Genomic DNA, 166,463 nt, shown 5'->3' on the forward strand with positions numbered 1-166,463 from the left:
GTAACCGATGTGCAGCAGTGGCCGAAGGCCAGACCGAAGCGCTTTAGCGCTGAAGGGCCGAGCAGACTTGCGAGCTGCGAAACGTAGCGCCACAAGGCCGCAGGCCGCAGTGGAGGCCCAAAAAAATAAAATTAACAACAATCTGCTTTAAAATAGAGTCATGTCAAAAATAGCCTTAAGTGTAGAAAACCTCTCTAAACAATATCGTTTGGGAGAAATTGGAACGGGCACGATTTCCCATGATTTGAACCGTTGGTGGGCAAAAATGCGGGGAAAAGAAGACCCTTTTTCTTTGGTCGGCCAAGAAAATGACCGAACCCAAAAGGCCGAATCAGATTTTGTTTGGGCCTTGAGAGACATTAACTTCAAGGTAGAACAGGGCGAAGTATTGGGCATTATTGGTAAAAATGGAGCGGGAAAATCCACCCTGCTCAAGCTCATTTCTAGAATTACCGCCCCCACTCAAGGATTTATTAAAGCCAAGGGCCGAATTGCCTCTTTACTGGAGGTGGGAACGGGCATGCACCCCGAAATGACGGCCAGAGAAAATATTTTCCTCAACGGGGCCATCATGGGAATGACCAAAAAGGAAATTCGCCGCAAATTTGATGAAATTGTAGACTTTGCCGGCTGCGCTATGTATGTAGACACCCCCGTTAAGCGCTATTCTTCGGGCATGCGGGTGCGTTTGGGCTTTGCCGTTGCGGCCTTTTTAGAGCCAGAAATCTTAATTGTAGATGAGGTTTTGGCCGTGGGAGATGCTGAGTTTCAGAAAAAGGCGGTGGGCAAAATGAAAGATGTGAGTAGTGGCGAAGGGCGGACCGTTTTGTTTGTGAGCCACAATATGGGTAGTGTTCGGGCGCTTTGCAACAAAGGCTTGGTGCTCAAAAATGGCCAAATGCAGTTTCAGGGAACGGCAGATGCGGCGGTGCAAAACTATTTGGACAACTACGTAGAAGAAAGCCGAGAAATTGAATGGTCCAGAGAAGAAGCACCAGGCACGCATGAAGTCAAATTGCTTTCGGCCAAGGTGAAAAAAGCAGGCGCTAGCAGCAGCCGTGAAATGATTGAACAAGGCGATGCCGTAGAGCTCGACTTTGTCATTGAGAAATTGACCGAAGGCGAAGAGCAGGTAGATTTTACCTTTCATTTTTATGATGAGATGAACAACTTTGTTTTTATGGCCAGCTCTGCTTTGCAAAATGACATTCCTAAGTCGCGCAAGGGCCTATTGCACTATAAAGCCCTCATTCCTGCCAACCTTTTACATGAGGGAAATTATAGTTTGGATAAAATCTTCATTGTTAAAAACAAAGCGAGCCTCCTTTACCGTCATGGAAGCAGCCTCAACTTTGAGGTGGTGCGTAGAATCTCTGGTTTTGGTTGGCAGGGCGCCAAGGAAGGAGTGGTCAAACCAGATATTAAATGGAGCTTAGAGCAACTATAGATAAAAAGGATATGGCTAAAGAAAAACAGATCGTACACTTTTGTCGAGACAGTGTGTTTCATCGAATCATTATAGACCTTTATGAGGCAGTTGCTCCAGGTCAAAATCGCTATATTTTGGTCAAGGAGAAAGAAGCTTATGTATCTTTCAAGTTGGAGCCAGAAATGGAAAAACTGACTAAAGCAGAGGCTAAGGAGGCATTGGCCCAGCATGAGGTGGCCATTTTCCACTCATTGAGTGAAAACAATCTTTGGTTGGCGGCTCAGGCTGGAGATCAACAAAAGGTTGTTTGGTGTAGTTGGGGGAGTGATTTGGGAGCTAACCATAGCTACTGCTCTGATGAGACTATTCTAGATCCAAAATCTTATCAGGCGAATCAGCAAAATAGAAAAGCTGTATTAAGAGCAGCTAAAATAACACTATACAAGCTTTTACACCAGTTTCCTAGCCTGCAAGCTGCTTATTTCAACTGGCGGATTGCCAAAGAAAAACAGCCATTAAAAGAACAGGCACTTTCGAAGATAGACTATGTGTCTACCATACTTCCACCAGAAAAAGAAATTTTAAGTAGCCTTCCTCAGCTGAAAGCGGATTATCAGTGGGTAAACTATGGTGCGGTGGATATGTTTGTTGGGGACTTTTACAAAAAAGACACTCCTTTGGGGCAAGGGATGTTTGTGGGACATGCAGCTTTCTTTACCTGTAATCATCTAGATATTTTACCCCAAATCAAAGCGCTAGACTACCCCCATTCTATATTTATCCCGATGGCTTATGGCAATAAATATTGTAAAGCCGCTCTGGCCGAAGAAGCACCCAAGCTTTTTGGCCAACAGCTAATTTTGCAAAAAGAAGTGCTTCCTAAAGCCGATTACTTAAAGCAGCTCCTGGCTTGCAACATTGCCGTACTTAATACAAAGCGACAGGAAGCTTTAGGGACCCTAATCACTGTGCTCTATTTGGGAATGCATACTTATTTACATCCAGAAGGAGTGCTGTATAAATTTTGTACGGAACAAGGGCTAAAAGTTTATACTACCCAAGCCCTAAAAAAGGGAATGGATTTCCCTAAGGGGAAGGCTAAAGAGATGGAACACAATAGGGCACAATTAGAAAAGATATATGGTCGAGAGGTGGTCCTCTCTAGAATAGAAAATTTGCTAAAAAAACTACTGGACTAAGATGACAAAGCCTTTACTTTCTGTAGTACTCTCTGTTTATAATGCAGCGCCCTACCTTGAAGAATGCCTCGAATCCCTAGCTGCCCAAACCTATAGCCCCATAGAATTTTGGTTGGCAGACGATGGCTCTAGCGATGATAGTCGCGCTATTCTAGACCGCTGGGCCGCCAAAGACAGTCGCTTTAAAACAGATCATAACGATAAAAATATAGGCAAAATCAAAACGATTAACCGTTTGCTATTAGAGCGGGCAAAAGGAAAATATCTTTCTGTTCATGATGCAGATGACTATTCCGCACCCAATCGCTTTGAGTTACAACTACAGTTTTTAGAGGCTAAACCCGACTATGGTTTATGTGGAACATTTTACACTAAAGTATCAGATGATAATAAAGTCTTAAGAAAGGAAAAGAAACATGTTTCGGCTGATGTTATTCGAGCAGAGCTCAAAAATTTCAATCAGTTTTGTGGCCCAACTATGGTTTATCGAGCCGACTTGTTTAAACGCTTAGGAGGTTATCGCCTTTTTCTCAACCGAATTGGTAATGAAGATTACGATTTGTCTTATCGGGCCGCAGAACAAATGAAATGTAGCAATGTTCCCCATTTCCTATATTACTATAGACAATCTGAAAATTCGCTATCTAAAACCCTAAAGGCAGAAAATGCAGTTAGCCATAAGTTGGTCCAATGGCTAGCTCTAGAAAGAGCCGAAGAAGGAAAGGACGCCCTGCAAAAGAATGAAGTAGATCGCTGTGTCGCCCAATTAGAAAAGCTTTGCCAACCCTATAAAGAAGAACCCGATTTGCTCTGCCGAGAGTATGCCGCAGCATATATGTATGAAAAGCTTTATCGCTCTGCCTTTTTTGCCGCCCTGCAGGCCATAAAAATCAATCCTAAAAAATTGATTAACTACCGAACTGCTTTTTATATCTTACGCAAAGCTAATATTAACCTCTTGAACTAATCTCTATGTGTGGTATCGCCGGACAATTTAATCGCTCGGGCCAAGCTTTTTCTCCCGCCCAAAAGGAGTTTATCTTTAACGCCCTAAAAAGACGTGGCCCAGAGGCCAAAGGCGAAAAATCTTTTGCTCTCCCCGCCGGACAATTAGAACTCTTCCACCGCCGACTCTCTATTATCGAACTCTCCGAAGAAGGCCAACAACCTATGCAGTCCGCTAGTGGCCGCTGCTGGATTAGCTTCAATGGAGAAATCTATAATTATCAAGCTATCCGAACAGCACTAAGTCAGGAGTACGTCAAACTCAATACGCTGAGTGATACAGAGGTGATTATGGCCGCCTACGAACAATGGGGCCTGCAAACAATGCTAGATAAAATCGATGGGATGTTCGCTTTTGCCCTTTTTGACCAAAAGGAAAATAAATTGTTTTTGGTCCGCGACCGCCTAGGTAAAAAACCTCTTTACTACAGCTGGACCGGCCAAGCGCTTTTTTTCTCTTCCGATATCCGCATCGTTAAAGCTCAACTTCCCCAAGCACAGCTAGACCTCGCTAGCCTCGATTATTATTTGACGGAGCTATCCAGCCCTCAACCGCATACAATCTGGCAGGAGATTAAACAAGTCCCCCCCGCTCAGCTCCTAGAACTCGAGCTGCAAAGCGGAGCGCCTCAGTTGTCTACTTACTGGCGCCTGAAAAAGAAAGAACCCTTAGATCTCAATTTGAATGAGGCCCTAGAGCAAACTGAAAATATGCTCCGAAAAGCAATCCGCAAACGCTTAGTGAGCGATGTCCCTATCGCTTGCTTTCTCAGCGGTGGCGTAGATTCTGGCCTGATTACGGCCCTGATGGCCGAGGAGTCTAGCCAAAGAGTCCCTAGCTTTACGATCGGCTTTGCCGAAGCAATTGATATGAACGAATTTGCCGAGGCCAAGGCCTTGGCCCAACGCTATGATTGCGATCATCACGAAATTGTGGTGGAAGATCAACTCTTTGATCAATTGGAGGACCTAATGGATTATTTCGGCGAACCCTTTGCCGATGCCAGTATTTTGCCTTCTTCGCTGGTCTGCCAAGCGGTATCTAAAGAATATAAGGTGGCCCTCTCCGGCGATGGAGGCGATGAGCTTTTTGGTGGCTATCCCGATTATGGCCTGGCGTTCAGAAGTAGCCAGTTTGCCAAAAAATATCCCCAAAATCAATACCTCATCAGCCAGTTGGATAAGCTGCTGAACCGACTCAAAGGCAAAAAGGAAAATATGGGCGCCTATTATGCCTATTTGCAATTGCCGCCAGAAAAACGCCTCTTCCGACAAATGGGGTTTTGGTCCAAAGAGGCCCTCTATGCCCAAAAACAAGCCCCCAAGGCCCAAGAACATTTACAAACAATATGGAGCAATTTTGCAGGCTCAGGAACTGCTGTGGACCAACTGATGCGCAGCTCCCTACATAGCCGCCTGCTCAACGATTATCTGCCCAAGGTGGACCGCGCCTCTATGTACCACTCCCTAGAGGTCCGCTCGCCTTTTCTCGATATCGATTTGCTCAATTTTGCCTTTAATCTGCCCGATGAACTGAAGTTTTATCAAAACCAAAATAAGTTTTTACTCAAGCAATTGGCCAAAACGAAAATTGATCCCCAAATTTTAAATCGCCCCAAAAAAGGCTTTAGTATTCCCATCGGCGACTGGCTGCGGGGGAGCGCCAAAAACTGGGGCGAAGAATTGCTCCAGCAACTCAAAAAACGCCCTTATTTTCAAGCCCATTATCTCGATACGCTCTGGGAAAATCACCAAAAAGCAAGCAATAATGCAGACGCACTCCGCATTTGGACCCTGCTCTGCTTCGAGCTTTGGGCCGAAAAACATCTGGATTAGTTTGTTTTGGGGCCTCCCTTCGCCCTCAAGGGCTCAGGGCGCTAGGTTGCGGGGCTCGCTATTCGCTCGGCCCTTCAGCGCTACGCGCTTCGGTCTGGCCTGCGGCCACCCCTCCACAGCGCTAGGCCATTTGGCCTGCGGCCAAGGCGGCACCGCCGCCTGCATTCCTAGACCCTTTGGACCATTTTAACTATGAATATTCTGTATTTAGCCGACCCCGGCCTTATTCACGATCTTAAATGGATGCGCTTTTTTACTAAAGACCATCCTTGTTTTGTCGTCTCTAGAGCACATCATCAAGCGCATCTCCAATCTCCACAATGGAAGCAGTTTTTGGCCGAGGAGCAGGTAGAATATCTGGGCCAAATAGAAGATTTTTCTATCCGCCACTTTTTTCGCAGCCGCCAAGAAATGAACAAATTGGCAGGCTGGATTAAAGAACATAAAATTGATTTATTACATCTGTTTTATGCCGAACCCAACGCGCTTTGGGCCTATTTCCGCAAAAGCCTAGGCGTAAAAATCGTCTTGACCAGCCGAGGAACCGATGTGCTGCAAACAATTCCCCAGTTTTTTCAGGCCGGAGGCTGGAAAAATGGTCTCATTCGCCATTTTTATGGCCGGGCTTTCGGCCAATTGGACCAGATTGTTTCTACCTCTTTGCGACAGGCCCAAAGTATTGAGCAGTATTTTCCTCAGGTCCAAAAAGAAATTGCCATCATCCGCACTGGTGTAGATGTAGACCTATTTGAAGCGCCGCAACCTCAGGCTTTACCCAAGGAGCTCAAAGGAAAACAATTTGTCTTTTTTCCTAGAGCCATGCGCCCACTTTATCAACATGAATTGGCTATTGCAGCCATTGAGCTTCTACCTAAGTCTATTCTGGACCAATACCAGTTCGTTTTTGTCAATAAAGACGGAAAAGAGCAAGCTTATTTGGACAAAATTGCCCAGTTGATGCAAACAGGCCAAGCCAATTATATCTGGCTGCCGAATTTGGACCAAAAGGCCCTTTGGCAAACTTATAAATCCGCTAGCTTGGTGGTGATGACCCCTAAATCAGATGGAACTCCAGTAACGGCCATAGAAGCCATGCTCAGCAAAACGCCCCTCATTTTACCGCCTTTAGCCTATGATGAGGACCTTTTTTCGGGCACCTGCCTGCAGTTTAAGGCATGGACCGCCAAATCTTTGGCCCAAGAAATTCAAAAAGCTTTGGAGCAAGCCCAAACAGAAATGATCGAAGAGGCTTATCTTCGGGCGAAGGGCCTAGCCAACCGAAAAACAGAAATGAGCCGTTTGGGCCAGATTTACAATGATTTGGTCCCTAAAGGTTAGCTTTGGGCTGGCGAAGCCAGCCTGGCCGCAGGCCAAATGGCCTAGCGATGTGGAGCCGTGGCCCGAAGGGCCAGACCAAGGAGCGAAGCGACGCAGGGCCGAGCAGACCTGCGAGCGGCGGAACGTAGCGCCCTGAGCCCCTAAGGGCGAAGGGAGGCCCCAAAAAAACAACTAGAAAAAAGCAATTATGAATATTCTTCGAGGGAAGAGCATCTTTATTTTATCGCCCGAAGCTTGGGGCAAAAGTTTTGTTTCTAAGCATCATTATGCCAGTTTATTGGCCCAAAAAGGCAATCGCGTTTATTTTGTGAACCCGCCTTCAGACAAATGGGCCAAGCAAAAAGTGGCGCCCAATTTATGGGTTTTGGATTATAGCACTGGCTGGCGTAAAGGCGTACAGCGTTGGCCCAACTTTTTGCGAAAATGGGCCAATGCCGGCTTGATTCGGCGGCTGTATCAATTGGCCGAAGCCGAGGCAGATATTGTTTGGAGTTTTGACCCTTTTCGTTTTCAGGATTTAAGGCAATTTGGGGCCGATTATCGCATCTATCATCCTGTAGACCCGCATATTTGTCCTTTGGAGCAGGCCGTCATCAATTCGGCCCAAGTTCTTTTTGCTAGTTCGCACAAAATCATCCAGCGGTTCCAGGCCAATGGACCTACCCCCATGTATTTTATCAATCATGGTTTGGCCCAGCATTTTTTGGCTGCAGCGCCCAAGCTAGATTTTTCGCCTCGATCGGGGCGAATTAAAGTGGGTTATGTGGGCAACCTCAACTATCCTTTTTTAGATGAGCAGGCCTTATTGAGCATTCTGAAGCAGCAGGGAGAAGTTGATTTTTATTTTATTGGACCTTATAAAAAGGGGAATTTGTCGGGCAGAGAGCGCAAATCATTGATTGCGCAATTGATGGAGCTAGAAAACTGCTTTTTACTGGGCCCCAAACCCTCGACAGAGCTACCCGCTTATTTGGACCATTTCGATTTGTTTTTGATGACTTATGAGGGCGATAAAAATCCTGCGGCCATGGCCAACCCGCATAAAATATTAGAGTATTTGAGTCGGGGAAAAGCCGTGATTAGCCATTTTATAGATGAGTATAAGGAGCGAAAAGATTGGGTCTATATGGTGGAAGATAATGCAGACTTGCCCGCTAAATTTGCTTGGGCTTTGGCCAATTTAGACAAGATCAATAGCGAGCAGTTGCAGGCAGAGCGCAAAGCTTATGCACAGGCCAATAGCTATTTGGCGCAGCTGCAGCGGATAGATGCTTATTTGCAAGAAATTTAAGAACATAGAGATGTCAGAAAAGATAAAATTTGCCGTTGTGGGCCTTGGTTTTGTGGGCAAACGGCACTTGGCCATGATTCGGCAGCAGCAGGAGGCCGAAGCGGTTGCGCTTTGCGATATTCGGCCAAAGTCAGCGCTCAACTTGCCAGATTGGGCCGAAGAACTGCCCTTTTATAGTAGCTTAGAGGAGCTCTTGGCCCAAGAAAAATCGGTCCGAGTGCTTTGCATTTGTACGCCCAATGGCTGCCATGCCGAGCAGGGATTACTGGGCCTAGAAGCGGGCAAAGAAGTGGTAATTGAAAAGCCCATGGCCCTTACTAAAGTGGATTGTGAGGCCCTAATTTATAAATCCCTACAAATGTCTAAACAGATCTTTGTGGTGATGCAAAACCGCTATTCGCCCCCCGCCAAATGGCTCAAGCAACTGCTGTTGGAGCAGCGCCTGGGCAACATCCAATTGGTCCAAATCAACTGCTACTGGAACCGAGACGAGCGCTATTATCGCCCCGGCGGGCAGCCACACCCCTGGAAAGGCCAAGCCGCAGCCGATGGAGGCACTCTATTTACCCAGTTCTCTCATTTTGTCGATATGATGTACTGGCTTTTTGGCGACATCAAGAACATCTCGGCCCGCTTTGCCGATTTTCAGCATCAGGAAATGACCGATTTTGAGGATTCGGGCTTGGTCCAATTTGATTTTGTCAATGGAGGCATGGGCTGTATCAATTACTCCACCGCCGTCTATCAACAAAATATGGAAAGTAGCCTGACGGTTATCGGGGCCAAGGGCAGCCTGAAAATTGGCGGCCAATACATGAATGAGGTAGAATATTGCAAAATTGAAGATTATGAAATGCCCGAACTGCCCCCCGCCAATCCCCCAAATGATTATGGGCATTACAAAGGCTCTGCGGCCAATCATTCTTATGTGATAGAAAATGTGGTGGATGTGCTCAAGGGGCGAAAAAACATCAGCACCAACGCCCTAGAAGGACTGAAGGTGGTCGAGATTATAGAAAAGATTTATGCCTTAAAATAAAAAGAAACTTAATAATGAGAATTTGGGGCCCGCGGCCGCCTTGGCAAAGCCAAGGCGGCCGCCGCTATGCTGCGGGGCTCACAGGTCTGTTCGGCCCTGCAGGCAGGCGATGCCTGCCTTTGGTCTGGCCCTTCGGGCCACCCGCTCCGCAGCGCTGGGCCGCTCAGCTGTCTTTTTTTCTTTGGGCCATATTCTTCGGCCGCTGAACAAGGCCTTTGGACAAGCTACTTCTCTGCGATAACAACTGAACAAGACCTTGTATATCAACAGTTGAGGCCCTCGCAGAGTCTGTTTAAAATTTTGTGTTTCTCCTTTTTGCTGCCTAGGGACAAGCCCCTAGGCTAGCTTTTTCAGACAGCCCTCTAAAGAGGGCCTTTGGATGAGGTTCTTCTTTGAAATAACTACTTAGCAAGGCCGTGTATATCAGCCTTTGAGGCCCTTTAGGGCTGACTCCATTGGATTAGCCTAGGGGCTTGTCCCTAGGCGACTATTGGCCAAATCCTAACAAGCTAAAGGCCCAAATTTTATTCTAATACACAAAATTCTGAACAGTCCCCCCTCGCAGGATTAGCTAGTTATGTTTTTTACCAAACCAGTTAACTCCCAGACATAGCCAGTTATGTTTTTTACTAAGCCAGTTAACCTCCAGACATAGCCAGTTATGTTTTTTACTAAGCCAGTTAACCTCCAGACATAGCTAGTTATGTTTTTTACCAAACCAGTTAACTCCCAGACATAGCCAGTTATGTTTTTTACCAAACCAGTTAACTCCCAGACATAGCTAGTTATGTTTTTTACTAAGCCAGTTAACCTCCAGACATAGCCAGTTATGTTTTTTACTAAGCCAGTTAACCTCCAGACATAGCCAGTTATGTTTTTTACTAAACTAGTTAACTCCCAGACATAACTTTTAGCATTTTTGATTTTGTTACGTTTTTTAAGTTTTTAACAAAACCCTAACAAATTAGCTCAAAATGGGCCAAAAAAAGGCCGTTTTAGGGCCGAAGCCGAGCCCCCAAGCCTGAAAAACCCAAGAAGAGCGGCTGAGCTGCCGAAGCAGGGCCGCCGAAGGCGGCAGACCAAAGCGCTGAAAGCGCTGCAGGGCCGAGCAGACCTGCGAGCTGCGCAGTGGAGCGACCCGACCAAAGGGCGGGGCAGCCCCAAAACAAAAAAATAGCGAAACCAGTCCTTGACCAGCTTCGCTATTGGGCAGTATAAAACGCCTCTTTTATTTAATCCTCCTTCACTTTGAGTTGGCTATTTTGGGCCAAACTAAGCAATTGGCTGAGGAGCTCCTCGGGTAAATCTTGTAGGTTGAAGGACATAGACAATTGGGCCTCCTTCTCGCTGCTCTTGATGGCCTGCAATTGCTCCAATTTTGGAGACTGGATAGCGGCCTCTTCCAAAGCTTTGAGCTCTCGGACCGTTTCGCTGCGGACCGCCTGCACTTCTTCCTTCTTGTTCAATTCGTTTTTGTAGCGCAACAGCTGCAAAAGGGCCATTTCGGAAACCGTTTGGCGGCCAGCAATGGCAAAAAGCGCCTCTTCGAGATTATCCGCTTGGCTATTGAGGTAAATTTCCCCATCAATGAAAACGGCATCGCCTTGGCGGACAATCTTGACCATCTCCTCTTGGAAATAGACGGTATAAGGAATTGCGCCCTGCAATAAAAAGATACTTTGCTTAAACTCTTCCTTCCATTTGAGGTAGTGGGGGGCGGCCCATTCTTGGGCAGTTTCCTCCAGACTCTCACGGTCCAGCTCCTCCCGGCTATCGGCTTGGAAGAGCGGATAATACTTGAGGGTTTTATCGAATAAGCGTTTGTTGGTTTGGGCCAAAAGGCCGAGTAGTTTAGCGACAGGCAGCTCGTATTTTTCTACAAAGTCGCTGAGCTCGCTACTGGGCGTATAGCAATAGGTCCAGTCCTCTGTTTGCCCCAGTGCATACTGCAAAACAACTCCCTCTTCGCCCATCTCTGCAGATTGGATATAAGGCAAAGCCAAGCCCTTCATTTGCGATTCAGACAAGCTATTGTAGAGCTTGCGCAACCAGAAAATGCGTTCATCCTGAGAAGAAAAAAGCAGCTCTTTTTGGGCCAAAAAGTGGACCGTTTGCGGCAAGAGCGGCGCATGGCTATTTTGGACCTCATTGATCTGTTTTTGAGAAGTCGTTTCGCCCTGGCCTTCGGCCAAATAGCGGCGCAAATTCACCACTGCAGATTGTGGACCTTGTAGGCCCAGGGCCAGCATAAAGCTCAGGCGATTAAGCGGTAAATCCGCATCGGGCTCGGCATCATAGGGAATAGAGTCGGCATCCTCGCCCAAATACTCTTGTAAAAGCGGGGGCAATTGTTCCTCTTGCAGGGCATATTCTGGACTAAAGAGATAGGCAGAGAGGTCCATTTTTTCGCCCAGCTGTTGCTTTTGGCCAAAATAAATCTCTATAGACTGCTTTGGATCTCCTTGTTCGGCCCAAAGTGGATAAACGGCCTCTAGCAAGCGACGGAGCAAAGCGGCCTTGGGTTCGTTCTCTTGCAAAGCCCGTAGGGGCGCAGCAAAAAAGCGGTTGCGTTCCAGATAAGGCTGAAAAGCGATGTATTGGCCAGCGAACTCAAAAGCTTGGCGGCTACTACTCTCTGGATCCATCCGAAGGATTTCGGGCAAATCGGCATAGCGCTCTGGATGTAGGCAAGCTTGGGGGTGGATATAATCGGGGGCATTGAAATAGAAGGCCTCTAGACTTTCTAGGGGCAACCATTCTTCATTGGCCAATTGGACCCAAAAATTGCGGGCCAAAATGGGGCGTTCCTTCCGTTTGACCTGCAAGAGCACTACGGCTAGCTGTTGGGCATTTTGCAATTCCACTCTATCGCCTTTGAGCAAATCATAAAGCTGCTCTAAGGTCAGTTCCTCTAATTCAAAGCAGCGGCGGCGCAGGCTGTTGGGGGCCTCATAATCGACCAATTGCTCCATCAACTTATTGGTCAGGGCCTGCCATTTTTTATGCTTAGGCGAAATGGCCGCCACATCCAGTTGATATTTACCATCTCGCTCGATGCTGACGGTAGTTTGCGGGGCAAAAGAGATGCTGCTCAGCTTCATCAGGCCGCCTTCAATGGCCTCTACAAAGACCTTAGAACGGATTTTGGCATGTTCGGCATCTTTGTTTCTGAAAATCTGCAAAGCCTGATGCTCAAAACTGTCCTTATCATAAATGCGATCTTCTTTTAGGACAATCCGTTCGATCTTAGAAAAGACCTGTTCTTGCAAAGAGGCATTGCCAGATTCTACAATCATGGCAGAAAGCAGCTCTGGACTTGCATTTTTATGGCGAGAGAGTTCCTTGTATAATTTTGGACCGAGCAAAAGGCCTTCATAATCTAGGCCTTCTTTATATAGGCTATAGGGAAATAGCTTATAGCTTTCGCCAAAATTCTCCTTAATGACAGCCGCCATTTTCTGGGCCGACTTATCGAGATAGTAGGGGGTGTTTTTAGCTCTACGGCCCAGCTCATAAAGGCGACCTTCTCCGGCGGTCACATACATAAACTTAAAGAGGGGCGTTTTGGCCAAGCTCAAAAACTCTTGTAGGGCCAAAACGGCATCTTTGTCCAATTGCTGCGGCTCTAAATGTAGCAAACGGCCCAAAACAGCATCTCGAGTTTTTAGGGCCCTTTGGTTGAGGTAGGGCAATACCAACTTATTGGGACAGCGGTAAGGCGTTAAGCTTTCTAGGGCCTGGACCAAAGCGGGATAATCCTCTACCTGCTCCATGGCCTGATGATAGAAAATGCCTTCGCCAATAAAGCCCTCTTCTTTGGAGAGGAAGACATATTTTTCGCCAATCAGCGGCTTAACCGAATTGGCTAGTTCGCTATACTTGCTAATCATTTCATAGAACGCCTCTGGGGCATCCAAAACGGCTTCTTGCTCAATGAGCTCGCTCCAGTTTCTATGAATAATCTTATTAAAGAGGTCCTTTTCGGCAGAGAGGAGCAGGGCCAAATCCTCCATATATTCCTCTTCCTTAATTTGGTAGGGCAGCAAAAAGGGCTCAAACTGCTCTTCGCTGCTCAATAGCTCTTGCAAAGGTCGTCTTTGGCCCAATTGATTCTCAAACAAGCAAAGCTTTTTGAGCTCTAGGCTATGCAGGGCTGCATTGAGGATAGGGTAAACAGCTTGTTTTTCCTTGGGACTAAGCGGCTGGCTCTCGGCCTGCACCAAAATGGCCCGAGAGGCTTGTCGCCAATCTTTGTGGCTAGAGCTGGCCCGAATCTTAAAGGGCCCCTGATTGAGATAATCTAGAATAGCGGGATCGGGCAGTTCTAGGCCCATGAGTTTGCGCACAGCCGTGCGCAAAGCGGGATATAGCCTAGGGGCAACCGCTAAGAGGCTATTGTGATAAAAGACTTTTTCGGCGGGAAGGAAACCTTCTGTGGCAGACACAAAAACGAGTTTTTTCTCAGCCAAATCAGGCAGGGAGCTAGCTTGTTTGTATAGGGCAATACTTTGCTCATAAAGCGATTGCACCTGATCAATCTCCATTAAGCTCGGGTGCTCCGTCAATTGCTCCCAATAGGCCCAAATGATATTTTGGTAAAGCTCTGGCCCCTCTGCAGAACAATAATAATCGGCTAATTGGCTATTGTCTTCTAACTCCAAGACCTCGAAGCCCTCCAAATAGCTATTGGGCGCTTGGCCCAAAGGCAAAATAGCCGCCAAAGGCAATTGCTGTTGATAGTGGTTGGCAAAAAGGGGAATAGCCCGCAGGTCTTCTGCGTTAATTTGGCCCAAACTACTCAAGAAAGCAAATAGGCGGTTTTTCTGTGCTGCCGAAAGCGTAGAGACCGCAGCCCGCTCGGCAATCTTCTGAAAAAGCGCCTTGGGCTGGCTAAGATAATCCAGTTCATTTTGCAGCTGCTCCAAAATGGCCGCATAATCCTGAATATCAAAAGAGAGGACCGAGAAGCCCAGCGCCTTGATTTCTTCCTTATAAGGCAGGGTTTGGGCATTCATCAAAAAGATTTGCTCTTCCTCCTTGAGGTCCAAGATAGAGAGGTATTCCTCCCCGCCGCCTTGTTGGCTAAAGCGGAAGCAGTTGATATATTGGAATTGGGCCAAAAAGTCTTCATCAAAATCAATTTGGCGCAATTCGGCCACAAAGGCCGCATAATCCTCCTCATCTAGGCTTTCAATCCAGCTATTGATGAGGGCTGGCGTACCTTGCAATAGCAATTCTTTGAGGCCCCAGCTTTTGAGGTCCAATTTGGCCGAGTTGGCGGCTTCTCTTTGCAAATGCTCGTCTTCGGTCCAATAAAACCATTCTTTACCAATGCCCAATTGCATGGGATCAATGGGAAGGGCCGTCTTTTTAATGACGACTAGGTCCTTGGGGTAAAAGTTGCGCTTATTGGTGGGAATAGATTGCTGAATGTACTTGAGGTTCGGTCGATATAAATGCTGATTGAGCAATTCCGCATCATATTCCTCAGAAGGATCAGAAAGGAGCAGCGATTTATAAATGCTCAAGAAGTGCTCAAAATCTTTGTTTCTTTTGCTATTGAGGCTTTTCTGCAAGGCCTTAGCAATGTACTTAAAGGTCTCAATATTGGCCTCGCCTTGGTCATCTAGACGGGTACGGTCGGTAATTTTAGCAAAAGAGCTAGCATGAATGAGATAGGCCAAATTATGCCGCTCATTGCGCATAGGAAAAAACTGATAGAGGGAGGGACTCTGCTTCATCCGCTTAGCCTCTAGGGTATCATCTGGAAAACCTAGGGCGATTTCGATGGGACAAAAGGCAAATTCGGGATCAATTCGCTCAAAATCGGCTGTTTTGGGCAAAACGGTAAATTGTTCAAAGCGCAGACTTTGGCGCTCGATCACTTTGTCCTGCAAAACTACCTTATTTAGGGTTTTGAGGGTGTTCATGGCATAGCCAATGCCCGATTGGATATTGAGCAAAGACTCTTTGAGCTTCTCATGCTTTTTTGGTCCAAACTTTAGGAAGAAGAGCGAGCCCTGAGAAAGGTCCAAAGCCGATAGTTGCTCTTGGTTTCGTTGCAAAAAGGCCTGTAATTCCAGCAATTCCGCTTCCTTAAAGAGTGTTTGCGGCTGATAATTCAAATCTTTTACCTCTTCCTCTAGGCCAGTGGGAAAACAAGCCAAGATGATCTTGAGCAGCCAAGGCAAATCGGCTGTAGTTTCTGTGGTCCTTTGATAAGCTCCTTTTTGATAGGCCATCAGTTCCTCAAATTCGCTAGCATTTTGCCAACTAAAGAGGAGCGGTCCAGCCAAATCTTTTAATAGTTCCTCTGCGCCATCAGATTTGCCCATTAGGCGATAGGCTAACTTAAAGCCAATACCATAGCGGCCAATTTTGCCACAGTTTTCGGCCTTACTTTTATCGGCTTTGGTCCCTTGAAAAGAGTTGAGTAGGGCCTTGAGGTCCTTATCCGTAAACGCCCGTCCATTATTGAGCACCATAAAATACTGCTCATCATAAATGACGGCACAATCGCTCGCTTGGCTATCGGCTGCATTTTGCAAAAACTCATAAATGGCTTGTTCATCCTGTGCATTTTGGAGTTTGGGACTCAAATCGGCCTTAATATTATCCACAATTCCGTTGACCATTCGGTAAAAACCGAATTGCTGGCCCTCATGGACACTACCGATAAAATTTTCATCCCAGGCTTGCATATCATAGCCTTCGGCTTTGCGCCAATCTGTGCGAAAGGCTTGGACGTTTTTTCTGCGCATGCTTTGTTTTTTTGTGTGTTGGCAAGTTTAAGGTATTTTCTACTCTTCTTCAAGTGCTGCCCCCCTTGTTTTTTGACCATTTTATGACCTTTTTGGCCCTAATTAGCCTCATTCTAAATATCTGTATCCTATAGGGATCCCTAAAATTTGTTTTATCTTTGAGGCATTGGATTTGGGGCCTCCTGCCTTCGGCAGGCGCTACGTTTCGGGGCTCGCAGGTCTGCTCGGCCCTGCGCGGGCTTTGCCCGCTGGGTCTGCGGCTTCGCCGCCCCCCTGCACATCGCTAGGCCATGAACGAGCGCAGCGAGCTGCGCCCAGCAGGCCGCAAAGCGGCCGCAGGCTTAGGGATGGAAAGCAGTGGCGCGAAGCGCCAGACCGAGCCGCTGAAAGCGGCGAAGGGCCGAGCGAACAGCGAGCTGCGACACAGCCCGACCTGAGCGCAGCGAAGGGAAGCCCCAAAAAAATAGAACTAAACTCGCCTTCGGGCATAAAAATATAGTGAAATGAAAAACGAGCAACAAAAGATTCAGACGGCTTTGCAAGATTTGCAGGACCATATTTGTGCGGGCCTAGAGGCCATGGATGGCAAAGGGAAATTTGAGGAAGATTTGTGGGAGCGCCCCGGTGGTGGCGGTGGCCGCACTCGCCTAATTGGCGATGGAAATGTATTGGTTAAGGGCGGCGTGAATTTTTCTGCCGTAGAGGGCGAGGCGCCAGATGCTTTGCTCAAAACCTTGAAAATTGAGGCCAAAGGAGAGGAAAGTTTGCGCTTTTTTGCCTCTGGAGTCTCTATTGTTTTGCATCCGGAGAGTCCTTATGTGCCCATCACGCATATGAACGTTCGTTATTTTGAATTGAGCGATGGAACTTGGTGGTTTGGCGGAGGAATCGACTTGACGCCACATTATGTGTTTCCGGAATTGGCCCAGCAATTTCACCAGCGGATGAAAGCCGTTTGCGATGAGTTTCACCCTAGCTTTTACGAGCGTTTCAAGCCTTGGTGCGATGATTATTTCTATTTGCCTCATCGTGGTGAAATGCGAGGTATTGGCGGCATTTTCTTCGATCGTTTAGGTCCAGAAGAAGAGTTGTCTAAGGAAGAATTATTGGACTTTATCATTGCGGTGGGTAAAGCTTTTGTGCCCGCTTATGCAGAGCAGGTGGCCGCCACCAAAGAGATGTCTTATGGTCAAAAAGAGTTGGATTGGCAGGCGCTTCGCCGTGGCCGTTATGTAGAATTCAACTTGGTATTGGACCGTGGCACTAAGTTCGGTTTGCAAACCAATGGCCGCACCGAATCTATCTTGATGAGCATGCCGCCCACTGCGGGTTGGGCCTATGATCATCAGCCAGAGGCTGGCAGCGCAGAAGCGCAAACCTTGGGCTATTTGGTCAAGGGAATTGATTGGCTCGCTCCTTTGGAGGTCTAGGAGTTTGGAGAGGAGAAAACGCCCAGTTGAGTTGTCGGCTGGGCGTTTTTTTGTGCAAAAGTGAAAGTTTTTCTCTATAATCGTTATTGATTTTATCAACTACTGATTTTCAATACCTATACAAAATGGAAGAAACAAATAAACCAAAGAAGACCTATCTGCTGACTAGTTTTGCGAGAATGGAAGGAGTCGATCAGAGCAAAACCCTATTTAGAGAGTTTGAGTACACCCCAGAAAATAAGGAATTAGAGTATACTTTTCTAGAGTATGATAAGGAGGAGAAAACCCCTTTGCCTGTTTTAGGCCCTTTAAGCCAGATCAATGTTTTTATAGGACAAAACAACTCTCGAAAAAGTCGCTTGCTCCGCCAAATTGCTGCGGCTAAAGAAGATACGCTCTTTATTTTTGATTGGCATAGAAACCCTATGGAAGAAATTGGGGAGTTTTTGGAGCTTGCTCGGGAATTAGTTAAAGAGAATGGGTTCTTCTCGCCTTATGACCGAGTTCTTGAATTCAAAAACTATTTTAGAAATGGGCCAAAGAAAAACCTCTATACAGAGGAAGAGTTAGAGACCCTTTCAAAATATGAGATTAGTGTTGGGGCATTTGATGATATAATAAATATTAGCCAAGATGATTCACTTCATCAGTTATTGAACCATTTGAGATTTTTAGCTTACCTTATTTCCCTAGCACATAAAGTATTTAATACTTTTGAGGAAAGTTATACCACATATTATAATAGGCCAGCAATACAAAAACCATCATATTATTGGAATAACTTTCGTTTTTATGAACTACATTACAAACACTATTCTAAATACGCACGAGGATTCAACAATAGAAGCAAAGTGCCGCTCTTAGAAGTACCTCGGTATAAAGATTTTGAAAATTGGCTTACCAAAGCCAATTCCTTTATTGATTTCGCAAATCATTTGCTTAAGGTCATTTCAAATTCAGAACAAAAAAATAGGCTCTACATCCCCACGCTTCGGGGGGCGGGCACTCTCTACCAAAAGCAAAAGGACAAACTCACAAGCATAAGTCAGGATATTTACCGAGAGTCGGTCTATAAATATTACTACGGACTAGATAAAGACAGTATCTACACAGGCCAATCTTTATACAAGGATATCCGAAAAAGTAGGAATGGGCGTAAAAAGCAGCGAGATGCTTTTAGTGAATTTGAAAAATTCATACAAGAGCAGTTTTTCCCTAATCATGATGAGGTAGACATTGTCGCTCTGGAAGAGGAAGAAGGTGGAAATATCAACATTTATTTATCCAAAGATTCCGATCAGGGCAGAGAGCTACATGACTTAGGTGATGGTTTACAGGCTTTAATCTTGATGCTTTATCCCATTTTCATGGCAGAAAAAGGCAGTATTTTTCTGATAGAAGAACCTGAAATGCATTTGCATCCAGGGCTACTCTCCACCTTTATTCGGACCTTATTGAGAGAGGAAGAAATTAAAAAGAAGGAGTTGCGCTTCTTCTTCAGCACGCATTCCACTCATCTGCTAGACTTTGTCTATGAAGCTCCAGAAGATTTTAGTCTTTTCGCCTTAGAACAAAACCACCAATCAAAGGGAAGCAGCTATATTCGACAGATCAAAGAAAAGGACATAGCGCTACTCAATTTGATGGGCGTAAATAATAGCTCTTTATTCATCGCCAATTCGAGCATTTGGGTAGAAGGGCATACGGACCGCAAATATATTCAGGGCTTGCTCTATGCTTTTGAGCAATATTTGAAAGAAAAACTGGAACGTATTCCCTCTTTGCAGGAAGATTTACACTATTGCTTTTTTGAATTTGCGGGTTCGAATATCGGACATTATTTATTTGGAGAGGAGGAAGAAAATGAGCCCGAAAGTAAAATCACTGCTAACTTTTTGCAGAATAAAATCTGTTTAGTACATGACCAAGACCATTTAGGTCGGAAAGCAAAGAGCAAGGCTGAACAACATGAAAGACTGGACAAAGCAGAAAATGAAGCATTCGCTTATTCTTGTACAGATGGCGTTGAAATGGAAAATATTTTATCAGTTAAAACTTGGGAGTATTTAATTGACCATGTTATCCTTAGGAAAAAGGAAAACTTTTCTTTTGGGGAAGCTATCCAATATGAGAGTTATAAGAATGAAAAAATTGCTGACTTTCTCAACGAGCAACTGAGCGATAAAGAGTGTTACGCTTTCTTAGCTGAGAAAGAAATAAAATCTGAAGGAAAAGGAAAACTCGCTGATGCCTTTCTAAAAGCAGTATTAAATGGCGACTTAAAATGGGCAGAGATTGCATCGCCAGGGACAAAAGCCATGCTCAAGGAAGTCTATTTATTTATTGCTGAGCATAATCCCAACTTATTTTCGACTGAGACAATTGATGAAATCAAAGAACTATTAGCCTAATTAAGCTTCGCTCCCCAAAAGCCCGAACTAAACTTTAGTTCGGGCTTTTTTTTGTCCCCCTCTCCCCCACTACCAAACAATATTCTCCCACCCATCTAGCATAACGCTACCCGCCTTATACGACGCCCATTTTTGATTTTAAAATTTCGTTTACATCATTTTCCTTGAGAGACGTCAGAAAAAGTTGAGGGACTAATAATAATTTAAGGGGAAATAGCCTAAATCCTTCTCTACAAATTGTTTAGGGATTCGGTTTTGGGTGGACCGAAGATGCAAATGCGGATTGTTTTGGCTAAAAAGGCTGAAACTTAATGTTTATCGATATTTCAGCGGCTAAGTCCTTAGTTGTCTGATCGATAAGTCAGTAAAACAAAGCCTTTTTGGCTAAGGCTGTTTCTATTGCTTTTCTGGTCCAAATAGATCAGAAAAAGTTGAGGGACTAATGGTTTAAACTTATTTTGCTCATCCTAGCTAAGCATCTTCTCTACAATAAGTATTTAATGTAGATCTACTTTTGAGGCCCTTTAGGGCTGACTGCATTTAGATTAGCCTAGGGGCTTGTCCCTAGGCGATTCTTAGTCAAATCCTAATTTTTTAGCCTAAACTCAGGAGGCAAACTTCTCCTCATTGGCCTAAGCGATCTGACAGCCTAAAATTGTCCCCATACATCCAGAAAAAGTTGAGGGACTAATATTTTTATTTACCCTTTGCCGCCTAGCGCTGCGGAGGACCTTTTTTCGGTAGGTTAAAACCCACCGCAACAATGCTATCGCTTCGCGATAATTTATGAAATGAGGGTTGAAACCCTCATGAATTTAAACATAGCGGCGGCCGAGCTAGGCAAAGCCTAGCCGGCCGTGGGCCCCAAATCCTTCTATTACAAAAGAAAAGAGCGCCAGTTATTCTTTGGCAGAAAAAGTTGAGGGACTAAAAACTATTAAAGTAATCCAAATATTAACTTCTATAGATATGACTATTCTATTTAATAACTATTATAGCGGCCTAAATAGTTAAAGATGGATACGGTACACATTATTTTTTCTGGGGCGCTCTTATTGTTGCTTAGTGTTTTGGCTGGGAAAACCTCTTTTCGCTTAGGGTTACCCACCTTAATTTTATTCTTATTGGTGGGTATGTTAGCGGGTTCTGAGGGATTTGGCGGCATTTACTTTGATGATTCTCAGTTGGCTCAATTTATAGGCATCATTGCCTTAAACATCATTTTATTTTCGGGGGGCTTAGATACTCGCTGGGGAGCTGTTCGCTTGGTTTTGGGCAAAGGATTGACCTTGGCGACCTTGGGCGTTTTTATTACGGCGGCGGCTGTGGGAATTTTTGCTCATTACTTTTTTGATTGGAGTTGGTTAGACGCTTTTTTATTGGGCGCTATTGTATCCTCAACTGATGCTGCGGCTGTTTTTTCTATTTTGGGTTCGACCAATATTCACTTAAAGCATGGGATTCGGCCTATTTTGGAGTTAGAAAGCGGGAGTAATGACCCTATGGCTTATTTTCTGACCAGTTTGCTTGCTGGAGCGGTATTAAAAGGTGATATGAATTTGGCTCCAGCCCTTCTACAACTAATTCTGCAATTAGTTGTAGGTGTTTCTATTGGCTACCTTATGGGCAGGTTGAGCAAATGGTTAATTAACAATATTCGCTTAGATTTTAAGGGCTTGTATCCCGTTTTGGCCCTTTCGCTTAGTTTTTTGGCCTATGCTAGCAGCGAGCTCTTGTCTGGTAATGGCTTTCTAGCGGTTTATGTGTCTGCTGTTTTCTTGGCCAACAGTCAATTGACTCAGAAGCTGAGTATTCGACAATTTTTTGATGGTTTTGCCTGGTTGATGCAAATCATTCTCTTCTTGAGTTTGGGCCTTTTGGTTTTTCCTTCTCAACTCTTGGCCGTTTGGCCCATGGGCTTAGCCCTTGCCTTTTTCCTGATGTTCATTGCTCGACCAATTAGTGTTTTTATTGGCTTATCTTGGACCAAACTCGATTTTAAATCTAAATTGTTTATTTCTTGGGTAGGGCTTCGTGGGGCGGCTCCTATTGTTTTTGCCACCATTCCGATGGTCATGGGCATTCAGTCCTCTAATCTCATTTTTAATTTGGTCTTTTTTCTCACCTTAGTTTCTATTGCTCTGCAGGGCATGAGCATTCCCTTTTTTGCCCGTTTATTAGGTTTAGTAGACCTCAAAGTGTCTGCTTTAACTCAAGCTCGTTCTTTGGCACTAGAGGAAGAAAGTAAGGTAGAAACTGCAGAGGTCTACATTTCTGCAGAAAGTCCTTTAATTGATCAAAAGTTGGCCGATATTCACTTTCCTGCCGATTGTATGGTGGTCCTAATTATCCGAAAACAGCAGTATTTGGTCCCTACCGCTCATACCAAAATAGAAGCTGGCGACACTTTGCAATTACTAGCTAGCAAAGCCGAAGATCTAGCCAGTTTGCAAATGGAGCTGGGCTAAGACGATCTCAACAGCCCCTCTACCCTAGCAAAATTCTATTGAGATTTCTTTTTGTTAACTCCAGAAAAAGTTGAAGGACTAAAAAATGTAATCATTAAGTAAAAGCGGCATCGCCATCGCCATCCTGAATAGGAAAAGGCTGATCGCCTAGGGTTTTGGCCAAGGGATGCGTGATAATATAATGTCTTGCTTGGGGGCGGCTGCCCAAAAAGGGCCATTTCTTGGCCTGCAGGGCCTCTACAAGTTGTTCTTGATAAGTAGTTAGATAAATGACTCGTTTTTGGCGCATCCAAAATAGTAGCGCGCGAATGAGCTCGCTGGCATCGGCCTGGGGCATAAAGACATAAGGTAGGCGCAAATGACCGTCTCGCAACAAATACAAAACGGCTGCTTTTAGCGTTTGACCCTCATAAAAATAGAGATAGCCATTGTCCAGACTTTTGGCTTTGCTAGAAAAATAATAGCGTTTGGCCGCTTCATCTTCTGGACCTTCTTGTAGCCAGGGATAATTTAATATCCAGTCAAAATCTTTTGGTCCCCGAAGAAAGCCCTCTTTTTGCTCGCTCAGTAGCTTATTCGCTTCGGGCCGCCAATTTTTGTCTGATTCGCAGCGGTATTTTCCTTTGGCCAAAAAGAGCATGCGCATATTTTGGGGACCAAAAGACAGCTGTTCCAACAAATTGAAGATCGGCAAATAGGGTCGCCATTTTTTGGGGTCTTTTTTGGGCAGCACCTTGGCTAGGGGGCTATACAAATAAAGACGGAGGCCCTTGGGTTGGGCCAAATCTTGGAAATAACCACTTTTGTCGTAGAGTCCTTTGGCGGCGGGAGTAAACTCCGTAATCATCAGGCGGCCCGACCAAGCCATATACATCTGTTCCAAAAGTGATTTAGCCAAGCCTCTTCCCCGCATATTGGGATCAATCCAGAGGCAAGACAACCAAGCAAAGCGCTCCTCTCCTACTTTTCCCTGCAAACGGTTGGGCAAGGCGCCCAAATAACCGACCAAAAGCCCATCTTCCTCAGCCAAAAGGAGCAAAACGTCCTCGGCTTCAGCTTGGGGATTGGCGGCATGAGAAGCGCCACGAATTTGGCTAATCGCAATAGGCCCAGCCCCGGCAAAACTGGGGTCATGGGCCAAAAAGTCAGTCATTTCTCGCTGTCGGATAGCACGATAAACAATCATCTTAAGAATTTTGAGCGCAGTATTCTGCCTGTAGTTCGGCCGCATCTTCATCGCCAGCCTCGGCTGCTTTTTGCAGATAATCGCAAGCCTCGGCATTTTCGCCCATATTGAGTGCCATGACAGCGGCTAGATAATAGAAGTCGCGTTGGGTGGGATCTAATTCTAGGGCTTTTCGGCAGCCGTCCAAAGCTAGGGCATCTTCTCCAAGTTCGCTAAGAATAAGGGCGTAAGTGTAATAGTAATTTGCATTTTTATCATCCATACGCAGGGCCAACTCTGCCTCTTTTCGGGCTCTTTTCATATTGCCCAAACTATAGTAAATATTGGCCAGCTTATCTCTAAAGTCCGGCCGCTGAGGTTGCAAACGCAAAAAGGCCTGATAATCATCTAGGGCGCCCAAGGTATCGCCTTGTTGCAAATGAATATCGCCTAAAAGTGAGTGCAGGCTTTCATTTTCGGGACTAATTTCCACGGCTTTTCGCAAAGCGGGCAAAGCCAAATCAAACTGTTCTTCTTCGGCATAAATGACGGCTTGTGCATGATAGTATTTGGCCTGACTTTCATCCAACTTAATCGCTTGGGCATAATCGGCTAGGGCCTCCTTATAGCGGTCCATATCATAGAGCAAGCGCCCTCTTTCATAATAAAATTCGGCTTCTTCCGGAATAGCTTCGATGGCTGCTGTATATAGTACATAGGCCGTATCAAACTTCCCGTGGTTGTGTTTTTCTTGGGCCAGATAGAAGTACTCTAGGCTAGAAAAGCTAGGATTATCCGCAGAAGGGAGATCCAAATTGCAGGCGGCAAGGCCAAAAAGCAAAAGTAAAAGGCTAAGAAATCGCATAAGACTAAATTTAGGGTTCGTAACGCTCTACCGCCTTTTTGAGGCGATGGTATAATAAAGTTTGTAAAGAAGCTGGCGATAAGACCTTATATTTTTCGGCCGCCATCAGCAGTTGTTGTTGCAGTTCATAATTGGGGCGCAGCTCTAGGCTAATCACAATACTGCCATCCTCTCTACGCTCAAGCAATTTTTGAGAAGAATGAATGGGTTTACTTTCGGTATAGGGGGCTTGTTCGGCCGCCACCCAAATTTTTATCTCTTCTTTTTGCTGCTCCCAATCCTTAGACACCCCAATGATGTCCTTAAAGAAATCATTTTCCCAGTCAATTTCCACTTTTTTATAAGCCAAAAGGCTATCCTCTAACTTTTGGATGCGGTCTAGAGCCAAATTGCGATAGTCAAAATCTCGGTCTTCATCTCGCCCAAAAACAAACCAGCGCTTATTGTATTGTTTGAGGACCTGTGGATGAAAATTGAACTCCTCTTTTCCCGATTCTTCCCGAAAACTTTGGTAGGCAATACGCAAACACTGCTCTTCTTTTATCGCTGTAAACAAAGGGCGCAAATGCTCTAGGCCCTGATAGTCTTTATTTTCATCAAAAAAGATGATTGAGGCTTGTTCGGGGCGAGCAAAGCCCAGTTTCTGCTTAATCTTGGGCAAGAGCTCTGTCAACCAATCAAAGCTCTGAAAGCTCTCTAGGCGCTCCAAAATATTCAGGGCATCTTCTAATTGTGCATTTTCTTTGGGCCCCAAAGGCGTTTTATGAATCGAGAAATCTATGGGATCATAGCGCATATAAACCTTATGCCCCTCTCGTAGGCGCTTAATTGGCGCCCGATAGCCCAACTCACTTTCCATGTACTTAATGTCATTATAAATCTGACTTCGCCCCACCTTACAGCCCTCATCGGCCAAGGCATCATTAACCGCAGCAATAAGGTCTTGTATAAAATACTTTCGGTAGGGGTTTCCAAAACAATTATTCAACACTTGATAGCGCAATAAAGCATTTTTGTTTGTGGGCATGGCAATTTTTTTTGATTTCTGTCCAAAATAAGAAATTGTTTCCAGATAGGATGGACAGCCCCGCCTTTCTTTTGCCCCCGGCGCCTTTTTCAGGGCCCCACGGCCTCCCCTAACAGGCTTTTCCCAAACCTAAACAAGGGTTCAAGTTATTAGTTCTTGGCCCTTTTTTTTATTGTTCGATTTTTATTTTTTGGGGCCTGCCGCCAAAGGCGGCCGGGCCCTTTCAGGGCTCGCAGGTCTGCTCGGCCCTGCGCCAGCAAGCTGGCTAGGTCTGCCGCTGCGCGGCACCCTTTCAGGCCCCTAGGCCAAGTCGCTTCGCTCCTTTGCGGCGGCTTCGCCGCCTGTAGGATGGATATATATAACCTACAGCCATACAACAACCCCTTTCTGCATCTATAGTGCGGAGAGGATTAAAATCCTCTACCGCTTTGAACAAGGGTTATTTTTTCTTCGGTTGTTTGATTTTGTTTTGTCTCCCCCATAAATTTCATAGGAACCCTAGGGCCAAGGCCCTAGGCTATCGAAAAAATTGCCATCCCCTCATTCGAGGGGATTTTTCTTTGCGGTTGTGGTTGGGCGGTTGTTGTTTTTCTTGGAGCGAACCTTTTCCATTTTATAGCAAACAAGGGCTTTAGCCCGCCAGTTTGCATAGCCCCACAACCATGGGCTTCAGCCCATGGAACCAAAACCAACTAGTTCTTAAAAGGCTTATTCTCTCTCCCCTCCCTTCCAAGCTCACAAGAAAAAGTTGAGGGACTAATATTAAAATCTTGTGTATGCCCTTTCCTGCGCCTAGGGGCTTGTCCCTAGGCGATGAATAGCAGGCGGCGAAGCCGCCATGGCCGAAGGCCAAACGGCCACAACAAGCCCTTTAGGGCGCAGTTCGACGACCAACGGGAGTAACCGATGTGCAGGGGTGGCCAAAGGCCAGACCCAGTGGGCGAAGCCCGCGCAGGGCCGAGCGAGCAGCGAGCCCCGAAACGTAGCGCCCGCCGAAGGCGGGAGGCCCCAACGGCAAATCAATACAGATGAGACAACTGGCGTGAAAAGATGGGGTCTGCTACTATTACGGATGAACAGCTATCTACCTTAGAAAGGTAAAATTCCCAGACTGTTCATCTAAATAAACAATCTCTTTAGGATTTATACCTATTAGTTCTCCAACAGCATGAATCAAGACATAGATGATCATCATTGGTGTTGTATCTATGGGAAAAGCAGTAATAGAAGAAATATTAACTTTTAAATACTTATTAGCAACAAATGAATAATGATACTCAATTAAACTTGCTCCTAATTTTAGATACTGCTGCCATTCTAAACCAATACTAGTATCAAACGAAATATCTATTTGACACTTAGAATTAACACGTTCTTCCAGTAACTTGCATTGAATTTCTGCAATGTAGCCTCTACCGTTTATTATTTTCTTTAGTCTATATTCTGATTCATTCATTCTGTTTACGGTTTATACTTTTTTAATAAGAACCCGTCCTAATTTAGGGGCAAGGGCAGTTTCATTTCCCCCCTTTACTCTTCTACATTAGATTTATAAGCTATATCAGCACGAAAAAAAGTATTCGGAAAATGATCCAGTTTCACTTGCGCTGCATTATAGGCGGCCTTCCATTCCGGATAATAATAATGTACAGCTATGCTATCCGCAGCATAAAGTTCTAAGCGAGCAAATGGCTCCCCTTTTTGGGGAACAGGACGAGCCCAAGCTTTTCTATGCATCATATCCCATTTGCAATCTGGTCTATCAGCCCAATATATAACTGCTGCCCCATTTTCATAACTAATCGGAAATTCAAAATAACACTGCATATTATACATATACAACATGTTTCGTTCCGTAAATTTCAAAGTGATGCCATTTGAGCTCCCCCAAACGCTATCCTCCTGCACCACAAAAGGTAGTTGGTAGTTTTCTCCCAGCACTAAGCTATCCGGAAAAAACTGAGGATATTTTCGAGGCAAAAGGCTATCCCTATAAGTGGCCAAAAAGTGATCTTCGCCTGCATTCAGCTTATAAATCGCAAAAAGAGAATCGGCTTGCACAGCAGCATGAAATGGCAGTTCTTTTAGACAGTCTTCACTAATTAGTTCATAGTAAGAACTATATTTACGTATAACCTGCATTTCTTTAGGCCAATACACCAATAACTGCTTTTCCTGCCACTCATAAGAAAAAGGATAAACACAATCCTTACTGAAAAAATAGTACAACTCCTCTCCTTTCAGCTTAAACTTAATGTCCTTTGCCCTAGCCGTTTTTTGAAACCAAACTTCTGCTTCTTTTTCTTCCTCTACTGTAATTTTCTGCTCTTCTACTGCAGCCAAAGGCCGTTTTTCTTCTGCTGTTGGTGCTTGTACCGCTGGTTGGCAAGACAATAAGCCCAAGCTCAAAATAACTAAGGATAATAACTTTTTCATTTTCAGGTTTTTATTTTACGATTTATGTTTTTTGGGGCCTGCCGCCTTCGGCGGCCGGGCCCTTGCAGGGCTCGCAGGTCTGCTCGGCCCTGCGCCAGCAAGCTGGCTCGGTCTGCCGCTGCGCGGCCCCCTTTCAGGCCCCTAGGCCTGCGGCCCTTCGGGCCTGTAGGATGGATATATATACATTGGGTTGAAACCTACAGCAACAAAAGAAGCTATACTAAACGCAATAAAATGAGCCGATGGTTGAAACCATCGGCCCATAATATCTTCTAATACAAGGAAAGCTGTTTATTTATGGAGGGTTTTAACCCTCTATTTTATATTAAAATGTATTCGTTAATTGGCTGTAGGTTTTAACCTACAGCTTTAGCCCGCCAGTTTGCTCAGTCTACAAGCATAGGCTTCAGCCCATGGGCCCAAAACTGACTAACCGCCGAAGAAAACAGCCCAAAGAAAAAAGAGAAACGACAGAAGGGCTAAGGATATCTATTCATCCTTAGGTATAGTCCACCCTCCTGTTGCACGGTATAAGGAATCCAATTCCTTTTTAAATTCTTCTGGAAACTCATAAAATTCGCAAACTCGATTCATTTCTGTTATCTTTTGTTTACTCCTATCATTTTCAGAAGTTATGATTAACTGGCGCTTTGAAGGACGGAAATAACCTTTTAAATCATACAACCAGTTTTCTCTAAGTGTCCCTACGTAAAATGCATATTCTATATCTACAAAAGAATCTCTTACGGAAAAACAACCATACTTACCCTGCCGCCAAGTCTTGTTTTCCAATTCAAAAACAATATTAAACTTTGCTATATCAAACATCATATCTGCTGTTTCTACGTCATATGCACCTCTCAAAAAAAACTCCCCATTTTGACCAAACATATAATGATACCAGCTTCCATCTTCCGTTTGAAAAATATAATACCCATCGAATAATACAGAACGACGACTAGATAGTGAGGCTTCATTAAACTTACCGTAATTCCTAAAACTTTCAAAGCGAATGTAAGAACCACTAGGAGCACAGCCAAACAAGCAAATAAAGAATAATATAAATACTATAACCTTCTTTTTCATAAAATTTAATTTTCTAATTCCCAAAATCACTTTCAACTCCAGCCCCCACATAAGGAACTAGCTTTCCATTAAGCTTCAGCCCAAAACTGACTAACCGCCAAAAGACACTTTCTTTATTTCTCCTTTTTTTAAAAGGCCGAGAAAAAGTTGAGGGACTAATATTAAAATTTTGTGTCTGCCCTTTCTTGCCCCTAGGCGATGAATAGCTGGTGGCTTCGCCGCCATGGCCGAAGGCCAAACGGCCTAGCGATGCGAAAGGGGGCGGCGAAGCCGCAGACCCAAGTTTTTGAGCGTAGCGAAAAAACTGCAGGGCCGAGCAGACCTGCGAGCCCTGAAGCGTAGCGCCGCAGCTTTGCTGCGGAGGCCCCAAAACAGTCCACTACTCCCCCATCAGTGATTTGCCCTTTTTGAGCATTTGGAAGGTTCGGAAGAGGCTAAAGAGCAAATAGGCCAAAAGCAGCCAATTCATCCAGGGATCATTGTCTAGATAAAAGAAAAGTAGCCCGATAACGACTAGCTTTATCGCCAATAATCCATAGGCTTTGTACTGTAGGTTGCGCATAAAGGCAGCCCGTTCTTTCTCTGTTTGCATAAACTTAAGTTCTAAAATTGGCAAGATACAATAAGCCCGTAAAAAACAATCAATATTTGACAGGGGCTATCAGTTTATGCAGAGGCCAAAAGGACTAAACCCCTATAAATCAAGGGCTGTAGAGTTGGCCAAATTTTTTATTTGCTGCCTGCATTCACATTACTATAAACAGGCGACAAATTATGCAGAAAGTCATTGGAATTGATTTGGGCACCACCAATAGCGTGATGGCCTATAAGGTGCTTGATACCAAGATATTGCCCAATATTGAAAAAGAAGAAAACACCCCCTCGGTGGTGCATATTGATAGTAGTGGGCAGGCGAGTATTGGAAAAATAGCGGTAGATAGCAAACTGGCTCTAGACCCCAAAAACACTGTTTTTTCGGCCAAGCGCTTGATGGGCATGCCCTTTAGCCACCCTATGGTGCAAGAAATGGTTAAGGAGAGCAAAAAAAATGATGGCTACTATAAATATAGCATTCGCAAAAAGCACAATTCAGAAGATGCCCTAGCCATTGTTCTTCATGGTCGGGAATACTCTCCCGAAGATATTTCGGCGGAGGTATTGCGTAAAATCAAGCGCGATGCAGAGAGCCATTTGGGCGATAAGGTGAGCCATGCCGTGATTACGGTCCCGGCCTATTTTAATGACAAGCAGAAGAATGCGACCAAAAAGGCGGCGGAGAAATCGGGCTTGATTGTCTCTAAACTATTGGCAGAGCCCACAGCGGCCGCTATTGCCTATGGTGTAGACCAAAAAACGGAAGAAAGCAAAACCATTTTGGTCTATGATTTTGGTGGTGGCACCTTTGACCTTTCGGTCCTCACGGTAGCTAATGGGCTATTTATGGAGCAAGGCACAGGCGGCGACCGTTGGTTGGGCGGCGATGATATTGACCGCTTGTTGAGCCAACATATTTACCAGCTAGTTGAAAATGAGTTTGACTTAGAAGAAGGGCATATTCATCGGTTTTTGGAAAATGCGCCAGAGAAAACTCGTTTTGCCTTTGCGGCCGAGAGTCGCAAGCAAGTAGAGCGCATCAAAAAGGACTTGAGTAAGCGCAAAAGGAGCCATTTTGAATTGGATGATTTGTTAGAAGATGAAGAAGGCGACCTTATTGACATTGACATAGAGATTAGTCGAGTTGATTTTGAGGACCTCATTCGGCCCACTATTGCCAAAACCATTCGCTTGATTGATGATCTATTGGCCGAACTGAACTATGAGGAAAATATGATCGATGCCATTTTACTGGTGGGGGGAAGTTCTAGAATCCCTTTGGTCAATGAGATGTTGATGCAGCGATTTGGGGCCGCCAAAGTACAGCTGAGCGAAGACCCCATGAATGCCGTAGCCAAAGGCGCGGCTATTTTGGCCCATCGTCTGGGCAACAGTGGAGAACTGGAGCAGCAGGAAGACTGGGGAGAAGAAGAGGAAGAATTTCAGGTCCTCTACAGCTCTTCTCATGATATTTATGTGCGCCTAGAAGATGAAAACGGCCAAGAAGAGTTTGAGCGGGTTGTTGAGCGACAGATTCCGCTCCCCATTGTGGAGCAAAGAGAGTACAAAACAGCGGCAGATCAGCAAAGGTTGATTAAGGTGGAACTCTTTTCTAATAAAGAGGAAGGCGGAAAAGAAGAAATTGGCTTGGGCTTTTTGGTTTTAGAAGAAGATTATCCCGCCAACAGCAGCTTTATTTTTCATTTTGAAGTAGACACCGACAATACCCTCAAGCTATTGGTTGCGCCCAAGAACAAACCCAATCAAAAGTCGGAAATTCATATTACCCGAGGCAATAAGGACCAGAAGTTTTACCGCACAATTGATGAGGAGATCAACAACTTTAACCGCTCTGGGGCCAATGCTAGCCAGATGCAAAAACTACAAAGCGATTTGGTCAAACGCCTCAAGGCCACCAACCAACTGGCCCAAACCGCAGATGACGATAGCCAGCTTTGGGACAAGCACATCTATGAAGTAAAAGAAGAAGTGGCCCAAGCCCAGCATTATCAAGAAGAAAGCAGCCATGAGCCAGCCGATGGCAATATAATGATTGCTCGGATTCTGCTCAATAATTACGAAAACCTAATCGGTAGAGAAGCCAGTGAGTTGATCCGTATGTTGCTGCAAAAAATTGAGCTAGAAAACGACATTCTGGCCATTCAGCAGGCGCGGCAAAAGCTAGAGGAGCTCATTAGTAACTTTATGGGGCTACTAGACCTCTTTCTATTTATTGTGGCCGCCAATCGGGCCAAAGAAAAAGGAAGTATGAGCGACTCTCGACGCCTCAGAGACATTCACGACCAAGCCGAGCGAAAAATGGAGCGGGGTCAAGTTGATGAAGGCTTTGCCATATTGAATGAACATCAGGACCTCAGACAAAAATACTTGGGAGAAGACAGTTCAGCCGCCTTTATCAATACTAGCCTCAAGCGATAGGCCAGTTCCTCATTTTATTTTGGAGCCGCCGCAGCAAGCTGCGGCGGTTTCTATTCTAGTCTGCAAAATCAGGTTTAGCCCAAAAACTCAAGAAGATGAATTGTCCTATTTGTGAACTAGCTGGTTTGGAAGAAAACCGCCAGCAATGTCCCCAATGCGAAAGCGATTTGCGGCCCTTTTTCTTATTGCAAGCACTTGATGAACAAGAGCGTATAGAAAAAGAGCAACTTAAACAACAAGCCAAAAAAAGAGAGCAGGCTGCGCTGCGTCGAGGCAGAACCCCCATTTTAATCGCTTGGGGAGCTAGTTTTCTGGCCCTGGCAGTCCTTTTATATTTTATTTGGCCCAAAAAGGCCGTAGCTCCAGTGGCCAAGCAAGAAGAGTCCTCAAAAGAAGAAATGCTGGCCTTGCAAAAGCAACTTAAGCAAGCGAAAACAGAAAGCGACAGCCTCCGCCAAGCCTTAGCAGAACAGCCTAAGTCCGTTTATGTCTACACCGTAAAAGCAGGTGATTCGCCCATTCGCTTGGCTCGTTTCTTTTATGGCCAAGACGAAGAATACAAACGCCTCTTAGAAGCCAATGAGCTCGCCTTAGATGCCATGCTTAAAGTAGGCCAAAAACTGACTATTCCAGCCCTATAAACCCAAGTTATGTACCTTATTGTCATTGTCCTCATTTTGGCCCTAGCAGGAGGCTACAGCGCCTACTACAACAACTACGGCACGGTCCTCAAAAAGGCCAAAAAACGCCTAGAACAAGGCCAGCCCCAAATTGCCCTAAAGCTATTTAAATCGGGGAACAAACAATACCCCATAATAGCCGAGAAATTTTTGCGGCAAGATGGGCCAGCCCTACTGCAAATCGAAAACAAACAGGCCGCTATTGACTTTCTGCTTCCTTTGGCAGAAGACTACCCTTTCGTTGCAAATTGGTTGGCTGAACATGCGGCTCAGCTATTGGCCCAAAAAGAGTTTATTCCCTTTCGGCACCTGATCCTTTCTGCCCCCGAGGCGGACTGGTCCAAAAAGCTACTCTTTAAGTACATAGAACTGCCTGAGGCCCAAAGCAAGCTAAAAATTAGCGACAAAAAGCAGCTTTTACAGCCTTTGCTGGACCAAAAAGAGGCAAATGCTATCCGTTTATGGATCCTCCTTTTGGCGCCCTTTTTTGAACAGGACAAAAAAGCAGAACAATATCTGCCCGAAATTAGAACCTACAAGGCCCAATCGGCTAAGGCTCAGCGGCTCTTTTATCTCTTTTTAAGCAATCGTCAAAAAAAGAGAGAACTGGCCCCTTACCTAAGCGAGCTACAGCAGTTGGCCAAAGAAAGTACAACTGCACAGGAGATTATCTTAGCTGAGGCCAAAGCGCTTTTTGAAAGAAAAAATGAAGCGACTGCTTTGACGCTTATCCAACCTTTTTGGGAAAAGAGCGCAGACGCCCAGCGCCTCTATAATCGCATTTATTTAAAGAAAATGAGGGCCGAAAAGAAGCCCCAAGCTCTGGCTCAAGTGCTTCAGGCTTTAGAGCGCTTTCCCAGCCAATTAAGCAGCCAAGAAAAAAGGGAGCTACAAACCGCCTTAGCCAATCTACAGCTCCAACAGCTAGAATATAGCTTTAAACCCCTACGCAAAAAAGCCAACCTAAATGATTGGGCCAGCTTTGTGCAGCAACTCTTGGCCGCAGCCAAACTGAGCTATAAAACAAGCGCCCTAGAAGCCTTTTTAGAAGAAAAAGTAAATTATCTGCTGCAGTTTTCCCTAGAAGAGGGCCAAAGTGCAGAAAAAGCCAAAAAATATAAACAGGCGGCGGCCACCTATAAAAAAGCGGCGGACTATGCCCGTCTGCTCAAAGATAAGTTTAGCCAAGCCCGCAGCCATATTGGCCGATTTGATTTTAGATATGTTTTGACGGCTATTTATGGGGATATCCCCTCTAGTCGCATTCAATATTATGAGTACTACCTCCACCGACATACGGATAAAAAAGAGGTGGCCGCCATCCGCTATGCGCTAGCCTTTCAACTGGCCCAAAAGAAACAGTTTAAAGCCGCCCTAGAGCAGATTAGCTGGTTAGAAACCTATAGCCGAAACCCCCAAATTATTGAGCTTAAACGCTACTGCCTACAGCAAAAACAAAAAACAATGTTGAGCTTGCTGGCGGTCTATAATGCTACAATTTATGGAAGCGATTTGCGAAAGCTCAAAGCCCTAGAGGAGAACTGGGATACTTATTCGGAGGCCTTGTCTTTCTTTTATCCGGAGCGAAGAAGGGAGTTTCCTATGATCAAAAAGTATATCCATGAGCGAATCGTAGGCCTTTACCAACAACAAGAAAAGTTTGTTGATCTCTTCCAATTGCTTACTGCCCGACAGAATTTTTTTAAGGTATCGCCCGACCAGCTAAAAATGATGGCCGTTACTGCTTTCAAAATACTAACTGCTGAAGAAGGACCTAGCTTAAGCGATACATTTATTCAGAAGTTATTGGCCGTTTTTCTTTCCGCCATCTATAATAATGAAGTTATCTTCTACTCCTTGGAGGATACCGAATGGGATGACGACTATCAGTTTAGCCAAAGACAAATTATTGGAAGTCGCCCCAAAAGAGCTAGCTTCTCCTACCCTGAAAATATAAATAATCAAGCCGTCTCTTCCGACAATATTGACTTAGGAGCAGTACAAAAGCGCTTACTCAAAACCCTAGAAGATCATCTACAGTCTTCTTATTCTGCTACTTTATTGCAGTTTTATGAAGCAGAGAAAATAGCTATTCAGCTAGCTTGCCAATACTTTCCTCTTGCAAGCCTTAATATCCCTAGCCCTTTCTTGGGTAAATATGACAAAAGCAGTGCGAATGAACTATATCTAAAGCTAGCCGATCAACTTCCCATTCCCATTCAAGACAAAACAGAAATTGATGCAATTAGGCGATATGCTCATGCCCCTCACCAAAAAGCCAAGCCCATAATCGCTTACGATAAATTACAAAAAATAGAAGCGGAAATAGAATTAAGGCTTAAAGGAGATCGACAAAGACAGCTCAGTCAGTCTTGCTCCCTAAGCGAGCAAAATCTTATTCAAAAATACTTTCCTCTAGACTATCAAGAGCTTTTACAAAGAGCATTGCGCTACCTAGAAAATGGAAGAGGCGGAGATCGTGGAGACCGCAATTATACAACAGCTAATATTCGCCTCCTACAGCAAAATATTTTTCGCGGAGAGAAAGAGCTAGACTACTTACTAGCCACACATCTGGCCAATCTTGCTATCGGAGAGGTTAATGAAGATCAAATTACGCAGTATGAGGCCTTTCAAAAAATGAGAGTTGCCCAAAGCTACCACGAAGATAGTGCTTACATTTTGCGCAATACGATTGCTATTAGCAAGCATTTGCTTCTAGAGCATGTTTTCTCTGGCCTAGAAACTAAGCAGGCTAATGAGGTGAAACAGTTTGCCAAAAGCTTAACCTATAACTATCAAAAGGAATTTAAAGAGGCCGCCCAAGAAGCCCTACAGTTTTCTCTAGAACAGTTTGGTGAGCCCGGCTCTGAAAACAGAGTACTTTTCGAAAGAGAAATAGGATATACAGGCCGAAGAGGTCTTCTTGATGATTACAGTTTCCTCTATGAGACTCGAGCCAGCTCAAGCAGCTTAAATCGTAAGGGGCTAGCTATTGCAGGACGCATGAAATGGGTAAAACAACTTTCTGAAGGTCATTTTTGATTTTTTTTCGGGGCCTCCCGCCTTCGGCGGGCGCTACGTTTCGCAGCTCGCTATTCGCTCGGCCCTTCGCCGCTTTCAGCGGCTCGGTCTGGCCTAACGGCCACTGCTGCACATCGCTAGGCCGTTTAGGGCCCTGCGGGCCCTAAATCAAGATATTCCACTCGCTTTACTTCAAAAATCTAATTATAGCTATGCTACACAATCCATACGATGTTTTGGACCTAGACCAAAACGCCAGCAAAAAAGACATCCAAAAAGCGCTACCCTTGGCCCTAGCCAAACAACGCAAAGAAAAAAAATACTCGCCCAAAGATATTATGCAGGCCCAAAAAGAACTGCTCGATCCAGCCAAACGCCTAGCCGCCGACTTTCTATTCCTGGACCGTATTCGGGCCAAGCGCCCCCGAAAGTTTGAGCAGCCAGAGCTGCCCAAAATCAAAGCATTAAACCAACTCGCCCAAAACCCTTTTGATCCCAACCAACTCTAAAACAACTTCTAAAATGGATAAAGCAGCTATAGAAAAAGAACTCAATGATTATTTCGTTGCCTTTGGCCGAAAAGAAATCCAACTCAAAAACCAAATAGAAAAGGCAGAAAGAGCCCAATACGAACAGCTAAAAGACTTTGCCGTGGGCCTAATTGAAATGATTGATGGCCTCGACCGAAAAATAGAACGCCAAAACAATAAAGAAGAAGAGGAAGAAAGCAAAGAAGCTCGAAAAGCCCTTAAAACGCTAATCAATATGCGCAAAAAAATGCTGCGCTTACTCGACCGCTTTGGTATTCGACCTATTGTGTTTCCCGATAATCAGCTCATTGAATCCTATGCCAAGGTCTTGGGCAGCGAACCTAGTCGAGACCATCAGGACCGAGAAATCCTCCGCATTATTCTCCCCGGCTATATGCAGGCTAGCCAAATTATCCGTCAAGCAGAGGTAATTGTCGTAAAAAATTAAAGGCCTTGGCCCATCCCCCCATAAATTTAACCGCCGAAGAATATAGCCAAAAGAAAAAAGACAGCTGAGCGGCCACAACAAGCCCTTTAGGGCGTCTTCGACGACCAAAGGGAGTAACCACCCGCCAAAGGCGGACAACAAGGCTGCAAGCCGCAGTTCGACGACCAACGGGAGTAACGCCCCAAAAACAACACAGTTCACTTAAAGCTCTTAGAGAAGAAAAACAAACCACTTCAATAAACAAAAATTAATACCTATGATTATTATTCTACTCATTGTTATCGCTTTTATCCTCTGGAAGATTTACAGCCAAGAAGAGCGCCCTATCAAAAGTAAAGCGACAAAAGCTAGCCCTTCATCGACCAAAAGGGGCAGCTACAGCCCTAGCCTGAGCAGCCGAAAAAGAGAAAACCTCAGCCACCTTCAGCTCTTGGTCAGCTTAGCCATGTCTGATGGAGTATTAGATAAGGCAGAGCTGAAGTTCATTACTCATATTGCCGTTCAAAGGGGCATTCCCGAAGATCATTTTTTGGCCATCTTTAGAGATCCAACCATCATCAGCTATGTTCCGCCTAGCTCCGATGCTAGCCGCCTGATCAACCTTTATGAGATGGTCATGCTGATGATGATTGATGGGGATATTGACAAAAACGAGATCTATGTCTGTGTAGCAACTGCCCGGAAATTGGGCTTCAAAGCTGAAGTGGTCTCCCTATTGGTTGAAGTACTGATAAAACAGATTGCCGAGGGCATTGCCAAGGAAATTATTTTGAGAGACCTAGAAAAAAGAATGCGCGCCTAATGCTGAATAAAAATAAAGTATTGATCCTGACCGCTTTGGCCATCATTATTGTCTTTTTGGTTGCGGCCTGGGATGGACAACAGCGGCAAAAACGATTTGAGCAAGAAGAGCTTCCTCAAATTTTGGCCAAGAGAAAACAAGCTGCGCTTCAGCTAAGAGAAGCGCTTATCCAGCAACAAACGCCAGAAATTCAGGCCCTTATTAAGCAAAATGACAGCTTTCAGCTAGACAGCATTCCTTATGATACCAGCATTGGCGTCTTTGTTTTCTACAAGCAATTTTGGCTCAACAAATACCCCGTTGAGCGGCAGATGCAGGACCATATTGAGCTAGCAAAAATTAGCTTTCAAAATGCAAAAGTAGATAGCCAATGGGCCCAAATTGAGGCCAAAATTGCCAAGCGCTTTGATGCCGAATTTGTGGATAAAATCCAGATCGAAATCAAACGCCAACTCATTAGCGAGAGCAAAGCAGAGGGCCAAGGGTTTTTAGAATTACCCGATTATAAACTCATCAAAACAGTGCCCGAAGAAGAATTTGAAGCCCTTTGGCAACAAATTGATGAGCAAATTGCCGCCAACCGCTCGCAAGCGGCCCAAAAACAACTCGATCGAGACTGGAACAGCTATCGTCGCCGACTCAATAGCAAGGGGAAAAACTTGCTCGATCAGCGAGGGAAAACGGCTTTTATTAGTTTTGCCACAGGGCAGAGTAAAACGCTACAATCGGGCGCCCTGAGCATAGATTGGCCCAGCAGCACAAGCAGTTATCATGCGGCGGCCCTCTCCAGTTTTGTAGAAGAAATTGAGGTCCAACAATACCAGGGCAACAGTCTGTATACAGGAGCTCAGCCCTATGCCAACTGCTTCGGCCGCGGACTAAGTTGTGGCTATCGGAGCAATTGCTCAGAAATTCGGGTGCGCGCCCCTTATGAATCTGATGTGATTGTGAGCATTAAAGACCGCTGGGATGAGGTGGTCGACCACGCCTATATTTCTGCGGGCGGCAGCTATACCTTTCGCCTGCCCAATGGCTCCTATCAGCCCTTTTTCTACTATGGCAAAAGCTGGCATCCCTATAAAAAAATGCCCTCCAAGGCCTGTAACAACCTAAAAGGCGGCTTTCTGCAAAACACCCTCACGGGCAAAGATGGCCTGCAATATCTCTCTAACCAAATACTCACTTACACCCTTCGCCTACAGCGCAATGGTAATTTTTCTACTCGGCCCTCTTCTTTTTCAGAGGCCTTTTAAATCAAAAATATGTCTGAGCAAAACAATCCTCCACAAAACACAATTGGCCCTATTGGCTGCATAGCTATCGGCATTGTTATCCTTTTTGTATTGGCTATTATTGGCCAACTCGCAGAGGGTATTGATCGAGTTTTTGCCATGATGCCTTGGTGGGCCCATGCCCTACTAACGGCCTCCGTTTTCTACCTTGCTTATAAATATCTAGATAAATAATAACATATGTTCAGCTCCATTGTCATTATAGGCCTGGCAATCCTGGCCTACAGCCTCTTCAAATTCTCCTCGGCCCTAAGCGAGGACCGCTACGAACTAGAGGAGCAAAGCCTAGCCGAAAAATTTTCGACTGTAGTCCATACACTCAACCAAGCCGCCTTTAATGGACAGGGCAAAATCGTCCCGCTAGACCAGCGATCTTTTAATCTTTGGCAGCAAGGAAAAAACCAGATCATCAACTTTCATTATAGTACCGGGCACCTCAGTATTTGCTGGAAATACAAGTATTTGCAAAAAGAATTGGTACATGAACGACAATTTGATAATGTCCGAAATTTGAGTTTGCTAGAACAACAACAACTAGCCGAACGCATGATCCAAGAAATGAGGCCACTAATCGCTCAACATCAACAAAATGTTTTGCTGCGCGGCAGAGAGTTCTAAACTATACGATCCCCTCTTTGGAGGGGATTTTTTTGGGGCCTGCCGCCTGCGGCGGCCGGGCCCTTGCAGGGCTCGCAGGTCTGCTCGGCCCTTCGCCAGCAAGCTGGCTGGGTCTGCCGGCTACGCGGCCCCCTTACAGGCCCCTAGGCCTGCGGCCCTTCGGGCCTGCTAGCTGTGGCTGCAGGTTGAAACCAGCAGCCAATTTAGGTGCAGCACAGCCCACTCCTCACCAACAACTGGCCTGCAGCTTAAAAGCCGCAGGACCTGAAAACCGAATAGCTCCTTTCCACAAACAAAGCAGGGGCTTTTAAGCCGCTGCGGCGAGAAAGACCAAAGCCCAATAAGAATTTAGGCTGCAGATAGCGGCAAAGCCGCCATGGCCGAAGGCCAAACGGCCTAGCGATGTGAAAGGGGGCGGCGAAGCCGCAGACCAAGGCCGTCAGGTCGCAGGGCCGAGCAGACCTGCGAGCCCTGAAACGTAGCGCCCGCCGAAGGCGGGAGGCCCCTAAAAAATACTTTTAGGCTAAACCAATAACCACAAAATAAGGCTTTCTACAGCAACTTAATCTCTCTAATATCCGCTTCGCTTAAATCTAAAAGCAAGATGGCGCACCAAGATGAATCAGGATCTGTTCCAAGATACACACTTTCACTTATTCGGTAATACTTAACTGGCCCCCTACTTTCTCCAATCGTTATAAGCATAGCCGTTTCATTCATAAAAGCAGTCATCATCTCCAACCTATGATGTTGAAGGTCATCGTCTATTTCTATCCCTAAAGAACAGCTATAAAACTCATCACTCAACTCTAAACGATTAAATTCATCATCCTCTAGTTTTTTTATTTTTTCATTATTTAATGAGACGAGATCCATTCTAGACAGAGTTTTACTGCAAGAGTCAAAAGCGGATTGAATGAATACTCCACTATTTTTACTAAAAAAATCAATAAATATTGAATCCCCCTTAAGAGTTTCTCTTAAACGAATCATAAAAGGAAGATAATAATAATAGTAATCTATCAAATAATCCAAGGGCTTAGCAATAGATTTAAAATTTAGTCTTAACATGGTTAAAATTTATTTTTTATAATCTGGCATAAAGTGCCTAACTGCAGGCAATTCCTTTGCATTTCTAGGAGGCCCAAACATAATTTCATTCTCCCCAGAAAAGTACATTTTTTCATTGCCCTTACCCCCAAAATTAGGACAGTAATTTAAGGTGGAAAAACGAAAGAAAAAAGTCGTATAATGAAGCACTAAATTACAATAAAAATGAGCCAAAGGTAAAAACCATCGGCCCATATCATTTATAGCAAACAAGGGCTTTAGCCCGCCAGTTTGCTCAGTCTACAACCATGGGCTTCAGCCCATGGGCCCAAAACTACCCAACTGCTAAAAGACGCTTTCTCCCCCCCTTTTTTTTTTAAAAGATCCGAGAAAAAGTTGAGGGACTAGCGCGTGGATATCCTTACCGCCCTGGGCTGAAGCCCAGGGTTATTAACTGAGCGAACTGACGGACTAAAGTCCTTGTTCGCTTTTTCTACTTGTAGCTTTCCATTAAACTTCAGCCCAAAACTACCCAGCTACTAAAAGACGCGCCCCCCCTTTTTTAAAAAGATCCGAGAAAAAGTTGAGGGACTAATAAAGAACATCAGATACTAGAGAAAGAGTGCGTTAAAAATTTTTTGTCCATCCTTTTGCTGCCTAGGGACAAGCCCCTAGGCTAGCTTTTTCAGACAGCCCTCTAAAGAGGGCCTTTGGATATGGTCCTTCTTTACGATAACAATTGAGCAAAGACGTAGATCACAATTTGAGGCCCTTTAGGGCTGACTCCATTGGATTAGCTTGGGGGCTTGTCCCTAGGCGATGAATAGCAGGCGGCAAAGCCGCCATGGCCGAAGGCCAAACGGCCCAGCGCTGCGAAGGGGTGGCCCAAAGGGCCAGACCGAAGGCGAAACGAAGTGAAGCCTGAAGGGCCGAACAGACCTGTGAGCCCCGCAGCATAGCGGCGGCCAGCTTCGCTGGCCGCGGGCCCCAAATCATCTCCCTAAAGATGTTCTAATCAGCTGTATATGGGGTTGCTGCTGCATGATGGGCAACAACAAACTATCCGAAAGCCGACTATCCGCGATAAGATAATCAATCTTTTTTTCGGGCCAATACTCAGGCCGCCGATAAAGAAGCAAGATCCGCTTTTGGCCCAATAATAACCATTGATTTTGCTTGCTAGCAATGGGCTGCTCTTCCAAGCTTTTGATTTTGGCCCGCCGCTGACTACCCGCCGATAAATATCCCCGCTGCCGAGCCGAAGACCAAACCGTCGAATCATAATAACTATAGGCCGTTCGGCCATGAAAATAGTCGATATACAGCCCTCGATTGCTCTGATAAACCGCTAAATGCGCCTGTTTTTCGGCCCGCAACTGCTGCCAACTATTATGGCCCAAAATGAATAACAAACAACAAGCCCCTAGCAATAAGGGCGTTATCCGCCGCCAAGCTAAGCTCAACACCAAAGATAAAATGGCAAAATAAGCCAGTAGTAGCTCCCAAGAAGCCAACTCAAAAGCCGATATTTTAGCCATTGGCCAAGTTTCTATGGCCAAAATGGCCCCATTCATCAAACGCAAAAGAAAAACAAGCAGCCAAGATAAAAGTCCGCCCAAAATGGGAATATCTAAGCACAATAAAGCCGCCATGCCCAAAGGCAAAAGAATCCCCGCCAAAGGCACCACCAACAAACCCGATAACCAAAAATAACTGGGAAACTGATGAAAATAATAGAGCGTGAGCGGCAAAGTAGCCAGTTGCGCCGCCAAAGAAACCGTAAATAAACCCCAGATGTACTGCACGGGCCAAAAAGAAAAATAATACCAACGATAAAGCTTGGGCTGAAAATAAACAATGCCCAAAACAGCCAAATAAGAAAGCTGAAAACCTAAATTCCACAAATTGGCGGGATCATATAACAAAAGCAAAAAAGCCGAGCCCGAAAGACTATTGTAAATCGAGGAGTTTCGGCCCAAACACTGCCCCAAAATCAAAAGCGAAAACATACTACTGGCCCGACAAACCGAGGGCGCCGCCCCCGTTAATAAGGCAAATAACCAAATGCCTAACAATAATAAAATAGCCTCTCGAAAAGAATAACGCCAGGCCGATTTTCGCCTAAATAATTTGATTAAGGCCCCTAAAATACTAGCCAACAAGCCTACATGCAAGCCCGAAACCGCCAAAACATGACTGGCCCCCGTGGCCGAATAAGCCTGCCGAAGCTCCTGGTCCAAATCGGTTTTGTCGCCCAAAATCAAAGCCGCGGCCACCGAATAAGCGCCATCCTGACCCGGAATTAGCCGCCGCAATCTCGCCTTTAAGAATAAACGCCAATCAATCAAAATGCCCCAAAAGCTAGGCGCTGCCTTGGCCGCTAAATGCCAATTTTTGCTATACATTTGGGCCGAAATCCCCTTTTGGCCATAATAGGCCCGAGCATCAAATTGACCGTAGTTTTTGGGCGCCTCAAAAGCCCTAGGCTTGCCCAAAAGGACCAATTCATCCCCATAATTAAGGGCCAAAGCCTGACTATCCTTGGGCAAATACAACAACAGCGGCTCCTGACAAACTATCCAGCCTTTGTCCGCTTCATAATAATGCGCTAGCTGCAACTGCAGCTGTACCGTTTTGCTTTTCGGTTGAGGCAAACTATTTACCCTAGCCCGAAACTCGGTCCAAACTAAGGGAATAGGCTGCTCTCTTGGCCGCAAAACCCGCTCATAGGTCCAAACATAGCCCCCCAAGATGAGCAACAACTGCAAACCCAAACCCCAAAAACGCCAAAAAAATGGGGAATATCGCCCCAAATATTGCCCAAGCAATAGAAGAAGCAATACGCCCCAAAATGAATATGCGCCCCAATGGGCCGCAGCCGACCAAGGCAGGCAATACGCTAACAATAGGCCCAATAAGCCCGGTAAAAGTAAACGGAAAAATGGAATCGTACTCCAGTTCATAAGTCTGTATTGAGGTAACTTGAAATAAATCACTACAATATAAACTAAAAAACCGAGCTATAAAACTATCGTATACTTTAAATTAACTCCAAGCTCTTCTCAATCAGTTCTTTGACCAATTGTTTAGGCTGATCATGGAAGATCCCCGCCTCTCTATTGGCCAAAATAGCATTTAGCGAAAGGGCCTGATGGCCCAAAGCAGTAGCCAAGCCATAAATTCCAGCCGTTTCCATTTCTAAATTGCTCGCTTTGTATCCATCAAATTCTAAGGCTCTAAATTTTGACAATAGCGCAGGCATGCGGTTCTTGGCTCTGAGCTCCCGGTTTTGTGGAGCATAAAAGCCCGTTGCCGTTAGCGTAATTCCCTCCAAAAAGCCAGCGGGACGAAATTGCTCTAATAGTGCTGTTCCACAACTGACGGCCTCTGGACGAATACCAAAATCCAACCCAGCCAACAAAGCCTGGGCTTTTTGGGCCAATACGTTTTCCTTTTCGCTCATGGGCCGCTCATAAAAGCCCAATAGGCCTTCCAAGCCAATCGAATAACGGCTCATCAATAAGCTCCCTACGGGAATATCCTCCCGCAAACTGCCCGAGGTGCCAATCCGTAGGAGCTTTAAGCTGCGCAATTCTTTTTTGAGGGTCCTTGTTTTTAAATCAATATTGACCAAAGCATCTAGCTCATTAATAACAATGTCAATATTATCGGTCCCCATACCTGTCGACATGACCGTGATGCGCTTCCCGCCCATTTCTCCAGTATGGATCACAAATTCTCTTTTGCGAATTTCCGTATCTATACGATCAAAGTAGCAACTGATTTTACTCACTCGCTCAGGATCTCCAACCAAAATAACGGTATCGGCCAGTTGTTCGGGCTGCATATTCAAATGATAAATGCTGCCATCGGGATTCAAAATCAATTCTGATGCGGCTAAACTCATAGTTGTTTTATTAGCTTCTTATAAAAAAAAGCAACAGCCCTTGGCACCGGTCCAAGAGCTGTTGCTCCTCATTTCAGTTCTTTTTGACCTAGCTATGCAAGGCGCGGTCTTCGGTGGCGGCCAAGGCAGCCTCTTTCACCGCTTCGGTAAAGGTAGGATGCGGATGGCTATAACGAGACATATCCTCGGCAGAAGCACGGAATTCCATGGCTGCTACGGCCTCAATAATGAGGTCCGCACAACGAGCACCAATCATGTGCACGCCCAAAACCTCATCGGTTTCTTTATCCGATAGGATTTTTACAAAACCATTGGTATCGGCAGAAGCACGAGCGCGACCAAGGGCCTTAAAGGGGAATTTACCCACTTTATAAGCTACTTTTGCCGCTTTCAATTCTTCTTCGGTCTGCCCCACTGCAGCCACTTCAGGCCAAGTGTAAACCACACCAGGAATCAAGTTGTAGTTGATATGAGGCTTTTGCCCACTGATGTATTCCGCTACATAAACGCCTTCTTCCTCGGCTTTATGGGCCAACATAGCCCCACGAACAACATCGCCAATCGCAAAAATACCTTCTACATTGGTTTGCATATGGTTGTCAATTTTGATGCGCCCACGCTCATCCAATTCAACGCCTACATTTTCTAGCCCCAAAGCATCCGTATAAGGACGGCGACCAATAGCCACTAGACAGTAATCGGCTTGAAGCTCCAGTTTTTTACCATCTTTGCGCGATTCAGCAACCAATTTCACTTCCTCGCCTAGGTTTTCTACAGTTTCTACCTTATGGTTGAGGTGGAACTTGATTTTCAATTCTTTTTTGAGCACTTTGCGCATTTCTTTGCCCAAATCGGCATCCATACCACCCAAAACAGCATTTTGGTACTCAATCACCTCGACCTCTGTGCCCAAACGAGCATAAACAGAGCCCAATTCCAGTCCAATTACACCAGCACCAATCACCAACAAACGCTTAGGCACTTCTTTCAAAGTCAAGGCCTCTGTCGAGCTAATTACACGCTGCTTATCGTAGTTGAAAGCGGCAGGCAAAACAGGCTTAGAACCCGTTGCAATAATCACTTTATCGGTCTCGATGGTCTGCGTTTCGCCTTCGCCATCCTTGGGCGCAATCTGAATTGTATTGCGGCTCACAAAGCTTCCGTGGCCCGTATAAACGGTAATTTTGTTCTTTTTCATCAAGAACTCTACCCCCGCACAAGTCTGCGAAACCACCTCGTCCTTACGCTTCACCATCTGCTCAAAATCTACAGAAAGTCCAGAAACGTTAATGCCGTGGTCTTGAAATTTTTTCTCCGCCGCATGAAAATGCTCCGAAGAATCTAATAGCGCCTTTGAGGGAATACAACCTACGTTCAGGCAGGTTCCGCCCAAAGTAGAATAACGCTCAATAATGGCCACTTTCTGGCCCAGTTGGGCAGCGCGAATGGCTGCTACATAACCGCCAGGTCCAGATCCGATGATGGTGAGATCGTACTTCATCTTGCTCATTTTTTATAGTCGGGAAGAATTCTTCCCAAAAGAGATTTTTTAATATTTTTTTGGGGCCTCCTGCCTGCGGCAGGCGCTACGTTTCGGGGCTCGCAGTTCTGCTCGGCCCTTCACCAGCTTTGCTGGCTCGGTCTGGCCTGACGGCCACCCCTGCACATCGCTAGGCCGTTTTGGGCCGCTGGCCCAAAGGCAGACAAGCTGCCTATTCGCTGTCTTTGGGCGCCTTGGGCTGCTGCAACTGTTTTTGCTGCATGAGCCAAGCTTGCTGCGCCTGAAAGGCTTTTAGTTTGGCTTGCTGCGCTCTTTTTCGGCTAGAGCGGGCTGCAAAAAGCGCCGTTAGCGAAAAGATAAGGCCCAGTAGAATATAGGGCCAAAGGTAAGCCATGCTCACCAAAGACTCCTTGAAATTGGTCCAACCCGTTTGCGCGCCCTCTGCCATCCGATTGCCAAAAGCAGCCTGCTGTACCTTTTCCTCTGGGTTCACCTCCTGGTAAAAGGTCAAGGTAATGCTGCTATGGGCCGATTTTTCTAGCATGAGGTTGACCGCCTGCTTGAGCAGCTCAATATCCTCCGTAATTTGGTCCAACTCTCTTTGAATAGGCAAAATAGCCTGAGCATCCTGCGCATTGCGCAGCAAACTCTCCAAACGAGTTTTGGCCAAATACTTATTCTTCAAGCGGCTATCGAGCTCTACAAATTGGCCGCCCAAATCTTGGCGCCAAATGCGTTTTTCCCGAACCACTACAGAAAGCTCTCGCAGCTCCTCCAAAAAGATCTGGAAATTGCTGGGCGGAAGTTGTAGGACCAAAGTATTTTCTAGCTGCAAATCACTGCCCTTTTCTTCCTCAGAAAGAATTTCGGCCTGATAAGTAGCAGCTAACTCCTTGATTTTCTTATAGGCTTGCTCATAGTTGCGCACCCCAATCAAAACGGCCCCATTTTCAATGGGCAATTTGGTCTTTTTGCTGGGCGCATCTTCCTGAAACAAGCTATCGGGAGCTTGGTTTTCTTTATCATCATATTGGGCCAAAATAGCCTTGACCTCCTCCTTGGCCGAAGCATCTAGGCTTAGGCTAAGGCGTTGTAATTGTACAGACTGGCTGCTACTATCAATGGTAGAAGCCTCCATTTTTCGGCTCCATTGCTTGAAGCGATAAGCCGTTTCTTGAGCTGCATTTTCTTTGGCCGCTTCTTGGGCCAAGGCCTCTTCGGTGGGAGGCGATTGACAGGCGGTCCAGAAAAAAGGCAGGGCTAAAAGTAAGTATGCTTTTTTATTCATGCGATTTAGGCAATTAGCAGTGGAGAGATAGTTCCCTAGCGGCCAAAGGCCGAATGGCCTAGCGATGGTAGGCAGTGCGGCAAAGCCGCAGACCCAGCAAAAACTTGTTTTTTGCGCAGGGCCGAGCGAGTAGCGAGCTGCCGAACGTAGCGCCCGCAGCCCCTCTTAAAAGGGCTGCGGGAGGCCCCAAATCTTAGCCCTCTAAAAGAGCCGCTTTGGTAGCATCTAGGATTTGGCGCACCTCTTCATCGGTAGGCGCTTGGGCATAGACCCGCAAAACGGGCTCGGTGCCAGAGGGGCGAATCATCACCCAAGCATCATCGCGTAGGTAAAACTTAAAGCCGTCAATATCCTCCACTTTTTGGATCTTGTAGGGACCGAATTGGCTATAGCTGCCTGCCTTACAATTTTCTACAATCTGCCATTTTAGCTCATTGTTGAGGTGGAGATCATCGCGGTTAAAGGCAAAAGGACCAACCAACTCATAGATTTCGTCCATCAATTGGCTGAGGGTTTTGCCTGTTTTGGCCATAAACTCAAGGAGAATGAGGCCAATCCAGATGCCGTCTCTTTCGGGAATATGGCCCGTAGCGGCAATTCCACCCGATTCTTCTCCCCCAACGAGGACCTCCTCTTTGGTCATAATTTCGGCAATATATTTAAAGCCGATTTTGGTCACTTGGCAATCCAAGTTATAGAGTTCACAAAGTTTTTTCACTTTATCTGTTACCGAGAAAGTCACGACCACCTTGCCCGAAAGCCCTTTATATTTGTGTAGGTAGTGAATGAGGAGCAACAAAATCTGATGCGAATCGACAAAGCGGCCCTCTTCATCATACATGCCGATGCGATCGGCATCGCCATCATTGGCTAGGCCTGCGTTGAGTTCGGGCGTTTTGGCCAAAAGAGCAGAAAGCTCGCCTAGGTTACGGTGGATGGGCTCTGGAGCTTGGCCCATAAAGCTAGGATTATAATCGCAATGCAATTCTGTTACGGCCGGAATCAATTGGCGAACCACATTTTGTCCAGCGCCATACATGGCATCATAAGCCAAATTGACAAAAGAATTGTTGATGGCCTCGATATCAAAGGCCTTGCGGCAGTGCTCCACATACAACTTTTCGAGATCGATATATTCGATTTTGCCCTGAGCGACAAATTCTGCTTGGGTAGTGCTTGGGGTAGCGGGCACCTCATCGGCGATGCGGTCCTCTACCTCCGTCACTTCGGCGGGAATGCTGGGCCCACCATAAGCCGACTTTAATTTATAGCCATTGTAGCTAGGAGGATTATGGCTGGCCGTGATGACCACGCCCATAAATGCCTTTTGCAAAACCACCCCTAAAGAAACCATGGGAGTAGAAACAAAGCCTTGGGCCAAATAGACCTTCAGGCCTTGGTCGGCAAAGATGCGGGCCGCCAAATCGGCGAACATGCTTCCTGCAAAACGGCAATCGTGTCCGAGCACTACAGCTTGGCCACCTTCGGCCTTAATATATTGAGCGGTAGCTAGGGCTACTCTTTTGAGGTTATCGTTGGTGTACGTATCTGCGATGATGGCGCGCCAGCCATCGGTACCAAATTTAATCTTCGTCATCTTGGCTTTTTGTAAATCAAAATTGCTGGACCTCTTGGTCCTTGAAGGCGAAAGATAAATTTTTTTCTGAACTCCTTAAAACCTAAAAGCCATCAATTAAAAATGAGGGGCTGAAAAGCCTTTTGAGAGCTCCTAAAAAGGTAAAAAATCACAGCGGGACAAAAAATAATCCTTTAGATTAGGCAGCGCCTGTCACAGGCAGAGAACAATTCTATTTTTTTCTCACAGCTAAAACAACGCTAAAAAATGAAAGTGACCACTGCATTCACGGCCCTAACGGCAGAAGTAAAACAACGATTGGACGAAGAGCTCAAGGGCGTATTGAGCGAAGCAGAGCATAAAGACTTTGTGAAATGGGTAAAACCCTATGAAGAATTTGGGTATCGTCAATTGGATGACATTTATCTTTTTGCGGAAGTAACCGTAGAGGGAGATGTTGAAGTAGAGGAGCTAGTTCCTAATTGTGTTGTAGACCAAGAAGACTGGTACAACTATGATGACGAGCCCGATATGCAAATTGATCCGGTTTATATACCCTTGAAGGCCCTTAGTCCCCAAATGCCGCTCTCGCTAACTGCTAACAACAGCTTTATTGTAGTGCTAAAAGCGGAAGGTAATCTGTGGGATGCTTGCAAGGAGCTCCCTTCTTGGATTTGGAATGACAAATGCTTTGAGTTCATGCTCAGTCTAAGTCTAAAAACCAAAACAGGCAAACAGTATGATGGCAGCACTGCCAGCCAAACTATTCGTTGGTCTTAATCTCTTGAGCTAAGCATAAAAAGGGCGCAAAACCTAGGTTTTGCGCCCTTTCTTTTTGGGGCCGAAGCGGTCCGTTTAGAGAGAAACCAAAAGATGAGCGGCCCAGCGATGTGGAGGGGGGGCCGCAGGCCAGACCGAGTTTTTTGGAGCGCTAGCGAGAAAAACGAAGGGCCGAGCGAATAGCGAGCCCCGCAACGTAGCGGCGGCCAGCTTGCTGGCCGCGGGCCCCAAATCCTTAAAAAAAGACTAGCCCTTAATGAGCATCTGTTGATACAATTGGCCTTTTTCATCTTGGAGGCGGAGCAAATAAGGGCCCGCGGGCAAATTGGCCAGCGAAATAGCCGTTCCGTTCTGCCATTGGCCAGTTTGTAAGAGTTGGCCCTGCAAATTATAGAGTTGGTAGGGCGCCTGCAAAAGCTCGAGCTCTAGATAAACCGCATTTTGGGCGGGCTGAGGATAGAGGCGAAACTCTTGTACGCTCAAGCTTTGCACCGCAGTTCCAATCTGTCTTTGGCCTTTAAATTCGGCAGCTTCTACGGCTTGATTATCCTTATTGGTGGTGAGTCTGGCCAGGGGCATGCCCTCATTTTCGGCAATAAAGCTAAACTGCTCCGTGGTATCAGTGAGCGGGAAAGGCAATTGGCCTGCAATTGTGCTACTGATGTCCTGCCAACCCGCGCCAAAAGGCGTCACAAAATAGGCTTCAATTTGCACATCCGAGTAATTGACCGTATGCTGGCGCAAAACGGTATAGCTGCTATCGGGCAGTTGGCAAGTGCCAAAAGCATCCACCTCCGACTCATAGTCACCTTCTAGGTTAATGCGGATCGAATCGGGATCGATGGGTAAATTCATAGAATCGATAAAGGGGCGCAGGCCGGGCACGCTATCAATATGTTCTGAAATAAGCATTTGGTAGCTATCGGTATAGCTGTCTCCATAATTGAGGGGGGCACGTTGAATCTCTAGGGGGTCATTAAACAGGCCTGAAAAGGCGATTGTACCAAAGCCCAGCGCGCCAGCTACATACTCCATTTTTGTGCTACTGATATCAATAAACACCTGAGCTTGGCCAAAAAAGGGCTGTTGAATATCGGCGGTGGGAAAATCGGGGCGGTTGGCGGCTTCTACACTATCGCGGCTAAAGGTTTCGGTCCGCAAAGAGGTAAAATTCCAAGTTTGGGCCTGATTAGAAGCGGGGGTAATGGCTAGTGCCAGGGAGTCGAAACTACTGAGGCTAGTTGATCGTTCAAAGACATCGCCAGCGGCGGGAAAAATCGAATTAGAGAGAGTGGGCTGGGCAAAAAGAGCCAAGCTAGGCAGGGCCAAAAAGGCCCAGAGAAGTAGTGATTTTCTCATCCTTTCCTAAATTTTAGTTCACGTTATAGAATCTACTAAGATAAGATTATCTCATTGAAAAATCTCTTTTTGTTTTTTGGCGGCAAAAATTGCATATTAGGGCGCATTTTTCCACCATTCAATCTATCTGCATAATGAAATCTGTTTCTGCTGCCGAATTGGCCCATTTGCTCGACGCTAAAATTGAAGGCGACCCCAATGTTCGGGTCCATAAACCCGCCAAAATTGAGGAGGGCGAGCCTGGTGCCATTAGCTTTTTGGGCAACCCCAAATACGAATCTTACCTTTATAATTGTGCCTCCTCTATTGTTTTGGTGGGGCTTGACTTTGAGCCGCAGGCGCCAGTTTCGGCCACCTTGCTGCGTGTAAAAGACGTTTATGCCAGCCTTAGCTTTTTGCTACAGCATTTTCAGGCTGCCCAGGCGGAGGCTCCTGCGGCCCAGCAGATTTCGCCTCAGGCCGTCATTGATCCTTCGGCAAAGGTTGCAGAAGGTGCAGAAGTGGGCGCTTTGGCCTATGTTGGCCCCAATGTAGTCATTGAGGCGGGCGCAAAAATTTATCCGCAGGCCTATATTGGCGCAGATGTAAAAATTGGAGCAGGCAGTATCATTGAGCCTGGCGTTCGCATTTTGAAGGGCTGTCAAATTGGCCAAAACTGTATCATTCATGCCAACTCCGTAATTGGTTCCGATGGCTTTGGCTTTGCGCCTCAGGCCGATGGCAGCTATGAGAAGATTCCACAACTGGGGATTGTCATTCTAGAAGATCAGGTAGAAGTGGGGGCCAATACGGTGATTGACCGTGCCACCATGGGGCAAACCCTAATTAAGCAGGGGGTAAAGCTCGACAACCTCATCCAAATTGCTCATAATGTAGAGATTGGGAAGCATACCGCCGTGGCTGCTCAGGCGGGCATTGCGGGCAGCACCAAGGTGGGCGAAAACTGCCTTATTGGTGGACAGGTGGGGCTGGTTGGCCACATCCAATTGGCCAAGGGCACAAAAATTCAGGCCCAAAGTGGGATCAACAAGAGCGTAAAAAAGGAGAACCAGGCGCTCTTTGGCTCCCCGGCTCTCCCTTATAATGATTTCTTGCGCTCTCAAGCGGTCTTCAAGCAGTTGCCCCGCCTCCAAAAAGAGGTCAATGCACTTAGAAAAGCCCTAAAGGCCCTGCAAGAAAAAGAAGACTAAGCCTTAGAAATTTCATCAGGCAATTCGTTCTGATCGTCATCTCCAGCATGTGGAAAATGGGCCTTGAGTTGCTCGCCAGTTTGTAAAATGGCAGCCTTGAGGCCTTCTAAAAATTGCTTTTTCTGAAAAGCCGTATGCAAATTATCCCGAATTTCATCCCAGAAATTAGCGGGAACCACCGCATTGATGCCCTGATCGGCCACAATGGCAAATTTGTGCTGCTCATAGGCCAGATAAAACAAGACCCCATTTTGCTGCTTGGTTTTTTGCATTTCTAGTTCCTTAAAACAGACTAGAGCACGGGCAAAAGCATCTTCTCCCTTAAATTTGGGTTCTACATGTACTCGAATTTCCCCAGAGCTTTTAGCTTCGGCCTCTCGGATGGCCGCAATCAATTGGTCTTCCTCTTCTGGCTTAAAAAAATGCTTGGGTTGCTTACTTAAGAATGGTATTTTCATAGGATTATTTTTTTGTTTTTTTGGGGCCTCCGCCTCCCTTCGGTCGTCGGCGCTACGTTTCGCAGCTCGCAAGCCTGCTCGGCCCTTCGCCGCCTTCAGCGGCTCGGTCTGGCCTGCGGCCACTGCTCCACATCGCTAGGCCAATAGGGCCAAAAACTTTTATAGTTAGGCAAAATCTACGGCTTGCATATAGGCTTGTTGTAGTTCTTGCATTTGCAATTGCAATTCTGAGGGCCCCCAATTAAAGTATTTGAGCATGCGCTGCATCACTTTGGGGTATTCGGCAATAATAGCGGCCCGTTCGAAATAGAGCTTGCCTGTTCTGCGGATAAAGAAATCGGCCAAACTGCCCACACTTTCGTATTCTAGGGCATATTGCAGCTCGGCAAAGAGCAGGCGATCGGCTGGATTTTGGACCTCGGCATGTAGGGCAAAGGCATTTTCTAGAATAAGGTCCAGATTGGCCCCATAGCGTCTAGCCAAGCGACCAATTTGCTCTGGGCTGGCCGAAATCTGCTTGGCCTCTCCCACTCTTAACTGAATAAAGCGGTCAAACTCTTCTTCGCTGGCAAAATCGCCTCCGCTCAAGACCAATTTTTCGGTTTGGCAGCTGGCTTCGATTCCTAGGCGCTTCACAATTTGGTCCACCACTCTTTCGGCCATTTTGCGGTAGCCAGTCAGTTTTCCACCGGCAATAGAAATGAGGCCAGAAGAGGCATAAAAAATCTCATCTTTTCTAGACAGCTCCGAGGCCGACTTACCATCTTCATGAATCAGGGGCCGCAAACCCGCCCAAGAAGAGTCGATATCATCTTCCGTTAGAGGGTGTTCGGGAAACATTTCCTTACAGGCGGCCAAAATATAATCCACATCGGCTTGTTCGCTGCGGGGGCTATCAATGGCTCCTTTATAATCGGTGTCGGTAGTACCGATATAAGTACAATTCTCTCTAGGAATGGCAAAAATCATTCGACCATCTTGGCGCACATCAAAATAGACGGCCTGTTGGATGGGCAGGCGCTGCCGATCGACCACCAGATGCACTCCTTTTGATAAATGTAGGCGTTTGCCCTCTACCCCATCGGCATCTTTGGCGCGGAGTTCATCCACCCAAGGGCCTGTAGCATTGACTACATGTTTGGCCTTGAGTTCATACTCTTCCTCCAAGATATAATCGCGAATAGCTGCTCCTGTGACTTGTCCATTTTCATCATAGGTAAAGTTGAGCATTTCGCTATGATTGAGGGCCAAAGCACCCTGTTCTACGGCCGTTTTGATTAGCTCAATGGTCAGGCGGGCATCATCTGTTCGATATTCGTAATACATGGCTCCAGCCTTAACAATACCTTGAGGCAAAAGGGGTTCTGCTGCTAGGGTTTCCTCTTTGCTCAGCATTTGGCGGGCCTCTGTTTTGTTCACTTTGGCCAGGCGGTCATACACCCAAAGCGCCAAAGAGCTCGACCATTTTCCCAAAGAGCCCTCTTCTATAATAGGAAGGAGCATTTTTTCGGGCCGAACAATATGACGGGCATTATGGTGTACAATGGCTCGTTCTAGGCCCACTTCACGGACCAAGCCCAGCTCCAATTGCTTAAGATAGCGCAAACCGCCATGAATAAGCTTTGTCGAGCGACTGCTGGTTCCCCAAGCAAAATCATTTTTTTCGACCAATACCACCGAAAGTCCTCGGCTAGCGGCATCTAGAGCAATGCCGGCCCCAGTGGCCCCACCACCAACCACTAAAAGGTCGTAGGTTTTATCATGCGTAGTTAATAAATAACGGGCGCGTTCTTTTACAGAAAATTTATGAGTAGACGTTTTTGGCTGCATAACTAATTTTGGTAAAACAAAGAATTCATCTTCCTCAGTAAGTTAAGGAACTAGTAGAAAAAGCCGAATAAGTAGCCCTTTTTTTTTAGCGGACTTCTCTCTATCTGATTCGGGATTATACAGTAAAAACAACAGGCATTAGAGGCAAAAAAACAACAATAAACAGCAAGTTGTGACGAACAAAACTAAAAAACAATATTTAGTTACAACCAGTGCCACCGAAATTAAATTCTATTTTTTTAAGAACTTTCCTCCTAATGCTTATATTATGTGGCATTTTCAAAACAAAACAGTCAATAGCATGGGAAAACAAAAGACCTACTCTGCCGCCTTATACAGGCAGCTATTTTTTTATAGCGAGGAAGAAAGCCAGTTGATCAATTCGGCCAGTAAAAATATTGATCAGGAAGGGGTCGATTGGACCTTTAAGGAAATTACTAGTTGGATGGAAGAAGGCCCCTACAGCAATTCTTTTACCCAACAGATGGTAGAAATGACTCGGAGCGGAAAATCTGAGATTTGGAAAGATATGGCCGCAGGTTCTTTTAATGATGATTATGTAGAACGCCAAACAGAGGCCCGCTGGTTGTTTTTGCGTTCTGGCGTTAGTCTAGAAGCTTTTACGGCCATGATTGCTAAATTTCATGAGCTCATTTTTCAGGTTTTCATGAAATACAATACGCCCACTCCCGAATTGGTCCGGGCCCTCAAGGGCTTTGCCCAGATAGATCTCAGCATTGTCTCCGAAGTTTATCGACAAAAAGCAATTAACGATTTAGAGGAGCAAAATGAGGCCCTCAAGCAGTTATCGACTCCTATTGCTCAAATTTGGCAGGGGATTTTACTCTTGCCTTTGGTGGGCTTTATTGATTCTAAACGGGCCAAAGATGTTATGGAGGCCATGTTGGAAGAAATTGCCAAGAGTCAGGCTAAATTTTTCATTTTAGACATCAGTGGGGTGGCTATTGTGGATACTGCCGTCGCCAATCACCTCATCAAGATGACCAAGGCTGCTCGCTTGATGGGCAGTGAATGCATGATTTCTGGCGTTTCTGGTCCCATCGCCCAAACCATTGTCGAGCTGGGCATTGCCATTGATGAAATTCGGACCACGGGCAGCATGCGAGATGCCCTCCGCTTGGCTATCCAAGAAGGCGGCACAGCCATCGTTTAAGTTGATCCCCTTGCTATTCCCCTATTGATAACTCCTCATCTTTTTTTGGATGAGGGGTTATTTTTTTGGGGCCTGCCGCCTTCGGCGGCCGGGCCCTTACAGGGCTCGCAGGTCTGCTCGGCCCTGCGGGCTTCGCCCTTGGTCTGCCGCTGCGCGGCCCCCTTTCAGGCCCCTAGGCCGACGGGCCTTAGTCTGGCCTAACGGCCACTGCTGTCCATCCCTAGGCCTGCGGCGGCTTCGCCGCCTGCTAGCTGTGGCTGCAGGTTAAAACCAGCAGCCAATTTAGGTACAGCACAGCTAGCTCCTGACCAACAATTGGCCTGCAGCTTAAAAGCCGCAGGACCTGAAAACCAAATATTCCCTTTCCATAAACAAAGCAGGGGCTTTTAAGCCGCTGCGGCAAGAAAGACCAAGGCCCAACAAAAATGGCTGCGGCCTTTAGGCTGCAGGTAGCGGCAGAGCCGCCATGGCCGAAGGCCAAACGGCCACAACAAGCCCTTTAGGGCGTCTTCGACGACCAACGGGAGTAACCGATGTGCAGGGGTGGCCAAAGGCCAGACCAAGCGGGCGAAGCCCGCGCAGGGCCGAGCGAGCAGCGAGCCCCGAAACGTAGCGCCCGCCGAAGGCGGGAGGCCCTGTAGCCTACCCGTAAGGTGCAACCAAAAAATACTATACATCTAACATCGTCCTTTCAAAGTCATATGGGCTAATATTTCCCAGACTTTGGTGGGGACGATTAAAATTGTAGTGCTGAAACCAATTTTGAATTTCCTCATTTAGTTCTTCTAAAGAGTGGAACCAAGATAAGTTTAAACACTCTGTTCTCAAAGTTTTATTTAATCGCTCAATAAATGCATTTTGGGTAGGTTTTCCTGGCTGGATGAACTTTAATTCAATATCATGTTTTTGGGCCCAAGCAGCTAACTTTTTAGAGATGAATTCTGGCCCATTATCGCAACGAATATAGTCAGGTTTACCTCTGTAATCCAGTACTTTATCAAGTACATCAGTAAGCTTTTTTGCAGAGATACTTTGATGGGCTTCTGTCCACAAAGCTCGCCTTGAGGTCTCATCCATAATGTTGATAATTCGGACCGATTTCTTATCTGAGCTCATGACCCAATCGCTTAAAAAATCCATAGACCAACCCTTATTTACCTCCTTGGGCAAAGAGATAGGTTCAAATTTTCGGCGAATACGCTGACGCTTTGGGCGCTGTCTTAAGTTTAATTTTTCTCTCTTCCAGATTCTATACACCTTCTTATGATTGAAGATAACACCTTGATTTCTAATGTAATGAAAAACCTTCCAAAAGCCCCAAGCTAAATATTCTTTCGTGACTTCATGCAGTAATTTAGCGATTTGATCATCGACTACTTCTGGCCGATGACCTGACTTTCGTTTATAGTATGTTTGACGACGAAACCCCAAAACGACACAGATTCGACGCACACTGTACTTCTTGGACAGCTCGTCTATGACTCTTTCTTGTCTTTTGGGGTTAAGTGCTTTTTTGCCATTACATAGCCCTCTTCTAAAATTTCATAATTCATGCTTAAGTCTGCATACATCTTTTTTAAACGAGTATTTTGGGCCTCTAATTCCTTGATTAAACGCTCTTTATCGTCAACTTCTTGCTCTTTGGATCTTTTCCATTTATAGAAAGTGGCTGGGCTTATTTGGTGCTTTCTACACAAATCTGCCACGCTAAGGCCGCTGTCGTGCTCAGCTAAAATTGATAACTTCTGCTTTTCCGTGAATTTACTTTTTCGCATCCTTTTAGTTTTTGTTCTTTAAGATAATTATTTTCTATAACTAATGGTTGCTTTTTTGGGCAGGCTACAGCCCCAACTACACATCAATGTGTATGGGCTACTGGTCTGAAGATGGTTGATGCTACTAGTACAAACGAATACCTATTTACCTAAATTTTTGCATATTCCATCCATAATTCGTTTTCTCTAAAGGATTCTTATCTTCAATTTTTAAGTTTTCAAATTTTACTTTTTTATTTTTAGTACTCACTAGCCATTCTCTATAATAGCAAAAAACTTTTTTATAATGCTCTTCATTTAATACAACTCTCTGTTCATCTAGTCCTTTATCTAATAAAATATAATCACTATAGTCCCCCAAATTATACAATCGTTGTGCTTTACTAGATTTACTGCTTTTATATAGTAAACAAGTTTGGTTTCTATTAAAGTAAAAATCATCTTTCAAAAGGCTTTCAATTAAATACAACGCTACTGCTTGATTTGATGTAGCAAGCCTCTCTCTTGAATCTGAGCCTCTCAAACTATCCGGAACAGGGCTGAAACTTGTCTGCCATGAAGGATTTTCTCGTGTATCTCCTTCGTATCTCAATAAGTCTTCTATTAGTAGGTATTTATTTTCAACTAATAAGAGATTTTCTTTTGCATAAGAGATACTAATAACTAAACTATCTATCTCTATATTTTTTTTCATTTCTTGAGAAGATACCTTTGTAAAAAGACCTCCTATTAAAATAATAGTTACTAGTAGATATATTTTATATATAGACTTCATATTATTGCCCTTTTACCTTTTGTTGAATTTTGTCAAACTGGACTTGATTAACAGTACGCACCCCATTGTTAATACTCCCTTCCTTCGTACTTACTTTAGTATTTTCTAAATTAGACTTCCGGACTACCTCATATCGATCAAATTTTTTTTCCTCCCATGTTTTTTGAGGAGACAGTCCAGTCTGTTTCAACCCCACTCCTCCCTTAGAACTCACAGTCTTTGATGATTCGTACTTTTCTACATGTTCCATTCTACTACCAAGATAATATATTCCAACATCTCCTTTTTGGGGATCACTAATATTACGTTCATAACTATCTCCCTCTAGCAACTCTTCAGCTGGCGCACCATCTGCTGAGTAAGTATGAAGTACAAATTTTCCATCCAATAAACAATCTCCTGCACAATTAGGTGTAGCACTATGCCCTTACCCCCAAAATTAGGACAGTAGTTTAAGGTGGAAAAACGCAAGAAAAAAAGTCGTATAATGAAGCACTAAATTACAAAAGAGATGAGAAAGAAGCGCCGTAATTTCAGTTCTAAATTTAAGGCATGCCCTTACCCCCAAAATTAGGACAGTAGTTTAAGGTGGAAAAACGCAAGAAAAAAAGTCGTATAATGAAGCACTAAATTACAAAAGAGATGAGAAAGAAGCGCCGTAATTTCAGTTCTAAATTTAAGGCAAAAGTAGCCTTAGAAGCGCTAAAAGAGCAATTGACCTTGGCAGAATTAGCGACAAAATATGAGCTACATGCAAATCAAATATCGGCCTGGAAGAAAGAACTTTTGGCCAATAGTTTTTTGCTTTATGAAAAAAAGCGAGGGCCCAAAGTGGATGCTGATGAAGAAAAAGAAGCCCGTTTATATGAGCAAATAGGCAAGTTGCAGTTTGAGCTAGACTGGCTTAAAAAAAAATATAGAGGAATGTGATGAAGCTTTAAGACTGAGCCAAATAGCAGTATTAGAAGGACTTAGCATAGCTCGGCAATGTGAGTTAATGTCGGTTTCCCGATCAAAATACTACTATCAAGCTGTGGGCGAAAGTGCAGAAAACTTAAAGCTGATGCGTAAAATTGACGAGTTTCATCTGTCACATCCAGAATGGGGCTACCCTAGGATGACCGAGTATTTAAGGGCCTCAGGCTTGACTTGTAACAAAAAACGAGTTGCTCGCTTGATGAAAAAGATGAATATTCGATCTGTTTTACCTAAGCCAAACACCTCATTATCAGCTAAAAGCCATAAGAAATACCCTTATTTACTTCGAGGCCTAAAAGTGAGCCGTTCAAATGAAGTTTGGGCAACTGACATTACTTATATTCCTATGCAAGCGGGTTTTATGTACTTAACCGTTGTCATGGATTGGTATAGTCGATATGTTTTGAGCTGGCGGATTTCGAACAGCATGGATAAGCGATTTTGTCTAGAGGCTCTGGACGAAGCTTGGAAATGGGGGCAGCCAGAAATATTTAATTCTGATCAAGGAGCCCAATTTACTTCTCTAGAATTTACGTCTGAGTTGCTCAACAGAGGAATTAAGATCAGCATGGATGGAAAAGGCCGCGCCTTAGATAATGTGTTTGTAGAAAGATTATGGTGGTCCGTAAAATATGAGCATATTTATTTGAGAGCTTATGAAAATGGTTTTAGATTTACACAAAGGACTTAAAGAGTATTTTAATTATTATAACAATCACAGGCTTCATAGTTCTTTAGGATATAAAACTCCTCAAGATATTTTTCTTCAGCATCTTCTCTAGGGAGGGGAGCTAGCTCCCCTCCCTGAAGAACCTCCACCTTAAACTAAGGGACTTTCTGTTTAAGCATTGGGGTAGGCGCACTATTCTTGGGTCTAGGGTTATTCTTATCTACAGTTATACTTTCCTTAGAGATCACGGGTCTCTGATTTTTTACTGCACCTGTATAGGTAATTACTGCATTATAAACATTTCCATCTGTTACTAACTTAACTTTTACTTTTGAACCATCATCTGCTAGAATATATCCTTCTTGAGCATAATATCCATAAACATGAGCATCTGCTTTTGTATTTACTATTGTCTTATAGGTTAATGTACCTTCCTTGTGCATTCGCTTAATTTCTTGGTTAATTTCTTGTCTCGCACCATTTACGGAAGTCATCCCGTCTAGATCTCCCTGATCGTGAAATTCAACTTTTCCTGTTGGTGTGAAAATTATATTTCCATCTTCATCTACAACATAACCTCCATTTTCGTCCAGTAGTTTAATTGGAGAGTTTAGAGCAAAGACATATGGGCTTATATTAGAATAAATTGACTTATAAGGATCCACAGACCACCATCGGCCAATTCTCCCATCATAATTTCTTGCGCCAAAGTCAAGGTTTCCATCTGCAATCTCAGGATTTCCTCCTCTTGCCCATTAAACCCAAAACGATACTCCTCCCCACTCACAAACTTACGGCCAGGCATTTCCCAACCAAAGGGATTTTGAACTCATTTAAAAACAACTGTTCTTGGACTTGAAAGCTAATTTTGCGTCCTTCGTCGTTATTTTTCTCCACGATAGCGCTGCTATCCCGTCAAAAAATGCCTAGAAGACCCACAAAATTATTACTCAAGCCCTTCAAGAACGTCGCTTTCAAATGAGTTCTACAAACTTGCAGAAGAAACCTGCGCCAAATAATAATCTGCCTGTCCAGTTTGGCTGCTGTCTTGACCCAAAGATTTATCACTGACCGTAGCCAGTACGTTGCCTAAATGGTTGGACAGCTCATAGCGGCGGCGGCCCAGCTCAAGTTGCTGGTAGCTGCTTTGCGCCAAAGTGGTTTTGAGCAGGCTCCCAGCAGGCAAACCAAGGGTCCCCGACTCATCCCGATACCTTAAAGCTAAGGCTTTTTTCAAGATTCCCAAACGGGCAGAGCCATATAAATGTAGCTCCTCTAAATACAGGCTATCTTTGTCATCGACCAGCGCAATATTTTCTTCATTGTACTGATAAACCGCTCATATGCAAAATGCCAATAACCGCCTAGGGACAAGCCCCTAGGCTAGCTTTTTCAGACAGCCCTCTAAAGAGGGCCTTTGGATATGGTCCTTCTTTACGATAACAACTGAGCAAAGACGTAGATCATAATTTGAGGCCCTTTAGGGCTGACTCCATTGGATTAGCCTAGGGGCTTGTCCCTAGGCGATGAATGGCAGGCGGCAAAGCCGCCATGGCCGAAGGCCAAACGGCCTAGCGATGTGCAGGGGTGGCCATAGGCCAGACCAAGCGGGCGAAGCCCGCGCAGGGCCGAGCGAACAGCGAGCCCCGAAACGTAGCGCCCGCCAAAGGCGGGAGGCCTATAGAAAATCACTACAGACCAACGTAATCAATCATATATTTTTTTCAGCTTCAATAGAAAAAAATCTTCCTCTTTTAACTCCCCTTTGATAGAAAAAAATTTTGGATAAAACTTAACTCCTATCAAACTCCTTCTGATACAAGCTTCTTCTATTCGTTGATCTAAACAACTTAGACCTGAAGAATCTCTCACATAATAATCATAAACATAAAAGTAGTTTTCGCAATCTGATTTTGCGAGAAGGATAATAGCCTCTGAATGAACTATTTCACATTTAGAAACAATCATCGAATCTACATTTATATTTGAAAACAACTGACACTGCTCTATCCCTAACACATTATCAAGGTTAATTGTATCTGTTTTAACATACACCCTTTCCTGCCCTAAAAGGTTATTACACAGCATCATAAACATCAATAGCATCCCTTTTTGAACAATCATCAAACAAACTATTATATACATTAAGAAATAACTTTATCTGAGTACTGTGCCCACCCCAACACTTAAACAGAACATCCCTTCATTTAAGCTGGAGTTTCTAGCTAAAAAATCGCCAATATTTAAGCCTGCTCAACAATAGCTAGGCCTAGACAAAAAAGAGTCTTATCGCACTCCTTTACACATTGACTAAAACGTATTTAAAATACTCCAACTCAAAGTATCTCTGAGCCTTAATAATTCATTAAATTTATTAGGGTTTTGCTCCGCGCCCACAAAGACATCTTCAGCGCCAAAGCCCTCTAGAATAAAACAAGCTTCACCAAGGGTTATCGTCTTGGGATCCTGTTTGAGCTGTCCAATCAATGGACGATACAAAGAAGCTATATTCTTTTTCTTAAGCACATTTTTTACCACCTCATAATACCTAAATTCATCATAACATTCTGGCCAATAGCGAAACTCAATTTTCTTCTCGATCAGCTTAACCTCATCTCTGGTATCCAACTCTACTAATCGAATTAAATGAACAAGCGCTCCCAAACCACTATCTTTTGCAGGTATATACGTTATTCTATACACCTGACTATCTAAATGATTTCTACAAGGTTCATCAATAGCCTCATAAACTTTGGACATACAAAAATCACAAGCAGGGTCTCCTTTGCTCCTAAATTTCTTCTCCTCTTTACTCGAACAGGCAAGCAAAAAAGAAATACCCCCAAAAACAGCAATGCTAACTCTGAGCATATAAGGTAGATTGATTTTAATCGGCATAAAGTTCTTTCTAGTTCAAATGTTTGAAAAAGCCCAATTTCTCCCCGGCCCTTAAAGCTAAGGCTTTTTCAAAAAAAATAACGCTCTAACTAAAGTAACTCTTTGAGAGGATCAGCCCCATGCACAATAAAATGGGCCGATGGTTTTAACCTTCGGCCCATATCATTTATAGCAAACAAGGGCTTTAGCCCGCCAGTTTGCATAGCCCCACAAGCATGGGCTTTAGCCCATGGGCCAAAACTACCCAGCCGCCGAAGAAAACAGCCAAAAGAAAAAAGACCGATGTGCTAAAGGCGGCAAAGCCGCCGCAGGCCCAGCGCTGCGGAGCGGGTGGCCGAAGGCCAGACCGAGCAAAACGAGCGCTAGCGAAGTTTTGCGAAGGGCCGAACAGACCTGTGAGCCCCGCAGCATAGCGGCGGCCAGCTTGCTGGCCGCGGGCCCCAAAAATCCATCTAAAAAAAGCTTATTTTTATTTGGAATTAGTTTAGATAAGCATAAATTTGCAGCCGTTAAGTTATTCTTATCATAAAAATATAACCTCTTATGAATTTAGCGAGCTTACAAAAAGCCCTACTTATTTTGGCCGTTTTTGGCCTCGGTCTTAGCTCTTGTAAAAAAGACGATGACAGCTATGATGTGCCCGAAACTTACAGCTTTGAGAACGTTAGTTATAGCGGACAAACAGACCGCCTCGATATGTTGGGCGAACTAGCCGCTTATGCCAAATCGGCTAGTGCTCTGAGCGCAAATGCCTTGGATGCCAACAGCATGAAGGATATGTTTGCTAACCAAAATGATCCCTTTGCTGATGCAGATCTCAATGCAAGCAGCAAGCAGCTTAAAAGCAAGACGGTTTCTACAGAGCAGACGCTTATGGAAGACCTGATGGATGCGCTTGCCACAGCTAGTATGTATACCGATAGCACGGCTAGCAGCGGACAAGCCGGGATCATGCAAACCAATGATGGCGCAAGCAGCTACTTGCTCAATGCCAATGGTTTGGAGCTGGCTCAAGTGATCGAAAAAGGAATTATGGGCGCTTGTTTCTACTATCAAGCCACGGCCGTTTATATGGGCAGCGGAAAAATGGATGTAGACAATGAAACCGTAGTGGAAGGCGAAGGGACCGAAATGGAACACCATTGGGATGAGGCCTTTGGCTATTTTGGGGCGCCTACCGACTACCCTAGCAATACAACTGGCATCCGCTTTTGGGGCAAATATGCCGACGGTAGCCGCGAAACTTATTTGAGCACAGGAACCAACTTGATGAATGCCTTGATTGAGGGCCGTGCCGCTATTTCTGCCCAAGATCTAGACGAACGCGATGCTCAAATTGCTATCGCTCGCGAACAATGGGAACTGGTTTTGGCCGGCTCTGCCCTACATTATATCAATAAGGGAATCGCTAACCTTAGCGATGATGCCGCCGCCGCTCATCACGCGCTATCAGAAGCTTATGCCTTTGTTTACGGCCTCAAATTTGGCGGACTACAAACGCTTAGCACTGCTGATGTAGATGCTATTTTGGTTCAAGTTGGCAACCATGCCGATCCACTACAAGCCAATCTATATAACAGTACAAGCGCTAACCTTCAGGCTGCAAAGACCGCTTTGGTCAATGCTTTTCCGGCCTTAGCTAGCGTTCAGGACCAACTTTAAGCCTAGTTTTTTGTTTTTTGTTCATTCTCTTGGCTGCTCGGCGCTTCGGCGCTGGGCAGTTTTTATATTTTCAGCAATTCACAACCATCCATTTATGCTCAATTTCAACTACTACCAAGGCGGTTTATGTCTGGCCGCCCTGCTCTTTAGCCTCTTTAGCTGTGGCTCAGAAACCGAAGACCCCTGTGCTGTAGAATTTGACCAATTGGCCCTGCTCGAAAATGTAGCCGATAATTTTATTTCGCCCGCCTATAACAATCTACAAACTAAAGTAGACAGCCTAAATGATGCGGTAAATGCTTTTTGTGCCCAGCCCGATGCCAGCAAACTTCAGGCCCTCAAAAGCAGTTGGCTGTCGGCCAATATCGCTTTCCAAAACGCCAAAATCTATGAGTTTGGTCCCGCCGCAGATTACCAATTGCGCAGTAGCCTCAATAATTATCCGGTTTTTACGAGCCGCCTAGAGTATGCGATTAGCAGCCAAACTTACAACCTCGAAATTGATTCCTTTGCCTATACCCGCGGCTTTCCCGCTCTCGATTATCTGCTGCATCACGATAGCGAGACCCAAATTCTAAATGAGTTTGCCGATACCGCCCGACAAAATTACCTCAAGGCTGTTTGCCAGCAAATCAAGCAAAAAGTAGATTGGACCCAAGACGGCTGGAGCGCCTATGCCAATAGCTTTAAAACCACCGAAGGACTAGCCGTGGGCAGCCCCCTCAGCCTTTTGGTCAACCAGCTCAACCAAAATTACGAGCTGTTCAAAAATAATAAGTTGGGAACGCCCGTAGGCGCCAAGGTCAGCTATATTGCAGCACCCGAAAAAACGGAGGCCTACTATAGCGGCCAGTCGCTTATTTTGGCCCAAACTACCCTAAACGCCAGTCAGGCCCTTTTTAATGGTGGCAATGGCCAAGGACTAGATGATTATCTGGATGCTACGGCAGTTCAAAAGGATGGCCGCCCACTTAGCCAACTCATCAATGAGCAGTTTGATGCGGCCAGCAGCGCCCTCGATGCCCTAAATGGGCAAAGCCTAGCCGACAATATCCGCAATAATTTTGAGGCCTGCAAAAGCGCTTATGCTCAGGCCCAAAACCAAGTGGTCTATCTCAAAACAGACCTTCCCGCCGTCCTTTGCATCAATATCACTTATGCCGATAATACCGATGATGGCGATTAAATTACTGTTTTTTTGGGGCCTGCCGCCGAAGGCGGCCGGGCCCTTGCAGGGCTCGCAGGTCTGCTCGGCCCTGCGCTTCGGTGCTACGCACCTTCGGTTACTCCCTTTGGTCGTTGAACTGCGCCCTAAAGGGCTTGTTCTGGTCTGCCGCTGCGCGGCCCCCTTTCAGGCCCCTAGGCCGAATGGAAGTTCTGCGCTTCGGCCATCCTTTGATAAAAATTTCAGGCTAGTCAAGGCATTTTTTAAAGGCATAGCCCTAGCTATGGCTGAGAAAAATAACGCAGAATAGCAAGAAATTAAAGCAAAGGATAGAAGTGGCAGGGCTTTCATTTGGCCTTTGCCTGCGGCCCTTCGGGCCTGCTATATGGGCCTGTAGGTTAAAACCCACAGCCATACAACAACGGTATTGCTTCGCAATGATGTATGAATGAGGGTTGAAACCCTCATGAAATGAACTTTTTGGACATCCTTTATATGAGCATGGCCCTAGGCTAGCTAAAAAATCGTCATCCCCTCATTCGAGGGGATTTTCTGTTCCACTAGTCCTTGTTCGCTTTTTCAGACTACTCTTACCCCAAAAATTAGGACAGTAGTTTAAGGTGGAAAAAGTTAAGCTTAGACCATAAAAAGCCCTCCGTAGAGGGCTTAAAATAGCTAGTGAAGGTTAATTTATTAAGGCTTTAGCTGTCGGAGTTCAGAGAAGCTAATGGGCCGATAATTCAGTTTTTTCTGGGCCAAATCATCCGGAAAAGTACTCAGTTGGGCCAGTTCTAGCCCCCCATTTTCTTTAAAGCGCAAAGCAGTAATCTTCATTTTTTGGCTGCGGTCTACCTCTCCAGGCGTTTGATAGCTTTTTGTTTCTTTATTATAATACATCTGCATCACTCCACGAGTTTTGCTGAAGGTGGTACTTAGTCGCTCAGCAGCTTTTAATTTAGGGGCTTTTTCCACCTTAATTTGGGCCAGCATTTTCTCTTCTTCCTTTAGGTCTAGGAAACGGTCGCAGTTAATCCAGCCTAAGCGGTTAATCTGCATACTATTGACAACATATCGGCGCTGAAAGTCGGGAGAGATCTGCCCTCTTTCTATTTTAGCGGCAATGACTTTCTGATAGATTTTGTCTAGTTGGTCCACAAACTGCTGCAGTTCCTCGGCTTGTTTATTAAAGCCAGTCAGTGAAAGGACCTCATTATAGTTGGCAATCATTTTATTGAGCAAATGCGCATGTCGGTAGACGCCATTTAGGGTTTCGCTAGTACTTAGGGCCAATCTTCTTTGCACATCTTTCTCCTCTCTAGTTTGGATAGCACGAAGGTCTCGCATTAGTTTGTCGCGCAACTCATTGAGTTTATGATTGCGATTAAAAGTGTAATTGGTCCGAATACACTTCTTTAGCGATGTAGCCAATTGCAAAAAGATAGCGGGTTGTTTGGCTGCTTCTTCAATTTCCAAAAGGGTTTGCATCTCTTCCTCAAAGCCCAGTTGCTGGCATTCTTCCTTTAGGTAAGCTTGGTAGCGTTGTAGCTGCTTAGTATTGCCAATTAGGCCGACTAGGCTTTCGCTAAATGCGGCCGACCATTTAAAGTCGAGCATCCATTGGTTAATGTCAGCTTCATTGTTTTTGGCCAAATCGACCAAGAGGTCGAGGCTATCTTGCTGGGCCCAGTAAGCGGCCAAGTTAATTTCATATTGGGCCAAGGCCTGTTTATGGCGTTTTTGGGCCGCTGCATAGCTTTTGGCTCTGCCTTCATTGATTTTCTCAAAGCGTTGGCGGCGTTCTTCGGCCTTTTTGAGCAGTTGGGCGATGCGAGCCTCATATTTTTTGCCGCTTTCAAAGCGTTTCTTGGGGTTTTCGCTACGGATAGCCTTTTCATCCACTACAGGCAGCTCCATATATTCTAGGGGAGCTAGGGCGCCAGGCTTTTGCGGCATAGCCAAAAGATGCTCAATTTTAGGCATGGGCGGTGCGGCAATAATGCGAATAGAGTCTAGGTCTAGCAAATTAAATTTAAAAGTGGGGGGATCTTTCTCAAAGTTAAAGCTCTTGACTTTGGTCCCAGAGGCTTCCCAGACAATATCTTCTGTGGTTTGGCTAATATCTCGATCAGCATAAAAGACCTGCATGCCTTCGTTTAGGGGTTCATCGGAAGGAAGGCGAAGGTTGAGGCTGGCTTTGGGCGCCAGTTGTAGCTTCTCATCATTCAGATCTTGGGCCTGAATATTGACCATGCCGCCTGTTTCGATCAGTTCATGGCCAGGGGCCACAGTTTGTAGATTCTGCATCCACATATCGTTAAGGCTGAGGGCTTCTCGCAGTTCTATTTTCACTTTATCATCGCTGAGAGCTTGGCCATTGGCCCGAACAAAGCTGCCTGCGGGAATAAACAACTGGCTGCCATTGGCCCCAAAGATCAGGGTATCTCTATTGGGGTTGATCCAAAACTCCTGTTTTATGCGCTGGTCCATAAAGCTATAGAACTCTTTCCAGTTTTTGGGTTGGAAGACCTGCAAACGGACCTCTACTCTTCGGTTTTCGGCCCAATCGCCTTCAGAGAGTTCTCCCTTTGCCGTTAGCGAAAAGCTAGCGGTTTCTAAGCCGTTTGCTTCTAGATATTGAGCCACAGCTTGGGCTCTTCTTCGGGCGAGATCTTCATTATAGCTCAGGCTACCCGCTTCATCGCAAAAGCCTTTGAGGTCCAAAACAAGGTCGGGATATTCTTGGCTTTCGGCCAAGAGCTGTTCTAATTTTGCTTTTGCTTTTTTCGTCAATTGGGCTTGGCCTGATTCAAAGTAAACGGACTGCTCAAAATTTTGAGCAAAAGCGGAGAAGCTCAGGCTAACAAGGAGAACAAAAAGGATATTTCTCATAATGGCTTAGAATTTTGTTTTGGAAAAAGAACATTTGGCTGCGCATCTGTTCTTTTAATCTCTTTTTGGTCCAAAGGTTACGACTAAAGATTTTCTTTTTTTAAAAAAAAGGGCCGAAGCCGACTGCCATAAAGCAAGAAAAAATGATGTGCGGCCTAGCGATGTGTAGGGGTGGCCGAAGGCCAGACCGAGTTTTTTGAGCAAAGCGAAAAAACGAAGGGCCGAGCAGACCTGCGAGCCCCGAAACGCAGCGCCGACGACCGAAGGGAGGCGGAGGCCCCAAAAACAAAAAAACCAGCTCATCTTTACAGACAAACTGGTTATATAGTACTGATTTAAAGCGGTTTACTCTCCGAAGTACTCGCAATAAATTTTGGGTGTTTCTTGTAATTTCACGCAATGCAATTGGCAATTATCGGGCAGGAAGGGCGCCAACTCTTGCCAGATATAATAGACTAGATTTTCGGTAGTGGGCAGCACGCCTTCGGGCAAAAAATTGGGGTCCATATTCATATTGGAGTGGTCCAGAATATCGGTTACTTTTTCGCGCATAAGTTTGGCCAGCACCTTGGCATCCATAAGAAATCCGGTAACGGGATCGGGTTTTCCCTTGAGGGTCACCCAAAGCTCATAATTATGGCCATGAAAGTTTTTGTTGGCGCATTTTCCGAAGATTTCAAAATTTTTCTCATCGCTCCAGCTGGGCACCCAAAGTTGGTGAGCGGCATTAAAACTTTCTTTTCTACTGAGGTATACAAGCATATTGCATCTCCTTTTTGGCCCTTTTGAGAAACAGTCAAGGGACCTTTTTATCAAATAAAATTATAGGTCTAGCAAAAAGGCTAGGGTATCTTTTCCGTCGGCAAAATTGCTCCATTTGGGCTGTTGAGCCTGCCCAAATTTTACGCTTGGCCCTGCTAGTGTGAGTCTTTGATTGACTACAACCTGAATCTTGTCCCAATCCTTGGCGAGCAGCTGTTCTAGCTCTTCCAGATCGTTATAGACCTCATAATGCAGACTAGCGATTCTAGATTCGAGGGCCGGCAGGGGCAAAAGCGAAAGGACCGCATTGACATAATGTTCTTGGCCATTGAGCAAGTACAAAGAGCGGTTATAGTCGTAATTATTGCGGTATTTGCTATGGTGTTCTAGGGGCGTAAAGGCCTCTAATCTTTGCATAAAGAGTTCAAAATTGAAGTCTTTAGGCAGATAAATTTTGGCGACAGAGCGGCAGCCCAGGCCAAAATAATCAAAGATATCGCGACCTAGGGCCAGGATTTCCTCCTCGCTTTCCTCTCCAGATAAAACCGCTACAGATTTACGGTTTTTGCGGATAATATGCGGCTTTTTGCTAAAATAATGTTCAAAATAGCGGGCCGAATTATCGCTGCCGGTAGCAATGACGGCATCAAAATTCTTGAGTTGGTCCACCACCTCAAAATAGGGTGCAATAGCGGGCTGCTGCTGTTTCCAGAGGGCCAAGAGGGCGGGAATCAGCACGGCATCCTTAGAAGAATACTTAATGAGGGCCTTATGTCCCGCCAAAAAGCAGAGCAAAATATCTTTGATGCCCACCATGGGAATATTGCCGGCCAGCACCAGCCCAACTCGCTTACTAATGGGATAATCTTCTGGCTGATAATTGGCCAAAAAGGCGTTGAGTTCCTCCTCGGCCAAATAGTTATTGGTCAGGGCATCCAAGGCTTTTTGGCTATCCTCTGCCCGAAACCAACCATTTTGTCGATAAGCCAGCGGGAAATGTTTCCGCATTTCTCCCTGCCCATATTCAGAGGCCAACAATTGCCCCAAATCGATTAGCGCTTGCTTGCGCGCCGCAAAATCCATCATGCTCTATTTTTAATATGTGTTCGGCGCAAAGTTCGCAAAAAAAAAGAGCTAGAACGAATAAGTTATTTAAAATATGTTTTGGAAAAAAAAGACCGAGCAGCTGAGGGCTACTCGGTCTTTGGGTTGGAATTAGTTTAATAGCTTCACGGCAAGCTTACCTATAAGCTCTGTTAGTTCATTTTCAAACTCTCGAGTTACATCATGAAAATTGGTTTTCGCATGCACTAACTCATGCATTAAAGTACCTGCAAAACATTCGAGTGAGTCCAATGCCTTTACTGAAATAACAATATTATCCTCTAGTGGATCCCAACAGCCCAAAGTATTGTCTTCTGAGATAGTTTTCCTCATAGTTTTAGACAACTTAATTTCTCTTACTCTTTCTGGCAGCCCCCCATACAAATCAACAATTTCAGCTAAAAAGCTCCATATGTACTTTTTCCTTTCCGATAGCTCATCAGCCTCACAAAATTCAAAAGAAAAGCTCTCATTATACGCCGATAAAAAGTTTTCTAAGCTAGTAATAGCATTTCCAGAGGCATCTTTAACATTGTCAATCTTCGCCTTCAAATTTTTAGGAATAACAATAAGCGACCGCCCTTCATTTTTGGCATCATCAATAATACTTGTATTGTTAACTACCTCTTCATTTGTAACAAAAATATAATCGCCCAAAGCATTTAAAGTACTGATAGCATGAATCTGTACGTCTACCCAACTCAACTCGTCAAATGATTCATTTTCACTTAGACGTTTAAGGTCATTTGCTAACAAAAAAGCGGCAATCCTTGAATTTGATTTTTTTAAGATCCTCTTTATTGCTTCAGTGTAAGCACTGCGCCCTACATTTGTTCTTTCTCGATTAAGTGACTTTCTAATTTTTGCATCTAGGTAGGTTATATTATAACTAAATAAAAAGTTAGCCTCTTCCGCAACCTTTACACCATTTATATAGATATATGATGCGTCGTTTTTAGTGTCTCGCCCAATAATATCTCCTTTAGATGTTGACTCAATCAAACTACTTTCAGTGAATCTCAAAAAAAGTTGTTTGGCTTTCTCCATATCCTCATCCGCCAACCCTTTCAATATAAACTCCGTCCCTTTCATATCAGGGAACTTAGCTGGGCCTATCACTGCATGTAGAGTTGTAACATCGCCAAATTCTCCCTTAGCTAATCGCGCTGTACGGAAACTTTGATGCGATGAATTTATTTCAACATCAATAGAATTTCTATCTAAAGTAGCCAAGGCATCCTTTAGTCCAATACCAAAATTCCCTATTACCTTAGGGTGTTTTTGCTTTTCTTGATTTTCATTTTGAGTCAAATGAAAGTAGTTAAGTCCTCGACCAAAATCTCTAATACACCAAGCTCCATCAGGTCTTTTAAAGATCTTTATCTCCTCAGTATCTGTCAATAGTTCCTCATCTAAAGCATTCGCTATAATTTCTCTTACAGCATGTGCAGGTTCCCAACTCTCTAGGATCTTCTCAATATTTAAATCAAATTTTTTCTCTGTCATATCTGTTTTTATTTGTGTTAGTAATTTACGCTTTATCATCTGATATTTCTCAAAACTTCCCTATTTATTACTATCCATAAGTATTATATTATATGTTTTGAAGCTGCTGTTTTGGGGCCTCCGCTGCGGCTTCGCCGCCTGCTGGACCTAAATGAGGAGAAGCGACCCTAATTACTTAATAAGTCAAGCGAAAACGTCCTCTTTTTGTCCTTTCTTTACCAGCTATTTTATAGCTAAAAACATAAATATAATCATCTTGTGCCTGCAAAACTCCATTGACTCTACCATCCCAGCCCTTAATAGAACTGGAACGATCTCCGTCAAAAACAATACTACCCCAACGATTATAAATCGTAAAACTAATAATTTCAATCCTAGGGCTAAGAGGATATGGCAAGGGCCGGAAGTAATCATTAACGCTATCACCATTAGGCGTAAAAACAGCCGTAAATCCTTCAATATCATCTTCAGCAACTAGATCTAAGGGCCTATCTAGTTTTTTTATTGTTTTAAAGTAAGAAGGAGCATCTTCTAAGGCAGTATCCTCTATCGATAAAAACAGACTAGTGTCTAACTCCTCTTTCGCTTGCTCTTGAATGGTATTAACTTGACGAACGGCTGGTGTTCCTTGCTCACAAGAGGATAAAAAAACAGCTCCACCTACCCACAAAAAAACTCCCTTCAATCTACCCTTTCCTAACATATCATCAACTTTATCAAAGCTAAATATTCCGCTTAATCGCCTCTTGCTCCACATAGCGCTTCAGCCCATCAATAATGGCTTGAGCAAAACCTTCATCTTGTACAAACTTCCGATAGAGCTGAATATCCAGTTTGCGATGATGCGTCATGACCTCTTTCATAATTTTATCGAAAGCCATATCCCTATTCTGTGCATCGGGATTTTCCATAACCTTATCCTTATAATCTGGGTGGTTCAAAATGCCCTCTCCAAAAGAGGCAAAACGAATCCGCTGCTCCTCTGGGGTAGCCCCCCAATCCTTAAACCAGCGCTCATTAAACATCCTCAAGATTTCTTCTAAAGTATCTTTTTCCTCTTCTTCATGAGCTCCTCTGGGGTTGGCATTCTGAGGTTTTAGGCTAGTTTCCTCTGCATCCAATTCTATTTTATGATTGAGCTTTACGCGCTCAATACCATAAGTAGACAAATCTACGGCATCCAATAAGCTGTCTAGCTGGTCCTTATCTTTATTCCTAATGACCATCTTGGGAATAAGAAACTTTAAGAACCAAAATAGCTGCTCCCAATTCAAACGGCTATAATCCATATCCATATCCATAATTGAAGCCAGTTGCCCATAAATCTTAACAAACTGCTTGGCCTTAATTTTATAGTCTGCTTTTTCTTCATCGGTAAGTTCTAGCTCCTCATTAAAACGATGAGCTGCCTGGTCTATAATTGGACTCAATAGCTGGGCATCAGCATTATCAAAGAATAAATTAGTAAACTCCTTTACTTCGGCCAGTTCATATACCCCAGGGTCTTCTAGATGGTCCTTTAACTCATGTAATATATTCACATCTGTAGCCTCAGACAAACTGGTTGCGGTATAAAAATCATCAAAGGCTTTTTTGATGTCTTCTGTACTATTAAAGAAGTCCAATACAAAAAGATCTTCGGTCTTCTTGCCCAATTTATTAGCCGAGCGATTCAGACGCGATAAAGCCTGTACCGCCAAAACCCCTTGTAGCTTTTTATCAATATACATACTACAAAGCTTGGGCTGATCAAAACCTGTAAGGTACTTGTTGGCCACAATCAATATCCGATATTCATCCATATCAAAATAACGGGCAATCTTATCACTGATGTAGTCTGGGTCCGAAGACTTTGCCCGATCTAATTCGGCAGGTAAATAGTTGATCTGCTCTTCTGTATACTCTATACCCTTCAACATTTTTTTACCAGAAAATGCAACCAATATCCTGAAGGGGTTCCCCTTTTGCTCCAACAATCGCTGCATGGCCTGATAATATAAAATAGCCGCCTCAATGCTCTGCGTTAAGACCATCGCCTTGCCTTTCCCCTTTAACTTCCGCTTCGCCTGCACTTGCTCCATAAAATGATTGAGCATAATCTCGGCCTTGGTCGCTATTGTCCGCTCTTGCCGCTCTACATACTTCCGCAATTTCTTTTGCGCCTTTTTGGTATCAAAAAGGGGATTCTCCGCTATAGATTTTTGTAGCTCATAGTAGCTCTTGTAGGTCGTGTAATTGGCCAAAACATCTAAAATAAAGCCCTCCTCTATGGCCTGCTTCATAGAATACAAATGAAAAGGCTTAAAACTCCCATCTGCCTGCCGAACCCCAAACTTTTCTAGGGTCGAGTTCTTTGGCGTAGCCGTAAAGGCTAAATAAGAAACATTCTGCCGCATCTTACGGGAAGACATCAAATCAAATAGCTTGTCCTGAGCATCGCCCAAGCTATCATCTGTTTTGGCAAAAGTCATATTCATTTTGTCTGCAGTGGTCCCCGTCTGTGAACTATGCGCCTCATCTATAATTACCGCAAACTGCTTCTCATTCATCTGACTAATTCCCTCCAAAACAAAAGGAAACTTTTGTATGGTCGTAATGATAATCTTTTTCCCCAGCTCTAATGCCGCCTTCAAATCTGCAGAGCGATAAGCTGGAGCAACAATGTTTTTGACCTGAGAAAAACTCTTAATGTTCTCCCTAATTTGCTTATCTAATAAACGCCGATCCGTTACCACAATAACCGAATCAAATAAAGGCCTTTCCATTCCTCTAAATCCCCTAACATTTTCATGCTTAGGGTAGGTCTCTATCAACTGATAGGCCGCCCAAGTTATAGAGTTGGATTTTCCCGAACCCGCCGAATGCTGAATCAAATAGGTTTTTCCCAGGCCTTCCGCTTCTATATCCGCCACAATCTTACGAACCACATCCAACTGATGAAAACGAGGAAAATATAAGGTCCGCTTGTTTAATGCAGTCGTTCGCTTGCCATCAAAGCGCACAAAATGCTGAATCAAATTGGCCAAACTCTCCCGCTTGAAAATTTGCTCCCACAAATAGGCGGTTTTATGCCCAAACTCATTAACGGGATTCCCCTTGCTTTGCCCATTCCCCTTATTAAAAGGCAAAAAGAAGGTCCCTTTACCCGCCAAACGAGTAGTCATATAGACCTCATCTGTATCGACCGCAAAATGAACCAAACAACGACCAAATTGCAAAAGCGGCTGCCGTATATCTCGGTCTTCTCTATACTGTTTTTGCCCATGATAACGAGCATTCTGCCCCGTCCAAGGATTCTTGAGCTCCATCGTAATTATAGGCAGACCATTTACAAAAATGACCATGTCTATTTCCTGTAAGGGCTTATCTAGTGAATAACGCAATTGCCGACTCACACTAAACTCATTTTGCTCAAACTGCTGCCGAACTCTTTTCCCACTACTCGCTAAGGGCAAGGGATACAATAACTCAAAATGCGCATCATCAACATCTAGCCCTTTGCGCAACAGTTCTAAAACCCCATATTTCTTGATGAGCACATTCAAGCGATGAAGGATCTTTAATTCCCCATCCGACCGCTTGCGCAGCTTGGCCAACTCCTCGGCCTGACTGCTTTCTAAGAAATGCCAAAAACGCCGCTTGTCTATGGCCCATTTTGCATCATAATCATTAGGGTCCCCTATATAAAACCCATTGCCCGAACGGTAGTGGATCTCCCCCTCCGCCATCTGCTGGGGCGCATAACCCTGCGCTTTCAGCTCCTCTAAATTACTACCCGTTAAGGCTTTTTCTATGGCCGCCTCTAAGGCCTGTTCATTCGTCTTGCTTGGCATCTTTGTTTTGTTTGTTTTAAAAGTACTCTTGAAGCAGAAATAGAACTATTTCTCCCATCAAGCTCAATGTCCGCTGTATAGTTAGAGAATCATGTATACGAACAATCCCTTTTCGCTGCTCATATCGAAATTGCTCCTCTGCGCTCAATACTCGATAATCTGCCTTCGCATAACTTACCCAATCATCATATCCAATCTTATGCTTAGCAAAGCCAGCCTCTAAACCTGGATTATCTGTCACAGGCTTTACATCCTCTAGCAACACAGCAATTGCCAAAACAGTAAAGCCCCTAGTCACAAGCATATAATCGCCCTTTTTGGCGGTTTCCCCCCCACTAGGATGATTCAAAACAATCCCCTCTCCTAGAATATACTCATAAAAGTCAGGGGCATCTGCCCCCCACTTCGTTCCTAATTTCCAAATGTTCATAGTTTGTCATTTTTATTTCCCTTAATATATCAACTTTCCCCTACTCCCCCAAACACATACGCCCGCAATACTAAGTTCATTCGTCTTGCTTGGCATCTTTGTTTTGTTTTAGCGTAGTTCTTTAAATCTCTTTTTTAGAAAAAAGATAAGCATGCCCTGAAAAGCCGTATAACGACCATTTTTAGGCTGCTCTAGCTTGGCTAACAGATCTCTAGCATAGTCTTCAGCTGTTTCCCATGACTTATTTCGCTGATCATAGCGATCTATCTTTCTACTTAATACATCCCAAGCCTGCTTACGAAGCCGAACTAAGGTCTGCGCATTTAACTTGAGCGTTTCCTTCAATTCCTTGTCTATGTTTGGATCTTTTGAGCTGATCGCCCCTCTATAATTATATCTAATATTAAATCTGCGCTCCTCATCCTTTTTTCTGATGCTAGCAGGATTAGGAATATACTTTAATTCCGTATTTCCCTTAGCACTATCGCAAAAGCGATCTTTCCCATCTAAATCTTCTCCCCCCTTACAAGCCGCAAACAGGTTGTTGTAGTCTGTGACTTTATCCGGATAACCATCCTGTGACTCAAAATGCTCAATCTTCATCTTTAGGTCCGTGCTCCCATCCTCATACACTCGCTCCTCTATGCTGTTCATACAATAACAACAAAGATAACCCTGCTCTGCCAACAAGGAATCCTTTAGCACGGCCCCCACTTCCTTTTTTAAGTCCTCAAAGTCTGGACTTGCCGTTTTTCGTCTTAGTTCTTTATAGCCCTCTATTACTTCTGCAGAAGGCCTTTTGTTTATCTGTTTCATCTTTAGTTTTGTTTTAGCTTGGCCGCCGCAAAGGAGCGCAGCGACTGGCCTAGCGATGTGCAGCAGTGCGGCCTAGCCGCAGACCAAGGCCGTTAGGCCGCAGGGCCGAGCGAACAGCGAGCTGCGGAACGTAGCGCCGCAAGGCGAAGCCGCAGCGGAGGCCCCAAAATATTAGTTCTCTAATTCCTCTTCTGCTAGCTTAAGCGCAAAATTCAATTTAAACATATCCGCATCTCTGGCGGGCAGTTTTAAAGCTTCTATTCGCTGCCTTGCCTCAGCCAAACTCTCGGCATTCTCCTCCTCTATTAAGGCAAATATGGCATCTATTTCTTGGGTCACTTCCTCATCTCGCTGCTTAACCCCCATCCACTCTAAGAAAATATCGGCAATGTCCCGACCATAAGTGAAGTTGATCTCCCTAGGCGCTTTGGCCGCTTCTTGCCCCCCAATAGGCGAATCCAAAATGTATACCTTGGCCGTCTCCCCATGAGCCTCTAAATAACTGGCCACCAAAGGCGAATGCGTGCTCACAATAAACTGCGCCCGAGGAAACTCCTCCGCTAAAGCATCTAAGATCTTGCGCTGCCATTTCGGATGCAAATAGGTGTCGATCTCATCGATCAAGACAATAGCTGGGTATTCATAAAATTCTGCATCATAATCTGCCGACTCATACAAGCGCCGAATCAAACGCCCCACCCAAGCAAATACATTCCGAAAGCCCTGACTAAGCAGATGAAAGGGTACTTTCCGCCCCTCTAACTGCAACCAAATCAAGTTTTCTTGATGCTCTACCTGAAGGAGCTCTACCTGCTGCTCCAAAATCTTAGACAATAAGCTAAAGATGAAGGTTAATACCGCCCCCTCATTATGTCCATTATTTTTATGACTATCTGCCTCCAAGTCTTTGATCCACTCCCCTAAGGCCGCATAGCGATTCTGATCCCTATTATAAATCAGGCTACTCACATCATTAAAGTTTGGCGCTAAGACCTTCTTGGGCTCATGATCGTCCTTGCTGCTGCCGGCCTGCAATTGCGGAAAACCCAAGAGCAAATGCTTGTATTGACTAAGGCCCGCCGCTAAGCCAAATGAATCCCGCTCTATCTGCATGCTATTATGTGCCCCAACAAAAAACATCCCAGCCTCCTTGCTGAACTCTACTTTATTGCGGTAGTCTTGCTCTAGCTCATAATCTACGGTAATCTTGCCCCGATAAGGATGCTCCAAACGATAGGTTCCCGTTTCTGTGTCAATCCGAAGCAAGCGCTGTATTTCCTTTTCTCGAAGATCTAAGGCGGGATTATCATCAATCCCCACTAAGCCCAAGGCCAAAGCCCGCAATACCGTAGACTTTCCGCTTCCATTATGCCCCAATAAACAGATGATCCGACTGCTTAAGTCTAACTCCAAACGCTCAAAATGTCCTATGTTCTCTAAGACTAAGCGCTGCAAGCGAAAATGCTGCTCTTTTCTGGGCGGCAAACTTGGGGCGCTGCTTGGGGTTGAGTCAGGAATTAGCTCATTAAAACTATTGTAACGAAGGCTCTTTCGATATGGCATGACCTTAGCCAACTGCCGCTCAAAAAATTCTTGCGGAATAAAGCCCAAATTCCCCAAGGGGCTCTTCTTATGCTGCTCTAGCAACAAAAAGGCATCTATGGTTTCTTTATCTCCATCTACAAAAGATTGCAGCCAAACAGAAAAATTTCCTACCTCATATTCTTTCTCCCAATAGCCGCCTTTTCCACCCTCCTTAGAGTTATACTGCATCCCCCCTAGCTTTACTGCCAACTTTTTAAAGAAGGCCGCTTTATTCATATTATCGCTAGCCGAAAGAATTAACTTAATATCCCCCATGAAAGTTATTTCCAAGTAGATATTAGGCCTTTTGGCCAATAGATCATCTCCCATCCAAAAGGAGATGATACAATTATCTTTATCCCCCAAAAAGAAATAACCCTTTTTGAGCATATTCGCTGTATTTCGAGCCCGTAAGCGAAAGTAAAGAGAAGGCTGCTCTTTTCTTAAAAAGTTTAAAGTCGATAGTGCAGATCTAGATATAGATACGCTTTCCCTTCCTAGTTCGAGTATTTTTTTGATTGTTGAATCATCGCTAACTTCTTCAAACGTATACCTAGACTTATATCTAAACAGTTCTTCAGGATTGAATATTTTAATTCTTGTAGGCGTTGACAGATACTTATTGAGCTTGGGAAGCTTATCAAAATACTCGGCCTCTTCAAATTCCTGAATAAAATCTCCTGTAATTTGAGCAAGTGCCATAGCCTCACCATAATCCCCGATAAGAATCCAAAAGTCTTCCTTAGAAACTAATTCATTTAGTTTTTGGGGATAAACAATAAATTCTGCCTCTATGAACAAATCGAGAAGCTCATCACCTACCTTAACACTCCAAAATCTCATAACTATTGCCTATTTGTTCCCAGTAGTCGCCTACCAGAAGGTTTCTATTCTATTTCGGTCCTTAAATATAAGTCTTTTTCCCCTACTCCCCCAAACACATACGCCCCCGAACAACCTCATCAATCAATACCTCCCGATACTCCCGCAAAGCCTTTATCCCCTTACGCTGATCCAATACCGCCCGAGCCGTCTTACTCACGACCTCATCTATAATATTAGAAATAAAGATTTGCTCCTCCATTGGAGGTAATAACAATGGTAATTGTTTAAAATCTTCAAACCGTATATCCCACTGACCAATCCGAACACCATATGAGATGCGATTGTACTCAGATATATATTTTTTACACCTAAGTAAATTATGTAAATATCGAGAATAAATTTTTGACGTATCAACCTCACATGTAATATAGGCAGGACTCACAATTCCTTTATAATTACTCACCCCCATAGATCCTTGCCATGCTTTCATTTTGTTAATGACAAAATCTCCAGGTTTCACTGCTTTATAGGTAGATGTATCTAAAGAAGTGGCATTATGATTATCATCTCGAGATGACTTTGGAATCACTCCATACTCACGATAGACAGATAAAACTTCATAATCAGGATGTCCCTTATCACTTTTCAGTTGCATTAAATCCCTGATTTTCAAAACCTCCCAACTCTCCGGAATCTCCCCCAACCAAGCTACCCCCGAATCCTTCATCTCTACCCCACTATCCAAACCCTGACTCACCGCCCGCTGAATCACAATCTGCTGCCGCTCTTCCAATAAGGCGATCATCCGCTCCTTTTGCGCTATGGCCAAATCAATCTGCGCACACTTCTGATCTAAATAATCCGCTATGCGACGCTGCTCGGGAAGAGGGGGGATGGGCATAAATGAATATGAAAGCTGAGGGTAGCTAATATTTTTCCCTTCTCTAATACCTACAACTGATGTTTGTAACTCAGAGATAAAAGTTGGACTCTTAAACAAATACTTATAATAACCATCCTCAATTTTTCTTCTAGCTCTAAGTACAGTGTAAGCAGGACTAATAATACCATCATGATGACAATACTCTAAGCCACCTTCAAAAGATCTTAAACTAATGGCAAAATCACCTTTAGCAATAAACTTGAAAGACTCTAGGTTTCCTGAAGGCATGACCATCCTCGTTGCTACCCATGATCTAGGAACAACTCCTTGACTTTGTGTTACAGATAACAACTCTGCCTCTGGTTTACCTTTCTCTGAATAATCCTTAAAAAGGTACTTCATCTTCACCACCTCCCAATGCGCGGGAACCTCCCCCAACCAATCTACCCCACTATCCTTATAGGCCGAATAAACGGCCTTTGTTGTTTTTTCCTTTTCAATCACTATCACTTATACCAACTTTAAAATTTCTGCAATCAATCCATCGCTTTCTGCTTCTAGCGTTCTGATCTCCTGACTCACTTCTTCTAGGGAGCGCAAGGGCTGATGACGATAAAAATATTTGTTGAAGCTAATCTCATAGCCCAGCTTTACGCTATCCAGATTGATCCAAGCCTCGGCAATATGCGGACGCACTTCCTCTAAGAAGTAGCTATGAATCTCTTCCTTTAAGGGAATGTTTTCGCTATCTCTCAAGCTGCTTTCGCTTTCATACTCCAAGTATTCGCCCGCCTTTCCGCTGGGATAATAGCCAAAGTCGGGCAGCTGCTCTAGCGTACAACCCAAATGAGCCAATAAGTTTGTTAGCTTTTGGCCGCTCAACTTCAAGCGGCGCTTAATGACCTTTTCGGCCTTGGCATCATAAGTACTTACTGCCGAATAAATGGCCTTTTTCTCTGTGGCCGATAGCTTTAGCCCCAAGGCCTTGATCTGCTTTGCTAGCGCTGCTACAAACTGATTGAAATCAAAATAGACCTGCTCCCCTATGGCCTGCATCAACTGCTGGGCCGCAGCATAAAGGGCCTGCCCTTTTTCCCAGCCCTTGGCGGTGGTTAAGGCCGTTTTTTGCTTGGCCGACAAAGAAATGCCCTCCGCCTCACAATAGGCCAAAAGCGCTTTCTTATGCTGCCCCAACTGCTGATAAACATCCTCCCCAAATTCGGCATAGGCCCAACGCATAGGCGCTTCTAAACCTCGCTGATAAAGCAGACTTTCAATGGCCTCCGCACTAAATTTAGCCCGCAAACGCTGTGGCCGCTCTATATTGACCTTATAATAGCCAAAATCCTGGTTCTCAAAAACCTGAGCCGCAATGCCCTCTTCTCCCTGCCGCTCTACAGTCGCCAATTCCTGATAAACCGATAGAATCTCCCCAATATGCGCCTGCGATAACTCACAGTTCTTATCTCCCAAGTTCTTACGCAACTTCTGATACAACTGACTCGCATCAATCAACTGTACTTTGCCGGCCCGCTCTGCCGACTTCCGATTGCTCAACAACCAAATATAGGTCGTGATCCCCGTATTGTAAAAGAGGTTGTTGGGCAACTGTATAATCGCCTCCAAATAATCTTGCTCTATCAAATAGCGACGGATATTGCTCTCTCCGCTGCCCGCATCGCCCGTAAACAAACTCGAGCCATTATGCACAGAAGCAATCCGAGAGCCCGTAGGACTTTCGGTCTTCATCTTGCTCAACATTTCCATCAAAAAGAGCAACTGCCCATCAGAAGAGCGGGGCGTAGCCGCCACAATTTCTTCTTTCCCCCAATAATCTTTGAGCGGCACTAAAAAACGAACATCGGTGCCATCTACACCATCAATATACTTCTTCTCCGAGCTCCAAGACTTGCCATAGGGCGGATTAGAGAGCATAAAATCAAACTGCAAACCCGCAAACTCATCGGTAGATAAGGTAGAGCCACTGCGGATATTTGCGGGGTCATTCCCCTTAATCATCATATCCGACTTACAAATCGCATAGGTTTCATCATTGATCTCTTTGCCAAAGAGGTATACATCATGATCCGTACAACGGATTTCCCCCTCCTCATCTTTCACAAAATTCTGCGCCTCGGTCAGCATCCCCCCCGATCCACAAGCGGGATCATAAATCGTCATCACCTTGGGCAAGGCCTCCTTAATCGGCAAAAAGACCAAACGGCTCATTAAATCAATGACCTCTCTGGGCGTAAAATGCTCCCCCGCTTCCTCATTGTTTTCCTCATTAAACTTCCGAATCAACTCCTCAAAGACATAGCCCATCCCCAAGTTAGTCAAAGCGGGCAGCTTATTCCCCTCAGGGTCTAGCTTATCCTGATTGGTCAGGTTAATACCAGGCGATATAAACTTCTCCACCACCGCCAGAAGCACATCCTTATTCACCATATGGCGAATTTGCGCCCTGAGGTTAAACTTCTCAATAATCTCCTGCACATTTTGGCTAAAGCCCAGCAAGTACTCCTCAAAATTGGCCAACAACAACTGGGGGTTATTACTTGTCCGCTCATAGAACCGTTGCAAGGTCCACGTACTCGTATTATAAAAAACATAGCCCGAAGCATGCTGCAAAGCATGCTCATCCCAATCCACCAACTTCATCACCTCCTTCTGAAAATACGCCTCTTCCAAAACGGCTTCCTTTGTATCTTCCAACAAAGCATCCAAACGCCGCAAAACCACCATGGGCAAAATCACATCACGGTACTTTCCACGCACATAAATATCTCGCAAACAATCATCTGCAATAGACCAAATAAAGGACACCAATTTATTATGAACAGCTGTATTCATTTTCTTCTTTCTCTGATTAACAATAACTGCGAATATAATATAATATTTCGCTTGTCCTGCCTATCCTTCTTCATCTCTTTTTGGGGCCTCCGCTGCGGCTTCGCCTTGCGGCGCTACGTTCCGCAGCTCGCTATTCGCTCGGCCCTTCGCCGCCTAGGGCGGCTCGGTCTGGCCTGACGGCCACTGCTGCACATCGCTAGGCCTGCGGCCCTTCGGGCCTGCTATCTGGGCCTTTGGCCTGCGGCCATGGGCTGCAGCTTAAAAGCCGCAGCCAGATTAGGATCCAATGAGCTAACGCTTTATGGGGTCCATGGCCTGCAGCTTAAAAGCCGCAGGTCCTGAAAAACCTAAGTCCCTGCCTTCTATCTTAGAAGCAGGGGCTTTTAAGCTCCTGCGGCGAGCAAGATGATGGCCCAACCGGATTGGCTGCGGCCTTTAGGCTGCAGATGGCGGCTTTGCCGCCATGGCCGAAGGCCAAAAAGCCCATCAAAACCTTTATGCCCTATTCTGTAGCTGCAGAATACCCCATCAAAACCTTTACGCCCTGTTCTGCAGTTGCAGAATACCATATCAAAACCTTTATGCCCTATTCTGCAGTTGCAGAACACCATATCAAAACCTTTATGCCCTATTCTGCAGTTGCAGAATACCATATCAAAACCTTTATGCCCTATTCTGCAGTTGCAGAACACCATATCAAAACCTTTATGCCCTATTCTGCAGTTGCAGAACACCATATCAAAACCTTTATGCCCTATTCTGCAGTTGCAGAACACCATATCAAAACCTTTATGCCCTATTCTGCAGTTGCAGAACACCCCATCAAAACCTTTATGCCCTATTCTGCAGTTGCAGAATACCATATCAAAACCTTTATGCCCTATTCTGCAGTTGCAGAACACCCCATCAAAACCTTTATGCCCTATTCTGCAACTACAAACTAAATCCCCTATTTAACGCACCAAATTGATAAGTCGTAAACAGCAAATACCAAAAAAGTTATAATTATTTAGGAAAAAGTTTGACATTTAAAAAGTATTTGCCTAAGTTTATAACGTTATCTATTTTACAACCCCAATAATTTTATTATTATGTTTCAAAACCCAGATTGGGCAGCCCTAAGTAATTTCTTTTATAGCAGTACGAAAGGCTCCTTCAAAAAAATGTATCAGCTAGCTACAGATCATTTGAGCAAGCTACGCATCAAAGCGGCTACGGATCCTGACATTCAGGACATCTTGACCTTTTTCGAGCCTTTTTATTTTGCTTTCTTGCAGCAGTATGAGCGTTCTATTGATGGGCGTACGGCTTATCATGCAAAAACAGCAGAGTTTAAGGAGCTGCTAGAAGAAGTAACGGGGCCCCTACTTCGCCGTTGGGCCGCCGAGATTCAGATCAGCTATGACAATCAGAGCCGTCAGTACAAAAGCTTCTTTCCGCAGGGCCGTGGCGTTTTTCAAAATAATAGCCTTGAAGTTCGCATCCAACTGGTTAAAACCTTGGGGCGCAACCTACTCCAAGATCCCCAATTGGCTACCCTAGGAACTACCGTTGCCAGCTATGGCCAACAACTAGAAGATCTCCGCAACGAACAGCAGGGACTAGAATACCACTACAGTAACAACTCTACCCTGCTCGAGCAGCAGCGAGAAGAATTGTCTTTGGGACTCTTTGCCTGCTTTGCTCGCCTAGAGTTTCACTACTACCGAGACATCAATCAGGTGGCTGACTTTTACGAACTCAAGTACCTCCGCCGCAACAACAACGGTAGCAGCGAAGAAAGCACAGAAGAAGAAGATTATGGCCTCTTTGAGATAGATCTAGCTGCAGAAAGCCGCTCACTGCAGCTAGAGGGTTTGCTCCGTGGTGGGGAAAACATCCGCATTACCCATCTAGAAGGAGAGCCCATTAAATACTACTCCGCCGCTAATGCAACTGACAGCCCCGCTCAGATCTATGAATTGCAGCCCAACCAAAGCGTTAGCTTGCAACTGCCTGCGGGCCACCGCTTGCTCTTCTTTGATAATCCAGCAAGCCAAATGGCTAAGATTGAATTGGAATTGATGTAGGGGGGCTCCCCTGCAATCTACAGGCCCTGATATACCTGCGGGTTAAAACCCGCAGCCAGATTAGGATCTAATAAGCGAACTCTTTATCGGGTCCATGGCCTGCAGCTTAAAAGCCGCAGGTCCTAAAAAACCTAAGCCCCTGCCTTCTATCTTGGAAGCAGGGGCTTTTAAGCTCCTGCGGCGAGCAAGATGATGGCCCAACCGGATTGGCTGCGGCCTTTAGGCTGCAGATGGCGGCTTCGCCGCCATGGCCGAAGGCCAAACGGCCCAGCGCTGCGGAGGCCCGTTTCGGTAGGTTAAAACCCACCGCAACAATGGTATTGCTTCGCAATGATATATAGATGAGGGTTGAAACCCTCATTAAATTTAGCCCCGCAGCATAGCGGCGGCCAGCTTGCTGGCCGCGGGCCCCAAATCCTCAGCTAGAAAAGGAGAAGGACAGCAGAGAACAGTTTTCAAAGGGTTGCTTTGTCAGTTTGCAGTAAAAAAAGGGAGAAGCCCTCGTTTTTAAGGCGCTTATTTTTAACTTTCGGCCAGAACAAAACGATGAAAAATGTTTCCATATAATCAAAGTCGGCCCCGCCGCAACAGAAAAAACCCCGCCGTCCGAGCCCATATTCAAGAGCATCATCTTACGGTAGATCGCTTGATGTATCCCCTCTTTTTGGTCCAAGGAGAAGGCGTTAAAGAAGAAGTGAGCTCTTTGCCCGGCAACTACCGCTGGAGCCTAGAACTTCTTTTGAAGGAAATTGAAAGCTGTATGAATTTGGGCCTGCAAAGCTTTGTGCTTTTTCCGGCTGTGCCCGAAGATTTTAAGGATAAAGTAGCCTCTTATAGCTATGCCGAAGAGAATTTTTATCTGCATGCTTTGCGCCGCATCAAAGAGGAGTTTCCAGAAGCTTGTTTGATGACCGATGTGGCTATGGACCCTTATAGCTCTGATGGACATGATGGCTTAGTAGACGAATACGGCCAAATTCTAAATGATGAAACCCTGCCTATTTTGAGCAAAATGGCCTTGGCCCAAGCTCAGGCGGGCGTAGATATTATTGGTCCCAGCGATATGATGGATGGCCGTGTGGCCCATATTCGCCAGACCCTAGACCAGGCGGGTTTTGGCCATACCTCCATTATGTCTTATACGGCCAAATATGCCTCGGCTTTTTATGGTCCCTTTAGAGATGCCCTAGACTCGGCCCCAAAAGCTGGAGATAAAAAGACCTACCAGATGAGTCCCGCCAATAGCCGAGAAGCCCTTATTGAAGGCCGATTGGATGCAGCAGAGGGCGCTGATTATTTGATGGTAAAACCCGCTTTGCCTTATCTCGATATTATTGCTTTGCTTAACCAAAACTTTGAGCTGCCCATTGCCGCCTATAATGTAAGTGGCGAATGTGCTATGCTCTCGGCCGCTTGCGAAAAGGGTTGGCTGGATTTTGAAAAGGCCATGCCCGAAATGCTCATGAGCATCCACCGAGCTGGGGCCAAAGTGATTTTGAGTTATTTTGCCAAGGCCTATGCAGAAATGGCCAAGGCTGGAAAAATTAAGTTTTAATGCAACCATTAGCCGAACGCCTGCGCCCCCAAAGCCTAGATGATTATATGGGCCAAGAACATTTGTTGGGCGCAGGCGCCCCGCTTCGCAATATGCTCCAATCGGGCCAATTGCCCTCCCTGATTCTTTGGGGACCTCCAGGTATTGGCAAAACGACCTTGGCCCGCTTGCTGGCCCAAGAATCTGGCCGCCCGCTGCATAGCCTCTCGGCTGTAGATGCGGGCGTCAAAGAACTTCGGGAGCTGCTGCAAAGAGCCAAAAAACAAAATCTCTTTCAACAAGGGAAAAGTCCCTTGCTCTTTATTGATGAGATTCACCGCTTTAGCAAATCGCAACAAGATGCTTTGCTCTCTGCTGTAGAGCAAGGAGTGGTTACCCTTTTGGGCGCCACCACCGAAAACCCTTCTTTTGAGGTCATTCGCGCTCTGCGCTCTCGCTGCCAGATCTATCGTCTGCGGCCCCTAACGGCCCAGCAACTACAAAGCATTGCCGAGCAAGCCTTGGCCAAAGATGAATTGCTCCAACAATATAAGGTGGAAGTGGTTGATGCCGAGGCCCTGCAACAATATGCAGCTGGAGATGCTCGTAAGCTGCTCAACATCTTAGAGTTGTTGGTGGGTAGCCATGCTGATCCCAAGCAGCCTTTGCGCATTACGGCCGATCTATTGGCGGAGGTACTACAAGAGAATCTGGCCGCCTACGACAAAAATGGCGACTGGCATTATGCCGTGACCTCGGCCCTGATCAAATCTATCCGTGGCTCGGACCCCAATGCCGCCCTTTATTGGCTGGCGCGGATGTTGGCGGGAGGCGAAGACCTCAAGTTTATTGCCCGAAGATTGATTATTTCGGCTAGTGAGGATATTGGGTTGGCCAATCCCAACGCCATCCTTTTGGCCAATCAATGTTTTGAGGCCGTGGACCGCATTGGCTATCCCGAATCTCGGATTATACTCTCGCAGACCGTGATTTATTTGGCCTGTTCGCCCAAAAGCAATTCCGCTTATCAGGCCATCAATAAGGCGATGGAGCTGGTGGAAAAAACCGGACAACTAGAGGTGCCATTGGCCCTTCGGAACCCTCGCTCTCAGGAGGACCGACAAGAGGGTTTTGGCGATGGCTATCTTTACTCACATGCTTATCCCGGCCATTTTGTAGAGCAAGAATTTATGCCCGAAGCCCTGCGGGGGCACAAACTTTATGAGCCTGCTCAAAACGCTCAAGAGCATAAGTTTAAACAAAAACTCGATCAGTATTGGAAAAAATATCGCTAACTCTCTTGCTGCTGCTCCCCTTTGGCCTCTTGGCCCAAAAGGTAGAATTTGAAAAGCGTTCTCGCTACGACAAGCTCCCTCCTGCCATGCAGGAAAGTCTGCAAGCGCTCTATGGGCAGCTGCCCAAAAGGGCTAAATTTTACCAAGAGTACCAAAAGGAAAGCTATAGTTATGAGGCCAAATTTCGCTATCGGGGCCATTGCCATAGTGTGGAATACGATGCGCAGGGGCAACTAGAAGATATTGAGGTTCGCCAGAAGTGGAAAAAGCTGGCGCCAGAGATTAGGCAGCCGATAGAGCAAGCCCTAGCGCAGCAATTTAAGCGTTATCGCATTCGCAAGCTACAGCTGCAACTGACTGGCCCAGAGCAGGATTTAGCCCAGCAATTGCAGACTCACAAGCTGCTTATCCCCTCTGCTTATGAACTCATCATCAAGGGGAATGATGGCCAAGGCTGGCAGCTTTGGGAATTTCTATTTACGGCAGAGGGCCAAATTCTTCGGCAAGAGCAGTTGATAGAAGCCAGTAGTTGGCAATTAGATTATTAGTATTTTTTGGGGCCCGCGGCCGGCTAGGCTTCGCCTAGGTCGGCCGCCGCTATGCTGCGGGGCTCACAGGTCTGTTCGGCCCTTCGCCGCTTTCAGCGGCTCGGTCTGGCCTTCGGCCACCCCTGCGCAGCGCTGGGCCAGGGAAGCCCATCCAATTTCTTTCTCTATGCGATATCTCTTTTTCTTCTTTCTCTTAGTTAAGGCGGGCGGACTTTATGCTCAAGAATTTAAGCAAGAGCAGGGTATTTTGTCCGAACTCCTTTTGCGCTACAAGCATAACAACAGCTGGCGTTCAGGCTTCAAGTTAGAGCATTTTGCTCAGTTTCCGCCTTTGGTGCATAGTAGTTTCAATGCCCAATACTTTCTAGATTACAAAACGAATAGGGGCTTAAAATTGGCTTGGGGTTATCGTTTGGCTCAGGATGCGGGGCAGGCCATTAGTCATCGTTTTATTCAGCAACTGGCTTGGGGGCAGAAATTATCGCTAGGGCAATTGGGCCATCGTTTTCGTTTGGAGGGCAACTGGGGGGGGCAGCGGCGGCCTGAATATCGCTTGCGTTATCGGCTATCGCTAGAACGTCCCTTAATGGGCCAAAAAATCAATGCAAAAGAGCTATATTGGCAGGCCTCAGAAGAGCTACTGCCGGGCTGGCGGCCTGAGGGTGGGCAATATGAAAACCGCTTGGCCATTTCCTTGGGATATCGTTCGGCGGGGGCTTGGCGTTTACTGCTTGGAATAGAGCAGCGGCTTCGGTTTCGGCCAAGGGCGCTACGGCAGCAAATTTGGGGAAAGATTTATTACATCTACGCTATTAACTAAGACTATGCAACTCTTTTATTGTCCAAACATTCAGGGACAGCAAGCCATACTAGAAGAAGATGAATTTCGTCATGCTTGCAAAACCTTACGTAAAAAAGAGGGGGATCAGCTTCATCTTTTTGATGGGCGGGGGCATTATTATTTGGCCCAAATTGCCAAAACGAGCAAGCGAGAAGCCCGCTTAGATATATTGGATCAGGAAGAGCGGCCCTTGCCTTGGTCCTTTTCTTTGCATTTAGCTTTGGCCCCTACCAAAAACATGGATCGCATGGAGTGGTTGGTAGAAAAGGCCGTAGAAGTGGGGGTAAATAAAATCAGTTTATTCTTGAGCCAGCAATCGGAGCGCAAAAAGGTTCGGTTGGATCGTTTGCAGCGGATTGCTCTTTCGGCGGCCAAGCAATCGCATAAATGGGTATTGCCTGAATGGGGCGAATTGCAGAAGCTCACTGACTTTTTGCCCCAGCAAACTGCCCCGCATCGGTTTATTGCCCATTGTCATAGTTCGGATTTGCCCTTATTGAAAGCGGCTTGTCCAAAAACAATTGGGCCTAAGGAAGAAATTTTAATTTTGTTGGGACCAGAGGGCGATTTTTCTTGGCCAGAAGTAGAAATGGCCGAGGCCGCTGGTTTTCGGTCGGTGAGTTTGGGGCATAGTCGTTTACGGACCGAGACGGCGGCTCTTTATGCCTGTCAGGGCATTCAGTGGGAGTTGGGCCAATAAATAGGGGGCGCAGCCCCCTTGGCCCGCAGGGCCAGAGGCCCAGCGCTGCGGAAGGGTGGCCGAAGGCCAGACCGAGCTTTGAGCGCAGCGAAAAGCGAAGGGCCGAACGAACAGTGAGCCCTGCAGCATAGCGGCGGCCGCCCCACTAATTAGGGCGGCCGCGGGCCCCAAAAAAAACAAAGTTTTAAAATTGAAGCGAGATTCCTTAAAATTTGAAAAAAGCCTTAGTTTTGGGCATTTGAGACAAAGCAGATGACAAAGCCCCTATGGAATTTAGCGAGAAAACAATAGTCATTTTATCTCCCAAAGCCTGGGGAGTAGACTCTCCGGCAAGGCAACTTTATGCGCGTTTTTTAGCTCGTAGGGGAAATCAGGTATATTTTGTCAATCCGCCTTCTCAATTTAACTCGGTGACGCCACAGACCGAGGAAGAGAATTTGTTTGTGGTAGATTATCGTTTGCCCAAGCCTATTTTTGGGTTGTGGGGGACTTCCTCGGAGCTTAGTCAGGCCAAGCGAATTTTAAAGCTCATTGCTAAGCCTATTGACTTGCTTTTTAGTTTTCATTGTTGTGCTTTTGGCGACCTTTCTGTATTTGGAGCGCAAAAGTCGATTTTTTATTTGGAGGACTGGCAAGAAAAGGCGGAGCATGCGCAGGCGATTATGCGGACGGCGGATTTGGTGTTGGCCTTATCGAGTCCATTGCTGGCCTCTTTGCCTGAGGGCAAGGCCAAGAAAATGCGCTTTGAGCATGCCTTGCATCCGGCCTTTATTACGGCAGAAAAGCGTTCGGAGCGGATTCGGGCCAATACGCAGTTTACGACGGGGCGTTTGCGTTGTGGTTATGTGGGAAATTTGCAAAATGAATTTATTGCCACAGAGTTATTTCAGCAACTTATACGGCAACATCCTACTGTAGAATTTCATATGATTGGGCCATTTGTGAAGAACAGCAACTTGGCCTTGGAGGGCAACAAAACCTGGGAAGACCCCTTTGTAGAGTATTTGATGGGCTCGCCCAATGTCCGTATGTATGGTAGTTTGATGCGGAAGCGCATGACCGAATTGGTTCAGACCATGGATCTTTTTTTGGTTTGCTATGATAGTGAGCAATTTGCGGATAAGGTGGCCAATCCACAGAAAGTATTAGAATATTTGAGCACGGGAAATTTGGTCGTGGCTAGTCCTACTGCAGACTATCAAGATCGGCAAGATCTATTGGTCATGGCAGAAAAGCTAGAAGATTTGCCCGAGCGCTTTGCCCAAAGTTTGAAAAAAGTGGAGCAATTGAATAAGCCGGCCCTAAAGGCTAAGCGTTTGGCCTTTGCCCAGCAATTTCAGTATGAGCAACAGCTAGAAAAAATTGCCCAATTCTTAGATTAAGCCTTTTTCTATGTCAATTAACCCGCCATTGGTGGCGATCATTATGCCCGCTTATCATGCGGAGGAATATATTGCCACAGCCATTCAATCTGTCTTAGACCAAAGTCATACTAATTGGCAATTGCGGATTGTGAATGATGGTAGTCGGGACATGACGGAAGAGATCATTCTTCAATTTGAAGACCCTCGGATTGTTTATTTCAAGCAAGAAAATCAGGGCGTTAGTGCGGCCCGCAATTTGGCCCTAAAAGATATGCAGGCTGATTTTTTCTGTTTTTTGGATGCCGATGATGCCCTGCCACCTAATAGTTTAGCGGATCGTTTGGCGCTTTTTGCCCAAGATGAGCAACTTTCTTTTGTAGATGGGCGGATTTTGATCCAAGATGAGCGGCTAGAGCAAACGGTTCGAGAAGTGCAGCCCAATTGGAAGGGCAACCCTTTGATTGACTTGGTTCGTTTGGGCGGACAATCTTTTTTTGGTCCAAGTTGGATGATTCGATGCCAGCCCAATAAAAACTATCAGCTCAAAATGGGCATGACCCATGCGGAAGACCTCCTTTTTTATATTCAGTTAGCGGCAGAAGGTGGGCAATATGCAGCCATTCAGACGCCTGTTTTGCGTTATCGTCAGGGCAATGTTTCTGCCATGAGCAACCTCAAAGGCTTAGAGATGGGCTATTGGGAATTATTGGCGGAGGTGAAAAAGCTAAAAACCGTTCCGATGATTCATATTCGCTACCTCAAAAAGCGAATTTTGCGCATCATGTTTTTATCTTACCTTCGAGCAAAACAATTTTCGGCCCTAGGCCCAGTTTTACAACGATATTTTAAAGCATGATTCTATTTTATATCTCTTATTGGGGCGTCAAAGAGGGCCTGACCGTATCTACTGTTTATCCTCATTTGAAAATATTGGCCCAAAGAGAAGATGTAACGGCCATTCACTTTTTTACGGTAGAACGAGCAGAAGACCAGAAATTTAAGGATGAGCTGCCGCCTATTTCCAAAACGACCCACTACCCTATTTTTTCTAAAAATATGGGTTTGCATTTGCTGACCAAAGCCGCTGATTGGTGGCGAATACAATCCACTATTCTAGCCGCTGCCAAAGCACAAAAGCCCGACTTTCTCATTTGCCGCTCTTCTATGGCTAGCGGTATCGGGCATTTGGTGAAAGAGAAACTAGGCATCCCTTATATGGTAGAATCTTTTGAGCCCCATGCCAACTATATGGTCGAATCGGGAGTTTGGTCGCCCAATGGCATCAAAACTCAGTTTCAGAGAAAGAAGGAGGCCCAAACCAAAGCTACCGCCGATGCAATTGTTGGGGTGAGCTACAACTACCAACGGCAACTTATTGAAAAAGAAGGCATTTCAGCCAATAAGGTCTATACCGTTCCTTGTACGGTCCCTTTAGAGCGCTTTGCATTTGATGCAAACAAAAGAGCCGAAACTAGGGCCAAACTAGGGCTATCGGCAGATACTATTATTGGGCTATATTTGGGAAAATTTGGCGGTAGTTACTATGATAAGGAAGCTTTTCAAATCTTTAAAGCTGCCGCTAATTATTATCAGGATCGCTTTTTTCTTTGTCTATTGAGTCCTGCACCAAAAGCAGAAGTAAAAGCTAAACTAGCCGAAGTTAATTTTCCCGAGAATCAATACTTTCATGATTTAGTAGCTCATAATGAGGTACCCAATTATCTATCTGCAGCAGATTTTGCCTTTTCTTTGGTTAAACCAGCTCCTTCTCGCCCGTTTTGCTCTCCTATCAAAAATGGCGAATATTGGGCGGCCGGCTTGCCTATTTTAGTTCCAGCTAATGTGGGAGATGATTCCGATATTATCCAAAAAGAACAAAAAGGGGGAATTATTATTAACCTAGAGGTTCCCCAGCCCAATTATCAAGATTATTTTGAAGCTTTAGCCCCTTTATTGGCTAAACGCGAGGAGGCTGCCGAATTGGCCCAAAAATACCGTTCGCCAGACCAAGTCGCAGAAGTCTATGATCAGATTATTCGCAAATTATCGCTATGATTAACGTAACCAAACCTTTTTTGGCCCCTCAGGCCGAATATGAAGCCTATCTTTCTGCTATCTGGCAAAGAGGCTGGCTCACTAATAATGGTCCTTTGGTCAATGAACTAGAGGCCGAGCTTAAAAACTATTTGCAATTGCCCCATTTGCACTTTTTAAGCAATGGAACGATTGCCTTGCAAATTGCGATCAAGGCCCTAGATCTGCAAGGGGAAATTCTGACCACGCCCTTTTCTTATGTGGCCACGACAAGTAGTATCGTTTGGGAAAACTGCCGGGCCGTTTTTGTCGATATTGATCCCGAAACGCTAAATATCGACCCCAATTTATTGGAACAGCATATTGGTCCAAATACTTCGGCCATTTTGGCTACGCATGTCTATGGCAATCCCTGCGATATTGACGCCATCCAAAAAATTGCCGATAAACATAATCTAAAGGTTATTTATGATGCCGCTCACTGCTTCGGTAGCGAGTATAAGGGCCAATCGGTCTTCGCTTTTGGCGATGTGAGTACTTGTAGCTTTCATGCTACCAAGCTTTTTCATACGATTGAAGGCGGTGCCGTGATGAGCCCTTCCGAAGAAATTGCGCAGCGCCTCGGCTATATGCGCAACTTTGGCCATGATGGTCCAGAAAGCTTTGCGGAGGTGGGCATCAATGGCAAAAACTCTGAGTTTCATGCCGCTATGGGCTTGGTCAATCTCAAACATATTGCCCGCATTCGCCAATCTCGTTTGGACCAAAAAGCCTATTATGATAAGGCCCTAAAAGGCCTTCCCCTCAGCCAACCCAAAATCTTGGCCCAAGCGCAACCCAATTATTCTTATTATCCCATCATTTTTGAATCGGAAGAAGCCCTGCTCAAAACTGTCAAAGCCCTAAATAGCCACTGGATTTACCCTCGCCGCTATTTTTATCCCGCCCTTAATTCACTAAATTATGTGGACCAACAAAGCTGTCCCCTTGCCGAGGATATCTCTAAACGAGTGCTTTGCCTACCCATGTATGTAGAGCTTTCTGAGGCCGAAATGAAGCTAATTACTAATGTGATTCGTAACGCCCTAAAATAAGCCTATGCTGATTATGGGAGCTGGGGGACATGCCCTCGAAATTTTAGAATTGGCCGCCCAAAATGGACAATTGGAGGGCCTTTGCTTTTTTGATAATACCAGAAGTGCGCCCTCTTGGGTCTATGATCGCTTTCCCGTTTTGTACCAGGAGGAGCAGCTGCGGGCGCATTTTGCCCAGGCGCCAGATTTTGTTTTGGGGGTGGGCAGTCCTAGGGTCCGCCGAATTTTGGCCCAAATTGGCCGAGCCGCAGGCGGGCAGCTCCAAAGCATTCAGGCCCAAGATGTCTATATCGGCCAGTTTGATAACCAATTGGCCCAGGGACTCAATCTGATGCAGGGCGTTTGGATTAGCAATTCGGTGAGTATTGAGGAGGGCGCCCTGATTAATGCGGGGGCGCAGCTGCATCATGAGGTAAAAGTGGGAGCTTATACGGAGATTTCGCCTAAGGCCCTTCTTTTGGGGGCGGTCCAAATTGGTCAAAATTGCCGAATTGGGGCCCAGGCGACGATTCTACCAGGAATCAAAATTGCCGATGAGGTGGTGGTTGGCGCTGGGGCTGTCGTCCATAAAGATTTGCCCAAAGGAGTAACGGCTGTTGGCGTTCCGGCCAAAATTATTAAGGGAGCTGCTATTTTTTAGGGGCATCCCGCAGCCCTTTTATTTGGGGCTGCGGGCGCTAGGTTGCGCAGCTCGCTGCTCGCTCGGCCCTGCAGCGGCTTTGCCGCTTTGGTCTGGCCTTCGGCCACTGCTCCACAGCGCTATGCCGTTCGGCCTGCGGCCGGGCGGGCTCTGCCCGCCATTGGACCAAAAAGCTCGGCCAGCCAGCCCGAGGGATTCCTTAGGGAATCCCGTAGAGGGGTGGGTGGGCGGGGACATATAGACGAATGAGGAGCGCAGCGAGGAATACCGCTTTTGGATCTAGTCCGGCAGGGCCTAGCGCTGGTAGGCAGTGGCCGAAGGCCAGACCGAGCAAAAACTTGTTTTTTGCGAAGGGCCGAGCGAGCAGCGAGCTGCCGAACATAGCGGCCGCCAAAGGCGGCAGGCCCCTAAACCATCCTAAACAAAAAGAAATGAGAATTTTAGTTTTTATGCTCTTGCTTTGCAGTAGCTTGCAAGCGCAATATTATGGCAGCCATATTCCAGTAGCCAGCAAGCTCATTTTGCCCCCAGAAGAATTTGGAGAAGGGCCCTATCCGCTCTTGGTCATGCTGCCCTTTACGAGTGGCGATGCCCGCTATATGTTTGAGGCCTATGCCAAGGCGGCGGGCAGCGAAAAAAGCGATTCGGACCAAGAAAAACTGGCCAGCATTATTGCCGCCCTGCCCGCCCCAGGCGAACAAGCCCAGCCCTTTGCCCTTATGTTGCCCGCAGGAAAAGGCAGCCGCAGAGATCACTCTTGGCGAGGATTTAAGGCCTGCTTTGAACGCTATGAACGCCGTTTGGAAAAAGACATAAAAAACAATCTGGGCCGCTACCCTATTGACAGCCAACGCATTTATCTGACCGGCGTCTCTTTGGGCGGCGATTTGAGTTGGGCCATTTCTCAGCGGCAGCCCCAGCGCTACCAAGGCGCCTTGGTGATGGGCAGCCGTTGTAGCTACCCCACTACCGCCGAAACCCTAGGACTTTTTAAGGAAAAAGACTATCGCTTTTTTATGACCATGGGCATGCAAGAAGCCCCCGATCGCCTCAATGGAATGCGTTATGCCCGCCGTTTGCTCGATAGTGCGGGCGTAGACCACATTTATAAAGAAATGCCCGAGCTGCGGCACAACAAGGCCGAACTTTGGTTGTTTTTGGAGGGACTGCGTTATCTTTTGGCCCCCAAAAGCAGCAACAAATTGGTCCAAAAAGAACAAGCCCTGCCCTTAGACAAAATAGTGGGAACTTGGTCTGCTGGCGAAGTTGAACACAGCCAATTTGTGGCCGAAGAAAAAAGTCAGATTAGCAAAGGCGATGAACTCTTTGTTGTACAAGAAGAAACTTTTTTAGAAAATCAAAGCCTAAAAATAGAGCGCCTATCCGAGCAATCGGTCCGTTTAAAACTGCCCAATTTACCGGCCATAGATGCCTATTTGGCCTGGGGAGAGCTAGAAGGAGAAGCAGCTATAGAACTACGGATTCCGGAGCAGCGCAAAGGCCAATACTACTATCGGGGCAGTAATTTGGGCCTAGAATATGAGCAAGCAGCGGGTTATATCAAACTAGATGGCGAGTTTCCGCACATTAGCTTTAGTGTAGAGCAATTTGTTGGGCGGTCGGCCAAGGGCTTTGAGCGCTATTCCTTTTTTTTATTGCTAGAATAGGCGTAGTTTTGAGGCCACAAAACTACTATACATTATGTCTACAACATGGTTTGCCGATTGGTTTGACTCGGCCTATTATCACTTACTATACAACAACAGAAACGAAGCAGAAGCGCAAGAATTCATGCGTAATCTTTTGGCGCATTTGAACTTAGACAAAGGGAGTCGCCTATTAGATTTGGCCTGTGGCAAGGGCCGTCATTCTATTTATTTGCATAGCCAAGGCTATGAAGTTTTGGGCGTAGACTTGGCGCCCGAAAGCATTGCCGCCGCCAATGAGCAGGCCCAGCAAGGGCTTAGCTTTGCCGTACATGATATGCGAGCGCCATTAAATATGGGCCAATTTGATGCGGTGCTTAATCTGTTTACTAGTTTTGGCTACTTTGAAAGCGAAGAAGAGCATCTACAAACCCTCAAAGAGGTCCGAAACATGCTGCCCAAAGAGGGCTTTTTTGTGATGGACTTTATGAATGCGCATAAGGTCATTCAGAACCTCGTTTTGGCCGAAGAAAAGCAGGTAGAAGATGTCCTTTTTCATCTTCGTCGCTATGTAGAAAACGGCTACATTGTTAAGGATATTCGTTTTGAGGCCGAGGGCCAAAACTTTAACTTTCAGGAGCGGGTGCGCGGCTTTTTGTTGGCCGACCTACAAGCCCTTTTTGCTCAGGCGGGTCTAGAAATTCTGGACCAATTTGGCAACTACCAACTGGATCCTTTTTCTGAAGAAAGCTCTAATCGTTTGATCTTAATTGCTAAAGCATGCTAGCCGAACTCATTGCTTGGGACCAACAGCTATTTACGACCATAAATGGGGGCTGGCACAGCCCCTTTTTGGACCAAATTTTTCCAATTTGGCGAGAAAAAACGACTTGGATTCCCTTATATATTCTCATTTTGGCCAGCCTCATTTATAAGCGCAAAAGCAAAGTCTGGCAGCCTCTTTTGCTCTTGGGGCTGGGCCTACTCCTCTTTGATACCTTCAGCAGCCAATTGCTCAAAAAGAATGTGATGCGTTTGCGGCCCTGCCGCACGGCCAGCCTAGAAGAAGAACTGCATTTGCTGGTGACCTGCGGCAGTGGCTACAGCTTTACCTCCTCTCATGCGACCAATCATTTTGGCTTGGCCTATCTCTTTGCCCAACTCCTTTCTAGCGATTATAAGGCCTACAAAACCTACTTTTGGATCGGCTTTTTGCTTTGGGCCTTTAGCATTGCCTATGGGCAGCTCTATGTGGGCGTTCACTTCCCCTTGGACCTCCTTTGTGGCGCTTTTTTGGGCCTGAGTTTGTCGGCGCTATTGTATTGGGGGTATAAGCGTTTGGGTTGGGGGTAAAATCATTTAAGTTATCCTGAAAAAGTTTGTATCGTTTTGTTTTCTTCATTTTTTGGGGCCTCCCGCCTGCGGCGGGCGCTACGTTTCGGGGCTCGCTATTCGCTCGGCCCTGCGCGGGCTTTGCCCGCTTGCTCTGCGGCTTCGCCGCCCCCCTGCACATCGCTAGGCCAAAAGAAAACAGGCCTAAACGGCCTGAAAAAGCGGGCGCTTTGCGCCCTTTTTGCGCTATTACTGCCTAGCGGTTTATTGGCCCAAATCATGAGCGATTCGGTAGAAACCGTGGCCGTCTCGGCCCAAAAGAAAACAGAACAAAGGCCCTTTAGCAAAAAGGAGTTTTCTACCCTAGAGCTAACACAAGAAAGTAGCCGAAGCCTCTCCAATTTATTGCAAAAAGAAGCGGGTATACATATCCGCTCCTATGGACCAGGACAACTGGCTACCCTCTCTAGCCGCGGCAGCGGCCCAGAGCAAAACCTCCTGCGCTGGGAGGGCTTCAGTTTGGCCAACCCCATGCTGGGCCAAAGCGACCTCAATCTCATTCCCCTCTTTTTTATCGATCAACTGAGTTGGCAGGCAGGCGCTGGCGGCTTGAGTGTTCCCCAAGCTTTGGGCGGCAGCTTACTGATGCGCAGCAAATCGCCTCGTATAGAAGGCTGGCAAGCAGGATTTGGAAGTAGTTTGGGCAGTTTTAGCCGACAGCAGCAGCAGTTTCTCTTGGCTTTTGCCAAAAATAATTGGCGGCAATCGCTCCGCTTATTGGTCCAATCTGCTGTGAATGATTACCCTTACCGAGACCTACAAGCTTTTGGCTTTCCCAAGCCCTGGAAAAGAAGAGAACAGGCCGAAACCGCTCGTCAAGCTGCCCTTTATACTTTAGATCTCCCTCTTTTTAAGGGCCAAATGGACCTAAGAAGCTGGCTCCAAAAGGATCTGCAAGAGCTGCCGCCTACACTTTTGCAGGCCCAGCAGGCGAGCAGCGAAGTACAAAATACCCTGAGCTGGCGAAATAGCCTGAGCTGGAAAAAAAGCTTTAGCCGCTCTGTTTTTCAGGCGCGCTTGGGCTATCTCTATCAGGATATGGCCTATAGCCGCAATTTGAATAGTGAGCAACATCTGACCCAAGCTGTTTTTGTGCAGGCCCAACAGTTTTTTGCCTTAAAAAATGGCGCTTTGCTCATTAATGGGCGCTGGGGAGAAAACCAGGTCCAAAGCAGTAGTTATCTAAACATAAAAAAGGAGCAGCAAAGTCGTTTATCGCTAGGCCTTAGGCAGGCTGTTTTGGGCGCCCAACTAGAAGGGCAATTATCCTTGGCCCATCGGTCTAATTTGGGTGTTTTTCCTGCGGGGCATTTGAGTTTTAGAAAAATTTGGGCTGCGGGACTGGGCCTAGAAGTTAGTTTGCAGCGGTCCATTCGCTTTCCCACCCTAAATGATCGCTTCTGGCCCTTGGTGGGTCAAGAAGAGCTAGCGGTAGAGCAAGGCTGGCAAGAAGAGCTCAATATTTTTTGGCAAGACCAAAGATGGGGCTTGCATCAACTCAGTTTTTTTAATCAGGAAGTTGAGAATTGGATTTTATGGCTGCCCAACCCCAACACGGCTTTATGGGAACCCCAAAACTTAGCGGCAGTTTGGGCCAGAGGAGCCAGTTGGAGCAGCGAAAAAAGCTTTAATTTGAAGAAGTTGGGCCAGTTGCAATTGCAAATTGGCGCCAACTACAACCGCATTAGTCGACATAAGAGTCCTTCTGCAGATTTGCGAGATAAGCAACTGGAGTATCGGCCCATTTTTTCGGCTAATTTTGGGCTAAACTACCAATATAAAGCTTGGCGTTTGGGTTACCATCATCTTTGGGATAGTCCCCGCTATTTGGATGCTTTGAATGAAGAATCCTTGGCGGCTTATCAGTTGGGCCAACTTCAGTTGGCTTGGAAGGGCAAAATGGCCCAATATCCTATTCGCTTACAACTGCAGGTACATAATCTTTGGGGAGCAGAATATCAGTTGGTGGCTGCTCGGCCCCTGCCCTTGCAACAATGGGAACTGAGCTTATTTTTTAGTGCCCAATAAAAGGAAGAACTAATCTGCGGTGGGCAGGCGAGCGCAGCGAGCCGCAGGCCTAGCGATGTGCAAGGGTGGCCGTAGGCCAGACCGAGCAGGCAGAGCCTGCGAAGGGCCGAGCGAACAGCGAGCCCTGAAACGTAGCGCCGCAAGGCGAAGCCGCAGCGGAGGCCCCCAAACAGCAGCGAGCTGCAGAACGACAACAAGAACTTTAGTTCGCCGTTCGACGACTGAAAGGAGTAACGCCCCAAAAAAAATAAAAAATGGCCTATTGGGAACAGAAAACTTATTTAGCCTTGTTCTAGTTTTGAATTGTTTAAAAGCTCCAAGTTTGTGCTCGATAAGAAAATAATATACCTTTGTGGCCCCAATTTTGAGGGGAGAAATTCAGTTTTCCCCTGATCACTAAAGTCTTATAAAACTAAACCGCTATGAAAAAATTACTTTTGTTCCTTTTTGCAGTAGGCCTATTTGCGGCTTGTCAAAATAATGTAGACCGCAAAGATTTGAGTTCTTCTGTGGTTAATGCGCAGGATATGGATAAAACCAGAGCTGGGCAGCAGAAAAAAGTAAAGGCCAAGGCTTATTACTATCCTTCTTTAGTTGCTTTTGAAAAGGGACAAAGCCAGAAAGATTTGAGCTTGACGGCCCTATCCAAGATCAATGAAATGGAGCAAAAAGAGTACAATTATGTTGTGCTTTATGATGCGGCTACTTCTTGGGCCGAAATTTTCAATACTGGAGATTACAGCCAAACGGGCGATGAGCAATTTAATGAGCTTTTGGCGAGTCACAATTTGCTTATTGTTCAGCAATTTGAGGTAGATGATATGAGTGAAGGCTTGGTTTTGGCGCCTAATGCTGCGGTAGATTCTCCGGTAGAAGTAGCTAGAGAGCTCTCTCTTATTCAAGATGTTATGATGGTTCAGCTCAAAGAAGTACCTGTAGAAGATCAGATGACGGCCTCTAAATAGAGAACTTCTAACAGTCTGTTAAAGTATACAAGCTAGTGTCCCTAATTGGGCGCTAGCTTTTTTTTTTCTGCTTGCTGTTGTATCTTGCTAAGAAATCAGTCAAGGGAAAATGAATTTGGCTAGAAGCAAACAATTATGATGCAAGTAGATCCAGAAATACTCGAGGCAATATATACTCAGAAAGATGAAAATCTTTTGGAGCTTTCGCAAAAGCAGCCTGTTTTGCTTATTTTTTTACGTCATTTTGGTTGTACATTTTGCAAGCAAACGATGTCGGACCTTTCTAAGGTGCGGGCAGAAATTGAGGGGCAGGGTATTTTACCTATTATTATCCATATGGCGCAAGAGGAGCTGGCCACAAAACGCCTCAGCAATTTTAAGCTGCCTGATATTGGGCATGTTTCGGATCCTGATTTAAGTTTGTACGCTTATTTTGGTTTGAAGAAAGGGACCTTTAGTCAGTTGTATGGACTAAAAGTTTTTGTGGGCGGCATGAAAGCTTTGGCCGAGGGCTTTAGTTTGCCTAGCATTAGTAAAGAGTATGGAAATATTAGCCAGATGCCCGGTGTTTTTATTTTGGAAGCGGGGGAAATCAAATTGGCTTTTATTCATAGTTTTGCTGCAGAAAGAGCTGATTATCTAAAAATCATTGCCGAATATTTGGCCTTAGAAGAAAAATAAGCAAATAATATAAATCACTGGCTAACAACAACTTAAATAGATTAGCTGGTTAGTAAAAACTATATTACCGCCTATAAATCAGGGCTTTGGGAACTTGAAAAAGTTTGTCATAGTTTAAGTGATTGTGTTTCAACAAAAAACGAAAGCACATGATTATTATGACAGCGGCTTAGGTCGCCCAAAATCCTATTCTAATGAATTGGCGAAAACTAAACGGAAGTCGAATTTTGCTCCCTATTAAGGAAGCCGTCGACAAAACCCTAGCAAAAGAATTGGCCGAGGGCCATGACGTAAAGGTTTGCATTGGAACAGACTCGCAGGTGCGCGGCAAGCAAATCAGTTTTGCAACGGTGATTGTTTTTCTGCGTAAGGGCAAGGGTGGTTTTATGTACATTAAGCCAGAGCTGCAAACTGGGCAAATGAGCATTCGGGAGCGAATGATTACAGAGGTAGCCAAATCGGTTGCGGTGGCTTATGAATTGACTGACATCTTTGCGGCCCATGGGGTGCAACTGGAAGTTCATGCAGACATCAGCACGGATAGCAATTTTAAATCTAATGTGGCCTTAAAAGAAGCCATGGGTTATATTCGAGGTATGGGTTATGAATTTAAAGCCAAACCTCATGCTTTTGCCAGCTCAAGCTGTGCCGATAAAGTCGTTTAAATGATAAACGCCTAGCCAAATTGGCTAGGCGTTTTTTTTGCTTTAAAAACCCTGATATTTTTCTAATTTTTCGGCGGCCTCCTTGGGCAGGCGCACTAACTTTTTTGCCTGATAGTTATAACAAAGTAAAGCCGTTTTGATGCGGGCCATTTCCTGTTGGTCTTCGGGCCGCAAAAAGCGATAGTGCAAATCAAAACCGAGGCTATAAATATCGCCTACAGCAATTTGGATGACAATTTCTTGGCCCCAAAAACCTTCGGCCAAAAACATTTGGGCCGCATCAGACATGATGAGATCTTCTCCGGCAAAATCGGTTTCTTTATAGCCCAATAGCGCAAAAAAACGCATTCTCGCCTCATGGGCTAGCGTTAGAAAACGGTCATTAGACAAATGGTTGCCGTAATTTAAATCATTGACGCGAATAGAAAGCGGAGTTTCAAAAGGATAGCGCTTGGCTAGGGGTAATTTGACACGCATAAACAAAATTTAAAAGGGCAAATGATCCAAATCTATATTGCCCCCACTCAAAATAATTGCCCAATTTTGGCCCTTAAAACGCGCTTTATGCTTTAATAAAGCCGCAAGAGGAACCGCAGAAGAAGGTTCTACAACTATTTTTAGTTGCTCCCAAATTAGACGCAGTGCTAAGATAATTTCTTCTTCCTCTACACAAATAATTTCCGAAAGCAATTCTTGAAAAACACCAAAGGTTTTTGGTCGAATTGTCGTGCGCAAACCATCCGCAAGGCTATCCGTTCGCTTGTTTTCAATGATTTTTCCAGCCGCCAAAGATAAATAGGCATCATTAACCAACTGAGGCTCTGCGCCCAAAACCTTTAGTTCTGGCCGAAAATAATGGGCCGATAATAAAGCGCCGCTCAGAAGTCCTCCCCCACCAATAGGCGCCAAAATTCCATCTATATCCGAAAGCTCTTCCAAAATTTCCAAACTGCAACTTGCCTGGCCCAATATCACATCATAATCATTGTAGGGATGAATAAAATGTGCGGCCGTTTCTTTTTGCCAAGCCGCTAAGGCCGCTTCTCGTCCCGCTGTAGTGGGCGGAGAAAAACGAATTTCGGCCCCTAATTCTGCCGTGGCCCGCTGCTTAAAGGCTGGCGCATTTTCAGGCATCACAATATAGGCCGGACAAGCCAAGATCTGCGCCGCTTTGGCAATTGCTTGCGCATGATTGCCCGACGAATGCGTGCACAATCCTTTTTTTCGCTCTTCTTCAGATAAAAGCAAGGCCGCCGAAAATGCTCCCCGAACTTTAAATGAGCCAGTATGCTGAAAATTTTCACACTTAAAATAAATATTGCAGCCCGCCAAGGCATTTATTTTCTCCGATTGAAGTAAGGGCGTTTTTTTAAGATAAGGCCGAATAAGGGCTTGCCGTTGCCTAATATTTTCGGCAGACAATATAGTTGGAAGATGTACTGACATTTTTTTAAAAAAATATGTGGTTCTAAATCAATTAGTTGTTAATATATTGTAAAAACACTAGCCTAAAATTCCAAAATGCTTTTGGAAAAACCAAAAAGACGCTCTATATTTGTGCCGCTCTCAAAGGAAAGCAACAATAAAAATTGGTCTGGTAGTTCAGTTGGTTAGAATACCTGCCTGTCACGCAGGGGGTCGCGGGTTCGAGTCCCGTCCAGACCGCCAATTTTTTTCTTAAAAAAGAAGACCTATAAGGTCTGGTAGTTCAGTTGGTTAGAATACCTGCCTGTCACGCAGGGGGTCGCGGGTTCGAGTCCCGTCCAGACCGCTTTTTTAAAGCCGCAACGAAAGTTGTGGCTTTTTTTATGCAAAATGGCGAATAGGAAAATCTATTCGCCATTTTTTGTTTGTTACGGTTTAAGAAGAATAATCAAATCAATGTCAGTCCATATTAACCGAACACCAAAGCGTTTTTCATTAAAAATTTGAAAGGCAATAATAGATCCCTCTTCATCTACCACAGTCATAAGCTGGTATTTCAGGCCATCTTCTGTCTCTCCCTCTTCTACTCCAGATATTCGCCGAAGAATTCTACGACTACCATCAAGTTTATATTGAGCAATGTCATTATTCGGCCCATGATTTAATATAAAAGTATTGGATGACTCTTCCCAGCCCCCCCAGGACTCTTCTATAGGGCTATACACATTCATATAATTACAGTCTATCCGAAACTGGTCATATTCTTCCTGCGCTTGCAGGTTTCCCATAAAAATCAAAAAGCTAAATACACTGAGGAGGTAAATTCTTACTGACATAGACATTCGTTTTAGTTTTTCTTCAATTGTCCCGTCCTGAAAAACTGATACAGAATTTAAAGCAATAAAATTCTGATTAAATACGGGTGAAAAGTTATTCTGGAAGATTTTGACCTCCTTCAAAAAGGTCAAAAAATCTTACGGAAATAACTTGTTGTCAATTTAACAACTCTGGCTTAAGATGATCTTGGGCTAGAGTTGTTTTCTTTTTATAGCTCTTATATTCGAGCTCTTGTTGTTGGTGCATTTCAGCAGGCGGCATAAATTGACAAGACCAATGTGGCCGCGCTTGGTTGTAAATATCAATACTTTGAGCCACTATTTTCTTCATCGCATCTAGCCCTAAATGGAAAAAATCTGCAATAAACTCTTGCTTTAATATTCCATTTATTCGCTCTGCTACGGCATTTGCATAAGGATCGTAAGACTCAGTCATAGAGCAACTTATGCCTAGCTCTTTGAGTACTTGCTGATAATCATTTGAGCAGTACTGAATGCCCCGATCAGAATGATGAATCAGCTCTTCGTTAGGATATAGACGACGCTTTGCAGCCTGTTTTAAGGCTCGAATAGAGCCAATACTGCTCAAGCTGTCAGAGACATCATATCCCATTATTTGCTTAGAATAAGCGTCTGTGACCAAGGCTAAATACATTGGATTTTCTCTCGTTCCAATGTAAGTAATATCTGAAACCCAGACTTGCTCTGGCCGATAAATTTTCAAATCAGCTATCTTGTTCTTATGCTTTCTGTAGTGGTGGAAGGAATTTGTCGTTGTATGATAGTTCTTTCGAGGTCGAACTAGCAGATTGTTGGCCCGCAAAATAGTAAAAAACTTATCTCGGCCTACTCGCAGAGCCTTCAACTCAGATTGAAGTAAATGGTACATTTTGCGGCCTCCTAAGCGAGGCATTTTGTTCCGTACTTCTTGAACTAAGGCAACTACTTTTTCTGCCAAACCCTGATTAGATCTATGTTTCGCCTTCGATCTATAGTACTGCTGACGATTTATCCCGACCAATCGACATAAGCCACTTAAGCTTATTTTTTCTTCTTTTTGGAATTTATCAACTGTTCGGGTAAAGACTTTTTTCTGATTGGAATTTCAAACTCTTCTTCCGCTATATCTATCATCATATCAAAAAACAAGGCCTTCTTATCTGCCTGATTTAGCTCCTTTTCCAAGCGACGATTTTTCTTCTCTAAAAGCTTCAATTGCTGACGCAACTCCATCAATTCTTGTTCTGGACTCTTCTTCATACTTCTTAATTTATAGCTTTTATCGTATTGGCCATGTTTCTCGATCCATGTCCGAATTGTACTGTCTCCTTGTATCCCATACTTCCGTTGAGCCGCCCTTAATCCAATCTCGCCATTTTCTACTTCCGACACAACTTGGAGCTTAAAAGCTAAGGTATAATCTTTTTGCGTCCGCTTAACATACTGACCTTCTTTATTTTCCATCTATCTTCTGTTTTTGTTGTATCAGTATATCAGGACAAGACAAATAGTTCAAAGAAAAAGCACAACTGACCAACCTATCTGTACAGTTTTTATTTTTTTTATTTTTTTTGGCTGCCCCTGCGCTTCGCTTGGGTCGGGCTATATCGCAGCTCGCAGGTCTGCTCGGCCCTGCGTTTTTTTTCGCTGCGCTCAAAAAAACTGGGTCTGGCCTGCGGCCACTGCTTTCTATCCCTCAGCCGCTCATCTAATTTTTTTCTTGGGGCTTTTTTCTTCGGCAGTTTTGAGAAAATTATTTTTCTCTACGATTTCTAGTACCAGTGGGTTAAAACCCACAGCAAAAAAGATGGCCATTCTACATCCAAAAAAATGAGCCGAAGGTTAAAACCATCGGCTCATAAAATGCAGCAGAAAAATTCTGTTGTTTTTAACCCAATTGCTAATTGAAAGCCGCTATTTGAAAATCATTTTTTTAAGCCAAAGCTAATGCACTGTAAAAATATTTAATTACTTTAAAGTCTTTACGAACCAATACACTTCCTATGTCTAAACTATATCACACCAAAAGAAAAAGATACAAGTCAGCCTCTAGTTGTAAATCTATAGAGCTTGTTCATAATACTCAGGATGATTCCACATTTGAGGATTTACCTTTAGATAATGTTCCTCTTATTGTTTCTGCCAAAAAAGGGGAACAACTCCTCATTACGCTTAATGCTCCTGATACTTGGAACAATGGAAAAGAAAATAATGCAGGAACCTGGTTTGCAATTGAGGTCAATGACCAAATAATTGGTAAGGGCGTCTATTTTACTGGACAAAAAGGTCAAAGAGTTCCCATCAGTATACAGGCTGTTTATGAAGTAACAGAAGATGCCAATTTAAAAGTGAAAGGAAAATGGGCAGTTTGTAATAGTGGAAAATCTTTTATTGGTGCTTTTTCTGAAACGACCTTGACGGTGCTTAAAGTTTAAGCAGAAAAAATTGTGGTAAAAAATCCATTCATCGCCATCAGGCCAGTTTTTTCCAAGAGGAATTTTTGTCCTTGTTTTTTACCCAGCTGCTAATTGAAAGTCGCTATTTGAAGGGAGGAATTTCCTCCCTCATAAATTTCATAGGAACCCTAGGGCCAAGGCCCTAGGCTAAGCAAAAAATTGTCATCCCCTCATTCGAGGGGATTTTTCTTTGCGGTTGTTGTTGGACGGTTGTTGTTTTTATTTAGTTGTTTTGGACCAGTGGGTTAAAACCCACAGCAAAAAGGGAGGCCATTCTACAGCCAAAAAAATGAGCCGATGGTTGAAACCATCGGCCCATAATATCTAGCAGAAAAAATTGTGGTGAAAAAATCCATTCATCGCCATCAGGCCAGTTTTTTCCAAGAGGAATTTTTGTCCTTGTTTTTAACCCAATTGCTAATTGAAAGCCGCTATTTGAAAGGGGGATTTAAGGGCCGAAGAAAAAAGCCCAGAGAAAAACTAAGGTTGTGCGGCCTAGCGATGCGGCGGGGTGGCCGAAGGCCAGACCAAGTTTTTTGAGCGAAGCGAAAAAAACGCAGGGCCGAGCGAGCAGCGAGCCCCAAAGCGACAACAAGGCCTTTAGGCCGCAGTTCGACGACCAAAGGGAGTAACCGCCGACGAGCGAAGCGAGGCGGAGGCCCCAAAACAAAATACTCCTCCAAAAAAAGAAGATTTTAGGGGCAAAGCTTTTCTTTTCCGTCAACAAAGGTTTTCTTTGCACAAAATTTAAGTTTAAGGAATGATTTATATAGAAACAAGACTCAAAACGGCCCTGAAAGAGGGATTGAATACGCTTTATGGCCTAGAAAATTTGGCCGACAAACAACTACAGATCAATCAAACCCCTAAAAATTTTGAGGGCCAACTTTCTGTCTTAGTTTTTCCTTTTGTTCGAGCGGCTCGTAAAAAACCAGAGCAGGTAGCTGAGGAGGTAGGACAATATTTGCTAGAAAACTGTCCCGAAGTGGCCGCTTTTAATGTGGCTAAAGGATTTTGTAATTTGGAAATTGCCGACCTTTATTGGCAAGAATTATTGGCCGATTTGCTTCGCAATCCAAATTATGGGCAAGGCGCAAGAAAAGAGAGTGAAATCTTGGTCGAATATTCTTCGCCCAATACCAATAAGCCTTTGCATTTGGGGCATGTTCGCAACAACCTTTTGGGGTATTCTACTGCAGAATTGCTCAAATTTGCGGGCTACTCCGTAAAAAAAGTGCAAATTATCAATGATCGTGGGATTCACATTTGTAAATCTATGTTGGCCTGGCAACTGTTTGGCGAAGGTGAAACGCCAGAAAGCAGCGGATTGAAAGGCGATCATTTGGTGGGTAAATATTATGTGCGCTTTGAGCAAGCTTTTCAGGCAGAATATAAAATTTGGCAGGCAACTGAAGCTGGACAAGCTGTTTTTGCGGCCTTTTTAGCCGATGAGAAAAAATATAAGAAGGCTGTAAAAGAGCTGACAAAAAAATCGAAAGATAAAAAGACGGCGCCCACAGAAGAAGCGCTGCAAGCTTACTTTTTTAAGTCTGTTTATAAAAATAGTTATTTCAATCAGAGTAGCGAATTGGGCCAAAAAGCCAAGGCAATGCTACAAGCTTGGGAGGCTGGCGATGCAGAAGTGCAGGCCCTTTGGGAAAAAATGAACAATTGGGTGTATGCCGGTTTTGCTTCTACCTATAAGCGCATGGGGGTAGATTTTGACAAAAATTATTATGAGTCGAATACTTACCTCAAAGGAAAAGAACTGGTTGAAAATAATTTGAAGAGTGATTCGCCAATTTTTTTCAAAAAAGATGATGGATCTACTTGGATTGATTTGACCGATGCCAAATTGGACCAAAAAGCGGTTTTGCGTAAAGATGGGACCTCTATGTACATCACCCAAGATATGGGCACCGCTTTGCTTCGCTATGAAGATTATAAAATGGATCGCATGGTCTATGTGGTGGGCAATGAACAAGAATATCACTTCCAAGTTCTTTTTGAAATTTTGAACCGCCTTGGGCAACCTTATGCAAAAAATTGCCATCACCTTTCTTATGGTATGGTAGAATTGCCCGAAGGAAAAATGAAATCTCGTGAAGGGACCGTGGTGGATGCCGATGATTTGATGCAAACGCTAATTGATGAGGTGGCCAAAGCTTCTAATGAACGCGATATGCTCAGCGCTTTGCCCTTGGCAGAACAAAAAGAAATTCATGAGGCCGTTGCTTTGGGCGCACTAAAATTTTTCATTCTAAAAGTAGAGCCTAGAAAAGGAATGCTCTTCGATCCTAAAGAGTCTATTGACTTACAAGGACAAACGGGCCCTTATATTCAAAATGCTTTTGTTCGCTGCCAATCAGTGCAAAGAGCTTTTGCCGAGAAAAATTTTAGCAAAACTACTTATGCCGAGCATAAATTGGAGCCCATCGAAAGAGAATTGCTGTTAAATATTGAGCTTTTCCCTAATTTGGTCCAAAGAGCAGCCGAGCAATATAATCCAGCCGAAATTGCCAACTACCTTTATCAACTAGCCAAAACTTATCATCAGTTTTGGAATATCGTAAAAATTCTAGATGCAGATGCCCCTCAAGCGAGTAGCTTCCGTCTAGATCTTAGCCAGGCCGTAGCTCAAGTGATTGCGCAGGCCGGAGCTATTTTAGGTATGAAAATGCCTAGTCGGATGTAATTTTTTATTTACAAAAGGCATCAAAAAAGCCCATGCAGAAATTCTGCATGGGCTTTTTTACTTAGAGAGAAAACTAATAATTAGTCAACATACTCTCCATCTTTAGGCTGAAGATCTTTTACAATGATTCTGATGAAATCAATAAAAGCCCAAATGCCCAAACCACCAAAAGTCAACAATTGGATAATTCCAATCACGGTATAACCTAAATAAAAACGGTGGATACCTAGCATACCTAGAAAGAAAGCAAGTAGGATAGCAACCACCCAGCTTTTACCAGCTTTTGCTTTTTGAGGAGAATCAGCAGTTTTTTTGGCTGCTTTCTTCAATTTTTTCTTAGCTATTTTAAGTGCCATGCGCTTTTTCCAGCCCAGCTTTTTTCCTTTTTTAGCTGTGTGAATGGCTGCGTCTAAGCTTTGCTCCGTGCGAACAGCATCTACTTCATTGTAACGAAGTTCAAAGGCTTCCGCAGAAAAAGTGAAGCTAAGCGTAAAAAGGGCTACCAAAAGGTAGTTAACAAAATGTTTCATTAGTATGAATTTTATAGAAAAAAATAAGTTTTCTAGGGTATAGCTCTTTAAAGTGCTAAAACATTTTTATCTACTTCGATAAAAATATTTAATTGGTATTAACGAAGAGCGAAGATAGTTTTTTTTTTCTTATACCCAAAACTTCTTTAAAGCTTTTAGTACAAAATATTCTACCCAATATAAAGGCATCAAAAAAGCCCATACAGAAATTCTGTATGGGCTTTTTAATTTTTAGCCTATTTTTTTATCAAGATTTAATCATCATACTCTCCACCTTTAGGCTTAATTACTTGGAAAAGAATAAGGATGAAATCAATAAACGCCCAAAGGCCAAATCCCCCTAAAGTAAACAACTGAACAATGCCAATCAGTGGGTAGCCCAAATAAAAACGATGGATTCCTAAAAGGCCAAAGAAAAATGACAGCAAAACAGTCACCACAAAACTCCTATTACCTCCTTCTTTTACTGTTTTAGGCGCATCTGCCGATTTTTTAGCTGCTTTCTTCAGCTTTTTCTTGGCCAACTTAAGCGCCAAGCGTTTTTTCCAGCCCAATTTCTTTCCTTTCTTCTGGCTGTGCATCGCCTGATCCAGTTGCTGCTCTATACGAACAGCATCTAACTGATTATAACGCAACTCAAAAGCAGAGGCAGAAAAACTAAAACTAATTGTAAAAAGAGCAACTAAAAGGTAACTAGTAAAATGTTTCATTTGAAATAGATTTTAGTAAAAAAGTAATTTGCAAATCAACTTCTTTTAGGCAAAGCTTTTTAATAAACAGCAGTCCTTTTAGTCATACTGCAAAAAGTTAGATAGATAGAAAAAAATTACTAGCCCTCCCCTTTCAATTAACCGCTTTCAATTAAAACAGCACAAAAAAATCGCTGAGGAAAAATCCCCTCAGCGATAAATATTTTTCAAAAAAGACAAGAAATTGTATTTCAAACTGTTGCAACTCTAAAATTTTAAGCTTAACTTTAGGAACAACAAAAAAATACAAGCGATGATGAAGCTCCAAGAAAAAATGCGGGACTATAAAATAAGCAAGAAAATGATTAAGGCCTTTTACGGCATTTCTTATCCTACCTTGCGCAAACGATTGCGGGACAAAGGCTTGACGGATTTTATTGGCCGTAGAAAATTTCTCTTTGCCGAATTTCTACTCATTTTTAAGGCTTTGGGCCAACCGCAAGAAATTACAGCGGAGCTTTCGGAACTGCAGCTAATTTATGAGCAACTCTTGCAGTTGGGCCTATTAAAAGGGGCTTCACAAAAAGATTTGCCTGAAAAAAAGAGCGAAAAAAGTCCGCCGCAGCCAAAAACAAACAAATTGCTGGCCCTAAAAACGCCCCTAGCTTTATTTGATCGTTTTTTGATGAACTACTATCAAGTTTTAATGAAAGCTTGGGAAATTTTATCGCCTACTGTAAAAAATTACCGATCCCGACAAGCCGCCTAGCATTTTTTCTATACTACTTTTGCATCAATTAAAGCCTGCAAACTATCCTGCATTGTTTTTTGCAAGGGTAAAAATTCCATGCCCAATTCTTGACGAATTTTGCTGGTATTGGCTTTAAAAGCATGTCCCACATTATTTTGTATAAATTTTCTCGTCATTGCCGAGTTCACCATTGGCCCCACTAACCAAATTAACCATTTGGGCGCCACTTTTTTGGGCAAAGGATATTTTTCGTACTTAGGCAAAAGAGTTTGGCTGGCCGTATAGATGTCGCTATTGTGTCCCACCGTAATATAACGCCCTTTTGCATTGGAGTAAAAAGCAGCCCGAAAATGCGCTTCGGCTACATCACGCACATCAACAATACCCATCCCTAATTTTGGCGCGCCCATTTTAAAGGTTCCATCGCCAAGTTGTTTCATAATCGTAAAACTTTCTGAAGTTGTTGCTTTTGGATTAAGTGGCGGCCCCATCACCAATGCGGGGTTAATCGTCACCAACTCCCAACGATTTTGCGCCTTTTGCATTTCCCAAGCCTTTTTTTCGGCCAAAGTTTTAGAGTAAGAATAAGGCTGATACTTTAAAGAAGCGGTTGTATTCCAAATTTTTTCTGTCAACTCCCCATTCGGATGCCCTTTGCATTCCGAAGCATCCGTATAAATGGCCGCACAACTACTGGTCAAAACTACTTTTTGCACCGATGGCGTTTGATTGACGGAAGCCAAAACATTTTCGGTTCCTTTTACAGCCGGCTCAATCAAATCTTTTTGCGGATCCTTTACGGCCGTAACAAAAGGCGAAGCCGTATGAAAAACAAGAGCGCAGCCCTGCATGGCCTCAAAATAAGCGCCTTCTGTGAGTAAGTCGGCTTTAAAATATTTTATTTCGCCCGGGCTATTCGCCGCCAATTCATCCAAATGCGCTGTTTTTTTCTTGTTTTCTGGCTGTCGCACGGCTGCATGCACCGTCAAACCTTCTTCCAATAATTTTTTTACCAACCATCCGGCTACATAACCCGTAGCCCCCGTCACCATTACTGGCTTACTTTTATCCATTTGCATAGTTCCTTTATTTTTGTTGCATGACAAAGATCTCGCATAAAAAATAAAGCAGTCCACAGAAAAAAAGGAAAAAAGAACATAAATCTCTGCATTTTTATTTTTAGCTGCTGTTTTTGGGGCCTCCGCCTCCCTTCGGTCGTCGGCGCTACGCTTCAGGGCTCGCAGGTCTGCTCGGCCCTGCGCAAAAAAACAAGTTTTTTTGCTGGGTCTGCGGCTGCGCCGCCCCCTTTCGCATCGCTAGGCCAAAAGGCTCGCTTTGCTCGCCTTTTTTTGCACAACCCTCTTTTTTTCTCTTATTTTTTTCTTCGGCCCTCCAATTCCCTTTCAATTAGCAGCTTTCAATTAGTGAGGGGCAGAAAAATCAGTTTGATTTTTCTGCCCCTTTTTTTCTTGGCCTTTTTCGCTAAGGAACAAATTTTTCAGAATCGCCAAAGGGTTGTATCTTGAGGCCCTTAGTATTTCTGAGCTCAAAATTTTGGGTTCTCTACAAACATCTCTAATTGTTATCCAATGAAATCTAAAAAAGCAGCGAACTCTCTGCTAAAATTTGCCCTTATGGCCGTCATCATTATTGTGTTGAATGTTTTGGGCAGCTTTATTTATGGCAAAATTGATTTGACCGAGGACCAGCGATTTACGCTCAATCCTGCTACAGCAGAACTTTTGGCCAAATTGCCGAATGATACGGCTTCGGTAAGCATTGAAATTTTATTAGACGGAGAATTTCCCTCTGATTTTCGCCACCTACAAAATAATCTCAAAGATTTAATGGGATTATTTAAAGAGCGTTCTGCCGGCATGCTCAATTATCGCTTTGTCAATCCCTTAGATGGTACAGAAGAAGAGGTAAAAGCCCTACAAAAACAATTGGCCAAGCAAAAAATTATGCCCCTGCAAATTAAAGATGCGCGACAGGGCCGAATGATTTTGGTTTTTCCTTTTGCTATTGTTCGCTCGGGCTACAACTTTGAAGTCATCAATATGGTAGAACTAGGCGATGGCTATTATCAGCCCAGCGATATTTCTGCTTCGATCAATAGTTTGGAGTATAAATTTGCGGCGGCCATCAAAAAGTTGCAACTAAAAAGTAAACCTGTAGTCGCTTTTATCAATAATCATGGAGAATTGCCGCTGCGCCATATTTATGGCTTTGAAAAAGCCTTGTCTGAAAATTATGGGACCAAACATGTGGACCTCTCTCGCCTCAATCAAATTGATTCTTCGGTGAGTTTGGTAGTGGTGGCCAAACCCAAACGAAAATTTAGCTATGATGATCAGTTTAAATTGGACCAATATGTTATGAATGGGGGCCGCATTCTTTGGATGATCGATGCTCTAGACATGGAAGATGACAGTTTAGGAAAAGCTAACGGTATTCATGTTCCTATGCCCAGAGAGCTCGATCTTCAGAAGTTGCTCTTTAATTATGGTGTTCGGGTCAATAATAATTTAATTGCCTCTTATGATGCCGCCGCTTTTGGCGGCCTACGATCTGGCCCCAACCAAAAATCAAATCCAAAATGGTTTTACTATCCTTTGGTCAAGCCTTTTGCAACGCCCCAAGAACGTTTAGAAACAGGAAAATCGGTCATTGATCATCCGATTGTAAAAAACTTAGATTTTGTCTTGACCAAATATCCCTCTAGTATTGATACGGTGGGAACAAAAACAAATGTAAAAAAGACACCCTTATTAAGAAGCTCTAAATATAGTAAGCTACAATATCCACCTACTCGTATTGGCTTTGGTGTTATTGATCCCGCTATTGGACCAGAAGCTTTTACCAAAGGCTCGCAAAATGTAGCCGTTTTATTAGAAGGAGAATTTGAGTCTCACTTTAAAAATCGCCTACCGCCAAGAGCCGAAGAAATTTGGAAAAAGGCGGGCAACTACCCCATCCGAATGAGCAGCCGCCCCAGCAAGATGATTGTTATCTCTGATGGCGATATTGCTTATAATAATTATCATGCGCCCAGCCAAAGGCATTATCCCTTGGGCGCAGGTTTTCTCCCCGATTTTGGACCAAAACTATTTGCCAACCAAGAATTTCTCTTGGCCTGCGTAGAATACCTTACGGATGACTCTGGCCTGGTCAATCTCCGCAATAGAGAAATTCGTTTGCGGCCCTTGGACCAAAAACGCGCCTTCGATCAAGAAAGCCTCTGGCAGTTTATCAATCTGGGCCTTCCCCTAATTATTTTGGGCCTTTTTGGCTTGCTTTATTATTATTTGCGCCGACGCAGATACACAAAATAAAAGCGCTAAAAAAAGCGAGCAGGTTTTCCTGCTCGCTTTTTTGCTTTTGTAGCAATACTTTTTTAAAAAATACTCAACTGTCCTTGATCGATCAATTTTTTATCGCTGCGCAAACGATAAATCAAAATGCCTTGGGGCAATTGGGGCAAGCTCAGTTGAGCGCGGGGACCTTCGGTCCTTAGTTGATGGAGCAATTGGCCCTGCAAATTGTAGATTTCAAACACTAAAGGGCTTGTTTCTCCAGAAAGGAGCTCTACATTTAGGCTATGGCGGGCTGGCTGCGGATAAATTTTTACTTTTTGGGCCAAAGGAGCTGCCAATTCATGGCTATAGCTGGTCACAATAAAGTTTTGGCCAAAAGTTCTATAAATCTGGGGTGCTGGTTGCTTGGCCAAGCCATCCTCTACCGCCAAATATTGCTGATAAGCCAATTGGTTGAGGGCCGTAGCCTTAGGATAAAGCTGATAATTTACAAAAACTCGGTCTCCTTGGACCAAATTATAGTTGCTAAAGCGAAAAGATAAAATTCCTTGCTGAGAAATACTCCAATCTAAATCGGTCAAACTATGAGCGCCCAACTGAAAACTACTGGGGTCTAACCAAGGCGAAATAGTATCCACCAAAGTTAATACAGCAGTGGTATCTGTACCTTGTTTTTCATAAAGCAACTGAAACTCTAGGGGCGTAAATAACTCTACATATTGGTTAGTCCCATATCCTTTTGGAAAAGCCCGGCTAAGATTGCTTGATCTTTGGGCCTGACTTTCTTGGGCGTCATAAGCAATATGTGCCGAGGCATGATCCTGATAAAACTGCCCTGAAAAACCTGTATCATATCCTCCTTGCGCATCGGGCTTGCAGCCTTCTAGGCTGGCCCAACTCATTTGACTAGAAAGCAAACGGTTATTTTGCCTTTGTGGCGCCTGAATGCGATAAGAGGAGCGAGTTCTCGTTGGAATAATAATCGTGTCGCTGCTCAAAGAATCTAAAGTACCAATATTGGGTTGGCTGTACATCACATCATCTTCTATGACAATCAGCGCTTGGTTGTTTATAGGCGCAACACCAATATTTCTGGCCACAAAGCGAATAGAATCGCCCAAACAATCGGCAGAAAGGGCTAATTCTCCTGCTGAGTAGTTATTGCTATGCGGTCCTATTTCTGCTCGGACCTTATGCATACTGCCTGGCTCATCATTACAATTTGTATTTACCGAAAAAGTAAAATGAAAGGCAGAATCTTGGCCTTGGCCCAAATAAGGCAAATTAAATTGATAGCGCTCATTTCCTAAGGCAATCAGTTGTGCAGTTGCAGAATCAAAGCTCATGCGGTTACTGTCCAGCTCTAGCAAAAGACTGGCGTTAAAAAGTGGTCTTGTGCCTAAATTGGCCATATAAACTTGATAATCGGCCTGTCCGCAATCAGGGATAAAATCTGTACTTAATTCTACAAAGGGAATTGCTCTATAGGTAGTTGTTTGGACCAAAATATCTACTGTATCACTTTGGCTGGGCTGTAAAACAGGGCTACTATCATAGCTACAAGCTGTATACAAATCCTGTTCGAAAGGAAAATGAACCTCTAGGTTATATAATCCGGCGGGCACATTGAAACTGTAATAGCCCGTGGCCGAAGTCGTTTCAAAATATTGTTGGCCAGATACCGAATCGGTTAGAGAGAGGAGAACTTTGGGAAAAGCAACATCTAAAGCAGAGACTGTGCAGTTTTGGTCTTGGTCCTGATACAAATTGCCGCTTAAGAATGCGTTTTGCGCTTGCCCTTGGCCCAGACAGGCAAAAAGAGCCAGAAGAAAAATTAGCTTGATTTTCATAAGATATTTTATTTTGCAGTGGAGGGGTAATTTATAAAGCTGTTCTTTTTGGCCAGACTAAAAAATTGGTTTGCCTTTTTTAGTGCGCTTTACTTAAGTCTACTTCCATATTACAAATAAAAGAAATCTTGAGTTAAGAGAGTGGGCCAGATTTAGACTCTTGTCAAAAGAGAAATTTAGTTTTTAAGCTTTATACTTATCTTTGGCTAAATTTTGTCAAAAAGTAGTTTTCCTAAAAACGTTTAGATTTGGCCCAGCGCTGCGCAGCCGTGGCGCGAAGCGCCAGACCCAGTTTTTTGAGCGCAGCGAAAAAAACGCAGGGCCGAGCAGACCTGCGAGCGGCGTAGCATAGCGGCGGCCGACCTAGCCGAAGGCTAGCCGGCCGCGGGCCCCAAAATAAAAACAAATGTATAAATCAAAGTTAATTCATTTATTTGCCTTGCTTTCGGCCAGCCAGCGCTTGGGCCTCAGAAAATGGCTACAATCTCCGGCGCATAACCAGAGGGAAGATCTTTGGGCACTTTGGCGCTATATGGAGGAGCAAGGGCCAGAGGCGCCGCCCAAATCTTGGGAAAAAGCGCGGGTATTTCGGGCCGTTTTTGGACGAGCCTATAGTAAGGAAGAGGACTCGCTTTTGCGCTATGCCCAATCTTTTTTATTGCAAGCCATAGAGGAATTTTTAATTGCCGAGCAATTGGAGGAGCAACCTTTATACAAGGCCGAACTTTTGGCCCAGGCCTATCAAAAAATTGGTTTGAGCAAGCATTTGAAGCAGCAAAGCCAAAAATGGGAGCGGCAATTGGAGCGACAATCTGAACGAGGAACCGCCTACCGAAAAGGGCAATATGCCTTGGCCAAATTGCGCTATCAGGAAGAAGCCAAAGCGGGAAAAAGTAGAAATGCGCCTAAGAATTTGCCCGCCTTGGGGCATTGGTTGGATAGCGAATATCGCTTGCGGAAATTGCGGCAAGCTTGTTTATTTTTGGCGCATCAGGCTGTCTATAAAACGCAATATGATTTTGGCCTGCTGCCTGCTGTTTTAGCTCAAATTGAGGCCCATGAAGAACTATTAGAAGACAAAGCGCTAGCCCTTTATTACCATTGCTATCGTCTGCAATCCTCTTTAGAGGCCGAAGAAGATTTTCGGAAATTTAAGGCGCTACTTTTAAGCGAAAAAAATATTTTGCCCGCCGATCAACTGCGAGAACTTTATCAATTGGGGATAAACTTTTGCACCAAACAGGTCAATTTGCAGCGGCCTGGCTACGAACAATACTTTGAGGAAATGTTTGCCCTTTATCGGGCTGGCCTAAGCGAAAATCTATTGCTCGAACAAGGCCAAATTAGTCCTTTTGCCTTTAAAAATATAGTGAGCGTGGGCCTTTGGCTCAAGGCCTACGATTGGGTGTCCCAATTTATTACAGCCTATGAAAACTGCCTGCCTCAAGCTTATCAGGCTGCTTATGCTCGCTTTTCTTGGGCCAAACTCGCCCTAGAAAAAGAACAATATGAAAAAGCGCAAGAACTACTTTTGCAACAAGAGTTTGCCGACCTTTTTATGCAGCTCAACGCCAGAGTAATGCTGCTCAAAATTTATTATGCGCTAGAAGAATTTGACCTTTTGGAATCCTTTTTGGCTAGCTTTCGAGCCTTTGTCAATAGAAAAAAAAGAGCGCAAAAATTGCGCTCCTATCATCAGGAAAATTACCTCAATATTATTAGCTTCTGCCGCAAATTATTGCAGCTCAATCCCTACGACCGCCAAGAGAAAAAAAACTTGCGGCAACAAATTGAAGATTGTAGCATTTTGACCGAAAGAAGATGGTTCCTTCAACAACTCTAATCCTTCATTATGAAATTATTTTTCGCCCCCCTTTTTCTTTTTCTCCTCAGCCTGCTCCCCCTAAACGCCCAATCTTATTTGAGTGTAACTGCCAAAAGAGGCGATGGCATTTTGGTGCTTTTGGGCCGCTATGGCCTAGACCGCAGCCCTTGCAATCTCAAAAAGTTTTGCCAACTCAATAAGCTGAAAGAAACCGACTATTTGATGGTGGGCAAAAACTATAAACTCCCCATTTTAGAGTATAAATATAATGGCCGCTCCATTCGCTCTACTGTTGGAATTTCGAGCTGGCAAAGAGCCAAACAAATCGAACGCTACAATGAAAGTATGGAGCTTTTTCGCCTAAAAACCCACTTCAAAAGTAAAAATGCCCCTCTTTGGTACCCTCATCATCTAAAAGCTTGTGCGGTAGACCTAGACAAACATGTCCCTAAAGGGCGACATTTTCCCATTTTAGGGAAAAACTTTGCCGATGTGCCTCTAAAAGATAAGCGCCTGGCGGGTGCTGTTTATTATTTGGTTTCTGGACATGGTGGGCCCGATCCTGGCGCAGTGGCCAACTACAAGGGAAAACCCATTTGTGAGGATGAATATGCTTATGATATTACTTTGCGTCTGGCCCGAGAACTGCTCTCGCATGGCGCTTTGGTCTACCTCATCGTTCGAGATGCCAATGACGGGATTCGCCAATTGGAGTATTTGCCCAAAGATGAAGATGAGCGCTGCTGGCCCAACGAATCTATTCCAAAAGGACAAAGTGAACGCCTCAGCCAACGCTCTGATGTGATTAACGATTTATATCGAGAAAATTTGCGCAAAGGCCTTTACTACCAGCGTTTGGTCGAAATCCATGTTGATTCTCGCTCTAAAAAACAACGCATCGATTTATTTTTCTACCATTATCCCGAAAGTCTGCGTGGCCGAGAGCTCGCCCGCCGTTTGCATCAGCATATTCGCGGAAAATACAAGCAGCATCGGGCGTCTGGAGAGTATAAAGGCACCGTAAAAGCGAGGGATTTGCATATGCTCAGAGAGGTCATTCCCACTCCCGTTTTTATTGAGGTGGGCAATATTCAAAACCCTAAGGACCAAAAGCGCATTTTGCTGCCCGCCAACCGCCAAGCCTTAGCCGATTGGCTAGCCGAGGGCTTGATCAAAGATTATTAGGCCTTATTTTTTATTTATTTTTTGGGGCTGCCCTTCACTTCGTTCAGGTCGGGCTGGGTACTCCCGTTGGTCGTCGAACTGGCGCCCCTTCGGGGCTGGTTGTCGCAGCTCGCTGTTCGCTCGGCCCTGCGTTTTTTTTCGCTACGCTCAAAAAACTGGGTCTGGCCTGCGGCCACTGCTATCCATCCCTCAGCCTGCGGCCCTTCGGGCCTTTTAGGACCAAAGAAAAAAGGGGCAGAAAATATGATATATTTTCTGCCCCTTAGTCATTAAAAGGCCAAAAGCAAAAATGCAGTTGAGCGGCCACAACAAGCCCTTTAGGGCGCAGTTCGACGACCGAAGGGAGTAACCGCCGCTATCATATATTCTGCGGAGGCCCCAAAAAAACAAACTATTTCTGCGCCTTACCGACCAGATAAAAAGCCACAAAAGTAAAGATGATATTGGGGGTCCAAACGCCCAAAAGAGGCGAGAGTCCGCCATGGGTAGAAAAGGTCATCGAGAACTTAGACATAAAAATATAGAGTGCGCAAACCAGCATGCCCATAACGATATGCATGCCCATTCCGCCTCGGGTTTTTCGGGCCGCAATAGACACCCCGATGAGCGTAAGAATCAAAATGCTGAAGGGATCAGCAGAGCGGCGGTGATATTCCACTTCAAAAACCGTGGTACTGCCTAGGCCTTTGGCTTTTTCCTGCTCGATATACTCCATAATTTCTCGGCTATTCATGGCATCCTTCAGGTTTTTTCTTCGGGCCAAATCGGCAGAGCTGAGCGGCAGTAAAGTATCCATTTTTGCGCCTTTGACGATCGTCTCTTCCATATCATCCACATAGCGGGCATGATAGTTAATCAGCTCCCATTTATTGGGGTATTCGATCAATTTGATGCGGCCCGCTTCTAAGGTATAAGGGCGGTCCACCCCATTGCTATCATAGCGAATCAGGGCAAAATTGCGACCTGTACTATCTTTGCGGTTATAATGTTGGATATAAATTTCTTCTTGAGGGCTCACAAAAAGGTGAATATTATCCTTGGGGCCATCAAAATTATTTTTCCGAATATAAGTATTTTCAAAGCGGGTGCGGCCCTTATTGAGTTCTGGAAAAATAAAGTGGTTGGCATAAAGATGAAAGCCGGCAATAATGGCCGCGCCCATCATAAAGGGCCGCAATAGCCGCCAAAAGCTAATTCCATTACCAATAATGGCAATGATTTCGGAATTGGCGGCTAGGCGGGAGCAAAAATAAATGACCGCAATCAGGGCATAGAGTGGAAAAAGCATGCTACTGATATAAGGCACAAAATTGAGATAGTAGTCAAAGACCACCTCGGTCCATTTTGGGCCATTGGCTAAGCTGTCCACCTTTTCAGAAAAATCAATGACTACCGTGAGCATGCCCATCAGCAGAATGATAAAGAAAAAAGTGGCGAGATAGCGAAAAAGAATGTAGCGATCAATAATTTTTAGCATAAAAGGCTAGCGTTTTTGCTCTAAAATAGGCACCAATTCGTCTTTCCAAGCGCGGAAACTTCCATCTAAGATGCGTTCGCGGGCTTCTCGGACCAGCTCCAGATAAAAGCTGAGGTTGTGCAAGGTAGCAATTTGCATCCCCAAAAGTTCATTAACCGTAAAGAGGTGGCGCAAATAAGCTTTTGTATGTTGTCGGCTAGTGGGATTGGGCGCATCCTCATCAATAGGAGAAAAATCGTCCTTCCACTTTTTGTTTTTGATATTGAGTTTTCCTTTTCGGGTAAAAATCAAACCATGTCGAGCATTTCGGGTAGGCATTACGCAATCAAACATATCTACGCCCAAAGCGATACACTCCAAAATATTGGCGGGAGTTCCCACGCCCATAAGGTAGCGAGGTTTATCGGTTGGCAATTGGCTACAAACCAAATCCGTCATGGCATACATTTCTTCTTTGGGCTCTCCCACCGAGAGTCCACCAATGGCAATTCCCAAATCGGCATATTGGGCCACTGTTTCGGCAGACTTTAGGCGCAAGTCCTTATATACACTTCCCTGAACAATGGGAAAAAGCGACTGCGGATAGCCATATTTGGGTTCTGTTTCCTTAAAGCGAGTATAGCAGCGCTTGAGCCAGCGGTGCGTAAGCTCCATAGATTTTTTGGCATAACGATAATCGCAGGGATAAGGCGTACATTCGTCAAAGGCCATAATAATATCGGCCCCAATAGAACGCTGAATATCCATCACGCCTTCTGGACTAAACAAATGTTTGCTTCCATCAATATGAGAAGCGAAAGTAGCTCCTTCCTCTTTGATTTTTCGGCGGTGGGCCAATGAAAAAACCTGAAATCCCCCGCTATCGGTCAAAATAGGGCCCTGCCAATTCATAAATTGATGCAATCCTCCCGCTTTTTCGAGCAGTTCGGTGCCTGGACGAAGATAAAGGTGATAAGTATTGCCCAAAATAATTTTGGCTTTAATATCTTCGCTCAGCTCTTTTTGATGAACCCCTTTTACGGTTCCGATTGTCCCTACGGGCATAAAAATCGGAGTGGGAATTTGGCCATGCGCTGTTTGTAGTGTCCCTACACGGGCCTGACTCTGCGGGTCGCTATGTTCTAGCTCAAATTTCATTTCTGTATGCAACTCGGGCATGCAATTAAGTTTTTTTAATGATGTGGATCGCGCTCTCGGCTTTGGCTTTCATTTTTTTTGGGCTCCAAATGGGTTTTGCCTATCGCTTTTATCAATGGGCCAAAGCGCCTCAAACAAAGGGCTGCGAGCAGCTCCCGCCCTTGAGCATTGTCGTGCTGGCGCGTAATGAGGGCGCTAATTTACAGAAAAATTTACGGAAACTTTTAGCCCAAGATTATCCAATCTACGAGCTCGTCTGGGTAGATGACGACTCTAGCGACCAAAGTCCCGCTATTTTGGCCCAATTGGCCCAAGAATCCCCCCAACTTCGGCCCCTTTTTTATCGAGAAAAAAAATATTTGGGCAAAAAAGAAGCCCTGCTCTGGGCCATCCCCCAAACTAAGTACGATTGGATTTTATTGACCGATGCCGATGGCCAACCGGCCTCTCCGCTCTGGGCCAAAAAGATGATGCAAGCCCGGCCAGAAAATGGGCCCGGCCTCGTTTTGGGCTTTGGCCCCTACCTCCCCGAAAACAGTTGGCTCAATAGCTGGATCCGATACGAAACCGCCCTGGTGGCCCTGCAATATTTTTCGGCCGCCCATTATAATCAAGCCTATATGGGCGTGGGCCGAAATTTACTCTACCATAAAAAGGTATTTGAAGCCGCCGCCCCTGCCCTAGCCGCTAGCATCAATACCCCCTCTGGCGATGACGATATTTTGGTCTCTGCTGCCCAAAATTTCCCTATCCATAACTGCCTCGACCCAAAGGCCTTTGTCTATTCGGCCCCAAAAAAAACTTGGCGATCGCTTTTTCGCCAAAAACGCAGACACTACAGCAGCAGCGAGTTTTATCAAAACACAACCAAATGGATGCTCGCCCTCTGGTCGGCCAGCTTTTTGGGCCTGCCGTTTTTTTGCCTCGCCCTCTGCTTTGGCCCTTTTCCCTACCTCGCCCTACTTTGGCCCCTCAGAATTTTAATTTTTTATAGGGTTTGGCAAAAAACTTTGCTTACCTTAGAGCAAGAAGATTTATGGAGCCAGCTTTTTTGGACCGAACTATTCGCCCTCCTCTATTACCCCTTTATGGCCCTCCAATTTTTGCGAAAAAAGCCCAGCTACTGGAAATGAAAAAACTATCCGATAGAGCAGCAGAAGATTACCGACTCGTTACCCTCGCTGTAGAAGAAAATGACCAAATGGCTTATGCCCAACTGATGGACCGCTACCGCAATTCCATCTTTCACATGATGCTCAAAATGGTCCGAAATAAAGATGATGCCGAAGATCTAACCATCGAAGCCTTTGGCAAAGCTTTCCGAAAACTCGATAGCTATAGCCCTAGCTATGCCTTTAGTACCTGGCTGTTCAAAATTGCCAGCAATAATTGTATCGACTTTATCCGAAAAAAAAGAATGAAAATGCTCTCGATCGATGAACCCATTTCCGATGAAGGGGGTGCCGATTATAGCAATAGCCTCAAAGCCGATTTGCTGGACCCAGAGGAGCGCTTCATCCGACAGCAGCGCCGACGCATTATGCAGGAACTGATGGAGCGCATGAGCGATAAATATCGCCAAATGATTGAGCTGCGTTATTTTGAAGAACTTTCTTACCAAGAAATTGCCGAACAACTCAATATGCCCCTAGGCACCGTCAAAGCCCAACTTTTTAGGGCCAAAGAGTTGCTCTACGATATCCTGAAAAATGCAAAAGCCCAAAGAGGTTTATAAAACCTGCTTTGAAAAATAGTCCCCGTCTTTCTCGCTTGCCGAGGAGGACGGTTTTTTTATTCCCTTGGGGCCCGCGGCCGCCCTTTTTTCTGGGGCGGCCGCCGCTATGCTGCGGGGCTCGCTATTCGCTCGGCCCTGCAGCCGCCTGCGGCGGCTTTGGTCTGGCCTGCGGCCACCCCTCCGCAGCGCTGGGCCATTTGGCCTGCGGCCAGGGGCGGCTTCGCCGCCCCGCTGGACCAAAAATTCCCCCAGTTATTTCCAACACAAAAAAATGCTTTTATTTTTGGCATACTCTTGGAAAATGGAGCCGCAGATTAACCTTAACTTTGACCTTATCATTGAACTTTTTCAAAAATTTACGCTCATGCGAATTTTTCTAACTTTTTTCAGCCTTTGCCTAATTATGGCCTCTTGTATTGTTGTCGACCCCTCCGCTATTGGTAATGGCGGTGGCGTTGTTTTGGGCGGGCCCGTCCCCGGCTATACCGGAAGAGTAGGCTGCAATGCCCCAATCACCAATAATCAATTTCAAAGAACCCGACAAAATTTGGCCAGCTATAGTAGTAGCTTTGACCGTATGGATGTGGCCAAAGCACAAATCCCAAGAGAAGGCTGCTACACCGTCTCTCAAATTAGACAACTAGTTAACCTTTGGTCTAGCTCTTTTGACCGAGAAGAATTTCTGCATTTTGCCTATGACTATACTTATGATATAGATAATTATGTGGACCTTCAAGATGTTTTCACTAGTAGTATTGACCGCAAAGAATTTGTAGAGTGGTGCTACAACCGCTAAGCAAAAAGGACTAGCTCAACGCTAGTCCTTTTTTTTGTTAATATATTCATCTTTGGTCACAGAGCGATAAAAGCAACTTCCTTATCTTTGGCCCATAACAAATGAATAGAATATGAAAAAATTAAGTTTAGCGCTGCTGCTTTTTGCTGGCGCTTGTACTAGCCCCGCAGCAGAAGAAACAAAAGAGAAAACCACCCAAAAAGAACCTATAGAAGAAAAAAAGCATCATCACAAACATCATCATGGCGCTGCCAATGCACATATGCACAGCCACTCTATAGAAGAATTGGTAGAACGCTTTGAGTCTAAAGAAAGAGATGAATACCAACAACCAGCAAAAGTTTTAGACTACCTAGGAGATTTGTCGGGCAAAAAAATTATGGATATTGGCGCAGGCTCTGGCTACTTTTCTGTAAAATTTGCCGCCGCTGGCGCAGAAGTAATTGCCGCCGATGTAGATACTGGCTTTCAAAATTATTTGCAGAAACGCATTGCTGCCGATAAAATTGAAAATGTAGAGCTTCGCCTCATGCCTTATGAGACGCCCAAAATTAAGGATCAAGAAGTAGATCTTGTATTCATTAGCAATACCTACCATCATATTGAGGACCGTATTGCCTATTTTAAGGCAGTCAAAAAAGGCCTTAAAGCCAATGGCGAACTCATTATTATTGACTTTTTTAAGAAGGAATTGCCTATTGGCCCCTCCATGGACCATAAAATTGCCAAGGAAAAAGTTTTAGAAGAACTCAAAGCTGCTGGCTTTGTCAATTTTGAGCTAAAAGAAGAGCTCTTGCCTTACCAATATGTGATTAAGGCAAAATAAAATGCGCTAAGCATTTTGCTAATGTTAAGGGCCGAAGATAAATATCTTCGGCCTTTTTTTGGTCCAAAAAAAATTGCTTGTTTTTTCGCAATAGTTTTTCATGCGCTATTTCCCCCCCCTACTTTTTTGTTCTCTGCTTGTAAGTTTCAAGCTGAAAAGCACTGCCGTTTTTTGCCGCTGCAAAAAATTCATCTTTTTTAGGGCCGAAGAAAAAATTAGTCGCTTTTTGCTCCAGTTGCTAATTGAAAGCCGCTAATTGAAAGGGCCGTTTGAGGGCCGAAGCAAAAAGCCCTGAAAAAACATAAAAGTTGTGCGGCCCAGCGCTGCGCAGCCGTGGCCGCAGGCCAGACCCAGTTTTTTGAGCGCAGCGAAAAAAACGCAGGGCCGAGCAGACCTGCGAGCGGCGCAGCATAGCGGCGGCCGACCTAGGCGAAGCCTAGCCGGCCGCGGGGCCCAAAAAACAGTAGTATAGAACGTTTTTTATAGAAAAATGAGCAAGGAAATTTACCCGCTCTAAAAACGTTCTGAAAAATGCTGCCCATCAAATTGATAGACTTTTCCCTTACTAAAGCCAAAAAGTAAATCTCCATTTTGCTCTTCATAACAACTGAGCGCCATTCCTACAGCCAAGTTTTTAGCCACTTTATACTGTTGAATATGCTCCCCATCAAAGCGCCAAAGACCAGTATCTCGGTCAGAAAACCAAATATTTCCCTTTTGGTCCTCCACAATCAGAAAAACAGATTGCAAACCTTTATTCTGAGCAAACGCCCTTTTTTCTGTATTTTCTCTAAAGGTTTTTATCGGCATCAGCAGCCCTTTTTCTCTTGAAAAATGCTGGACCGTATCGCCTTGCATACAGAAAACACCGATTCCATTATTGCCAATCCACAAACGTCCTTTAGTATCTTTCAGAATACTTCTGATGTGCAGGCCCTCCTCTTTCTTAAGGCCCAAAGCCTCATTATCAATTCGCCGAACGCCCTGCCCCTCATAAATAAAAGCGGCAGCATAACTGGCCCAATACAAAGCTCCATTTTTTCCTCTAGAAAAATCGGTTAGCGCATAGGCGTTATTAACATCTCGCTTTTCGCTCAAAGGGAAAGCCCAATAGCTTAATTTTTCGCCATCGTAGCAATAAGCCCCTTCTTTTGTCCCCGCATTAAACCAGAGGTCAAATTGGCCAAAATCTTTCTCTTTTAGCGCTGGGCCCCAACTATTTTCTACTAAGCGAATAATTTTTCCTTGCTCATAACGGCATACCCCCTGAGCAGTGCCAAAATAAATTCGGCCCAATTGATCTTCCTGTATAGAACGAACTTGATTATCGGCCAAACCCTCAGAAACAGCAAAGTATTCAAAGGTTTTTCCATCATAACGGCAAAGGCCCTCTTTTTGACTGCCCAACCAATAATTTCCGCTGCGATCCCGATGTATAGCCGTAATTGCAGAGCTAAACTTTAGCCTAGGCTTTGGAACAACAGCAGTCGTTTTTTCTTCTTTGCTGCTAGGTACTTTCTGTTCTGCACAAGAAAAACTTAGACAGAACAACAAAGAGAGCGCAATTATTTTAGCGTTTTTTTTCATTTTCTTTTTTTGGGGCTTGCCCGCCCTTTGGGCGGGCCGGGCTGTATCAGGGCTCGCAGGTTTGCTCGGCCCTTCGCAAAAAACAAGTTTTTGCTCGGTCTGCGGCTACGCCGCCCCCTTTTCCATCCCTAAGCCAAGTCGCTACGCTCCTTTGCGGCGGCTTCGCCGCCTGCTAAAACTAGAAAAAGGACCAACTATGAGCGAATAAAAAATTTCTCTTAGGGAATATATAAGCGAATCGCTCTTTTTTCCAATCGGCCATTATAGCTAATCTCTAAAAGGTAATCTCCTGTTTTTAGGCCTTGAATATTGAGCTCGACCTCTTGTTTGCCTGCACCAAGGGCCATCGTATAGCGCCTTTGGCTAATTCTATTCACATCAAAAAGCTCGAAGCGGACTTTTTCTTCGGCTTGATGCAAAGAAAGGGGAACCGCTAATTTTTTGCGCAACAAATTGACGGACAAAAGCGGGATGCGTTCTTCATTTTCTTGACTTGCTTTTACCAGCAGTTCTTGGCGGTCCAATAGTTTTCCATCTTCATCCAAAACCGAAATGCGATAATAAGACTGCTGGCTTAGGGGGCGGTCCTGAATATCGGCAAATTCGTAGTGGTTGGGCAATTCTTCTGAAGGGCCAGCCCCTTCTAAATTGGCCAAGGTAGACCAATAAATTTTGTTGTGCGAATGCTGAATGAGGAAGCGATAATTTTGTCCCTCATATTTGCAGGCCCAAAACAGGCGCAGGCGTTGTTGTTCGGCCTTGGCCTTTAGGTCCATTAAAACTGTTTTGGCCTTATCGGTTGGAGGTTTATAGCGCAACAAATAATTATTGGCCAAATCAATATGATCTTCCTGATGGGGTTGCCAAAGCATAATATTTTTGGGCATGCTAAAGCGGCTATCATCATCCAAATAACCAATTAGGCTAGCATTATCTGATTTGACGGTGCGAATTTCAATATTTTCTAGACTGACAAACAACCATTTCACTTGATTGAGTTTGCCTGCGGCTCTGGTCCAACTTTTTGTGTCATCGGCATTGCGGAGGGGGGCACCCCAGCCGCCTTCACCAATATAGACCACTCCATTTTTATCATCTCGGATAAAGCCTTCTTCATGGCCCTCCTCTTGGCTGTAGCGAATGGGCCAAGTATATTTAGAGGTATGCGAATCGCATTCTAGGGCCAATTGTACCCCATAGCGCTCAAACAAAGGGGCCCAAGCCATGGCCAACTCCTCTTTTTCTGATTTTCGCTTCACATGAGGGCGCATAGGATGATGATATTGGGCAAATCGCCAGCCATGGTCCTGATGTTCGGCCAAATCCTCGGCCAACCATTCGGCCTGCAAGCCTGCGGCGGGCATCATACTATTTAAGGTATATAAGCGCATGAGATTGCCACCCAAACTCAGTGCATAATAAGCCTTAGGATTGGGCAAATCAAACAACTTATATAAGGTTTCATTAGAGAGCTCGTGGTTTCCTCTGGCCACCACCATAGCCGTAATGCGGCCATCGGGCGTAATGGTTTCCTGCCAATCATCCAGCCAGCCCTGCCATTGTTTGGGCGTACCCAAAGCAGTCATATCTCCAGCAAAAACCACCAAATGCGGGCGCAAGCGGGCCACCAAGCGGTTCGCATTTTTTCTGGCCGCCTGATAATTTCTAGAATCTCCCCCGGCCACAATAGAAAGCCGTTCTTTGGGGGAATTGGGTAAGGTTTTAAAGGAATAGCGTTGGCTACAGCCCTCTTCATCGCAAACTACAAAGTAGTAATTGGTATTAGGTTGCAAATCGGCCAAACGGGCAAAGTAGGTGAGCATGCCCTTTACCTTATAGCTCTTTTGGGGAATTTGTTTGAGGGGGTAAGCTTTGGCTTTTTGGCCCAAATCATTGGGGCCATAATAGAGCACGGGCGCCTTGCCAGAGGCTTGTTCCCAACCAATACTAATACTTTGGCTGGGGTCTTGGCGCAAAACGGCCCGAAAACGGATGGGCTTGGCCCAAGAAAGAGAAAAACTGAAGAGAAAAAAGAAAAATAAACAATATCGCATCATCTGATTTTTATTGAACGATTTTTTGCGTCTAGAGGCGAGCGCAGCGAGCCGGCTTAGGGATGGAAAGGGGTGGCCGAAGGCCAGACCCAAGTTTTTGAGCGCAGCGAAAAAACTGCAGGGCCGAGCGAGCAGCGAGCCCCGACACAGCCCGGCCCGCCAGAGGCGGGCAAGCCCCAAAATATGCACAAAGGTAGTCAAAAACGCATAAAAAAACCCAAGTGCTTGAGTTTAGCGCTTGGGTTTATCGGGCAAAAAAAGAGCTTAATCGCAAAAGCGTTCGATAGCGGCCTTAAGATTGGCGGCGATCATTTCGGCTGTACTGCCCTCGATATGGTGGCGTTCTAGAAAATGGACCAACTTTCCATCTTTGAAAAGCCCCACAGAAGGCGAAGAGGGAGGATAAGGCAACATAAACTGTCGGGCCGTGTCTACGGCTTCTTTGTGCACACCGGCAAAAACGGTAACGGCCTCGGTGGGTTGCTTGCTCGCTTGCGCTAGGGCCAACTTTACGCCGGGACGGGCATTGCCAGCGGCGCAACCACAGACAGAATTGACCACGACTAGAGCGGTTCCTGATTTTTGGCCCAAAATGGCCTTTACTTCTTCGGCAGTTTCTAGTCCTTTAAAGCCATGATCGGTAAGATCTTTGGCCATAGGTGTAGTCAGATGTTCTGGATACATACGATTATTATTTTCGATTGAATAATATTTGATTGGAGAGGGCAAAGATAGAAAAGATGTGCTAAAAATTGCCCTTTATTCTGTTTTCAAACCCTTAACGGCAGCTTGGAGCATGGGGTCTTCTTTGGCCATAGCCTTATAAAAATAGGCTTCGCCAAAGAGTTGTTCGGCCAAATAGCCTTTGATATAGCGCTTGAGGCTGCTTTGGCTTTTTTGCCAGGCGGCGGCATCAAATTGCAACTCTTTTTGCTCCGTTAGATACTGCTGAAAAGCCTGCATAAGCTCTTCGGAAGGCTGATAATTTTTGAGGAAATCCTCTGCTTTTTGGCCCTCAAAAGTTTGGAATCGCTGATCGAGGTAGCGATAGACAAAGGCGGGCAAATTGAAGCGGGCATTCACATAAAAATCATTGCGGTTAAGGCTATCGAGGGGCACAAAAATATCGGGGATGATTCCGCCACCGCCATAAACCAAGCGGCCACCCGTTGTTTTATAGACCGTAGAGTCTAGCACTTTAATACTATCTTTTTCATAAAGTTCACCAGATTTTAGGCGGCTTTCAAAATCTTGATCGTAACCTGCTTCATCGCCTTTTTTGTAGGGGCGTTGAATCAGGCGGCCCGAGGGCGTATAATAGCGAGCGACCGTAAGGCGGAGAGCAGATTCATCGCTCAGGCCGTATTGTTCTTGGACCAAACCCTTACCAAAAGAGCGGCGGCCCACAATAATGCCGCGGTCGTTATCTTGGATAGCGCCCGCCATAATTTCTGAGGCGGAGGCAGAGCCTTCATCGATCAAAACGGCAACTCGGCCCACCTTAAAAAAGCTGCGGCCAGTAGATTTATATTCTTTGCGTTTGTAGCTACGGCCCTCGGTATAGACCAAAAGCCGTTTGTCCTTAAACAATTGATTGAGGATTTCGGTAGCTTCCTTGAGGTAGCCGCCTGGGTTTTGGCGCAGATCAATAACTAGATCTTCCATCCCTTCTTCCTCTACCAAAGGCTCTAGGGCCTCCATAAACTCCTTATAGGTTTTGCTGCTAAAGCGGCTAATTTTGATGTAGCCCGTTTTATCGTCCCACATAAAACCGGCATCGACACTTTTAACGGGAATCTCACCTCTTTTGATGGCAATATTTAGGGGGCTGCTTTGTCCTCTTCTCAAGACGCTAATATTTACAGTAGAGCCGGCTGGACCTTTAAGGCGCTTGACAATTTCCTCATTGTCCAATTTTTGGCCTGCAAAAAGGCTATCATTTACTCTCAGGAACTTATCGCCTACTTTTAGGCCGGCCTGATCGGCGGGGCCATCTTTTAGAACCGTTGTAATAGAAACCGTATCATCGAGCAAGAAAAACTCTACGCCAATGCCTTCAAAGTTGCCTTCTAGAGATTCGTTGACGGCCTGTAGTTTTTGGCTGGGAATATAATTAGAGTGAGGATCGAGCTGGTCCAAAATCGCTTTAATGGCGGCATCTTCTAGCTCGCCCAATTCTACGCCCTCCAAATAGCGGGCATCGACAAAGCGGAGCACCTCTTCTACCTTACCATTAAAGCGGCTAATATCGCCCGAATGAGGGCTATCGGCATCAAACTGATAGCTTGGGCGACTGGGTTGGCGCAAAAGCAGGCCCATAAACAGCCCCAAAGCCAGGGAAATACCAATGAGGGCAGGCAGCCAGATTTGAACCTTTTGTAGAAAAGAAAGAGGACCGTTGGAAGGAGCGTGCTGAGACATAAATGATTTGAGATGAGGGTGGAAAACTAGTTGGGCCAAAGTTGGGGACCATTTTAGAGAACAAGTAGAACTAAAAACAGTTCTTTGGCAACCAAAGCACAAAGAAAATGAAAAAAGCCCTATTTTTTTATGCTAAAATTTATAATTTCGACGGCTTTTCCCCTTTTCCCATTCAAAAACAGCCTTAACCCCTTGAGCCTATGCAGATAATAGCCGATAGTGGATCGACAAAAACAGATTGGTATTTTTTGGCCCAAGATGGCCAGTATAAACAGATGCAGGGCATGGGCATGAACCCCGTTAGTTATAGCCAAGCCCAACTAGAACAAAGCCTAGCGCCCATTGTTTTGGCTCAAAAAGGCCAGCCCATCTCTGCCATTCATTTTTATGGGGCGGGTTGCAGAGCCCATGAAGCCGCTAATAAAATGCAAAAAATTCTGGGGCAGGCTTTTCCACAAGCCAAAGAAATAGAAGTAAAATCAGACCTTTGGGCCACAATTAGAGCCTTCAATAAGCCGCCAAAGGTTGGTTTTTATTGTATTTTAGGCACCGGCAGCAATGCCTGCTTTTTTGATGGCGAAACCATCCAACAACTGCGGCCCTCTTTGGGCTATTTGTTGGGGGATGAAGGCAGCGCTAATGCCCTAGGGAAACAGCTCATTAAAGACTACTTTTATAAAAAGATGCCCGCTGATTTGGCCCAAGCCTTTGCGCAGGACTTCCCCCTGCTTCAGGCGCCCAACTTTATTGCCCAACTCTATGCGCAAGAGCGACCCAATGCCTTTTTGGGGCAGTTTTCTCGATTCTTATCTTCCTATAGAGAGAATATTTATGTAGAAAAGACCTTAAATTCTCATTTTTCGGACTTTATCTGCCAGCAGCTACTTATATTTGAGGCCGCAAAAAACGCCCCCCTCTATTTTACAGGCAGTATTGCCGCGGTTTTTGCAGAGGAACTGCAAGCAGCCCTTGCTGCTGCCCAATTATCCAAAGCCAGCATATTAGCCAATCCACTACCTCAACTTCTCCATTATCATTTGACCTAAAGTACTACAGATGCAGGGAAAGAAAGAAAACATTGATGAAACGGACCGAAAGATCCTCAACATTTTACTCAAAGACGCCAATACTTCTTATGTAGATATTGCCAAGCGGATACATGTATCTCCGGGCACCGTTCATGTTCGCATGAAGCGCCTGGTCCGTATTGGATTGGTCAAAAAGGCTTTTTTAAATGTAGACTACAATAAATTGGGCTACGATATTTGTGCTTTCTTAGGCATTCATCTAGAAAACAGCTCTTTTTATAGCCAGGTGATTGATGCCCTCTACCATATCCCCGAGGTGGTCAATGCGCATTACACTACAGGAAATTATAGCATTTTTGTTCGCATTATCTGTAGAGATACTGAGCATTTGCGAGAGGTCTTACACGAAAAGATTCAGGAAATAGACGGGGTGCAACGCACCGAAACCTTTATTTCCTTAGAAGAGAGCATCCATCGCACCATTTCCCTAGAAAGCAGGGAGGAGGTTTAGGCTCCGGTTTGTTCTTTTACATAGGGCGACATTTCTTCCTGAATGCGCTGTCTATGTTCCATAAGGCGCTTGGCATAGTCCTCAAGCGCCTTATCTTTTTCTGTTTTGGGGGTCCATTTGGGCACCGCTACGGTTTTGCCATTTTCGTCTACGGCCACAAAAATAATAATACAATGCGTAGTCTTTTTCCAGTCGCCCTCTCGCAGGTCTCTAGAATAGACATCTACGGCAATATGCATAGAGCTACTGCCCGTATAAATTACCTTGGCCTCTAGACGGACCCTTTGCCCAATCTGAATGGGCCGATAAAACTGAATCCCCCCCACATAGACGGTTACACAATAATGCCCGCTCCAACTAGCGGCACAGGCATAACTCACTTGGTCAATCCATTTCATGACGGCACCACCATGCACCTTGCCTCCAAAATTTACATCGGTAGGTTCGGCCAAAAAAGTAAAGGTGGTTTTTCTTTCGTTTGTTGGCATATTTTTCTGTTCTAAAGATAATTTGGGGCTGCCCCTCGCCTATCGGCTCGGGTCGGGCTGTGTCGCAGCTCGCAGGTCTGCTCGGCCCTGCGGGCTTTTTCGCTGCGCTTCAAAAGCCCTGGGTCTGGCCCTTTGGGCCACTGCTGTCCATCCCTCAGCCGAATAGCGCCTGGCTGTTGGGCCAAAAAGTTAATTAATTGAGCTCGCTCCATTCGGTCCCCGGAATCTCTCCGGCAAAAACAAGGCGGTTTTCATGCAACCAAGCCCGAACTTTAAAGCCTTGGCGAGAATCAAAAAGCCATTCGCTGCCGTTATTACTATTGGGTTGGCCCAAAAGGCGCTCGGCTTCTTCTTTCATATAGTTTTTGTCTTGGTACTCGACCAAAATTTCATAGAGCGGCTGCGGCGAATCGCTATCAATATAATAAAAGACTCTTTTGATGCTATCTCGGCCAATTTCTTCATAAAACTCTTTGCGGAAAGAAAGGGCATCTTGCACATAATTGATCGGCGCCATTTTGGGCCGTTTAGTCTGCAATTCTTGCAAGCTCATATTGAGCACAATATTGCCCAGCTCGGCAGGCAGATAAAAATTGGGCCTTTTTTGCTCTACTGTGACCGGCTGGGGCTTTTTGCAAGCCGTAAGGCTAAAGAGCAGAAAGAGAAAGAAAAAAAGGCTGATATTTCGCATAACTGGCAGGTTTTATATAACAAATGTCACTAATAAGAAAATTGAAAAAAACTATCTTTATTGAGAGCAAAAAAAGATTGTGAAATGCTTATTCCACCGACTATATTTGCCCTTGTCAGGGGCCGAAAGATAGGGAATTTTGTCCATTGTTTCACAAGATAAAATAAAAGCTCAGACAAGAAGCGCTATCCCAAAGCCCAGCCGCAAATGCCCCGAAGGCGCAAAACGGCCCAGCGCTGCGCAGCCGTGGCCCGAAGGGCCAGACCCAGTTTTTTTGAGCAAAGCGAAAAAAAACGCAGGGCCGAGCAGACCTGCGAGCGGCGAAGCATAGCGGCGGCCGACCTAGGCGAAGCCTAGCCGGCCGCGGGCCCAAAAAAAAGAAAATTATGGTTCTTCTATAAAAGCACCTACATTTAATCACTTACTTAATTTATCGACTTATGTTTAATCTACTATCTAAATTTAGCCTAGCAATTGCTGCTTTTGCCTTGGTTTTTTCTATGGGATCTTGTAAAAAAGATGAAGAGGATACGGCCACAGATACAGACCTCAGCATGCATTTGCACTACAAAGTAGGTACAGAAGACTTTGCCTACGACCAAGTATATACCATTGATGGTGTAGCCGTGAAGTTCACTTTGGCCCAGTTCTATGTTTCTGGAATCAATATTATGAATGATGATGGCGAGATGCACAGCTTTGATGATCTTTTCCTTTTGGCCAAGCCCAGCCAGATGGACTATGCCCTAGGAACTGTACCCGCTAGCTTTGGCGACCATCTACACATGCTCAACTTTAATGTTGGGGTAGACTCTGTAACCAACAGCCAAACTGAGGCTGATTTTACTAGCCGTGACGCCAATGATCCTTTGGCTGCGCAAAACCCAGGAATGCACTGGAGCTGGAACTCTGGGTACATCTTTGTTAAAATTGAAGGCGAAGTGGACACAGATGGTGACGGTACTCCTGATACCGCTGCTAACTGGCATATTGGTAAAAATAGCTTGCTCCGTGAGGTTTCTTTGATGGCTCATCAGGATATGGAAGACGAAACCGCTACCGTTGAGGTAGAGTTGGATTTGGCTACCGTATTGACCAATACAGACCTAGCTAATGACTACAGCACACACACCATGAACAACATGCCTTTGGCTACTAAAGTGGCTGACAACATGGTTACCGCCTTTGGTGTAGAATAATTGGATGCTATTCGTTTGATGATAGACTGAGGTTGTACTTTAGTCATCTGGCCAGAGCGGGCGTTGGCCTGTTCTGGCTTTTTTAATTTTAGAACTATGACCTATTTATTGTTAGCACTTTTTGCTGTTGCCCTTTATGCGGGAACGGCTATTGGAACAAAGATTTTATTTTTGCTTTTAGAGAAAGAAGCCCCCTTGCCGGCCAGTTCTTTTTGGCTGATTCATTTCTTGATGCTCGCCTTTTCTTCTTGGGCTATTTATGCCGTCAATAGTGGGCAATCTTATGAATTGGCCCTAGGATTTTTGGGCCTCTCTATAGCGGTTTTTATGGGCCAACTGCTCAAAATTCGCCAAATTTTACTTCAACTGGCTAAAAAATAAGCCTATGCGATACCTCCCCCTCTTATTCCTGAGCCTACTGCTGCTGAGCAGCTGCCAAAAAGAAGAAAAAAGCTATGCCCTAGATCTGCCGCCCGGTTTTCCAGAGGTAGATCTGCCTGAGGATAATCTGCCCACCCCCTTGAGGGTAGAATTGGGCAAGCGGCTATTTTTTGACCCCATTTTGTCTAGAGATTCTAGCATTTCTTGTGGCTCTTGCCACTTTAGAAGATTGGGCTTTGCCGACGATAAGGTAATTTCGCCAGGTATAGAGGGGCGCTTGGGCTTTCGCAATGCGCCTATTTTGACCAACCTCATTTATCGAGAAAACTTTTTCTTTGATGGGGGTGTCCCCAACCTAGAGCTACAAGTGGTGGCCCCTGTAGAAGATGAAAACGAGATGGATTTTCATTTGGGAGGCGTAGTGGAGCGGCTCGCTCGACATCCTGAATATGCCGCACTTTTAGAAAAGGCTTATCCAGGCAAACCCCTTACTTTTGCCTTTACCCGTGCTATTGCCAGCTACGAAAGGACATTACTCACTGGCCAATCTGCCTTTGATCGCTACTATTATCAGGGCGATAGCAATGCCTTGGACAGCCAAGAAAAAAGAGGTTGGCAGCTTTTTCAGGACAAAGGCTGTAGAGACTGCCATAGCGGCCCCAACTTCTCCAATGAAGAATTTATCAATATTGGCCTTTATGCCGATTATGACTACAATGGGGACTCCGGCCGCCGAAGAGTGACCGCCTTAGATAGCGATATTGGCAAATTTAAGGTCCCTAGTCTTCGCAATATTGCCCTTACGGCCCCCTATATGCACGATGGCAGCATGCAAAGCCTTGAGGAAGTGGTGGATTTCTTTGCCTCTGGCGGAGAAGCCCACTTTAATAAAAGTCCCCAAATGCAGGCCTTTGCGCTATCGGCCCAAGAAAAAGCCGATTTAATCGCCTTTTTGGAAAGCTTGACCGATTGGGAGTTTGTGCAGGGAACAGACTAAAAGAAAAAGGGCCGAAAACCTATGGTTTTCGGCCCTTTGCTTATTTAAATCTTTAGATCTTGCTCTCTGAGCACATAGCTAATTTTGCCCTTTTCCTCATCGATATCCAAGAAAAAGACGCCCTTATCATAAAGTTCATCTAGGCGGTCTTGGGCTTCGTCTAAACTGCTTTTGGTAGTTAAGCAAAGCTGGCTGGCAGTTAATTTTCCGCCATGCTCTACCGCCAGCTTAAGCAAGCTGGCATCATCTAGTTCTATGCGTTCTGCTTCTACCTCTTTGGCCAATTTAAAATTGCCTTTTAGCTCTTGCTCCTTAAAGGTATAATAGCGCTGAAAATGGCCATCATAATAGCTTTTTAGAAAGTCTGCTTTTAGCCATTCTTTAAGCAACTTGCGGGCTTCATAGAGCTCGAGATCAAAAACCCAAACCAATTCGGCCACATTGATTTCTCGGCCAGTGTGCAAGGGCCGAAAAGCCTCTAACAACTCCTTAGGCGATTTATTGGCCGTAGATAAGGGGCGGTCCAACTGCGGCAAATTGGCCTTCAATTGATACAAGACCTTATCCGAGCCATCATAAAGGCTCCGAAAAGCGGATAGGTTCATCCAGGCTTGCATGCGCAAACTCAAGTCCGCAGAGGTCAGAGAGGACATCGTTTGAAGCTGAGGAATGCTCAATACATAATTGTTCATGGCAAAAGCCGCTAGCAACTCTCTATCCGACAATTTACTGAGCGATCGCTTTCTTGTGCGATTATAATAGCGCAGTAAAATATGAATGGAGAAAAAAGTAGTGACTACCATGACGGTAATTAAAATGACGGCTAGTCTTCCCATTAGTCTATAATCATAAGTTTGGCGTATTTAAGCATAATGCGCTTTTCGCCAATTCGTTCACCAAATAAGATCGTGGCCACTTTTTTGTCGCCTCCATCTACTGCTATAATTTTGCCCTTGCCAAAGCGCTCATGCATGACTTTTACACCAGGAAGAAGCTTTTGTACTGGGCTGGGCCGAAAATCTTTGATTTTCGGCAGTTCGCTCTTGCGCAATTGTCGACCAGAATTGGCCATTGGGCGGCTATTTTGATAGCGCTTCACCCCCGAAACCGTAGCCCGATTCCCCATCGGTTGGGCCAAAGCTAAACAAGAAGGCGAAATCTCCTCCAAAAAGCGGCTAGAATTATTATACTGCATTTTCCCAAAACGGTAGCGACTAGAGGCATAAGATAGCGTCAGGTACTGCTCTGCCCGAGTAATGGCCACATAAAATAAGCGGCGCTCTTCATCGGTGGCCGAGCGGCTATCTTTGGCCTTAAGGGCCATGGTAGAGGGAAACAAATTCTCTTCTAGACCTACAATAAATACAGCGGGAAACTCTAGTCCCTTAGCGGCATGTACGGACATCAACTTGACGCGATCGTTTTCATTGGCATCATTGTCAAAATCAGTAATTAGGGCAATATTTTGTAGGTAGCTGGTCAAACTTTTGTCCAATACATCATCAAGCAGCTCATCCACCTCATCCTCTTCTACAAAAGACTTGATGCCGTCTAAAAGCTCCTGAACATTATCTACCCGAGCTTTTCCTTCTGCCGTTTTATCCTTTTTGAGCTGATCGTTAATGCCGGTCATCCGCACCACTCTTTTGGCCAACTCATAGGCATCATCATCTTTGGCCCAACGCTGAAAGGTTTCGATCATGGCCACAAATTCTACCATAGAGCGGCCAGCACGGCCCCCAACGCCTAACTGAGGCGCCGCCTTCAAAGCCTCCCAAAGGCCCAAACCTCTTTCGGCCGCAGCATTTCGGAGTTTGGTCAAACTCGTATCGCCAATACCTCTTGTTGGATAATTGACAATTCTGGCCAAAGCTTCCTCATCCTTGGGGTTAATGATGGTCCGCAAATAAGAAAGGGTATCCTTCACCTCCTTGCGCTCATAAAACGACATGCCTCCATAGACCTTATAGGCCAAACGCTTGTTTTTCAGGGCTTCTTCAAACACCCTCGACTGTGCATTAACCCGATACAAAATCGCAAAGTCTTCATTCTTCAGATGCAGACGATTTTTCATCTCCACAATAGATTCGGCCACCAAACGCGCCTCTTCCTTATCCGTTACGGCCCGCATCACCTTAATCTGCTCACCCGTTCCCTTATCCGTAAAAATTTTCTTCCGAATCTGCTTGCTGTTATAGGCAATCACATCATTGGCCGCCTGCACAATATAGTTGGTCGAGCGGTAGTTTTGCTCCAACTTATAGACGACTAGTTCGGGATAATCTCGCTCAAAATCCAAAATGTTCTGAATGGTCGCTCCCCGAAAAGCATAAATCGACTGCGCATCATCGCCTACCACACAAATATTTCTGGGACTGCCCGGATAATTCACCAGCAACTGGATAATCCCATACTGCAAAGAGTTGGTATCCTGAAACTCATCCACCAAAACGTATTTAAACTTTTTGCGGTATTTTTCTACCACATTGTCGGGGTTCAAGTCCAACAATCGGTGCATCTGATACAATAAATCATCAAAATCCATGGCGCCAGATTGGGCGCATTTCTTTACATAAAGGTCATAGATTTTATAGACATAAGGCATTTTGGCCGACTTATCCTGCATGATTCTGTCTGGATCGGTCGCATAAGCCTGTGGCGAAACCAATTGGTTTTTAGCCATAGAAATCCGACTATATACTTTATTGGCCGCATATACTTTGGGGTCCAATCCCTGGGCCTTAATAATAGCCGTAATGGCACTTTTGGCATCCGAAGCGTCATAAATCGAAAAATTGGAGGGAAAACCAATTTTCTCGGCCTCCGAACGCAGAATCCGAGCAAAAATCGAGTGGAACGTCCCGGCCCAAATCTGATTGGCCTTATCTCCCACTACTCCAGCAATCCGCTCTTTCATTTCTCGCGCCGCCTTATTGGTAAAGGTCAGGGCCAAAATTTCCCAAGGCGGAATCCCCGTTTTAACCAAATGCGCAATGCGATAGGTCAATACCCGCGTTTTTCCCGAGCCCGGGCCAGCAATCACTAGCAAAGGGCCGTTAATATGCGTGACCGCCTTATATTGTATATCGTTTAATCCTGATAAATAATCACTCATTTTTTTCTTTCTTCTCGGTTTGCAAAAACAATCTGCTCCTCAAATGTCTGTTATTTTTTGGGGCGTTACTCCTTTCAGTCGTCGAACCGCGGCTTGCAGCCTTGTTGTCTGCCTGCGGCAGGCGGTTACTCCCTTTGGTCGTCGAAGACGGTCTAAAGACCTTGTTGTCGTTGCGCAGCTCTCTGCTGTTTTGGGGCCTCCGCCTCGCTTCGCTCGCCGGCGCTACGTTTCGCAGCTCGCTATTCGCTCGGCCCTTCAGCCCTTTGGGCTTCGGTCTGGCCTAACGGCCACTGCTGCACATCGCTAGGCCTGCGGCTCGCTGCGCTCGCCTGTCCGCCGCAATTGGTCCAAGCCTTGATAGAGATGAACCATCAAGGGCTAAAACTGTTTGCATAGACAGAATCAGCGCAAAGCTGGCCCAAAATTACGACCAATCCAATAAAAAAGCGACCCTAAAGGAAGCTACTTCCAAAAAAAAATATGGATCGCCTCATTCAAAAAAACTAGGATTTGCCAATATATATGAGTTTATGGAAACAAATCAAGGGGCTTTTTGCAGAAAATAAACAGCAACAGCCTGAAACTAATGCCAATAGCGAAGAAAAGCTTATTCGGCATGAACCCCTAGACCGAAAAGAAAACTTTTTGGCCTACTTCCAAAAATGGCTAGCCTCTAATACCAAAGAGCAAATGCTCGATTGGCTCTATGCCCAATATCAGGACCACTGCTGCTGCGGCCAAGCCGAAGCAGCCATCCACTTTATGATTATCCCTTCTGTTAGCGGCTTTGTCATCCACTTTGATGAGGCCCGCTGGCGCCCTATGGACTTTGAATGCCTTTTTGATTTTTTTAAGCAGCAGTTTAAACAAGCCGGCTACCGCCTACAACTAGCCGAGCTCAAAGTAACAGAAAAAGACGGTTTGCAGGAAGAAATTGCCCGCTACTACCTCAAGCCCCCCAGAGAATTCGGTCTAGCCTACGGAGAACAAATGGACCAAATTTTTGGCAATATTATGCTTACCCTGACCAAAGTTAATGAACAAATGATTAACTTAAAGCTGAGCGCCACCTCTTATAATGATCACTTATATAAAGCCCCCAAAGACTTCTCGGCGCTGATGCAAGACATTTGTGAGGCTTATTAACTACCCTTTAACCCTTTTTAGATGTTATCTAAACTTATGTTTCCGCTGCTATTCCTTAGCTTCCTTTTAGTGACCGCTTGTAGCAGCTTTGAGAAAGAACAGCTGATTGGCAGCTGGCAAAATGAATTGATCTTTGTTAAGTTTGAGGCCAATGACAGCATGCAGCTAAAACTTGGCGGCGACAATGTTCAAAAAGGAACTTACCACATTTTTGGCAATACCATTGAATTGATCAACCCAGAAGGGAAGGTCAGCCTTAATATGTCGGTAGTCAAAATTGAAAATGATAGCCTTTATATCAATATGATGAAAACGGGCAGCGACAATATCAAAGCCTTGGCTAGAGTGAAAGAGTAAGCCTAGCTTGGCCCCCAAGCAAGCAGCCCCCTGAGCAATCGCTCAGGGGGCTGCTCTTTTATTGGCCCTTTAGGGCCAGGGCGCAAATGGCCACAACAAGGCTTTTAGGCCGTCTTCGACGACCAAAGGGAGTAACCGATGTGGAGGGGCAAACTTGCGGCGGACAGGCGAGCGCAGCGAGCCGCAGGCCTAGCGATGTGCAGCAGTGCGGCAAAGCCGCAGACCCAGGCCGTCAGGCCGCAGGGCCGAGCGAACAGCGAGCTGCGAAACGTAGCGCCCGCCAAAGGCGGGAGGCCCCAAAACAGCAGCGAGCTGCAAAACGACAACAAGAACTTTAGTTCGCAGTTCGACGACCAAAGGAAGTAACCGCCGCAAGGCCGCAGGCCGCAGCGGAGGCCCCAAGTCCTAAACAACTAAGGATTCAATAAAATAAAATCTTTGCCAGATTTGCGGAAGCGTTGTGGACCAATTTCTAGGATTTCGCCCTCTTGCATATCGCCCAAATTTAGGTACTCGCCCTCTAGGGTATAGATGGAGCCGCCGGTTCGGCTAGCGATGCGAATATAATCTACGCCCACCTGGCCCTCCTTACCGGTTTCGCAGATGAGGACGTCAATCTTTTTGCCCATTTTTTCGATTTTTCGGAGCAGCGGCATATCCCGTACTCGGGCAAAATTATCGGCAATGAGGAGCACGCCCGTACAGTCGGGGTAGCGGCCCAAACCAGCCAATACAGCCTCCAAATCATTCTCGGAAGGTCGGCCACCACGGCCTGCCTTCATGGCCGAAAAAGCCACCTCCTTGATACGGTCGGGAGAAGGCGAGCCCACAAAATAGGTTCCGCCAGAGCGGCCCAGCATACCATCGGGATGATCGTCGCCATCATTGAAAAAGAGGTACTTTTTGGTACTATCCATTTTGGCCTGCGACTGAATAAAGATCAGGGTTTGCGTGATATAAGGGTACATACTGCCCGTTACATCTTGGACAATCAGGTGGCCTGACCAATCCTCGGCTTTTTCAGTGAGGTACTTATAAACCACCGTATCGCTATCGAGTTGTTCTAGGGCCTCAGAAATAGAGGCGGCAGAGGGCGGCTCTCGGTAAGCGACCTTTCTTTCCGTTAGTTTTACCTCCTTGACCTTTTTGGTGACATACTGTTTTGGGCGTTTTTTTCCAAACAGGCCCTTTTTCTTCTTATAGCGTTTGCCGTTTTTGCGTTTTTTGGGATTACTATGTAAATATTTACCGGTCCAAGTTCGCTTTTCCACCCATTCGATCGTAGAATCTTGGACCGTTTTATAGGCCGTTTTGCCTAAAGCCGCATCCATCGTTCGTTCAATAAAGGCAATTTCTTCTTCTGGGGGCAAAAGGCGGCTGCTGGGACGATCTACCCGAACATCATCTACCGTTCGCAGGATGCTGCCATCTTCGGCAGTGAGGCGATGCGGTTTGAGATAAATGACGAAGCCGTGAAAATAAGTGCGGGCCGTGGCATAATCGATGGCGCCATCTTGGGCCACCAATCGCCATTCAATGAGGTTAGATTTGAAGGCTTGTGGAAAAAACCAATGCAGCATTTCGTAGCGGTCCTCATTCAACTTCACCTGATCGAAGCTTTTGTCTTGTCGAAAAACGGTATAGACCAAATCAATGCGCTCCACAATAGTGTCTGTCAGGCTGTTAATCAGCGCCTTATCTTCTGGCGTAAAGATAAAGCGGGCATAGCGCATCGGAAAATAGAGAATGTAGGGACTTTGGCGGCTGGTATCAAACTGCGCAATGAGCTCCTCGGGCTCTTCGGCCAGCATTCTGGGCGTAACGACTAAGGTATCTTCACTGGCCATCTTTTGGGCCGAAAGCGGCAGGGCCAGCAACAATAGAAAAAATAAATAGTAAGGCATAAAACTCTTTTAGGTGATTTGCCCAAAGATACTATTTTTAGTTTTGGCCCTCGAATAGATCGGCTAAAGGAGGGAAATAATCGGCTAGAGTTGGCCGTAAATCCTGGAATAGCTTGTACCTTTGTGCAGACAAAACAAACAAACTCATGAAATTCTTATTGCCCCTCCTTTTCTTTCTCCCCTTATGCCTATTTGCCCAAATCTCGGAACAATCCTTTGAGAAGATGGCGGATAAAGGCGAATATGAAGCTATGGTCCAATTGGCCCAAGAGCAGCTCAAGATGAGCCATATTTCTCCCCAAGACAAAGCTCGTTTGCAGTTCTTTTTAGCTTGGGGCTTAGATGAAGGCCCAGGGGATGATAGTCTGGCCCTAAGCCAGTACTTAGCCGCCGAAAACTGGCAAAAAAATGCCCCTCAGGCCCTAAAAGAATATGCCGAAACCTTAGGGTTGTTGGGCTTTTTTTACAGCCAAAAACGCTCAGATTTTGAGCAGGCCCTTATTCGCTTTGAGGCCTTAGAGCAAGCTTATAATCGCCTAGGCGAAGCCGACAGCCTAAAAGTAGATAATGAGATCAACCTGGCCTATTCGCTGCGGATGCTCGAAAGAATGCAAGAGGCCGAGCAGCGCTATAAGAACTTGGCCCAGCGGCTGCTCAAGCAGCCCAAAGCGGCTCATCAAGACTTGGTTCGGGTCTATAAAGAATTGGCCAATTTGGCCCTAGAACAAGACCAGGTGGATCAGGCCCTTCAGCTTTTTCAGCAAGCGCTGCAGCTAGCCAAAGAAAACTTTGGTCCAGAAAGTAAGGCCTATGCCAGTCAGCTCAATAGCTTAGCTACTTACTATTATCGCCTGAGTTTTTATGAAGAAGCAGAACCCCTTCTCTTAGAGGCGCTTAAAATTTATAAAACCCAAAACATTCAGGATAAAAAATATGCTGCCGCCTTGGGCAATTTGGGCGCACTCTATATCGAGCTCGACCGCCTACATGATGCCCTGCCCCTTATGCAAGAAGCCGCCGAGATGGAAAAAGCACTTTTGGGAGAAGATAATCTGGATTATGCCACTAGTTTAAATAATATGGGGGCCGTTTATATGCGTTTAGGCGAATTTGAGAAAAGTCTGGCCGCGGTAAAACAATCGGTAGCCATCATCAAAAAAGCCAAAGGCAGCAGCCATGGCAGCTATGTAAACAACCTATCCAATCTGGCCTATGTATATACTGTAGCAGAAAAATATGAGTTGGCCGATGCCGCTTATCGGGAGGTTTTGGCTTGGGTTCGGCAGCATAGAGGCGAAAAAAGCCTGACCTATGCCCGCATCTTATATGATTATGCCATCTTATGGGAAAAAAAGGGCGATATGGAAAAAGCCATTGCCCTCAATAGAGAAATCTTAAGCATTCAACAGGCTATTTTGGGCCCCGACAACCCCAAACTGCTCCGCAGCAAAAACAGTTTGGCCATCTACCTCTTTGCCAACGAGCAAGATGAAGAAGCCTTGGACTATATTGACCAAGTGGTTCGACATTGCACCAATAAAAATGTGGGCCTGGCCGCCGAAGAACAATGGCAGCAGCAAGTTTTGGAGCATGCGCCCGTACAAAATACCGACTTACTCAAGAGTTTGGGGCTCTATTATGACTATTTGCAACGCAAGCAGCCTCAAGACTATAAAAACCGCCTAGAGCAAATAGAGCAAACGGCTATTTCGCTGCTAGAGAATGAGCGAAAAAACATGAGTGCCGAAGCCGATAAATTGCGCAGTTTGCAAGCGCAGCAAAAGTGGGTCCTCTTGGCTAGCAAGCAGGCCATGCAAGAGAAGAATTATCTTCGGGCCTTTAGTTTTTCTGACTTTAATAAAACGGTTTTGCTGCGCCAGCATTTGGCCCAAAAAGCAGGGCGCAGCCTCAGCAAACTGCCTAAAGAATGGCAAGAAAAACAGGCCAAGCTGATTGACAACTGGAAAGAGCTGCGGATTGCGGCCCAAAAAACAGCCGAACAATCGGAAAAAGATAGTTTGTTGCGGGCGGCCAATACGGCCAAACTCAAAATTGATGAACTGCGTCTAGAATTGGCTCAAAAATATCCTCAACTGGCCCAATTGGAAGAGATAAAACCCCTAGATATTCAGGCTTTGCAAAAGGAGCTCCGAGCCAATGAAGCCCTGATTAACTATATGGTAACACCCGAAAAAATCTATGCTTTTCTGCTGCCCAAGGAGGGCGAATTGATTGCCAAAGAGCTCCCTATTCAGTTAGAAGACTTAAATAAAAGCATCAATGATTTTAGAAAAAGCTTGAGTGACTACCCCTTTATTCAATCTGACTCCTTAAAGGCCCGAACGCTCTATCTTCAAGAGGGGCAACTGCTTTATCAGCAGCTATTGGCGCCTATTTTGGGCGAGCAAAAGCAGTTCGATCAACTGCTGATTATTCCAGATGCTGCCTTGGCCCATATCCCTTTTGAGGCCCTGCTCAGGGCAGCGCCCCAGGACAATAGCTCCTATGCCGAGCTGCCTTATTTGGTGAAAGATTACGCCATTTACTACAATTATTCCTTGGCCCTTTGGCAGGAAAACAAGCAACAACAGCCCAAAAATAACGGGCAGTTTTTGGGCTTTGCGGCTAGCTATGAGGGGCAGGCTGGAGCAACTTCCGCTTTGCGCTCTATGCAAGAGCAGCGGCTACGCTCGCATCTGAGTCCCTTGCCCGCAGCTCGCCAAGAAATTGACTTTTTGGCCCAGGAGTTTTCTGGACAATTCTTCTACGATAGCTTGGCCAATGAGGCTAATTTTAAGCGTTTGGCCCCCAATTTTTCGGTCATCCACTTGGCCATGCACGGCCTGCTTCGTCCTCGGCAGCCGCTGCTCTCGGCCTTGGCCTTTAGTGAAAATAACGATAGTGTAGAAAACAACTTTTTAGAGGCCCATGAAATTGCCAAACTAGATCTCAACAGCGATTTATTGGTCCTTTCTGCCTGCGAAACGGGGCTCGGAAAGTTTGAGCAGGGCAATGGCGTAGCCTCTTTGGCCCGTTCTTTTATGTATGCCAAAGTGCCCGCCCTGCTGGTCTCTCTTTGGCAGGTCAATGATGTGAGCACCGCCTATTTGATGCAAGCCTATTATAAAAACTTGGCCGAGGGGCAGAGCAAATCTAAGGCCTTGCAGGCGGCCAAACTTCAGTACTTATCTAATGCCGAGGGAATTGCTCAGCATCCTGCTTTTTGGGCTGCATTTATCCAGTTGGGGGCCGATCATCCCATAAAACTATCGCCTGGTTTCTGGTCCTCCAAACTGATGTTATTGGCTACTGTTTTTGCCAGCGGCTTGTCTATTCTCATTTTGCTTTACATCATTTTGCGCTGGAAGAAAAAGGACCAAAAGGCGGGTTTATATCAGAAGTAAGGGGATTTTTTGGGGCTGCCCCTCGCCTATCGGCTCGGGTCGCTATGCTTCGCGGCTCGCAGGTCTGCTCGGCCCTGCGGGCTGCGCTTTGCTTGCCCTGGGTCTGGCCTTCGGCCACCGCTGCGCAGCGCTCATCCGCTCCACTTTATTCCTTGCTCTAGGCTTTCGGCTTCGGCCCTTTATCTATAAATTCTTTGCTTTATGAAAAAACCATTTGCCCTACTTTTAGCGGGACTTCTTTTTGGGGCCTGCCAAGATATGCCCAAAGTTGAGGCTTTGCAGCAAGAAGCGGCCCAAGAAAAAGGCCAGCAAAGGGCGGTTGCTGTAGTGAATCAAGCGCCAACTAAAAAAGACAGCATGCAGTTTCCTTGGTTGGAGCAAGCTATTTTTGCCGAGCGCATAGAAGATGCTATGGCTCCGCCAGCGGGCTATCATTGGCAGGCGGCCAAGGCGGGTAGTTTTGGGGCTTGGTTGGCCAAGCTTCCCTTATATCCTGAGGGCCATAAGGTCCATTTGTACAATGGAGCCCAAAAGCCCTATCAGGCGGGGGCGGCTAGGGTCATCCAAATAGATGTGGGCCAATCGGACTTGCAGCAATGCGCCGATGCCATCATGCGGCTCTATGCCGAATATGCCTATGCCCAAAAAGACTATGAGGGCATTTTCTTCAACTTCACTTCTGGAGACCGCGTTGGTTTTTCGGATTGGGCCAAGGGCAAAAAGCCGATTGTCAAAGGCAATCGGGTTTATTTTTCGGCGGCCAAAGGGGCGGCAGATTATAGTTATGGCAACTTTCGGAGCTATTTGAAGCGGATATTTATGTTTGCGGGCACGGCTTCTTTGGCCGCCGAGCTGCCCAAAAAGCCCTTGGCCCAATTGGAGGCTGGCGATTTATTTTTGCAGGGGGGATTTCCGGGGCATGCCGTTTTGGTGATGGGCGTAGCGAAAAACAAAGCAGGCAAAAAGCAATTTTTATTGGCCCAAAGCTATATGCCGGCTCAAGAAATTCATTTGTTGCGCAACTTGCAAGCTGGGGGAAGTCCATGGTTTTCTTTGGCGGAAGATGAAATTTTGTACACCCCAGAATGGAACTTCCCTGTTGGGAGTTTGCATAGCTTTTTGGGTAGAAAATAGGGCCAAAATGGCGGGCAAAGCCCGCCTGGCCGAAGGCCAAACGGCCTAGCGATGTGCAGGGGTGGCCGCAGGCCAGACCGAGCCGCTGAAAGCGGCGAAGGGCCGAGCAGACCTGCGAGCCCCGAAACGTAGCGCCCGCCGAAGGCGGGAGGCCCCAAAACAGCGGAACAACTTTCAGTATAAAAAAACTGCTCTTCCCCAAGATGGAGAAGAGCAGTTATCATTTAAATTCTAATTGTTACTAGTCAATTTGAATTTTGTCGGTATAGCTGCGGGCAGACTCGAGGTGCTGGGCACGGATCAAGTAATTGCCTGCGGGTAGATTTTCGGGTAGATTGATTTGCAATTGGTTTTGTCCGCTTTGGATTTGGACCAATTGGCTAAAAATCTTTTTACCGAGCAGATCAAAGAGTTGGATGTCCACGGTTTCCTGCATATTGCCCTCCACTTGGTAGAAGAGTTCAGATTGGGTAGGATTGGGGAAGAAACTAGCTGCTAGTTGATCGGGGCGAGCGAAATTGAGGGCAAGGACCTCAGAAAGTTCGCTTTCGCCATTAGCGAGGAAGCTTCTTACTCTATAGTAATTCATTCCCGTTAGGGGAGCGACATCATCGGCGGTATAATCTAGTTCGCTAGCAGAAGGGCCTTGAGCGGCGACCTCTAGCATATCGCTAAAGTTGATTCCATCGGCAGAGCGTTCTACCACATAATGCGTCACTTCTGCTTCTTGGGCTACCCCCCAGTAGATGCGGTGAATTTGGCCAACTGCAGCTGCGCGGAGATAGCTCCAGTCGGTATTGAGTAGGGGGTCTGGAATTAGGATAATTGCGCCAGATCCACCAGAGAAACCGGGGATTCCTGTCCATTCTGAGTAATTCACACCATTAGTGGTTGCTCCAACTGTTCCGCTATAATGTGTATCATCATAGGTAGGGGCCAGATAATTGCTGCCTGAATTTTTGAACCAGTAGAAGCCATTGGGCGTAGCATACTTGTAGGTATAAGCACAAGCGGGATAGCTAGCGATCCAGTTTGCGGCAGCCATTTCGATAGCGGCTTTTTCTGCGGGTTCATAGTAGAAGCGCACTTCATATCCGCCGATGGGTGCACCTCCACCAAAGTCGAGGTTCCAGCTACGTTCCATTTCGAAGCGTTCTTCTCCGGGGTTGCCAGCGGTAGCACAATCAGCTGCGGTAGCTGGGCCTTGAGTTTGTTGGTAGTAAGCGCCATTATCATAAATAGTAGCGATAGGATAGCCAGCGGGGGCGCCGCTGAGGTCTCCACGTACGGAGAAAATAATCTCATTTCCGTTGTAGAAGTGGTGCCAGCCCATATTATCGGTACAATAAGTATTGCTAGAAGTACCATTGAGGGCATAGATATAATCCTTGGCCAAGATGGGTTGACTATCATCTGCGGTACTGTTACAGCTTCCTTCTCGGCGCACATAAACGGTAGATCCGCCCGAGGGGATAGTATAATTGATTGAGCTACCGATACCGAGGAGTGTTCCCGTACCGTTGGGGCCAGAATACCAGTAAATATCAGAGGCTGTACCTGCGGTTCCGCCGGCGGCAGAAAGGACAACATCTGTATTGGGGCAGAAGGTCCCTGTAATGGGGGCCATAGTAGGCGTAGTAGAGTTATAAGTCACATTTACTGTTTCTGCTGCTGTAGTTGTACAGCCGTTAGCATCAGTTACTGTCACATTATAAGTCGTGGTATTGAGTGGAGAAACGGTTTGGTTTGCGCCAGTGGGCAAGCCATTATCCCAGTCATAGGTAGTTCCACCAGTAGCCGTAAGGGTAGTATTATCTCCATCGCAGATATCGGTTGTTCCGCTAATGGCGCCAGTGGGTAATGCGTTAACCAATACACATTCGTCAATAGTATAGCTACAGCCAAAGTTATCGACGACCTCATAAGTATAGCATTGATTTCCTGCTGTGGCAGGCGTAACATCAGCGGTTGTGATAGAGGTTGAGCTTAGGTCGGCAGCAGCCTGCCAACCTTGGCTAGCGATAGTGGGCGTAAAGCTTCCAATAGCCTGAATAGAGGAGCCAAACTCCATCTGCCAGCTAAAGATATAGCCATCATCAGAACCGAGGTTATCTGTAATTTCAATGGTCCAATCTCCATTTAGGGGGCAGCCAACAAGGTCGGCAAAGCTACCAGCAGGGAGATAATCGCCAGCAGCGATTGTATTTCCGCCTTCTATAGGTGAAGTAATAGTAGGTCCATTGACTAAAAGGTCTGCAGCCGTATTGGTAAAGCAATAATCATAACCTACACCAGGTCCACTAGTTACGTCATCGTAAGGGTCTCCTAAGAAAGTACTACTACCACCAGGATAAGTGTGTAGATCCGTTGTTTGTCCATTGGGGCAGCGAATCGTCATTTGGAGGTCACCGAGATAGGAGTGTTCCATATTGACACAAATACTTTGGATATCTGTGGCAGCTGTAACCGTTGTAGCAGCGGGATAACAATCTACAGTTGTGGACGTAGAGTAAGACACTCCTGAGCCATCTGGTAAAAAGGTAGTTCCACTAACAGGAGGCGCACAGTTAAATACAAAAGTATTCATGGCCACTGTCGCATCTAGGGCAGAGCTCTCGCCCAAACAGAGGGGTTCTGGCGTGGCGGTAGTGGCTAATGTAGGAGTAGTAGAAACCTCTATTATTTGATCGAGTACATTATCATTGACACAGCCATCTGTATCTGTAATATCTAGATTGAGTTCATAGCTACCTTCTGTTGTATAAGTATAAGAAGCTGAAGTACCCGAGGCGGTTCCGCCGCCACCAAAAGTCCAATCATAAGTAGCACCTGCTCCAGAGTTAGAGAACGTTCCGCTACCCACTACAGAAAGCGTTTGGCCTTGACAAAGGCGGATAATGCCATCGGCATCTGCGGCAGGAGAAGTAGAGACAAGGACTGAATTGATCGTTTGGCAGCTATTTACACAGGTTACCGTAGCCTCCCAACCATCTCTAGTGACCGAACCATCAGAAGTAAATCGGAAAGTTAGACAGCCAGAAGTATTTGAAGGAGTAGCCGATACCAAGCCAGGGCCTGCGATATCGGTATAGGTACCTAGAGAAGGAGCTGCGGTAGAGTTACCGTCAAAAATTTCTAAGAAATCATAGCCATCTTCTAAGTTAAATGCCGTAAAATCGGCTTGAACCTTAGAATTAGCAGCATCTGGGCAGATGGTATACTCTAAGGTTTGGCTATTGCTATAGTTTCCAGATAATCCACCATCATCGGTAAAGGTGGCCGAACAAGTGGTTGTTCCGCCATTAGTCATCACAATTCCCCCTGCTAAATCGGGAACACAGGTAATAGATGCCTGCCAACCTGGATCAGTAAAAGAACCATCCGAGTCAAACTCAAAGGTCAAACAACCTGTAGTAGAAGTGACTGTCCCAGGGCTAGTTGTTCCCGTATAAGTTCCTAATAGTGTTCCTGAAGTAGAATTTCCATCATAGATATATAAATAGTCATAGTTATTCTCCAGCTCAAAGGAGCTGAAGCTAAGCTGAATCTCATCTGTACTGCCAGAGCAAATTGTAAATACACTATATTCACTATTCGAATAGTCGCTATTTTGTCCTGAATCATAAAAAGTACCCGAACAAGCCGTAATGCTCCCATTAGTCATGGTATAGGTCTGTGCATGACTATAAAAAGAGAGGCCCGAAAAAAAGGCGCTCAATATAAAGAGATAAAAATGTTTCATACCAATTAAGAGTTAAGTTAAAAAGGAGTTATTCTACGGGGAGGATGACAATCAAATAAGGCTCATTATCAAAACGATAGACCTTTTTTGTTTTGGGGAATAGCTCAATTCCGTATTTTAAAGGATTAAAAGTGAGCTGGTTAAATCTGATGTCTCTAGTCAGGCTGCGATTATTCTTATTGCGTAAAGACAGCTCTGATAGCTTTGGAAATTTTTCATCGGCCTCAATCGGATGATGCAGATACTCTACCCGATCTTGCAAGAGGTCTTGCAGCTTGGCATAAATGCCCGGATTTTGCTGTTGGTAGTTGGCCCCATAAACCGCTGCAATCTTGTCTGAGGGTTCAGTGGGTTGTAGTGTGGCCTGTGCGCTTAGGCTAAAAAAGCCTGCAAATACACATAAAATTAACGTAAGGGTAAATCTCATACCTTGTGATTTTGAGAAATGAAGTAATTCTAAAATTTTATTGCCTTATTCTAAAATTAGCAATTTTTTATTGTAACCAAAACACAATTCGGGACTTATAGTGTGTTAAACGTCTTTTAAGCTAATTTATACCCCTCAGCCCCTCTTTTTTTTCAGTTTTTTGCAAATCAGGCTTCTACGTATATAAAAAGGGCCCTTTCTCCGAAGAGAAAAGACCCAGAATCAACAACTGCTTGACAGAAATAAAAAACTAGAATAGTCTATTGCTAATTAAACTATAACAAGATCTATAGCGATTTTTTCGCCAAATAAAAGTCAATTTTTTCGCAAGAATCATCAGCCAAACGAGCATCCATTTGCTCCAATGTTTTGGGCGGAGGAACAATGACCTTATCTCCTTTACGCCAATCCAAAGGCATAGCTACTTTATGCTCATCAGATACTTGCAAGGCCTCTAGGGCACGCAAAATTTCATCCATATTACGGCCCACATTCAAGGGATAGTACATCACTAAACGCACTTTTTTGGCCGGATCAATAAAGAAGACCGCACGCACTGCAGCCGTATCACTTTCATTGGGCTGCAACATACCATATAGCTTAGATACTTTCATATCAATGTCGGCAATAATCGGAAAGTCCAAATAGACGCCCGTATTCTTACGTACATTGTTTACCCAAGCCAAATGCGCATGAATACTATCAATACTCAAGCCCATCAATTCGGTGTTTAGGGCCTCAAACTCGGCCTTACGCAAAGCAAAACCACTCATTTCAGTGGTACATACTGGCGTAAAGTCTGCAGGATGCGAGAACAATACGACCCATTTATCTTTTGCATAATCAGAAAAAGTAATAGTACCTGTAGTCGTTACCGCAGTAAAATCAGGGGCCTGATCACCAATTCGAGGCATGTTATATACCTCTACATTTTCTTCTTGTTGGTTGTCCATAGTTATTTGAATTTAATTTAGCTAATTGCTATTATTTGATGTCGATAAAGATATTACCATCCTTTTTCTATTTCTGTGACTCTCTTAACAAAGCGGCTTATTCTTCCAAAAAGGCCAGTACTCTAGCTGGCGCCGCCGATGCCCCAACTATCTTTAAGGGAAATACGGCTACCTCAAAGCCCGAATAAGGCAATGCACCCAAATTAACCAGCTGCTCCATATGCCAATATTCCTTTTCTTGGCCCACTAAATGCGCTTCCCAAAAAACAGTTGCATCATTGGCCGCTTTCGCCTGCCGAATCTGCTCGGGCAAGGGCGTATCCCAACCCCAAGCATCGATCCCCATCACTTTTACGCCTCGATCAATCAAATAGGCCGTGGCCTTTGCACTCATGCCCGTCCCCCGCTTATGAAAATCAGGCTGCCCATTATAACGATCAGCTCCTGTCCGAATCAAAACGATCATTCCCGCTTCTACGGCCAAGTTTTCTCGCTCCAAAAAAGCAGTGATATCTTCCTCTGTAATGGGGTCAAAATCTGCCTTATGCGACATATCGATGAGCAAACCTGGCCCCATACAATCCTCCAAATCAATTTCATCTATGGTTTTGGCCCGCTGCCCCCCTGTAGTCGGCGAGTAGTGCCAGGGCGCATCGATATGCGTCACTGCATGTACGCCCATACTAATATAATCATCGGCCCAACCCTCAAAGTTTTTTGGAAATAATCGAAACGGTAAGCCCAATAACCAGATCAACCATCGCGCCCGCCGATGCGGCTTATGCTTAATTTTTACCCGCATAAACCAGGGGTCCCGCTTGTTTTCTCGTATCGCCTTAGATAAGTCTACTATTTTTCGCTTTCTCATTTTTTCCGCTTTTAATTACTCCTATAGTTAGGGAAAAAATCAAGCTTTTCTAAACCTTCTTCCTTTTTTTCTTTCTTTTTGGGGCCTGCCGCCTTCGGCGGCCGGGCTGTGTCAGGGCTCGCAAGTCTGCTCGGCCCTTCGCAAAATTCGCTACGCTCATTTTGCTCGGTCTGCGGCTTCGCCGCCCCCTTTTCCATCCCTAGGCCGACGGGCCTTCGGCCAACCCTAGGGCCAAGGCCCTAGGCTATCGAAAAAATCGCCATCCCCTCATTCGAGGGGATTTTTCTTTGCGGTTGTGCTTGGACGGTTGTTGTTTTTCTTGGAGCGAACCTTTTCCGTTTTTAAGCAAAGAAGGGCTTTAGCCCGCTCTTTGCATAGACCCACAAGCATGGGCTTCAGCCCATGGCCCCAAAACTGCCCAGCTGCCGAAGAAAACCGCCCAAAGAAAAAAGACAGCTGAGCGGCCTAGCGATGGTAGGCAGTGCGGCAAAGCCGCAGACCAAGCAAAAACTTGTTTTTTGCGCAGGGCCGAGCGAACAGCGAGCTGCCGAACGTAGCGCCCGCCAAAGGCGGGAGGCCCCAAGAACTTACCTTTCCATAAGGAGCGAATCGACATTTAGGTCCAAAATTGAAGCTAAATCTTCCACCAAAAAGAAATCTTCATCATTATATTTTCTAGATATAAAATGATAACCTCCCTCCCTGTTAATCTCCAATAGCCAGTTTGCATTATCATCACGCATATATGGGTTATAATGAGCTAATATTGTCTTATCAAAAAAACTACTATCTACTTTATTTTTTTCTTGATAGCCATAGATAGAATTTAACAACTCTTCCCCTATAATTGTATCTACTTTTTTAGAAAACAAAGTATCTTCTATCCCTCTAGAGATAACTACTGTTTTTATTACAAAATCTCTATAAAGATCTAAGGTGTATACATAGCTTGGAGCCTCATAGCTTTGGCAAAGAGAAAGCCTTACTCCTGATTTATTAAGTGGCTCCAGTCCCTTATTTTTCAAGAATACACCTTTATACCAGTAAGTTGTCAGTTTATCCATTTCATTTTTAAACTTTTCAATCTCTAACGAATCTTCCGCCACAGGAGTATTTACTTTAGTTACAGTATTGCCTTCATAGTCACAACTATAACTTACAATAAAAAAAACAAAACCTAAAAAAATATACTTCATATATTTAATTCTTACGTCCTATATTATAAATACTCTGTGTTTTTTGCCTCGAAAAACAGACCAAAGTCCAGACAAATAAGCTAGCTACTTTTTAAGTACAAGCTCATAGCTTTCAATTATTGTATCCTTTTGCCCTATTGGAAAGTTATAGGCTAAATGGGGCAATCCATCCAAAAAATATAGCTCACAAGCTTTATGATTATCAACATACTCCTCTATTTTCACTAGCCTATTAGCATGGTATTGATAATTTGTCTTAATAGATGAAATAAGTTTATTTGTCCCTTTATAAGGAAGAGTATACTTTAGATTTGACCTAAAGTAAGGTCTATTTAAATATCCTATAGGCATACAGCTAAACTCCTCGGTAGTAGACACTAGCTTACCTTCACTGTCTAATACAGCTGTCAAAGTTCTACAAGAATCAATTATCGAATACGAGCTATCTGTTTTGAGGAACTGCAGCCTTTTCACTGCATCAATTTTGTTCTTTTGTATGCTGTCTGTGTAAAAAGACAGCTTAGATAAAGAACTGTCAGTATCGTAGGAATAGTCAGCAAAAAGAAGTCGGTGTTCCTTGTAAAATATTGTGCTATCTAAGCCCTCCCTATTATACCTAAAGTGATAATAATCAAAGCCATCAAAAAAATAAATTAGCTTGCCTTGGCTGTTGAATTTAAGTGAAGCCGTTAGCATTTTCACAGAATCGTTCAGCTTGTGAAAGATGGTCATCGAATCAATTCCTAAATCTTTAACATAGCTTGAGGAGCAGCTGTAATTAGCCGTTATTAGGTTTTGATCCTTCTTATTCGCTTGCTCTGTAGAGCCACAAGATAAGGCAAAAAAAATGACCGCGATTAGGTAATACGACATGCTATTTTTAATCATCCTAAGGCTTTTTTCATAAATGGCGAGCTCTAGATTAGGTTACAGCGTTCTAGTCAATCTTATTTTCGCTTGATTAGCTTCTCTAATTTCGTAAAAAGGTCAATAAGAACTGGATGTATACATTCTTCGTTCTGATGCCTATTCATAGCATTTTCTATAAATATTTCACCTTCACTATTTGTAAAAATAACAGTTGATCTAGTAGAAGGTATAAATTTATTGTTGCAGCCTACTTTCTTTTTAGAATATGCTCTCTTTAATGCAGTCGCTGACTGAAAAAAATTATCCCGTTCTATCGATTCCAATTTGATGGTAAAACTAGAATCTACATAAAGAGGGAATATCTCTCCTGTCATTTCATTCACTATTTCTACAAAAGCTGTATTCTCTTCCTTTCTTGTTACAGAAGTCCAGTAAAAACAAGAGCAGGGCTGCCCTAATTTAATTTCACAAACATCACCAAGGATATTATCGCCAAATGCTCCTTCTTCTATAAATACAAGACTTGGCTTCTCTGTTCTAATCTCCACGCCTAATCCATTTAAGATGCGCTCGAAATCAACATCTAAATGTTGTGGTTCTCTTTTCTCTACCTGAATATTTGAATTGCAACTGGACAGCACAAGAAACATTAAGGATAAAACAATATATCTCATAGTTATTTTTTTGTACTACAAAAATAAATAGCAGGCGGCAAAGCTAGCACAGACAAACAGCTATACAGCTAAATATTCTAAACAGTATTTTTGCGTATACTTTTCTTTATACACAAATAAAATATGAAATAGATAGCCATCAAAGATTATCCTAGCTTTTCCTCCATTCTGGACCAGCCACTGAAAATACGAAATACGTTCATTAGAACTACGGCTATTTACCGCTAACACATCTTGCAAAAAAGAACTAGTCATTTTTAGATGTTCTTTATAGTGATCAATTTCTTGATCGCTAACTTTTAATAGATGCCTTTCTTCATATGTTCTAAGACTATTGACAAGCTGGTCTTCTGTAGTAATTTTACTAATATTTTTAGGCGCATCATAATTTCCCAGCCCTCTAAAAGAAAGATGCTGAATTAACAAACTATCTACTCCTTCCAAGTCTAACCCCTGATTAGAAATAAATTCTGAAGCATTCAAAAAGTCTTCAAAATGATGAAAATCATGATTTGAAAAATAGTACAAATTATGATAAGGACTTTTCCAATGTGAATAATGCATTCTCAAATCTTCCTCTGAGGCTTTAGCTGGCATAAGAAAAAATGCATTGCTGCTCAAATCCCTTAAAATAAAAAAGCGATTATAAGAGGCAGAAAAAATAGATCTAATCTTGTATAGCTCCAAGCCAAGTGAATATAAGCTTAGCTTTTCCTCTATTAGATATGGCTTTTCTCCTGCTAAAGTTAATGACTTTAACTGCCTTTCTTCTACTTCACTATCACAACACCAGAATACATTCGATAAAACACTATCTATTTTTTGTTCTACAAAAAGATTACTTTTCGTAGTATTTCCTGCATCTTCTTTACTGGCGCTACAGCTAAGAGCCAAGAGTAGCATAAATACAGTTAACAGTCTCATTTTCTGCCCCTTAGTATTCATAGATCTTTAGATTATTGAGCCGAAAATAAAAAAGACAGTTGGCGGCCCCATGATAAAACGATATTACAGCTACTCTAAAATTTTAAAACTTAAAGCGACTATTGAAGGGTAATTTTTGATTCTAAATCCATTTTTTGACTCAAAGTTCTTCTCATAAACTGGCAAACAACTTGACGTTTCAGCCGCAACAGCTTTGACCTTTGTAAAAACAATCTGATCATGAACTTTTATCCATTCATTTTTCATAATAGATTCAGGAGAGAATAATACTTGAATGGTATCTTCCAGAGAAAGAGATACAGCTATACCATAAGAATAATGCAGCCCACGGTCATTTTCAAGCAGCTCCTCTTTTGAATAAAGACAAGTATATAATATTTCAAATTCGCTATCCCTAACATCTGAAATATTCATAGTCTCCGAAAAGTCAAGTTTCTCCACTACAACTCCTGTACTTCTAACACAAGAAAAATTCAACATTAGCAATAACAGCATCAATCTATTCATCATTTCTCAAGATTTTAGATTCCCTAGTCTATAACAGTAGATTTTACTACTCCACAAAATCATCTGTCGCTCTGCGGGGCTGCTCTAGGTAATCATGCATAAATTATTGTTTTATTTGTTATTCCTATTGAGGGTTTAGATTTTTTGGGGGCCTGCCGCCTTCGGCGGCCGGGCCCTTGCAGGGCTCGCAGGGCTGCTCGGCCCTGCGCCAGCAAGCTGGCTAGGTCTGCCGCTACGCGGCCCCCTTGCAGGCCCCTAGGCCTGCGGCCCTTCGGGCCTGTAGGATGGATATATATACATTGGGTTGAAACCTACAGCAACAAAAGAAGCTATACTAAACGCAATAAAATGAGCCGATGGTTGAAACCATCGGCCCGTATCATTGATAGCAAACAAGGGCTTTAGCCCATGGCCAAAATAAAAAAGCCTAGCAATGTGCAAGAGAGGGCCTGAACTAATACAAATAAACGCTTACTTACCAAAGATTTTCAATGTCTCAAATTTACCCTCTTTCCAAGAGGTTACAATAATTGCTCGTTCTAAACTTGAATACTCTGGATGATTCATTATCACATCTTCCTCACATTCTAATTTAAGCGTTGGTTTAATATCAACATCTTCTTCTATTGTTAATTTAAAACCTTCTTCTTTTTCGTAATAATTAGCATAAACTGCTTTTCGCATCTTTGTAAACCTAAGGACTACCGAATAAAAACTATAGCCTTTATTCATAATTTCAGATATAAAAACCTGCTCGTCTGCAGGTATTGTTTTGATATGCAATAAAACAGAGTCTAGAAGCACTCTTCTTAACTTTTCTTCCTTTAGTTGTAAAAGAAAATCTCGGAGAATATACTTTTTTATTTCACATTCAGATTTTATATCCTCAACATTGACTGAGTACCATTTTTCTATATCAATTTCAAAAGGTTTACTCTTTTCTTGTCTATTTGTTTGACAACTCTGAATTAAACACAATACAAATAGACTAACTATTAAGTTACGCATATATTATTTTTTTGTCCTTCGGCAGACTGCGACAAGCGGTCTCTGAGCCAATAATTCTCTATAAAATCAATCTGACAAGATCTTTTCAAAGACAATCAAAGCATAAGCATTATCCTCTTTATCTCTTGCCTCTTCAATCAAAAAATGCCACTTTTTCTTCTCCTTAAGAAAAGAGGATATTTCTCCTATCAGAACTAACTGCTCCTCGTAAAAATCATCCATATCATCAACATAGATTAGGTGCTCTCTCAATGTCGCATCTCTTTGATATAGTCGAATTCTTTTAATTAAAGACTTAACTACATTAGATTTTTCCACCTCAGTGAAGCCATTCCATAAACTATCGACCCTTTGAAGAGAACATCTAAATAGGTCCATATTTTTTTGCTCAAAATTTGAACATAAATAACGTGGGTTATCAGTAGTACAGTTAGCATTAGAACAGCTTCCTAAAAGGACAAAAAAAAACAATGTATATAAAATTAACTTTCTTCATTAGAAAATTCTTTTGAATTGATAGGCTGACTCCATTTAGGAACAGTTACCTCATTTTTCTACAACCTATACTTTATGTAATATTTTGTAAAAGCTATAAGCAAACCAACAACAAATACCGCTAATATCTTTTTATTTTTCACCATTTCCAAAAATGAGTTATGATATAGGAATAAAGAATCTAAAACAAAAATCATAAAAATATTAGAAAGCACTATAGCTATTCTTATTCCAAGGTCATCAAAAAATAGAAGAAAAACTAAATTACCTAACATATAGTATATTGTATAAAAAAAAGTTTGCAGCATAGCCTCAGGCAAATTATACACCCAATAGTAAAGCAAAATGCATACAATCCAATATACTAAATAAGATATCAATAAAATCATAGCTCTACTTATTTGTCTTTTTGCTATTTGGGGCAGTGAGCTGGACTAATATTCTTACACTAAAATTAGGACCAAAACGCTAATACCTTGGCCCTTCCAACACCCCTTTTAGCTCCATCCTCTCAATAAAATTTTCTTCTCCAATTCCATATTCTTCAATGATCTTCTCCCAATTTCCATAGCGAAAATGTTTTTCATATCTCGATCCATAAGCGGCAAACAACAGCTTCCCCTCTAGGCTAAATACCAGCTTCATCTCTGTACAAGAGTTACAAGGACTAACCCCATCTAAAAAAAACATATGACCATATCTGCCTGCTAAAACACCTACCTCATCAATTACATTCTCCAGAATGACTTTCTTAGTTCGGCTCAATTTTCTTTCTGTAGATAAGGCCGGACTCCAATGCGTTTGCAACAACTTCCCCCCTTTCCTAAACTCTATTTTCTGAGACCAAATAGCCGGAATAAATATAGGTTCTTTATCTACTGCCGAATCAAAAAGATGCACTGTTTTTACAGTCATTGCATAGTCATCCCAAGATAATGTTTGCGACAAACAAACAGAGTCTTTCATTTCCTTACGCTCTAAATACCCCTTTTTTAGCCCATTTTCTTTCCCCTCTGAGCGATCAGTTTTTTGCTCTAACTGACAAGCTACAGAGCAGATTAAAATCACTAATAAACAATATACTTTCATTGCATTCTTCCATTTTACAGTCCTTTACTCTTCTACATTAAATTTATAGGCTATATCAGCACGAAAAAAAGTATCCGGAAAATGATACAGTTTCACTTGCGCTGCATTATAGGCGGCCTTCCATTCCGGATAATAATAATGTACAGCTATGCTATCCGCAGCATAAAGTTCTAAGCGAGCAAATGGCTCCCCTTTTTTTGGAACAGGACGAGCCCAAGCTTTCCAATGCATCATATCCCATTTGCAATCTGGTCGATCAGCCCAATATATAACTGCTGCCCCATTTTCATAACTAATCGGAAATTCAAAATAACACTGCATATTATACATATACAACATGTTTCGTTCCGTAAATTTCAAAGTGATGCCATTTGAGCTCCCCCAAACGCTATCCTCCTGCACCACAAAAGGTAGTTGGTAGTTTTCTCCCAGCACTAAGCTATCTGGAAAAAACTGAGGATATTTTCGAGGCAAAAGGCTATCCCTATAAGTAGCCAAAAAGTGATCTTCGCCTGCATTCAGCTTATAAATCGCAAAAAGAGAATCGGCTTGCACAGCAACATAAAATGGCAGTTCTTTTAGACAGTCCTCACTAATTTGTTCATAGTAAGAACTATATTTACGTATAACCTGCATTTCTTTAGGCCAATACACCAATAACTGCTTTTCCTGCCACTCATAAGAAAAAGGATAAACACAATCCTTACTGAAAAAATAGTACAACTCCTCTCCTTTCAGCTTAAACTTAATGTCCTTTGCCCTAGCCGTTTTTTGAAGCCAAACTTCTGCTTCTTTTTCTTCCTCTACTGTAGTTTTCTGCTCTTCTACTGCAGCCAAAGGCCGTTTTTCTTCTACTATTGGTGCTTGTACCGCTGGTTGGCAAGACAATAAGCCCAAGCTCAAAATAACTAAGGATAATAACTTTTTCATTTTCAGGTTTTTATTTTACGATTTATGTTTTTTGGGGCCTGCCGCCTTCGGCGGCCGGGCCCTTGCAGGGCTCGCAGGGCTGCTCGGCCCTGCGCCAGCAAGCTGGCTAGGTCTGCCGCTACGCGGCCCCCTTGCAGGCCCCTAGGCCAAGTCGCTTCGCTCCTTTGCGGCGGCTTCGCCGCCTGCTAGCTGTGGCTGCAGGTTAAAACCAGCAGCCAATTTAGGTACAGCAGAGCCCGCTCCTCAGCAACAATTGGCCTGCAGCTTAAAAGCCGCAGGACCTGAAAACCAAATATATCCTTCCCACAAACAAAGCAGGGGCTTTTAAGCCGCTGCGGCGAGAAAGACCAAAGCCCAACAAGAATGACTGCGGCCTTTAGGCTGCAGATAGCGGCAAAGCCGCCATGGCCGAAGGCCAAACGGCCCAGCGCTGCGGAGGGGTGGCCGAAGGCCAGACCAAAGCCGCCAAAGGCGGCTGAAGGGCCGAACAGACCTGTGAGCCCCGCAGCATAGCGGCGGCCAGCAAAGCTGGCCGCGGGCCCCAAATCCCCCTAACTAAAAACATGCAGAAAGCACCTCATGCCGAATCGTTAGGCCCGGATGATAGATGGCCTGAACCGCCTCGCTTTGCAAAGAAATAGCCTTGGGCAAATAAAGCAACTCTAGCTGCTTGAGCTGAGCCAAAGCCCCAATTTCCTTTAATTCGGTACACTGACTGAGGTCCAAAAGACGAAGCTGAGGCATGGGCGGCAACTGCTGAAGACTAGCCAAATTGGGCGCCCTCAAATAAAATTTTGCTAAGTTCGGCGGCGCAACAAAAGCCCCCACAGCAGGCCAAGCCGCTGTCCGCAAATCAAGGCTAGTCAATTGCGAAAACTGCCCCAAACGCTCTAATTGCTGAAAACTTGGCGCCCCCAACTCCAATTGCTGCAACTGCCCAGGCAACTGCTGAATCGAAAAAGGCAAATCTTGCTGACAAGCAAAAAAGACCAAGGCCTTCAACTCCCGCAAACTCTCTCCCTGAAGGAGCTCTGGCGTGCTCAACTTTAGCCAACGCAGCTGCTGAAAACGACTCAATAAACGCGCATCGATGCGGTTGGCCTTGACATGGATCTCTAAAGCCTGTAGCTGCCGTAAATTGGCTATGCTATTTATATTTTGTAGCTCATCGGCCAAAATATAGAGCTTTTTCAAGCGACTTAGAGCCGCTAAGGGACGCAAATCAAGATCAGATTGCTCGGCTTCTAGCCTTAACTCCTCTAGCATAAACAAGCTGTTAATGCCCGAAATACTCCGCAAATCACTAATCTGCAAACTCAACTTCTTGAGCTTGGGAAGCTGAATAAATACCTGCATATCTTGAATCTTCTGGGCCCGAATAGCCAGCTCCTCTAGCTGGCCCTGTCCCCGCAAAAGCGACATGGGGAACTGCTGCTCTTGGGCAAAATCTAGACGCAACTTCTTCAGCTTTTTGGGCAAAAAGAGCAGCTGCTTCAACTTTAATTCCGTAAAGCTCAACTCCTCTAGGCTAGGCAACTGATTGAGGCCCCCTAAACGCTCTAACTGCAAGCCTCGGCCATGCAAACGCTTGAGCAAAGGCAAGCCCCGCAAACCCGATAAATCTTTTAGGGCCACCGCATAAAAAGGACCAGTCTGACAGGCATCATCCTGAGAAAGATCTAGCTCCTCTAAACGCATAATCTGCTCTATTTCGGCCAAAGTCGCATCCGAGTAAGCCTCTTCCAAGGGTTTGAGCAAGACCATCTGATTGTAAAAGGCCTTCCATTCGGGACTTAGAGCGTTCCACCACAGAAATAAAGACTCCGCCTGCCTTACTTTAGAAGAATGCGGCAACTCTAAATGAATACTAAGGGTATCGCCCTTGGTCGAAGGGCCCTGCTTGGGCGGCTCTTCTTGCTCCATATTGCCGGGGATTGTGGGAATGGGAACCAGCTTTTCTAAGCCGCCCCCATAGGTCCAGGCAATAAGGCCTTCAGCAGTTTCTACCTCCAGCCAATAATGCGGCAACTTTTGCCCCCGAATACTAATACTTTCTTTGTTTGGACTTCTTCGGCCCGTAAAACGAACCAACTGCCCCTCTTGCAACTTGGCGACCACCGCCGCCTGCAAATTGCCCTGACTGCGCAGACGCAAATTAGAGATAAAACAACGGTACTGAGGACGAACAGCCTGCTCGCTCAGCTCCTTTTTGGCCAACCAACCTCTTCGGCCCGACTGATTTTCTAGGAAAACGAATCCCCCCTCTTCCTTTTGGAGCGGATAGAGCAATTCTCCCTGCAAAAGAAATTCAACCATCGGGCTTTCGGCCTCTGGCGCTTGCAATAAAGGCCCCGCTACTTTATTATAAAAGATATCTTGGGCCATGGCAGAGCCAGCCATCAACAAACTAAATAGACAAAAAATATAGGGATACGGACTGAGCGACATAAGTGATTTTTTGATGAAGAGCAGCCACTTTAGAAGCAGAAACTCTAATTATTTTGCTTCTTCAAGATGCAAAAAATCTTTTAATTTTTTGCCCTTAGTCCCTAGGCAGATTTAAAAACTGCCTGCAGCCAAAGCAGATCGGCCATAAACAAAAACTTAAACTTTGGACTGCAGCCAAAATGGCGGGGCTTTTTTGTATTTTCGGCCCGAAAACAGCCAAAAACATCATGAACAAACCACAGTTTTTTATTCTGGCCCTTTGCCTCTTTCTCTTGGGGAGCTGCCAGTCTTACCAACATTTTGTCAAAGAAGAAGGACAATATTACCCCCTCAATAGCCAAGAACATCAGCAGGCAGATAGCAGCATTGCCAATATCTACAGCCCTTATAAAAAACAATTGGAGGCCCAGATGAATGAGCAGATCGGTCAGTTGTCTGTGGACCTCATTAAGGAGCAGCCCGAATCTAATATGGGTAATTTTGCCGCCGATATGGTGGCTATTCAGGCCCAAGCATATACGGGCAAAAGCATTGATTTTGCCGTCCTCAATTATGGAGGACTTCGGCTGCCCTCTATCCCTAAAGGGCCCCTGAAGAAAGGGAAAATCTATGAGCTCATGCCCTTTGATAATATGATTGTGGTCATTGAGATGAAAGGCAGCGAGCTGCGCCCCCTCTTTGAGCATATCTGCATGAAAGGCGGCTGGCCCATTAGCTCGGCGGTTCGGATGGAAATAGATGATGAATTTGCGCCCCAAAATATTCGTTTGGAGGGCCAAGCTATTCAGGCCGATAAAAAATATCGCATTGCCACCATTGACTATCTGGCCAATGGCGGCGATAATTGTACCTTCTTCAAGGGGAAAAAACGCTATGAAACAGGCAAATTCCTCCGAGATGCCGCCATAGAATATATCTCGGCCCAAACGGCCAAAGGGAACAGCATTAAGGCCAGAAAAGAAGGCCGCATTAGCCAAAAAAAATAAGCCATGAACTATAATCGAAGAAAATTTTTGGGCCGTTTGGGCCAATTTGGCCTTTTGGCTGGAACTAGCCTTATTCTCCCCCCTTCTCTCAAAGCTTTTCATGGCCAACTTTTGGCCCAAAGCGATGAGGCCCCAGAACTCATCAAACTGAGCATTTTGCACACCAATGATGTGCATAGCCGCATCGAACCCTTTCCCATGGATGGAGGCCGCAACCAAGGCAAGGCCGGTGCCGCCCGCCGTGCCGCCCTCATCAATAAAATCCGAGAAGAGGAAAAACATGTCCTTTTGCTCGATGCTGGCGATATGTTTCAAGGTACCCCCTATTTCAATTACTTTAAGGGCGAGCTAGAGCTCAAACTGATGTCGGCTATGGGCTATGAGGCCGGTACCTTGGGCAACCACGACTTTGATGCAGGAATCGAAAACCTAGAAAAACAACTTAAGGCCCATGCCAATTTTCCGATCCTCAATTGCAATTATAACTTTGAGGATACGCCCATGCAAGGCCTGGCCCAACCCTATAGCATCATCAAAAAAGGGCCGCTTAAAATTGGCCTGACTGGGGTCGGCATCGAGCTGCAAGGGCTGGTCCCTGCCCCACTCTATGGCCAAACCCAATACCAAGATCCCCAAAAAGCCCTCAATAAAATAGCCCGTTTCCTCAAGGAAGAGAAAAAATGCGACTATGTCATCTGCCTCTCGCATCTTGGCTATAGCTATAAACACAACAAAATCTCGGACCTTGTTTTGGCCCAAAATTCAGCATCCGTAGATCTCATTATTGGCGGCCATACCCATACTTTTCTAGAACAACCCACACTGGTCCAAAATCCCAAAGGCGAAGAAGTACTGGTTTCTCAGGCCGGCTGGGCAGGCATCCTCCTTGGCCGCATCGATGTCTATTTTGAGCCCTCTAAAAAGAAAAAATGTATCAGCTGCCAAAATACAATTATAGAATAGTATATGGATTTGGGGCCTCCCGCCTTCGGCGGGCGCTACGCTTTGGGGCTCGCAGGTCTGCTCGGCCCTTCGTTTTTTTCGCTGCGCTCAAAAAACTTGGTCTGGCCTTCGGCCACCCCGCCGCATCGCTAGGCCAGTCGCTTCGCTCCTCTACAGTAACAAAACAAGATAAATCCTTTGTTTAA

The 166,463-nt window shown here is 44.9% G+C and carries 133 protein-coding genes, 2 tRNA genes and 3 pseudogenes; 67 read left to right on the forward strand and 71 right to left on the reverse strand.

What is annotated here, in order from left to right:
- Window positions 1–160 precede the first annotated feature (160 nt).
- The 7 genes from SGRA_RS18485 (at window position 161) to SGRA_RS18515 (ending at window position 9,137) form a co-directional block, all read left to right on the forward strand.
- Entirely contained in the window at window positions 161–1,447 is a 1,287-nt protein-coding gene (locus SGRA_RS18485; protein WP_015694354.1) for an ABC transporter ATP-binding protein, read from the forward strand.
- Window positions 1,448–1,458: 11 nt separating this feature from the next.
- Window positions 1,459–2,628, forward strand: a complete 1,170-nt coding sequence (locus tag SGRA_RS18490; protein ID WP_015694355.1) for a TDP-N-acetylfucosamine:lipid II N-acetylfucosaminyltransferase family protein — start codon at window positions 1,459–1,461, stop codon at window positions 2,626–2,628.
- Between the two features lies 1 nt (window position 2,629).
- Entirely contained in the window at window positions 2,630–3,595 is a 966-nt protein-coding gene (locus tag SGRA_RS18495) for a glycosyltransferase family 2 protein (protein ID WP_015694356.1), read from the forward strand.
- Between the two features lie 5 nt (window positions 3,596–3,600).
- A complete protein-coding gene (gene asnB, locus SGRA_RS18500) occupies window positions 3,601–5,469 on the forward strand; it encodes an asparagine synthase (glutamine-hydrolyzing) (protein ID WP_015694357.1) in 1,869 nt (622 codons plus the stop codon).
- A gap of 192 nt (window positions 5,470–5,661) precedes the next feature.
- Window positions 5,662–6,807 (forward strand): glycosyltransferase family 4 protein, encoded by a 1,146-nt coding sequence (locus SGRA_RS18505; RefSeq protein WP_041329776.1) that lies wholly within the window; start codon window positions 5,662–5,664, stop codon window positions 6,805–6,807.
- Window positions 6,808–6,994: 187 nt separating this feature from the next.
- Complete coding sequence (locus SGRA_RS18510; protein WP_015694360.1) at window positions 6,995–8,098, forward strand: glycosyltransferase; 1,104 nt, start codon at window positions 6,995–6,997, stop codon at window positions 8,096–8,098.
- Between the two features lie 10 nt (window positions 8,099–8,108).
- A complete protein-coding gene (locus SGRA_RS18515) occupies window positions 8,109–9,137 on the forward strand; it encodes a Gfo/Idh/MocA family protein (protein WP_015694361.1) in 1,029 nt (342 codons plus the stop codon).
- Window positions 9,138–10,369: 1,232 nt separating this feature from the next.
- Here the strand turns inward: SGRA_RS18515 and SGRA_RS18525 are convergent.
- Window positions 10,370–15,898 carry a sacsin N-terminal ATP-binding-like domain-containing protein gene (locus SGRA_RS18525; protein WP_015694363.1) on the reverse strand — a complete coding sequence of 1,843 codons (5,529 nt, stop codon included), beginning with the start codon at window positions 15,896–15,898 and terminating at the stop codon, window positions 10,370–10,372.
- Between the two features lie 503 nt (window positions 15,899–16,401).
- On the opposite strand from SGRA_RS18525, the gene hemF reads away from it, so the two are divergent.
- The 3 genes from hemF to SGRA_RS18545 all read left to right on the forward strand — a co-directional run bounded on the left by hemF (window position 16,402) and on the right by SGRA_RS18545 (window position 22,207).
- Entirely contained in the window at window positions 16,402–17,328 is a 927-nt protein-coding gene (hemF, locus tag SGRA_RS18535; protein WP_015694365.1) for an oxygen-dependent coproporphyrinogen oxidase, read from the forward strand.
- Between the two features lie 179 nt (window positions 17,329–17,507).
- Entirely contained in the window at window positions 17,508–19,739 is a 2,232-nt protein-coding gene (locus tag SGRA_RS18540) for an AAA family ATPase (RefSeq protein WP_041329778.1), read from the forward strand.
- A 1,016-nt stretch (window positions 19,740–20,755) separates the two neighbouring features.
- Window positions 20,756–22,207 carry a potassium/proton antiporter gene (locus SGRA_RS18545; RefSeq protein WP_015694367.1) on the forward strand — a complete coding sequence of 484 codons (1,452 nt, stop codon included), beginning with the start codon at window positions 20,756–20,758 and terminating at the stop codon, window positions 22,205–22,207.
- Between the two features lie 94 nt (window positions 22,208–22,301).
- Here SGRA_RS18545 and SGRA_RS18550 read toward each other — a convergent pair whose 3' ends face one another.
- The 7 genes from SGRA_RS18550 to SGRA_RS18595 all read right to left on the reverse strand — a co-directional run bounded on the left by SGRA_RS18550 (window position 22,302) and on the right by SGRA_RS18595 (window position 29,378).
- Window positions 22,302–23,393, reverse strand: a complete 1,092-nt coding sequence (locus tag SGRA_RS18550) for a GNAT family N-acetyltransferase (RefSeq protein WP_015694368.1) — start codon at window positions 23,391–23,393, stop codon at window positions 22,302–22,304.
- Window position 23,394: 1 nt separating this feature from the next.
- Window positions 23,395–24,237, reverse strand: a complete 843-nt coding sequence (locus SGRA_RS18555) for a tetratricopeptide repeat protein (RefSeq protein WP_015694369.1) — start codon at window positions 24,235–24,237, stop codon at window positions 23,395–23,397.
- A 10-nt stretch (window positions 24,238–24,247) separates the two neighbouring features.
- Entirely contained in the window at window positions 24,248–25,264 is a 1,017-nt protein-coding gene (locus SGRA_RS18560) for a helix-turn-helix transcriptional regulator (protein WP_015694370.1), read from the reverse strand.
- Window positions 25,265–26,348: 1,084 nt separating this feature from the next.
- Entirely contained in the window at window positions 26,349–26,720 is a 372-nt protein-coding gene (locus SGRA_RS18575; protein ID WP_015694372.1) for a hypothetical protein, read from the reverse strand.
- A gap of 74 nt (window positions 26,721–26,794) precedes the next feature.
- The gene (locus SGRA_RS18580) at window positions 26,795–27,700 is read right to left on the reverse strand and encodes a hypothetical protein (RefSeq protein ID WP_015694373.1); all 906 of its coding nucleotides are present in this window, start codon (window positions 27,698–27,700) and stop codon (window positions 26,795–26,797) included.
- 489 nt (window positions 27,701–28,189) lie between these two features.
- Window positions 28,190–28,786, reverse strand: coding sequence for a hypothetical protein (locus SGRA_RS18585; protein ID WP_015694374.1), 597 nt, complete (start codon window positions 28,784–28,786; stop codon window positions 28,190–28,192).
- Between the two features lie 379 nt (window positions 28,787–29,165).
- The gene (locus tag SGRA_RS18595; RefSeq protein WP_015694376.1) at window positions 29,166–29,378 is read right to left on the reverse strand and encodes a hypothetical protein; all 213 of its coding nucleotides are present in this window, start codon (window positions 29,376–29,378) and stop codon (window positions 29,166–29,168) included.
- Between the two features lie 182 nt (window positions 29,379–29,560).
- Here SGRA_RS18595 and SGRA_RS18600 point away from each other — a divergent pair, with 182 nt between their 5' ends.
- The 9 genes from SGRA_RS18600 (at window position 29,561) to SGRA_RS18640 (ending at window position 39,213) form a co-directional block, all read left to right on the forward strand.
- Window positions 29,561–31,819 carry an Hsp70 family protein gene (locus SGRA_RS18600; RefSeq protein ID WP_015694377.1) on the forward strand — a complete coding sequence of 753 codons (2,259 nt, stop codon included), beginning with the start codon at window positions 29,561–29,563 and terminating at the stop codon, window positions 31,817–31,819.
- 95 nt (window positions 31,820–31,914) lie between these two features.
- On the forward strand, window positions 31,915–32,460 hold the full coding sequence (locus SGRA_RS18605) for a LysM peptidoglycan-binding domain-containing protein (RefSeq protein WP_015694378.1): 546 nt from the start codon (window positions 31,915–31,917) through the stop codon (window positions 32,458–32,460).
- Window positions 32,461–32,469: 9 nt separating this feature from the next.
- Window positions 32,470–35,544 (forward strand): hypothetical protein, encoded by a 3,075-nt coding sequence (locus SGRA_RS18610; protein ID WP_015694379.1) that lies wholly within the window; start codon window positions 32,470–32,472, stop codon window positions 35,542–35,544.
- A 191-nt stretch (window positions 35,545–35,735) separates the two neighbouring features.
- Window positions 35,736–36,032, forward strand: coding sequence for a molecular chaperone DnaJ (locus SGRA_RS18615; RefSeq protein WP_015694380.1), 297 nt, complete (start codon window positions 35,736–35,738; stop codon window positions 36,030–36,032).
- A 13-nt stretch (window positions 36,033–36,045) separates the two neighbouring features.
- Entirely contained in the window at window positions 36,046–36,501 is a 456-nt protein-coding gene (grpE, locus tag SGRA_RS18620) for a nucleotide exchange factor GrpE (RefSeq protein ID WP_015694381.1), read from the forward strand.
- Between the two features lie 256 nt (window positions 36,502–36,757).
- Entirely contained in the window at window positions 36,758–37,303 is a 546-nt protein-coding gene (locus SGRA_RS18625; RefSeq protein WP_015694382.1) for a TerB family tellurite resistance protein, read from the forward strand.
- On the forward strand, window positions 37,303–38,556 hold the full coding sequence (locus SGRA_RS18630; protein ID WP_015694383.1) for a hypothetical protein: 1,254 nt from the start codon (window positions 37,303–37,305) through the stop codon (window positions 38,554–38,556). Before SGRA_RS18625 ends, SGRA_RS18630 begins: the two co-directional genes overlap by 1 nt.
- Window positions 38,557–38,565: 9 nt before the next feature.
- Window positions 38,566–38,769 (forward strand): hypothetical protein, encoded by a 204-nt coding sequence (locus SGRA_RS18635; RefSeq protein WP_015694384.1) that lies wholly within the window; start codon window positions 38,566–38,568, stop codon window positions 38,767–38,769.
- A gap of 6 nt (window positions 38,770–38,775) precedes the next feature.
- Window positions 38,776–39,213, forward strand: a complete 438-nt coding sequence (locus SGRA_RS18640) for a hypothetical protein (protein ID WP_015694385.1) — start codon at window positions 38,776–38,778, stop codon at window positions 39,211–39,213.
- A gap of 552 nt (window positions 39,214–39,765) precedes the next feature.
- Here the strand turns inward: SGRA_RS18640 and SGRA_RS18645 are convergent.
- From SGRA_RS18645 to SGRA_RS18680, 6 genes are all read right to left on the reverse strand, one after another.
- Window positions 39,766–40,284, reverse strand: a complete 519-nt coding sequence (locus SGRA_RS18645; RefSeq protein WP_015694386.1) for a hypothetical protein — start codon at window positions 40,282–40,284, stop codon at window positions 39,766–39,768.
- A 971-nt stretch (window positions 40,285–41,255) separates the two neighbouring features.
- Window positions 41,256–43,226, reverse strand: a complete 1,971-nt coding sequence (locus SGRA_RS18660) for a ComEC/Rec2 family competence protein (protein ID WP_015694389.1) — start codon at window positions 43,224–43,226, stop codon at window positions 41,256–41,258.
- A 77-nt stretch (window positions 43,227–43,303) separates the two neighbouring features.
- A complete protein-coding gene (locus SGRA_RS18665; RefSeq protein ID WP_015694390.1) occupies window positions 43,304–44,170 on the reverse strand; it encodes a nucleoside phosphorylase in 867 nt (288 codons plus the stop codon).
- A gap of 88 nt (window positions 44,171–44,258) precedes the next feature.
- A complete protein-coding gene (gene lpdA / locus SGRA_RS18670; RefSeq protein ID WP_015694391.1) occupies window positions 44,259–45,671 on the reverse strand; it encodes a dihydrolipoyl dehydrogenase in 1,413 nt (470 codons plus the stop codon).
- A gap of 211 nt (window positions 45,672–45,882) precedes the next feature.
- Window positions 45,883–46,959, reverse strand: a complete 1,077-nt coding sequence (locus SGRA_RS18675; RefSeq protein WP_015694392.1) for a DUF4349 domain-containing protein — start codon at window positions 46,957–46,959, stop codon at window positions 45,883–45,885.
- Window positions 46,960–47,152: 193 nt separating this feature from the next.
- Window positions 47,153–48,556 (reverse strand): phosphoglucomutase/phosphomannomutase family protein, encoded by a 1,404-nt coding sequence (locus SGRA_RS18680; RefSeq protein ID WP_015694393.1) that lies wholly within the window; start codon window positions 48,554–48,556, stop codon window positions 47,153–47,155.
- A gap of 246 nt (window positions 48,557–48,802) precedes the next feature.
- Between SGRA_RS18680 and SGRA_RS18685 the strand changes: the two genes are divergently transcribed.
- On the forward strand, window positions 48,803–49,315 hold the full coding sequence (locus SGRA_RS18685) for a hypothetical protein (protein ID WP_015694394.1): 513 nt from the start codon (window positions 48,803–48,805) through the stop codon (window positions 49,313–49,315).
- Between the two features lie 246 nt (window positions 49,316–49,561).
- On the opposite strand, the gene SGRA_RS18690 is transcribed toward SGRA_RS18685, so the two are convergent.
- Window positions 49,562–50,674 (reverse strand): T9SS type A sorting domain-containing protein, encoded by a 1,113-nt coding sequence (locus SGRA_RS18690; RefSeq protein ID WP_015694395.1) that lies wholly within the window; start codon window positions 50,672–50,674, stop codon window positions 49,562–49,564.
- A gap of 134 nt (window positions 50,675–50,808) precedes the next feature.
- On the opposite strand from SGRA_RS18690, the gene lpxD reads away from it, so the two are divergent.
- The gene (gene lpxD / locus SGRA_RS18695) at window positions 50,809–51,864 is read left to right on the forward strand and encodes a UDP-3-O-(3-hydroxymyristoyl)glucosamine N-acyltransferase (protein WP_015694396.1); all 1,056 of its coding nucleotides are present in this window, start codon (window positions 50,809–50,811) and stop codon (window positions 51,862–51,864) included.
- Here the strand turns inward: lpxD and SGRA_RS18700 are convergent.
- Window positions 51,861–52,322 (reverse strand): TPM domain-containing protein, encoded by a 462-nt coding sequence (locus tag SGRA_RS18700; RefSeq protein WP_002660797.1) that lies wholly within the window; start codon window positions 52,320–52,322, stop codon window positions 51,861–51,863. The two genes, lpxD and SGRA_RS18700, sit on opposite strands and share 4 nt — an antisense overlap.
- Before the next feature lie 165 nt (window positions 52,323–52,487).
- Window positions 52,488–54,152 carry a glycerol-3-phosphate dehydrogenase/oxidase gene (locus SGRA_RS18705; protein WP_015694397.1) on the reverse strand — a complete coding sequence of 555 codons (1,665 nt, stop codon included), beginning with the start codon at window positions 54,150–54,152 and terminating at the stop codon, window positions 52,488–52,490.
- A 301-nt stretch (window positions 54,153–54,453) separates the two neighbouring features.
- Here SGRA_RS18705 and SGRA_RS18710 point away from each other — a divergent pair, with 301 nt between their 5' ends.
- A complete protein-coding gene (locus tag SGRA_RS18710; protein WP_041330000.1) occupies window positions 54,454–55,326 on the forward strand; it encodes an STAS domain-containing protein in 873 nt (290 codons plus the stop codon).
- Between the two features lie 669 nt (window positions 55,327–55,995).
- Here SGRA_RS18710 and SGRA_RS18720 read toward each other — a convergent pair.
- From SGRA_RS18720 to SGRA_RS23645, 4 genes are all read right to left on the reverse strand, one after another.
- Complete coding sequence (locus SGRA_RS18720; RefSeq protein WP_041329494.1) at window positions 55,996–56,805, reverse strand: IS3 family transposase; 810 nt, start codon at window positions 56,803–56,805, stop codon at window positions 55,996–55,998.
- The gene (tnpA, locus tag SGRA_RS18725; RefSeq protein ID WP_015691370.1) at window positions 56,802–57,101 is read right to left on the reverse strand and encodes an IS66 family insertion sequence element accessory protein TnpA; all 300 of its coding nucleotides are present in this window, start codon (window positions 57,099–57,101) and stop codon (window positions 56,802–56,804) included. The genes SGRA_RS18720 and tnpA overlap by 4 nt, the downstream gene beginning before the upstream one ends.
- Window positions 57,102–57,246: 145 nt before the next feature.
- Entirely contained in the window at window positions 57,247–57,876 is a 630-nt protein-coding gene (locus tag SGRA_RS18730) for a hypothetical protein (RefSeq protein ID WP_015694401.1), read from the reverse strand.
- A gap of 1 nt (window position 57,877) precedes the next feature.
- A complete protein-coding gene (locus SGRA_RS23645) occupies window positions 57,878–58,264 on the reverse strand; it encodes a hypothetical protein (protein WP_015694402.1) in 387 nt (128 codons plus the stop codon).
- A 254-nt stretch (window positions 58,265–58,518) separates the two neighbouring features.
- Between SGRA_RS23645 and SGRA_RS24345 the strand changes: the two are divergent.
- A pseudogene (locus SGRA_RS24345) lies at window positions 58,519–59,636 on the forward strand (IS3 family transposase).
- Window positions 59,637–59,679: 43 nt separating this feature from the next.
- Here the strand turns inward: SGRA_RS24345 and SGRA_RS18750 are convergent.
- The 5 genes from SGRA_RS18750 to SGRA_RS18765 form a co-directional block, all read right to left on the reverse strand.
- Window positions 59,680–60,189, reverse strand: coding sequence for a hypothetical protein (locus SGRA_RS18750; protein ID WP_041329782.1), 510 nt, complete (start codon window positions 60,187–60,189; stop codon window positions 59,680–59,682).
- A complete protein-coding gene (locus SGRA_RS24215) occupies window positions 60,156–60,329 on the reverse strand; it encodes a hypothetical protein (protein WP_015694406.1) in 174 nt (57 codons plus the stop codon). Before SGRA_RS24215 ends, SGRA_RS18750 begins: the two co-directional genes overlap by 34 nt.
- Before the next feature lie 180 nt (window positions 60,330–60,509).
- Window positions 60,510–60,770 carry a hypothetical protein gene (locus tag SGRA_RS18755; RefSeq protein ID WP_015694407.1) on the reverse strand — a complete coding sequence of 87 codons (261 nt, stop codon included), beginning with the start codon at window positions 60,768–60,770 and terminating at the stop codon, window positions 60,510–60,512.
- A gap of 461 nt (window positions 60,771–61,231) precedes the next feature.
- The gene (locus SGRA_RS18760) at window positions 61,232–61,648 is read right to left on the reverse strand and encodes a hypothetical protein (protein ID WP_041330002.1); all 417 of its coding nucleotides are present in this window, start codon (window positions 61,646–61,648) and stop codon (window positions 61,232–61,234) included.
- Between the two features lie 186 nt (window positions 61,649–61,834).
- The gene (locus tag SGRA_RS18765; protein ID WP_245538593.1) at window positions 61,835–62,422 is read right to left on the reverse strand and encodes a hypothetical protein; all 588 of its coding nucleotides are present in this window, start codon (window positions 62,420–62,422) and stop codon (window positions 61,835–61,837) included.
- A gap of 543 nt (window positions 62,423–62,965) precedes the next feature.
- Here SGRA_RS18765 and SGRA_RS18775 point away from each other — a divergent pair.
- Window positions 62,966–64,084: a DUF4856 domain-containing protein gene (locus SGRA_RS18775; protein ID WP_015694411.1), complete on the forward strand. Its 1,119-nt coding sequence runs from the start codon at window positions 62,966–62,968 to the stop codon at window positions 64,082–64,084.
- Between the two features lie 94 nt (window positions 64,085–64,178).
- On the forward strand, window positions 64,179–65,270 hold the full coding sequence (locus tag SGRA_RS18780) for an imelysin family protein (RefSeq protein WP_015694412.1): 1,092 nt from the start codon (window positions 64,179–64,181) through the stop codon (window positions 65,268–65,270).
- Window positions 65,271–65,942: 672 nt separating this feature from the next.
- Here the strand turns inward: SGRA_RS18780 and SGRA_RS18790 are convergent.
- The 11 genes from SGRA_RS18790 to SGRA_RS18845 all read right to left on the reverse strand — a co-directional run bounded on the left by SGRA_RS18790 (window position 65,943) and on the right by SGRA_RS18845 (window position 82,734).
- Entirely contained in the window at window positions 65,943–68,138 is a 2,196-nt protein-coding gene (locus tag SGRA_RS18790; RefSeq protein WP_015694414.1) for an OmpA family protein, read from the reverse strand.
- A 345-nt stretch (window positions 68,139–68,483) separates the two neighbouring features.
- Entirely contained in the window at window positions 68,484–68,900 is a 417-nt protein-coding gene (locus tag SGRA_RS18800) for a 6-pyruvoyl trahydropterin synthase family protein (protein WP_015694416.1), read from the reverse strand.
- Window positions 68,901–68,960: 60 nt separating this feature from the next.
- Window positions 68,961–69,986: an acyl-CoA reductase gene (locus SGRA_RS18805; protein ID WP_245538594.1), complete on the reverse strand. Its 1,026-nt coding sequence runs from the start codon at window positions 69,984–69,986 to the stop codon at window positions 68,961–68,963.
- A 129-nt stretch (window positions 69,987–70,115) separates the two neighbouring features.
- Window positions 70,116–71,549 carry an ATP-binding protein gene (locus SGRA_RS18810; RefSeq protein WP_222831692.1) on the reverse strand — a complete coding sequence of 478 codons (1,434 nt, stop codon included), beginning with the start codon at window positions 71,547–71,549 and terminating at the stop codon, window positions 70,116–70,118.
- 136 nt (window positions 71,550–71,685) lie between these two features.
- Window positions 71,686–72,213, reverse strand: a complete 528-nt coding sequence (locus SGRA_RS18815; RefSeq protein WP_015694420.1) for a T9SS type B sorting domain-containing protein — start codon at window positions 72,211–72,213, stop codon at window positions 71,686–71,688.
- Window positions 72,214–72,232: 19 nt separating this feature from the next.
- Entirely contained in the window at window positions 72,233–75,343 is a 3,111-nt protein-coding gene (locus SGRA_RS18820) for a type I restriction endonuclease subunit R (protein ID WP_015694421.1), read from the reverse strand.
- A gap of 16 nt (window positions 75,344–75,359) precedes the next feature.
- A complete protein-coding gene (locus tag SGRA_RS18825; protein WP_015694422.1) occupies window positions 75,360–75,773 on the reverse strand; it encodes a hypothetical protein in 414 nt (137 codons plus the stop codon).
- Window positions 75,774–75,881: 108 nt separating this feature from the next.
- Window positions 75,882–76,589, reverse strand: a complete 708-nt coding sequence (locus tag SGRA_RS18830) for an HNH endonuclease family protein (protein ID WP_015694423.1) — start codon at window positions 76,587–76,589, stop codon at window positions 75,882–75,884.
- A gap of 171 nt (window positions 76,590–76,760) precedes the next feature.
- A complete protein-coding gene (locus tag SGRA_RS18835; RefSeq protein ID WP_015694424.1) occupies window positions 76,761–79,016 on the reverse strand; it encodes an AAA family ATPase in 2,256 nt (751 codons plus the stop codon).
- Between the two features lie 82 nt (window positions 79,017–79,098).
- The gene (locus SGRA_RS18840) at window positions 79,099–80,391 is read right to left on the reverse strand and encodes a restriction endonuclease subunit S (protein WP_015694425.1); all 1,293 of its coding nucleotides are present in this window, start codon (window positions 80,389–80,391) and stop codon (window positions 79,099–79,101) included.
- Window positions 80,392–82,734 carry a type I restriction-modification system subunit M gene (locus tag SGRA_RS18845; protein ID WP_015694426.1) on the reverse strand — a complete coding sequence of 781 codons (2,343 nt, stop codon included), beginning with the start codon at window positions 82,732–82,734 and terminating at the stop codon, window positions 80,392–80,394.
- Window positions 82,735–83,231: 497 nt separating this feature from the next.
- Between SGRA_RS18845 and SGRA_RS22510 the strand changes: the two genes are divergently transcribed.
- The 19 genes and pseudogenes from SGRA_RS22510 (at window position 83,232) to SGRA_RS18940 (ending at window position 102,230) form a co-directional block, all read left to right on the forward strand.
- A complete protein-coding gene (locus SGRA_RS22510; RefSeq protein ID WP_015694428.1) occupies window positions 83,232–83,678 on the forward strand; it encodes a hypothetical protein in 447 nt (148 codons plus the stop codon).
- Window positions 83,679–83,897: 219 nt separating this feature from the next.
- Entirely contained in the window at window positions 83,898–84,803 is a 906-nt protein-coding gene (locus SGRA_RS20955; RefSeq protein ID WP_245538595.1) for a hypothetical protein, read from the forward strand.
- A gap of 553 nt (window positions 84,804–85,356) precedes the next feature.
- Window positions 85,357–86,358: a porphobilinogen synthase gene (gene hemB / locus SGRA_RS18860; protein WP_015694431.1), complete on the forward strand. Its 1,002-nt coding sequence runs from the start codon at window positions 85,357–85,359 to the stop codon at window positions 86,356–86,358.
- Complete coding sequence (locus SGRA_RS18865) at window positions 86,358–87,632, forward strand: replication-associated recombination protein A (protein WP_015694432.1); 1,275 nt, start codon at window positions 86,358–86,360, stop codon at window positions 87,630–87,632. Before hemB ends, SGRA_RS18865 begins: the two co-directional genes overlap by 1 nt.
- Complete coding sequence (locus SGRA_RS18870; RefSeq protein WP_015694433.1) at window positions 87,614–88,180, forward strand: hypothetical protein; 567 nt, start codon at window positions 87,614–87,616, stop codon at window positions 88,178–88,180. Before SGRA_RS18865 ends, SGRA_RS18870 begins: the two co-directional genes overlap by 19 nt.
- Before the next feature lie 166 nt (window positions 88,181–88,346).
- Window positions 88,347–89,000, forward strand: a complete 654-nt coding sequence (locus SGRA_RS18875; RefSeq protein WP_015694434.1) for a DUF2490 domain-containing protein — start codon at window positions 88,347–88,349, stop codon at window positions 88,998–89,000.
- A 4-nt stretch (window positions 89,001–89,004) separates the two neighbouring features.
- Entirely contained in the window at window positions 89,005–89,721 is a 717-nt protein-coding gene (locus SGRA_RS18880) for an RsmE family RNA methyltransferase (RefSeq protein WP_015694435.1), read from the forward strand.
- Between the two features lie 266 nt (window positions 89,722–89,987).
- Window positions 89,988–91,103 carry a glycosyltransferase family protein gene (locus SGRA_RS18885; protein WP_015694436.1) on the forward strand — a complete coding sequence of 372 codons (1,116 nt, stop codon included), beginning with the start codon at window positions 89,988–89,990 and terminating at the stop codon, window positions 91,101–91,103.
- Between the two features lie 10 nt (window positions 91,104–91,113).
- Window positions 91,114–91,941 (forward strand): glycosyltransferase family A protein, encoded by an 828-nt coding sequence (locus SGRA_RS18890; RefSeq protein WP_041329783.1) that lies wholly within the window; start codon window positions 91,114–91,116, stop codon window positions 91,939–91,941.
- Window positions 91,938–93,140, forward strand: a complete 1,203-nt coding sequence (locus tag SGRA_RS18895) for a glycosyltransferase (protein WP_015694438.1) — start codon at window positions 91,938–91,940, stop codon at window positions 93,138–93,140. Before SGRA_RS18890 ends, SGRA_RS18895 begins: the two co-directional genes overlap by 4 nt.
- Window positions 93,137–94,213, forward strand: coding sequence for a DegT/DnrJ/EryC1/StrS family aminotransferase (locus SGRA_RS18900; RefSeq protein ID WP_015694439.1), 1,077 nt, complete (start codon window positions 93,137–93,139; stop codon window positions 94,211–94,213). Before SGRA_RS18895 ends, SGRA_RS18900 begins: the two co-directional genes overlap by 4 nt.
- Before the next feature lie 4 nt (window positions 94,214–94,217).
- A complete protein-coding gene (locus SGRA_RS18905; protein ID WP_015694440.1) occupies window positions 94,218–94,853 on the forward strand; it encodes a NeuD/PglB/VioB family sugar acetyltransferase in 636 nt (211 codons plus the stop codon).
- A gap of 431 nt (window positions 94,854–95,284) precedes the next feature.
- Window positions 95,285–96,520 (forward strand): alpha/beta hydrolase, encoded by a 1,236-nt coding sequence (locus SGRA_RS18910; protein WP_148268408.1) that lies wholly within the window; start codon window positions 95,285–95,287, stop codon window positions 96,518–96,520.
- Between the two features lie 10 nt (window positions 96,521–96,530).
- Window positions 96,531–97,286 (forward strand): annotated as a pseudogene (locus tag SGRA_RS18915) (SAM-dependent methyltransferase); the annotation flags it as partial.
- Window positions 97,280–97,852: a phosphatase PAP2 family protein gene (locus SGRA_RS18920; RefSeq protein ID WP_015694443.1), complete on the forward strand. Its 573-nt coding sequence runs from the start codon at window positions 97,280–97,282 to the stop codon at window positions 97,850–97,852. The pseudogene SGRA_RS18915 and the gene SGRA_RS18920, both read left to right, overlap by 7 nt.
- A 258-nt stretch (window positions 97,853–98,110) precedes the next feature.
- A complete protein-coding gene (locus SGRA_RS18925; RefSeq protein WP_245538596.1) occupies window positions 98,111–99,919 on the forward strand; it encodes a TonB-dependent receptor plug domain-containing protein in 1,809 nt (602 codons plus the stop codon).
- Window positions 99,920–100,341: 422 nt separating this feature from the next.
- Window positions 100,342–100,884: a hypothetical protein gene (locus SGRA_RS18930; protein WP_015694445.1), complete on the forward strand. Its 543-nt coding sequence runs from the start codon at window positions 100,342–100,344 to the stop codon at window positions 100,882–100,884.
- Window positions 100,885–101,019: 135 nt separating this feature from the next.
- A complete protein-coding gene (locus SGRA_RS18935; protein WP_041329784.1) occupies window positions 101,020–101,565 on the forward strand; it encodes a SelL-related redox protein in 546 nt (181 codons plus the stop codon).
- Between the two features lie 194 nt (window positions 101,566–101,759).
- On the forward strand, window positions 101,760–102,230 hold the full coding sequence (locus tag SGRA_RS18940; RefSeq protein ID WP_002661078.1) for a ribonuclease H-like YkuK family protein: 471 nt from the start codon (window positions 101,760–101,762) through the stop codon (window positions 102,228–102,230).
- Between the two features lie 42 nt (window positions 102,231–102,272).
- Here SGRA_RS18940 and SGRA_RS18945 read toward each other — a convergent pair whose 3' ends face one another.
- The gene (locus tag SGRA_RS18945; RefSeq protein WP_015694447.1) at window positions 102,273–102,707 is read right to left on the reverse strand and encodes an acyl-CoA thioesterase; all 435 of its coding nucleotides are present in this window, start codon (window positions 102,705–102,707) and stop codon (window positions 102,273–102,275) included.
- A 9-nt stretch (window positions 102,708–102,716) separates the two neighbouring features.
- Window positions 102,717–103,676 carry a threonine ammonia-lyase gene (locus SGRA_RS18950; RefSeq protein ID WP_015694448.1) on the reverse strand — a complete coding sequence of 320 codons (960 nt, stop codon included), beginning with the start codon at window positions 103,674–103,676 and terminating at the stop codon, window positions 102,717–102,719.
- 145 nt (window positions 103,677–103,821) lie between these two features.
- On the opposite strand from SGRA_RS18950, the gene SGRA_RS18955 reads away from it, so the two are divergent.
- Window positions 103,822–103,898, forward strand: a tRNA-Asp gene (locus tag SGRA_RS18955).
- Window positions 103,899–103,927: 29 nt separating this feature from the next.
- A tRNA-Asp gene (locus SGRA_RS18960) sits at window positions 103,928–104,001 on the forward strand.
- An 82-nt stretch (window positions 104,002–104,083) separates the two neighbouring features.
- Here SGRA_RS18960 and SGRA_RS18965 read toward each other — a convergent pair.
- Both SGRA_RS18965 and SGRA_RS18970 read right to left on the reverse strand, forming a co-directional pair.
- Window positions 104,084–104,491, reverse strand: a complete 408-nt coding sequence (locus SGRA_RS18965) for a hypothetical protein (protein ID WP_015694450.1) — start codon at window positions 104,489–104,491, stop codon at window positions 104,084–104,086.
- Window positions 104,492–104,648: 157 nt separating this feature from the next.
- Window positions 104,649–105,955 (reverse strand): annotated as a pseudogene (locus tag SGRA_RS18970) (IS3 family transposase).
- Window positions 105,956–106,494: 539 nt separating this feature from the next.
- On the opposite strand from SGRA_RS18970, the gene SGRA_RS18980 reads away from it, so the two are divergent.
- Window positions 106,495–106,926, forward strand: a complete 432-nt coding sequence (locus SGRA_RS18980; RefSeq protein ID WP_015694452.1) for a hypothetical protein — start codon at window positions 106,495–106,497, stop codon at window positions 106,924–106,926.
- Between the two features lie 781 nt (window positions 106,927–107,707).
- A complete protein-coding gene (gene argS / locus SGRA_RS18990) occupies window positions 107,708–109,642 on the forward strand; it encodes an arginine--tRNA ligase (RefSeq protein ID WP_015694454.1) in 1,935 nt (644 codons plus the stop codon).
- 80 nt (window positions 109,643–109,722) lie between these two features.
- Here the strand turns inward: argS and SGRA_RS18995 are convergent, their stop codons facing one another.
- The gene (locus tag SGRA_RS18995; protein WP_015694455.1) at window positions 109,723–110,172 is read right to left on the reverse strand and encodes a TM2 domain-containing protein; all 450 of its coding nucleotides are present in this window, start codon (window positions 110,170–110,172) and stop codon (window positions 109,723–109,725) included.
- Window positions 110,173–110,426: 254 nt separating this feature from the next.
- Window positions 110,427–110,882: a TM2 domain-containing protein gene (locus SGRA_RS19000; protein WP_015694457.1), complete on the reverse strand. Its 456-nt coding sequence runs from the start codon at window positions 110,880–110,882 to the stop codon at window positions 110,427–110,429.
- A 292-nt stretch (window positions 110,883–111,174) separates the two neighbouring features.
- On the opposite strand from SGRA_RS19000, the gene SGRA_RS19005 reads away from it, so the two are divergent.
- The gene (locus SGRA_RS19005; protein WP_041329786.1) at window positions 111,175–111,630 is read left to right on the forward strand and encodes a hypothetical protein; all 456 of its coding nucleotides are present in this window, start codon (window positions 111,175–111,177) and stop codon (window positions 111,628–111,630) included.
- 8 nt (window positions 111,631–111,638) lie between these two features.
- On the opposite strand, the gene SGRA_RS19010 is transcribed toward SGRA_RS19005, so the two are convergent.
- On the reverse strand, window positions 111,639–112,691 hold the full coding sequence (locus tag SGRA_RS19010) for an NAD-dependent epimerase/dehydratase family protein (RefSeq protein ID WP_015694459.1): 1,053 nt from the start codon (window positions 112,689–112,691) through the stop codon (window positions 111,639–111,641).
- A 510-nt stretch (window positions 112,692–113,201) separates the two neighbouring features.
- Here SGRA_RS19010 and gldG point away from each other — a divergent pair.
- The gene (gene gldG, locus SGRA_RS19020; RefSeq protein WP_015694461.1) at window positions 113,202–114,947 is read left to right on the forward strand and encodes a gliding motility-associated ABC transporter substrate-binding protein GldG; all 1,746 of its coding nucleotides are present in this window, start codon (window positions 113,202–113,204) and stop codon (window positions 114,945–114,947) included.
- Window positions 114,948–115,009: 62 nt separating this feature from the next.
- Here the strand turns inward: gldG and SGRA_RS19025 are convergent, their stop codons facing one another.
- The gene (locus SGRA_RS19025; RefSeq protein ID WP_015694462.1) at window positions 115,010–116,779 is read right to left on the reverse strand and encodes a T9SS type A sorting domain-containing protein; all 1,770 of its coding nucleotides are present in this window, start codon (window positions 116,777–116,779) and stop codon (window positions 115,010–115,012) included.
- 406 nt (window positions 116,780–117,185) lie between these two features.
- Between SGRA_RS19025 and SGRA_RS19030 the strand changes: the two genes are divergently transcribed.
- Window positions 117,186–118,622, forward strand: coding sequence for a hypothetical protein (locus tag SGRA_RS19030; RefSeq protein WP_015694463.1), 1,437 nt, complete (start codon window positions 117,186–117,188; stop codon window positions 118,620–118,622).
- 9 nt (window positions 118,623–118,631) lie between these two features.
- Complete coding sequence (locus SGRA_RS19035) at window positions 118,632–119,789, forward strand: N-acetylmuramoyl-L-alanine amidase (protein WP_015694464.1); 1,158 nt, start codon at window positions 118,632–118,634, stop codon at window positions 119,787–119,789.
- Window positions 119,790–120,180: 391 nt separating this feature from the next.
- On the opposite strand, the gene SGRA_RS19040 is transcribed toward SGRA_RS19035, so the two are convergent.
- Both SGRA_RS19040 and tgt read right to left on the reverse strand, forming a co-directional pair.
- On the reverse strand, window positions 120,181–121,266 hold the full coding sequence (locus SGRA_RS19040) for an LptF/LptG family permease (protein ID WP_015694465.1): 1,086 nt from the start codon (window positions 121,264–121,266) through the stop codon (window positions 120,181–120,183).
- Between the two features lie 6 nt (window positions 121,267–121,272).
- Window positions 121,273–122,403, reverse strand: a complete 1,131-nt coding sequence (gene tgt, locus SGRA_RS19045) for a tRNA guanosine(34) transglycosylase Tgt (protein ID WP_015694466.1) — start codon at window positions 122,401–122,403, stop codon at window positions 121,273–121,275.
- 38 nt (window positions 122,404–122,441) lie between these two features.
- Here tgt and SGRA_RS19050 point away from each other — a divergent pair, with 38 nt between their 5' ends.
- The 4 genes from SGRA_RS19050 to SGRA_RS19065 all read left to right on the forward strand — a co-directional run bounded on the left by SGRA_RS19050 (window position 122,442) and on the right by SGRA_RS19065 (window position 125,760).
- Entirely contained in the window at window positions 122,442–123,536 is a 1,095-nt protein-coding gene (locus SGRA_RS19050; RefSeq protein ID WP_041329787.1) for a glycosyltransferase, read from the forward strand.
- Window positions 123,533–124,138 (forward strand): RNA polymerase sigma factor, encoded by a 606-nt coding sequence (locus SGRA_RS19055; RefSeq protein WP_015694468.1) that lies wholly within the window; start codon window positions 123,533–123,535, stop codon window positions 124,136–124,138. The genes SGRA_RS19050 and SGRA_RS19055 overlap by 4 nt, the downstream gene beginning before the upstream one ends.
- 364 nt (window positions 124,139–124,502) lie before the next feature.
- The gene (locus SGRA_RS19060) at window positions 124,503–124,934 is read left to right on the forward strand and encodes a proline and serine-rich protein 1 family protein (RefSeq protein WP_187288176.1); all 432 of its coding nucleotides are present in this window, start codon (window positions 124,503–124,505) and stop codon (window positions 124,932–124,934) included.
- 112 nt (window positions 124,935–125,046) lie between these two features.
- Entirely contained in the window at window positions 125,047–125,760 is a 714-nt protein-coding gene (locus tag SGRA_RS19065; protein WP_015694470.1) for a class I SAM-dependent methyltransferase, read from the forward strand.
- A gap of 513 nt (window positions 125,761–126,273) precedes the next feature.
- Here SGRA_RS19065 and SGRA_RS19070 read toward each other — a convergent pair.
- The 4 genes from SGRA_RS19070 to SGRA_RS19085 form a co-directional block, all read right to left on the reverse strand.
- Window positions 126,274–127,347 carry a ligand-binding sensor domain-containing protein gene (locus tag SGRA_RS19070; protein WP_015694474.1) on the reverse strand — a complete coding sequence of 358 codons (1,074 nt, stop codon included), beginning with the start codon at window positions 127,345–127,347 and terminating at the stop codon, window positions 126,274–126,276.
- Window positions 127,348–127,565: 218 nt separating this feature from the next.
- Window positions 127,566–129,404, reverse strand: coding sequence for a purple acid phosphatase family protein (locus tag SGRA_RS19075; RefSeq protein ID WP_015694475.1), 1,839 nt, complete (start codon window positions 129,402–129,404; stop codon window positions 127,566–127,568).
- 261 nt (window positions 129,405–129,665) lie between these two features.
- Window positions 129,666–130,085: a BrxA/BrxB family bacilliredoxin gene (locus SGRA_RS19080; protein WP_015694476.1), complete on the reverse strand. Its 420-nt coding sequence runs from the start codon at window positions 130,083–130,085 to the stop codon at window positions 129,666–129,668.
- Window positions 130,086–130,160: 75 nt separating this feature from the next.
- Window positions 130,161–131,861 (reverse strand): S41 family peptidase, encoded by a 1,701-nt coding sequence (locus tag SGRA_RS19085; RefSeq protein WP_245538598.1) that lies wholly within the window; start codon window positions 131,859–131,861, stop codon window positions 130,161–130,163.
- A 161-nt stretch (window positions 131,862–132,022) separates the two neighbouring features.
- Here SGRA_RS19085 and SGRA_RS19090 point away from each other — a divergent pair, with 161 nt between their 5' ends.
- Together SGRA_RS19090 and SGRA_RS19095 are read left to right on the forward strand one after the other, a co-directional pair.
- Complete coding sequence (locus tag SGRA_RS19090) at window positions 132,023–132,868, forward strand: N-acetylglucosamine kinase (RefSeq protein ID WP_015694478.1); 846 nt, start codon at window positions 132,023–132,025, stop codon at window positions 132,866–132,868.
- A gap of 10 nt (window positions 132,869–132,878) precedes the next feature.
- Window positions 132,879–133,361: an Lrp/AsnC ligand binding domain-containing protein gene (locus tag SGRA_RS19095; RefSeq protein ID WP_015694479.1), complete on the forward strand. Its 483-nt coding sequence runs from the start codon at window positions 132,879–132,881 to the stop codon at window positions 133,359–133,361.
- Here SGRA_RS19095 and SGRA_RS19100 read toward each other — a convergent pair.
- Together SGRA_RS19100 and SGRA_RS19105 are read right to left on the reverse strand one after the other, a co-directional pair.
- Entirely contained in the window at window positions 133,358–133,849 is a 492-nt protein-coding gene (locus SGRA_RS19100; RefSeq protein WP_015694480.1) for an acyl-CoA thioesterase, read from the reverse strand. The genes SGRA_RS19095 and SGRA_RS19100 overlap by 4 nt on opposite strands.
- Before the next feature lie 193 nt (window positions 133,850–134,042).
- Window positions 134,043–134,540 carry a hypothetical protein gene (locus SGRA_RS19105; RefSeq protein ID WP_015694481.1) on the reverse strand — a complete coding sequence of 166 codons (498 nt, stop codon included), beginning with the start codon at window positions 134,538–134,540 and terminating at the stop codon, window positions 134,043–134,045.
- A gap of 440 nt (window positions 134,541–134,980) precedes the next feature.
- Between SGRA_RS19105 and SGRA_RS19110 the strand changes: the two genes are divergently transcribed.
- The 3 genes from SGRA_RS19110 (at window position 134,981) to SGRA_RS19120 (ending at window position 137,117) form a co-directional block, all read left to right on the forward strand.
- A complete protein-coding gene (locus tag SGRA_RS19110) occupies window positions 134,981–135,739 on the forward strand; it encodes an MbnP family protein (RefSeq protein WP_015694483.1) in 759 nt (252 codons plus the stop codon).
- Between the two features lie 96 nt (window positions 135,740–135,835).
- On the forward strand, window positions 135,836–136,120 hold the full coding sequence (locus SGRA_RS19115; protein WP_015694484.1) for a hypothetical protein: 285 nt from the start codon (window positions 135,836–135,838) through the stop codon (window positions 136,118–136,120).
- Window positions 136,121–136,124: 4 nt separating this feature from the next.
- Window positions 136,125–137,117: a cytochrome-c peroxidase gene (locus tag SGRA_RS19120; RefSeq protein ID WP_015694485.1), complete on the forward strand. Its 993-nt coding sequence runs from the start codon at window positions 136,125–136,127 to the stop codon at window positions 137,115–137,117.
- A 44-nt stretch (window positions 137,118–137,161) separates the two neighbouring features.
- On the opposite strand, the gene SGRA_RS19125 is transcribed toward SGRA_RS19120, so the two are convergent.
- A complete protein-coding gene (locus tag SGRA_RS19125) occupies window positions 137,162–137,953 on the reverse strand; it encodes a hypothetical protein (RefSeq protein WP_015694486.1) in 792 nt (263 codons plus the stop codon).
- On the reverse strand, window positions 137,953–140,232 hold the full coding sequence (locus tag SGRA_RS19130) for an ATP-dependent helicase (RefSeq protein ID WP_015694487.1): 2,280 nt from the start codon (window positions 140,230–140,232) through the stop codon (window positions 137,953–137,955). The genes SGRA_RS19125 and SGRA_RS19130 overlap by 1 nt, the downstream gene beginning before the upstream one ends.
- A gap of 522 nt (window positions 140,233–140,754) precedes the next feature.
- Here SGRA_RS19130 and SGRA_RS19140 point away from each other — a divergent pair.
- Together SGRA_RS19140 and SGRA_RS19145 are read left to right on the forward strand one after the other, a co-directional pair.
- Window positions 140,755–141,378 carry a hypothetical protein gene (locus SGRA_RS19140; RefSeq protein WP_015694489.1) on the forward strand — a complete coding sequence of 208 codons (624 nt, stop codon included), beginning with the start codon at window positions 140,755–140,757 and terminating at the stop codon, window positions 141,376–141,378.
- A 21-nt stretch (window positions 141,379–141,399) separates the two neighbouring features.
- Window positions 141,400–141,735: a hypothetical protein gene (locus SGRA_RS19145; RefSeq protein WP_245538599.1), complete on the forward strand. Its 336-nt coding sequence runs from the start codon at window positions 141,400–141,402 to the stop codon at window positions 141,733–141,735.
- A 413-nt stretch (window positions 141,736–142,148) separates the two neighbouring features.
- On the opposite strand, the gene SGRA_RS19155 is transcribed toward SGRA_RS19145, so the two are convergent.
- Window positions 142,149–143,639 (reverse strand): hypothetical protein, encoded by a 1,491-nt coding sequence (locus SGRA_RS19155; RefSeq protein WP_015694492.1) that lies wholly within the window; start codon window positions 143,637–143,639, stop codon window positions 142,149–142,151.
- Between the two features lie 146 nt (window positions 143,640–143,785).
- Between SGRA_RS19155 and SGRA_RS19160 the strand changes: the two genes are divergently transcribed.
- Both SGRA_RS19160 and SGRA_RS19165 read left to right on the forward strand, forming a co-directional pair.
- On the forward strand, window positions 143,786–147,043 hold the full coding sequence (locus SGRA_RS19160) for a CHAT domain-containing protein (protein ID WP_015694494.1): 3,258 nt from the start codon (window positions 143,786–143,788) through the stop codon (window positions 147,041–147,043).
- A 357-nt stretch (window positions 147,044–147,400) separates the two neighbouring features.
- Complete coding sequence (locus SGRA_RS19165; protein WP_041330007.1) at window positions 147,401–148,177, forward strand: DUF4846 domain-containing protein; 777 nt, start codon at window positions 147,401–147,403, stop codon at window positions 148,175–148,177.
- Window positions 148,178–148,418: 241 nt separating this feature from the next.
- Here SGRA_RS19165 and SGRA_RS19170 read toward each other — a convergent pair whose 3' ends face one another.
- The 15 genes from SGRA_RS19170 to SGRA_RS19255 form a co-directional block, all read right to left on the reverse strand.
- A complete protein-coding gene (locus tag SGRA_RS19170; RefSeq protein WP_015694496.1) occupies window positions 148,419–151,919 on the reverse strand; it encodes a CUB domain-containing protein in 3,501 nt (1,166 codons plus the stop codon).
- A gap of 28 nt (window positions 151,920–151,947) precedes the next feature.
- Entirely contained in the window at window positions 151,948–152,346 is a 399-nt protein-coding gene (locus tag SGRA_RS19175) for a hypothetical protein (protein ID WP_015694497.1), read from the reverse strand.
- A 287-nt stretch (window positions 152,347–152,633) separates the two neighbouring features.
- Entirely contained in the window at window positions 152,634–153,299 is a 666-nt protein-coding gene (locus tag SGRA_RS19180; protein ID WP_015694498.1) for a peroxiredoxin, read from the reverse strand.
- Between the two features lie 97 nt (window positions 153,300–153,396).
- Entirely contained in the window at window positions 153,397–154,167 is a 771-nt protein-coding gene (locus SGRA_RS19185) for a cyclase family protein (protein WP_015694499.1), read from the reverse strand.
- 587 nt (window positions 154,168–154,754) lie between these two features.
- The gene (locus SGRA_RS19200; RefSeq protein WP_015694502.1) at window positions 154,755–155,363 is read right to left on the reverse strand and encodes a hypothetical protein; all 609 of its coding nucleotides are present in this window, start codon (window positions 155,361–155,363) and stop codon (window positions 154,755–154,757) included.
- An 84-nt stretch (window positions 155,364–155,447) separates the two neighbouring features.
- Complete coding sequence (locus SGRA_RS19205; protein ID WP_148268410.1) at window positions 155,448–156,236, reverse strand: hypothetical protein; 789 nt, start codon at window positions 156,234–156,236, stop codon at window positions 155,448–155,450.
- A 74-nt stretch (window positions 156,237–156,310) separates the two neighbouring features.
- Entirely contained in the window at window positions 156,311–156,907 is a 597-nt protein-coding gene (locus tag SGRA_RS19210) for a hypothetical protein (RefSeq protein ID WP_015694504.1), read from the reverse strand.
- Window positions 156,908–156,967: 60 nt separating this feature from the next.
- Entirely contained in the window at window positions 156,968–157,852 is an 885-nt protein-coding gene (locus SGRA_RS19215; RefSeq protein ID WP_015694505.1) for a hypothetical protein, read from the reverse strand.
- A gap of 69 nt (window positions 157,853–157,921) precedes the next feature.
- A complete protein-coding gene (locus SGRA_RS19220) occupies window positions 157,922–158,362 on the reverse strand; it encodes a hypothetical protein (protein WP_015694506.1) in 441 nt (146 codons plus the stop codon).
- A 468-nt stretch (window positions 158,363–158,830) separates the two neighbouring features.
- Entirely contained in the window at window positions 158,831–159,367 is a 537-nt protein-coding gene (locus SGRA_RS19225) for a hypothetical protein (RefSeq protein ID WP_015694507.1), read from the reverse strand.
- Window positions 159,368–159,433: 66 nt separating this feature from the next.
- Window positions 159,434–159,745 (reverse strand): hypothetical protein, encoded by a 312-nt coding sequence (locus SGRA_RS19230; protein WP_015694508.1) that lies wholly within the window; start codon window positions 159,743–159,745, stop codon window positions 159,434–159,436.
- Window positions 159,746–159,921: 176 nt separating this feature from the next.
- The gene (locus tag SGRA_RS19235) at window positions 159,922–160,251 is read right to left on the reverse strand and encodes a hypothetical protein (protein ID WP_015694509.1); all 330 of its coding nucleotides are present in this window, start codon (window positions 160,249–160,251) and stop codon (window positions 159,922–159,924) included.
- Between the two features lie 79 nt (window positions 160,252–160,330).
- A complete protein-coding gene (locus SGRA_RS19240) occupies window positions 160,331–160,951 on the reverse strand; it encodes a hypothetical protein (protein ID WP_015694510.1) in 621 nt (206 codons plus the stop codon).
- Window positions 160,952–160,975: 24 nt separating this feature from the next.
- Window positions 160,976–161,881: a hypothetical protein gene (locus tag SGRA_RS19245; RefSeq protein ID WP_015694511.1), complete on the reverse strand. Its 906-nt coding sequence runs from the start codon at window positions 161,879–161,881 to the stop codon at window positions 160,976–160,978.
- A gap of 555 nt (window positions 161,882–162,436) precedes the next feature.
- Window positions 162,437–164,329, reverse strand: a complete 1,893-nt coding sequence (locus tag SGRA_RS19255; protein ID WP_015694513.1) for an SH3 domain-containing protein — start codon at window positions 164,327–164,329, stop codon at window positions 162,437–162,439.
- A 227-nt stretch (window positions 164,330–164,556) separates the two neighbouring features.
- Here SGRA_RS19255 and SGRA_RS19260 point away from each other — a divergent pair, with 227 nt between their 5' ends.
- Window positions 164,557–165,315, forward strand: a complete 759-nt coding sequence (locus SGRA_RS19260) for a 5'-nucleotidase C-terminal domain-containing protein (protein ID WP_015694515.1) — start codon at window positions 164,557–164,559, stop codon at window positions 165,313–165,315.
- Window positions 165,316–165,318: 3 nt separating this feature from the next.
- On the forward strand, window positions 165,319–166,278 hold the full coding sequence (locus tag SGRA_RS19265) for a bifunctional metallophosphatase/5'-nucleotidase (RefSeq protein WP_015694516.1): 960 nt from the start codon (window positions 165,319–165,321) through the stop codon (window positions 166,276–166,278).
- Window positions 166,279–166,463 lie beyond the last annotated feature (185 nt).

The sequence above is a fragment of the Saprospira grandis str. Lewin genome (assembly GCF_000250635.1).
Lineage (GTDB): Bacteria > Bacteroidota > Bacteroidia > Chitinophagales > Saprospiraceae > Saprospira > Saprospira grandis.

What these genes read in the sequence shown, in the direction of transcription:
- SGRA_RS18820 (WP_015694421.1), bottom strand. Translation starts at nt 75,343, where the DNA reads ATGCCAAGCAAGACGAATGAACAGGCCTTAGAGGCGGCCATAGAAAAA.
- lpdA (WP_015694391.1), bottom strand. Translation starts at nt 45,671, where the DNA reads ATGAAGTACGATCTCACCATCATCGGATCTGGACCTGGCGGTTATGTA.
- SGRA_RS18545 (WP_015694367.1), top strand. Translation starts at nt 20,756, where the DNA reads ATGGATACGGTACACATTATTTTTTCTGGGGCGCTCTTATTGTTGCTT.
- SGRA_RS18815 (WP_015694420.1), bottom strand. Translation starts at nt 72,213, where the DNA reads ATGTTAGGAAAGGGTAGATTGAAGGGAGTTTTTTTGTGGGTAGGTGGA.
- SGRA_RS18980 (WP_015694452.1), top strand. Translation starts at nt 106,495, where the DNA reads ATGTCTAAACTATATCACACCAAAAGAAAAAGATACAAGTCAGCCTCT.
- SGRA_RS19000 (WP_015694457.1), bottom strand. Translation starts at nt 110,882, where the DNA reads ATGAAACATTTTACTAGTTACCTTTTAGTTGCTCTTTTTACAATTAGT.
- SGRA_RS18555 (WP_015694369.1), bottom strand. Translation starts at nt 24,237, where the DNA reads ATGCGATTTCTTAGCCTTTTACTTTTGCTTTTTGGCCTTGCCGCCTGC.
- SGRA_RS18645 (WP_015694386.1), bottom strand. Translation starts at nt 40,284, where the DNA reads ATGTTAAGACTAAATTTTAAATCTATTGCTAAGCCCTTGGATTATTTG.
- SGRA_RS19245 (WP_015694511.1), bottom strand. Translation starts at nt 161,881, where the DNA reads ATGAAAAAGTTATTATCCTTAGTTATTTTGAGCTTGGGCTTATTGTCT.
- SGRA_RS19070 (WP_015694474.1), bottom strand. Translation starts at nt 127,347, where the DNA reads ATGAAAAAAAACGCTAAAATAATTGCGCTCTCTTTGTTGTTCTGTCTA.
- SGRA_RS18905 (WP_015694440.1), top strand. Translation starts at nt 94,218, where the DNA reads ATGCTGATTATGGGAGCTGGGGGACATGCCCTCGAAATTTTAGAATTG.
- SGRA_RS18635 (WP_015694384.1), top strand. Translation starts at nt 38,566, where the DNA reads ATGTCTGAGCAAAACAATCCTCCACAAAACACAATTGGCCCTATTGGC.
- SGRA_RS19225 (WP_015694507.1), bottom strand. Translation starts at nt 159,367, where the DNA reads ATGCGTAACTTAATAGTTAGTCTATTTGTATTGTGTTTAATTCAGAGT.
- SGRA_RS19180 (WP_015694498.1), bottom strand. Translation starts at nt 153,299, where the DNA reads ATGGACAACCAACAAGAAGAAAATGTAGAGGTATATAACATGCCTCGA.
- SGRA_RS18615 (WP_015694380.1), top strand. Translation starts at nt 35,736, where the DNA reads ATGCTACACAATCCATACGATGTTTTGGACCTAGACCAAAACGCCAGC.
- SGRA_RS19155 (WP_015694492.1), bottom strand. Translation starts at nt 143,639, where the DNA reads ATGCCTTACTATTTATTTTTTCTATTGTTGCTGGCCCTGCCGCTTTCG.
- SGRA_RS19040 (WP_015694465.1), bottom strand. Translation starts at nt 121,266, where the DNA reads ATGCTAAAAATTATTGATCGCTACATTCTTTTTCGCTATCTCGCCACT.
- SGRA_RS19080 (WP_015694476.1), bottom strand. Translation starts at nt 130,085, where the DNA reads ATGTATCCAGAACATCTGACTACACCTATGGCCAAAGATCTTACCGAT.
- SGRA_RS18880 (WP_015694435.1), top strand. Translation starts at nt 89,005, where the DNA reads ATGCAACTCTTTTATTGTCCAAACATTCAGGGACAGCAAGCCATACTA.
- SGRA_RS19175 (WP_015694497.1), bottom strand. Translation starts at nt 152,346, where the DNA reads ATGAGATTTACCCTTACGTTAATTTTATGTGTATTTGCAGGCTTTTTT.
- SGRA_RS19100 (WP_015694480.1), bottom strand. Translation starts at nt 133,849, where the DNA reads ATGCCAACAAACGAAAGAAAAACCACCTTTACTTTTTTGGCCGAACCT.
- SGRA_RS18550 (WP_015694368.1), bottom strand. Translation starts at nt 23,393, where the DNA reads ATGATTGTTTATCGTGCTATCCGACAGCGAGAAATGACTGACTTTTTG.
- SGRA_RS18885 (WP_015694436.1), top strand. Translation starts at nt 89,988, where the DNA reads ATGGAATTTAGCGAGAAAACAATAGTCATTTTATCTCCCAAAGCCTGG.
- SGRA_RS18865 (WP_015694432.1), top strand. Translation starts at nt 86,358, where the DNA reads ATGCAACCATTAGCCGAACGCCTGCGCCCCCAAAGCCTAGATGATTAT.
- SGRA_RS18610 (WP_015694379.1), top strand. Translation starts at nt 32,470, where the DNA reads ATGTACCTTATTGTCATTGTCCTCATTTTGGCCCTAGCAGGAGGCTAC.
- asnB (WP_015694357.1), top strand. Translation starts at nt 3,601, where the DNA reads ATGTGTGGTATCGCCGGACAATTTAATCGCTCGGGCCAAGCTTTTTCT.
- SGRA_RS18890 (WP_041329783.1), top strand. Translation starts at nt 91,114, where the DNA reads ATGTCAATTAACCCGCCATTGGTGGCGATCATTATGCCCGCTTATCAT.
- SGRA_RS18730 (WP_015694401.1), bottom strand. Translation starts at nt 57,876, where the DNA reads ATGAAGTCTATATATAAAATATATCTACTAGTAACTATTATTTTAATA.
- SGRA_RS19160 (WP_015694494.1), top strand. Translation starts at nt 143,786, where the DNA reads ATGAAATTCTTATTGCCCCTCCTTTTCTTTCTCCCCTTATGCCTATTT.
- SGRA_RS19025 (WP_015694462.1), bottom strand. Translation starts at nt 116,779, where the DNA reads ATGAAAATCAAGCTAATTTTTCTTCTGGCTCTTTTTGCCTGTCTGGGC.
- SGRA_RS18800 (WP_015694416.1), bottom strand. Translation starts at nt 68,900, where the DNA reads ATGCTTGTATACCTCAGTAGAAAAGAAAGTTTTAATGCCGCTCACCAA.
- SGRA_RS18625 (WP_015694382.1), top strand. Translation starts at nt 36,758, where the DNA reads ATGATTATTATTCTACTCATTGTTATCGCTTTTATCCTCTGGAAGATT.
- SGRA_RS19105 (WP_015694481.1), bottom strand. Translation starts at nt 134,540, where the DNA reads ATGCGAAATATCAGCCTTTTTTTCTTTCTCTTTCTGCTCTTTAGCCTT.
- SGRA_RS19220 (WP_015694506.1), bottom strand. Translation starts at nt 158,362, where the DNA reads ATGATGAATAGATTGATGCTGTTATTGCTAATGTTGAATTTTTCTTGT.
- SGRA_RS18940 (WP_002661078.1), top strand. Translation starts at nt 101,760, where the DNA reads ATGAATTGGCGAAAACTAAACGGAAGTCGAATTTTGCTCCCTATTAAG.
- SGRA_RS18995 (WP_015694455.1), bottom strand. Translation starts at nt 110,172, where the DNA reads ATGAAACATTTTGTTAACTACCTTTTGGTAGCCCTTTTTACGCTTAGC.
- SGRA_RS18710 (WP_041330000.1), top strand. Translation starts at nt 54,454, where the DNA reads ATGGGAAAACAAAAGACCTACTCTGCCGCCTTATACAGGCAGCTATTT.
- SGRA_RS18505 (WP_041329776.1), top strand. Translation starts at nt 5,662, where the DNA reads ATGAATATTCTGTATTTAGCCGACCCCGGCCTTATTCACGATCTTAAA.
- SGRA_RS18490 (WP_015694355.1), top strand. Translation starts at nt 1,459, where the DNA reads ATGGCTAAAGAAAAACAGATCGTACACTTTTGTCGAGACAGTGTGTTT.
- SGRA_RS18640 (WP_015694385.1), top strand. Translation starts at nt 38,776, where the DNA reads ATGTTCAGCTCCATTGTCATTATAGGCCTGGCAATCCTGGCCTACAGC.
- SGRA_RS19125 (WP_015694486.1), bottom strand. Translation starts at nt 137,953, where the DNA reads ATGGGAAGACTAGCCGTCATTTTAATTACCGTCATGGTAGTCACTACT.
- SGRA_RS20955 (WP_245538595.1), top strand. Translation starts at nt 83,898, where the DNA reads ATGTATCAGCTAGCTACAGATCATTTGAGCAAGCTACGCATCAAAGCG.
- SGRA_RS18810 (WP_222831692.1), bottom strand. Translation starts at nt 71,549, where the DNA reads ATGATAAAGCGTAAATTACTAACACAAATAAAAACAGATATGACAGAG.
- SGRA_RS18690 (WP_015694395.1), bottom strand. Translation starts at nt 50,674, where the DNA reads ATGAGAAAATCACTACTTCTCTGGGCCTTTTTGGCCCTGCCTAGCTTG.
- SGRA_RS18935 (WP_041329784.1), top strand. Translation starts at nt 101,020, where the DNA reads ATGATGCAAGTAGATCCAGAAATACTCGAGGCAATATATACTCAGAAA.
- SGRA_RS19075 (WP_015694475.1), bottom strand. Translation starts at nt 129,404, where the DNA reads ATGATGCGATATTGTTTATTTTTCTTTTTTCTCTTCAGTTTTTCTCTT.
- SGRA_RS19235 (WP_015694509.1), bottom strand. Translation starts at nt 160,251, where the DNA reads ATGATTTTATTGATATCTTATTTAGTATATTGGATTGTATGCATTTTG.
- SGRA_RS18930 (WP_015694445.1), top strand. Translation starts at nt 100,342, where the DNA reads ATGAAAAAATTACTTTTGTTCCTTTTTGCAGTAGGCCTATTTGCGGCT.
- SGRA_RS19065 (WP_015694470.1), top strand. Translation starts at nt 125,047, where the DNA reads ATGAAAAAATTAAGTTTAGCGCTGCTGCTTTTTGCTGGCGCTTGTACT.
- SGRA_RS19110 (WP_015694483.1), top strand. Translation starts at nt 134,981, where the DNA reads ATGTTTAATCTACTATCTAAATTTAGCCTAGCAATTGCTGCTTTTGCC.
- SGRA_RS18775 (WP_015694411.1), top strand. Translation starts at nt 62,966, where the DNA reads ATGAATTTAGCGAGCTTACAAAAAGCCCTACTTATTTTGGCCGTTTTT.
- SGRA_RS18895 (WP_015694438.1), top strand. Translation starts at nt 91,938, where the DNA reads ATGATTCTATTTTATATCTCTTATTGGGGCGTCAAAGAGGGCCTGACC.
- SGRA_RS19115 (WP_015694484.1), top strand. Translation starts at nt 135,836, where the DNA reads ATGACCTATTTATTGTTAGCACTTTTTGCTGTTGCCCTTTATGCGGGA.
- SGRA_RS19200 (WP_015694502.1), bottom strand. Translation starts at nt 155,363, where the DNA reads ATGAAGTATATTTTTTTAGGTTTTGTTTTTTTTATTGTAAGTTATAGT.
- SGRA_RS18765 (WP_245538593.1), bottom strand. Translation starts at nt 62,422, where the DNA reads ATGCCGATTAAAATCAATCTACCTTATATGCTCAGAGTTAGCATTGCT.
- SGRA_RS18685 (WP_015694394.1), top strand. Translation starts at nt 48,803, where the DNA reads ATGAAAGTGACCACTGCATTCACGGCCCTAACGGCAGAAGTAAAACAA.
- tgt (WP_015694466.1), bottom strand. Translation starts at nt 122,403, where the DNA reads ATGAAATTTGAGCTAGAACATAGCGACCCGCAGAGTCAGGCCCGTGTA.
- SGRA_RS19005 (WP_041329786.1), top strand. Translation starts at nt 111,175, where the DNA reads ATGATGAAGCTCCAAGAAAAAATGCGGGACTATAAAATAAGCAAGAAA.
- SGRA_RS18525 (WP_015694363.1), bottom strand. Translation starts at nt 15,898, where the DNA reads ATGCGCAGAAAAAACGTCCAAGCCTTTCGCACAGATTGGCGCAAAGCC.
- SGRA_RS18585 (WP_015694374.1), bottom strand. Translation starts at nt 28,786, where the DNA reads ATGAAAAAGAAGGTTATAGTATTTATATTATTCTTTATTTGCTTGTTT.
- gldG (WP_015694461.1), top strand. Translation starts at nt 113,202, where the DNA reads ATGAAATCTAAAAAAGCAGCGAACTCTCTGCTAAAATTTGCCCTTATG.
- SGRA_RS18605 (WP_015694378.1), top strand. Translation starts at nt 31,915, where the DNA reads ATGAATTGTCCTATTTGTGAACTAGCTGGTTTGGAAGAAAACCGCCAG.
- SGRA_RS18575 (WP_015694372.1), bottom strand. Translation starts at nt 26,720, where the DNA reads ATGAATGAATCAGAATATAGACTAAAGAAAATAATAAACGGTAGAGGC.
- SGRA_RS19130 (WP_015694487.1), bottom strand. Translation starts at nt 140,232, where the DNA reads ATGAGTGATTATTTATCAGGATTAAACGATATACAATATAAGGCGGTC.
- SGRA_RS18875 (WP_015694434.1), top strand. Translation starts at nt 88,347, where the DNA reads ATGCGATATCTCTTTTTCTTCTTTCTCTTAGTTAAGGCGGGCGGACTT.
- lpxD (WP_015694396.1), top strand. Translation starts at nt 50,809, where the DNA reads ATGAAATCTGTTTCTGCTGCCGAATTGGCCCATTTGCTCGACGCTAAA.
- SGRA_RS19205 (WP_148268410.1), bottom strand. Translation starts at nt 156,236, where the DNA reads ATGTCGTATTACCTAATCGCGGTCATTTTTTTTGCCTTATCTTGTGGC.
- SGRA_RS18760 (WP_041330002.1), bottom strand. Translation starts at nt 61,648, where the DNA reads ATGATTGTTCAAAAAGGGATGCTATTGATGTTTATGATGCTGTGTAAT.
- SGRA_RS19170 (WP_015694496.1), bottom strand. Translation starts at nt 151,919, where the DNA reads ATGAAACATTTTTATCTCTTTATATTGAGCGCCTTTTTTTCGGGCCTC.
- SGRA_RS18910 (WP_148268408.1), top strand. Translation starts at nt 95,285, where the DNA reads ATGAGAATTTTAGTTTTTATGCTCTTGCTTTGCAGTAGCTTGCAAGCG.
- SGRA_RS19090 (WP_015694478.1), top strand. Translation starts at nt 132,023, where the DNA reads ATGCAGATAATAGCCGATAGTGGATCGACAAAAACAGATTGGTATTTT.
- SGRA_RS18835 (WP_015694424.1), bottom strand. Translation starts at nt 79,016, where the DNA reads ATGAGATTTTGGAGTGTTAAGGTAGGTGATGAGCTTCTCGATTTGTTC.
- SGRA_RS19240 (WP_015694510.1), bottom strand. Translation starts at nt 160,951, where the DNA reads ATGAAAGTATATTGTTTATTAGTGATTTTAATCTGCTCTGTAGCTTGT.
- SGRA_RS19055 (WP_015694468.1), top strand. Translation starts at nt 123,533, where the DNA reads ATGAAAAAACTATCCGATAGAGCAGCAGAAGATTACCGACTCGTTACC.
- SGRA_RS18805 (WP_245538594.1), bottom strand. Translation starts at nt 69,986, where the DNA reads ATGATGGATTTTGCGGCGCGCAAGCAAGCGCTAATCGATTTGGGGCAA.
- SGRA_RS19215 (WP_015694505.1), bottom strand. Translation starts at nt 157,852, where the DNA reads ATGAATACTAAGGGGCAGAAAATGAGACTGTTAACTGTATTTATGCTA.
- hemB (WP_015694431.1), top strand. Translation starts at nt 85,357, where the DNA reads ATGTTTCCATATAATCAAAGTCGGCCCCGCCGCAACAGAAAAAACCCC.
- SGRA_RS18680 (WP_015694393.1), bottom strand. Translation starts at nt 48,556, where the DNA reads ATGACGAAGATTAAATTTGGTACCGATGGCTGGCGCGCCATCATCGCA.
- SGRA_RS18780 (WP_015694412.1), top strand. Translation starts at nt 64,179, where the DNA reads ATGCTCAATTTCAACTACTACCAAGGCGGTTTATGTCTGGCCGCCCTG.
- SGRA_RS18705 (WP_015694397.1), bottom strand. Translation starts at nt 54,152, where the DNA reads ATGCAGCCAAAAACGTCTACTCATAAATTTTCTGTAAAAGAACGCGCC.
- SGRA_RS18630 (WP_015694383.1), top strand. Translation starts at nt 37,303, where the DNA reads ATGCTGAATAAAAATAAAGTATTGATCCTGACCGCTTTGGCCATCATT.
- SGRA_RS18510 (WP_015694360.1), top strand. Translation starts at nt 6,995, where the DNA reads ATGAATATTCTTCGAGGGAAGAGCATCTTTATTTTATCGCCCGAAGCT.
- SGRA_RS18540 (WP_041329778.1), top strand. Translation starts at nt 17,508, where the DNA reads ATGGAAGGAGTCGATCAGAGCAAAACCCTATTTAGAGAGTTTGAGTAC.
- SGRA_RS19260 (WP_015694515.1), top strand. Translation starts at nt 164,557, where the DNA reads ATGAACAAACCACAGTTTTTTATTCTGGCCCTTTGCCTCTTTCTCTTG.
- tnpA (WP_015691370.1), bottom strand. Translation starts at nt 57,101, where the DNA reads ATGCGAAAAAGTAAATTCACGGAAAAGCAGAAGTTATCAATTTTAGCT.
- SGRA_RS19145 (WP_245538599.1), top strand. Translation starts at nt 141,400, where the DNA reads ATGTTATCTAAACTTATGTTTCCGCTGCTATTCCTTAGCTTCCTTTTA.
- SGRA_RS19030 (WP_015694463.1), top strand. Translation starts at nt 117,186, where the DNA reads ATGTATAAATCAAAGTTAATTCATTTATTTGCCTTGCTTTCGGCCAGC.
- SGRA_RS19120 (WP_015694485.1), top strand. Translation starts at nt 136,125, where the DNA reads ATGCGATACCTCCCCCTCTTATTCCTGAGCCTACTGCTGCTGAGCAGC.
- SGRA_RS18560 (WP_015694370.1), bottom strand. Translation starts at nt 25,264, where the DNA reads ATGCCCACAAACAAAAATGCTTTATTGCGCTATCAAGTGTTGAATAAT.
- SGRA_RS19060 (WP_187288176.1), top strand. Translation starts at nt 124,503, where the DNA reads ATGCGAATTTTTCTAACTTTTTTCAGCCTTTGCCTAATTATGGCCTCT.
- SGRA_RS19010 (WP_015694459.1), bottom strand. Translation starts at nt 112,691, where the DNA reads ATGCAAATGGATAAAAGTAAGCCAGTAATGGTGACGGGGGCTACGGGT.
- SGRA_RS18485 (WP_015694354.1), top strand. Translation starts at nt 161, where the DNA reads ATGTCAAAAATAGCCTTAAGTGTAGAAAACCTCTCTAAACAATATCGT.
- SGRA_RS18900 (WP_015694439.1), top strand. Translation starts at nt 93,137, where the DNA reads ATGATTAACGTAACCAAACCTTTTTTGGCCCCTCAGGCCGAATATGAA.
- SGRA_RS24215 (WP_015694406.1), bottom strand. Translation starts at nt 60,329, where the DNA reads ATGCCTGGCCGTAAGTTTGTGAGTGGGGAGGAGTATCGTTTTGGGTTT.
- hemF (WP_015694365.1), top strand. Translation starts at nt 16,402, where the DNA reads ATGAAAAACGAGCAACAAAAGATTCAGACGGCTTTGCAAGATTTGCAG.
- SGRA_RS18660 (WP_015694389.1), bottom strand. Translation starts at nt 43,226, where the DNA reads ATGAACTGGAGTACGATTCCATTTTTCCGTTTACTTTTACCGGGCTTA.
- SGRA_RS19230 (WP_015694508.1), bottom strand. Translation starts at nt 159,745, where the DNA reads ATGGACCTATTTAGATGTTCTCTTCAAAGGGTCGATAGTTTATGGAAT.
- SGRA_RS18925 (WP_245538596.1), top strand. Translation starts at nt 98,111, where the DNA reads ATGAGCGATTCGGTAGAAACCGTGGCCGTCTCGGCCCAAAAGAAAACA.
- SGRA_RS18965 (WP_015694450.1), bottom strand. Translation starts at nt 104,491, where the DNA reads ATGTCAGTAAGAATTTACCTCCTCAGTGTATTTAGCTTTTTGATTTTT.
- SGRA_RS19255 (WP_015694513.1), bottom strand. Translation starts at nt 164,329, where the DNA reads ATGTCGCTCAGTCCGTATCCCTATATTTTTTGTCTATTTAGTTTGTTG.
- SGRA_RS19095 (WP_015694479.1), top strand. Translation starts at nt 132,879, where the DNA reads ATGCAGGGAAAGAAAGAAAACATTGATGAAACGGACCGAAAGATCCTC.
- grpE (WP_015694381.1), top strand. Translation starts at nt 36,046, where the DNA reads ATGGATAAAGCAGCTATAGAAAAAGAACTCAATGATTATTTCGTTGCC.
- SGRA_RS18600 (WP_015694377.1), top strand. Translation starts at nt 29,561, where the DNA reads ATGCAGAAAGTCATTGGAATTGATTTGGGCACCACCAATAGCGTGATG.
- SGRA_RS19035 (WP_015694464.1), top strand. Translation starts at nt 118,632, where the DNA reads ATGAAATTATTTTTCGCCCCCCTTTTTCTTTTTCTCCTCAGCCTGCTC.
- SGRA_RS19140 (WP_015694489.1), top strand. Translation starts at nt 140,755, where the DNA reads ATGAGTTTATGGAAACAAATCAAGGGGCTTTTTGCAGAAAATAAACAG.
- argS (WP_015694454.1), top strand. Translation starts at nt 107,708, where the DNA reads ATGATTTATATAGAAACAAGACTCAAAACGGCCCTGAAAGAGGGATTG.
- SGRA_RS19185 (WP_015694499.1), bottom strand. Translation starts at nt 154,167, where the DNA reads ATGAGAAAGCGAAAAATAGTAGACTTATCTAAGGCGATACGAGAAAAC.
- SGRA_RS19165 (WP_041330007.1), top strand. Translation starts at nt 147,401, where the DNA reads ATGCAGTTTCCTTGGTTGGAGCAAGCTATTTTTGCCGAGCGCATAGAA.
- SGRA_RS18945 (WP_015694447.1), bottom strand. Translation starts at nt 102,707, where the DNA reads ATGCGTGTCAAATTACCCCTAGCCAAGCGCTATCCTTTTGAAACTCCG.
- SGRA_RS18675 (WP_015694392.1), bottom strand. Translation starts at nt 46,959, where the DNA reads ATGAATAAAAAAGCATACTTACTTTTAGCCCTGCCTTTTTTCTGGACC.
- SGRA_RS18700 (WP_002660797.1), bottom strand. Translation starts at nt 52,322, where the DNA reads ATGAAAATACCATTCTTAAGTAAGCAACCCAAGCATTTTTTTAAGCCA.
- SGRA_RS18515 (WP_015694361.1), top strand. Translation starts at nt 8,109, where the DNA reads ATGTCAGAAAAGATAAAATTTGCCGTTGTGGGCCTTGGTTTTGTGGGC.
- SGRA_RS19210 (WP_015694504.1), bottom strand. Translation starts at nt 156,907, where the DNA reads ATGAGATATATTGTTTTATCCTTAATGTTTCTTGTGCTGTCCAGTTGC.
- SGRA_RS18830 (WP_015694423.1), bottom strand. Translation starts at nt 76,589, where the DNA reads ATGAAACAGATAAACAAAAGGCCTTCTGCAGAAGTAATAGAGGGCTAT.
- SGRA_RS18790 (WP_015694414.1), bottom strand. Translation starts at nt 68,138, where the DNA reads ATGAGAAATATCCTTTTTGTTCTCCTTGTTAGCCTGAGCTTCTCCGCT.
- SGRA_RS18580 (WP_015694373.1), bottom strand. Translation starts at nt 27,700, where the DNA reads ATGAAAAAGTTATTATCCTTAGTTATTTTGAGCTTGGGCTTATTGTCT.
- SGRA_RS18825 (WP_015694422.1), bottom strand. Translation starts at nt 75,773, where the DNA reads ATGAACATTTGGAAATTAGGAACGAAGTGGGGGGCAGATGCCCCTGAC.
- SGRA_RS18495 (WP_015694356.1), top strand. Translation starts at nt 2,630, where the DNA reads ATGACAAAGCCTTTACTTTCTGTAGTACTCTCTGTTTATAATGCAGCG.
- SGRA_RS18845 (WP_015694426.1), bottom strand. Translation starts at nt 82,734, where the DNA reads ATGAATACAGCTGTTCATAATAAATTGGTGTCCTTTATTTGGTCTATT.
- SGRA_RS19265 (WP_015694516.1), top strand. Translation starts at nt 165,319, where the DNA reads ATGAACTATAATCGAAGAAAATTTTTGGGCCGTTTGGGCCAATTTGGC.
- SGRA_RS18595 (WP_015694376.1), bottom strand. Translation starts at nt 29,378, where the DNA reads ATGCAAACAGAGAAAGAACGGGCTGCCTTTATGCGCAACCTACAGTAC.
- SGRA_RS19050 (WP_041329787.1), top strand. Translation starts at nt 122,442, where the DNA reads ATGATGTGGATCGCGCTCTCGGCTTTGGCTTTCATTTTTTTTGGGCTC.
- SGRA_RS18920 (WP_015694443.1), top strand. Translation starts at nt 97,280, where the DNA reads ATGCTAGCCGAACTCATTGCTTGGGACCAACAGCTATTTACGACCATA.
- SGRA_RS22510 (WP_015694428.1), top strand. Translation starts at nt 83,232, where the DNA reads ATGCCCTATTCTGTAGCTGCAGAATACCCCATCAAAACCTTTACGCCC.
- SGRA_RS18665 (WP_015694390.1), bottom strand. Translation starts at nt 44,170, where the DNA reads ATGAGTTTAGCCGCATCAGAATTGATTTTGAATCCCGATGGCAGCATT.
- SGRA_RS18950 (WP_015694448.1), bottom strand. Translation starts at nt 103,676, where the DNA reads ATGTCAGTACATCTTCCAACTATATTGTCTGCCGAAAATATTAGGCAA.